Source organism: Thermogemmatispora argillosa (assembly GCF_059696725.1).
The window spans coordinates 2,475,487-2,706,172 of the sequence record NZ_AP019377.1 but is presented as its reverse complement, the minus strand read 5'-3'; the positions used below and the strand labels follow the sequence as shown (position 1 = coordinate 2,706,172).

Annotated in this window: 169 protein-coding genes, 2 tRNA genes, 2 rRNA genes and 1 riboswitch (2 of these 174 running past the window's edge); of the genes, 98 read left to right on the top strand and 75 right to left on the bottom strand. The window is 60.6% G+C overall.

Features of this window, described 5'->3' with window-relative positions:
* From AC6H1L_RS10550 to AC6H1L_RS10540, 3 genes are all read left to right on the top strand, one after another.
* Positions 1–1,187, top strand: the 3' portion of a protein-coding gene (locus tag AC6H1L_RS10550; RefSeq protein WP_497601446.1) for an MFS transporter. The gene continues 892 nt to the left of window position 1, outside the view; 1,187 of the gene's 2,079 nt are visible here — the last part of the coding sequence; its start codon lies off the left edge, out of view; the stop codon is at positions 1,185–1,187.
* Between the two features lie 371 nt (positions 1,188–1,558).
* The gene (locus tag AC6H1L_RS10545) at positions 1,559–2,620 is read left to right on the top strand and encodes an MBL fold metallo-hydrolase (RefSeq protein ID WP_497601445.1); all 1,062 of its coding nucleotides are present in this window, start codon (positions 1,559–1,561) and stop codon (positions 2,618–2,620) included.
* Positions 2,621–2,878: 258 nt separating this feature from the next.
* Complete coding sequence (locus AC6H1L_RS10540) at positions 2,879–3,193, top strand: HU family DNA-binding protein (RefSeq protein WP_297160676.1); 315 nt, start codon at positions 2,879–2,881, stop codon at positions 3,191–3,193.
* A 409-nt stretch (positions 3,194–3,602) separates the two neighbouring features.
* Here AC6H1L_RS10540 and AC6H1L_RS10535 read toward each other — a convergent pair whose 3' ends face one another.
* The 3 genes from AC6H1L_RS10535 to AC6H1L_RS10525 form a co-directional block, all read right to left on the bottom strand.
* Positions 3,603–5,075: a hypothetical protein gene (locus tag AC6H1L_RS10535; protein WP_497601444.1), complete on the bottom strand. Its 1,473-nt coding sequence runs from the start codon at positions 5,073–5,075 to the stop codon at positions 3,603–3,605.
* Complete coding sequence (locus tag AC6H1L_RS10530; protein WP_497601443.1) at positions 5,075–5,542, bottom strand: cupin domain-containing protein; 468 nt, start codon at positions 5,540–5,542, stop codon at positions 5,075–5,077. Before AC6H1L_RS10530 ends, AC6H1L_RS10535 begins: the two co-directional genes overlap by 1 nt.
* A 79-nt stretch (positions 5,543–5,621) precedes the next feature.
* Positions 5,622–5,864, bottom strand: coding sequence for a DUF2249 domain-containing protein (locus AC6H1L_RS10525; RefSeq protein WP_497601442.1), 243 nt, complete (start codon positions 5,862–5,864; stop codon positions 5,622–5,624).
* Positions 5,865–6,310: 446 nt separating this feature from the next.
* Between AC6H1L_RS10525 and AC6H1L_RS10520 the strand changes: the two genes are divergently transcribed.
* Entirely contained in the window at positions 6,311–6,634 is a 324-nt protein-coding gene (locus AC6H1L_RS10520; protein WP_497601441.1) for a metal-sulfur cluster assembly factor, read from the top strand.
* Between the two features lie 100 nt (positions 6,635–6,734).
* Here the strand turns inward: AC6H1L_RS10520 and AC6H1L_RS10515 are convergent, their stop codons facing one another.
* Positions 6,735–8,108, bottom strand: a complete 1,374-nt coding sequence (locus tag AC6H1L_RS10515) for a hypothetical protein (protein ID WP_497601440.1) — start codon at positions 8,106–8,108, stop codon at positions 6,735–6,737.
* Between the two features lie 28 nt (positions 8,109–8,136).
* Entirely contained in the window at positions 8,137–8,418 is a 282-nt protein-coding gene (locus AC6H1L_RS10510) for a DUF2249 domain-containing protein (RefSeq protein WP_497601439.1), read from the bottom strand.
* A 170-nt stretch (positions 8,419–8,588) separates the two neighbouring features.
* On the opposite strand from AC6H1L_RS10510, the gene AC6H1L_RS10505 reads away from it, so the two are divergent.
* From AC6H1L_RS10505 to AC6H1L_RS10490, 4 genes are all read left to right on the top strand, one after another.
* On the top strand, positions 8,589–9,284 hold the full coding sequence (locus AC6H1L_RS10505) for a Crp/Fnr family transcriptional regulator (protein WP_497601438.1): 696 nt from the start codon (positions 8,589–8,591) through the stop codon (positions 9,282–9,284).
* A gap of 182 nt (positions 9,285–9,466) precedes the next feature.
* The gene (locus tag AC6H1L_RS10500) at positions 9,467–10,021 is read left to right on the top strand and encodes an O-acetyl-ADP-ribose deacetylase (protein WP_497601437.1); all 555 of its coding nucleotides are present in this window, start codon (positions 9,467–9,469) and stop codon (positions 10,019–10,021) included.
* A gap of 271 nt (positions 10,022–10,292) precedes the next feature.
* A complete protein-coding gene (locus AC6H1L_RS10495) occupies positions 10,293–10,772 on the top strand; it encodes a hypothetical protein (RefSeq protein WP_497601436.1) in 480 nt (159 codons plus the stop codon).
* Between the two features lie 91 nt (positions 10,773–10,863).
* Positions 10,864–12,222, top strand: a complete 1,359-nt coding sequence (locus AC6H1L_RS10490) for a metallophosphoesterase family protein (RefSeq protein WP_497601435.1) — start codon at positions 10,864–10,866, stop codon at positions 12,220–12,222.
* A gap of 74 nt (positions 12,223–12,296) precedes the next feature.
* Here AC6H1L_RS10490 and AC6H1L_RS10485 read toward each other — a convergent pair whose 3' ends face one another.
* Entirely contained in the window at positions 12,297–13,493 is a 1,197-nt protein-coding gene (locus AC6H1L_RS10485) for a M20 metallopeptidase family protein (protein WP_497601434.1), read from the bottom strand.
* A gap of 76 nt (positions 13,494–13,569) precedes the next feature.
* Positions 13,570–14,742: a redox-regulated ATPase YchF gene (gene ychF / locus AC6H1L_RS10480; protein WP_497601433.1), complete on the bottom strand. Its 1,173-nt coding sequence runs from the start codon at positions 14,740–14,742 to the stop codon at positions 13,570–13,572.
* A 122-nt stretch (positions 14,743–14,864) separates the two neighbouring features.
* Here ychF and AC6H1L_RS10475 point away from each other — a divergent pair, with 122 nt between their 5' ends.
* A complete protein-coding gene (locus AC6H1L_RS10475) occupies positions 14,865–15,101 on the top strand; it encodes an FmdB family zinc ribbon protein (protein ID WP_497601432.1) in 237 nt (78 codons plus the stop codon).
* Positions 15,088–15,657, top strand: coding sequence for a hypothetical protein (locus AC6H1L_RS10470; RefSeq protein WP_497601431.1), 570 nt, complete (start codon positions 15,088–15,090; stop codon positions 15,655–15,657). Before AC6H1L_RS10475 ends, AC6H1L_RS10470 begins: the two co-directional genes overlap by 14 nt.
* Before the next feature lie 1,245 nt (positions 15,658–16,902).
* On the opposite strand, the gene rho is transcribed toward AC6H1L_RS10470, so the two are convergent.
* A complete protein-coding gene (gene rho / locus AC6H1L_RS10465; protein ID WP_297160661.1) occupies positions 16,903–18,162 on the bottom strand; it encodes a transcription termination factor Rho in 1,260 nt (419 codons plus the stop codon).
* 647 nt (positions 18,163–18,809) lie between these two features.
* Positions 18,810–19,370, bottom strand: a complete 561-nt coding sequence (locus tag AC6H1L_RS10460) for a hypothetical protein (protein WP_497601430.1) — start codon at positions 19,368–19,370, stop codon at positions 18,810–18,812.
* A gap of 309 nt (positions 19,371–19,679) precedes the next feature.
* Here AC6H1L_RS10460 and AC6H1L_RS10455 point away from each other — a divergent pair, with 309 nt between their 5' ends.
* From AC6H1L_RS10455 to AC6H1L_RS10440, 4 genes are all read left to right on the top strand, one after another.
* A complete protein-coding gene (locus tag AC6H1L_RS10455) occupies positions 19,680–20,129 on the top strand; it encodes an FtsB family cell division protein (RefSeq protein WP_497601429.1) in 450 nt (149 codons plus the stop codon).
* Between the two features lie 527 nt (positions 20,130–20,656).
* On the top strand, positions 20,657–21,430 hold the full coding sequence (locus AC6H1L_RS10450) for a gamma-glutamyl-gamma-aminobutyrate hydrolase family protein (RefSeq protein WP_497601428.1): 774 nt from the start codon (positions 20,657–20,659) through the stop codon (positions 21,428–21,430).
* 383 nt (positions 21,431–21,813) lie between these two features.
* A complete protein-coding gene (locus tag AC6H1L_RS10445; protein ID WP_497601427.1) occupies positions 21,814–23,136 on the top strand; it encodes a GAF domain-containing sensor histidine kinase in 1,323 nt (440 codons plus the stop codon).
* Complete coding sequence (locus tag AC6H1L_RS10440; protein ID WP_497601426.1) at positions 23,111–23,815, top strand: response regulator; 705 nt, start codon at positions 23,111–23,113, stop codon at positions 23,813–23,815. Before AC6H1L_RS10445 ends, AC6H1L_RS10440 begins: the two co-directional genes overlap by 26 nt.
* A 73-nt stretch (positions 23,816–23,888) precedes the next feature.
* On the opposite strand, the gene AC6H1L_RS10435 is transcribed toward AC6H1L_RS10440, so the two are convergent.
* Entirely contained in the window at positions 23,889–25,334 is a 1,446-nt protein-coding gene (locus AC6H1L_RS10435) for an aldehyde dehydrogenase family protein (protein WP_497601425.1), read from the bottom strand.
* 176 nt (positions 25,335–25,510) lie between these two features.
* Positions 25,511–26,404, bottom strand: coding sequence for a fumarylacetoacetate hydrolase family protein (locus AC6H1L_RS10430; protein ID WP_497601424.1), 894 nt, complete (start codon positions 26,402–26,404; stop codon positions 25,511–25,513).
* 507 nt (positions 26,405–26,911) lie between these two features.
* Here AC6H1L_RS10430 and AC6H1L_RS10425 point away from each other — a divergent pair.
* Complete coding sequence (locus AC6H1L_RS10425) at positions 26,912–27,754, top strand: methyltransferase domain-containing protein (protein WP_497601423.1); 843 nt, start codon at positions 26,912–26,914, stop codon at positions 27,752–27,754.
* 7 nt (positions 27,755–27,761) lie between these two features.
* Entirely contained in the window at positions 27,762–28,736 is a 975-nt protein-coding gene (locus AC6H1L_RS10420) for a class I SAM-dependent methyltransferase (RefSeq protein ID WP_497601422.1), read from the top strand.
* Positions 28,737–28,859: 123 nt separating this feature from the next.
* Here AC6H1L_RS10420 and ppk1 read toward each other — a convergent pair whose 3' ends face one another.
* The gene (gene ppk1 / locus AC6H1L_RS10415) at positions 28,860–31,028 is read right to left on the bottom strand and encodes a polyphosphate kinase 1 (RefSeq protein WP_497601421.1); all 2,169 of its coding nucleotides are present in this window, start codon (positions 31,026–31,028) and stop codon (positions 28,860–28,862) included.
* A gap of 344 nt (positions 31,029–31,372) precedes the next feature.
* Between ppk1 and AC6H1L_RS10410 the strand changes: the two genes are divergently transcribed.
* The 8 genes from AC6H1L_RS10410 (at position 31,373) to AC6H1L_RS10375 (ending at position 41,457) form a co-directional block, all read left to right on the top strand.
* Positions 31,373–31,455 (top strand) — tRNA-Leu (locus tag AC6H1L_RS10410).
* Positions 31,456–31,567: 112 nt separating this feature from the next.
* Positions 31,568–31,653 (top strand) — tRNA-Leu (locus AC6H1L_RS10405).
* A 602-nt stretch (positions 31,654–32,255) separates the two neighbouring features.
* Positions 32,256–33,737 carry a trigger factor gene (tig, locus tag AC6H1L_RS10400; protein ID WP_497601420.1) on the top strand — a complete coding sequence of 494 codons (1,482 nt, stop codon included), beginning with the start codon at positions 32,256–32,258 and terminating at the stop codon, positions 33,735–33,737.
* A gap of 51 nt (positions 33,738–33,788) precedes the next feature.
* Positions 33,789–35,069 carry an ATP-dependent Clp protease ATP-binding subunit ClpX gene (gene clpX, locus AC6H1L_RS10395; RefSeq protein WP_497601419.1) on the top strand — a complete coding sequence of 427 codons (1,281 nt, stop codon included), beginning with the start codon at positions 33,789–33,791 and terminating at the stop codon, positions 35,067–35,069.
* 449 nt (positions 35,070–35,518) lie between these two features.
* Entirely contained in the window at positions 35,519–38,173 is a 2,655-nt protein-coding gene (gene lon, locus AC6H1L_RS10390) for an endopeptidase La (RefSeq protein ID WP_497601418.1), read from the top strand.
* A 564-nt stretch (positions 38,174–38,737) separates the two neighbouring features.
* Complete coding sequence (locus AC6H1L_RS10385) at positions 38,738–39,310, top strand: DUF4870 domain-containing protein (RefSeq protein ID WP_497601417.1); 573 nt, start codon at positions 38,738–38,740, stop codon at positions 39,308–39,310.
* A 478-nt stretch (positions 39,311–39,788) separates the two neighbouring features.
* Entirely contained in the window at positions 39,789–40,361 is a 573-nt protein-coding gene (locus AC6H1L_RS10380) for a DUF4870 domain-containing protein (RefSeq protein ID WP_497601416.1), read from the top strand.
* A gap of 463 nt (positions 40,362–40,824) precedes the next feature.
* Complete coding sequence (locus AC6H1L_RS10375; protein ID WP_497601415.1) at positions 40,825–41,457, top strand: DUF4870 domain-containing protein; 633 nt, start codon at positions 40,825–40,827, stop codon at positions 41,455–41,457.
* Positions 41,458–41,693: 236 nt separating this feature from the next.
* Here the strand turns inward: AC6H1L_RS10375 and AC6H1L_RS10370 are convergent, their stop codons facing one another.
* From AC6H1L_RS10370 to AC6H1L_RS10340, 7 genes are all read right to left on the bottom strand, one after another.
* The gene (locus AC6H1L_RS10370) at positions 41,694–42,092 is read right to left on the bottom strand and encodes a MerR family transcriptional regulator (RefSeq protein ID WP_297163521.1); all 399 of its coding nucleotides are present in this window, start codon (positions 42,090–42,092) and stop codon (positions 41,694–41,696) included.
* 365 nt (positions 42,093–42,457) lie between these two features.
* On the bottom strand, positions 42,458–43,459 hold the full coding sequence (locus AC6H1L_RS10365) for a DnaJ C-terminal domain-containing protein (RefSeq protein WP_497601414.1): 1,002 nt from the start codon (positions 43,457–43,459) through the stop codon (positions 42,458–42,460).
* Between the two features lie 348 nt (positions 43,460–43,807).
* Positions 43,808–44,536 (bottom strand): nucleotide exchange factor GrpE, encoded by a 729-nt coding sequence (locus tag AC6H1L_RS10360; protein WP_497601413.1) that lies wholly within the window; start codon positions 44,534–44,536, stop codon positions 43,808–43,810.
* Between the two features lie 280 nt (positions 44,537–44,816).
* Positions 44,817–45,836 carry a segregation and condensation protein A gene (locus AC6H1L_RS10355; RefSeq protein ID WP_497601412.1) on the bottom strand — a complete coding sequence of 340 codons (1,020 nt, stop codon included), beginning with the start codon at positions 45,834–45,836 and terminating at the stop codon, positions 44,817–44,819.
* Between the two features lie 300 nt (positions 45,837–46,136).
* Positions 46,137–46,652 carry a hypothetical protein gene (locus tag AC6H1L_RS10350; protein WP_497601411.1) on the bottom strand — a complete coding sequence of 172 codons (516 nt, stop codon included), beginning with the start codon at positions 46,650–46,652 and terminating at the stop codon, positions 46,137–46,139.
* Between the two features lie 75 nt (positions 46,653–46,727).
* Positions 46,728–47,459 carry a site-2 protease family protein gene (locus AC6H1L_RS10345; RefSeq protein WP_497601410.1) on the bottom strand — a complete coding sequence of 244 codons (732 nt, stop codon included), beginning with the start codon at positions 47,457–47,459 and terminating at the stop codon, positions 46,728–46,730.
* A gap of 201 nt (positions 47,460–47,660) precedes the next feature.
* Positions 47,661–48,707 (bottom strand): MBL fold metallo-hydrolase, encoded by a 1,047-nt coding sequence (locus tag AC6H1L_RS10340; protein WP_497601409.1) that lies wholly within the window; start codon positions 48,705–48,707, stop codon positions 47,661–47,663.
* Positions 48,708–49,032: 325 nt separating this feature from the next.
* Here AC6H1L_RS10340 and AC6H1L_RS10335 point away from each other — a divergent pair, with 325 nt between their 5' ends.
* The 5 genes from AC6H1L_RS10335 to AC6H1L_RS10315 all read left to right on the top strand — a co-directional run bounded on the left by AC6H1L_RS10335 (position 49,033) and on the right by AC6H1L_RS10315 (position 54,649).
* Complete coding sequence (locus AC6H1L_RS10335; RefSeq protein ID WP_497601408.1) at positions 49,033–49,602, top strand: LppX_LprAFG lipoprotein; 570 nt, start codon at positions 49,033–49,035, stop codon at positions 49,600–49,602.
* A gap of 50 nt (positions 49,603–49,652) precedes the next feature.
* On the top strand, positions 49,653–51,479 hold the full coding sequence (locus AC6H1L_RS10330; protein ID WP_497601407.1) for an MFS transporter: 1,827 nt from the start codon (positions 49,653–49,655) through the stop codon (positions 51,477–51,479).
* Entirely contained in the window at positions 51,476–52,705 is a 1,230-nt protein-coding gene (locus tag AC6H1L_RS10325) for a DUF4097 family beta strand repeat-containing protein (RefSeq protein WP_497601406.1), read from the top strand. Before AC6H1L_RS10330 ends, AC6H1L_RS10325 begins: the two co-directional genes overlap by 4 nt.
* 161 nt (positions 52,706–52,866) lie before the next feature.
* Positions 52,867–53,442: an alpha/beta hydrolase gene (locus AC6H1L_RS10320; protein ID WP_497601405.1), complete on the top strand. Its 576-nt coding sequence runs from the start codon at positions 52,867–52,869 to the stop codon at positions 53,440–53,442.
* Between the two features lie 529 nt (positions 53,443–53,971).
* On the top strand, positions 53,972–54,649 hold the full coding sequence (locus AC6H1L_RS10315; protein ID WP_497601404.1) for a tryptophan-rich sensory protein: 678 nt from the start codon (positions 53,972–53,974) through the stop codon (positions 54,647–54,649).
* 231 nt (positions 54,650–54,880) lie between these two features.
* Here the strand turns inward: AC6H1L_RS10315 and AC6H1L_RS10310 are convergent, their stop codons facing one another.
* The gene (locus tag AC6H1L_RS10310; RefSeq protein WP_497601403.1) at positions 54,881–56,602 is read right to left on the bottom strand and encodes a peptide ABC transporter substrate-binding protein; all 1,722 of its coding nucleotides are present in this window, start codon (positions 56,600–56,602) and stop codon (positions 54,881–54,883) included.
* 393 nt (positions 56,603–56,995) lie between these two features.
* Between AC6H1L_RS10310 and AC6H1L_RS10305 the strand changes: the two genes are divergently transcribed.
* On the top strand, positions 56,996–57,712 hold the full coding sequence (locus AC6H1L_RS10305) for a cysteine hydrolase family protein (RefSeq protein ID WP_497601402.1): 717 nt from the start codon (positions 56,996–56,998) through the stop codon (positions 57,710–57,712).
* A 44-nt stretch (positions 57,713–57,756) separates the two neighbouring features.
* On the opposite strand, the gene AC6H1L_RS10300 is transcribed toward AC6H1L_RS10305, so the two are convergent.
* From AC6H1L_RS10300 to AC6H1L_RS10290, 3 genes are all read right to left on the bottom strand, one after another.
* Positions 57,757–59,100, bottom strand: a complete 1,344-nt coding sequence (locus AC6H1L_RS10300; RefSeq protein WP_497601401.1) for a glycoside hydrolase family 3 N-terminal domain-containing protein — start codon at positions 59,098–59,100, stop codon at positions 57,757–57,759.
* A gap of 306 nt (positions 59,101–59,406) precedes the next feature.
* Positions 59,407–61,140, bottom strand: a complete 1,734-nt coding sequence (locus AC6H1L_RS10295; RefSeq protein ID WP_497601400.1) for an AMP-binding protein — start codon at positions 61,138–61,140, stop codon at positions 59,407–59,409.
* A gap of 254 nt (positions 61,141–61,394) precedes the next feature.
* Complete coding sequence (locus tag AC6H1L_RS10290) at positions 61,395–61,862, bottom strand: hotdog fold thioesterase (protein WP_497601399.1); 468 nt, start codon at positions 61,860–61,862, stop codon at positions 61,395–61,397.
* 260 nt (positions 61,863–62,122) lie between these two features.
* Between AC6H1L_RS10290 and AC6H1L_RS10285 the strand changes: the two genes are divergently transcribed.
* From AC6H1L_RS10285 to AC6H1L_RS10260, 6 genes are all read left to right on the top strand, one after another.
* Positions 62,123–62,572: an FAS1-like dehydratase domain-containing protein gene (locus tag AC6H1L_RS10285; protein WP_297168130.1), complete on the top strand. Its 450-nt coding sequence runs from the start codon at positions 62,123–62,125 to the stop codon at positions 62,570–62,572.
* 37 nt (positions 62,573–62,609) lie between these two features.
* On the top strand, positions 62,610–63,065 hold the full coding sequence (locus AC6H1L_RS10280) for a MaoC/PaaZ C-terminal domain-containing protein (protein WP_497601398.1): 456 nt from the start codon (positions 62,610–62,612) through the stop codon (positions 63,063–63,065).
* Between the two features lie 257 nt (positions 63,066–63,322).
* Complete coding sequence (locus AC6H1L_RS10275; RefSeq protein ID WP_497601397.1) at positions 63,323–64,150, top strand: SDR family NAD(P)-dependent oxidoreductase; 828 nt, start codon at positions 63,323–63,325, stop codon at positions 64,148–64,150.
* A gap of 1,288 nt (positions 64,151–65,438) precedes the next feature.
* A complete protein-coding gene (pheS, locus tag AC6H1L_RS10270) occupies positions 65,439–66,464 on the top strand; it encodes a phenylalanine--tRNA ligase subunit alpha (protein ID WP_497601534.1) in 1,026 nt (341 codons plus the stop codon).
* Between the two features lie 162 nt (positions 66,465–66,626).
* Positions 66,627–69,209 (top strand): phenylalanine--tRNA ligase subunit beta, encoded by a 2,583-nt coding sequence (gene pheT / locus AC6H1L_RS10265; protein WP_497601396.1) that lies wholly within the window; start codon positions 66,627–66,629, stop codon positions 69,207–69,209.
* Positions 69,210–69,749: 540 nt separating this feature from the next.
* Positions 69,750–73,328: a BACON domain-containing protein gene (locus tag AC6H1L_RS10260; RefSeq protein WP_497601395.1), complete on the top strand. Its 3,579-nt coding sequence runs from the start codon at positions 69,750–69,752 to the stop codon at positions 73,326–73,328.
* Between the two features lie 198 nt (positions 73,329–73,526).
* Here the strand turns inward: AC6H1L_RS10260 and dtd are convergent, their stop codons facing one another.
* From dtd to AC6H1L_RS10225, 7 genes are all read right to left on the bottom strand, one after another.
* Positions 73,527–73,985, bottom strand: a complete 459-nt coding sequence (gene dtd, locus AC6H1L_RS10255; RefSeq protein WP_497601394.1) for a D-aminoacyl-tRNA deacylase — start codon at positions 73,983–73,985, stop codon at positions 73,527–73,529.
* A 126-nt stretch (positions 73,986–74,111) separates the two neighbouring features.
* Positions 74,112–75,212: a 3-keto-alpha-glucoside-1,2-lyase-like domain-containing protein gene (locus tag AC6H1L_RS10250; protein ID WP_497601393.1), complete on the bottom strand. Its 1,101-nt coding sequence runs from the start codon at positions 75,210–75,212 to the stop codon at positions 74,112–74,114.
* Between the two features lie 265 nt (positions 75,213–75,477).
* Complete coding sequence (acpS, locus tag AC6H1L_RS10245) at positions 75,478–76,101, bottom strand: holo-ACP synthase (protein ID WP_497601392.1); 624 nt, start codon at positions 76,099–76,101, stop codon at positions 75,478–75,480.
* Positions 76,088–77,509 (bottom strand): UDP-glucose dehydrogenase family protein, encoded by a 1,422-nt coding sequence (locus tag AC6H1L_RS10240; protein ID WP_497601391.1) that lies wholly within the window; start codon positions 77,507–77,509, stop codon positions 76,088–76,090. Before AC6H1L_RS10240 ends, acpS begins: the two co-directional genes overlap by 14 nt.
* A gap of 73 nt (positions 77,510–77,582) precedes the next feature.
* The gene (locus tag AC6H1L_RS10235; RefSeq protein ID WP_497601390.1) at positions 77,583–78,236 is read right to left on the bottom strand and encodes an MBL fold metallo-hydrolase; all 654 of its coding nucleotides are present in this window, start codon (positions 78,234–78,236) and stop codon (positions 77,583–77,585) included.
* 294 nt (positions 78,237–78,530) lie between these two features.
* Complete coding sequence (gene lgt / locus AC6H1L_RS10230) at positions 78,531–79,658, bottom strand: prolipoprotein diacylglyceryl transferase (protein WP_497601389.1); 1,128 nt, start codon at positions 79,656–79,658, stop codon at positions 78,531–78,533.
* A gap of 698 nt (positions 79,659–80,356) precedes the next feature.
* Complete coding sequence (locus AC6H1L_RS10225) at positions 80,357–80,914, bottom strand: hypothetical protein (RefSeq protein ID WP_497601388.1); 558 nt, start codon at positions 80,912–80,914, stop codon at positions 80,357–80,359.
* A 287-nt stretch (positions 80,915–81,201) separates the two neighbouring features.
* On the opposite strand from AC6H1L_RS10225, the gene mazG reads away from it, so the two are divergent.
* From mazG to AC6H1L_RS10200, 5 genes are all read left to right on the top strand, one after another.
* Complete coding sequence (gene mazG / locus AC6H1L_RS10220; protein WP_497601387.1) at positions 81,202–82,740, top strand: nucleoside triphosphate pyrophosphohydrolase; 1,539 nt, start codon at positions 81,202–81,204, stop codon at positions 82,738–82,740.
* Positions 82,741–82,763: 23 nt separating this feature from the next.
* Positions 82,764–83,270: a hypothetical protein gene (locus AC6H1L_RS10215; protein ID WP_497601386.1), complete on the top strand. Its 507-nt coding sequence runs from the start codon at positions 82,764–82,766 to the stop codon at positions 83,268–83,270.
* Positions 83,263–85,023 (top strand): DNA polymerase/3'-5' exonuclease PolX, encoded by a 1,761-nt coding sequence (gene polX / locus AC6H1L_RS10210; protein WP_497601385.1) that lies wholly within the window; start codon positions 83,263–83,265, stop codon positions 85,021–85,023. Before AC6H1L_RS10215 ends, polX begins: the two co-directional genes overlap by 8 nt.
* A gap of 15 nt (positions 85,024–85,038) precedes the next feature.
* Positions 85,039–85,695 (top strand): 50S ribosomal protein L25, encoded by a 657-nt coding sequence (locus AC6H1L_RS10205; RefSeq protein ID WP_497601384.1) that lies wholly within the window; start codon positions 85,039–85,041, stop codon positions 85,693–85,695.
* A gap of 227 nt (positions 85,696–85,922) precedes the next feature.
* Positions 85,923–87,161: a glycosyltransferase gene (locus AC6H1L_RS10200; protein ID WP_497601383.1), complete on the top strand. Its 1,239-nt coding sequence runs from the start codon at positions 85,923–85,925 to the stop codon at positions 87,159–87,161.
* On the opposite strand, the gene AC6H1L_RS10195 is transcribed toward AC6H1L_RS10200, so the two are convergent.
* Positions 87,158–87,412 (bottom strand): hypothetical protein, encoded by a 255-nt coding sequence (locus tag AC6H1L_RS10195; RefSeq protein WP_497601382.1) that lies wholly within the window; start codon positions 87,410–87,412, stop codon positions 87,158–87,160. The genes AC6H1L_RS10200 and AC6H1L_RS10195 overlap by 4 nt on opposite strands.
* 514 nt (positions 87,413–87,926) lie before the next feature.
* On the opposite strand from AC6H1L_RS10195, the gene AC6H1L_RS10190 reads away from it, so the two are divergent.
* Positions 87,927–88,238 carry a hypothetical protein gene (locus AC6H1L_RS10190; RefSeq protein WP_297167688.1) on the top strand — a complete coding sequence of 104 codons (312 nt, stop codon included), beginning with the start codon at positions 87,927–87,929 and terminating at the stop codon, positions 88,236–88,238.
* Positions 88,239–88,491: 253 nt separating this feature from the next.
* On the opposite strand, the gene galU is transcribed toward AC6H1L_RS10190, so the two are convergent.
* Positions 88,492–89,367 (bottom strand): UTP--glucose-1-phosphate uridylyltransferase GalU, encoded by an 876-nt coding sequence (galU, locus tag AC6H1L_RS10185; RefSeq protein WP_497601381.1) that lies wholly within the window; start codon positions 89,365–89,367, stop codon positions 88,492–88,494.
* 718 nt (positions 89,368–90,085) lie between these two features.
* Between galU and AC6H1L_RS10180 the strand changes: the two genes are divergently transcribed.
* The 7 genes from AC6H1L_RS10180 to AC6H1L_RS10150 all read left to right on the top strand — a co-directional run bounded on the left by AC6H1L_RS10180 (position 90,086) and on the right by AC6H1L_RS10150 (position 101,072).
* Positions 90,086–90,538 carry a type III secretion system chaperone family protein gene (locus AC6H1L_RS10180; protein WP_497601380.1) on the top strand — a complete coding sequence of 151 codons (453 nt, stop codon included), beginning with the start codon at positions 90,086–90,088 and terminating at the stop codon, positions 90,536–90,538.
* A 229-nt stretch (positions 90,539–90,767) separates the two neighbouring features.
* Complete coding sequence (locus AC6H1L_RS10175; protein ID WP_497601379.1) at positions 90,768–93,122, top strand: serine/threonine protein kinase; 2,355 nt, start codon at positions 90,768–90,770, stop codon at positions 93,120–93,122.
* A gap of 328 nt (positions 93,123–93,450) precedes the next feature.
* Entirely contained in the window at positions 93,451–93,972 is a 522-nt protein-coding gene (locus AC6H1L_RS10170) for an EXLDI protein (protein WP_497601378.1), read from the top strand.
* Between the two features lie 220 nt (positions 93,973–94,192).
* Complete coding sequence (locus AC6H1L_RS10165) at positions 94,193–95,224, top strand: ABC transporter ATP-binding protein (protein WP_497601377.1); 1,032 nt, start codon at positions 94,193–94,195, stop codon at positions 95,222–95,224.
* Positions 95,221–96,084, top strand: a complete 864-nt coding sequence (locus AC6H1L_RS10160; protein ID WP_497601376.1) for an ABC transporter permease — start codon at positions 95,221–95,223, stop codon at positions 96,082–96,084. Before AC6H1L_RS10165 ends, AC6H1L_RS10160 begins: the two co-directional genes overlap by 4 nt.
* Positions 96,085–96,454: 370 nt before the next feature.
* Positions 96,455–98,758, top strand: coding sequence for a PAS domain S-box protein (locus AC6H1L_RS10155; RefSeq protein ID WP_497601375.1), 2,304 nt, complete (start codon positions 96,455–96,457; stop codon positions 98,756–98,758).
* 376 nt (positions 98,759–99,134) lie between these two features.
* Positions 99,135–101,072 carry a tetratricopeptide repeat protein gene (locus AC6H1L_RS10150; RefSeq protein WP_497601374.1) on the top strand — a complete coding sequence of 646 codons (1,938 nt, stop codon included), beginning with the start codon at positions 99,135–99,137 and terminating at the stop codon, positions 101,070–101,072.
* 183 nt (positions 101,073–101,255) lie between these two features.
* On the opposite strand, the gene AC6H1L_RS10145 is transcribed toward AC6H1L_RS10150, so the two are convergent.
* Positions 101,256–102,209 carry an alpha/beta fold hydrolase gene (locus tag AC6H1L_RS10145; protein ID WP_497601373.1) on the bottom strand — a complete coding sequence of 318 codons (954 nt, stop codon included), beginning with the start codon at positions 102,207–102,209 and terminating at the stop codon, positions 101,256–101,258.
* A 496-nt stretch (positions 102,210–102,705) separates the two neighbouring features.
* On the opposite strand from AC6H1L_RS10145, the gene AC6H1L_RS10140 reads away from it, so the two are divergent.
* A complete protein-coding gene (locus AC6H1L_RS10140) occupies positions 102,706–103,530 on the top strand; it encodes a class I SAM-dependent methyltransferase (protein WP_497601372.1) in 825 nt (274 codons plus the stop codon).
* 446 nt (positions 103,531–103,976) lie between these two features.
* A complete protein-coding gene (locus tag AC6H1L_RS10135; protein WP_497601371.1) occupies positions 103,977–104,867 on the top strand; it encodes a DNA methyltransferase in 891 nt (296 codons plus the stop codon).
* Positions 104,868–105,044: 177 nt separating this feature from the next.
* Here the strand turns inward: AC6H1L_RS10135 and AC6H1L_RS10130 are convergent, their stop codons facing one another.
* Entirely contained in the window at positions 105,045–107,132 is a 2,088-nt protein-coding gene (locus AC6H1L_RS10130) for a protein kinase domain-containing protein (RefSeq protein WP_497601370.1), read from the bottom strand.
* 219 nt (positions 107,133–107,351) lie between these two features.
* Between AC6H1L_RS10130 and AC6H1L_RS10125 the strand changes: the two genes are divergently transcribed.
* Positions 107,352–107,963, top strand: a complete 612-nt coding sequence (locus AC6H1L_RS10125) for a class I SAM-dependent methyltransferase (RefSeq protein ID WP_497601369.1) — start codon at positions 107,352–107,354, stop codon at positions 107,961–107,963.
* Here AC6H1L_RS10125 and AC6H1L_RS10120 read toward each other — a convergent pair.
* Positions 107,953–109,008 (bottom strand): WD40 repeat domain-containing protein, encoded by a 1,056-nt coding sequence (locus tag AC6H1L_RS10120; protein WP_497601368.1) that lies wholly within the window; start codon positions 109,006–109,008, stop codon positions 107,953–107,955. The two genes, AC6H1L_RS10125 and AC6H1L_RS10120, sit on opposite strands and share 11 nt — an antisense overlap.
* A 451-nt stretch (positions 109,009–109,459) precedes the next feature.
* On the opposite strand from AC6H1L_RS10120, the gene ruvB reads away from it, so the two are divergent.
* The gene (ruvB, locus tag AC6H1L_RS10115; protein ID WP_497601367.1) at positions 109,460–110,605 is read left to right on the top strand and encodes a Holliday junction branch migration DNA helicase RuvB; all 1,146 of its coding nucleotides are present in this window, start codon (positions 109,460–109,462) and stop codon (positions 110,603–110,605) included.
* A gap of 107 nt (positions 110,606–110,712) precedes the next feature.
* Here ruvB and recF read toward each other — a convergent pair whose 3' ends face one another.
* The 4 genes from recF to AC6H1L_RS10095 all read right to left on the bottom strand — a co-directional run bounded on the left by recF (position 110,713) and on the right by AC6H1L_RS10095 (position 116,382).
* Entirely contained in the window at positions 110,713–111,897 is a 1,185-nt protein-coding gene (gene recF, locus AC6H1L_RS10110; protein WP_497601366.1) for a DNA replication/repair protein RecF, read from the bottom strand.
* Between the two features lie 326 nt (positions 111,898–112,223).
* Positions 112,224–113,372, bottom strand: coding sequence for a DNA polymerase III subunit beta (dnaN, locus tag AC6H1L_RS10105; RefSeq protein ID WP_497601365.1), 1,149 nt, complete (start codon positions 113,370–113,372; stop codon positions 112,224–112,226).
* Positions 113,373–113,754: 382 nt separating this feature from the next.
* On the bottom strand, positions 113,755–114,906 hold the full coding sequence (locus AC6H1L_RS10100) for a CaiB/BaiF CoA transferase family protein (RefSeq protein WP_497601364.1): 1,152 nt from the start codon (positions 114,904–114,906) through the stop codon (positions 113,755–113,757).
* 231 nt (positions 114,907–115,137) lie between these two features.
* A complete protein-coding gene (locus AC6H1L_RS10095) occupies positions 115,138–116,382 on the bottom strand; it encodes a MerR family transcriptional regulator (RefSeq protein WP_497601363.1) in 1,245 nt (414 codons plus the stop codon).
* Between the two features lie 962 nt (positions 116,383–117,344).
* On the opposite strand from AC6H1L_RS10095, the gene rplU reads away from it, so the two are divergent.
* Positions 117,345–117,857, top strand: coding sequence for a 50S ribosomal protein L21 (rplU, locus tag AC6H1L_RS10090; protein ID WP_497601362.1), 513 nt, complete (start codon positions 117,345–117,347; stop codon positions 117,855–117,857).
* 30 nt (positions 117,858–117,887) lie between these two features.
* Positions 117,888–118,202 carry a 50S ribosomal protein L27 gene (gene rpmA / locus AC6H1L_RS10085; protein ID WP_497601361.1) on the top strand — a complete coding sequence of 105 codons (315 nt, stop codon included), beginning with the start codon at positions 117,888–117,890 and terminating at the stop codon, positions 118,200–118,202.
* Positions 118,203–118,458: 256 nt separating this feature from the next.
* Here the strand turns inward: rpmA and AC6H1L_RS10080 are convergent, their stop codons facing one another.
* Positions 118,459–119,940, bottom strand: coding sequence for a hypothetical protein (locus AC6H1L_RS10080; protein ID WP_497601360.1), 1,482 nt, complete (start codon positions 119,938–119,940; stop codon positions 118,459–118,461).
* Positions 119,941–120,631: 691 nt separating this feature from the next.
* On the opposite strand from AC6H1L_RS10080, the gene purH reads away from it, so the two are divergent.
* The gene (purH, locus tag AC6H1L_RS10075; protein ID WP_497601359.1) at positions 120,632–122,209 is read left to right on the top strand and encodes a bifunctional phosphoribosylaminoimidazolecarboxamide formyltransferase/IMP cyclohydrolase; all 1,578 of its coding nucleotides are present in this window, start codon (positions 120,632–120,634) and stop codon (positions 122,207–122,209) included.
* Positions 122,210–122,379: 170 nt separating this feature from the next.
* Here purH and AC6H1L_RS10070 read toward each other — a convergent pair whose 3' ends face one another.
* The 4 genes from AC6H1L_RS10070 to AC6H1L_RS10055 all read right to left on the bottom strand — a co-directional run bounded on the left by AC6H1L_RS10070 (position 122,380) and on the right by AC6H1L_RS10055 (position 126,357).
* A complete protein-coding gene (locus AC6H1L_RS10070) occupies positions 122,380–122,757 on the bottom strand; it encodes a hypothetical protein (RefSeq protein WP_497601358.1) in 378 nt (125 codons plus the stop codon).
* 246 nt (positions 122,758–123,003) lie between these two features.
* Positions 123,004–123,957 (bottom strand): pseudouridine-5'-phosphate glycosidase, encoded by a 954-nt coding sequence (locus tag AC6H1L_RS10065; protein ID WP_497601357.1) that lies wholly within the window; start codon positions 123,955–123,957, stop codon positions 123,004–123,006.
* A 123-nt stretch (positions 123,958–124,080) separates the two neighbouring features.
* Positions 124,081–125,307, bottom strand: coding sequence for a M20 family metallopeptidase (locus AC6H1L_RS10060; protein ID WP_497601356.1), 1,227 nt, complete (start codon positions 125,305–125,307; stop codon positions 124,081–124,083).
* Between the two features lie 366 nt (positions 125,308–125,673).
* Positions 125,674–126,357 (bottom strand): sigma-70 RNA polymerase sigma factor region 4 domain-containing protein, encoded by a 684-nt coding sequence (locus AC6H1L_RS10055; protein ID WP_497601355.1) that lies wholly within the window; start codon positions 126,355–126,357, stop codon positions 125,674–125,676.
* 634 nt (positions 126,358–126,991) lie between these two features.
* On the opposite strand from AC6H1L_RS10055, the gene AC6H1L_RS10050 reads away from it, so the two are divergent.
* Positions 126,992–129,229, top strand: a complete 2,238-nt coding sequence (locus AC6H1L_RS10050) for a MerR family transcriptional regulator (RefSeq protein ID WP_497601354.1) — start codon at positions 126,992–126,994, stop codon at positions 129,227–129,229.
* A 416-nt stretch (positions 129,230–129,645) separates the two neighbouring features.
* On the top strand, positions 129,646–130,296 hold the full coding sequence (locus AC6H1L_RS10045) for a hypothetical protein (RefSeq protein WP_497601353.1): 651 nt from the start codon (positions 129,646–129,648) through the stop codon (positions 130,294–130,296).
* A 198-nt stretch (positions 130,297–130,494) separates the two neighbouring features.
* On the opposite strand, the gene AC6H1L_RS10040 is transcribed toward AC6H1L_RS10045, so the two are convergent.
* Together AC6H1L_RS10040 and AC6H1L_RS10035 are read right to left on the bottom strand one after the other, a co-directional pair.
* Positions 130,495–131,769, bottom strand: coding sequence for an ABC transporter permease (locus AC6H1L_RS10040; protein ID WP_497601352.1), 1,275 nt, complete (start codon positions 131,767–131,769; stop codon positions 130,495–130,497).
* A 94-nt stretch (positions 131,770–131,863) separates the two neighbouring features.
* On the bottom strand, positions 131,864–132,703 hold the full coding sequence (locus tag AC6H1L_RS10035; protein WP_497601351.1) for an ABC transporter ATP-binding protein: 840 nt from the start codon (positions 132,701–132,703) through the stop codon (positions 131,864–131,866).
* Positions 132,704–133,148: 445 nt separating this feature from the next.
* On the opposite strand from AC6H1L_RS10035, the gene AC6H1L_RS10030 reads away from it, so the two are divergent.
* Positions 133,149–133,721, top strand: coding sequence for a hypothetical protein (locus tag AC6H1L_RS10030; protein ID WP_497601350.1), 573 nt, complete (start codon positions 133,149–133,151; stop codon positions 133,719–133,721).
* A 44-nt stretch (positions 133,722–133,765) separates the two neighbouring features.
* Complete coding sequence (locus tag AC6H1L_RS10025; RefSeq protein ID WP_497601349.1) at positions 133,766–135,091, top strand: thymidine phosphorylase; 1,326 nt, start codon at positions 133,766–133,768, stop codon at positions 135,089–135,091.
* On the opposite strand, the gene AC6H1L_RS10020 is transcribed toward AC6H1L_RS10025, so the two are convergent.
* Positions 135,010–136,422, bottom strand: coding sequence for a serine/threonine protein kinase (locus tag AC6H1L_RS10020; RefSeq protein WP_497601348.1), 1,413 nt, complete (start codon positions 136,420–136,422; stop codon positions 135,010–135,012). The two genes, AC6H1L_RS10025 and AC6H1L_RS10020, sit on opposite strands and share 82 nt — an antisense overlap.
* Before the next feature lie 311 nt (positions 136,423–136,733).
* Here AC6H1L_RS10020 and AC6H1L_RS10015 point away from each other — a divergent pair, with 311 nt between their 5' ends.
* Complete coding sequence (locus tag AC6H1L_RS10015; RefSeq protein WP_497601347.1) at positions 136,734–137,270, top strand: gamma carbonic anhydrase family protein; 537 nt, start codon at positions 136,734–136,736, stop codon at positions 137,268–137,270.
* 137 nt (positions 137,271–137,407) lie between these two features.
* On the opposite strand, the gene AC6H1L_RS10010 is transcribed toward AC6H1L_RS10015, so the two are convergent.
* Positions 137,408–139,426 (bottom strand): copper resistance CopC/CopD family protein, encoded by a 2,019-nt coding sequence (locus AC6H1L_RS10010; RefSeq protein ID WP_497601346.1) that lies wholly within the window; start codon positions 139,424–139,426, stop codon positions 137,408–137,410.
* Positions 139,427–139,968: 542 nt separating this feature from the next.
* On the opposite strand from AC6H1L_RS10010, the gene AC6H1L_RS10005 reads away from it, so the two are divergent.
* Complete coding sequence (locus AC6H1L_RS10005) at positions 139,969–141,105, top strand: glycosyltransferase (RefSeq protein ID WP_497601345.1); 1,137 nt, start codon at positions 139,969–139,971, stop codon at positions 141,103–141,105.
* Here AC6H1L_RS10005 and AC6H1L_RS10000 read toward each other — a convergent pair.
* Positions 141,081–141,737, bottom strand: a complete 657-nt coding sequence (locus tag AC6H1L_RS10000; protein WP_497601344.1) for a response regulator transcription factor — start codon at positions 141,735–141,737, stop codon at positions 141,081–141,083. The two genes, AC6H1L_RS10005 and AC6H1L_RS10000, sit on opposite strands and share 25 nt — an antisense overlap.
* 700 nt (positions 141,738–142,437) lie before the next feature.
* Here AC6H1L_RS10000 and AC6H1L_RS09995 point away from each other — a divergent pair.
* From AC6H1L_RS09995 to AC6H1L_RS09980, 4 genes are all read left to right on the top strand, one after another.
* Positions 142,438–143,355: a phosphate ABC transporter substrate-binding protein gene (locus tag AC6H1L_RS09995; protein ID WP_497601343.1), complete on the top strand. Its 918-nt coding sequence runs from the start codon at positions 142,438–142,440 to the stop codon at positions 143,353–143,355.
* A 2-nt stretch (positions 143,356–143,357) separates the two neighbouring features.
* On the top strand, positions 143,358–145,355 hold the full coding sequence (locus tag AC6H1L_RS09990) for a HAMP domain-containing protein (protein WP_497601342.1): 1,998 nt from the start codon (positions 143,358–143,360) through the stop codon (positions 145,353–145,355).
* A gap of 581 nt (positions 145,356–145,936) precedes the next feature.
* Entirely contained in the window at positions 145,937–146,155 is a 219-nt protein-coding gene (locus AC6H1L_RS09985) for a helix-turn-helix domain-containing protein (protein ID WP_497601341.1), read from the top strand.
* A gap of 103 nt (positions 146,156–146,258) precedes the next feature.
* The gene (locus AC6H1L_RS09980; protein WP_497601340.1) at positions 146,259–146,462 is read left to right on the top strand and encodes a hypothetical protein; all 204 of its coding nucleotides are present in this window, start codon (positions 146,259–146,261) and stop codon (positions 146,460–146,462) included.
* A gap of 182 nt (positions 146,463–146,644) precedes the next feature.
* Here the strand turns inward: AC6H1L_RS09980 and AC6H1L_RS09975 are convergent, their stop codons facing one another.
* The 8 genes from AC6H1L_RS09975 to AC6H1L_RS09940 form a co-directional block, all read right to left on the bottom strand.
* The gene (locus AC6H1L_RS09975) at positions 146,645–147,184 is read right to left on the bottom strand and encodes a DinB family protein (RefSeq protein WP_497601339.1); all 540 of its coding nucleotides are present in this window, start codon (positions 147,182–147,184) and stop codon (positions 146,645–146,647) included.
* 15 nt (positions 147,185–147,199) lie between these two features.
* A complete protein-coding gene (locus AC6H1L_RS09970; RefSeq protein WP_497601338.1) occupies positions 147,200–148,252 on the bottom strand; it encodes a ParB/RepB/Spo0J family partition protein in 1,053 nt (350 codons plus the stop codon).
* Complete coding sequence (locus AC6H1L_RS09965; protein WP_497601337.1) at positions 148,245–149,015, bottom strand: ParA family protein; 771 nt, start codon at positions 149,013–149,015, stop codon at positions 148,245–148,247. Before AC6H1L_RS09965 ends, AC6H1L_RS09970 begins: the two co-directional genes overlap by 8 nt.
* Positions 149,016–149,437: 422 nt before the next feature.
* Positions 149,438–150,289, bottom strand: coding sequence for an ABC transporter permease (locus AC6H1L_RS09960; protein WP_497601336.1), 852 nt, complete (start codon positions 150,287–150,289; stop codon positions 149,438–149,440).
* A complete protein-coding gene (gene modA, locus AC6H1L_RS09955) occupies positions 150,282–151,169 on the bottom strand; it encodes a molybdate ABC transporter substrate-binding protein (protein ID WP_497601335.1) in 888 nt (295 codons plus the stop codon). Before modA ends, AC6H1L_RS09960 begins: the two co-directional genes overlap by 8 nt.
* 270 nt (positions 151,170–151,439) lie before the next feature.
* Complete coding sequence (gene mgtE / locus AC6H1L_RS09950) at positions 151,440–153,419, bottom strand: magnesium transporter (RefSeq protein WP_497601334.1); 1,980 nt, start codon at positions 153,417–153,419, stop codon at positions 151,440–151,442.
* Positions 153,420–154,284: 865 nt separating this feature from the next.
* Positions 154,285–155,817, bottom strand: coding sequence for an alpha/beta hydrolase (locus AC6H1L_RS09945; protein ID WP_497601333.1), 1,533 nt, complete (start codon positions 155,815–155,817; stop codon positions 154,285–154,287).
* Complete coding sequence (locus AC6H1L_RS09940; protein WP_497601332.1) at positions 155,814–157,724, bottom strand: bifunctional lysylphosphatidylglycerol flippase/synthetase MprF; 1,911 nt, start codon at positions 157,722–157,724, stop codon at positions 155,814–155,816. Before AC6H1L_RS09940 ends, AC6H1L_RS09945 begins: the two co-directional genes overlap by 4 nt.
* Before the next feature lie 510 nt (positions 157,725–158,234).
* Between AC6H1L_RS09940 and AC6H1L_RS09935 the strand changes: the two genes are divergently transcribed.
* The 10 genes from AC6H1L_RS09935 to AC6H1L_RS09890 all read left to right on the top strand — a co-directional run bounded on the left by AC6H1L_RS09935 (position 158,235) and on the right by AC6H1L_RS09890 (position 167,854).
* Entirely contained in the window at positions 158,235–158,906 is a 672-nt protein-coding gene (locus AC6H1L_RS09935; RefSeq protein WP_497601331.1) for a hypothetical protein, read from the top strand.
* A 162-nt stretch (positions 158,907–159,068) separates the two neighbouring features.
* Complete coding sequence (locus AC6H1L_RS09930) at positions 159,069–159,293, top strand: CsbD family protein (RefSeq protein ID WP_497601330.1); 225 nt, start codon at positions 159,069–159,071, stop codon at positions 159,291–159,293.
* 373 nt (positions 159,294–159,666) lie between these two features.
* A complete protein-coding gene (locus tag AC6H1L_RS09925) occupies positions 159,667–160,026 on the top strand; it encodes a cupin domain-containing protein (protein ID WP_497601329.1) in 360 nt (119 codons plus the stop codon).
* Between the two features lie 282 nt (positions 160,027–160,308).
* Complete coding sequence (locus AC6H1L_RS09920) at positions 160,309–161,076, top strand: SDR family oxidoreductase (protein ID WP_497601328.1); 768 nt, start codon at positions 160,309–160,311, stop codon at positions 161,074–161,076.
* Between the two features lie 293 nt (positions 161,077–161,369).
* Complete coding sequence (guaA, locus tag AC6H1L_RS09915) at positions 161,370–163,019, top strand: glutamine-hydrolyzing GMP synthase (protein WP_497601327.1); 1,650 nt, start codon at positions 161,370–161,372, stop codon at positions 163,017–163,019.
* An 89-nt stretch (positions 163,020–163,108) separates the two neighbouring features.
* Positions 163,109–163,750 carry a hypothetical protein gene (locus AC6H1L_RS09910; RefSeq protein WP_497601326.1) on the top strand — a complete coding sequence of 214 codons (642 nt, stop codon included), beginning with the start codon at positions 163,109–163,111 and terminating at the stop codon, positions 163,748–163,750.
* A 40-nt stretch (positions 163,751–163,790) separates the two neighbouring features.
* Positions 163,791–164,603: an NUDIX hydrolase gene (locus AC6H1L_RS09905; protein WP_497601325.1), complete on the top strand. Its 813-nt coding sequence runs from the start codon at positions 163,791–163,793 to the stop codon at positions 164,601–164,603.
* 638 nt (positions 164,604–165,241) lie between these two features.
* A complete protein-coding gene (locus tag AC6H1L_RS09900) occupies positions 165,242–165,790 on the top strand; it encodes an ATP-dependent Clp protease proteolytic subunit (protein ID WP_497601533.1) in 549 nt (182 codons plus the stop codon).
* Between the two features lie 349 nt (positions 165,791–166,139).
* On the top strand, positions 166,140–167,129 hold the full coding sequence (locus AC6H1L_RS09895) for an HAD family hydrolase (protein ID WP_497601324.1): 990 nt from the start codon (positions 166,140–166,142) through the stop codon (positions 167,127–167,129).
* Positions 167,126–167,854 (top strand): class I SAM-dependent methyltransferase, encoded by a 729-nt coding sequence (locus AC6H1L_RS09890; protein WP_497601323.1) that lies wholly within the window; start codon positions 167,126–167,128, stop codon positions 167,852–167,854. Before AC6H1L_RS09895 ends, AC6H1L_RS09890 begins: the two co-directional genes overlap by 4 nt.
* A 34-nt stretch (positions 167,855–167,888) precedes the next feature.
* Here AC6H1L_RS09890 and AC6H1L_RS09885 read toward each other — a convergent pair whose 3' ends face one another.
* Positions 167,889–171,563, bottom strand: a complete 3,675-nt coding sequence (locus AC6H1L_RS09885; RefSeq protein ID WP_497601322.1) for a type ISP restriction/modification enzyme — start codon at positions 171,561–171,563, stop codon at positions 167,889–167,891.
* A gap of 46 nt (positions 171,564–171,609) precedes the next feature.
* Positions 171,610–171,873, bottom strand: a complete 264-nt coding sequence (locus AC6H1L_RS09880) for a helix-turn-helix domain-containing protein (protein ID WP_497601321.1) — start codon at positions 171,871–171,873, stop codon at positions 171,610–171,612.
* A gap of 302 nt (positions 171,874–172,175) precedes the next feature.
* On the opposite strand from AC6H1L_RS09880, the gene AC6H1L_RS09875 reads away from it, so the two are divergent.
* Positions 172,176–172,466 carry a hypothetical protein gene (locus AC6H1L_RS09875; protein WP_497601320.1) on the top strand — a complete coding sequence of 97 codons (291 nt, stop codon included), beginning with the start codon at positions 172,176–172,178 and terminating at the stop codon, positions 172,464–172,466.
* Between the two features lie 148 nt (positions 172,467–172,614).
* On the opposite strand, the gene AC6H1L_RS09870 is transcribed toward AC6H1L_RS09875, so the two are convergent.
* From AC6H1L_RS09870 to AC6H1L_RS09855, 4 genes are all read right to left on the bottom strand, one after another.
* Positions 172,615–175,740 (bottom strand): type I restriction endonuclease, encoded by a 3,126-nt coding sequence (locus AC6H1L_RS09870; protein ID WP_497601319.1) that lies wholly within the window; start codon positions 175,738–175,740, stop codon positions 172,615–172,617.
* 366 nt (positions 175,741–176,106) lie between these two features.
* The gene (locus tag AC6H1L_RS09865; protein WP_497601318.1) at positions 176,107–176,235 is read right to left on the bottom strand and encodes a hypothetical protein; all 129 of its coding nucleotides are present in this window, start codon (positions 176,233–176,235) and stop codon (positions 176,107–176,109) included.
* Between the two features lie 594 nt (positions 176,236–176,829).
* A complete protein-coding gene (locus tag AC6H1L_RS09860) occupies positions 176,830–177,144 on the bottom strand; it encodes a GlsB/YeaQ/YmgE family stress response membrane protein (RefSeq protein ID WP_497601317.1) in 315 nt (104 codons plus the stop codon).
* A 400-nt stretch (positions 177,145–177,544) separates the two neighbouring features.
* A complete protein-coding gene (locus AC6H1L_RS09855; RefSeq protein ID WP_497601316.1) occupies positions 177,545–178,321 on the bottom strand; it encodes a 2-phosphosulfolactate phosphatase in 777 nt (258 codons plus the stop codon).
* Between the two features lie 253 nt (positions 178,322–178,574).
* Between AC6H1L_RS09855 and AC6H1L_RS09850 the strand changes: the two genes are divergently transcribed.
* On the top strand, positions 178,575–180,257 hold the full coding sequence (locus AC6H1L_RS09850) for an acetate--CoA ligase (protein ID WP_497601315.1): 1,683 nt from the start codon (positions 178,575–178,577) through the stop codon (positions 180,255–180,257).
* Between the two features lie 216 nt (positions 180,258–180,473).
* Here AC6H1L_RS09850 and AC6H1L_RS09845 read toward each other — a convergent pair whose 3' ends face one another.
* Positions 180,474–181,166, bottom strand: coding sequence for a hypothetical protein (locus tag AC6H1L_RS09845; RefSeq protein WP_497601314.1), 693 nt, complete (start codon positions 181,164–181,166; stop codon positions 180,474–180,476).
* 397 nt (positions 181,167–181,563) lie between these two features.
* On the opposite strand from AC6H1L_RS09845, the gene AC6H1L_RS09840 reads away from it, so the two are divergent.
* The 9 genes from AC6H1L_RS09840 (at position 181,564) to AC6H1L_RS09800 (ending at position 197,340) form a co-directional block, all read left to right on the top strand.
* Entirely contained in the window at positions 181,564–182,292 is a 729-nt protein-coding gene (locus AC6H1L_RS09840) for a response regulator transcription factor (protein ID WP_497601313.1), read from the top strand.
* Between the two features lie 117 nt (positions 182,293–182,409).
* Positions 182,410–183,954, top strand: a complete 1,545-nt coding sequence (locus tag AC6H1L_RS09835; RefSeq protein ID WP_497601312.1) for a sensor histidine kinase — start codon at positions 182,410–182,412, stop codon at positions 183,952–183,954.
* 146 nt (positions 183,955–184,100) lie between these two features.
* Positions 184,101–184,970: a sensor histidine kinase gene (locus AC6H1L_RS09830; protein WP_497601311.1), complete on the top strand. Its 870-nt coding sequence runs from the start codon at positions 184,101–184,103 to the stop codon at positions 184,968–184,970.
* A gap of 227 nt (positions 184,971–185,197) precedes the next feature.
* The gene (locus AC6H1L_RS09825) at positions 185,198–185,437 is read left to right on the top strand and encodes a hypothetical protein (RefSeq protein ID WP_366914336.1); all 240 of its coding nucleotides are present in this window, start codon (positions 185,198–185,200) and stop codon (positions 185,435–185,437) included.
* Between the two features lie 31 nt (positions 185,438–185,468).
* Positions 185,469–185,921 (top strand): hypothetical protein, encoded by a 453-nt coding sequence (locus AC6H1L_RS09820; protein ID WP_297167958.1) that lies wholly within the window; start codon positions 185,469–185,471, stop codon positions 185,919–185,921.
* 551 nt (positions 185,922–186,472) lie between these two features.
* Positions 186,473–189,262 (top strand): protein kinase domain-containing protein, encoded by a 2,790-nt coding sequence (locus AC6H1L_RS09815; protein WP_497601310.1) that lies wholly within the window; start codon positions 186,473–186,475, stop codon positions 189,260–189,262.
* Positions 189,263–189,729: 467 nt separating this feature from the next.
* Positions 189,730–192,447 carry a protein kinase domain-containing protein gene (locus tag AC6H1L_RS09810; RefSeq protein ID WP_497601309.1) on the top strand — a complete coding sequence of 906 codons (2,718 nt, stop codon included), beginning with the start codon at positions 189,730–189,732 and terminating at the stop codon, positions 192,445–192,447.
* Between the two features lie 194 nt (positions 192,448–192,641).
* Positions 192,642–195,464: an ABC transporter substrate-binding protein gene (locus AC6H1L_RS09805; protein ID WP_497601308.1), complete on the top strand. Its 2,823-nt coding sequence runs from the start codon at positions 192,642–192,644 to the stop codon at positions 195,462–195,464.
* A 466-nt stretch (positions 195,465–195,930) separates the two neighbouring features.
* Positions 195,931–197,340 carry a DUF4097 family beta strand repeat-containing protein gene (locus AC6H1L_RS09800; protein ID WP_497601307.1) on the top strand — a complete coding sequence of 470 codons (1,410 nt, stop codon included), beginning with the start codon at positions 195,931–195,933 and terminating at the stop codon, positions 197,338–197,340.
* Between the two features lie 154 nt (positions 197,341–197,494).
* On the opposite strand, the gene AC6H1L_RS09795 is transcribed toward AC6H1L_RS09800, so the two are convergent.
* The 6 genes from AC6H1L_RS09795 to AC6H1L_RS09770 all read right to left on the bottom strand — a co-directional run bounded on the left by AC6H1L_RS09795 (position 197,495) and on the right by AC6H1L_RS09770 (position 201,885).
* Positions 197,495–197,758, bottom strand: a complete 264-nt coding sequence (locus AC6H1L_RS09795) for a DUF167 domain-containing protein (RefSeq protein ID WP_497601306.1) — start codon at positions 197,756–197,758, stop codon at positions 197,495–197,497.
* Between the two features lie 52 nt (positions 197,759–197,810).
* Positions 197,811–198,089, bottom strand: a complete 279-nt coding sequence (locus tag AC6H1L_RS09790) for a YggT family protein (protein WP_497601305.1) — start codon at positions 198,087–198,089, stop codon at positions 197,811–197,813.
* Positions 198,090–198,094: 5 nt separating this feature from the next.
* A complete protein-coding gene (locus AC6H1L_RS09785; RefSeq protein ID WP_497601304.1) occupies positions 198,095–198,592 on the bottom strand; it encodes a DUF6391 domain-containing protein in 498 nt (165 codons plus the stop codon).
* A gap of 20 nt (positions 198,593–198,612) precedes the next feature.
* Entirely contained in the window at positions 198,613–199,350 is a 738-nt protein-coding gene (locus tag AC6H1L_RS09780; protein WP_497601303.1) for a YggS family pyridoxal phosphate-dependent enzyme, read from the bottom strand.
* Positions 199,351–199,490: 140 nt separating this feature from the next.
* Positions 199,491–200,450, bottom strand: coding sequence for a purine nucleoside phosphorylase YfiH/LACC1 family protein (locus AC6H1L_RS09775; protein WP_497601302.1), 960 nt, complete (start codon positions 200,448–200,450; stop codon positions 199,491–199,493).
* A gap of 190 nt (positions 200,451–200,640) precedes the next feature.
* Positions 200,641–201,885 carry an LCP family protein gene (locus AC6H1L_RS09770; protein ID WP_497601301.1) on the bottom strand — a complete coding sequence of 415 codons (1,245 nt, stop codon included), beginning with the start codon at positions 201,883–201,885 and terminating at the stop codon, positions 200,641–200,643.
* A gap of 352 nt (positions 201,886–202,237) precedes the next feature.
* On the opposite strand from AC6H1L_RS09770, the gene AC6H1L_RS09765 reads away from it, so the two are divergent.
* The 6 genes from AC6H1L_RS09765 (at position 202,238) to AC6H1L_RS09740 (ending at position 213,392) form a co-directional block, all read left to right on the top strand.
* Positions 202,238–203,419 carry a M24 family metallopeptidase gene (locus AC6H1L_RS09765; protein WP_497601300.1) on the top strand — a complete coding sequence of 394 codons (1,182 nt, stop codon included), beginning with the start codon at positions 202,238–202,240 and terminating at the stop codon, positions 203,417–203,419.
* A 420-nt stretch (positions 203,420–203,839) separates the two neighbouring features.
* Positions 203,840–205,339, top strand: coding sequence for a hypothetical protein (locus tag AC6H1L_RS09760; RefSeq protein WP_497601299.1), 1,500 nt, complete (start codon positions 203,840–203,842; stop codon positions 205,337–205,339).
* Positions 205,340–206,060: 721 nt separating this feature from the next.
* Positions 206,061–207,585, top strand: a 16S ribosomal RNA gene (locus AC6H1L_RS09755).
* Between the two features lie 516 nt (positions 207,586–208,101).
* Positions 208,102–211,246 (top strand): 23S ribosomal RNA (locus AC6H1L_RS09750).
* The 16S and 23S rRNA genes sit together here, the layout of an rRNA operon.
* A 205-nt stretch (positions 211,247–211,451) precedes the next feature.
* Complete coding sequence (locus AC6H1L_RS09745) at positions 211,452–212,309, top strand: amidohydrolase family protein (protein ID WP_497601298.1); 858 nt, start codon at positions 211,452–211,454, stop codon at positions 212,307–212,309.
* Positions 212,310–212,402: 93 nt separating this feature from the next.
* Entirely contained in the window at positions 212,403–213,392 is a 990-nt protein-coding gene (locus tag AC6H1L_RS09740) for an MBL fold metallo-hydrolase (protein ID WP_497601297.1), read from the top strand.
* A gap of 94 nt (positions 213,393–213,486) precedes the next feature.
* Here the strand turns inward: AC6H1L_RS09740 and AC6H1L_RS09735 are convergent, their stop codons facing one another.
* Positions 213,487–217,518: an adenylate/guanylate cyclase domain-containing protein gene (locus AC6H1L_RS09735; RefSeq protein ID WP_497601296.1), complete on the bottom strand. Its 4,032-nt coding sequence runs from the start codon at positions 217,516–217,518 to the stop codon at positions 213,487–213,489.
* A 322-nt stretch (positions 217,519–217,840) separates the two neighbouring features.
* Here AC6H1L_RS09735 and AC6H1L_RS09730 point away from each other — a divergent pair, with 322 nt between their 5' ends.
* The 3 genes from AC6H1L_RS09730 (at position 217,841) to AC6H1L_RS09720 (ending at position 222,889) form a co-directional block, all read left to right on the top strand.
* Positions 217,841–218,413, top strand: coding sequence for a DUF402 domain-containing protein (locus AC6H1L_RS09730; protein ID WP_497601295.1), 573 nt, complete (start codon positions 217,841–217,843; stop codon positions 218,411–218,413).
* A gap of 507 nt (positions 218,414–218,920) precedes the next feature.
* Positions 218,921–220,981, top strand: a complete 2,061-nt coding sequence (locus tag AC6H1L_RS09725; RefSeq protein ID WP_497601294.1) for a GMC family oxidoreductase N-terminal domain-containing protein — start codon at positions 218,921–218,923, stop codon at positions 220,979–220,981.
* A 24-nt stretch (positions 220,982–221,005) separates the two neighbouring features.
* Positions 221,006–222,889: an ABC transporter ATP-binding protein gene (locus AC6H1L_RS09720; protein ID WP_497601293.1), complete on the top strand. Its 1,884-nt coding sequence runs from the start codon at positions 221,006–221,008 to the stop codon at positions 222,887–222,889.
* Positions 222,890–222,957: 68 nt separating this feature from the next.
* Here the strand turns inward: AC6H1L_RS09720 and AC6H1L_RS09715 are convergent, their stop codons facing one another.
* The 3 genes from AC6H1L_RS09715 to AC6H1L_RS09705 all read right to left on the bottom strand — a co-directional run bounded on the left by AC6H1L_RS09715 (position 222,958) and on the right by AC6H1L_RS09705 (position 226,830).
* Complete coding sequence (locus AC6H1L_RS09715; protein WP_497601292.1) at positions 222,958–224,058, bottom strand: dipeptide epimerase; 1,101 nt, start codon at positions 224,056–224,058, stop codon at positions 222,958–222,960.
* A gap of 105 nt (positions 224,059–224,163) precedes the next feature.
* Complete coding sequence (locus AC6H1L_RS09710; protein ID WP_497601291.1) at positions 224,164–225,336, bottom strand: D-alanine--D-alanine ligase; 1,173 nt, start codon at positions 225,334–225,336, stop codon at positions 224,164–224,166.
* Between the two features lie 24 nt (positions 225,337–225,360).
* Positions 225,361–226,830 carry a UDP-N-acetylmuramoyl-tripeptide--D-alanyl-D-alanine ligase gene (locus AC6H1L_RS09705; RefSeq protein WP_497601290.1) on the bottom strand — a complete coding sequence of 490 codons (1,470 nt, stop codon included), beginning with the start codon at positions 226,828–226,830 and terminating at the stop codon, positions 225,361–225,363.
* Positions 226,831–227,122: 292 nt separating this feature from the next.
* Between AC6H1L_RS09705 and AC6H1L_RS09700 the strand changes: the two genes are divergently transcribed.
* A complete protein-coding gene (locus AC6H1L_RS09700; protein WP_497601532.1) occupies positions 227,123–228,100 on the top strand; it encodes an NAD(P)H-quinone oxidoreductase in 978 nt (325 codons plus the stop codon).
* A gap of 156 nt (positions 228,101–228,256) precedes the next feature.
* On the opposite strand, the gene AC6H1L_RS09695 is transcribed toward AC6H1L_RS09700, so the two are convergent.
* Positions 228,257–229,603, bottom strand: a complete 1,347-nt coding sequence (locus tag AC6H1L_RS09695; RefSeq protein ID WP_497601289.1) for a hemolysin family protein — start codon at positions 229,601–229,603, stop codon at positions 228,257–228,259.
* A 539-nt stretch (positions 229,604–230,142) separates the two neighbouring features.
* A riboswitch (TPP riboswitch) is annotated at positions 230,143–230,261 on the top strand.
* A 142-nt stretch (positions 230,262–230,403) separates the two neighbouring features.
* On the opposite strand from AC6H1L_RS09695, the gene AC6H1L_RS09690 reads away from it, so the two are divergent.
* A protein-coding gene (locus AC6H1L_RS09690; RefSeq protein WP_497601288.1) for an ABC transporter ATP-binding protein crosses the window boundary here: on the top strand, positions 230,404–230,686 show its 5' end (the start). The gene runs 488 nt beyond the window's last position; the window shows 283 of its 771 coding nt (coding positions 1–283); its start codon is at positions 230,404–230,406; the stop codon falls past the right edge of the window.

Sequence of the window (230,686 nt, the reverse complement as noted above, 5' to 3'; positions counted from 1 at the left end):
TGGTGGGCGCCTTGTTGAGCACGCTCGGCCTGGGGATGCTCTCAGACCGCTTCCGCCGGGCCCCGCTTGTCTGCCTGGCGACGCTGGTGATGGGGCTGCCAGCCCTGGCCTTTGTGGTGGCGCCGGCGGCGCTCCCTCTCTGGCCGTTAGGATTGCTCTTCGGCCTCGGCTATGGCGCCTATACGAGCGTCGATTGGGCGCTGGCTATTGATGCGCTGCCATCGCTGGATGTGGCCGCCAAGGATCTGGGCCTGTGGGGGGCCTCTTCTAACCTGCCCCTGACGCTGGCCCCTTTGATCGGTAGCCTGGTCATCAGTCTGGCTGCCAGTCATGAACAGACGGCACTAGGTTATCGTCTGGTCTTTGCGCTGGCGGCTTTCTTCCTTCTGCTGGGGGCGGTTCTGGTGCTACGTGTGCGTGAGCGGCGCGCCAGGCGTAAGCATCCAGACGCTCACGCTCCCGAGGCACTGGCCTCTTCTCAGGCCCCGTCGGTGACAGACTCGCCTGGGGCGAGCCGCCAGGGGACCGGCCAGAAGGCCAGCCGGGTTCGGATCAGTCCCGTCTGGTCACTGGCGCGCGAGACGCGGGCTGGCGAGGCGCAGGGCATTATGCGCTTCTGGACCTTTTGGGAGAGGCTGACACTTGCTGTACTGGGGATTCAGCCGGTGCCCAATGCCCCCTATGGTCTGTTTCAGGCCCGCTTGACGCGCTATCGAGGACGGCGTCCGCTGCTGTTGCCCGATGGAACGCGTATTGGCCACGGCGACCCGGTGCTAGAGCTGCACTTTGCCAATCGACGTGTGCGCGATGCCGCGCTGCAGCGTTCTCCGTGGGAGCTGCTGCGTATGATGAGGGCGGATCTGGGCGCGCTGGCAGCCTGGCTGCAAACGCCGACCTGCGCTCAGGTCCGCGCTATCTATGGGGTGACGCTCTTGAGCCAGGCAGCGCCACGTCTGGGCTTTACGTTGCGCGAGAGACCGCGTAACCTCTGGAGTCGGGCCGACCGCCTGTTTATGACCGGCCTGCTCCTGCTTTATCATCCGCAGGGGCGGGCCCGCCTGGCTCGCGGCACCACCTATGGCCGCTATCCTAAAGAAGTCTGGATGTCGCGCGCCGAGCTGCTGCGCCGCTATGGAGGTCCCGCCAGCTCAGCTCAGACAGCGAGAGACCAGCCTGCGTTGAGCTGAGCAGGTCGCCCCTCGGCTCGCTGAGCCAGGTAGCTTCTGACTTTCGGTTGACACAACCATAACAAGGCGCCTACAATCACAATAAGGCTGCCGGCAGGGTCAGCGCCTACTGCTCTTCAGCTCAGCAGGCACGAGCGGCGCTGACCAGTCGGTGGTCTCTGCTTCATAGGGATTGAGCTTTTCCGTGTCTGTGTTATGAGGCTCCCAGTCGCGGATCAGCAGGCCAGGCCAGGCAGAAGGAGCAAGTAAGAAAGGAGGATCGGGACGGGAGGTGCATTGAGTGGGGAGAAGGGAGAGGGGGGAAGCCGGAATACAGGTAATCGGCTGGCCGGCTGTGCGGCTGGGGAGAGCGGTGAGTGAAGGTGACTCTCTTGAGCGAAGATAGTAAGAAGAACCGTGCAACGCCTGCTGAGCGCCCCAAGCATCCCGCTGAGCTAACGCCAGGGGCCGAAGAGGTGGTCAGTGGCGTCTGGAAAATCACCCTGCCTATTCCGTTCCCTCTGCGCACGGTCAACATCTACGCCCTGGTGGGCCGTGATGGCTGGGCCCTGGTGGATGCGGCGATGGGCACGCCCGAGGCGCGTGCTGTTCTGGCCGAGGGATTGGAACGGGCCGGCTTGCGCCTGCAAGATCTCCGGGCCCTGGTCCTCTCGCATCATCATCCCGATCACATCGGGCTGTCGGCAGAGTTACAGGAGCAGAGTGGCGCCACGGTCTATATGCATCCCATCGATGCCACTATTATGCAGGCTATGTGGCATGGCCAGCCTCAGCGTTCCTTCGCTCAGGCCAATCAGTTTTTCAGGCCGCATGGCATGCCACCCCTGGAGCCGACCGTTAGCTCACAGTTGCCGCCGGAAGTGCTGAACTTTGTGATTCGCGTGCCTACGGCGGAGGCCATTACCCACGTCGAGGATGGGGCTGAAATCACCTTAGTCGGGGAACGCTACCGCGTCATCTGGACGCCCGGCCACTCAGATGGCCATATTGTGCTCTTTCGCGAGCGCGATGGTCTCTTGCTAGCCGCCGACCACGTCTTGCCGCGCATCACCCCCAATATTGGTCTCTATTCGGAATATAGCCGGTCTAATCCGCTGGGGGACTACATTCAGTCCCTGGAGAAGGTGCGTCACCTCCCCGCCAGCCTGGTACTTCCGGGGCATGGGGAGCCGTTCCGCAATTTGGCGCGGCGCGTGCGGGAGTTGATCAGGCACCATGCTCAGCGCGAACTGGAGATTCTCTCGCTGCTCGGGCGACGTCCTCAGCATGCCTATCAGCTCGCTGAGCAGCTTTTCGGTCCCCGCCTGAAGAATGATGAGGCGCGCCGCATGGCGGTGGCCGAGATTCTTTCACATTTAGAGCATCTGCGGCTTGGTGGCTATGTCAAGCAAGAGCGTACAGATGATGGTCTGATTCTGTACGCCGCCGTCTAGGAAATTTGGCTATGGTAGAGCTGTCACACCGCCTGGCAAGCCAATTTTTTACTTGTTCGCTCGCTATGAATCGGCCTGCCAGGCGGCTTCAGCCTCACAACCTAGCTCTGAAGCTTGACGAGCCGCTTGTATTTCGGAAAAGTGCGTGCTATATTCTATTTGGCAGTGAGGTTGTCATGCCGCTTGACTGGCCCGGCGTCTTCGGAGCCGTGACCAGGAGCGGCCTTGCATCGACAGTTGTGTTGTAAGGAGGTCTCCATGGCAACAGCGAAGAAGAAGGAAGTTGCGACGATTGGCCGTCAGGAGCTGGCCAAGCGCATCGCTCAGAAGGCGGATATCTCTCAGAAGCAAGCAGGCGTCATTTTGGAAACGACGCTGGACGTGATTCGCGATGCCCTCAAGTCCGGCGATGAGGTTCGTCTGGTTGGCTTCGGCTCCTTCAAGGTCCGCAAGAGCGCGCCGCGCAAGGGCGTCAATCCGCGCGATGGGAAGACCATTCAGGTGCCTGCAAAGAATCGCGTGCGCTTCTCCGCTGGTAAGGAGCTGAACGAAGCCGTTCAGAGCAAGAAGTAGTCGTCGTAGTCACTCGTAGTGCGTCTCTTCTCCTCACTGCCATTGGGTCCCTTAGCCCCTGGCACGCCCTCGCTGGAGCAGGGAGAGGGGCGAGATTAAGAACGAACGCCGCTAGCCCCGCCCCAATCGACCTTGCTCCTCCTCGTGCAGGCCACGGGGCTGCTGTTTACTCGTTTGGCTGAGCGCCCGGCTGCTTGCCTTCCCCTACCTTGCCTTCCCCCTGAGCGCAGTCCCCTCTTCTCTCTTTCTACCCCGGATCACAAGCCATCCTTTTCGTTAGCTGTCTCTCTCCGCCGCTGGCCCTGACCTGTGTAACTAACGCCTGGCCGCTTCTGGACCAGGCTGCACCGCGGCTCGCCTGCTGACGGGACCTGACCCCTCTCCCGCTTCTCAAGTGCCTTTTTGTTTCCTATGCGCTCTTTGTGCGCAGGGCTGGCCAGAGATTGCAGGCCAGGCAGACGATCGTGGCTAATCCCAATGGTCCAGATAGGCCGAAGAGGAGATTGAGCAAGGGGCCGCTCATAGGCCAGAGGGTTCCGAGCAGTGGTGCGAGGAGTAGGGGCAGAACGCGCAGCAGGCTGGCCAGGTTCCCAAGCCAGAGGGTAGCTGCGACGAGGTGCGGTGAGGCGATCTGGCTGCCGGAGAAGCCTGGCACCATGCGCGGGGCGATGCCACTGATGAGCAGAGTGATGAAACCCATTGCCAGGCCGTGACGGGCGGCATCCAGGCTGAAGGGAAGCGTATGGCCACTGAGCAGGATCAGGCCGCTGCCGATCAGCAACAGGGCGGAGAAGAGGGCCCACAGGTAAGCGCTGGCGATGAGGGCCACAAAGGGACCGTAAGCTTGGCCCTGCTGGGCGGTGTGGCGGCGGTAGGCGCGCGCAAGGGCTTCCGGGGTCGGAGAAAGCGCTGCCACATGCGCCGGGAGCCGACCACGCCGGCGCATCATGCTGATGAAGATGGTGACAAAGCTGGCGATAACGCTGCTGATCAGCAGCAGGCCTGGCCCTGCCAGAAAACGGAGGGGCCAGCGAGAAACGACGGTAGGATCGGCGCCGTTGGCGAGGCCCAGGCCCAGGCAGAGGAGAAGCAGACCCAGGCCATAACCGCCGGCCAGGGGCCAGAGAATGCGCCGCGGAAAGGCTTCCAGGCCGGCATACATGGGCAGCGATTGGGCGGAAACGGCCAGGGCAAAGGGGATAAGGAAGCCGAAGAGACCAAGGCTGACATTGAGGTCATCCCCGGGCTGAGACACAAGACCGCCCTGGCTGGCGGCTTGCAGCATATTGGCCGCGTTCAGACAGGCAGCCGCCGCCAGGGAGAGGGAGGCCAGACCGATAAATGGGGCGATGCTCAAGAAGGCTTTGCGCGTGCTCAGTGCGGGACCGCGCCACAGGAGTAACAGGTACTCGCTGGTGGCGAGCAGCAGAGCCAGCCCTTCGCTGCCGCCACTCACGACCAGGGCTGACCGCCAGAGAAGGCCGGGGCCTGTCAGCGTTAGCAGCGGTTGGGCCAGCGCGCGCAGGAGCAGGCCAGCGACCTGCAGGCCGAGGACCCAGGGAACCAGTCGCGCTAGCGGGAGAGCAGTACCGCGCAAACGTGGCAGGAAGTGGAAGGAGACGCCTATGACGAAGAGCGCCGCCCAGCCGTAGAGCTGGAGATGGCCGTGGGCCTGTACCAGCGCGCTCCACCAGCTTCCCACGGGCAGACCCACGGCCTGGGTCACGGTCAGTAAGGCCGCCAGCAGGAAACCGCCACCACTACCAATGAGTAAGGCGGCTCGCAGCAAAGGGGCGACGAGTGTGAAAGGCTCTTGCGATCGCTCATTGCCTCCAGAGACGCTGGCCTTGCCCGTCAACGGGGTAGCATCTGCCGCTGACATCACTCCTCACCTCCGTGGGCTTGCTGCATGGCAGTGGCCTTTTCTGCCGCCGTGGCGCTGGCGGAAGTAGCCGCCTGGTCCTCTGCAGCAGAGGTGATCAGTGTGATCAGGAAGACACTATCTTGCAGGGCTTCAACGCTATGGGCTACATGTGGCGCCAGGTGCAACAAGGTGCCCGCTCGCATACTGATGCGCTCTGGGGCCAGCGTGAACAAGAGGTGCCCGCTGATCACCTGAATGAAGGCTTCATAGCTCGTACGGTGCTCGTGGATCTGTTGCCCCGCCTTCAGAGCCAGCAGCAATAGCCGTGCCGTGGCGCTTTCCCAAAGTGTGCGCGTCGCTGGTCCCTCGCTGCGAAAAGTGGCTGAGGCCGCCAGGTCGAAAACCTTGAAATGACCTGGGCCTTGCGGCTCCCCCGACCTGCTCTCTTGAGGAGGGCTGGCCTGCTCCTGTTCCTGCTGCTCCATATCTCCTTCTTCCTCCTTCCTTTGCTACAGCTATCCTCGCGGTTGCTCTCCTCGCCGTCAACAGCAAAAACTGTGGAGCTCAGCTAGCGCGCTTGACAATGCGGATGACCCATTCCTCGGGCCCCTGCTGCTCCGGTATCCAGTCGAAGGCATCCGGGTATTCGGCCATCAGTTGGTAACGCAATGGGGCCGGATCGTGATCGTTGATCAGGCGCAGCGCGCTGCCTGGTTGGAGCGCCTCTAAGCGGCTGAAGATGAGCGGATGGCGCTCGCGCGGAATAATGGTGCGCACGTCAAGTGTTTCTGCAATGTTATCGCTCATACGTTCTCGTTGTCCTCCTCTGTTGACCAGGGCAGAGAGCAAGGGATCTATCGCAAGCGATGATCGTGCTCTTTGACCATCACGGTTAGCGTGTCCTGATGACACGAGTCGAATAGAGAGGTGACCACCGTGCCGGCGATGCCAGGCAAGCACCCGGGGGGTGATGATCTGTGCTTTCCTGACCGGGTGGTGCCTCTCTGCTCCCAAGTATGGCAGCCTGTCTAGAGAAATACCGTGACTTTTGTCGCAGCCTGGCCTGCCGCCGGTCTCCTATACTTGACACCGTGATGACGGTGAGCTGCCGCTGCTCCGCGGTCCTCTGCTGAGCTGACCTCGTCCCTCGCTGAGCTTAGAGCGCAGCCGAGGCAGCGGGGCAGCGCTCTCCCCAGGCACACAAGCTTACTTGGGAAGACCCGCAAAACAGAAAGAGAGGGCTGCCAAAGACTATGCTTGATGAGGAAAGCATCGAGCGCGTCAAGCAGGAGATTTACGAAGCCTTGCGCACTGTGGACGATCCTGAGCTGGGGGTAAACCTGGTTGATCTGGGGCTCATTTATGGGATTAACCTCACTCCCGATGGCTTCGTCACCATCCGCATGACGCTCACCACGCCCGGTTGTCCGATGCATGAATCGCTAGCCGATGGGGTGGGGGCGGCACTGGCCCATATCCCTGAGCTGACGGGCGGAGAAATCGAATTGGTCTGGGAACCGCGCTGGACACCGGCGCGCCTTACTCCCGAGGGGCGGCGCCTGCTGGGGCTGGCCTGACAGTGTGGACTGCCAGGCCGCCCCGGTGGGCCTTCCTTAAGATGAGGAAGACAGATGAGCAGAGGGCCATGAGTGAGCGAACAAGCGGATCGGTCTGCCGTTAGCTGCGCAAGGTGCTCAGCCTCCACTCCAGGTGACGGACCACGCCAAGCACATTGAAAGCCGCACCCAAGAGACTCACTCCGATCAGTCCGGCTCCCAGGCGGAGTAGACCCTCCCAACCGAGAAGTATAGCCGGTATGAGCAGGACCAGCCCCCCATTGAGTAGCCAGAAACAAACCCAGGCAAGCCGCTCATGTACCAGCTCGCGCATCAGTGGCACCTTCTGATGACCAACCAGTGGCCCGTAGCGACTGTGCCAGACCAGAAACGGCACGATCTTGTAAAGGTAGCCGACTACGCTCTGACCGGTCCAGCCGACCAGCAGGCAGAGAAGAAGCGCCACAGGCCAGGTGGCCAGGGCACTGCCGCCGATGATCAGCGCGGGCAGCGCCGTCGCTGCGACCAGAAAGCAGAGCAGGGCGGCGATCCCGTGATACTGGGTCACATCTAACGGACGCCGCCGGCGGCGACGCAGCATGCGCCAGTAATCCCAGCCAAAAAGCCAGGCGCCAATCGCCAACACCAGCCCACCGGGCAAGGGCATCCAGGCCGCTCCCCCAAACAAACCGAGCGCCAAACCCACAATGCCCAGATTCAGCAGTCCTAGCACCGCCCAGCCCAGGCGATCATCATGATCGTGCACCAGCGCAAAGAGGCGCACCAGCGTATAGGAAACGCCTACCAGCGTATTCGTCAGCCAGCCCGCTACCCCCAGCGTCACATGAAGCGGCAGCACCAGCAGGGCCCCCAGGCCCAGGAAGCCATAGACAAAATTGAGGGCTGCCGTGAGGCCTAACCCAACGACCAGGCACAAGTAAAGCAAAGCACCGAACAGATAGAAGACCGTCAGCGGGCGCTTGCTTGCGGAGAGCAAGGTCGTGGTCAGAATGGCCACGTAGCAGAGTACCGCCACGATCACCAGAGAGCCACCCAGGACAAGCAGCCAGGGAAGAAAAAACCAGAAGCCGACCAGCAAGGCCAGGACACCGCCCAGGTAGAGCGGATAAACCACCGGTGTCAGCTTTTTCAGACGCAGGGGAGTGACAGCAATCACGGGCGTAAGCTGCTGTGAAGCCCCCAAGATAGTCATCGTGAGCCAGCCAAGCGTGACCGTATGGACAAGAGCCAAAACATGGGGCTGGCCGCGATTGATCACGGCCTCGGGCAGCACGAAAGGCAAGAGCAGCCCGGCCAGCGCAGCCAGACAACTGCCGGTTATTAGGAACGGCAGAGGGACACCAAGCGGCACCCCACGCCGTCCCAGCATCTCCGGCGAGCCAGCCTGCTGGTCCCTAATCCTGAAGGCCCCCGCGCGCGGACCCGCGTTCGCACCGGAGGCGGAGGGATCACCGGCCATTGAAAACATCATCATCACCTGCCTCATCTACGACGCAACGCACTCACTGTCCCGCGGGCACCTCCTCGCGCGTAAAGCGTACCACCCACTCATTAGGGGCCAGACAAACTGTCTCATGGCGAAAGCCGCGTCCACCCAACACTCCATAGAGCGGCACCGGCTCAAAAGGCGCCACGATCACCAGAGTCTCACCCACCTTCAGAGGAGTAGCCGCCTCCATAATGCGTACAAAAGGCTCATCGCCGCGTTCCAGGTCGGGGCGCACGTCCAGCAGAGCCGTCGCCTGCTGGCGCCAGAGCTGGGCCTGCTCGTGTGCAGTCTCCATAAGCCTCCTTTCCTGCTCAGTACTCTTACCGAGCGTCCAGCATTCACAGAGATCGTCAACCAACGCTACAATCCTAAGTGTAAAGCTCGGAGTTCGCCGACACAGTAACTTTTGTCGCATCTGGTTCGCGCTCGTTGAGGTAGCTCTACAAGCTACCGAGTGAGGAGAATATGGCGGTCGATCAGGAGGCGATACGCCGCATACCGATGTTTGCTAGCCTGGAGGCTGAAGACCTGGCGCGTGTGGCGGCTGTCACCAGAGAGCGGCGCTACGCGCGTGGCGAACTGATCATCATGGAAGGAGATCGCGGTGGGGCGCTGTACTATGTGCAGAGCGGCCTTGTCAAGGTCTTCAAGCTCTCACCCGACGGCAAAGAGCAGGTGCTGCGCCTCATCAGCGCCGGCTATACGTTTAACGACGTACCTGCGCTGGATGGTGGGCCCAATCCTGCCAATGTAGCGGCCCTGGAGCCAAGTACCATCTATATTATCGGTCGCGAGGAGCTGCGCCGGCTGATCAGAGAGCGGCCCGCGGTGGCCGAGGGCGTCATTGCCGCTCTGGCCCTGGCCCTGCGCCATCTCGTTGGCCTGGTCGAGGACCTTTCCTTTCGGCATGTCACAGCGCGTGTGGCCCGTATTCTACTGGAGCAAGAGCAGGCCTTGGCCGAGGGGCGTCAGGCGCGTCGTCTGACCCAGCAAGAGATGGCTGCCCTGGCCGGCACGGCGCGCGAAGTGGTGGGGCGCGCCCTCAAAGAGTTGGAAGCTGCCGGGGCCATCTCCGCCCGTCAGGGGCGCGTGCTGATTGTCAATCAGGAACGCCTGCGGCTCCTGGCCGGTAGTGGATCGGCCTTTGGATCAGGCTCGTAGCTTGCTCCTCTTGTATGCTAAGGCAGGCAAGGAGCTGACTTTCCCCGTCGGCGCGCTTGTCAGGACCCACTCCCATCAGTCACAATGGAGAAGGGGAAGCGAGCACGAGTGAGTTGGAGACGCTCCTCCTTCGAGGCCAGGCATGCCTGGCCTCTGGCAAGATGAGAGAAGGGGTGACCACCATGCTAGAAGAGCGTGAGACACGGACTATCAACGGGGTGAGGCTGGCCCTGATGCAGGGCAACATTGTCGAGGTTGAAGCGGATGCCATTGTGAATGCCGCTAATTCGGCTCTGGCTGGGGGCGGAGGGGTCGATGGGGCGATTCATCGTGCCGGCGGCCCTCAGATCATGGAGGAATGTCGTAAGATCGGCGGTTGCCCAACCGGCAGCGCCGTCGTGACGACGGCGGGCCGGCTGCGCGCGAAATACGTCTTTCACGCCGTTGGCCCCATCTATGGAGTGGATCACGATGCGCCACGCCTGCTAGCCAGCGCGTATCAGCGCTGCCTTGACCTGGCCGAGCAGTACGGCCTGCAGAGCATCGCCTTCCCCTCGCTGAGCACGGGCGCCTATGGCTACCCGCTCCATGAGGCTGCGCCTATCGCCCTGCAGACGATCATCGCTCATCTCCAGAAACCGACCTCCCTCAAGCGCGTCATGATGGTGCTCTACGGCGAGGAAGCGTACAGGGCCTATGCCCAGGCGCTCGCCTCGCTGGTGCCCGCTCAGCCATGAGGCGGCCATGCTCCACTGCCCCAGCGCGACAGCGATGGCTAGCCGCCGCGCTGGAGGCAGCGGCGCTCTCGTACTCTCCCCATCTTTTCCTAGGCCACGCTCGCCTAGCGGGAGACAGGCCCCCTGCTGTTAGGGCGGGCGTGCAGGTGGCCCAAAGGTTCCCGCTGGGGGGCGAGGCCAGTCCTACTCTTGTTTTTTCCAAGGCGAGCGCGCTATAGTTAGGGCGAGTGTCCCCATCCGTTCGACATCAAGGCACTAAGAAGCTTAAGCAATGAAAGGACGCAGCCGCGAATGGCGGCAGCCCGGTTCAGTCCGGGCAAGCCTGCCAGCCGGCGGTTGCGCTAGGTATACAATGGCGCAGGTGTTCATCACGCTCCATTATTGGAACCAATTTCTTATCCTGGCGACAGGCGCTATCACAACCATCTGGGGCTTCTTCCTCTTCTTTACGAAGAGAACCGAGACCTTCAGTCCAGCCTGGCGCATTGCCCTGATTGTAACAGGCTGCGTTGCAGCCCTGCAGGGCCTGCTTGGTGTCATCATGGTCCTCATGGGGCTTCGTCCTGGAACCGGCACGGGCCTCTACTGGCTCCACTACGTCTACGGGGCCATCGTCGTCTTTATCCTGCCCGTGGCTCTCACCTACAGCTCCAGCGGCAAAAACGTCCGGCGCGATGTCCTCATCTTCAGCATTGCCACGCTCATTCTGGTAGCGGCGGCCATTCGGGCCATGATGACCGGACCAGCCTAGCGCTTGTCTGAGAGAACGATCAGCCAGGGGGAGCCAGTCAGGCGTGTAGCAACGGATCAGCAAGTAAGTCGCCTAGGGAGGAGTCACCAGCGTGCGAGCATCTTTCATTCATGTCGCCGATATCCATTTGGGATACGAGCAGTATGGCGTTAGCGAGCGCTTCAACGACTTTGCCCGCGCCTTCTGGGAAATCATGGATGAGGCGGTTCAGCGGCAGGTCGACTTTGTCGTCATTGCAGGCGACCTCTTCAATAAGCGTTCCATAGATGCCCGCACCCTGCTGCAGGCCATCGAGGGGCTGCGGCGTTTACGGGAGCGCAACATCCCCGTCATTGCCGTCGAGGGGAACCACGACCGCAGCTATTACCGCGACGGCATCTCCTGGCTCCAGTTTCTCTGCCATCAAGGCTATCTGATCCTGCTGGCGCCACAAATGCGCGGAGGCGCACCTGTCATCGCACCCTGGAACAAACACACGATGCTTGGCTCGCACGTCGATCTGTTGGAGGGGCGGCTGCGCGTCTACGGGCTACCCTGGCAAGGGTCGGCAACGCTGCGCTGTCTGGAGGGATTGGCCGAGGCCCTGGCCGCTGAGCACGCTCGCCAGGAGAGCACCGGCCTCGAATATCGCTTGCTCGTTATGCATACCGGCATCGAGGGCGTAGTGCCACGTCTCCAGGGATTGCCATCGCTGAGCCACTTTCAGCGTCTACGCCCCTACGTCGACTATGTGGCATTAGGCCACATTCACAAGCCCTACGAGTTCGAAGGCTGGATCTATAACCCAGGCTCGCCCGAGACGTGGAGCGCCGAAGAAGCCCAGTGGCAGGAACGCGGCTACTACTTTGTCGAAATCGACACCAGTCAGGCACAGCCAGGCGATATGTCAGGACGCCCCTGCTACCATCGGGCCACGCATCTCGTCAACAGCCGGCGTCCTTTTGTCCGCCATGAACTGCGCGTTGATGGTCTGACAACTCCCGAGGCCATCTACGCCCGACTCGCGGAATTTTGCCAGCGGGAAGGTCCGCGCTATAGAGGTGCCGAGGAACGTCGGCGCCCAGTTGTCCAGGTCCAGCTTGTAGGAACACTGGGCTTTGACGCCGACGCCCTCGATCTCCAGCACATGGAAGAACTGTTACGCTCCGCTTTCCAGCCATTGCATGCCCGTGTCGAGAACAACACCAGCGACCGCGATTATCTGCTCGCTGGCGAAGGGCTGGACGGGCGCGATCGCTCCACCTGGCATGAGCTGGAGCGTCGCATCTTCGCCGAGCTACTCGGCTACGATAGCCGCTATCTACCGGCAAAAGAAGCCTGGGGGCTAATCCTGGCCGAACTCAAAGAGCGCGCCCTGCAGAAAGAAGATCCCGCCGTTCTGGCACAGTATCTACGCGAAAAGCGGGCAGAGCTGCTGTCTGGGAGCGGAGCAGCGGGAGCGGCCCCGTAGTCAGCCTGCCAGCACTCTTGCACGTCAGCGTCGCTGGCAACACGCGCCTGCGGCTCGCCAGCCGTAATCAGCAGTTAAGGCCGGAGGTAATCGAGCGCCGTACGGGCCAGGACCTCCACAGCCACAGGCAAGGCCTCCTCATCGATATTAAAGCGCGGATGATGGTGCGGATAGACAGCGCCCTTTTCCTCATTGCGCGCACCGACGATAAAATAGCACCCTGGCACAGCGTGCAAAAAATAGGCCATATCGTCGCTGCCGGTCGTCATCACCCGCTCATCGCTATCGACGCGCTCGGGCCCGACAGCGGCCACCGCGGCGCGATGCACCACTTCGGTCATGACCGGATCATTTACACAGGCCAGACAGCCATCGGCCACCTCAACCTCACACGTCGCCCGGTGAGCGGCGGCGATGCTCTGCGCCATCTGGCGCAAGCGTTCGATCAGGCGCTGACGATGGCCCTCATCAAAGGTGCGCAGCGTGCCCTGCAAGAGGGCCTCTTCGGGAATGATATTGAAAGCTGACCCGGCGTGGACACTGGCGATCGTCAATACTGCCCGTTCAAACGGCGAAGTCTCGCGGCTAATCAAGGTCTGGAGCGCCAGAATAATCTGAGCCGCGGTCACCACCGGATCGATCGCCCCCTCGGGCATAGCGGCGTGACCACCTTTGCCTTTGACGCGCAGCTCTAAGCGATCGGCGGCGGCGAAGATCGGGCCGCTGCGTACCCCCACGCGTCCAACCGGGTGGCCGCTAAAGAGATGCAGACCGATCACCCCATCGACGCCCTGCATCACGCCAGCCTGCACCATTGGAGCTGCGCCCCCGATTACCTCCTCAGCCGGCTGGAACACAAACTTAACCGCGCCCTTTAGCTGATCGCGATGGCGGCTCAGGAGCGTTGCCACCGCCAGAGCAATCGAGACATGACCATCGTGACCGCAGGCGTGCATCTTCCCATCGACAGTTGAGCGATAGTCGATCTCATTCAATTCATGGATGGGCAGGGCATCCATATCGGCGCGAATAGCCAGCGTGCGCCCCCCCTCTCCCGCGGTCCCGCGCAGCAGGCCGACCACACCAGTCTTAGCAATCCCCGTCTCCACTTCCAGGCCGAGCGCGCGCAGGCGACCGGCCACGATGTCGGCAGTGCGCACCTCCTCAAATGCTAGCTCGGGATGCTGGTGCAAATCGCGCCGCAGGGCCACGATCTCCGGCACCATCTCATCGATTTCCTGCTTCAAGGTATCATGCTCAATAGAAGCCATGTTCTTCCTCCAGCAGAAGAAATGACCGGACCGGCGAAGCAACACTATCCGGTTAGTTGCCAGGCCAGCTCCGGCCTTAGCGCCCCACATTGAAACGGAAGTGGGCGATATCGCCGTCCTGCATTACATAATCCTTCCCTTCGAGGCGCTGCAAGCCCTTGCGAGCTGCCGCCGCAAACGAGCCGCCGCAGGCCATGAAATCATCGAAATGCGTAATCTCGGCGCGAATAAAGCCACGTTCCATATCTGAATGGATCTTCCCGGCGGCCTCGGGAGCTTTGGCCCCCTTCGTCACGGTCCAGGCGCGTACCTCATCCTCACCGACGGTCAGGAACGTAATCAGATTAAGCAAGCGATAGCCAACCTGAATCACGCGCTCCGCGCCCAGCTTAGGCAGGCCGAGCGAAGCCAGATACTCGGCGGCCTCCTCTGGAGCCAGCTCACTCAGCTCCGCCTCCAGGCGAGCGGAGACCGCCACCGTCTCAGCCCCCTCAGAGCGGGCCCGCAGCGCTACCGCCGCCACACCGCGCAACTCGCCGGCCAGCGTCTCCAGGGCTGGCGTGGCACCCTGATGAATCTGCTCCAGCAGGGCCGCGGCCTCAGCAAGCACATCCTCGCTCACATTCAGCACATACATGCGCGGCTTCATCGTCAACAAGAACAGCTCTTTCACAAGCGCCTGCTCCTGAGCGTTCAGCTCCAGGCGGCGCACTGGCACCCCATTACTGAGGGCCTCCTGCAGCCGTGCTAGAGTCTCTAGCTCTTGCTGATACTTCTTCTCGCCCGACTTGGCTGCTTTGGCGGTGCGCTCAATGCGGCGCTCAACGGTTGCCAGATCGGTCAGCGCCAGCTCGCTATCGAGCTGCTCCAGATCGCGCAGCGGGTCAATGCTGCCGAGAGGGTGAGGCACATTCTCATTGACAAAGGTGCGGAGAACGATCGCCAGCGCATCGGCGTTGCGGATATGGCCCAGAAACTCAGCGCTCAGGCCCCCCTTACGAGCCTCCTCATCCTGCTGGCCCATGCCCGCCACATCCACAAACTCCACTGTTGCATACGTAACCTTCTTGGGCTTGAAGATTTCCGCCAGCGGCTTCAAGCGCGGGTCGGGTACCTGAACTACCGCTGTATTGGCCTGCACCGTCCGCGTCGCATAGCCACTAATGGGCGCCTGGGCACCCGTCAGAGCATTAAAGAGCGACGTCTTGCCGCTCTGGGGCAGGCCGACGATGCCGATTCTCAAAGCCATAGCAAACAAACCCCTCCTGACCAACTTTTCTTGTCTTGACGGTCCTGTAACCCTCCCTTACAATTAGGAGTGGCATTCCTGATTGCCCCTCTCCTTGTGCAACAACGCGGAGGTCGCTTCTCATGCCATTGTACGAATATCGCTGCGGTGATTGCAAATCCCGCTTTGAACTCCTGGTCAGCCACGACCATGCCGACGACGTGGTCTGCGCGCAATGCGGGAGCGAGAACGTGCGACGTCTGCTCTCAGTCTTTGCGGCCCAGCGTCTGAGCACGGCATCGGTTGGCGGCAGAGAGGAGTTCGCCGCCGGGACAGGCGGGAGCTGCGGCTGTGGTGGTGGGAGCTGTGGCTGCCACTGAAACCTCTACCCCAACTCAGCAGAGACCGCCAAAGAAGGAGCCACGCCTCTTCTTCAAAACCAGCTATCGGCGTGGCGTCATCGAGGCGGTCGTGATCTACACGCTGGGGCGCCTGGGAGCTTTGATCAGCCCGCAGGTCTTCCCTGATTGGTTGTTTGTGCTCCTCCCCCTGCTATTCCTGTTCATGCAGTACCTGGGCGGTCCCATCTGGGCAACCTATCGCATCCAGTCAACCCGGCGGGAGCGCATGAGTCGGCGTTTCTGGCTCCTTGGTCCCTTACTGGCAGGTCTTTGTTTCCTCATTGACCTGGTGATCTCGCTCACACTGGGACTGGCCGTCAACGCCCTGGGAGGCGTACAACAAGGCCCGGCTCTCTGGCGTTTCTTCGCCAGCGGTGACGCGCACCTCACCCTCGGTCAGTTCGCCCTCTATGAGCTGCGCACAGCGGTCCTGCTCCTGGCCCTCTACACAGTCGCTGTCGTCTGCACACGCCTGGCTCAGGGTGGCTTCCTGCGCTTCACCATGCCAGCCGGTGGCCGACGGGTGACCCTCTAGTGGCTCCAGAGGGAGGAGAGCAGACCTCCCCCTGTACGTGCGTCTGACCGTGCACTACAGTTCCGCTCAGCAGTATAGTCCATAGGGGGCGGGCAAGCCATAAAAAAGAGCGCTGTGCGGGAAAAGCAGCCCGCCGCGCTTTTTTGCTTCCACGGTCAGCCACCTGTTCACGGCTAAAATGAGGCGACACCCCAACCTCGGCCCTTGCTGGCAGCTTGCCATCCGGGCCTCAGCTCAATCCTGCTCGTACTCCTCACAGCTCACAGCACCACCGCGATGAGATCAGCCACGAAGCGCAGTCACAAGCGACCACGAACCTGCCAGAGCAGACGAGCAAGACCGCTGAGGTCAGGTCTGTCTCCGCTGTCATCAAGAGCGCGCGGCAAGAGCAAGTAGTCACAGCGACCTCGAACGTAGTGCCGGCCAACAAAGAGGAACAAACTCGCCTTTGCCTGCTCTTTTGGTGTCCAGCAAGGGACCAGGCTGATGGCTGGGCCGAACTGACGCGCAGCAGCCGCGAACAGCCGGCACAACCGCAAGCTTGCTCAGCCGAACCAAACGGCCTCGGGCCAAGCGGCATCTAGCAAGCCTGGGCTGGAACCCAAAGGGTCCTGTCAGGAAACCCGCCCACAGAGCAGGCCGGTCCATAAGCAAGCGTCCACCTTGCCAACAAGTGGCAGCCTTCCAGCAGCCACAGCAGAGAAGCCGGGCAACCCGCCATCATATGAACGGAGAGAGCACCTGGCCTGTTCACAGCTCCTCGCCCTATCAGGAGCAGGGCTTGCCTGCTGCTCCACAACCCTGGTGATCTGTCTGCCTTCCCCTGGGAGAGCCTGGAGAGCAAGCAGCAGAGAGCACCTGAGAAGCGCAGTAACCTGCCAGCCGAAGCCTGGCGGGGACTGACCTGTCGACTGACTGACCTGTCGACGACCTCGCCTCGTCGCTGGCGAAGGAAAAAGAGCGGAGAGCAACGACCGAGCAGGCCGGTTGAACAGAGGGGACACTGTCGAGAGGGCCAGAAGCCAAGCCGTGCGACGATGCGACGGTGTGACAGCGCCACGATGCCCACAGTGCCCACACTGCCACAGCGCCACAGCACAACGCCGTAGCGACACTAGCGAAGCGGACAGGCGGAAGCCGACATAGCTGGCGCAGCCAGCCGGCAGAGAGAAGCAGGAACACACACTTTCAGCCCCTGAAAGGGCTTTCCTCTACCTATCTACCTACTCACCTTACGTTCTTAACCTACAAGATACTCTTATTCAGAGTAGCCAGGAACTCCATATTATTCTGCGTCTTAGCCATATGCTGCAGCAGAGCCTCCATAGCCTCCAGGCCGCGTTGCTCAGCCAGAGTAGAGAACATTCTGCGCATCAGCACGACGGCGCGCAGCGTCTTCTCATCGAGCAGAAGATCTTCGCGGCGCGTGCCAGAGAGGCTGATATCGATGGCCGGGAAGACACGGCGCTCAGCCAGCTTGCGATTAAGGATCAGCTCCATATTACCGGTGCCCTTGAACTCTTCATAGATCACATCGTCCATACGGCTACCGGTATCGATCAGAGCCGTAGCGATAATAGTCAGACTGCCACCCTCCTCGACCTTCCGTGCGGCCCCAAAGAAGCGCTTGGGCGGGAAGAGGGCACTGGGATCAAGGCCGCCAGTGAGCGTACGGCCACTCGGCTGAACAGCCAGATTATAGGCGCGGCTGAGGCGAGTGATACTATCGAGCAAGATCACCACATCGCGCCCGCCCTCGACCAGGCGTTTCGCGCGCTCCAGCACCATTTCGGCCACACGGGTATGGGCCTCGGTTGGCTCATCGAAGGTCGAGCTAATCACCTCGGCCTTCACCGAGCGCTTCATATCCGTCACTTCTTCAGGGCGCTCACCGATGAGGGCCACCATCAAATGGACATCGTCGTACTTTTCAGTGATCGAATTGGCGATGGCCTTCAGGAGCATCGTTTTGCCGGCCTTGGGAGGAGAAACGATCAGACCACGCTGACCGCGACCGATGGGGGCGACCAGGTTAATGAGGCGACCGGCGATGTTCGTCGGACCGGTTTCCAGATCGAACATCTCGCGGGGGAAGATGGGCGTCAGATTATCGAAATGGGGACGCCGTTTCGCATCTTCCGGGTTCATGCCATTGATCGCCTCCACGCGCAGCAGGCCGTAGTACTTCTCGTTATCCTTCGGCGGACGCACCTGGCCGGTCACCATATCACCGGTGCGCAAGCCGAAGCGGCGGATCTGCGACTGAGAAACATAGACATCCATGTTTCCCGGCAGAAAGCGCTCCTGGCGCAGGAAGCCGAAGCCGTCCTCCACAATTTCGAGCACGCCGGCGCTAAAGATATTGCCCTGCTGCTCGGTATGCTGCTGAAGAAGCCGGAAAATGAGGTCTTGTTTTTTGAGGGTTGTATAGCCGGAAAGTTCGAGGTCGCGAGCAATCTCGCGCAACTCTGCGATCGTTTTGGTCTCTAGCTCAGCGATGTTCACGTTGCGTTGGGCGAATTATGTCCTTTTGGGAAAGAACACGCCCCCTCTCCTTTCTGGTTGAACCTAGATTTCATAAAGGCTGCTGGTGGGAACAGGTACATAACAGGCTTCCGTCTCTGAAAACCCGTGAACAGGTGGTGACCGTACGCTTGCTGTGCTGAAGTAATGCCAGTTTGGTTGCAGGACCCGGAAACGGATCGACGACCCGGGAGGTACTGGTCCGGGGAGTCAGCTTCACTATACCACAGGCACAAAGCAATGTCAACTGCCTTAACCCTGGTTTTTTGCCTGCTGCAGTGCGCTTCTGTCCCTCTCTACCCGCTTGCCTGGCCTGCTGCCGCCTCGACGAGCCGGGGCCAGACCAGAGGCGAAGCCAGAGCAAGCAAGCGAGTAAGCGATCAAACAGGCAAGCGAGCAAACTAGCTAGCTTGCTTGCTGACTAGCCGACAACGAGCTTGCGAGCAGGTCAAAGAGCATAGCGAGTGACGCGGACGGACCGGGGCGCACTCGTTGGGTAGCCGGCTGGAGAGCAGACAGGCGGACAGGCAGATAGACAAGCAGCTAGCTATAGCACCTTTCCCGCGGGGGCTGGCGCCCCGCGCGCGGGTGAGTGCGATCTGGCGACGCTCTTGGCAGCCCGCACTTACTTACTCGGATACCTGGTCGGTCAGTTCAGGGCCAGCCAGCCCCGCTGAAGATGAGTGCGGTAGATGCCTGACCCGGGCCTCTATCCAACCCGATTGTTGTACCATATCATAAAACGCAAACCATTGTTTGTCAATCCACTCATCGCAGAGACGACGCTCTTCGTGCAGGCCACGCTGATCCAGTTCGTGATTCACGACATTATGCGCGTGCGGATGGCGATAGCGGCGTGGCAGGGGCGAGCCAAAGCCGTGGGCATAGTGAGCCAGCTCGTGGGCGATGGTAATGAGCAGCACATACTCCGGTACAAGCTCATGTTGGAGCAAAGCATTAATGCCGATAAAGGTGACGCCGCTCTCCTCGGCGAGCCGGATCAGTCCCAGACGGCGCTTCCAGGGCTGGCAGTAGGCAATCTGCACCTCATTGACACGCGGAATGTCCTCGAAGTAGGTCTGCCAGATGTAGTCTAGGCACGGGGGTAGATCGCGCGCGGGCGAGACAGTCCTCAGTGAACGGGTATGGGCGGGGGGCTGGTCTCCAGGCGCGAGAGCTGATAACAGCATGGCCGCTGATCCTCCTCGACGATGTGATTCTGCTTGTGTGTTCAGTATAGCAGGGTGCTCCCAATGGCCAGCGCGGCCTTTCTTCTGTTCATGATGTCTCCTTCTGCTACGCGCGTGAGCGTAAGATCGTGTATTATTTCTACATAGCATACCTTCTGGCCCGAGCATCGCCAGCAGTTTTTTGACAGAGAGCATCGCTGCAGATGCGTCTTGTTGTGCAGTAACAAGCAGCCTTCCAGGCACTGGCTAGGAAGGCAGGAAAGAAGGTAGGCCACCATGCAGTACACGCCAAGGAGAAGAAGACGACTCATGCCCCGACAAGATGGCAGCGGTTCTAGCGTGACCGCGGCGGTCGGCTTCGGCGGAGGAAACAGTGCCAGCCGTGCGCGGCGTCAGGTGCTCTTCAGGCGCGGCCTGGTCTGGGTGACTGCTTTGATCTGCCTTTCGCTCTTGCTCGGCTCGATCGCGCAAGCCTGGTCGAATAGTCGCTTGCTAGAGCAGGAGGCCGCCGCGCGCGCTCAGTATCAGCAGGCGCTGGCGCGTCACGACCAGCTCCAGAAGTTGGTCGCCTACTACAAAGATCCTTTTGTTATTGAAAGTGAGGCCCGTCAGCGTCTGGGCTATGTACGGCCTGGTGAGCATCGCGTGGTGATCGTCAGCCCGCCGTCCACTCAGCCGCCTGCGCAGCGCCGAGCGGCTCCTGTCGCCTCCGGCGGCGGCTTCTGGTCCCAATGGTGGGCGGTGCTCTTCGGCAGTTAGCCACTGGGTTGCCCGTTTGATCGCCAGGGCGCTGCTCACTCCGCCGCTGGTTGAGCGGGCATCTGGCAGCCCGGGCTGCCTCTGCGGCCCGGGCTGCCAGAGGGCATAGCCCAATAGCATAGAAGTAATAGCATGACACAACAGGCTTGACGTCTTGCCTATAATGAGGATAGACTATCACTAGCAACAAACCAACAACATTGTTAGCCTTTTGAGGTAGACAACGTGAAACGTGCTATCGCTGGCGACCACGTGAGCGTCTCCTGCCCGCAGTGTCCGCGCGTCTCAGCTCTCTCTCCGCGGACTTTCTGCGCTTTTATGGGCCTTATGGAGATGCTTATGCTTATTATTAACGGGCTCCGGCTCGTAATGCTGGAGCTTCGTAAGCTTGGTTGCGCAGCGATGCGTTTCGTTGTGTAGTATCTGGCATCTCCTCTGAGGCGGAACGCATCACAAGCGTTCCGCTTCTTCTGTTTTTATAGCTCTCATTATCATTCGCGAAATCTTATATGAAAGGCGTCGAAACGATGCGTCCTTTGATCGGCATTCCGTGCCATCCGGCTTACCGGCATGGCTCTCAACGACCGATCTATGGCAATAACCGGTCGTATGTCCATGCCATTGAGGATGCCGGGGGCGTTCCTGTGCTTATCCCTCTGATGCATGATCTCTCGGCCTTAGAAACCCTGCTCTCTCGTCTCGATGGGCTGCTTCTGCCCGGTGGACAGGATATACAGCCGCGCCGCTATGGTGAGGAGCCGCATCCGCGCCTGGGCGACACTGATCCTGCGCTCGATGAGTTTGAGCTGACTCTGGCCCATTGGGCTCTGCGGGCGGAGAAGCCGATTCTGGGCATTTGTCGCGGTATGCAGTTGCTCAATGTGGCGCTAGGGGGGACGCTCTACCAGGATTTGGAGAGCCAGTATGCTGGCAGTCTACGCCATATGAATCAGGATTTGCCCCGCAGCCAGGTGATTCATCGGGTGCTTGTCGAACCCGGCACCTGCCTGGCCGCTATCACTGGTGAGCGTGAGTTTTGGGCGAACAGCATTCATCATCAAGCGGTTAAGGAGCCGGGCAAGGGAGTGCGGATTGCTGCGCGCGCCGAAGATGGCGTGGTGGAAGCGATCGAGGTGCCGACAAAGCGCTTTGTTCTGGCTCTGCAGTGTCATCCAGAGGAGATCTATCGCCAGGTTCCGGCTTGTGCCCGCGTGTTCTCGGCTTTTGTCCAGGCCTGCGGCCTCCAGGAGGCCGCTCCCCAATCTCAGCGTGCTGTGCCGCTGCCGGTCGGCGCCGCTTGAGCAGAGAGTGGTCGTGTGACTGCAGACACCTTTCCCTGGCAACCCCTGGCGCCGGCCCGTTGGCGCTGCCTGTACTCTGGAGAGACAGGCTCGCGGCGACGGGCCGGCGTGCCTTTTGCTGGACTGGGGCGACCGCTGGACCGCTGCCTCTTCTTCCTTCAGGCAACCTGGGGCTTCCTTGTGGCCCTGCTCGCCAGGCGGTCAGCCGGTCGGCCTGCCTGCACCGCGCTGTGTGATATACTAGGTGAGAATATCTCGCCGGTCGTTGTCGGTTCTGTATGGATGTGCCGGACACACCACCGTTCAGCGGTAGCTCTGAGCCATGTGCGCCAGAGTATGGTATGACGGTGGTGTGTGGGTTGCTCTCGTCAGCAGGCAGGGATATGATGGACTCTGAAGGGCATCGCGCTCGCGTCAGCGGTGATTGTGCTCCGGCAAATGTCGACCAGGAAGCAACCGCCTCCTTGCTTGGCAGCAACCGCGAGCTGGCGATCCTCTATACTATTGCCGGCCAGCTCAATCGCAAGGTTGACGTGCGTGAGGCTTTGCAGGAGGTCTTGAGTCAGGTGACGCGTTTGCTGGGCCTCAAGACAGGCTGGGTCTGGTTGCTTGATAGGGAGGGTGAACCGTTTCTGGCCGCCTCGCAGTCCTTACCTCCTTATCTGGCTGACCATCCTGAGCGTATGACCGGCCGCTGTCTCTGTCTGGATACCTTTCTAGGCGGCAATCTGGCCAGCGCGGCCAATATCAACGTGTTGCGCTGCAGTCGCTTGAGGAATGCGGAGCGCGAGGGCGACCCCTCTTCCTGGGGGCTGCGCTTTCATGCCAGCGTACCGATCCATGTGGGCGAAACGCCGTTGGGGGTGCTGAACGTGGCAAGCGAGGACTGGCGTGAGTTGTCCTCGTCAGAGCTGCAATTGCTGCACATTATCGGCGATCAGATCGGCCTGGCTCTTCAGCGAGCGCGCCTCTCTGCCGAGCATACGCGCGCCGCGGCTCGCCTGGCCGCTATCGAGGAGCGTAACCGACTGGCGCGCGAGATTCACGATACGCTGGCTCAGGGCCTGGCTGCGATCGCTTTGCAGTTAGAGACCGCCGACGCCGTGCTCTCCTCGCAACCTGAACGGGCGCAGGCAGCGATCCGGCGCGCCCTGGCTCTGGCGCGGAGCAATCTCGAAGAGGCACGTCGCTCAGTGATGGATCTGCGGGCCGCTCCCTTGCAAGATCATGCTTTGCCCGAGGCGCTCGCGCTCCTGGTAAAACGCTTGCGGGCCGAGAGTGGCGCCCAACTGGAGTATCGCTATGAGCCGCCGCCTGGATCAGGATCGGGCGATGCGCCGGGCCGCTTTCCGTCGCTCTCGCCTCATTGTGAGGCCGGTCTCTATCGCATCGCTCAGGAGGCTCTGAACAATGCTCTAAAACATGCTGCCGCCGAACATATTACGCTGACGCTGGCGGTTCGTGATAAGGTGATTGTGCTCCAGGTACAGGATGATGGTCGTGGCTTCGATCCTGAACATGCTCAGGACTATACCCGTGCGGGCCATTTTGGCCTCGCTGGCATGAGCGAGCGCGCCCGCCTGCTCGGCGCTCACATTCGTATTGAAAGCCTGCCGGGCGCCGGCACCTCCATTAGTGTCTATCTGCCCTACCACGGGCAGGAGCAAGAAAGGTCCCTCTATGACGATTCGCATCCTGCTCGCTGATGACCATCCAATTGTACGTGAAGGCCTGCGGGCCGTGCTGGAGACGCAGCCCGATTTTGCCGTGGTAGCCGAGGCTGCCAACGGTCTGGAGACGGTCGCGCGTGCGCGCGAGACACAGCCAGATGTCGTCTTGCTCGATCTTGAGATGCCGGTTTTAGATGGTGTAGAGGCTATTCGTCGCTTGCTTGAGCTAGAGCCGAAACCGCGGGTGATTGTCTTTACTGCCTTCGATAATGATGAGCGTATTCTGCATGCAGTACGGGCGGGAGCCAGTGGCTACCTGCTCAAAGGGGCGCCGCGCGAGGAAATTTTCCGGGCCGTTCGTGTGACGATGGAAGGTGGCTCCCTATTGCAGCCGGTGGTCGCCTCGAAGTTGCTGCGCCAGGTTGTCCAGCAGCAGAGCGCTTCAGGCTCCGCGCCTGCGCAGAGCGGCGAGCCGTCGTCTGCGACCTATCCTTACGAGCCGTTGACCGAGCGTGAGCTAGAGGTCCTGCGCCTGTTGGCCCAGGGTATGCCTAATAAAGAGATTGCAGCCCGTCTGGTGATTAGCGAGCGCACCGCCAAGTTTCACGTCAGCTCTATTATGAACAAACTAGGGGCCACCAACCGCACTGAGGCCGTGGCCCTGGCAGCCCAGCGCGGTCTGATCACGCTCCAGGGCAATCCTTCCTGGCGTTGAGCTGAGCGAGCGAGCCACGCTGTGCCGGCTATCAGCGCTGACCATGCGATGTGGCCCGCTCTGCCCAGCAGACTCAAGGGAGTTGGTCGATATAAACGGTCTTCCACTGGGTGAAGAACTCGCGTGCAGCTTTCCCCTGCTCGCGTGAGCCGGACGAACTTTCTTTCATGCCGCCGAAGGGGACTTGAAACTCCAGACCAGCCGACTCCTGATTGATCTTGACCACGCCAGCCTGAATCTCGGCGGCAAAACGCAACGCCAGCGAGAGATTATTTGTAAAGAGGCTGGCCGATAAGCCGAAGGGTGTGGCGTTGGCCAGAGCCACGGCTTCCTCGAAGGAGGCCGCAGGCAGCAGAGCCGCAACTGGACCGAAAATCTCCTCCTGAGCCACACGGCTGCCCTGATCAAGGTCAGCTACGACGCTCGGTCGGACGTAGTAGCCCTCGCCATTGATCGTAATGGCCTCGCCACCAGCCAGGAAGCGCCCTCCCTCATGGCGCGCTAGCTGCAGATAGCCGCTTACTTTCTGCAGCTGATCCTCCGAGACCAGCGGGCCGACGCGTGTATCTGGCTCCAGTGGGTCGCCGAGTTTCCAGCTCTGGGCCAGCGCTACCAGACGCTCCTGAAATTCCGGCAAAATGGAGCGTTCGACAATCACACGACTGGTGGCCGTGCACTTTTGTCCGGCGCTCAGAAAGGCTCCCCGCGCGACCTGCTCAACAGCGACATCGAGGTTGGCATCGGCGAGCACCACCGCCGGATTTTTGCCTCCCATCTCTAGCTGCACCTTTTTGCCGTGCTCGATCGCTTTATGCTGAAGCGCGCGGCCAACGGCGTTAGAGCCGGTGAAAGTGATGGCGTCGATTTGAGGATGGGTTACCAGGACATCGCCTACTTCGGAGCCTTTGCCAAGGACCAGGTTGAGGACACCAGGGGGGAGGCCAGCATCAAGAAGGGCCTGGGTGAAATGCACCGCTGTTAATGGTACCAGTTCGGCGGGCTTCCAGACAACCGTGTTCCCATAGGCCAGGGCCGGGGCGATTTTCCAGGCTGGAATCGCAATCGGGAAATTCCAGGGGGTAATCACGCTGACCACACCAACCGGCTCCCGGCGGGCGTAGAGAAAGGTGACACGCGAGCTGCTCGGGTAGGTCTCGCCATCTGGCTCTAGCGCCTGCCCGGCATAGTAGCGCAGGATAGAGACCGCGCGTTTGGTTTCGCCGATAGCCTCGGACAAGGTCTTGCCTTCTTCACGCGTCAGGTCGCGCCCCACGCTCTCGGCGCGCTGCTCTAGCAAATCAGCGGCCTTCCGCAAAATGTCGCCTCGCGCTGGGGCCGGCGTCGCGCGCCAGGCGGGGAAGGCCGAACGCGCGGCCTCCACCGCTTCCGCGGCCAGCGCCGCGCTGGCCAGCGAGGTCCGGGCCACTATCTCACTCGGATGGGCCGGGTTAAGATCATCGCTCAGGCGCACGCCATCGCGCCAGGTGCCGCCGATATAGGAGCGCAGTTCAATGGTCATAGGCAGATCTCTCCTTCCTCCATCGCTGCTCAAGCACAGAATAGCGGGCGGCCTTGTCCACTCCTGGCCGGGCCTTTCGCCAAGTCGGCAGGCAAGACCGGACCGCTGCCCTGTTTCCTTCCGGTTCCGCTTGCCCTGAAGATCCTATCTCACACTTACAGCCTCTGGCTGCACTGTCAGCAAGACTGGCCCCCACTTGCCGCTTTCAAGGCCAGCCTGCCGCGCACCACGCGATTGCGCAAGGTCCCGAGGCCTGTAATCGTAATGCTGACGACGTCACCGGCCTGCAGGGTAAACGGTCGCTCGGGCACCAGGGCGGTGCCGCTGCAGAGAAAGACGCCAGCGGGAAACTCATCCTCGCGGAAAAGATAGGCGACCAGGTCTTCCAGGCGACGCCGCAGGTCGGCGGTCGAACTGCGGCCCTGCCAACACACTTGCCTGTCGCGCTCGATCGTCAATTCGATGCTTAAGGCGTAGGGATCGGGAATTTCCCAGGCCGGGACAATGGCCGGACCAAGGGCGCAGCTACCGGCATAAACCTTGGCCTGGGGAAGGTAGAGCGGGTTCTCTCCTTCGATGCTGCGGGAGCTGACATCGTTGCCAATAGTGTAGCCGACAATCTCGCCGTGAGCGTTGATCACAAGCGTCAATTCGGGTTCTGGTACGTCCCAGTCGGAGTCGGAACGCACGGCGATCGCCGCCTCGGGACCGGCCACGCGCCGCGGGGTCGCCTTAAAGAACAGCTCAGGTCGCTCTGCTGTGTAGACGCGCGCGTAGATGTCTGGCGTGGCGCTCTCCTCGCGCCGTGCCTCCTCAGAACGCTTGTAAGTCACACCGGCGGCCCACACCTCGCTTTCTCCATCGATCGGGGCCAGCCAGGGTGGCCTGGCTTCGGCCTCCGCTCCACGCGTCGCTACTGCACTCACCAGGGCGCGTAGCTCGGTAGCACGCAGAGTCCAGAGGTCACAAAGGCGCTGTTCCGCATCGGGAAAGGCCCGTACCCCTCCCTCGCCAGTGAGCAACCCTACGCGCTCGCGACCATCCGTGTCGCGATACCGAATGATCTGCATGGCTATGCTCCTTGTCCTTGCTCGTTGTGGCGATGCGGAAGCTTCAAATGAAGTGCATCTTCTAACCATATAGCCGCCGTGCGCCAGCCTGTCAACCTCTGCCGCTCAGCGGCTTGCTCGTCGCTCTCGCTGCATCCCTGTTACTGCTGCATCCCTGTTACTGAAGAATGGCTCGCTCGTCATTATCAATGCATATTTATAAAGCAAAGCACAGTATGGTTCAGCTGTGGAGTGAAGAGAGGGGGCAAGCGCGCCGCCAGGCAGCATGAGACGCGGCCATGTTCCAAGCTGGCTATAGAGGCGCCCAGGCGCCCCGGGTACCAGGCGCAAACGAAGGAAGATCAGGCAGCCCGAGCAGCCTGAGCGTGAGCCAGAGCCGTAAGGAGTCATTTCTGCCCTGTGCGCCCTCATGGTGGAGCCACAGCCGGCCTCGGAACTGGCTCCGATGCTCACTGGTAGCGCTGCAATCTGGGGGGCATGTGCAGGTTTGGCAGAGAACAGCGCGTGATGGACTATACGGAAGAACAGCTCGTATACAGTATTCCCGATCTGGAGGAGCTGCAGCATCTATATCACGCTCAGCATGGACTCTTCCCACCAGAGATAGACATCAGGCGCCTCAGACGAGTCCTGCACTTGAGCTATGCCGATCTTGTCTGGGCGCCGGCGGTGGTGCGCGCCCATCCTGGCTTGAGCGTGGTGGCTCTCTTCGCCAGTCCCCGTGCGCTCTCTGCCTGCTGGCAGCAGCTTGACGAAACAGTCTTACAGCGGCTGAGCATCGCTGAAATTGCCCTTGCCGAGGCCCTGCCATTTGCAGCCAACTTTTTTGATCTCGTGCATCTATTCCTCATGGGGCCGCTACTGCGCCCTGACCGCTGGCCCGCGTTACTGGGCGAATGCCGGCGCGTGCTGCGGCTGCGCGGCCAGATCAACATCGTGGCCTTTCTCGCCGGTCCCTCTTCTAGCCCTGCCTACCAGCGCCTGCGCTCCCTTGCCACCGCTACATGGAGCGCGCTAGGCTACAGTTTTGGGAAAGCGCGGGCAGAGGGGGGCGGCCCCTTCGTCGACAGTGGCGTACATCTCTGCCATCTCTTGCAGGCGCAGGGCTTTGAGCAAATACACTATCGGCTCTATCCTGTGGACCTGGGAGGATGGAACAATCCGGCGGGCCGGGCCTGTTGTCGGCGCTTGCTCCGCGACCTGGCCCTGCAAAAAGCGCCCATCCTGGCGCAGGGGGGCTGCGATGAGGAGACCTTTACAAGGCTCCTCACCGAGGCCGAGCACGACCTTGACGGCGAGGATTTCTGTGCCTCCGGCGCCCTCCTCTCGGTGACGGCGCGAAAGCGATAGAGCGATCATGAGCCAATCATTTCAAAACAAAAGCCAGCCCAGTCACCTTCAAGAGCGGCGGGAGCGACAGCCCGGCACTCGACGCCGACGAGCCGCTGCCGCTGCGGCTTCTGCCGACGTTCCTCCCGAAGTGCAGGACGAAATCATTCGCCATCGCTATCTTCTCCATATGCAGGGGGAGCGCCTCTTCCCCGAGGCGATTGACATCGAGAGCATAGAGCGCGTGCTAGATTTAGGCTGTGGCAGCGGTGAATGGATCTTTAGTCTGGCTCGCCGCTATCCGCGCCTCTTCATCTGTGGCGTTGACCTTGATCGGCGCCTGCTGCAGCGGGCCCAGGCCCGGCGCAACCGCGCTGGCCTCCACCAGCTCGAATTTCGTCACATGGATTTCACCCGTCCCTTTCCGCTGGCCGAGCGCTCCTTTGACTACATTCATATGCGCGCCTGCGCTCGCTTCATCGCGGCCAGCGCCTGGCCAACGCTCCTGGCCGAATGTCAACGCGTGCTGCGTCCCCACGGTTGGCTCACCCTGGTCGAAATTGAACCTTGTGAGAGCAGCAGCAGCGCTTTTGTCGAACTGCGCCAACTCTTCAATCGCTGCTGGTACCGGCTTGGCCACGCGCTGGACGAAAGCGGACTCAGCTTCGGCGTTGCCAGCCGACTCTATGGCATGCTGCTCGCCACAGGACTGGGCGAGGTCGCCTACGATGTCCACATTGCCGACCTGGGACGCCAGCCTCAGTCGGGCCTGACCCGCAAAGCCGGGATGCTGGAACGGTCAGAAGAAACCATCACAGCCCTCTTTCTACAGCAATGCCTGACTGAGGTTCGCCTGGCAGCGCCGCTGATCGTTCAACAGGGACTGATCAGCCCTCCAGAGCTGACGGCCCTGCTGGAGCAGGCTGAGCGTGAGCTACAGGCGCCCGACCTCTGCGGCTGGGGGATCATCATCTCGGCCTATGGCCGACGACGGGCCGAGTAGGCATCACTATGCCCACAATCCCGGCGGCCCTCACCCACCTCAAGGTGAGGGTAGAGACAGCAGGCGCGGCCAAGAGCACAGGGGAGAAGTGAGGCAGGAAACCTTACCTCCAGGGCGCTGGCCCTAAGCGCCCGAGGGCAGCGCACTGATCGTCGGACCAGCCTCGTCGTTATCGTCCTCCTCGATCAGTGGATGGCGCAGAAACCAGGCCTGGCAATCCAACGGCGGCTCTCCCGGCTGCGGACGAATGCGGGTATAGGTACCATCTGGCAGTAGCTCGCGTGCATTGACCGTATCCGCTAACAAGACCTCTAGTACCCGCTCACGAATAGCCTGACGCAGACGAGGGTCCTCGATAGGAAACAGCGTCTCTACCCGATTATTCAAGTTGCGCTGCATCATATCGGCGCTTCCTAGAAACAGCTCCTCAGCCCCGCCGTTGTAGAAATAATAGATGCGGCTATGCTCCAGGAAACGGCCCACAATGCTGCGCACGCGAATATTCTCGCTCACCCCCGGAATGCCGGGCCGTAAGCAGCAAATACCGCGTACGATCAACTCCACACGTACTCCCGCCTGCGAGGCTTCATAGAGCTTATAGATGATCTCTGGATCGACCAGGGCATTCAGCTTAAAGATTAGCAAGCCATAGCCGTACTCGCGCTTCAAGCGGATCTCGCGCTCAATGCGCTCCAAGATGCCGCGACGGAGACTGACCGGCGCAACCAGCAACTTGCGGTAAGCATTCAAGCGAGAATAACCGGTCAAGGAATTAAAGAGGTCAGAAATATCGGCCCCGATCACGGGATCGCAGGTCAACAAGCAGAAATCCTCATAGGTACGGGCTGTCATCGCATTATAATTCCCCGTACTCAAATGAACATAGCGACGCAACCCGTCGGGTTCACGGCGCACCACCAGAGCCACCTTAGCATGTGTTTTCAAACCAATCAAGCCATAGACCACATGCACACCGGCCCGCTCCAGCGCCCGGGCCCACTCGATATTATTCTCCTCATCGAAACGCGCCTTCAGCTCGACCAGCGTCGCCACCTGCTTCCCATGCTCGACCGCCTCCAGCAAGGCATGCACCACAGGCGAATTCGTCCCCACCCGATAGAGCGTTTGCTTAATCGCCAGCACCTGAGGATCAGTCGCCGCCGCGCGAATAAAGTCCACCACCACACTGAAGCTATCGTAGGGGCGGTGCAGCAAGAGATCCTGCTCACGGATAGCGGCAAAGAGATCGCCGCAGTACTTTGAGAGCAAGCGAGGCACGCGCGGCGTAAACGGGGGGTCCTTCAAATCGGGTCGGTTGAGCGCATGCAGCTCGATCAGATCGCCCATACCCAGCGGCCCATCGATCACAGTCAGATCCGAAGCATCGATCTCCAGATTATCGAGCAACAAACTGCGGATACGCGGGGGCATAGACGGATTGACAGCCAGATCAACCACCGACCCAAAGCGGCGCTCCCGGACACTCTTCTCAACATCCTCCAGCAGATCCGAAGCCTCGTCCTCCTGCAGCTCAATATCTGCATCGCGCAGGACGCGGAACGGGTACGATTCCCAAACATCGATACCTGGGAAAAGCCGACTCAAATGAGCAGCGATCACCTGCTCGATCCACACAAAAGCCACCGGTTGCACCCCTGAGACTGTCCGGGCGTGCAGCGGCAGCGGCACCTGAATAAAGCGCGGCAGACGTGGAGGCACCTTCACCCGGGCAAAGCGCTCACCATGAACAGCATCGTTAATGACCACCGCCAGATTCAAGCTGCGGTTCGAAATGTGAGGGAAAGGGTGGCCAGGATCGACGGCCAACGGAGTCAGCACCGGAAAAATCTCGTACTCGAAATACTCCGCTAGAGCGGCGCGCTGCTCCTCGTCGAGCTGTTCATAATCAAGAATATAGATATGTTGTTCCGCCAAGCGTGGCAACAGCTCCTGTCGCCAATAGCGACGCACCTCCTGCACCAGCGGGGCCAGGCGCTGACGGACCTCGCGTAGCTGCTCCTCAGCGCTTAAGCCGTCGGGACTGGGTGTCGTCACGCGCGCAGCAACCTTATCCTTCAGGCCGGCCACGCGGATCATCATAAACTCATCGAGATTCGTATCGAAAATAGACAAAAACTTCACCCGCTCTAGCAGAGGATGGCGACTATCCTGAGCCTCCTCAAAGACACGTCGGTTGAACTCGATCCAGCTTAACTCACGATTAATATACAGCTCGGGTCGTTCCAGGTCCATCGAGGACGAGGTAGATGAGGAAAGTGGCGGCTGCTCCATGCTCTCTTTAGATGGTTTCTGCCCCTTAGCCTGGCGGGCGTCTCCTTAGCTTTATGATAGCACGGGCTGTCCAGCGAGGGAGTCAGGTTGTCATGGTCGCTGTCAGCCAGGCCAGAGCAGACCAGGCAAAGCCAGGCCACATGGCTGCCCGTTGCCCCCACGATTGGCCCTTCCCCCTCTTGGGCCGGAGAGAGTGCTCACCTTGACACTGATAGCCCCCCTGATGTATCATCACTCAGGTAAGAGCGTTTCATCCCCTTACAAGACAGCAGGGGTGTAGGAGCGAGGAGCAGCACCCCTGAAGCACGACGGCTGGCAGCGTGGAAACGCTGCAAGGCTAACATGGGCGGTTGCTGAAATTGGTAGACAGGACGGACTTAGGATCCGTTGGTGAAAAACCGTGAGAGTTCGAGTCTCTCACCGCCCACTGGCCTCCACGAAAAGGCTGCGGGAGTGCGACGAGCAGAGCAGAAGCGCGTAAAGAGCAGCACTCCTGCAGCCTGATGATGGACAGTGTTTCCTCGCTGGAGCATCGACATGGGCGGTTGCTGAAATTGGTAGACAGGACGGACTTAGGATCCGTTGGTGAAAAACCGTGAGAGTTCGAGTCTCTCACCGCCCACCATCGCAAAGGTCCCAGAGTCAGCTGCAGCGAGGGTAGCTCCTTCCATTCGCTAGTGGAGCCCCCCTGCGCACAGCGGCACGGACAGGAAGAGGCAAGCAAGTAGTGGCTTGGGGGCAGGCAAGCAGGCGAAGCATCCTTATCCCGCCCCCGGCGGCTGAGAGCAAGAGGGAGAAGGACCCAGGCAATTACCAGCTAGCCTGCCTGCTCGCCAGGTCCGAGCAAGCTAACAACAGGCCGACAAAAGGCTCCCCTGAGCGCCGCCATTTCCCGCTGTGTTTCCCTTTGTTATCCTGGCGGGTGAAGAGACCAGACGGGCTGCCACCGGAACAAGGGCTGTTGCCGAAGGAGGAGGAACGGGGCGAGGGAGCGCAGCCCACTGGGAATCAGGGCCAATGCGCTAGCTGGTAGCTCTCATCTAGCCCATCAGTCCGGCAGGCGATGGCAGTGAGCGCCTAGCGGGGTGTATTGTGCTGACGAAGTAAGACCGTGCCTGCCCGCCGCGCTGTGTTGTGCCGTGCCGCGTCACGCTGCTCAGTCATTCAGGCAGGCGAAATGCCAGACGGCACCTACCATATGATGATGCTGCTTGTGTTGGAGGAACAGTGAAGGTCACAGTTGAGAAATTACCGACCAGCGAAGCCGTCCTTGAGGTAGACCTCACCTGGGAAGAGGTGGAAAAGGCTTCGGATAAGGCTTATCGCAAGCTGGTACAGCAGGTTGATATCCAAGGGTTTCGTCGGGGCAAAGCGCCCCGCTCCTTGCTTGAACGCAAGTTGGGCAAGGAGTACATTTATCAGGAAGGTCTTGATGACCTGATCAGCGAGGCCTACCGCGAGGCGATTAAGGAGCACCAACTCACCCCGCTCGCACAGCCGGAGCTGGATGCCCCCATGTTCGAAATGGGGCAGCCCTACCACTTCCGTTTGAAGGTCCCTATTCTAACCCCTGTAGAGCTGGGAGATTATCGCTCGCTTCACTTCGAGGATGAAGAGGTAGCGGTGACGGCGGAAGAGGTGGAGCGGGAGCTGGAGACACTGCGCAACCAGCATGCGAGCTGGCAGCAGGTCGATCGCCCTGCCCAGATCGGGGACCGCGTCACGGTGGACCTCAAGCTGACCGTTGAGGGGCGGACTATTTCCGACTATAAGGAGAATCCTTTCGAGCTAACGGCAGGGCGGCCCGGTCTCTTCGCCGGTATGGATGAGCAGATTGTTGGAATGCAGGCCGGCGAAAGTAAGAGCTTCACTCTGACTATTCCCTCCGACTACGGCAATGAAGAGCTGGCCGGCAAGGAGGCCCACTATGAGGTGACGCTCCGGCGCGTCGAAGAGAAGGTCCTGCCCGAGCTGGATGATGCTTTCGCCGCGCGCGTTGGCCAGTATGAAACCCTGGAGGACCTGCGTAAGGTCATTAGCGATGCTATCCAGGACCGCAAGGAGCGCCAGAAGCGCCAGGAGCTGCGCGATAAGGTGCTGGAGGCCCTCGTGGCCCAGTCCCGGTTTGTGCTCCATCCAATCTTGATTAAGGAAGAGGTCGAGGACATGCTTCACGAGCTGTCTCACATGTTGGAGAGACAGCGTATGTCGCTCGATCAGTACCTGCTGCTGATGCGTAAAAGCCGGGAAGAGTATATGAAGGAACTGGAACCGGATGCGGAGAGACGCGTCAAGCAGCAGTTGGTCCTGGATGAAGTAGCTAGAAGAGAGGGGATCGAGGTCACGCCGGAAGAGGTTGAGGGTGTTTTCCGCATGTATGCCCAGGCGGGGCAGCCGCTGCAGCGCAGTGAGGCCCAGATACGGGCCTTGGTGGTCACGCTGAGGCGCGAGAAAGCCCTTTCACGCCTGGTGGAGCTGGCAACGCGCCCGACGGAGGAGAGGGAGCAGCAGGCGGCAGATGGCGAGGGGCAGGCGCCACAAGGTCAGCAGCCAGAGACAGCGGAGAGTGGGGCCGCCGTGGCCGAGACGGAGGCCGGGTCAGAGCCAAAGCCGCCTGCCGAGCAAAGCGGCGAGGCAACATCTTCCGCTCCTGCTACAATAGTAGTAGAGAATGAGGGGGCCCCTGCCGACTCCGATGGCCAGCACTAGAACTCCGGCTAAGACTCAAGCGTCGTAATTGAGGGAAAGGTAACAACGGACGTGGCAAACTCGAAGAATATTCGTACAACTTATCGCTGCTCTTTTTGCGGCAAGAGCCAGGATCAAGTCCAGCGGCTGATTGCCGGCCCATCAGGGGTCTATATCTGCGACGAGTGCATCGATCTCTGCCGCGAGATTATCGAGGAAGAGCAGGCCACCTTTAGTAAGCCGCGTCTTCAGACAGGCAAGATCCCGACTCCCAAGAAGATCTATGAGCAGTTAAGTCAGTATGTGATCGGACAGGAGCGGGCCAAGAAGACGCTGGCGGTGGCTGTTTACAATCACTATAAGCGCATTAGCGTGGGGATGCAGATCGATGACGTCGAGTTGGGCAAGAGCAATATTCTGCTCATCGGCCCCACGGGTTGCGGAAAGACGCTGCTGGCGCAGACCCTGGCCAAAATTCTCGATGTACCGTTCTGCATTGCCGATGCCACGGCCCTCACGGAAGCTGGCTATGTGGGCGAGGATGTGGAGAACATTCTGCTCCGTCTGATCCAGGCTGCCGATTTCGATGTGGCACGGGCCGAGCGCGGTATCGTCTACATCGATGAGATCGACAAGATTGCCCGCAAGTCTGACAATCCCTCGATCACGCGCGATGTCTCCGGCGAAGGTGTGCAGCAGGCCCTCCTGAAGATCATTGAGGGCACGATCGCTAATGTGCCCCCCCAGGGCGGCCGCAAGCACCCGCATCAGGACTTTATCCAGATCAATACATCAAATATCCTCTTTATCTGCGGCGGTGCCTTCGAGGGCCTCGATAAGATCGTTGAACAGCGCCTGGGGAGCAACCGCACCATCGGTTTCAAGAAGGCTGCGGTAGAGGCTGAGAAGCGTCCCCAGGAGTCTGTACTTTCGCAGGTCATCCCCGAAGACCTGCTGAAGTATGGGCTGATCCCCGAGTTCATTGGGCGCTTGCCGGTCGTAGTGGCCCTCGATGATCTCGATAAAGATGCGCTGATCCGCATTCTGACCGAGCCTAAAAATGCTATCGTAAAGCAGTATCAAAAGATCTTTCAGCTCGATCGCGTCGAGTTGGTCTTTACTCCCGACGCTCTCGAAGCTGCTGCGGAGTGCGCTCTTAAGCGAAAAACCGGTGCGCGCGGTTTACGCAGCATCATCGAAGATGTGCTTCTTGATGTGATGTATGAGATACCTTCGCGCGCCGATGTGAAAAAGGTCATTATTAATGGTGATGTGATCGCTCAGCGGCATAAACCGCTGCTGGTAACGCGCAGCGAGCGCACCGCCGCCTATTCCGAGGATGAGTCTGCGTAATGCAGACTCATCTGTTTTTCTCTTACTCTGACTAGCTGCTTGCCTGTTTGTTGGCAAGCAAAGGCTCAGAGGAAGAGCGGCCAGGCTGGAAAGGGAGGAGTGGCCGATCGGTTGGGGTGATGGTCCGTTGCGTCGCGCTATGGCGTCGCTGCTATCAGGAGGAGGGACGCAGGCCCAAGTCACTCAGGCGCAAGAGGCTCGCTCGCTGCTTTGATCTGGGCAGGGGCAGGAGCATGGCAGGGCAGCGAAGAGATGGCGGGGTGGGCAGTCGGGCGGTTGCTTAAGCAGGCGAACCTGAGCGTCTGGCGCCTATGGTTGGCTCTCTCTAGCCCGACTGAAAAAGAGCTATATTGCTTCTCTGTGAGAAAGCTCTTGAAAAATCAGCGCTTATCTTGTGTATAGTCTATATATAGGGAAGAGCAATAATAGATAGTAGATAGGCGGAACTCATGAATGAGCAGCAACGCCCATCGGTGGAGCCAGAGGCGATAGAGGTCTATCCGCTTGTAGCACTGAAAAACATGGTGGTCTTCCCGCGCACACGCATGTCCCTGGCGATTGCGCGCGAGAAGTCGGTGCGGGCTGTCGAAGAAGCGCTGCTCCGTGCTGACCGTATGCTTGTCACGGTTGCACAGCGTTCCTCTGAAGTTGAAGATCCGCAGCCGGCGGACCTCTATGGCTGTGGCGCCCTGGTTGAAATTGTGACTGTGCATCGTCAGGCCGATGGGAGCCTGCAGGTGCTGCTCAATGGCCTGCGCCGTGTGCGCCTGTTGGAGTTTCAGGATCTGGAGCCGTTCATGCGCGTGAGCGTGGAAATACCTCCTGAGCCCCAGGCGCAGGGTCCCCAGGCCGATGCTCTCGTACGTCATGCTACCAACCTCTTCGAGCATTATGCCCAGCTCAACCGTCGCTTCTCGGTCGAGGATATCAATTCGATTGTGGCTATTAAGTCCCCGGCCCGGCTTGCCGATATGCTGGCTGCCCATGTGGTGAGCGATGTCGCTCAGCAGCAGGATCTTCTAGAGACCTTTGATCCTCTGGCGCGCTTAGAGAAGGTCTGCGTCTTTATCGGCAACGAGATTGAGATTCTGGAGCTGGAGTCGGTGATTCGCAATCGCGTGCGCTCGCAGGTGGATCGCTCTCAGAAGGAGTTCTACCTGCGAGAGCAGCTGCGTGCGATTCAAGAGGAGCTGGGCATGGAGACGCCTTCGGAGGCCGATGAGCTGCGCGAGCGCTTGCGTCAGAAGAATCTGCCTCCTGAGGCGGCGGCGAAGGTGCGCAAGGAGATTGATCGTTTGGAACATATGCCGCCGCAGTCGGCGGAGATCGCGGTAGTGCGCTCGTACATCGATTGGATGCTGGCTTTACCCTGGAACGAGCGCACGGTGGATAGCTTCGATCTGGAGCGCACGCGTCGCATTTTGGATGAGGATCACTACGGCCTGGAGAGCATCAAGGAGCGCATCATTGAGTTTCTGGCCGTGCGCCAGTTGCGCCTGCAGCGCGCCAGTGAGCAAGGCCAGCCTCAGCGTGGCAGCCAGGGGCAGATTCTCTGTTTTATCGGTCCGCCGGGAGTGGGAAAGACCTCGCTGGGTCAATCGATAGCCCGCGCGCTGGGGCGCAAGTTTGTGCGTATTGCTCTCGGGGGAGTTCATGATGAGGCTGAGATTCGGGGTCATCGTCGGACCTATGTGGGAGCTTTGCCCGGACGCATTATCCAGTCGATGAAATCCGCGGGTGTGCGCAATCCGGTCTTTCTGCTCGATGAGATCGACAAGCTCTCCTCGGAGTATCGTGGCGACCCAGCGGCGGCCTTGCTGGAGGTGCTTGATCCCGAGCAGAATTCCCAGTTCGTTGATCACTATCTGGAGGTCCCGTACGATCTCTCGGAAGTCTTCTTTATCTGCACTGGCAATGTTAAGTATCAGATCCCGCGCCCGCTGGCCGATCGCATGGATATCATCGAAGTCCCTGGCTACATGCTGGAGGAGAAGGTCAATATCGGCCTGCGCCATCTGTTGCCCAAGGTTTTGGCCGAGCATGGTCTGACCCCGGAGCAGCTAAAGATCCCGCGCTCAGTAATGGAGCGCATTGTGACGGACTATACGCGCGAAGCGGGTGTACGTAATTTGGAGCGCCAGCTAGCCACCATCTGTCGTAAGGCTGCACGCCGTATCATCGCTCGCCCTTCAACTCATCTCCGCCTGACCACTTCCTCACTTGAGCAGTATCTTGGGATGCCCCGTTACTCAACGCCGCCCCTCAATATGCATATGCAGGTCGGGGCAGCTATGGGGCTGGCCGTGACTGAGAATGGGGGCATTCTCTTGCCGGTCGAGGTGGTGACGATGGCGGGCAAAGGCGAGCTCCTGATTACGGGCCAGCTTGGCGATGTCATGCGCGAGTCGGCCATTGCGGCTCTGTCGTATATTCGCTCGCGGGCTACTGAGCTGAACATCGATCCCAATTTCCAGGATGTCACGGATTTGCATATCCATCTGCCGGAGAACGCCATTCCCAAAGATGGCCCTTCCGCTGGCATCACGATCGCCACAGCTCTGATTTCGGCCCTGACGCGCCGTCCGGTACGTGGCGATGTGGCCATGACCGGGGAAATTACCTTGCGAGGCCGGGTGCTCGGTGTTGGGGGCCTGAAAGAGAAGATTCTTGCGGCCCATCAGGCCGGACTGCGTCATATTGTGGTGCCAGCAGAGAATAAAAAGGACCTGATGGAGATCCCGGCTCGCATTCGTCAGCAGATCCGCTTTACGCTGGTCGAGACAATGGATCAGGTAATTGCCACGGCTCTGGCCGAACCTTCCGCGGCAGAGGCAGAAGCCGATGCTGAGAGCGACAGTCACACGCTGGTGGAGCCGCGCCCTGTGCATGTCGATGAGCGCCTGCCTGCCTCGCGCGGACGCTCGCGCTCACGCCATGCCGCGGTCGAAAACCGCAGGCTGGAAGAGGAGCAGGTCCGTCAGGGGGAAGAATCCCAGGAGCAGCCGTCGCTGATCCTGCCCGCTCAGGAGGATCATGCTGCTGATCTGCCACAGGCGCAGCTAGGGGCACGCGCTTCAGATGAGATGCCTGAACGGGAGCCGTGAGCCTGGTTCTCTTTCCCGCTGCTGACTTGTTGCCCGGTCAGGAGCTGAGAGTGATCCTGGTCAGGGGCTGAGATTGATCCTCGAGGAATCGTGAGGTAAGACGTTTACTCTTTTGGAGAAGAAAATTTCTGCGTGGCGCCGCGTTGGCTAAACGGAGGGAAGCAGTTAGCTATCGATCGTGTCGCTGAGACTGCCACAGGTCAGTGATCAGGCTAAGACTTTGATTGGCCTGGCGATCTTGCGCTACCTTCTCTTGTTTTGCTTGCTTGGAGACAGGAGCGAGGTAACTCGCCCGAATCTGGCACGTATAGGCCTGTTTCAAGCACGGTGGGGACAAAGACCATGCGTGGAGCCGATGAGCGGGATCGGTAAGGGGCACGTGGCCAGGAGACGGCTTATAGCGTCCACGTATACTTAAGGGACTATCTCAGAACGGCACCGGGTAGTTCGTAGTCCCTAGGGCATTTCTGCGCTTGTTCCACTCCGACAGTGGTCGCGCAGAGCTTTCTACATCCTTCATCACAGTTCTCTCTTGTGCAGAGAGAAGAAAGAGGAGCATTGATAATGAGCTGGAATCCTACTCCTGGACAGGACCCTAATCAGCCGGACAGCGGTCAGTATGGGGGATACTCCTCGCAGCCTGGCGGTCCTTATGGCTCCCCTCCCAATAATCCCTATGGCGGTTCTACCTATGGTTCCGGTCCCAGTTATGGACAGGCTCAGTATGGTGGGCAGCAACCCTATGGCATGGGGGGCGCCGCGAGCAGCCTGGGCCCCACCTCGATGGGCATGGAAGCCAACGTAGCTGCTGGCTTGAGCTATGTCTTGGGCTGGCTCACTGGATTGATTTTCTTCCTCATAGAGAAGCAGAATCGCTTTGTGCGCTTCCACGCCATGCAGTCCCTCATTTGGTCCGGCACCTTAACTGTCGTGGTGATAGTGCTGAGCGTCCTGGAAAGGATCCCCTTGATAGGGCTGCTGGCCTTCTGCCTCCTGGGACTCACCGGCCTGGTGGGTTTCGTTTCCTGGATCGTCTTGCTCATCATGGCCTTCCAGGGGAAGTACTTTAAGCTGCCGGTCATTGGAGACTACGCCGAGCGCTACGCGAATACGCCTCCCGCCGGTATGGGCCTCTGAGGTCGGAGGTCGATCCAGGGGCGACCCGGCCCGGCGAGGGCCTCATCGTTCTTAAGTGGTGGATCAGTCCCCGTAATACGACCAGCCTGCCAGCGTGGGGCAATGGTCCGCTGCTCATCTCATGCTGAGAAAAGCAAAAGAGTCGGGGAGAAAGATCCATACAGGCATGCCGCCGGAGACCCCTGGAGGAATCCAGGGGAGGAAGGCGGCTCCCTCCTTTCTCTCACCGTGGGGTTGACACCTTCGGCTCTTCTCATCTCTCCTGTCTTCCTGCCTTCCTTGCGAGTCTTTCTGCGTTCGCAGTGGGCCGCTGGCGCGGTGGCTTGTCTGCTTGCCGATTGGAACCAGCTTACTCTATCCAGGTCTGCCGGTCTGCCAGATCTCCTACAACGCGGACCGTTCCCTATGCGTAATAATATATAGATAATGGGAGCAGTCAACAGGAGCATTTTCATCATCAAAGAGTGAGAGTCGAAAGATGAGCTGGAATCCCAATCCGCAGGAATCGACGCCACCGCCCTATGAGAACCCTTATCAGCCACAGCAAGGCTATCAGTATGGTGGCGGCCATAATTCATATGATCCCTATAGTCAGTATGGTCAACAGCAACAGCAACAGTATCGCTATGGCCAGTGGCGCAGGTTGGATTTCTCGTCGGCTGAAAGTGCTGCTATTGCCTCGGAGGCCAATGCGCCGACTTCCTCGGGCCTGCCAGCTCCCGTAGCGGCCGCTTTAGCTTATGCGCTCTTCTGGCTCAGTGGACTGATCATCTTTCTGACGGAGAAGCGCAATCGCTTTGTGCGCTTCCACGCCATGCAGTCATTGATTCTCTTCGGACTGATCACTGTTGTCATTATGGCTCTACGGCTGATGGGCTTCATTCCGGTGATTGGCGTGGTTGCTGGCTTCCTGGCCGACCTGATTCAGGTCGTGTCGGTCCTTGGCTGGGCTGCGTTGATCGTCTTGACTTTCCTTGGCCGCCACATTCGGTTACCGGTGGTCGGCGATTATGCCGAACGCTACAGCAATCCCGCTGGCCCCACTTTTTGAGATAGGGCATAAACAGGCAGGGGAATCACCAGCCAGCCAGCCAGATAGTTGGCAGGCCTGACGGGCCAGGCGCTCGGCAGACATGGCAATGCGCCTGGCTGACTGGTTGGTTGGGCGGCTTTGCTCCTGAGAGCGATCCTGGCCCTCACCCTCTGGCTGGCCGGCTACCAGCCCGTGGGCTTGCTGGCGGCCAGCCCTAGACGTTCAAGGTACAACCCTCCTTGGGCATCCTACGTAATGGTAGCAGACAGCAGATTGGCTGCCTGCGCTGAGGGAAGGGGCTGCGTTCAGTTGCATCGTTCAGCCCTGTCCCGCAGGCCTGGCCTATCTACCTAGCTAGCTAGATCGTGATTGAACAGATGGCATTCCTGGCGAGGCAAGCGGCGCACTCGTCTTCCTCACCCAGGAGGCCCCGGCTTCCCTGAAGGCAGAGAAGGCACGAGAGCAGGAGTGGTGATCGCCTATGAATTGGAATCCAAATCAGCAGCCAGCCCAGGGCCCAGAATCACAGCAGCCGCAACAGTCCGGTCCCAGTTATGGAGGCTATCGAGGGTACGGAGGCTATGGGGGATATGGCAGCTCACAGACGGGGCCAGGTGGCACCCCTTATTATGGTCCCGCTGGTCAGCAACAGCAACAGCAGCAATACTATGCCTACCAGCCGCCAGCCAGTGTGGCGCGAGCTGCCAGCGTTCTTGATCCTACCGCGCTCAAGATGGATGCCAGGAGCGAAGCTCTCCTGAGTTACCTGTTTTGGTTTTTTAGCGGCATCTTCATCTTCCTGGTGGAGCGGAGGAATCGCTTTGTGCGGTTCCACGCAGCCCAATCGATCCTCTGGTTTGGAGGGCTTACTCTACTTTTCGCCGTAGTAAGGGCCATCGGGCTTATTCCGCTGCTGGGCACCATTATTCTGGCCCTGCCTATCAGTTGTGCCACGGGGGTGATTCTGGTCGTCGGAGGCCTCTCCTGGCTCTTCCTGATGATCATGGCTTACCGTGGCTCGTATCTCAAGTTACCAGTAGTTGGGGATTATGCGGAGCGCCTGGCGACGCTCTTCATGAAGAAGCCAGCGCAGCCTGTGCCACCTGCAGCCTGATGTGACAGTAGGTCAAGAGACCTCCGAGGTGGGGCAGGCGCTCCGCGGGGAAGGCAGGCAAAAACAGAGATAGCCGTCTCGTAGCAAGGCAGGCGAGCAGACAGATCTTGGCCCGTCTGAACCCATCTGCCAATATACTCCTTACTTACTCACTTGCTTGCTCTTACGCACTCACTCACTCACAAGCCCTCGGGCCTGTGGAAGATAGCGACTCTGGCAGGGGAGTCTGACCGGCCTCACGATGGGGATGACGAAGATGAAGAGGGCGAAGACAGCCCCTGCTGCAGGCGCTGGATAATCTCCTTGAGACGGCGCGTCTCGGCCTCATGTTGTTCGCGTAGACGGGCGATCTCGCGCTCCATCTCCTGCTGCATTTGCTCCATGCGATCCTTCATATGGAGGATCGCCTCTACGCCAGCTAGATTCACCCCCAGGTCGCGCATCAGCCGGCGAATATGGATCACGCGCTCAATATCCTTATCAGAGTAGAGGCGTGGGCTATGGGGGCTGTTGCCTTTGCGAGCAGGAGAGATCAGCCCGAGGCGCTCATAGTGACGTAGAGTTTGCTCATGCACCTGAGCTTTTTCTGCCGCGACGCTAATGATATACCAGGCACCATTTTCACGCTCCGGCACGGTACCTCCCTCCTTCCTTCCTAGTGCTCAGGCCGTGCCTGGCCGCTGCCCGGCTGCCCTCTCCTTACCTGCTTCAGCCAGAATCAAGCAGGTAAGGAGAGGACAGTGGGCGGGCCAAGCTGTCTGGCTAGCCTGCCATGCTACGCAAATGAATGAATAAAATGCGTCTGACCGTCGAACCGCGACACTCAGTCGCCACCCGAGGCGCGTGGGCAAAGCTATACCCAGACCAGAGGATAGACAAGACGTTGTACTGTGCCCTGGCCGATTGGAGACGACAAGCGAGCGAATGGTGGCTGACCTGCCAGGTCGGGCCGGGCCGAGCAGCAGAACGCCTCTATCGCGCTCTGGTCCGATCTGGTCGATCAGGTGGCCGAACGAACCTCGACGTTCCGCGTACGGGCTAGCTGCTCGAAGAGCTGGCGTTCCTCGTTGGAGAGGTGCATAGGCAGCACCACGCGCACGCGGGCGTAAAGATTGCCCTGACCCTCGCTGCGCAGGCGAGGCATGCCTTTGCCCGCCAGACGGAAGAGCCGCCCATTCTGCGTTTCGGGCGGGATCGTCAGCATCAGCTTTCGCCCATCGGGGAGGGGGACAAGCGCCTCCCCACCCAGCAGCGCCTTATAGAGATCAACATCGATATCTAGATAGAGATCGTCGCCTCGACGTTCAAAGACAGGGTCTGGCTTGACGCTAATGATCAAGTAGAGATCACCACGCGGCCCGCCTCCGATCCCGGGCTGGCCCTCACCGGCGACGCGGATGCGCGAGCCATTATCAACCCCAGGAGGAATCTTCACCTGGATTTTCTTACTCCGCACGACTGTACCCTGCGCACCACAGGTGGCGCAGGCTCGGCCATGCACCTCGCCAACGCCCTGGCAGACGGGGCAAATCTCCGTCGACTGGATATTGAAGGTGCGCGTACCGCCCGTATAAGCCTCGCGTAGCGTCACCTCGACCGGCTGCTCGATATTTTCGCCGGCGCGTCGTCGGAACTCCTGCCGCGGCGTCCGTGTGCCACGGCCAAAGAGAGCCTCAAAGAAATCGGAGAAGCCGCTGCTACCCTCAAAGTCCATTGTCGCTGAGCGACCACTGCCATAGGGGTAGGAGCGCCGGAAGCCCGAAAAACTGGCGAACTGATCCTGCCAATTGGGGCCGAGTGTATCGTACTTGCGCCGCTTCTCCGGATCGGAGAGAACCTCGTAGGCCTCGTTAATCTCCTTGAATTTCTCCTCGGCGAAGCGATCACCCGGGTTGACATCGGGGTGATATTTGCGGGCCAGCTTGCGAAAGGCCTTCTTAATCTCATCGGCGCTGGCCCCGCGAGCGACGCCGAGGATCTTGTAGTAGTCTTTATATTCCATCTGCCCGCCCCTTTTTGCGATAAGAGCTGCTGGCCCTGGCAGCTAGAGGAGCTAGCTTCTGCCAGCGCGCTTGCTTGCGGAGCCACGACGGATCTGCCGGGCTTGGTTTGGTGGGACCCTACCACGTTGCCACCGGCCTGCCACGGCTGCCTGTCAGTCAATCAGTAAGGCCGATCCAGCCGATCTGGATCGGAGAGAGAAAGGCCTCAATCCTTGCAGAGAGTAGGCGTTTGGGCTTCTGCTCTCCCCAGGTAGTGGGTCGCCTCATTGTGGCCCGAGCGCCTCATTGCTTGCAAGAGAGCGGATTGGGCTACTCACTGGCCCCAGCCTCCCGCCATCGCTCTCCGCTTAGGCCTCCCCTTCCCCTCCTGGCTGTTCCCGCTCCTTGTTGCTTGCGGCTACGGTGACCTTGACGCGGGCAGGGCGCAGCGTTTCATCGCTGAGCTTATAGCCCTTGCGCACCTCCTCTACGACGATCCCCTCCGGCTTTTCGCTGTCCTCAACGGCCTCGACCGCCTCATGAATATAGGGATTAAACTGCTCGCCCACAGTAGGCACAGGAGTCAAGCCCTCGCTGCGAATCAGCTCGTTCATCTGCCAGGCCACCAGACGCAGCGTTTGCTGCAGGCCCTGACGATCCAGGCTGTCCTGATAGGCCAGCGCGCGATCAAGGTTATCCATGACCTCAAGCAGCTTATTCAACAGGGCCTTCTTCTGCTGGAGAACGCGATCGGCAATGTCACGCTCACGCCGCTTGCGGAAATTCTCCAGATCGGCGCGCTCGCGGACAAACTTGTCCCAGTTCTCACGGGCCTCCTGGCGAGCCTGGGCGAGCTGGGCCGTCAGGTCAGCGATCTGAGCCTCTAGCTGAGCCACGCGCTCCTCAAGCGTAGGAGCGGGCTGCTCCTCAGCAGCAGCGGCAGCAGCGGACGTCTCTGCTGCCTCGGCCTGGGTAGGGGCTGCGCTGGCCTCCGGCTGCTCTGTTTGAGGCTGGGGCGTCTCAGCCACCGGTTCCGGGCTTTGGGGCGTTGGCTCAGTCTGCGGCCTCTCTGTGGTTTCCCTGGGTTCGTCCGTCATAACAACACTCCCCTCGTGCATGCATCTTGAGTCTATCTAGAATGGCGCAGGGCGCAGCTGCTCGCCGCACCCCGCCAGAGGTCCTTTATGCTTCTTGCTCGCTTGCTATTGGGCAAGCACTCTTTCTGTGTGGGGATTTACTATTGTTTTAGTATAAATTTTGAGCCTGCCCTTGTCAAGTTGTGACCGGAACGAACTAGCAACCGATCTTGGCCTGACCTGACTCCTGCCTGCTTTTGGGGAAGAACAAGGCTGACGCCAGATGAGGCAGGTTTGCCTTTTAGGAGGAGAAGGAGTCGGGGTCTGTCTCGCTGACTTCCTCAGCCCAAGACTGGCCTGACTCCGCTTCGCTCTCCTGCCAGCGCGGCCCGCGCTCGAGGAGAATCGGCCCAAACAGGGTTTCCTGGCGAACGCTGATGCGCTCGTGTTTCCATAGGTCGAGCATTGCCAGAAAGGTGACTACGATCAGTAGGCGCGAGGCCCCCGGCTCCAGCAAATCGCTCAGCCAGAGGCGCGGCGTCGTTCGAAGGCGCTCGGTGATGACAGCCATGCGCTCGCTCACGCGAACGCGCGCCACAGGCAGCACAAGACCATCGTTGGCCTCAGCCTCAGCCCGGCGCCGAGCTTCCAGTAGACGGCGGAAGCTGCGAGCGAGCGCCTCCACTTCCAGGCCAACTAAGGTCGGCGGGGTCCAGGCGAGTTGGGCCTCGATGCCGGCCAGCAGGCTAGAACGCCCGTAGGTCTGGAGTCCGGCCTCCGCCCGCTGACGCAGCACATTGGCGATCTCTTTGGCAATCTTGTATTCCTTCAGATGGCGCTCCAGTTCGGCTGCCATCTCTTCCGCCTGTCGCGCCTCCTCTGAGATCTCCTGACGAGGACTGCGCGGCAAGAGGCTCTGCGATTTGATAAACAGCAAACGGGCGGCAATGGAGACGAAGGCTGCCATGTTGGCAAGGGGCAACTCCTCTTCGCGCCAACGGCGTAGGTAGGCCAGATATTGATCGGTGACGGCCACGAGCGAGATGGTTGTGATCTCCATTTGGCGTTTCTCGATCAGGTAAAGCAATAGCTCTAGAGGACCCTCGAAGACAGGCAAACGTACGATATAGCCCGTCTGAGGTAGTCCCCAGAGTTCAGAGGCGCTCTGTAATGGAAACTGCTTCTCTGGCCGGTCCGTCGTCAGAGCTGCACTCTGTTCTTGAGCCTGGGCGCTGCGAGACTCGGGCGCTGGACTGGCCTCGTGAACAGCCGAGGTAGCCGTTGCCTGCGCTCGGGGATTGTGCTCCTTGTCCTGTGTCATGTCCAGAAACCTCGTATGTGGTGGCCTCGCGCCGTTAGATCCGATCTGCCATTGGCCTGCCCGACTCGACTGCTGCCGCCCGCTCCAGGCGCTTGCAGGGCCAGCGGTTCGCAAGAACGAGCTGAGCCGATCCCGGATTTGACCGGGGCAGGATCAGTATAGAGGGAGAAGGGGAATGGGGTCAATCGCTCTTGCCTGGCCCTATCCTGAAGACACAGGCCGGCCTCTCCCAGACTGGCTCAGCGAGAGGGAGCGCCGGCCTGCCTGGCCGCGGTCTGGCGCTACTCTCTGGCCAGCCGGCTAGGAAATCTCGTCAATGGCATGTAGCTCAGCGGCAGGCCCGTCTGGCTGATGATGGGTGCGAATAAAGAGCACCGTGCGGGCGGAGAGGCCGGCCTGTGCGGCGAGGGTTGCTCCGATGTCGGCATGCCACCAGGCATAGCCGAGGGCCTGCCGCCAGCGGGGCAGCTCGGGCCGCGGATAGTCGGCCAACCGGGCCAGTAAACGGGGGGCCAGGCGTTTGCCAAGCACAATCAGGGGTCGTGTCCAGAAAGGCACACGCCCGGCCCCTTTACCCACATCGTGCAGGAGCGCGGCAATGAGCAGCTCCTGATCGCGACAGCCTCGGGCTTGTAAGCCGTGATAGACGCGCAGACAATGAGCTTGATCTGCCGGCGACATTGTCTCAAAAAGAGTAAGCGCGGCAGGAGATAGCACAGCCTTCAGTTCAGCCCGTTCGCTCTCGCTCAGGGGGCGGACAGGGCCGAGCTGACTCCAGACCTGTTTAAGGCGATAGGCGATGCGCGCAGGTGACAAGAACCTGCCCGCCCGCCGCTGCTCTGGTCTCAGGCTCACCTGGCAATGTTGCGGCCCCATAGATACCATGCCCGCTCAGAAGCTGTAGATTTTGTCAATATTTGTTACGCTCAGATTAGTGACCAGACTCGCCAGGAAGAAAGCTCCCTCGCGAATATAGTCGGGGATATGAGCCAGGAAGAGATCTGGCATCTGAGCGATCTCAGCGGCAAAGGGGATCAGGAAGAACAGCGCCAGGATAATGACCGGCCCCCAGGGACCAGAACGAGCGAACTGAAGCGCCTGACGAGTGGGCAGCAAGATGTAGACAATCTGATAGCCGTCAAGCGGGTAAACCGGCAGAATATTCAGAATGGTCAGGGCCAGATTGGTACAGCCGAAGACCATCAGGAATTGCGGAATACGCAGCAGCACAGCGTTATCCGAGACGAAGGGGTAGATGAGCCGGGCGAGCACGGCAAAGGCCAGGCCCACCAGTAAGCTGAAAATTGGACCTGCCAGAGCAACCAACAGGGGACCGCTCGTGCGTCCGCCACGCAGCTTCCAGGGATCGGTTTTCACAGGCTGGCCCCAACCCAGGCCGACAGGTCCCAGGATGGTCGGCAGAAAGGCCAGAATGAGACAGAGCAAGGTCCCAAGCGGATCAAGGTGGCGGCGCAGACGTAACGTATAGCGCCCCTCGATCCGGGGCGTTGGATCGCCGAGCCAGGTCGCCATTTGGGCATGAGCGAACTCGTGCAGTACGATGGCGATCAAAAAAGAAACGACGATCATCAACGCCAAAACCACATTGATTTTCGTCTCCATTGCTTTCCTCGTAGTCGATGTCGGATCTCCGTGCAAGGCTCCGCGGAGGCTGGCGTTTGACTGCAGACGCTGCTGGCACTGGTGCAGACCCGGATTGATGCGTCAGCTGATGCTTGCTGGCTTGATCGCTAGCTTAGTTAGTACGCTCTCTGGTCTATGCTACAGGCCTCAACCTCCCTCGGGCGACAGACTTCGTAGCTTTTATGAGCTGACCAGCAGATCGATCTCCATCGTTTCGCGGGCCAGGCGCGCGCGGCTGAAGTGTCGACGGGTAGCGGACTCGATGCGCTCTAGCTTCTGATCGTCGTAGGTCGGCTCATGATGGAAAAGGATCAGCTCGCCTACCCTGGCCAGCCGCGCCACCGTAGCCGCCATCTCGTAGGTACTATGGCCGAAGCCACGCCGCGATTGGCGGTAATCTTCGGGAGTATACTGAGCATCGTGGATGAGAAGATCGGCCCGATCCAGGAAGGCCAGCATCTCGCTCTGATACTCCTCTCCCCACTCCAGGTCAGTGGCGTAAATGAGGCGCCGCCCAGCGTGCTCAATGGCATAGAGCAGCGAGCCATTCTGAGGGTGGAGGGTGGTAAACCGGGCATGGACGCGGACCTCCAGCGGCAAAGGGCCTGGCTCACGTGAAATCTGATCTTCCTGCAGCAGCAGTGGCTGCTGTCGGCCCGGTTTCCAAATGATCCACATGTTGTCTTCCAGCGTGTAGAAAGCTCGCCGCGACGGTAATTGTCGTATATCGACAGGGAAGTAAGGTGGCGACATAACGGGAATAACAAGCTCGTCGAGATCGCGCCCGGCCAGTCGGGGACCAAAGAAGTCGATGCTGACCGTTGGTTCATAGAGAGGGGCGAAGAAAGGCAGTCCAAGCAAGTGATCGCCGTGAGCATGAGTAATCAGCAGAGCGATGTGAAGCGCATGGCCATTGCTACGTCTCAGCAGCGAGTCGCCCAAGGCAATAATGCCGCTGCCAGCGTCCAGCACCAGTGTACGCCCGCTGGCGTCCACCTCGACGCAAGCGGTATTGCCACCGTAGCGTAGCGTTTGTGTTCCTGGTACTGGGTAGCTACCGCGCACGCCCCAGAAGCGGACACGAAAACGCGGCTTCTCAGCCATGAGTTGCTCCTTCATGCCTGCTGACGTATTGCCTGTCGTTGCATGGTAATTATAGCTTGCGGCGCTCTCCTTGAAAAGGGCTGCTACTTGCTCTGCTTGCTCGGCGTTAGAAGCCAGGTGCATGTGTAGACCAGTGCTCTCCGGCTTGGGAGACAGTGGGAGGGAGCTTGACCCCCGTCTTACCTTCGGTCTCCGTAGCTGGTACAATCGTTAGCAGAAGCGTAAGATGCTGCACAGCAAGACTGATCAGGAGGCGCAGATGTTGAACTGCAAACGCCAGAGACCGGAAAGTGAACTAGGGCGCTGTCGAAGCGCCAGGATGAGCAGGGGCCGACGCCGGCGCTGCCTTGTCATGCTTGCCGGGCTGGCCATAGCGCTCTGGCTGGTAGCTTGTGGTGGTAGCTCAGTTCCAGATGCGCGACAGCTGCTAACTCAGGCACAGGCCGCCATGCAAAAAGTCCAGTCCTATCATTTTAATCTCAAGGTTGAGCATGCTGGCAGCGGGGCTGGCCTCATGATTCAGAGTGCTGATGGCGATCTGGTCGTTCCCGATCGCTTGCAGGCCCAGGCCAACGCCTCCTTAATGGGGTCTGTGATGCAGGTTAGAATCATTGTTGTGGGCGAGAAGCAGTACGTGACTGATCCCTTTACCGAGCGTTGGCAAACGATCAGCGGCTTGCCAGATCCGCGCGTCCTCTCTGACTCGCGCACCGGTATAGCGGCCCTCTTGGGGCAAATACGCAATCCTTCGACCCCCAGTGAGAGCACGATCGACGGCGTGGCCTGCTGGCAGATCGCCGGCAAACTCGATGCCAGTTATCTACGCGGTTTTCTGGGCGATCAAACACGCGCTGGCTCACAACTGGATGCCGTGGTCTGGATTGGCCAGAGCGATAAGCTGCCGCGCCAGATCCGCCTGACGGGAGTGGCTGCTGATGGCGATACGAGCCAGACCGTGCGCACGTTGAAGCTCTCCAAGTTCAATGAAACGATTACTATTAGTGCGCCAGCCGTCTGACAGGCCTGCCGGGGGGATGCTGGTGCCTCTCCGTTGCTGGAGGTGAAGGAGTGCGCTCTCTTGCTGATGCCGGGCGCCGCCAGGCTGAGAGACATGGGCGGTTGCCTCTGCCGACGCTGGTCCTCGTCTGTGCGGCTGTCTTCCTGACGGCTCTCGATCAAACAGTTGTGGTCACGGCCCTGCCCCAGATGATCAGCGATCTGCAGATACCGGTCTTAGAGGTCGACCGCGCCGCCTGGATTATCAGCGGCTACTTGCTTGGGTATGTGATTGCTATGCCGCTGTTGGGCCAGTTGGCTGATCGCTATGGGAGACGGCGTCTGCTGCTGCTGTGCCTGACCTTATTTGCTGTTGCCTCGCTGATCTGTGGGCTAGCGCCCTGGCTGGGGGCCCAGAATGATCTAGGCTTCTTGCAAGGGCTGGGCATTGATACGCGATCGCCGGGCCTGGTCTGGCTGGTAGGGGCGCGTGTTCTCCAGGCGGCAGGTGGTGGGGCTGTTGTTCCAATTGCGATGGCTGTAGCTGGCGACTACTACGGTCCGCGCGGCCTGGGGCCAGCGTTGGGGCTGATCGGGATGGTTACGGAAGCCGGGGGCGTGCTCGGCCCCCTCTATGGGGCCTGGATTACGCAGACGCTGGGGTGGAGCGCCATTTTCTTTCTCAATCTGCCGCTGGTGGCCCTGCTGATGATACCGTTGGCCTTCTTTCTGCGCGAGCCGGCGCATAATCTGGAGGCCGATCGACAACCGGGCATTGATCTGCTTGGGGCGGCTCTGCTTGGCGCTGCGCTTCTCTGCTTGAGTCTGGGGCTGGCTCAGGAGGCAACGCTCCTGACGGCGGGCCAATCGAGCTTGCAGGCACAGAGTCAGGCCGAGGCCACAGGCGCGCAAGGCAACCCTTTCCTGATTGCCCTGGCTCTGCTGCTCCTGCTCATTTTGGTAGGTATCGAGCTACTTTTACAGCGGGAGGCGCCGGCTAAAGACAGGGTGACCGGCGCTGTTGGGCTCGCCCAGCGGCTTGGAATGACGCTTCCGGGTCGAGGCGCGCCCCTCATTGATCTGCAGCTTTTTCGGCGATCCTCCTTTGTGGCTGCGGCTCTGGTCAGTTTATGCGTTGGGGCGGCTCTCATCATTGCGATGGTGGATATTCCCATCTTTGTCGCCACGGTCTTGGGAGAGACGGCGATTGCCAGCGGTCTGGCGCTGCTACGGCTGACGGCCATGATCCCTGTGGGGGCTTTGGCTGGAGGGTGGCTCTGTGGGCGCCTGGGCAGCCGTCCGGTGGCCATCGGCGGCTTGTTGTGTACAGCGGCGGCTTTCTGGCTCATGCATTTATGGCCGCTGCGTGTGGATTGGAACCAGATCACGCTGAGCACCTTGCTGGGAGGCTGGGGCTTTGGCCTGGTCATCGCGCCGATCGGCGTGATAGCGCTCGATGCGGCGCGAGGCAGACAAGCGGGGCTGGCAGCAGCCCTTGTTACCATGCTGCGCATGGTGGGCATGATCTTAGGGTTGGCCGCTCTCACCTCCTGGGGGTTGGGCTACTTCCGCGCGCTGGCAGCCGCGTTTGTGCCTCCAGCGGGAGCGGCTCCCTTTAGCTCTGCCTACCTGCGCGCCTATACGGCTTACCTGATTAGTGCGGCCCACACTGTCTATACAACCATCTTTCTGGTGGCCGGCATCCTCTGCCTGCTGGCCGTTCTTCCGGCTTTAGCCTTTCGTGAGAGCCAACCTGTGGCTTTCTTCAAGCGTACTCTATCTGGAGGCGAGCGGACGTCTGAAGAATCTGCCCGAGTGACGGCTGAAGAGGTCCAAGCAAGCCAGATCGAGGGCAAGAGCGTCCCGGCACCAGATACAAGAGAAAGGGATCAGCCATGAGCAGAGAGAGCAAAGGACCGCGCTGGTCCGGGGAACCAGAAGAGGATTCCTGGCCGGCCTTCGAGCAATTGCCCCCACGCCCTTCTTCTCGGCGGCGCTATCGTGCCCGCGCTAGTGACCGTGAAGCCTACTCTTGGGAATCGGAGGAGGAGATACAGCGGCTGAGGCCGAGGCGCAGAGCAGCCCGTCGCTGGGAGCCGGCAGAAGAGGAAGATCTGCAAGAGGTAGCGAGGCAGGAGGAAGACCTCCTTATCTCTCATGGCCTGGAAGCGGCCTCTTCGCGATCAGACTGGCGGGGGAGAGAGCGGCGAAAACCAAGGGGGCGCGGCCCGTCCTGGCTCTGGTTTCTAGCGGGGTGCAGTGTATCGATCCTGTTGCTGCTGCTGGGGATCATCCTGGCAGTTGTCGCCGCCCTCCGTAGCGTCACAGGCAGCAGTCCTTTGCCGGGGCTGGGGCCGACCGTAAGCACCTATACGCAGACAAGCGAGCAGACGATACCGGTTAATAACCTGCAGCAGCTTAAGGTCAGCAGCCAGATAGGCAGTGTTGACATTATGACCGATGCGAGCCTCTCTGCGCCGGAGCTGACGATCGTTAAACGGACAAAAGCCGGAGGGCAGGCCGAGGCCGATGAGGAGTTCAAGCGGATCAGTGTTCAGGTACAGCCGGGATTAACAAGCCTGCAGGTCACGGCGACGTTGCCGCAGAGGGAGAGCCTGAGTGATCCCAATGACTCCGTCGATTTGCGCTTTCGACTGCCAGCTCAGGTCAATCAGAGCGCTGCCCCCTTCCAATTGAATATTGACCTGACTCTGGGCGATGTCCATATTCAAGGCCTCGATGGCGTACTGGTCGTCAAAGATGAGGCGGGCAACATCACCGTTGAGAGGGCGATGTTGTCCAATGGCAGCAGCTTGCGCACAGCCAGTGGCCAGGTGACCTTCAACGGAACGCTTGATACTCGTGCTGTGGGGGGTGGAAGGTCGCTCTTTGAGATTCACAGCGGCTTTGGTCAACTGAACATTACTCTTCCTGCCTCTACGGCTGTGCTGCTCGATGCCTATGTGAATAGCGGCAAGATTGTGAGCGCTTTCCCCATTCAAGTGAGTCTAGATGCTGGCTCGGCTACCTACTACGGACCTCTGGTCCCTGGCAGTGGTCCGCAGCCAACGGCCCTTTTGCGCCTGGATGTCGGCACTGGAGCTATCAATCTGCACAGCGCATAAAGTAGCATATCTGTAGCGGACGCAAGATTCGTGCTATACTATCAGAGTGACGACTCTCGCTATGGGTAGTCCTTTATTTTCAGGCTAGAAAGGCGGGGGATGTTATCGCACAGATCTTACATGTTGACATACCGTCACCGCTGGGCCGTCTTGAAGGCATTTTGAAGCCCGAGGAAGCGGGCGTAAAGCCACACTACGTCTCCCTGGTCTGCCATCCGCATCCGCTCTACGGGGGGACGATGGATAACAAGGTAGTGTTCAAGGTGGCCCAGATTCTTCAAGCCCTGCAGATACCGGCGCTGCGCTTCAACTTCCGTGGGGTGGGCAGAAGCTCGGGTAGCTATGATGAGGGGAGAGGGGAAATGGACGATGTACGCTACGCGCTCGACTTTCTCAGCCATCGCTATCCGGGCATCCCGGTTATTCTGGCTGGTTTCTCGTTTGGCGCCTACGTGGGCTTGCGGGTGGGGGCCGTTGATGGCAGGGTTCGGGCGCTGATCGGCCTGGGGGTGCCCGCGCGCAGCTTCGATGGAGACACCTTACAGGGCTGCACTAAGCCTAAGCTGATCATCCACGGGAGTCGGGATGAAATTGCACCTTATGCGCTGACGGCGCGTTGGTTTGAGCAGCTACCGGCTCCTAAAACGATGATTGTGGTCGAGGGAGCTGATCACTTCTTCCAGGGGCGACTGGACGAGGTGCAGACGATTATCGCTAGCTTCGTTCAGACGTTGTAACGGCTGAACGCAAAGGCGCGTCTGCTGGCCCTGGCTGAAGTGGCCGCAGTTCGCACGTAGGTTCAGTCAAGCACGAAAGGTTAGTAACTCACAGCCTGCTGCTTTTCTCGTTTCTCTTATTTGTGTTCGCAGAGCGGCAGGCAATCACACCGGCCCAGTGTGGCAGCCGTTCGCTCCGCTCGCTCGTTGCGCTAGCAAAGGCGAACGTCTGGTATCTTTGCCTCTTTCCCCCCTCTGCTCCGCCCTCGCGACGCGCTCGCTCTCGTATCCGGGCACGAGCGTTACTTCGCGCTCTCTCAGAGCGAAGCGGCAGGAGAGCAGGCGCTGCCCACCTGGCCGGTGGGCCTCATCCTTCTGTCTATCTATCTGCCCTCCCCCTCCTCCTCTTCGCCTGCTCTCTCATAGCAGCTGCTCGTTTGCTAAGAGAGGTACAATAGCAGACAGAAGAGGGCAAGCAGGAGCTTGCTCCAGGCTGAGCGGGAAGAGAGAACCGACTCTTCCCTGTGCATGGAGAAGGAGGCAGACAGGTATGGCGCTTATACGCGGCAGGGCCGGGGAAAGATCGGGCGGCGACCGGCGTGTCATTGCCAACGAGTTCTTGGCTCGCGAGGCTGGTCGGCGCTGGCGCTGGTATCATGGGCTACTCTTCTATGGGTTTGTGCAGGGTTTGACTTTCGCTCTCAGTGGCCTGGTGAATCGCTGGCAGGGGCGAAGCGTCAGCAGTCCGGGGCAGCTGCTGGGAGACGTAGCGTACTTCGAGGAGCTGAAACAATCAATCTTTGCCCCGCCCGCCTGGGTCTTCGGCCCTGCCTGGACCGTGAACAATCTATCGGCCATTTGGGGGCTGCTGCGCGTGCTTAATAAGCCCTCCACCTCTAGGGGCCGTGGGGCCTATCTGGCTTTGCAGGCGGCCTCGTGGCTCGATTACATCATCTTTAGTGCGGCTTATTTTGGCCTGCGCTCGCCTCTGAACGCGCTCGTGCTGACCTTGCTTATGCTGGGACTGACGGTTGCCAGTGGGCTGGTGGCGCTCTTGCGTTTACGAGATACGCTGGTGGCGCTCTCGCTGGCGACGCTTTTTCTCTGGCTGCTGCTGGCTTCTACGGCAGCCCTCTTTCAGGCGCTGTGGAACCGCGACGCCTTCTATGGGATCGGGCCATTCGTGGAACCAGTGCCTGCCTTGCTCAAGCGGCCTTCGCATGAATAGGCGATGAAGACGGCCAGAGGGCGGGAGCGAGCCGGGGGGACAGGCTGCGAGAAGGGTGCCTAAGCCTGCCCGACAAGAAAGCCGGCTGCGCCAGCCACTGTGGTCCTGCCTGCTCCTGCTAGCTTGGGCTGGTACCACAGCGGCTGGCAGCCGGCTTTTCCGCGTTCACCAGCGTGTGCCTGCCTGATCCTCCCGGAGGAGCTTCTGCCTTACGCTCAGGGGATGGTCAGACTAATGCTGGGCGATGTAGACATTAGCCCACAGCTCAGGCGGGAAGAGGCCCTGAGCGTTGAACTTCATGCCGATCACATAGGGCTTGAGCAAGCGCATACCAATGCGCTGGTCAAGCGAGAGCCAGGCCACATCGTTGACCAATTGCTGCTCAGCCTGGTTGTAGGCCTGGTAGCGGGCCGGGCCATTGTCCATGGCGTCAGCCGCCTCCAGATTCTTCTGGACCTGCTTCTGCTGCTGGGCGTCGCTCGATTGGTTCTGGCCGTAGTTGACCTGGTTATTGGGCGAGCCCGCATCGAACTGCAGGGTCAGCCAGTCCTGCGGATCGGGGTAGTCGGCGATCCAGGCGATCGACCAGAAGCCGATGCCCTTGGAGTTCCCCGGGGCAGCGTTCAGGTCTTCCAGCAGCTTGTTAAAGTCGGTAGCCACTGGCTTCACCGTGATGCCGAGCACATTCTTCCACTGGTCAGCAAGTGTCGTGATTTCGTTCGTCACGTCCTGCGAGCCGCTGGGATAGTAGAGCTGCAGGGCCGGCAACTGAGATGGGCTGGAGAGTTTCATCTCCTGGAGAGCCATCTGCAGAAGCTCCTTGGCCTTTGCCTTGTCACCTGCAGTCGAGGTGACGCCGGCTGGGCCGGTCAAGTTGGGATTATAGCCCGGCATCCCCTGCGGCACGATGTGATAGGTCGGCTTGCGGGTATTCTTCCAGATCGCCGACATAATCTGGTCGCGGTTGATGGCCAGCGAGAGCGCCTGACGGAAGTGGATGTTATCGAAGGGCTTAACCAGGTAGTTCATGCCCAGATAGTCGATCGAGAGCTGCGGCGTCTCGCTGTACTCACCCGTCTTAGCCCGTGCCTGCTGGATGTTGGTGATGGGGATCGGCGTGATATCGATCTTACCAGTCTGGTAAACCTGGTAAGCCGTCTTCACGTCCTGATAGAAGGGCATGATAATCTGCTGCAGCTGCGGCTTTGGCCCATAGTAGTAGGGGTTGGGCACAAAGACGATCTGCTTGTTGTGCTGGTAGGACTGCACCTTGAAGGGACCGGTGCCGCCACCCTGCTCAAGATGATCAGTCCAGCTCTGGCCGTAGGTCTCAACGATTTTCTTCTCCACCACGTACGAGGTGGGGTAAGCCAGAGCATCCAGGAAGTAGGCCGCCTTCTTGCTGAGCGTGATAGTGATCGTGTAGTTATCAGGTGTCTTGAGGCTGTCGTTGATGATGGTCTTGATCTTGCCGGCGCTGAGCAGATCAGCATCCTTGATCAGGTTCAAATAGCTGCCGGCCACCGGCGACTTAGTAGCTGGCTGCAGAGCCCGATCGATGCTGTAGGCCACATCCTGTGAAGTCACGGGTGTGCCGTCGCTGAACTTGACGTTCGTTTTCAGATGGAAGGTATAGGTAAGACCATCTGAAGAGATGTCCCATGACGAGGCGATCTCCGGCTGCACGTTGAGATTCTCGTCCAGCGACACCAACCCGGTGAAGACCAGGTTAATGGCGGTCGACGAGGGAAGGTCGGTCACCAGCGCCGGATCGAAGGTTTCGATGTCCTGAACGCCGGTGTTGGCGAAGACAAACTTCTGCTGACTGGCAGGCGCCTTAGCCGTAGTGGTGGTCCCACTTTGTCCGCCGCCACCGCAGGCGGCGACAAAGAGGGCCAGTATTCCCAGAAGCAGCAAGTGGAAAACGCCTGTTGTTACCTTCTGCTTCCTCATGTGATTGGTACTCCTTCCCGCACCATTCAAATATGTCATTCCCACAGTTCGCTATCAGATGGCTGAAGGAGAAGCGCCCTCGGTGGATATATGATCAGTGACACGTACTGGTGATGCACACTAGGGGCGACAATGAGCCACAGCGAGAATCCTGGCACCAGCAGCGCCCTTCTCAGAGCGCGATTCCCTTCTCATTGACCCCTTAGTTACTACGTCACCAGAGTGGGAAATCTCACAGCATTTTATTGCTCTGGCTTTGTTTTCCCAGGCAGGAATGTGCCAGGACAAATCATCGCTCAGCAGCTCTCTCCTTCGCTTTCTGCGACTTCAGCGGTGCAAGCGTGATACAATGATCACAAGATGCTGATCGGCTTAAGCGCGGAGCGGTCTCTGATGAGCTTCATGGATCACTATACTGAGCCTGATTTCACTACTGTTGCTCTCATTGTAATTGAGATGCAAAGAGATTTTCTCGAAGGCCAACCAGCCGGGATGATCGGCACCACGGCCATTCTGCCGCGCATTGTACGCCTGCTGCAGGCTTTCCGCAGTGCAGAGCGTCCGATTGTCCATGTCGTGCGCCTCTATTTGGCCGATGGCTCGAATGTGGACCTCTGCTATCGCAGCGCAGTGGAACAGGGAGCTTCGTGGGTGCTGGCCGGGTCGTCCGGGGGTGAGATTGTGCCGGAGCTGCTTCCTGATCGCTTCTCACGCCTGGAGACGCAGCGCCTGCTGAGCGGGCATATTCAGTATCTCTGGCCAGGCGAGGTGGTCATCTACAAGCCTCGCTGGGGCGCCTTCTACAGCACGCCGTTAGAGGACTATCTGCGCCGCGCCCAGGTGTCAACCCTGGTCTTCTGTGGCTGCAATTTTCCTCATGCTTTGCGCACGACCCTCTACGAGGCGAGTGAGCGCGATTTCCGCCTGGTCCTGGTGGAAGACGCGGTCGCTGGCCTCTACGAACAGGGGAAACAGGAGCTGCGTGCGATCGGCGTCTCGATGATGGGAAGTGCCGAGGTTGTGGCTCGCCTGGAGCGTTGTCGCGCCGACGCTGCAAGGGCTGCTGTGAAGGAGCAGGAGACCGGAGAGGACGGCCCTGGCGCGCGCTGAGGGGAAGCATAGGAGCACAACGGCGGTGTCGCTGCCAGCTCGCTTCAAGCGACGCTCGGCCAGGACAGGCGCCGCCTGTCGGCTGCGGCTGGACTCCTGGGGAAGGAGGCGCGCGCCGTAGGGATCTGACCATCGCTGGGTGTCGCGAGCAGTTCCAGGGCGCGCTGTTGGCTGAGGATACCATAGCGCAGCTTGAGGGTGAGGATACGCTCTACGGCGGCGTTGATCTGACTTTCCAGTAGCTCCCCCTTGAGCACCGCCTGCTTGAGAGCGGCTAACACGTTGCGTGTCTCGCTCAGTCCGCGGGGCCCAAGTAGCAGGTCCTCGCCGGCTTTGACGGCCAGCACTGCTGCCTGGGCGAGGCTATAGGTGTTGCTGATCCCTCCCATCCAGAGAGTATCACTGATGGTCACGCCTTCAAAGTGCAGGCGGTTGCGCAGCAGATCGGTAACCACGGCTGGTGAGAGCGAGGTGGGCAGGCGCGGATCAAGCTGGGGGTTGAGAAGATGCGTGGTCATGACCATCGGGACGATCCCTTCGCTGATGAGGGTGCGGTAGGGAACAAGATCGCTGCTGGCTAGCTGAGCCAGACTACGACGATCGGTGGGTAGCGCACGGTGGGGGTCGACGCTGGCCGCGCCAAGGCCCGGGAAGTGCTTGAGACAGCCGATGACGCCCCCGTCGGTTAACCCTTTGAGATAGGCGCGCCCCATGTCAGTGACGAGCGTCGGATCGGAGCCAAAGGTCCGCTGAGGAAGGCCGGGATTGTTGGGATTGGAGAGAACATCGACAATGGGCATGAAATTGACATTGAGGCCGAGGGCCTTGAGGGTCTGGGCAGCAGCCAGACCTTGATCGTAGGCGTATTGGATGCTGCCCGTAGCACCGATGGCGGCCTCGGAGGGACGCTCACCGGTGATGCGCCGCAGCTCGTTGACGTAGCCGCCCTCGAAATCGGTGCTGATGAAGAGCGGAATATGGGCATGGGCTTGTAGGGCGGCATCGAGCGCCGTGAGCTGCGGCCCGCTCTGGGCGTTGCCGTTATTGTTTTCGATAAGGACCCCGGAGACCTGACTCTGCTCAATCATCTGTTGCAGGTCGGCGTTATAGCTGGGCCCGTAGAATTCGACGATGACCATCTGACCAAGCTTCTGGTCAAGGGTCAAATTGCGTACGATGCCACGGGCCAGGTCGTTAAGCGTTGGGGTAGCAGTGATTGTGATGGCTGTGGGCGGAACCGTGCTGCGCCTGGCCTGGCCGGAGGCTGTCGCCGTCGGGGAAGGCCGCATCGAGCCAGTCGGGCCGCCGCTCGTGAGGCAGGCGCTGCTGCTCATGAGCACGAAGAGCAAAAACAGTATAAATATATGATAGCGTTGACTTATCCTCATATGACGCAGCCGTCGCGGGCGAGCACGGCCCGGGCTTCCCTTCATTCTGCTTCTGGCAGGGGGAACGAGTGAACGCAAAGCGAGCGCACTGGCTGGTACTTTTTTCCTGACTGATCAGCAGGGGGCCTAACCAGAACGATCCCCTGTCACGCCTGGCCTTCACAGGAAGAGAGGCCCTCTGATACTGGGGGTAGAAGCAGAGAAAAAAGAGGAGCAGAGCGAACAGGGACGCGTCAGCCGACGGCGCCTTGCCCCAGCGGGCGCATCCCTGCTCGCTGCACAGGGTCGTTATATGCCTGGTCTGCCCTAGGACCTGGCTTGCTGCAGCCCCAGCTCTTTGAGAGCCTGCTCGCGCAGCAAGAATTTCTGCACCTTTCCGCTGGCCGTCATCGGAAAGCTTTCCGTGAAAAGGAAATAGCGAGGGACCTTCTGGTGACTGATCTGCCCCTGGCAAAAAGCGCGCAGCTCCTCGGCACTGACCTGGGCTCCCTCGCGCGGGCGAATCACAGCAGCGATCTCCTCACCAAAGAAGGGGTCCGGTACACCAATCACCTGGGCCTCGGCCACGCCTGGATGCTGCAGCAAGAAATCCTCAATCTCTGCCGGATAGATGTTCTCGCCGCCGCGGATAATCATCTCCTTCAGACGGCCCACGATGCGCACATAGCCCTGTTCATCCATCGTCGCCAGATCGCCAGTATGAAGCCAACCTTCAGCGTCGATGGTCTCCGCGGTCTTTTCCGGCATCTTATAATACCCCTTCATCACCAGGTAGCCACGACAGCAAAGCTCGCCAGGCGTGCCGCAGGGCACCACTGCACCACTGGCGGGGTCCACAATTTTCACATCCGTGTAAGGCAACGGCACCCCGACCGTGCTGGCCTTCAGCTCAAAGCTATCGCGCGGCAGCGTCTGCGTAATCACCGGAGACGACTCTGTCAGCCCGTAGACGATGGTGATGTCGGCACCGATCCGCTCTTTGACCTGCTGCATCAGGGTCAGGGGGACTGGTGCCCCTCCGCAAGTCACGGCGCGCAGCGTAGAGAGATCGTAGCGCTCAAAGTCGGGATGCTGCAGCAAGGCCAGCAGCATCGTGGGTACAGCCCCGAGCAGCGTGCAGCGCTCGCTGCTCACGATTTGCAGCGTCTTGAGGGGATCGAAAGCCAGCATCGGCACAAGAGTCGTGCCCATATAGAGACAGCCCAGGACAGCGAGCACACAGCCAGCAGTGTGGAAGAAGGGCATAGGATTACACACGCGGTCATGGGGCAGACCATCGGAGCGGCGCACAAAGAGCATAGCATTATTGAGGACATTGCGATGAGTCAGCATGGCCCCTTTGGGAAAGCCAGTAGTCCCCGAAGTGTACTGGATCTGCACCACATCGTCGGGGGAGAGGCTTCGCTGACGCTCGCGCAGGGCCTCGGGAGGAACGGCGCTGCCCGCTGCAACCAGCTCGCGAAAGAGTGCTGGCCTCCAGGTACGTTCCTGGGCCAGTGCCTCCGGCACCGGGCCGAGTAAGCAAACATAGCGCAGGCAGGGCAGGGTCTCGCTGCGCACGGCCCCCGGCGGACCAGCGGGCGTCGTCAGCCGCTGCACCGTCTCCAGACAGTCGTGATCGCGCACCCTGGCCATAAAAAAGAGGGCCGCAACATCTCCCTGACGGAGCACATACTCCACCTCCCGCGCCCGCAAGACAGGATTCACAGTAACGAGCACCAGGCCAGCCTTAGCGGCGGCCATCTCTAACAGCAACCACTCGGGCAGATTTATCGCCCAAACCGCAATATGCTCACCTTTCTGGAAGCCAAGCGCCAGCAGACCACGCGCCACCGCCTCGGCACGCTCACGCAAATCGCGATAGGTCCAACGCAGGTCTAGGGCGCCGCCATACTCGGGATAGCCGCTATAGACGACAGCCTCACTTGAGGGTAACTCCTCGGCACGGTGGTCCAGGAGGTCGCCAACAGTCATGTTCAGGAGGGGAATTTCGGCAGGTTCGCCCTGCCAGTAGGAGAGACCAGCGGTGGTCAGGCCCATAGCGTCTGCTCCTCGGGGATACTAGCAGGAACAGGATCAGGGCAGCGACGCGAGACATCCTCTATCTGCTTGTCTAGAGATCTCGCGCCGGTCTCCCCTCCTGCTCCCGCAACTAACTCGAAAACCTCTCTACTGCCTCTCGGCTGTCTTGAAGTACAGCCAGAAGACTCGCTATGCTGAACGAAGAACGCCAGTGTTCTTACTGGTAGGTAGGGTACCTGCTGGAGCAGAGGCTGTCAAGACCTGCAGTTGAATCACGCGGAGGCTTGATCTGAAGCCATCAGTGGGTTAATAGCCTCTGGCGGGCGCGGCACCACAGCAAGCGTGCAGCGCGAGATACAGATTAGCTTCTCCTGCTCATCCAGGATGCGGATCTCCCACACCTGGGTGGTGCGCCCGCGGTGAATAGGGGTGGCGATGGCCGTCAGCCGGCCTTCGCGCTTGGGACGCAGGTGGTTGGCGTTGATTTCCAGGCCGAGAGCCATCTGCTCTTCCATGTTGATGTTAAGAGCCGTCCCGATAGAGGCCGCCGTCTCGGCCAGCAGCACCGAGATGCCGCCGTGCAGGTAGCCGGCCTGCTGCTTGTGGCGCGGCCCGATCGGCATGCTCAACACCACGCGCTCCTTGTCGGCGCTGACAAGCGAGATATCCAGGGCCTCCCACAGGGTGCCAGCCCGTGTGCCATTGAGACGCTCAACGATTTCCTGGCTCGACAATTCCATCTATCGCTTTTCCCCTGTTTGTACGTTGTTTTTACAGCTCTAATGCGGGTACAATACCTTTACAAGAACGGTGAGCAAACGCTGCCTAAGACAGGAGGCCGCGCCGCACCGAGCTGTCGTAAAGCGGCCCGCGCTAGCTGCCGACCTCCAAAGCCTGGCGCGGCGAGAGGCTGCGCTGCCGCGCCTCTGTTGCCGTCGTTTCGCACACCATTATATACTATTTCTGGCTACTTGCCGGACTGCCGAAGAAGAGGTGTCTTATGTTCGACCAGAGCAAGATCGGGCAGAGCTTTCCTCCGTTCACCTATCAGGTAGAGCGCTGTAAGATTCATGAGCTGAATCTAGCGATCGGCGATGAAAACCCGATCTATCATAGCAAAGAGGCAGCGCAGGCGGCAGGCTATCCAGATGTGCCGGCCTCGCCGACGACGCCGACAACCTTCCAGTTCTGGGGCAATCCCGACTTTGTCAAGCATCTGGTGGCTATCGGTGTCAATGTGATGCGCATCATCCACGGTGAAGAGGAGTACGAGTATCTGGCACCGATCTACGCCGGCGACGTCTTAACCGGCGTTACGACGCTTGTCGATGGCAAATCACGTCAGAGCAAGGATGGCTCTTCAATGGATATTCTGACGCTGGAGACCCGCTATACCAATCAGAACGGACAGGAAGTTCTGAAGGCGCGTCAGGTCCTGATCGTTCGCTAGCCAGGGTCGCAGCAAGACCGACCAAAGGAGTACGTGAATGACGACGGAAGCGAAACTGCCTACGAAGCGCTATTTCGAAGATGTCCAGGTCGGCGATGAGATTCCCCGTCTTGTCAAATCCCCGATAACTCATCTACAGCTTGTGCGCTACGCTGGCGCATCAGGCGACTTTAATCCGCTCCATACTGATCCCAAGATTGGCGAGATGCTCGGCATTGGAGGCATCATTGCGCATGGCATGCTGATCATGGGCTTTCTTGGCCAGCTCCTCAGCGACTATGTAGGTCCGACGGCCTTGCGCAAGTTCGGCGTGCGCTTCAAAAGTATGACCCGCCTTGACGATGTCATTACTTGCAGCGGGACCATCACCGAGAAATACGAGGCTGACGGTGAGGCGCGTATTGCCGGCAAGATCCAGGCAGTGGATCAGAACGGCGATGTGAAGGCGAGCGGCACTTTCGTGGCGGCCCTGCCAAAGCGCGGCAGCGCCTAGCCAGCGCAAAGCTGATGCTCGGCTCAGCATACGGGCAGAGGAGAACTGTCCGGGCCCGCCCGACAGCGCTGCGCAGGCGCTCGTTTCGTTGCGTGCAATGGTGAGCAAGCGAGCGTGGCGGAAGCCCTCGCCTCGATACATGTGATTGAGGTAAAAAGAAAAGCCAGGGTTTGTAGCGCACTGCTGTGCTGCAGTTGCGAATCTCCAGTGAAGAGTAAACAGAACTAGCCATAGAGTAGAAAGGAAGAGTCAGCGCAATGGGTCTGCTTGACGGTAAAATCGCCATTATCACCGGCTCTGGACGCGGCATCGGAGCGGCTGCCGCGAAGCTATTCGCGGCAGAGGGGGCCGCAGTTGTCGTGAGTGATCTCGACCAGGGTCCCGCAGACGAGACGGTAGCAGCTATTCGCAACGCTGGCGGCAAGGCCATTGCTGTAGTTGGCGACGTCACTGATCCGGCCTTTCCGGCTCAACTCATCAAGACCACCCTCGACACCTTCGGCGGCCTCGATATCATCGTCAACAACGCCGGCTACACCTGGGATGGTGTCATTCACAAGATGACCGATAAGCAGTGGTACGCCATGCTGGAGGTGCACAACACGGCACCTTTCCGCATCCTGCGCGAGGCCTCCCATTTTATCCGCGAAGCGGCCAAACGCGAGCAAGAGGCTAACGGGCGTGCCAACCCGCGCAAGGTGATCAATGTCTGCTCGGTCTCGGGCCTGCATGGGAACGCTGGTCAGGTTAATTATGCGACCGCCAAGGCGGGTATCGTCGGACTGACGAAGACGCTGGCGAAAGAATGGGGACGTTACAATGTGCAGGTGAACTGTGCCTGTTTCGGCTTCATTGAAACGCGACTGACGGCCCCCAAGGAGGGCGGCGAGAAGATTCAGCGCGAGGGCGAAGAAGTTGAGCTGGGTATTCCCGGCCAGCTTCGTCAGATGGCCACCATGCTGATCCCATTGGGACGCCCGGGAACCCCCGAGGAGGCTGCCGGGGCCTTGCTCTTCCTGGCCTCGCCCCTCTCAAACTATGTCTCCGGTCACGTGCTGGAGGTCACAGGCGGCGGCTCGCTCTAGACCTCCTGGCGGCCCTGCTCAGCCGCTAACCAGGCATTAACAGATGAGAGAGGGGACCTGCCGATCCGATCGCGCCCGATCAGCGGCGGGTTGCTCCATGATGGTCTAGAGAGGCGCCTGATCGGTCGCGAGGCCCGCGGTCTGCATGACTGGCTGCCCATTTTTGTGAGCAGGCCCGGGGCGCTGGCTGGTCAGGCGCCTCTGGCGGCAGCGCCGGGAGAGCTGGCAAGCCCAGGGGGAAAGGGGATGGAACTACCTGCTAGACTTTCGATGCCAGATCTGGCATACTATACCTTGATCGCTTACAGACAGAGAATTGCGAGGGAAGACTTTACCCTGTCAGCAGGTCCATACCTGCGGCGAGGCTAGCTCAGCTCAAGTCACATCAGGAGGAAGGCCCTCGCCTTCATCGAGTTCTGCTGCTGCTCCGCCGAGAGCCAGGCAAACAGAATAGTTCAGAGCCAAAGGCGTTGAAGGGGAGAGTAGGCGCACATCGGACGAGAGGGGAAACGCTCTGCCGCAGCGGGCGGCAGGGTGTGGGCAGAGAGAAAAGGCCAGTGGCTGCGAGCCTTTTCACCAGTCCGTAGCGCGGAAGTTCACCCCAGAGCTGGCTGCTGAAGGAGCCGGAGACCGTTCTACAAGAGAGCGGCTAGACCGACCCTGGTAGGCAGTCCCGGCCCGTCCCCGTTAGCGGACGAACCGAGTGGGATTGCTGGACTGGGCGCTCAGGCCCAGCCCCGACCCTGGAATAGCCGAATCTGGGGCCTGGCTGGCTTTCCTTTCATTCAGGTGCCCATCAGGCAATCCAAAACGGGTGGTACCGCGGAGTCATGCGACACGCCGGGTCTACTCCGCTCGGCTGACAGATGTGGCGCTTCTCAGCCTGAGCGGGCATAAAGAGAAGCGCTACAGCCAACCAGCGCAAGAGTGTGTAGCGGCCCAGCGTGGTAGACCAGCGCGACTGGTAAGACCGGCAAGCTTCGTCCCAGTTGACGATGTGCCGGTTTTTTTGATTCGGTCAGGCTTTCTGGCTGGAGGGCATTGGGCTGACGCTACTTAACCTGGTATAGCTTCTATCGTCGAGTCTGACCTGATCTTAGCGACTGACTATTGGTTTAGCCATCGGCTGGCTGGGCTGGCATCGGACCGTATGACGTATCGACAGGCGGAGCTAGCTGGCATGGCGGCCCCACCGGAGAGAAGGCGTGCTCTCCTCCCTCGCTGACCGTAAGCCATACTGTGCTGTTGTAGAGAAGGATGGATGGCTATGATTGAACAACTTGATGCCTTGTTGGCTCAGCTCGACGCCTTGCAAGAGCGAGCGCTCCGCGAGCTGGCAAACATCAACAGCTCGGCGGAGCTGGAAGATTGGGATGTGCGCTATCTCGGACGCCATCGTGGCGAGTTAAAAAACTTCTCTACCCTCATTCCGAAGCTGGGCAAAGCAGAGCGCCCAGTCGTCGGCCAAAAGATCAATGCGGTGAAGGAGAAGCTTGAAAGCGCTCTGGAGGCCCGTCGCCAGGAGTTGCGTGAGCGCGAGCTGCGGGAGGCCCTGGAGCGTGAGCGGCTCGACGTGACCTTGCCGGGCCGGGCTTTGCCGGCGGGCCATATGCACCCCATCTCGCGCACGATTCTGGAGGTAGCGCGCATCTTTACGCGCATGGGCTTCCAGGTCCTGCAGGGACCCGAAATCGAAACCGACTATTACAATTTCCAGGCTCTCAATATTCCGGCAGACCACCCCGCGCGCGATATGCAAGATACTTTCTGGATTGTGCCGGGGGAGATCCTGCTGCGTACCCAGACCTCGCCCATGCAGATCCGCGTTATGCAGGCTACGCGTCCGCCTGTGCGGGTGATCGTGCCTGGCAAGGTCTTCCGCCACGAGGCCATTGATGCCTCCCACGAGGCGATGTTTCACCAGATCGAAGGGCTGCTGGTCGATGAGCAGTGTACAATGGCCGATCTCAAAGGCAGCCTGGCCCGCTTTGCGCGTGAGATGTTCGGCGAAGATCGCCGGGTGCGCTTCCGCGGCAGCTACTTCCCATTCACAGAACCCAGCGCCGAGGTCGACATCGACTGCATTCTTTGCAAGGGCAGCGGCTGCCGCCTCTGCAAATACAGTGGCTGGCTAGAGATCCTCGGCTCCGGCATGGTGCACCCGCGCGTCCTGCGCGAAGTGGGCTACGATCCCCGCAAATACCGCGGCTACGCCTTCGGCATGGGCGTTGAGCGCATCGCCATGCTCAAGTACGCCATTGGTGAGATCCGCCTTTTCTCGGGCAACGATTTGCGCTTCCTGCGCCAGTTCTAATGAAAGATGCACAAAGGCAAAGATGGCCTGCCAGCCGAGGGGAACGGCTCGCGAGCAGAGCCAAGCCAATGTTTCCATTGTTGTGGGTAAGGCCGAGCAGGTAAGTAGGGTAGGTAGGTAGGAGAAGGAAGGCAGGAAGGAAATTGTGAGGAGTCAGCAGCGATGAGAGTGCCACTGAGCTGGCTGAAAGAATATGTTGAGATCACCCAGTCGCCGGAGGAGCTGGCCTATACACTGACAATGGCCGGACTGGAAGTAGAGGCGCTGGAATACATTGGGGCGAACTGGGGAGACCGCATTATCACAGCCCAAATCACCCATCTTGAGAAAGTACCTGGTTCAGATCATCTGAGTTATACGCGTATCAACACAGGGAGCGAAGAGATCGGCGTCATCTGTGGCGCCCCCAACATCAAAGAGGGGGACAAGGTGCCGCTGGCCCTGCCGGGGGCGCGCATTGGCGATCTTACGATTGGCGTGGCGCGCAAGATGGGCTATGTCTCTGAAGGCATGCTTTGCTCACCGCGCGAACTGGGTCTGGGCAGCGATCACTCAGGCATTTACATTCTCGACCCGGCGACACCCTTGGGGGTGAAGCTGTCCGATCTGCTCTCTGATGTAGTTCTGGAGTTTGCTATCAAGGCCCATCGCGGTGACCTCTCCTCAGTCATTGGGATTGCCCGCGAAGTGGCCGCTCTGACACACAAGCCCCTGCGCTTGCCCGAGCCGCGTTTCGCCGAGCAAGGCACGCCGGCGGCGGAGCTGATCAAGGTTACCGTAGAGGATACAGAGCTATGTCCGCGCTATAGTGCGCGAGTCATCAGCGGCGTCAAGATTGGCCCCTCGCCCGATTGGATGGCGCGGCGCCTGCTAATGGCTGGCATGCGCCCGATCAATCTCATTGTTGACATCACCAACTATGTCATGCTTGAAGTGGGCCAGCCGCTGCACGCCTTCGACTATGACTTGGTGCGTGAGCGGCAGATCATTGTCCGCCGGGCCCGCGACGGCGAAGAAATCACCACGCTCGATGGTGTGCCGCGGCGTCTGCGCGCTGATATGCTGCTGATTACTGATCCCCAGGGGCCGACGGCCATCGCCGGCGTCATGGGCTCGGCCATCAGCGAGGTCAATGAAGGGACCACGCGTATCTTGCTTGAAGCGGCGAATTTCAAACCGGCTAGCGTCCGGCGAACGGCGGTAGCCCTGGGCCTGCGTACTGAGTCCTCCAGTCGTTTTGAGAAAGGCCTTGATCCTGAGCTGACCATCTTCGGGGCCAACCGGGCGGCGCAGTTGATGGCCGAGCTGGCCGGCGGCCAAGTACACCCGGGCATCGTTGATGTCTATCCTCGCCCCGTGGAGCCGCGAACCATTCTCTTCTCTCCCGCCGAAGTTGAGTGGCTGACGGGCATGAAGGTCACCTCGCGCCAGGTCCACGAGGCTCTGAGCGCTCTGGAATTCAAAGTCGAGGAGGTCTCCGCCGCCGCCGACGCCGCTGGCGGTGAGCAACTACTGCGCGTCACGGTGCCGACCTTCCGCGGCGACATCGAGGAGGGAGCCGATCTGGTGGAGGAAGTGCTGCGCATGGTCGGCTACGATCAGCTACCTGCCACTGTGCCCGAAGGGCCATTGCCAGAGCCGCAGAGCGACCATTGGTTTGAGCGTGAGTATGAGATCCGGGAGATTCTCATCGGTCTCGGCCTGCACGAGATCCTGACCTATGCGATGACCAGCCGTCAGCGCATGCTCAATCTGCTCGCGGAGGTCAATGCTCATACAGCGCAGGTATTACTGCAGAAGCCGGCGGATACGGGGCAAACGGGCTGGGTCATCGCTGGCGCGGAGGCACGGGCCGAGGCTGACAATGGAGCTGCTTTAGACGGAGACGGAAAGCCCTTCGATGCTCGCTCCCTGCCGGCGGTTACCATCACCAACCCGTTGAGCAATGAACTGGAGTGCATGCGCCTGACGCTGCTGAGCGGGTTAATGGAGACACTGCAGGAGAATAGCAAGCGCAATCGGGCCGGCTTGCGCCTTTTCGAAATTGGGCGGCGCTATCTGCCGCGCGCTACGGGTGAGCTGCCTGAAGAGCGACGCTGTGTAGGGATCGCCCTCTGTGGGCCGGCAGCCATCTCCTGGGTGCCAGAGCTGGCGCGCCCAGCAGATTTCTATGATCTAAAGGGCATTGTTGAAACCTTGCTAGAGCGCCTGCATATCAAGCGCTATCGCTTCACAGCGGCTCAACATCCGACGTTCCATCCTGGGCGCTGTGCTGTGCTGGAGGTAGCGCGACCAGACGCCGAGGGGGACGAGCATTTCAAGCCGATCGGCTTCCTGGGCGAGGTCCATCCGCTGGTACAGCAGCGCTACGATTTGCCCCAGCGCGCCTATCTGTGTGAGCTGGACTTGGAGGCTCTCTATGCCGCGGTGCCTGAGCGCCTGAGCTATGCACCGATCTCGCGTCACCAGGAGCTGACTCGCGATTTAGCGGTAGTCGTTGATCAGCAGGTGCCTGCACGGGCGGTGCAGGAGGTGATCGAACGCCACGGCGGCGAGCTACTGCGCACAGTTGCCCTCTTTGATGTCTATACCGGAAGCCCGATCCCGCCGGGCAAGAAGAGCCTGACCTATACCTTGCTCTACCAGGCCCAGGATCGCACCCTCACCGATGCCGAGGCCAATGCCTTACAGGAACGCATCGTTGAGGCCTTGCGCCAGGAGTTCGGGGCAACCCTTCGCGGCTAAGCGCGGCGAGCGGAGGCGGGCTGCAGCTGCTCTACCGCTAAGGCCCTGCGCTAGAAGAAAACTCCTTCCTTTTCCGCTTCACCAGGGACTGGGCGGGTGAGCGACATCGGTCGATGCGTCGGTGGAGCTTACCCGCCCGGCTCTTTTTGGCTAGCGATCCCGGCGCGCTGCAGATGCCACGCGGCAGAAATTCCACCTTGCTGCTTCGGCAGGCGAGCAGGGCGGCCAGCCCTGGAAAGGATCTCTTCCCTCTGGCAATCCTTCGCTAAAGGTGATATAGTAAGTAGCCGTGGCTGACCATTTTTCCGGCTGCACCTGACTCAATGAAAGGAGCCTGGGCCGGCATGAGGTAAAAAGCGGTCGCTGAGGCTTCCAAGGCGCCCCTGGACGTGGGTGGGGAGAGTGGCGAAAGAAAGACAGCAATGGCCAGAGCGGAAAAGCCAGGTCTGGATAGCTGGAGTGGGCGCAGAACGGCGGCTTTGGCCGGCGGCAGTTTCGTGCGTTGAGTACCGGCAAGGCTGGGGAGAATAGAGTAAGTCTATGAGTCAGTGTTTGCGTTGCGGCAAGCCATGCGCGGCCAATGCAAGCTTGTGTGAAGAATGCCGGACACGCCCTTTGCAGGGGGGATATCCCTCTGGGAGGGGTGAAGAACGCGAGCAGAGTGGTATAGCAGCGGTCTCGGCTACCGGGAGCGATGCGACTGCCGGTGTCGAGGAGGAGGCTGAGCCGCCGCATCGGCAACCTCGGACCGATCCCGAGGCGCAGGTACCTACCCAGCAGGGGCCAGTGACTCCCCCGCCGGAGGTCCCGCCTGATCTCTTGCTTCCGCAACTGTCGCTTCCCGCTGGCAGCATGGAGGCCCGGAGTGATCCGGCCCGGGAGATGAGTGAGGCAGCCGAGTTCATTAGCGAGAGCGATCCGAGCGCGCTGAGATTGCCGCGCCCTTCGCGCCTGACCCCGCTAGTCGAGTCTGATCTTGCCTCCCTCGATATTCAGCGTCAGAATACTCCACGCGCCATAGCGCAGCAGGCTCAGTCTCAAGGGCCGCAAGCCGCGGACGAGTCTCCACAGTCGAACCAGGAGCAGAGGCTAGCCTCTGCCAGAGGCGGTTTGGCGGCCCGCAGTGATCCCGGTGCCCTGGAAGACCTGCAGCAGCGTCTGCCCGATCTCTGGCCCTGGATTCAGGATGCCGATGAGGATGAAGGAGATGCTATCTGGCTGCAGCGGACCGACCCCCTGCTGTCGCGCCGGCTGCCCACCAGTGCTGAAGCAGCCGCTATTGAGGCGGAAGATATCAGACGCGCTCAGGCGGCAGCCTTCGCCACTGGCCCCCAGCCTGCTCAGGCGCCAAGCCAACCGCAAGGCCGTCCGCTCTCCTGGCAGGCGCTCTATCCGCAGCGCCTGCGTCTTCTCTTCCTGGTCTTCCTGATTATTGCTCTATTGGCGCTGCTAGGCGATAGCCTGATGGTGCTCCTGATTGTCACGCGCCACCAGCCGACGCCTGTAGTAGCTGGTGGTCCCCCGCGCCTGACCCTGACGCCGAATGTTGTTGAGATTGGTCAGCGCGTGAAGCTGCTATTAGAGCGCTTCTCGCCCTCGACCCAGGTACTCTTAAGCCACGATCTGCAAGAGCCGATTCCTGTGGGGCAGCAAGGTTCCTCGCTGGTCCAGGTCAATGCTGCTGGTAGCCTTTCACTGACTGTGCAGATTGACGCGAGCTGGGGGCCTGGCCTGCACCTGGTCGAGGCTGAGGATGTGACAACACGCTATACGGCGAGCGCCACCCTGCAAGTAGCCGGCCAGGGCCTGACGCGTCCGCCTCACCTGGTCATCGATAGCGCCGACCCCTTGCTCATGGGCGAGGACTACCAGGGGGCCAATACCATTATGCCTCTAACGCTGCGTAACTCTGGCGGAGGCATCATTAACTGGCAGGGCAGTAGTAATCAGCCCTGGCTGCTGCTCTCGCCCTCCCAAGGCCTCTTTAGCGGCAGTCAAACGGTCTGGGTGGCGGTGCAGCGTGCCCACTTGAAGCCGGGCGAATATACTGGCCTCCTGACCTTCACCTCTGATGTGGGAGGCCAACAGACGATTCAGGTCAAGATGGTCGTGCGTCCCCTGCCCGCTAATCCTGGACCTGTCTTGCAAGTGACGCCAGCGGCGCTCTCCTTTATCGCCACAGATGGCGGGGCGACGCCAGCGCCCCAGACACTGACCATCAGTAACCCTGGAAATAGGCCCTTAACCTGGCAGCTCAGCAGCAGTACCTCGCTGACAGCGCCGGATCAAACACCCTATGCCCACGCCCTCGGACCCCTGGCCGACTGGCTCTCAATCAGCCAGCGGAGCGGCACCGTGGCCCCCGGCGGCGCTCAGAGCATGACTATTGCCGTGGAGAGCCGGAGTCTGTTGCCAGGTGTCTATACGGCGTTGCTAAGCTTTGCTTCTCCGCAGAGCGTGCTGGATAGTCCGCAAAGCGTGGTCGTATCGCTCACTATTCTCCCCCGCTGCGGGATCATGGTCAATGCCTCCAATCTGAGCTTTACAACCGTAGCCGGGCGCAGCAATCCGCCCAATCAGGCCATCACGCTGAGCGAGCGAGCCGGCTGCCTGGACGATCTGGACTGGCAGGCCAGCAGTGATGCTTCCTGGGTCAGTGTGACACCGAGCAGCGGTGAGCTACATGGAGCTGGCAGTGTGGTGATTGCCATCGGTGTCAACGCCCTCGGCCTGCGCCCTGGTCGCTATAAGAGCCTGATCACCTTTACCGCGGGCCACGGCTCGCAGACACTGCCTGTGCTTCTGGTCGTGCAGCCAGCGCCTTCGCCCCAGGAACCGGTGATGAGCGCCACGCCGCTCAGCCTCAACTTCAGCGCCATCCAGGGTCGGAGCACGCCGCCGCAGACGGTCATCATCACCAATACCGGTGGTAGCTCCCTCTACTGGCAGACACAGGCCACGCCACTCACGGGCCAATGGCTCTCAGTTAGCCCGGCCAGGGGCAGCATTCCCCCTGGCGGTAGCGCTCAGATCCTTGTCGCGGTGAACACCAGTGGCCTGACGGCGGGTACCTATAGCGGCCAGCTCCTCCTTGTAGGCAGGGGAAGCGATGGCAAAGGGGCGGCTGGCGCCCCGCAGCTTCTGCAGATCACGCTGCAGGTGCTTCCTCCCTGCACACTAGGTCAGCCATCGATGCACTCCGTGGCCTTCAGCGCCATTGCCGGAGCAAGCGACCCGGGTCCCCAGGTCGTGACCGTAGAGGTCGCTGGTACCTGTAGTTGGCCCCTGAGCTGGAGTACAAGCCTGGTCACGCCCGCCCCCTGGCTCCAACTGAGCGACTCCAGCACCAGCCTGGTCAACGGTCAGACAGCCAGCATCACACTGGCCGTAAGCAGCGCCGGCCTGGCTGTCGGGAGCTATAGCACCCAGGTCCTCATCAAAGTTCTCGATAGCACTGGGGCCCCTATCGCCGGTAGCCCCCAGCGCTTCAGCGTCACCCTGACAGTCCTGCCCCCCTGCGTCTTCCAGGTAGGTACCTCTAGCCTCTTCTTCAGCGCCGTTCAAGGTCAGGGGACCCTACTCACGCAGGCCATCCCTTTCAGCAGCAGTGGAACATGCCGCTATCCGATCACGGTCTCGGCTGCTGCCGACCCAGGCAGCTCCTGGCTCACAGTTAGCGGCGGCAGCGATAACGGCAGCGGTGGCAACTTGCAGGTCTCGGTCAATCCGGCGGGCCTGGCGCCTGGCGTCTATAATGGCCAAATCACCATCACAGCCAGCAGCGGCGGTGGCATTCAAAATAATGTCCAGGTCGTGCCCGTGCGCCTGACCATCACCGGCTACACCATCACTGGCAGCGTCCAGGCCTGTACTGATAGCACCTGTAGCAGCGCTACGCCACTGGCGGGCGCCAGCGTGACCCTCTATGCTGGTACAACGCCGATCGCCAGCACAACCTGTGATAGCATGGGGAATTACAGCTTTAACAACGTCTCTCTCGGTAGCTATATGCTCACGGCCAGCGGCAGCGATAGTCAGGGCAAACAATACAGCGGCTCTGCCGCGGTAACCGTCTCCGGCAATCAAACGGTCACCATTAACGCCCTACCAAATAGCTAAAAGAGCCGGAAAATCGAAAAATCTGCACTGTTGAACTGGAAGGAAAAGAAGCGGCAAGGCCTGAAGAGAAAAAAAACACCTCCTCCGAGCCAGGAGACGAGACTAATCCAGGCCCTGCGGTGGGGCTGCTGATGCTCTACCAGAGGCCATCGAGAGAGCAGAGCCGCTCTGGCACCTCTGCTGTTCCCGAGGGCCGATCTACTCGCGGCGCGGCAGATCTGCGCTGTCTAGCCAAATCGTGACCGGACCATCGTTGGCCAGCTCGACCAGCATGTGGGCGCCAAAAATTCCGCTGCGGACGGGCACGCCATAGCTGCGGACCAGGTCCTGAAAAGAGCGAATCAAAGGCTCGGCCTGCGCTGGTGGAGCTGCTTCCGTGAAGCTTGGTCGCCGTCCTTTGCGGGCATCTGCATAAAGCGTAAACTGCGAAACAACCAGCATCTCGCCGCGACGCTCTAACAGTGAGCGATTCATCTTGCCCGCCTCATCCTCAAAGATGCGCAAATGGACGATCTTCTCAGCCAGAGTCTTCGCCTCGAGCTCGCCATCGCTCTGAGTCACTCCCAACAACACAAGCAAACCAGGCCCAATTTCTGCCACTATCTCATCTGCTACCCGAACCCGGGCGTAGCTCACACGTTGCAGCAGCGCTCTCATATTCCTCCTGAACTTCCTCTTTACTTACCTATTCTCTTGCTTGAGCTTCCACGCCACCAGCGAAAGGGTCAACTGTCTAGCCACGCAGCACCACGCGCCGCTGAGGTCTGGCTGACCCCCCTTATTTTAAGGAAGCTGAGCGGGAGCGGGATAAACTGTCACGCTGGTGATAGCCGCCGTCGCCGCGGGCGACGAGCTACCATTACTCACAAAGAGCGCGATCATGCCACTGGAGTATGAATTATCGGTCACGCTGGCGATCAAATGGCCGTTCACACCCAAGACGATGCGATTACCCTTGATGATCACCGTCACCTCGTTTTGCTGGCCTAAAGACTTAATAGCCTTATTCGCGGCGATTCCCGACAGGACCTGCACGCGCGTAATGCCATCGAGGCCGGTCACCTCCTTTGAAATGGCATAAGTAGCATCGCCGAAGATGTCCACCCGATAATCGTTGGCCAATTGATCATCGCCGCGCATATAAATGCCCATACTATCGTTACTATCGCCGCTCTCCAGCGTCATATCAACCGTGATCTGGAAATCACTAAAGGTCTCCTGCACCGGTAGAGGAGCCACCAGGATACGGTGATTGCGGTCGGTCATTGTCAGCGCGTGGTTGGCGATGGTCTTACTGAAGCCGGGACCGCCGGTAGTATCCCACCCCTTGCTATTATCGGCGAAATCATCGCTAAACAGCGGAGTCACTGCGGGCCGCGCCTGGATAAACACATCTGGCGACGGGCTAGGCGCCACACGGCTGCGGCTGCTGGCTGGAGCGGACGGATGCCGCAGGCTGATAAAGACTGCCAGCGCACTGCCAATCAGCAGCAGAGCCAGGACACTGCCGATGATCAACACCAGGAGCGGAGGCTGTCGCCAGCGAGAGACCGGCCGCCGCGCCGGAGGTGAGGGCGGGACAAGAGGCGACGATGTGGCGGGGAATGGCCCAATCCCCTCACGGAATCCGCTGGAAGGCGTTGGCCAGGAAGGAGGCGAGGAGGGTGACCCTGCTGACCAGACGCTGATAGGCCAGTCAGACGGCTGCTCTTTAGACTCAGACTGAACCGGGGGAACCTTACTGCTCGCTGACCCGCCCACCATCATCGACCCCAGTAAGGGAGAGGAAACCACGTACGTGCCGCAGTCGGTACAGAAAAGCTCGTAAGGCCCGAGGTGCCTGCCGCAGATAGGGCAGAGGCGATCAACATTTGTGGTCTCCATGAGGGAAAAGCCTTTCTAGCCCGCCAGGGCTGCAAGCGAGAAGCAAGACAACATTACGAGAGACAGGCAGCACCTAGCTCTAGCACGCCAGTCCTACCTTGCCAGGTAGCTGGCTCTGTTTATCCCTATAGCTGACATGCTCGCTAGCAAGCGACCATATTGCCTGGCTCACTCGCCCGTGAGCGAGCGGCAAAAAGAGCTGAGCCAGCCCAGCCTTTCGGTTTCGGACTGACAAACAAGGCAAGGAACCCCAACAAAGCAACCTTCAGCCGTTCTCATGGAAGCTGGCGCGTTGCGGAGCCGTTTGCACAGCAACAGCGACAGCGATAGCGACGCCCTGGAGATCAGCGATGCTCACATCGAGCGCACTGAGTCCCAACTCCTCAGCGCGTTGACGAGCGCGACCATAGAGGCGCACTGAAGGGCGTCCGCTGCGCAACTGGATAATCTCCATCTCACGCCAGGCCACGCCGCGCAAGCCTGTTCCCAGGGCTTTACTGATCGCCTCCTTGGCGGCAAAGCGCCCAGCCAGCCGGGCAGGTTTAGGCTCCGGCAGAGGCGACACACCGCTCAAGGCGCGGCGACCGCGACACTGCAACACCTCGGCGTCCGTAAAAACACGCTGGAGAAAGCGCTCACCGTGCCGAGCATAGGCGCGGGCCACGCGCGCCACCTCAATGATATCGATGCCTACAGCCACATTGACCCCTTGCGGTGGCAAAAGAGCGGCTGGGAGGCCAGCCAAGCCCGCTGGCCCAAAGAGCCAGGCAGGTGGCGGCACATCAGGCCGGCTCACCAGAGGCGTGAACAGCAGCGGGGTTGCCTTCCCCTCATCTTGTTGAGGCGGACCAGAAAAAGGCCATCCGGCCTCATCGTCAGCGATGCTCATGACCCTCACCGATCAAAGTCCGCTCGCGGACTGGCAACGGTGGCGTCGTACTGTCGCTGGCAGGAAGGACCGTCGCGGCTGGACCCGTGCCCCGCCCGATACCGCGGTAAGTGAAGCCCAGGCTGACCATCTCGCGCGGCTCATAAATATTGCGCCCGTCGATCAACACCGGACGGCGCATCAGATTGCGGATCTGCACCATATCAAGCGATTTAAATTCATTCCAGTCGGTAACGATAATAATGGCGTCGGCCTGATCGGCCACCTCATAGGCGCTGGAGCAGAAGGTCACCAGGTCCAGGCGAATACCCTCGCGCTCCATGGCCTGGCGTGCCGTCTCGCGGGCCACCGGATCGTAGGCGCGGACTAAAGCCCCCTGGCCAGTGATCCAGCGAATGATATCGAGAGAAGGGGCCTCGCGCATATCATCAGTATTGGCCTTGAAAGCCAGGCCCAGAATACCGATCGTCGTATTGCGCAGCGAGCCTAAGATCGAGACCAGCTTATCCACCACCAAACGCCGCTGATCCTGATTGATCTCCATCACTGCATGCAGCAACTGCGGATGCAGCCCAGCCTCATCGGCCATATGGGCCAAGGCTCGTACATCTTTGGGGAAGCAGGAACCACCGTAACCGAGGCCGGCATCGAGAAAAGCGCGCCCGATGCGCTTATCGTAGCCCATTCCCACGGCCACCTCTTTCACATCGGCCCCCAGGCGCTCACAGATCTGGGCGATCTCATTAATGAACGAAATCTTTGTCGCCAGGAAAGCGTTGGAGGCATACTTGATCATTTCCGCCGTGTAGATATCGGTCATAATAATGGGCGCGCGCAGCGGGAGATAAAGCGCAGCCACACGCTGAGCTGCCTCCCTATCAGAAGAGCCAAGTACGATACGGTCGGGGTTTAAGAAATCCTGAATGGCTGCCCCCTCGCGCAGAAACTCGGGGTTCGAGACCACGGCGAAAGAGACGTCAGAGTGTGCCAGGTGAGTGCGGATAATGCGCGTCACCACGTCGCCACTGCCGACAGGAACGGTACTCTTATTAATGATAATGGCGTCGTGGTCCAGCTCCTCAGCAATCATGCGAGCCGCCATCTCGACATAGCGCATATCAGCGCTGCCCTGGCTACTGCCGGTAGGGGTATTGACTGCAATGAAAATAAACTCGCTGCCGGCCAGACCCTCGCGGTAACTTGTGGTGAAATGGAGGCGTCCAGCGCGAGCATTGCGCGCAATCATCTCCGCCAGGCCCGGCTCATAGATCGGAACTTCACCGCGCTTCAGACGGGCGATCTTCTCCTCAACGATATCCACACAGGTGACGTCATGTCCCATGTCAGCGAAACAGGTACCAGTCACCAATCCGACATAGCCCGTGCCGATCACGCAGATCTTCGACATCGCTCTTTTTTGCTCCTCTACCTCTCTCTTGTTCTTAGTTGCTGGCCGGCTGTGTCTGATAATTGTTCTATGCTCATGCCAGCTTCACAAAAGGATTCTCATGTTTCTCTTCGCCGATAGTTGTGGGTGACCCGTGGCCAGGAAAGACGATCAGGTCATCCTCCAGAGTATAGAGCTTCTCGCGAATCGAGCGCACTAGCTGCTCGTAGTTGCCGCCTGGTAAATCGGTGCGCCCGATGCCACGCTCAAAAAGGGTATCGCCGCTGAAGACGCAGTAGGGACGGCTCACCAGGCAAACGCCGCCGGGCGTATGTCCAGGGGTATGCCGTACCTCCAGCGAGAGCGTCCCAAAAGTAATCACCTGCCCATCTTCAAGCAGGATATCGGGTTTACGGCGCACAAGCGGCGGCTCACGCCCGGCGCTTCTGGCAGCATACACATCAGTATAGTAAGGAAGATCGGCAGGATGAATCGCCAGCGGTACCGGATAGACCTCGCTCACTGCATCAATCGCACAGATATGATCGAAATGACCATGCGTATTGATAATATAGCGAGGAGTAAGCTCCAGATCTTTGATGCGCTGCAGAATACGCTCCGGCTCGTCACCAGGATCGATGATCACCGCCTCGCGCGTCTGCGGGCAGGCGTACAGATAGCAATTCTCTGCAAGGAAACCGACAGTGACCGTCGCAACTAGTGGCCTGGCGTTAGCTTGTTCGCTCATAACAGGGAGGCTCCCATCTTCGGCAAAGAACTTGGCTTCGTTTCCACCGCAGTGCAGGGAAGGATTTGCTTTATTATAGCACATAGCCCAGCGCAGTACGCCAGCCCGATCTACCTGTAAAGCCTTTAATACATGATTAAAAGAAAGACGGGGCCTGGCGAGCACTATGCCGGGCGGGGCGCCGTCGTCCCAACTGAACACGCTGGCCATTAGTACCTATGGCTCGTTAGGCGCTGATAAGCGACGGCCAGGAGCTCTGTCCCTGCTGCTAGGCCAGGCGGCGATTGAGGCCGCTCAAGATGCTTCGCCTGGACTCTCTGGGGGAGATTCATGACGGCTAGCGGCCGGACTTTCATCGGCGCGCGCTTCAGCAGCACTGGTCGGCAGAGCGGAGGCCGAGGCGGCGGGCTCCTGCTCTGGTGGAACTGGCTGCTTCCCTACAGAGGCTGCCTCGGCGGCGCCTGCTGCTGCCGGGGCTGGCTGGCTCCCCTCCGTGGGGCGCTGCGGCATACCATAGAGAGCGGCGACCTCGCCCGGAGGGACCGGGCGAGCATAGCGCGAGCGCAGCACCAGGTAAGTCGTGGGGAGCAAGAGGATCAGCACCACCAGTGAAGTCCATTGGGCCTGTTTCAGACCCCAGTTGAGACCCAGGAAGCTTACTACTACGTTAGCGCGCCAGAAGAATACAATAAACTGGGTGATAGCGTAGCCATAGAGATAGACAAGCGTTAGCACACCAGGACGACTAATACGACGTGACAATACATAGAGGACAGCTAGAAGCACGAGATTGCAGAGTATCTCGTAAGCTGCGGCAGGCTGCACCGGCACATTGCAATAATGCTGCAGACAAGCGAAGCTAGCGGGATTAAGGTAGACCGTTGACCAGGGCAGCGTACTGGGATAGCCAATAATATCGCCATTAATCAGATTACCGATGCGGCCAAAGATCTGGCCGATAGAGGCGAAGAGCACCCCGGCATCGAGGGCCACAAAGGGATTGATGCCCTCAGCGCGCGCCCGCCAGAAGAGCACCGGCACCACCAAAAAGATCGCCCCGTAGAAGGCCATGCCGCCCTCCCAGGTTGCCAAAATGCGCCAGGGCTGCAGCAGATAGCCCTGTACCAGGTCTGGCTGCTGGATCACAAAATACAGGCGGCCGCCAATTAAACCGGCGATAATGCACCACCAGAGCAGACGATAGACGATCTCTTCGCTCAGACCCTTGCGCCGAACATAGCCCTGAATGCCCCAAAAAGCTATCACGATGGCCACGACATACATCAAGCCATACCAGTGGGGTGACAGCGGGCCAATATGGACGATGACCGGATCAATATTGATATAGATATAAGGCGGACCAATACGCAGCCAGCCCCAGTTGATCAGATCGGCCATGACGGTGGGCCAGATACTTCCCATTGCCCTTCTCCTTGCGCTCGCAAGGAACCGCCGGACTTGCCCTCTCTCCTCACCTGGCGCCTTACCATTGACGCCTCCTGCTCTCCCCGCAGGAGGAGAAGAAAGACCGGATAGGTCCCTGCTGGCTGGGTTGAGTTGATAGATTGGTTCAATTCCTTCTGGCCTTATGATAGCGGCAATCGTATCCTGCCGCAAGAGGAGGGCCGGAGAGCGGAGGCCACGCCGAGGAAAGCAATCAGCCAGGAAGAGAATGAAAGAAGCCCGGCCCTCCCCACCTGGCGGAAGAGCCGCCGGAAGAAACTAGAGCCGCGACTCAGCGGAGCAGCGACATGCAAAAGCGCTGAAGTGAGGAAAGGCGTGCAGATGCTCCTCACAGGGAGGGCGAGGGACAAAGCTGGCAAAAGCCGATGACGCCACCCAGCAAGCTGACTCACCGCTACCGTGAGGGGCACTCTGACGCCCCTCCAGGCGAACATGACAAGCTTGGCAGAGCAAAAATAGAGAAAATAGCAAAGCGAGACTGGGCGATGATCAAGTGCGCTGTTTGACAAGTGATGAAGATCAGAGCACAACACTCCCCCAGCGCATCGGATGCGGCCTAAGAGCGGGCGCCGCGGCTCAACTCGCCAGCGCCGGGCTGGCGCTCACTGGCGGGAATCACGCTGCGCGAGGGACCTCGCCATCGCTCACACGCTTGCCTAGGAGTGGGAGGAAGCTGCTGCCGAGCGCGATTGCTGGGCGACCTGCTGGGGCTCGACGTCGACACGCAGAAGCGCCTTGAGAGCCTCGTCCGAAACCACCTTGCCCTGTTGACCTTCGAAGATCAGATCATCGCGCGAGCAATAATACAGGTGCCGCCAATTCTCTAGGGCGCGGTCCCAGGCGGGATAGCGCAGCGTTGCCTCCGCATCGCTTTTTACCACACGCTGGAAGGCGATAAAGGAGACGACCAGGGCGGCGATGATGATCAGCAAGGTAATAATCACCTGGGCGAGCAGGCCAGGGCCGCCCGTACCGCTAACGCCCTCGCCGAGCACCACAAAGATAAAGAAAATTGCCAGCCCAACCAGGACCACGGCAGGCCCTACCAGATTGATCATAGGTGTCTGCCGACCGGGCATTGGGGGAGGCGCCAGGCGGCTGATGCCACTGCGATAAGCCTCCAGCGACGTCTTGACCAGATCTGCCTTGTGGCAGCGCGGGCACAGCGGTTTCGCGGCCTGCCCCTGCTGCTGCCGCGTTTGATCGGACGCCATTGTGACTCTATGACCTCCTCATTGTTGGATAGCGCTCGATTCTCTTTCTCTGAAGAGCTAATCTGAATAGTACCACAGAAAAGCATAACATTTTCCGGTCCCTGGCGACAATCCCTACTGGGGAGCAGCGGCAAACAAGCTGACCAGCCCGCTGGTCGCCCAACGGCGGCCTCTCTCTTCCCCTCGCCCTCCTCCGGCTGCGCACAAGCCCCCCTTTGACAGCGCTCCTATCAAGCGCTACACTGTTTCAAGAACAGCGAGAGCGCTGCAGAGAGGACAGAAAAAGTATGTCAGAGCCGCAGATTATCATCCTGGGGTTGGGACCGGGACCGTGGGAGCTGCTGACGCGCGAGGCCTACGCGGTGCTGGCTGAGGCGGTAGAGCGCGGGCAGCCGATCTACTTCCGTACGCTGATCCATCCTATTATAGAGCCGCTGCGTCGGGCTTTTCCCGGCCTGGCGCTGCAGTCGTTTGATGCGCTCTACGATGCCGCCCAGGACTGGGAGGCCCTTTATCAACAGATGGCCGAGACCATCTGTGCGGCGGCGATGGCTGAGGGAGGAACGGTAATCTACGCCGTGCCTGGTCATCCGCTCGTAGGGGATACCAGCGTACAGCTCTTGCTGCGCCTGACCAAGGAGCGTGGCCTGGGGCTGCGTCTGGTGGCAGGCCTCTCTTTCATCGAACCGGTCTGCACAGCGCTGGAGCTAGACCCGCTGGAGGCTGGCTTACAGATCATCGATGCCGTTTCCCTGGCGGCCCTGCGCAGCGATGAGGTTGCCGGCAAGGTCATACCGACCACGCCCCTGCTGGTTCCCCATCTCTATAACCGCCGTCTGGCCAGCGCCGTCAAGCTGGCCCTTGGTGAATGCTACCCTGACGAGTGGCAAGTGACGCTAGTCCGTCTCAGCGACCAGGCGCAGGAGGCGGCGCGGCTGCAGCACCTGGCCCTCTACGAGCTGGATCGCCAGCCGCTGGCCGACCACCTGACGACGCTCTACGTGCCACCGGTAGATGCCCTGACGGCCCTGCGCCATCCTGAAACGCTGCGCTACCTGACTATGCGTCTGCGGCGCGATCCCGACGGTTGCCCCTGGGACCGCGAGCAGACCCATCAGACGCTTGTTCCCTTTGTACTGGAGGAAACGTACGAGGTAGTGGAGGCGCTGGAAGAGAACGACATGGGCAAGCTGGCCGAGGAGCTAGGTGATCTCCTGCTTCAGGTCTATCTCCACGCTGAAATTGCACGTCAGGAAGGACACTTTAGCATTGGCGATGTCTTTGAGCACATCAATGCCAAGCTCATCCGGCGCCATCCCCATGTCTTTGGCGATGTCAAAGTGAGCAGCGCGGGGCAGGTGGTCCAGAACTGGGAAGCCATCAAGCGGGCCGAGCGCCAGGCCGCTGGCCAACCTGTTCAGGAAGAAAGCCTTCTCGATCGTGTGCCGTTAGCCTCACCGGCCCTGACGGTGGCCCAGGAATACCAGAGGCGCGCCGCCAAAGTGGGTTTCACCTATGCCGATATGGAGGGCGTCCTTGCTAAATTGAGCGAAGAGCTGCGCGAGCTAGCCCAGGCTCGCAGTCACGAAGAACGCCAAGAAGAAATGGGCGACCTGCTTTTCATGGTGGTGCGGGCCGCCAACGAACTGAATATTGATGCTGAGGCCGCCCTGCGGCAGGCGAACCGCAAATTCCGTCGCCGCTTTCGCCTCATGGAAGAGCTAGCGCGTAGCGAAGGGCGACCCCTGCAGGAGCGCAGCCGCGAGGAACTGCGCGCCCTCTGGCGCCGCGCCAAAGAGCAGGCTGATGCTGCCTCAGAAGCCTGATACGCCGCCAAGCTACCAGCGCCATGAGACAAGAATTACTTGCCTGGTTTGCGCGAGAAGGGCTGCTGCTGCAAAGCGTGACAGCCAATCCCGAAGATCCTGAGCACGACGAGATCAAGGTGACCGTGCGAGCGCCCATTGTTGCCCTGGGGCGAGGCCGCGAGGACTTTCGCGAGTGCCCTGATCCCGTGCTTTTTGGCTATCCAGAGTCCTGTTTAGAGCTGATGACCCTGGAAGATTTGCACTGGTTCATTCTGCGCTGGTTCGAAGGGGCCGTAGCTGCCGGGCGGGCGCGCTGTTTCGTCTGTAACAAAGTGCTGGACAACGGGCCAGACCATCCCTGGGATGCCGTCTTTGTCAGCGCCGACTGGCACTGCTGGCTAGTCGTGCACTTCGACTGTAAGCGGTATCTGGGGCGCGACCTCAAAGGGCGCAATCCCTTCGAGGTCGAATTACGCGAACCGGAGCTATTTGACCTACGCCTCACAGAGCGCGAAGGTCAGGAGAGGGGAGGGAGCGCCGATGGATAAGCAACAAGTGGCCCAGGCCCTGGAAGAGGTGGCTACCCTGCTGCATCTTAAGAAAGACGCCAGCCCCTTTGAGGCACGGGCGTACGAGAATGCCGCGCGCACCATCAGCACGCTGGATGACGACATCGAGCGGCTGGTGAAAGAGGGACGGCTTAAAGGCATACCTGGCCTCGGGCCGACCATCACCCGGCGCATCGAGGAGCTGGTTACCACGGGACATCTGACCTTCCTGGAGGAGCTGCGTGCGGCCACGCCACCTGTCAAGCTGGAGCTGCTGCGCATCCAAGGTCTTGGTCCGCGGCGCATCAATACCATTGTCGATCAATTGCACATCGCCAGCCTCGAAGAGCTAGAACGGGCCTGCAAAGAGGACCGCGTCGCTGCTCTGCCTGGCTTCGGCAAGAAGACGCAGGAGAAGATCCTCCAGGGCCTGGCCTTTCTGGCTGAGCACGGTCACCGTCATCTTTATCCTGTCGCCGAGGCCGAAGGGCTGCGCATGCGCGAGGCCCTGGCCTCTCTACCCGAGATCGTGCGCGTCCAGGTAGCGGGCAGCCTGCGCCGGCGGCGAGAGACTGTCAAAGACATCGATATCGTTGCCAGCGTCCCCGACAATGCTGACAGCGCCGCCCGTCAGCGCGTCATGAACTTTTTCACCAGCCAACCCGGCATACGGCAGATCGTTAGCAAGGGGGAGACGCGCTCCAGCGTCGTTCTAGCGACTGGCATACAGATGGACCTGCGCCTAGTCACCGAGCGCCAGTTTCCTTATGCGCTCCATCACTTTACCGGAGCCAAGGAGCATCATATACCGCTGCGGCGGCGGGCGCTCAGCATGAACATGACCATCAATGAGTATGGTCTCTTCAAGGGCAAAGAGCCTGATCTAGAGCTGGTGCCCTGTAAAGACGAAGCCGAGTTTTATGCCGCGCTTGGCCTGGCCTACATCGAACCCGAGCTACGCGAGGATATGGGCGAGATCGAGGCTGCGGAGCGCGGCGAGCTGCCCACGCTCGTTGAAGAGCGTGACCTGCGTGGGGTCCTGCACGTCCATTCTACCTGGAGCGATGGCAAGAACACCATCCGTGAGCTGGCTGAGGCCTGCCTTCAGCGTGGTCTCACCTATCTGGGCATCACCGATCACAGTCAGAGTGTCGGCTATGCCAATGGCCTCAGCGTCGAGAACCTGCAGCGCCAGTGGGAAGAGATCGACCGCCTCAATGCTGAATTCGCCGGACGCCTTGTGATCCTGAAAGGGACCGAATGCGATATCCTCAAAGATGGTTCGCTCGACTATCCCGATGAGGTCCTGGCGCGCTTCGACTTCGTCATCGCCTCCATTCATAGCCATTTTACGCTCTCGCCCCAGGAGCAGACCGAGCGTATGCTGCGCGCCATTGCCAACCCGTATGTGACCATCATCGGGCATCCGACGGGGCGTCTCTTGCTTGAACGCCCGGGCTATACTCTGGATATAGAGGCGGTGATCGAGGCCGCCGCGCGGCATGGCGTCTTTATAGAGATCAACGCCAGTCCGCAGCGCCTTGATCTCGACTGGCGCTATGTGCGCAAGGCGCGCGATCGAGGTATTCTGATCCCGATCGACCCTGACGCTCATTCCATTGCGGGCCTTGACGATATGCACTATGGCATCGGCATTGCGCGCAAGGGCTGGCTCTCCGCTGCCGATGTACTCAATACACGCCCGCTTGCTGAGCTACAAGCCCTCTTGCAGCGCAGGAAAGCATCACGCTAAAGGAGGTATCCTGTCATGGCACCGATGGCAGAACTGGAGGTTCAGCGCCGCCAGGTTCTTGGCAAAGCGACCAGGCGGCTGCGCCGCCAGGGGATTATACCCGCCAATATCTTTGGCCACAAGGAGCCCCCTCTGGCCATCCAACTGGAGGCGGCAGCCTTCGAGCGTTTCCGCCGTCAGCATAAGGCTGCCAGCCTGGTTACCCTGCGTATTCCGGGCGACTCATTTGCGGAGACGGCGCTTGTACACAGCATCCAGCGCGATCCCTGCACGGGCAAGATTCTCCATGTCGATTTCTTCCGCGTGAGCCAAGAGGAAGAGGTTGAGGTCAAGGTGCCGTTGCACCTGGTTGGCGAGGCGCCTGCCGTCAAAGAGAGCGGTGGTACGCTGCTGCGCCTCCTGGATGCGCTTGAAGTGGCTTGCCGCGCAACTGAGATCCCCGAGGCGATCGAGGTCGACGTCTCGCCGCTGGTTGAGGTGGAGCAGATCATCCATGCCGGTGAGATTAAGCTACCGCCCAATGTACGCCTCTTGACCGATCCGCATGAGCCGGTCGTGAAAGCGGAGCCGCCGGCCGTCGAGGTCGAAGAGGCTGCCGAGGCTGCTCCTGCGGCTCAGCCTGCTGCGTCGGCACAGCCGCAGTCTGGCGAGAGTGCCGCCAAGGAAAGCTAGGGCTCAGACGCATATCGCAGGCAGGAGTAAGGCCTACCGCGGGGCGCCAACGCTCCTGCCTGCTGGGCTGGGCGGCGTACGAGCCGCTGGCATGCCTGTCCAGCTCCGCCACTCCTGGCCTGGCGCGCTCCTGCTGTACCTGGCCGCCTGGCTGACGGGTCAGCGCTTATGCTGGACTGAGCTGCCTGTCGGCAATCAGACACTCTACCAAGAAGTGAGCGATAGACATGCGTATTATGATTGTGACCGACCAGTATCCGCCGATGGTGGGGGGAGTACCTGTCGTCACCCACGATCTGGCCGTTGGCCTGGCCGCACGGGGTCATCAGGTCTGGGTAGTCGCGCCCTGCCAGGGGGCGCGCGACGTCCACCGCATTGAAGAAGGGGTACATGTCTATCGCTTTACCTCTTTCGAGTGGCCAACCTATCCCGATATGCGCATTCCCTTCCTGCCAATCCTACCCATTCGGCGCCTGCTCAAGCAGAGCAACCCTGACGTTATCCATATCCACTCACCGATTGTCTTAGGAAACATCGCTCAGTTGCTGGCGGGGGGACTGCGCAAGCCGGTCATCGCAACCAATCATTATCTGCCCATCAACATCAGTCGTACTCTGGCCAGTGATCAGCGCTTCAGCAAACATTTCGATACGCTCAGCTATAGTTATCTCATCCACTTCTACAATCGCTGTGAGTACGTGACTACCCCGACCCATACAGCGCTGCGGCTCCTCTACGAGCATGGACTACGCGCGCCAGCCGGGGTCATCTCCAACGGAGTTGATCTCAAGAAATTTGCGCCGGGACCCCCTGATGAGGAAGTGCGCCAACGCTATCACCTGCCGGCTGATCGCCCGCTGGTTCTGCACGTCAATCGTCTCAGCGAGGAAAAGCGGGTGAACGTCCTCTTAGATGCCGTGGCGCAATTAAAGCATCGGGCCTACGTTGTACTGGCGGGAACGGGGCCGGCAGAAGCCGAGCTGCGCGAGCAGGCTGCGCGTCTGCGCATCGAGGAGCACGTTGCCTTTCTGGGCTTTGTGGCCGATCGAGATCTGTTGGCCATTCGACGGATGGCCGACCTTTTCGTCATTCCTTCAGAGGCGGACCTGCAAAGCCTGGCGACGATGGAGGCGATGGCTTGCGGCTTACCGGTCATAGCGGCCAACGCCTATGCTTTGCCGGAGCTGGTGCATCATGGGGAGAACGGCCTCTTATTTGAGCCGGGCAATAGTGGAGAACTGGCGCGCGCCATTGATTATCTACTGGAGCATCCCGAGCTGCGCCGGCAAATGGGCGCTAAGAGCCTGGAGATTATCGCACAGCACGACCGTGAGCGCGTCCTTGATCAATGGGAGGCGCTCTATCAACGCCTGGCCTCTGAGTTCGCAGTAGCGCGTCAACTGAGAGAGCGAGCCCGCCGGGCCTTGCGTCTCAGACGCCCGCCGCTGCCTTCTGAGCGTGGCTAGCCGCGAGCATCTTGCTCACGGCTACGGCGCGTGCGCCGTGGGTTGATCCAGGAGCGGTGAAGCAGGCGCGCAAGACCGCGCTCGATGTCCCAGCGAATCTGAATCGCCTGGTAGCGCAGCCAGCCGACGACAAGCTCTTGCCAGCTTGGGCGAGGCGGAAGGGGCAGCACACGACGGCTCTCATCCACCCGAACAAAGACCGGTGCCAGAATCAACGATCGCGGGCGCTTCTCGTACGTTCGCTCTTCCATGCGGTCTCTTGCTCCTTGATCTTTCCCTCCAGCAGGTGCGCGGCAAAAAAGACACAACCGAAGCACAGTGATGTCTGTGGGTGTCAGCTATACTAGCTAGCGGCGACACTAAGAGACTCTGAGGAAGAGTATAGTGTCTGCAAAGGGATTTGTCCAGGGTACGACCGGCGCCATAAGCCCCTTTGGCCAGGCAGGCCGATGACCTGGTGAGGTGAGGGCAGCGAGTCGCGCCGGCGAAGAGAGGGGAGGATCAGAGGTCTCAGGTTGGTCTGCTGCCAGGCTCCTGACCGGCGGCTAGCGGGCGGGCCGGGGATGAGGAGCGGAAAGAAAGGGCTGGAGCCATGCCAGACCAGTACCGGAATGACTAAGGATGCCCGTTTCATTGACAAGAATGGGGGATTTCAGTATACTCTTCGCCACAGGCGAGGAGCCTGTATATTTTGTTTTGGCTTGGGAGCTTGCCCGAGCAAAGGGAATGGTGATGGCTACCAGAGAAGAGGAGAAACCGGCGCCGATGTCAACTGTCGAGGCCGGTCGTAAAGGGGGGAGTGTTGTCCGCGACAAGTATGGCGGGGAGTATTACCGCCAGATCGGCAAGAAGGGAGGTACCGCTCTCAAGGAAAAGCGGGGGAGTGAGTACTATCGCCAGATTGCCCAGAAAGGTGGCCAGGCCAACGTGAGCAAGTATGGTCCGGCCCACTTTTCTGAGATGGGGAAGAAGGGTGGCAATGCGACCAAGGCGCGGCAAGACCCCGACTTTTACAGCCGGATCGGTAAGTTGGGAGGGGCAGCCAGGCGTCGGAAGAAAGCGGAGGCACAGGAATAATTCTATCTCATTATGAGTTACCGCTGCTCTTCTGGCACAAGGCAGCACTCTAATGGACAGGAGGGCGGGGCAAGGAGCAAGCACAGCGACAACGGGGCTGTGCTCTCCCCCCGGCCTCCTTTATGCTGAGCAAACAAGTAATGCTGCCAGGGCCGCCAGTGGGCCGCCTCATCAAAAAATGAGCCGGCTCCAGCAGATCGCCGTATCGGAGTGGTACCGGTTAGGGTAATACCGGAGGGCGATGCACACAGGCTTAGCTTTCCGGCTCCTGGAGGACCTGGCGCAGGAAGGCCCGCAGATCAGAGGCCAGCTCGGGGCGCTTGAGGGCATAGGTGATGGTCGTGGTCAGTAGCCCCAGACGGGTACCAGTATCATAGTAGGTTCCCAAAAAGCGCAGGCCATAGCAGCGCCCCTCTTGGGCCTGACGCTCAATGGCATCTGTCACCTGGATCTCGCCTCCGGCACCAGGTGGCGTCTGCTCCAGCAACGGGAAGATGTCGGGGGTCAGAAGATAGCGCCCCATGATAGCCAGATTTGAGGGCGCCTCTTCCCGTGATGGTTTCTCCACCAGATGGGTGATGCGCAGCGCTTGATCTCCCAGCTCCTCTACCGCAGCGATGCCGTAGCTTGGGATCAGTTCCTCTGGCACGGGGGCAAGGGCGACCACTGAGCCGCCATAACGCTCATGGATGGCTAGCAGTTGGGGCAAACAAGGCGTCTCTTCGGCGACCAACACGTCGCCCAGCATGACCACGAACGGCTCATCGCCTACCAGGGCCCGCGCGCAAAGGATGGCATGCCCAAGTCCCAACGGCTCGGGCTGACGCACGGCGCTGTAATGCGCCATCTGCTGCACGCGCCGTAACTCTTCCAATTCCTGCAACTTTCCACGCTGCTCCAATAGCTGCTCCAGCTCGGGAAAGGCATCAAAGTGATCCTCGATGCTGCGCTTACTCCTGCTCGTGACGAAAATGATTTCCTCGATACCACTGGCCACAGCCTCTTCGACGATATATTGCAAGGTTGGCTTATCGACCAGTGGCAGCATCTCTTTGGGGATAACTTTCGTTGCGGGCAGGATGCGCGTGCCCAGTCCCGCCACTGGTAATACGGCTTTGCGAATACGCATTAACCCTCCTTGATTCTTGGCACGAAAACGCTCCGGTCGGTCTGCTCCTGGCGTCCAGCCCTATTGTAACGACCGGGCGATTTGATGGTCAATCTCAGCCTGGCTGCCGTGCGGCCCGCTCTCGTGGGACAGGCAAGACGGCGACAGCCGCCCCATCCTGCCTGTGAGCACCTTGCTGAAGCCACTTCCCCTCTGGTCTGATGCCTGAGTAAGCTGTGAGGGTAGCAGTGAGAGGGGCTGGGGGGCTGGCCAGGCTCTCTCTGTCGACTAGTGCTATCATAGCATATTCTATCGATGCTGAGGCGATGGTGAGGATGAAAGACGCTCCTGGCGCATAACTTTGTCGTGGGCCGGCGAGGACACCGGGCTGATCAGGCGGGCCCCGAGCGAAGGGCAAGCCCTGAGCAGCATGCAAGCCGGATGCGGGTCGGAAAAAAGATACGCAAGAAGTCGAGAAGGAGGGCGTTTCTAACTGCAGAGCGCCCGTGCTGCGCCGGCTTTCGCGCTCACTCTCCACTGCGCTGAGGGCGCGGTCGTCTCCGGTTGCTTTGAAGCGATGGCGGCCTAACGGGTGCCTCTCTCTTCCTTATTGATCCGGGTCTGAGGGGCGCACAGAACTATAGTTCTGTCGTGTGATTCGATCTGTTTTCTGAAAACAAGATCGTCTATTGATAGATAGTGCTCATAGTGCTACTAATGTCACAGGAGGAACCGGTAGATGGCCACTGTCGAGCCTTTCTCCCATACCATGATTGAGACCTTCCTGCGCAGCCAGAATCTGCGCTTCCTGCGCGATGAGGACAACGATTTCCTGGTTCAGTTCAGCTACGACCCTGACTGCGCTTGCGAACTTAACTTCTACCTCACTGCTCAGGGCGAGCAGCGAGAGATCTACGGCTTGCTCTGCTCTTCCGATCAGCGCTTTGGGCGCGATCGCTGGGAGCAGGCCCTGGCCTTGTGTAATGACTGGAATCGTGAGCGGCGCTGGCCCAAGAGCTTTGTGCGCAGCCGCGAGCGCAATGGCGTAGAGCAGCTAGAGATCTGCCTAGACATGTATATCGACCTGGAGCCTGGCATTCATCCTGAGCTGTTCAGGCAGCTGACTATGACCTTTATCGGGGCAAGCTTCAGCTTCTGGCGCTGGCTACACCAGGAGAAGCATTTCTACTAAGGTCCCTCTGGTCTTTCTCCCCCTTCCCTTTTGCTGGAGATGATCGGGGACAGAAGAGCGCTACGGCTTTTTGGCCTCTGTCCCCGGGAGCAATATCCCAGCCATTTTTTCTCGATGCAAAAATATGCTATAGTTAGCTATAGCTGACATAACACATTTTTGTAGTGTATGTCCATATATATTTGCAATAGCAGAGGAAAATACTGGGCTGGAGAAAGCGGGGAAGGTAATGCTACGTGAGGGTACACAGCTAGCCCAGGGCCGCTATCGCCTGGTGCGCTCACTGGGAAGCGGGAGCCTGGGCGAGGTCTACTTGGCCGATGACCTGCACATGCGGCGCCGGGTAGCCATCAAAATCATTACCGCCGAAGCCACGACCTGTCTGGAAGCCACCGCGGCCTCCCAGGCGAGACGATATATTGAGCGCGAGCTGAGGGCCATAGCCCGCCTCGATCATCCTCATATCCTCGACCTCTACGACTATGGAGAGGAACTCTGGCAGCGTCTACTGCTGCTCTACATGGTCATGCCCTACCGGCCTGAAGGCTCATTGGCGGGCTGGCTGCGCCTGCGTTCGCAGCTTGGCCCTTTAAGCCCCCAGGAGGTCAGCGACCTGATCAGCCAGGCTGCTGATGCCTTGCAACACGCGCATGATCAGCAGATCATCCATCGCAATGTCAAGCCCTCCAATCTACTCATACAGCTCCATCCGAGACAGCCGCGGCGTCTTCACCTCCTGCTGAGCGACTTCAGCATTGCCCGCATCGCCGAGGCCAATCTGACCACTGGACAGATTATCCGCGGAACCCCGACCTATATGGCGCCCGAGCAATGGGAAGGTCAGCCGACCTGTGCCACCGATCAATATGCCCTGGCGATCATGGCCTATGAGATGCTGACGGGTCAGCCTCCCTTTCGAGGAGGGCCGGGGCCGCTCATGTATCAGCATTTGCAAAAGATGCCACCGCCGCCGAGCAGCCAGAATCCGGCGCTCTCGCCAGCTATTGATCGTGTGCTGCTCCAGGCTCTGGCCAAGCGACCAGAGGAGCGCTTTAGCTCGGTAGCCGCCTTTGCCAGCGCCCTGGAAGAGGCCATTAGCGGTGAGGCAAGACCGCCAGAAGCGGAGATAGCAGCGGAAGAGGCTGGCAGGCCAGAGGAGAGCGGACTTATTGAGGTCAGGCTGGCCATTAGCCAGAGCGAGGCGCGGCATGGAACGTACCGGCGCCTGAACCTGGCGGGCGAGGAAGTCGAGATCGAAATTGCGCCCGGCGTAGTCGATGGCCAGACGTTGCGCATCGCCGGCTGGCAACGCCAAGGCGCTGACTCAGGAGCGTCAACAGAGGAGTCCTGGCCCGATCTCTTACTCAAGCTGGACGTCGTGCCGGATGAGTTGCTGGCTCACGCGGCAGAGAATAACGGCGGCAGTCCTGCTCTGCCTGTCACAGCGGTAGCCTGTACTTTCCCGTCATCTGAAGCTGCCGACGTTCCACAATTGCCTTTCCCGCCGCCGTCACGGTTGTTCCAAAGCGCGCCCTGGCCCAGTTGGCCGGCGAGTAGTGAGCCGGGAGAGGGCAGAGCGCTGAGTGGGACCTTTCCCTCAATGGCCTCTCTGTCTCGCACACCTGCTTACAGCACAGCGAGCGTCACAGGTGCGCTGCGACCGGACTATCCGTCGCGTGGAGCGACAGGCGCATATCGGGTGAGCGCTGGGGAAACGCTGGCGACCCCGCTGAGAACTGGGCCGCTGCCCTCTGCAGGTGGTCAGAGGCCGACAGAGCTGCGCCAGCTTGCTCGTCCGCCGCGACGCAGCCCATCCCAGATCATTACTGTCCTGCTAGTCCTCTTCCTCCTCTTCGCCAGCAGCGGCCTCCTGGCCTATTTTCTGGTGACCAGCCAACCAGCAGCCTTGCGCGGCGAGAGTCAGCGAGGGCGACCTTGGGAGAGCGCTGCGACGGTGAAGGCAGCTCAGGCAGCCAATGAGGAAAGCCGGACAGAGGCCCGTGTCAGTCTGACTCCCACGCCAGCGCGTGCCCAGCAAGAAGCCACGGCGACGGCCCATGCTCAGCAGGAGGCCATCACCGCCACAGCCCAGACGCAACAACGCGCACAAGCCCAGGCCACGGCTGCCGCTCAAGCACTGGCCAGAGCCCAACTGGCCGCTACAGCCACAGCTCAGGCTGCTCAACCTCTGCTGACCGCCGACAAGACAAACCTGCAAGCCCATCCCGGCGCCAGTAGCAGCGACTGCGCCTACATGCTGCCCGCGATCGATAGCAGCGGCTACCCGGGCTGGTCCTGTAGCCTGACCCTGAGCAACCGTGGCCCAGCCCAGCAACCCCTAACCTGGTCCACCAGCATCGCCGGTCCTGGAGGCAATAGCAGCCTCTGGCCGATCCCGGCCAATGAAAGCGGACGCAGCGACATCTATCTCTTACCGGCGAGCGGGCAGATCCGCCCCCAGGGAGCGCAGCAGGTGCGCATCATCGTGCGTGACTTCTCCCAAGGCACCGGTTGCCCCAGCAGCTATCTCCTGCGCTTCAGCGGTCCAGCGAACCACATCGATGTGCTCTGGAGCTGCTCCTGAGCTGAGCTGCAGACCTTGAACACCGAGCAGCGCCAGGCCAGAGGGCAGATCAAGCCCCAGCGCTCTCTGTCTCCGGCCCGGTCAGGGCGACGCTCGTTCCCGGCCTGACCGGAGCAGCCGCTGGTTCTTTATTCTTGACAATATATGTATACATATGTTATACTCCCCACAACTCTGTGCATATACGTAGAAATACAATATACAGATAGCCTGTCCCGTTGAAATAGCAGAGGGAGACGGGGCGGGACTGTGCGTCTAGGCCGGAGCTGGACGCGTCTCTGCGCTGGACCGAGAGAGCGCAAAGACGCGCGGGAGGGAGGTACCGACATTGCCAAATCGCACCATCTATGTAGCAGATGCTGATCTGCCCATTTTCGAGAAAGCTCAACAACTGGCGGGCGGCAATCTCTCGGCCACCATTGCGGCGGCCCTCCGTCGCTTTGTGGAGCGGGAGGAGGCGCGGCGTGCAGGCTTTGAAGAAGTGACTGTCAGGGTCGGCAAAGCCGCCCGCATCTATAAGCGCTTCTGGGGGCATCTCCTGGCCCGCGGCATCTCGCGCCAGCCGGAGCGAGGCCGCGAGATCAGGTATCGCATCTATCAGACGCGCAAAGGAAAGTTCGCCGTCTACATTCGTGAAGGGCCGGACTGGAGCGACTGGCGCTATTGGTCGCGGCGGACCTGGCTGGGACGTGAATGGGCCTGCTGGCCCCAGGACTATGACTATCGATTAGAAATCTACGACTCGCTGGAGGAGCTGCGCAGTCACCTGCCCGTGGAACTCTATGAGGCGGTCTCTCTGGCCCTTGAGGCCGACCAGGAGGAAGACGGTTCAGAGTTTCTGGACATCTAGCGATAGCTCAATAACGGCGAGGCTCTATCATTCTACGTTGATTTAAGGAGCAGTCAACCAGTCTTCCGCTCAAACGCATATCCGGCTGTCATAGAGCGGAGCTGGCGGGTTGGGGTGGCTGCCCACACCGTCGCGGCAGCGCTTGCCGCGACGGCGACGCTGCAGCAAGCAAAGGAAAGGGGCGACAATGACCACGACAGATAGAGAGCGAGCGATCTCAATGTCTGCAGAGACAAAAGAAGAGCTGGCTATCGAAGTACGCGATTTAGTTAAGCGCTATCCCCGGAGCAAGGTCAATGCCGTCGATGGCATCTCCTTTAGCGTACGACGGGGCGAAATCTTTGGCCTGCTCGGTCCCAACGGAGCGGGCAAGACGACGACGATTGGTATTCTCACGACCAGCGTCCTGCCTACCAGCGGCACAGTGCGCATCATGGGCATCGATGTGGTGCGCGATCCCATCGGCGTCAAACAGCGCATCTCAGTAGTACCTCAGCGTAGCAATTTGGATCAGAGCCTGCGCGCTCGCGAGATTCTGACCTTTCACGCCGCCTATCACGGGGTGCCTCGCGCGGAACGTGAGGCGCGGGCCGATGCTCTGCTCAAAGAGCTGGGCTTAGAGGGACGGGGTCGCGAAAAGATCGGACGCTATTCGGGCGGGATGGCCCAACGGCTGATGTTGGCGCGCGCTCTGATGCATTCACCTGATGTGCTCTTCCTGGATGAGCCGACCAATAGCCTTGACCCGCAGTCGCGGCTCTTCTTGTGGGATCGCATTCGCGCCATGCATGAGCGTGGCGTGACCATTCTCCTGACGACCCATGATATGGAGGAGGCCGAGCAGCTCTGCGAGCGCATTGCCATTATGGATCATGGCCATATCCTCGTCCTTGATACGCCCGATAACCTGAAGAAGCTGGTACCTGGGGGAACACGCCTTGAGCTGCGCGTACGCCTTCCCCAAGAGGCTGTGGTTGCCGCGGGACACGGGTCCGGCTCCATTGACGGCCTGCGCTCCAGGCTGGAGCAGCTACCGGGGAACCCCCGCGTTGAGGAGGTGCCCGGCGATGGCGAGCAGGAGACGCAGGGCGTGCGCTCCTTCCGCCTCTATTGCGAGGAGGCAGGTGAGCTGGCTGTCGAAGCCTTGCGCGTCGTGAGCGCCGCGGGCGCTGAGCTGCGCGATCTCCATGTAGCTCGTCCAAGTCTGGAAGATGTCTTTATTCACCTGACGGGAAGGAATCTTCGTTCATGAGCGTCCAAACATCGATAGATGCAATATTCCTGGAAAAAGGAACAAAGGAGAGGCGCACCCGCAATCGGCTGCTGATGATCCTGGTGGCCTTTCTGGCTATCTTGCGCCGTGACCTGGTGGTTACGGGGCGCGAGTTCATACCTTTTCTGATTCAGGTGCTGCTGCAGCCCCTGTTTTTCCTCTTCATCTTTGGCAAGGTGCTGCCCTCGATAGGGGCCGCGCAGCAGAGCTACGCCTCGCTGCTGCTGCCAGGTATCGTCGGCCTCACGGTGGTCACAACAGCCCTGCAGGGGGTAACGCTTCCACTGGTCCTCGATTTGGGCTTTGGGCGTGAGATCGATGATCGTCTGCTGGCCCCCCTGCCCGTGAGCATGGTGGCGCTCGAAAAGATCCTCTTTGCAGCCCTGCGTGGCCTGATCGCCGGCGCCATTATCTTCCCTCTGGCCTATTGGGTCCTGGGAAGCAATTACAATGTGCGCACCGATGCGATTGGGGTCATCATCGGCATTATGGTGTTGACAGCTCTGGCGGGGGCAACGTTGGGCCTGACGATCGGTACGCTGGTGAAGCCTGAGCAGATCGGTTTGATGTTTGCTCTCATCTTTACGCCTCTCATCTTCACTGGCTGTACGTACTATCCCTGGAGTCAGCTCGATGGTATCCGCTGGTTTCAGGTGATCACTCTCTTCAATCCTTTGACCTACGCCTGCGAGGGGCTGCGCTATGCTATGGTGCCGCCCATCCACGGCTACACTTTGCCAACGCTCGGCATCGGCTGGGTGTTGCTGGGTTTGGGCGTGACTTTCGTCGGCTTTCTCGGGCTGGGCATCTATACTTTCCGTCGCGCGGTAATCAGCTAGGCTGTGCCGACCCAGCCTGAGCTGTTCTGACCGTTTCCTGCTGACGTTGTCGTGAGCGACATGCTTGCCGCTCGCTTTCTGAATGTGCCGCCCCTGTCGAGGCCCAGGCATGGATTCAACAGGGGCGGGCTGCTTCTTTTCTGGCAGCTTGCGAGCGCGGTCTGATTGATGATCAGACACTCTAGCAGCGAGCTTGCGAGTCGGCATGCAGAAACTTGACGCACTCTGCTATCTCTGCTACACTTAGACTGCTGCCACAAAACATATTGATATATCAATTACAAGAGAACTGTCTGTATTGATTGAACTTCCCCGAAAGCATCTCTGAGCCGACAGCGGGAACGGCGATCAAGAAAAAAGCAGGAGCGCCATGAGCACATTCCCAGAACTGCCACCGGCTCCCTCTGGGGAAAGCCTTCCTCCACCGCCGGACGGACTGGCCGGGATTGAAGAGCGGCTACGGCGCAGTGAAGAGCGCTATCGTTCGCTGGTAACGGCCACGGCTCAGATTGTCTGGGTAGCCAGTGCCCAGGGGCTGGTTGAAGAGGACTCCCCGTCCTGGCGGGCCTATACCGGCCAGAGCTTCGAGGAGATGCGGGGCTTGGGTTGGCTGGAGGCTGTCCATCCCGATGACCGGCCAGGAACACTACATGTCTGGTCAGAGGCGCTCGCTAGCGGCGGCTTTTACGAAATCGAGTATCGCATTCGGCGCTACGATGGCGTCTATCGTACCTTCTGGGTACGCGGGGTTCCCGTGCGCGAAGCCGATGGGAGCATTCGCGAATGGATCGGCACCTGCACAGACATCACCGACCGCAAACGGCTGGAAGATGAGCTAGTCCAGACCGCCTATGAGGCCACTCTGCGCGCCAATCAGCTCGAGGCGACCTTTGAGGCCATGACCGATGCGGTCTTTATCTTTGACAGCGAAGGGCGCATTCTGAGCGTCAATGCTGCGGCCCGTCGCTTCTTAAGCCGCGTAGCGCCGCTCATCGAGCGAGAGATGACGGTCGATGACTACCTGGCCCAGCTTGATCTGCGCGATGCCACCGGGCAACCGCTCGCGCGCGAGCAGTGGCCATCGCGCCGCCTGCTGCAAGGGGAGGTCCTCGCCGATGCCCCGTTCAGCGACCTCATCCTGCATATGCCCAACGGCTGCGAGCGCCGCATTAGTGTGAGCGGCTCCCCAGTACGCGATGACCGCGGCTGTGTTATCGGGGCTGTGGCCATTGCACGCGATGTGACTGAGCGCTATCTGCTAGAACGCCGCACCCATGAAGCTCTAGAAGCCCTGCTAGCTCTAGCCGAAGCCCTGGTAGAGATCCCGCGCGATCTGGACGGCTCTCAGCCTCAGATGACAAGCGCTCTGTCCGCTGAGCCAGGCGCTCCTTGCGGGCAACAGCAGCACGAAATCACTCATCATCTGGCACGCCTGATCTGCCAGGTTTTGAACTGCTATCAGGTCGTCATCCTTCGTTTAACGCCAGAGAATGAAACGCTTCAATTGTTGGCTTCCGCGGGAGCGGGCCATGATGAGCCTGACGGATGCTGGCAGCGGTGGCTGCCGGTGGAGCACACTGCCGAACCACAGCTGACGTGCTGTTTTCCCCCCGAGGCTGTAGCTGCCCTACGCGCCGATCGCTTGCTTGGTCAGCGAGGAACTGACAGCGGCACAGCTCCAATCCAGGCTGGCGAGCGCTATGCGGCGGTGATTGCGCCGATGCTCATCGACCAGCAGCTCATTGGCCTCATTCGTATTCAGCATGCCGAGCGGGCGCATGAATACAGTACCGAGGAGATAGCCCTGATCAAAGCCGTGGCCCGTCTGGCGGCCCTGGTCACCGAGCATGAGCGCCTCTTGCACGAGCGAGCGGAGGCCCGCGCTAATGAGCTGGCCCTGCGCGAGAGCAATCGCCGGATGGATGAATTTCTCAGCATAGCCAGCCATGAACTCAGGACGCCCTTGACCACCATCAAAGGCAATGTCCAGCTTGCCAGGCGCCATCTGCAGCGCTTGTCTCTGACCGAGGAACAACAAGCAAAACTGGCCGTCGTCCAGGAGCTACTTGATCGCACAGATCGTCAGACCGGTCTGCTTACGCGTCTGGTACGCGACCTGCTTGAATCCTCGCGCGCCCAGGCGGATCGCCTCGTGCTGCAGCGCCGGCCTGAAAACCTGGTGGTTATCGTCCGCCAGACGGTGAACGATCTCCAATCGACAGCGGCCCAAAGGCGTATTCGCCTGACGGTAGCGGGGCAAGAAGTGGCAGAGGGGGGCGAGCCGCCGGCGATCATGGTCCTGGCCGATGCTGAGAGCATTGGTCTCGTTGTCACCAATTATCTCACGAACGCTCTCAAATACTCGCCGCGCGAAAGCCCGATCGAGGTCTCGATTGAACGCGAAGGACGGCAGGCGCGCGTCTCAGTACGTGACCAGGGGCCTGGCCTCCCCCCGGCTGAGCAGCAACGCATCTGGGAGCGCTTCTATCGTGTGCCCGGCATTCAGGCCCACGGCAGCGCCAGCCCCGGTCTTGGGCTGGGCCTGCACATCTGCAAGACGATCGTCGAGCGTCACGAAGGGGCGGTCGGGGTCTCCAGTCAACCCGGGGCCGGCTCGACCTTCTGGTTTACCTTACCTTTGCTCATGGACGCGGGCGCGGACTCGGGAAGATAAAGCGCGCCGCTCCTTTGTCGGCCAGTGCGCTGCGCGTCAACCCTTCTTACCGGACTGAACCGGCCAGATAGTCTGGCCTGGCAGCTTCGCCTGTCTGCTTGAATGCTTGACAGAAACGGCTCCGTTTTCTAAGCTAAAAGTGTCAGCCAGATCAACCCGTCGCTCATCGTCTCTCGCAGAAGCTCATCAACCAATCTGCCCCTGACATCCGCCGCTGACCGGTGTCTAGTCTATGTGCTGCCTTGTCCCTGCGAGAGCAAGGCAGTCAAGGGGAGGAAGGCAGCGGCTCTAGTGGACGAGCATCTCAGGAGAAAGCTGGAACTAGCCGATTGTTCCAGTAGGGACGAAGTAAACCAGCAGGGGGCTGAATTCTGGTATGATCAATCATCAAGACACGCGACAAGATGCCGAATGGGCAGCGGCACAGCTTGAGCGCGGTCAAGTCCTCGCGAAGCTGTCCACTGGCGATCGGCAGCAACATCTCTCAGAAGCTATAGCCTGTTATGAGGCGGCGCTGCGGGTCTACACGCGGGAAGAGTACCCGCGCGAGTGGGCCTGTGCTCAGAAGGGGCTGGGGGATGCCCTGGCCCAGCTAGTCAGCGGCGAGCGAGAAGCGAATCTGAGGCGGGCCATTGCCTGTTATAAGGCGGCGCTGCAGGTCTACACGCGGGAAGAGTACCCGCGCGAGTGGGCGCAGCTCCAGCATAATCTCGGCACCGTCTACAGTCAGTTGCCAGGTCGAGCGCGCGGCGAGCACCTGCGGCGGGCCATTGCCTGCTATGAGGCGGCGCTCAGCGTTTTCCGCGGCGAGCAGCACGCTAGCCAGCGGATGATCACGCTCCAGAATCTGGGAAATGCCTGGTGTGATCTCCCAACAGGAGAACGCCGCCATAACCTCGAAAGGGCCATTGCCTGCTACAAGGCGGCGCTGCGTCTCTGCGACCGTCAGCGGCAACCGCTGGAGTGGGCGCGGCTCCAGAATAATCTGGGCGCGGCCTATCTTAGCCTGCCCGATCGCGATCGTCGCTCGCACCTGGAACGCGCTATTGCCTGCTACGAGGCCGCCCTGCAGATATATACCCATACTACCCATCCCTACGAGTGGGCCACTCTCCAGCAGAATCGCGGCAACGCCTATCTACAGTTGCCTGGGCAGCCGCGTCGCACCAATATTGAGCGGGCCATCATGTGCTACCAGGCGGCTTTACGCGTCTTTAGCCGCGAGGCCTTCCCGTGGGAGTGGGCCCGGCTCCAGAACAATTTGGGCATCGCCTATGCCGAACTGGCCGGCGTAGGCGACGAGCAAGAACGGCGCGCCTATCTGGAACGAGCCTTGATCTGCCTGCAGGCTGCTCTAGAGATGCGCACGCCCGAGGCGGCCCCCCTCGACTGGGCGGCGACTCAGCTGAATCTAGGCAATGTCTACCGCAGCCTGCCCGGGCGTAAGCGCCAGGAGCATCTAGCGCGGGCCATCGATTGCTATCGGGCTGCTCTGCGCGTCTATAACCGGGCCACTTATCCTGTCGAGTGGGCGCTGACGCAGAGCAATCTAGGCAATGCCTATGCTGACTTTCTGGGGCCAGGGCGTTGTACCTTTCTGCACAAGGCCATTGCCGCCTATCGAGCGGCGCTGCAGGTCTACACACGGGAGGCTTTCCCCTTTGAGTGGGCCAAAGTCCAGTATAACCTGGGCCTGGCCCTGCAGCAGCTAGCGGATCGCCAGACTGGCCTGCTCCATCAGGCGATCCGCTGTTATCAGGCGGCACTGCAGATTTTGACGCGGGAGAGCTATCCCGAAGAGTGGGCCCAGCTTCAGCGTGCGCTGGGCGATGCCTGGAGCTGCCTGCGCGAAGGCAATCGCTACCGCCATCTGAGACGGGCGATGTCTTGCTACGCAGCAGCGCTCGAAGTCTATCAACCTGACAGCGCCCCCGTTCTCTGGGCGGCCACAGTGCAGGCCCTGGGCAGAGCCTACCGCTGCCTGCCGGCCAGGGGCAAGCGGCGCCAAGCTGCCTTGCGCCAGGCCCTGGCCTGCTATGATCAGGCGTTGCAGGTCTACACGCGGGAAGCTTTCCCCTTTGAGTGGGCCCAGTTGCAATTTGAACGCGGTAAAGCCTACAGCCAATTGGGAAGCGATCCGCACACGCGAGCTGGCTACCTGGAGCAAGCTCGCAATTGCTATCGGGCCGCTCTGCGCGTCTTCTATCGCCTGCAGATGGATCGGCAGGCGGCAGCGGTTGACCAGGCTCTCAATCGTCTCAGGCAGGCCCAGGCGCTCCAATTGCGGCACTATCAGCCGTACCGCCGCTCGTGAATCTGCCAAGAGGGGCAGAGCCAGATCGACAGAACGACAGACAACGAAGCCGCAGGAACTCGCTCTGGCTGAGCAGCCTTCCACAGCAGGCCCGGCCTGGGGCGAGTGCCGCGGCTTCCTCTTCTCTGCATCCTATCGCCCCGCCCAGAGGCTCACGCTTGTGATCTGACCACAGACAGGCCGTCAGACGGCGCTGCCGACAAAGGAACGGAGCAGCGAATGGAAGGTTTCTGGCTGTTCCTCGTGCAGGTGCTCGCCGCAGCGCTCAAGCACATGCGTTTCGATCTGAGGATTGACGCGCTTGAAAGCGGCGCTGACTCCCGTGCCGCTCTGGCCCCACAGCGCCATCACAGGTACAGAGAGGCGCGCCAGAGGTTCACTGACATCAGTATGCAGCCTACCAGCCAGCAGATCAGCTACGGGGAAGCGCGCATCAGGCTGATGGGCACTAATATAAGCATATTCGATCAATTCATCGCTGATGAGAGAGGGATCGTAGTAAGCACGCTCTTCATAATAATTGCGGATCGCGCGCCTGGTGGTCAGCACATTGTAGGCAAACTGACCAACGAGCGGGAGACGCAGACCGAGGCGCATGGCTGCCAGCAGCGGACTCGGGGAAGGCTCTTCGAGCATGGTCGCCGGGGGCGAAACCAGAACCAGGCGTTCATAGCTGCCTGGATGGCGATAGGCGTCGGCAATAGCATAGGCCCCGCTGAGTCCGCGCGCCACAACGAGGGCCGGCGCGCGCACTGCCTCACGCAGGAAATCGCTGAGCAGGTCACTGAAGATCTGTGGCTCATAGGCAATAGCCGGGCGATCGGAGAGGCCAAAACCCAACAGGTCCAGCGCATAGACGCGGAAATCTTGGGCCAGAACCTCAAGGTTGCGTCGCCACTCGTAGGATGAGGCGCCGGGTCCCAGGCCGTGCACGAGTACCAGCGGCTTCGCCTCGCGTGGCCCCTGCATAGTGTAGTAGACATCGCCATATTTCCAGGGATAGCGGCGCCCCTCGCCGGCCAGACCAGGACTCAGCTCGCCGGCCAACGCTTCCGTTATCTTATTGACTACCGCCACCGTTCCCAGCACTCCACTGGCAATGAGGCCGGTCGCCACGATTTTCCCTCTAATTTTCATAGAGATACTCCTTATCTTCCTCTGAGAAAAAGCATCAGTATTGTCCTGTAGGCCAAGAATAGATTGCTCTGGTACCTCAAGAACAGCCAGCCCGCCTGGCTGCTCCTCGCGTAATGGTTGCTCGCTTGCTCTCCGCCAGCGCCTGCCAGCGTGGGCGGCACCGGCGCGGGTCAACCGTAATATATCACGTGGGCTTACAGAGCGGGAGAGCGAGATGGGTCAAAGAGGATGGAGCATGAGCAGGGAAGAGAACGAGGCAGCACCCTCCCCCTTGCGCGTCACTGCGGTCATATGTTAAACTCTACCATAGATGGCGCGAGTGGTCTTGTACTGCTCGCTGCCAGCGTTTTCCTTCTCTTACCCTTTCCCCTGTCTCTGTTCCTGCCCCTTTACAGGGGCAATTGTGCGTAGCGAGCCTGTTCTGTGACCTGCATACTGTGCCTGATCTGCGCTCTACGCACCGCCTTGCTTTGACGTCCGGTGGCCGAGGAGCAGTATGACCTATTGTGTTGGTGAGTATTACGAGCGAGCTGAAGATTACGATCTACACTATCAAAGCCAGAGCGAACAAGATCTTCCTTTCTGGCAGGGTCTCATCGAGGAATATCGCCCTCGTCGGGTGCTGGAGCTGGCTTGTGGCAGTGGGCGCCTTGGTCTTCCCCTGGCGCGTCGCTTCCCTCAACTGATCGTTGAGGGCCTGGACAGCTCACCTCAGATGCTCGCCGCCTACCGACGCAAGCTCGAACGTGAAGCGCCGGAAGTGCAGCGCCGGGTGATCCTCCACGAAGGCGACATGCGCGACTACCGTTTGCCTGCCTGCGGTGACTTCGACTTTATCTTTCTGCCTTTCAACTCGGCGGGACATCTTTATACCATTGAGGAACAGCTATCGACCTTCCGTTGTACATATAATCATCTGGTCCCTGGTGGTCGCTTTGTTGTCGATGTGCAGCTCCCCGATCTCGACTATTTGAGCGCCGCCCTCAATCGTCCCACTCAGCTCTATTTGGAGGACGAGATCAATGATCCTGCCAGCGAAAGCACCTTGCTCATCTACAGTAGTCGCCGCTATGATCCCTATGAACAGCTTGAGCATCTGGTCTGGATTCATGAGCGCTTCTCAGAGCAAGGAGAGAATGAGCGCTGTCTTACGCAGCTCGATCTACACATGTATTTTCCGCGTGAGCTACAGCTACTCTTTCTGACCAGTGGCTTTGCGGTAGAGGCCATCTATGGCGATTACGAGCGGCGACCTTTCGGCAAAGGTACCAAGCAGATTATTGTTGGGCGCAAGAGAACCGCGAGGGAACGTAGTATGTAGAGGAGGAGGTAGAATAATAGAGTAGATCGATAGATCGATTCAGCTAGCCAGCAGGAGACCTCTGGTCCAGGTCCCTGCGGTCTATGTTTGTCTATCCTGCCGGTCTCCGTACGAGCGGGGGAGCAGGAAGGGAGGGACAGGCATCCTTGTCAACGACCCCTGGTGCAAGCCGGGGGCTTGCCCGCAGCCTGCTGCCCGGGCTCAAGGGCTGGTGAACGGCTGAGCTGCCACGGCCCCGCTGGACAGTAGCGCGGCATTGGCTGGGTAGATCTGCCTTCTCCCTGCGATGTGAAGCGAAGCCGTTGCTGACCGCCGGTCAGTGCCTTTGGCCTCACGAGAAGAGCGCTACCATGAGAGAGACTGAACTGTCAGCCCCATACGGAGAGCAGGGGGGGCACCCCCTTCCTCCCCGGGATCAAGCCGGGGGTCCCCAGCGGCAGGTTTTTATGGACGCCCAACCCAAGAAGCTCACGATCGCTGGTCAACGTACCTGCCGCTGCGATCCTTCCCATCTCAATTGTCTGACGCCCAAAGAATGGATCAAATGCCAACTCGGCGTCTGGCAGTTCTCCTACGAAAAGCGTGATATTCGTGACAAACAGAAGCATCCGGCAACCTTCCCCATAGCCCTGGCGCGGCGCTGCATTGAGCTGTTCACCCATCGTGGCGAGCTAGTACTAGATCCCTTCATGGGCAGTGGTACCACACTGCTGGCCGCTCGTGATGTCGGGCGCAACGCCGTTGGCTTTGACATCCATCCCGACTACGTCGCCCTGGCTCACGAACGTCTCAACCGCGAGCCGCTGCCCAGTGATCCCCAGCTAGCCCAGACTCATCAGCTCGCTCTGCATGACGATGCGCGCAACATCCCCTTGTACCTGGAGCCTGAGAGCGTCGCTTGTATCGTGACCTCGCCCCCTTATGCCAACTTGCTCAACCGCGCACGCCTCAATAAGAGTCGACGCGGTCAGGCGCGCAAAAACGACCAGTACCATCGCGTTGAGCAGTACAGCCAGCTCCCGGAAGATCTGGGCACACTAGAGCTAGGAGCCTATGCTCAGGCCATGCAGGAGATCTTTGCCAGGTTACTGCCTCTCCTGAAGAGGCGAGCCCACTGTGTAGTCAACGTCACCGACATGTGGTGGGAAAACCAACGCATCACCATCCACATGGCTGTCATCGAGGCGCTGCGTCTGGCTGGCTACGAGCTGCGCAACATTATCATCTGGGACCGTACCAACATTGTTAACCGCGTCGGTATCTTTGGCTGGCCCAGCAACTATATCACAATGGGCACGACTTTTGAGTATCTCCTTGACTTTTGGAAACCTGAATGAGTTAGTGCGGGGAGCGGGCAAAGAGACGCCCGTGTCTTCCTCTTCGGGTTCAGGGAGAGACACGGGCCTGACGGGCATACTAGAGAATGGCGGCTAACAGGCGCAGGTAGTCCCACAGAGATAGAGCCGGACGGAGCGGCGCGGCCCCTGGTCGCGTCGGATCGATCACCAGGCTCATCAAGCTGCAGTTACCTGCCAGACGTGGATCTGCCCATCATCGCCGGCGGAAGCCAGGCGTGTACTATCGGGCGACCAGGCCACGGCGTTAACGTCCTCAGGATGCTCGCTATAGGTCAGGAGATGGTCGCCGCTACTCGCATCCCAGACCTGCACGGTCTTATCTTCGCCGGCGGAGGCGATGCGTGCGCCGTCGGGAGACCAGGCCAGGGCGGTGACCTCGTCGCTATGGTTGGTATAGGTCAGAATATGGTGCCCATTCGCGGCGTCCCAGACCTGCACGGTCTTATCTTCGCCGGCGGAGGCGATGCGCGTACTATCAGGCGACCAGACTAAGGTAGTGACGCTATCGGCATGGCCCTGGTAGACAAAGATGACCTCCCAGGAGCTGATGTCGTAGATGCGCACCGTCTTATCGAGGCTGGCGGAGGCGATGCGTGTCCCATCAGGAGACCAGGCCACAGCGCTCACCAGGCTTGTATGGCCGCGCAAGGTCGCCACGCGTTTGCCGGTCAGAGCCTCCCATACAATGGCCTGCTTGCTCAGACTGGCAGACACAATCAAGCGGCCATCGGGGGACCAGCTCAAAGAGATCACGGAATCCTGATGACCACGGAAGGTCGTCACGCGGCGTCCGCTGGCCGACTCCCAGACATGAGCGGTGTGATCATTGCTGCCCGAAGCAATGTAGGTCCCATCGGGCGACCAGGCGGCGGTACGTACCGGCTCCTGATGACCACGGTAGGCAAAGATCTCCCGTCCCGTGGTCGCGTCCCAGACCTGGAGCGTATGATCGTAGCCGCCGGAGACCAGGCGTCTCCCATCGGGCGACCAGGCCAGCGCAAACACGCGCTCGCTGTGGCCGCTGTAGGTATAGAGACGCCGCCTGGGGGTTGGCGTCGACGGAGACACCTCCAGACGTGGCGTAATAGAAGAGGCGCCGGGCGGAGGCGTCGGTACGGGCTCGGGAGGAGTCGCTCCGGCAGCGGCTCCGACAGGCGTGGCCGCCGCAGCCGAAGCAGATGCCTCTGGCGTAGCCGTCGTTAGCGAAGGCAGCGTCTGCGACTGATTAACAAGCTGGCTGCTCGTTTGGAGAGCCGCAATACGCTGCAGCTCCTGCTTGATAGCCGCCATCGAGGCGGGGCGCTGCTGCTCATCCAGGCTCACCATCAACATAATGAGCTTCTCTAGCTCGTACTCCAGCGGCTGAGTGTAGGAGTGTATCGCCGTAAAGCGGAAAGGGGACTGCGTAGGATTCTGACCGGTCAGCAGATGGTGCAAGGTCGCACCCAGGCTGTAGACGTCAGAGCGCGGCGTCGTCTGCGCTTTGCCATATTGCTCGGGGGCGGCGTAGCCCCAGGAAGCGAAAGCGCGCGTATCGCGCACCTGACCTGGCTTAAAATGGCGGGCGATACCGAAATCGATCAAGTAGAGATGGCCCTCAGCGGTGCGCATCACATTGCTCGGCTTCAGATCGCGGAAGATGATCGGCGGCTGGCGGCTATGGAGATAGCCGAGGACCGAGCTGAGCTGGATACCGATATCCAGCACCTCGGCAATCGGCAGCCCGGGCGGGCCATTGGGATGCTCTCGCTGCCAGCGCAGCAAGTACTGCTCCAAAGACTCGCCCTCGATGAAGTCCATAACCAGATACCACTGTCCCTCTTCGGAGAAGTGATCGTAAATGCGTGGCAGATTGGGATGCAGCAGATTGGCCAGGAGCAGGGCCTCTTGCTTGAAGGCCGCTGTCGCTTCAGCGATCTCATCCGGGCTAAGACCGCTCTGGCTCATCTCTTTGATCGCCACTGCGCGATCGCCAAACTGGATATCCTGAGCGCGATAGACGGCCCCCATCCCACCCTTGCCCAGCAGGGCCACGATGCGGTAGCGCTGCCGCAGCAAATGGTTCAACGGGAGCTTGCCGGTGTTAGTGCTCAGGTCGGGAGCGGTTTCTCTCTCGGCGCCGGGAATCACAGAGGGAGGGCGCTCCGGCAGAGACTGCCCACAGTTGAAGCAGAAGCGCGCCTGTGGGCGGTTTGCCTGGCCACAGCGGTCGCAATAGATGGGAGTGGTATCGTCCTTGTACATCCGTTACGTTACTCCGTTGAGAGAGGAGCCGGGCCGACCAGGACGCAGACAGAGACTGGGGCCACGGTCTCCGGTCGTCGTTGCCGTGCCTTGCCTTGCATTGGATCGCGGGCTTTCAGTGCTTTACACGTTGGCTGAGGCGCGCAGGTTGCCGGTATAGGAGAGTCGGCTCGCGCTCTCAGCTATAGTAGCATTCTCTTTAGAAAGCTGTCAAACACCATGCAGAGTATTCATCATCCGCTTTTTGCTGCCGTCTACGAGCGGCTGAGTCGTGCGGGGGGAGAGTGGGAGGAAGCCCTGAGAAGGGAAGTTGTAGGGGCGGCGCGGGGCCACGTGCTGGAGGTGGGGGCTGGCACGGGGCTGAACTTCGCCTACTACGACCCTCGCCAGGTGGAATGCGTCGAGGCTATTGAACCCGATCCGGCCATGCTGCGCTATGCGCGGCGGCGCCAGGCCCAAAGTCCGGTGGCTGTTCTGTTGCATCAGGCTCGTGTGGAGGAGCTACCTTTTCCCGATGCCAGCTTCGACAGCGCGCTTGCCACCCTGGTCTTCTGCTCGGTCGAAGACCCGGCCCGCGGCTTCGCTGAGATCCGGCGGGTCCTTAAGCCCGGGGGCCGGCTCCTGCTGCTGGAGCATGTACGCGCAGCCAGCCCTTTCACAGCGTGGTTACAGGACCGACTCACGCCTCTGATGAAGCGCTGTGCCGGCAATTGCCACTGGAATCGTGCCACGCTGGTCACGCTCGCTGAGGCCGGGCTGCGCGTCACATCTCGACGAGATGAAGGCCGCGGCTTGCTGCCGCTCGTCATAGTGCAGGCGATCAAGGAGTGAACCAGATCTGTACGGTCTGGTCATCGCCGGCGGAGGCGATGCAGCTCCCATCGGGAGACCAGGCCAGAGCATTGACCTGATCGCTATGACCCGCGTAGGTGAAGGCGATCTCGCGTGTGGTCAGCTCCCAGAGATGTACCTTGCCGTCGTCCCCACCGGAGGCAAGGTAGCGTCCGTCAGGAGACCAGGCCAGGGAGTTGACCCAGGCGGGATGCGCCTGGTAGCTGCAGAGAGCCTCGCCCGTGGCGGCGTTCCACAGATAGACCTGGCCACCGAAGCCGCCGCAGGCCACGTACTGGCCATCGGGCGACCAGGCTAAGGCTCCCAGAGGGGTACCATGCTGCAGAGGGGCAAAGAGTTGATGGCCGTTGCTCGCCTCCCAGACCTGGAGGGTGCCGTCCCAGGAGGCGGAAGCGATCCTTCGCCCCTCTGGTGACCAGCCCAGGGCCAGCACCTTATGACTGTGCCCGTCATAGGTGAAGATGATATCGCCGTCCTTCAGGCTCCAGATCTCCACCAGGCCATCTTCGCTGCCGGAGGCCAGCTTGGCTCCGACTGGCGACCAGGCCAGGGCCAGAATATAGCGCGCGTGGTCGCGGCGCGAGAGGAGCCGCTCACCATCGGCGGCATTCCATATCTGCATGGTCCGATCGTTGCCGCCAGTGGCTACATAGGCTCCATTCGGCGACCAAGCCAGGGTCAGCACCTGGCCGCGGTGGCCGGTATAGGTAAAGCGCTCGCTGCCCGTGGTGGCCTCCCAGACTTGCACGGTGCCATCCATGCTGGCAGAAGCGATACATGTCCCGTCAGGCGACCAGTCCAGCGTACGCACCCAGCTACGATGGTCGCGGTAAATATACAGTGTCGTTCCAGGTGTGGGCACGGCCAGGACCCCCGTCGCTGCTGTTGCTGCTGTCGCTGTCGCTACACCATTGCCGCTGTGGCCACTAGCCGCGGCAGTAGCGGCTGCTCGGGCGAAAAGCCAAGCTCGTGCCTGTGGGTGGGAGGGCTGAGCGACGGCGTAGCGGCTGGAGCGGTTGATCATCCTCGATCCTCTTCTTCCTTCCTTATCCTCTCGCTGGGTATTTCGTGGATCGATTGTAGGAGAGCAACGTACCGGTGTCAAGGAGACTCGCTAGAATGGTACTTTTGCATAACCAGATGCTCTTTGCTCCCTTGCTTCTCGCCTCCGGCCCCGCTCTGCTTGGCCCGGACTGGCCTCTCTCTTCCAGCCGCTCAGCCTCGGCTGGTGCTTTCTCCCGCACGACTTCCGCTGCTATAATGTAGGGAAAGAAAAGGAAGGATAGATAGGTAGGGATCGCTTGGAAGGAGGGGAGGCCTTGCGGAAAGATTGCCGACCATTGCCAGGGTAAGGCTTCCTCAGGTGGGCCGAGGCTACCCCATCCAGGAGGGAAGAGGGAGTCAGTTGGAAGTGAAACAAAACAGGCCTCCGACTACAGCATGATGAGACCAGAAGAGATCAGCAGGAGAGAACTATGAGCGATCGGCTCGTCTCGCCGCGCGTGAGCCAGGAAGAAGAACTTATTGAGAGTAGCTTGCGCCCTCGGCGCTTATCTGAATATATCGGTCAGGAGCGCATTAAGGAGAATCTCGCCATCCTGCTGGAGGCGGCTCGGCGTCGGAATGAGCCTGTGGACCATGTTCTCTTATATGGCCCTCCCGGCCTGGGCAAAACTACGCTCTGTAACATTATTGCCGCCGAGATGGGGGTCAATCTCAAGACAACCTCGGGCCCTGCCATCGAGCATGCCGGCGATCTGGCCTCTATCTTGACCTCGCTGCAGGAGGGCGAGGTGCTCTTTATCGATGAGATTCATCGGCTGTCGCGCGCCGTGGAAGAGCGCCTCTACTCGGCGATGGAAGACTTTGCCATCGATGTGGTCATTGGCAAAGGACCGGGCGCCCGCTCACTGCGCATCTCTTTGCCGCCCTTCACCGTGGTCGGGGCGACAACGCGTGTGGGGGCCCTGTCGGCCCCGTTGCGCGATCGCTTCGGGGCCATCTATCGCCTGGAGTATTACGATGTCGAGGCTCTCAAGCAGATCCTGCGCCGTTCGGCGCGCATTCTGCGTGTGCCCGCCGATGAGGAAGGCATTGAGGAGATCGCTACCCGCGCCCGTGGGACACCGCGCATTGTGAACCGTCTGTTGCGGCGCGTGCGCGATTATGCCCAGGTGAAGGCTGATGGCGTGATTACCCGTGAGATCGCCCGCGCCGCCCTCGATGCCCTGGAGATCGATCATATTGGGCTGGACCAGACCGATCGTCATCTCTTGTTGACCATTATCCATAAGTTCGACGGCGGACCGGTTGGCCTGGATACGCTGGCCGCCAGCACCAGTGAGGACCCGGAGACGATCGAGGATGTCTATGAGCCATACCTGCTCCAGCTCGGTTTCATCGCCCGTACGCCACGAGGGCGGGTGGCCACGCGCCTGGCCTATGAGCATCTCGGCATCAATCCGCCCATGACCGGCTCGGGCGGACGCTCTACCAGCGCCCAGCACTCCGCTGCAGGGGCCGGGCCGGAGCTATGGACCGCCGGTGAGGCGCGCGAGCGGTCCACGGCTGCCGCCGACTCTGAGGCTGAGCGCCCGCTGAAGGAGACCGAGGGCGACTGACAGACGCCAGTTCACGCGGAGAGGATGGGGGAAGAGGCTGGAGAGCAAGGCGCCTCCAGAGCGGAAGGAATGGCCGCGACTCGCTCTGCACTGCGCTGCGCGTCGTCTTACCAGGGATAGAGCTGGCCATTGACCACCTGGTACTTGGAGGCCCGCTCCAGCACCTCGGGAGGAAAGTAGGAAGTGTCGGTCGTGGTCAGCAGCACTTGCTCATGATCCAGAATGGCTTGTAAAAGCTGCTCCCGCCTCCGTTGGTCCAGCTCGCTGAAGACGTCGTCCAGCAGGAGCACTGGCTCATCTCCTGTCACCGCTCGCATATAGGCCAGCTCGGCGAACTTGGTCGCCAGGGCTACGGTTCGCTGCTGCCCGCGCGAACCGTAGGTGATCACGCTCATGCCATTAACCAGGAACTCCAGATCATCGCGGTGTGGCCCCAGTAAACAGACTCCCTGCTGAATCTCCTTTTGGCGCATAGCATGCAGTTGCCTCAGATAGTGCTCCTGAGCTTCGGTGAGCGAGCGCTGTGGATGCAGTTGGAACGAGGGACGGTAGACAATCTGAAGCTGCTCGCGCCCCCCGCTTAATTGCTCCTGGAAAGGCGCCGCCAGCTCGTTGAGAGCCGACAGCATGCGCTCCCGCTCGAACATGATCATCGTAGCCAAGAGGGTCAGCCGCTCATCGAGATAATCGAGCAGGCGCGGATCTTCATGATAGTCACGGATGCGCTTGAGGAGGGCGGCCCGCTGCATGATGACCTTGCGATACTGCTGCAAGGCCTGACAATAGCGGGGCCGCACCTGACATAGACTGCGGTCAATAAAGCGTCGCCGCTCGTCAGGGGAGCCATCGACCAGATGGAGATCGGCGGGCGCAAAGAGTACATTGGTCAGGCTGCCAATGAGATCGAGGGCTCGGCGCGGCACCTCATTGATTTTAATGCGCTTGCGCTGGGTACCGCCGGGCCAGCGGGGGGGTGGACGAAGGGCCTGCTCGCCGCTGCCCAGCAGTGGGGGCGTTGGATCGAAGATGACGATTTCAATGTGCAGCTCGCCATCGCGTCGCCGGACACGTGCGTCGATGCGGGCCAGATGGTCGGGCGCATACCAGTTGACCACCTCGCGATCAGCCGAGGCGTGAAAAGACGTGCTCGTAGCCACCATTGAGACAGCTTCGAGCAGGTTTGTCTTACCCTGGGCGTTTTCGCCGCAGAAGAGAAAAAGGCCCGGCCCTAGCGGCAGATCAAGCTGTTTATAGTTGCGAAAGTCGGTCAGCGCGAGATGTACGAGGTGCATCTAAACTCTATCTATCTACCTACCTGTCTCCAATAAAAACAGCCGCTGCCTCGCCGTGTGGCGAACAGGGAGGCAGGAGCTGACTGGCTGGCTGGCTAGCTAGCTGGCTAGTCGGTGCCGCCGAGAAGCAGAAGACCGCGATGAGGAAGCCCTCACCTGCCTGCCTCGCTCTCGTTGATCCCGAAGAAATCGGCGCTGCAGCCGCCAGGAGCAGCCCGCAGAGCGACAGCCAGGCGGCCAGCGAACAGGTGAGGCCCGTAGCGTAGACGCTATGCCGGTCGCCCGCCCGTCGCAGGACGGCGGAGCGAGGCAAGCAGGCCCTCCGATCAGCTCCGATTCGTATGCATGGGCATAATGACATACGTATAGTCGGTTCCATCGACCGGGCGCAGCACCCCGGGGCGCATTGGCGAAGTCACCTCCAGCGCCACCTCTGGTGCATCCAGCACGTTCAGCACATCGACCAGGTAGTCTACGTTGAAAATAATCTGAATCTCCTCGCCATCAACGGCGGCGTTCAGCGTGCTGGTCGTATCGCCCAGATCCTCAGCGGTGGCCTCAATCGTCAGCGTACCGGTCGTCGAGCCATCGGAACCGCGTGGCGAAATCTTCAGGCGTGTAATATTGGAGCTGTTGCGGGCGAAGAGGGCAGCGGCCTTCACACGCTCAGTCAGCGCCTTGGTCTCCAGGACGGCGCGCGTCTTATACTCCACCGGAATAATGGCGCGATAGTTCGGGAAAGTGCCATCGAGCAAGCGAGAGACTAGGTCGATTTGCTCTGTATGGAAGAGCACCTGACGGTGATTTGGGGTAACGATCATCTCGACAGGGCCTTCGTTGGGCAAGATGCGGGCCAGCTCCGTCAGTGTGCGTGCAGGGATCAGGATATCCTCGCGAGGCTCAGTAGCCCCTGGCAGCGGAGCCGTCCGCGTTGCCAGACGGAAGGCATCGGCGGCCACAAAGGTCACCTGCTCGTTACGCACCTGCACCAGTACGCCTGTGAAGACCGGGCGCGACTCATCCTTGGCGGCGGCGAAAGCCACCTGGCTGATCATTTCCTTGAGCAAGGGCGCCTCCAACAAAATCGGAGGTTCGCCTCCTTCCGCAGTCGGAATCAGCGGAAACTCAGAGGGGTCCATTCCCTTCACATTGGTATTGATGCCCAGGCCCAGGCACTGCAGATTGACCACATGCGTATCTGCCTGGGCCGTCACCTGGACCGATCCCTGCGGCAGACTATTGACCAGCTCCGTGAAGAGACGGGCCGGCACTGTCGTCGTGCCTTCTTCCTCGATCTGCGCCTCAACCCAGCAATTGATGCCGATCTCCAGATTAGTGGCCGCCAGCTTCAGCCGCCCCTGCTCCGCGCTCAGCAGCACATTGGCCAGAATCGGCAGCGTGCTGCGACTTGAGACGGCGTGGCTTACGACAGAGAGGCCACGACTCAAATCTTGCTGCTTACAAGTGAATTTCACGTTCTTCCTCCAGATACACCATTATGTTCCCGATTAGTATATCCTATAGAGTCCAGGGGTACAACTCTCAAGCCCATTTGGCGCCGGGCTGACCTGCTGTACTGGCTGTACGACGCTCGCGTCCGGTGCAGAGCGAAGGCGAGCGAGGAGGAGGGCGCCCCGCCCCTCTTGCCTTGCACTGCAGACGCCTGCCTTCGGGGTCTTCGCCCCTGTCCGCACCGGTCTGCAGAGATCTACTCTGTCATTCTATGGGGTCATCACCGGAACGGATAGGTAGCTCTCTGGCGCGCTCCCCTCCATTATTGCCTGCTTGCTTTTCCCTGCCATAAAGCCAGCGATTGATCCCGTTGCAAGAGGGCCGCGTAGCGTCGGGCTGGGAGGATCAGACCTTATCGTTATCCTCGCCCAGCAGGGGAGGAGCCTTGTAGAGGCGGGCCGGTGTCTCAGATAAGCGCAGCGGGGAGCCAACCAGTTTAATCGTCCCCGCCGTTGGATGCTCGCACTCCCAGACGAAGCCGCGGGCCTGGATATGGGGGTCGCGAAAAACCTCGCTCACCTTATTAATTGCGCCGCAGGGAATACCGGCCTCGCGCAGCTCCTGCAGCCAGCTCTCGCTATCTTTGGTGAGCAGCAGCTCCTGCAAGATCGGAATCAGCTCCTCGCGATGGCGCACGCGCTGAGGGTTCGTCGCGAAGCGCGGATCATCGGCCAGCTCCTCGCGACCGAGCAAGCGGCAAAGTGCTCGGAAGAGGCGATCGTTGCCGCAGGTAATCACGATGTAGCCATCGCGCGTGCGGAAGGCCTGGTAGGGCACAATATTGGGGTGGCCATTGCCGTAACGCTGGGCCTCTTCACCCGAGATCAGATGATTCGATGCCACGTTCCCCAGCAGCGTAATCGTCGCCTCCAGCAGTGAGATATCAATATACTGTCCGCGGCCCGTGCGGTCGCGCACGCGCAAGGCAGTCAGAATAGCGATGCAGGCGAAGGTTCCGGCGGTCAGATCACCGACAGGCGTGCCCACGCGCATCGGCTCCCCATCGACTTCGCCGGTGACAGCCATAATTCCCGATTCTGCCTGGGCCACAAAGTCGTAGCCGGCGCGCTGAGCATAAGGGCCAGTCTGGCCATAGCCACTGATCGAACAATAGATCAGGCCGGGATTAATGGTACGCAGATCCTCGTACCCCAGCCCGTAGCGGGCCAGCGTCCCAGGACGGAAGTTCTCCACCAAAACGGTCGCCTTCTTGATCAAGTCTAGGAGGCGCTGGCGGTCATCTTCGCGTGTGAAATCCAGCGTGATGCTCAGCTTGTTGCGGTTGAGTCCCAGATAATAGGCGCTCTCACCGGCGACGTAAGGAGGGCCGAACTGGCGCGTATCGTCGCCTTTGCCTGGCTGCTCAACCTTGATGACCGTGGCCCCGAGATCGCCAAGGATCATTGTGCAATAAGGGCCGGCCAAAACGCGCGAGAGGTCGATGACGAGGACATCCGAGAGAGCCGCTTCCATAATCGTAATACCCTTTCGCTTCAAGCCTGTCAGATCTATCCTATTGCCTGTTGCCTGTGCGGCCTGCGGCAGGGTGGGAAGACGCCAGCAAACTAGAGATGGACTCCTGCCCGGCCCGACCTCGGTGGCAGCCGCTCAGCTAGATCGAAGGCAAACGAGGGCGCATTAAGCATCAGGGCAAGGGCCAGCGCCAGCCCGCGCCGCCGCCATAGAGACGTTAAGCGAAGCTGGGGGAGCCTGTCAAGATAGCCCTCTCTAAGAGGGACGGGTCGGCGAAGCAGAGGGCAAGGCCCCACCGCCCGAGGAGCCATGAGCATTGGAATCCGTCTCTCTTTGCGCACTGTGTGAGCGCTCTGCGCCCCCGGCCAGGTAGTCCTGCAACACCTGGCGCAGCTCCTGGACGATCTGCTGTATAGGGCCACTCAGGTAGAGGCCACCAGGGACGTGATGGGCTAGCTCACCATGATAGAGGAAGGCCTGACCACCAAACACCAGCAGTGGACGTGGCTCAGGCAGCTCCTGCAGGCGCCGGGCCAGGTCGATCAGCGTGGCGACGTAGGCCGGCATGGTCACCGAGATGCAGAGCATGACTGGCTGCAGCTCGCGCACCACCTCTAGCAGACTGGTGGTCTCGATGCTCTGGCCCAGATAAATGGTGCGCATGCCAGCACGGCGCAGCAGGAGCGCCAGCATCAGCGGCGCCAGCTCATGAGGCTCGCCCGGCGCGCAGCCACAGATGACCAGCGGCCCGTGATTCTCGTTAACCGAGATGTAGAGCAGGTTCGTAAGGAAGCCACGAAAGAAATTGCTGGCAAAGTGTTCGATAGCCACACTGAGCCGCCCCGTCTCCCAAAGGTGACCAACCTGCCAGAGAACCGGCGTCACTACCTCAGCGCAGACCTGCTCGACCGGGTAGAGCGCCAGCAGCGAGGCCAACAGACGCTGAGCGCGCAGATCATCCAGACACTTAAAGGCATCGATTAGCTCTTCCTGTACCCTGCGGATATTGTACAAGGCTGGGGGACTGCTCGCCGGCGGGACACCGCTGGGAGCAGCCGGGCTGACGGTGCTGGGAGGGCCTGGCGCTGCCGTCGTCTGGACGGCGCTGCTCTCCTCGGGGCGCGTCTGAGCTGTGAGGGGGAGCGCGACATGGAAGGCCGGGCGCCGCTCGGCTGGTAGTTCGGTCGCCATCTGCTGGAGCTGGAGCGCCTTCTGATATTCCTCCTCCAGGTGCCGCCAGAGGGCTACGGCCTGGCTGATGGCCATGCCGCTGTCAACACGCTCTTTCAGCCAACGGATCAGGGCAATATCGCGCTCGGAATAGAGACGATAGGCATTGGTGGCTCGCTCCGGCGAGAGAATGGCGTAGCGACTCTCCCAGGCCCGCAGCGTGGGCGCCGGTACTCCGGTCTGTTGAACAACGGCTTTCGTGTTAAAGAGGGGGCTGTCTGAGTAGCGCTCCAGCTCGGGCCGTTCGATATGCCCGCTTTTTCTGTCCATCACTGCAACGCGCTCCGATCTGGCCTGGCGAGCGGCTTGGCCTGACGGTCGGTACCGCCGGCTATCACAACTATAGCATATCATAGCATGGGCCGACCACATGTTTGGCTAGAATGGCGCTGACTACCATATTGCCTATGGAATGGATGGCGATAGTTCGGGGTCTCTCTCCAGCCTGCCACCAACTTCGCCTCCGCCTGCTTGCCTGTCTGACTCTCTCTCGTAAAAGGAGAGGAACCGAGAGGCGCCGTGCTTGACAAAGCGCTTGTGGGCTTGCTATCATGACAAAGCATCTAAGGTATCGCTCTCAGGTGTAGCGGCCCTGCGCTGCAGGTACAGCGCAGGCTATGCACTCCCGATAAGCATCCGCTCCCGCCCAGGCGTGGGCGGTCACACCGCCCGTGATGGCAGGGCGTGTCAAGTCAGTCGGGTCTATCAGGTCAGTCAGAACGCATTGGGCTGACTGAATCTTGACTGATCTGGCCCGTGTAAGGCAGGCCAATCCGGGGTTGTTGAGTACCTCGGCAGGCTGTTTAAGAGAAAGAGACAGACGCGCCCCTCTCCTGGCTCGATGAACAGAGGCGATCAGATTGTGGTTGGCCGTGCGTGGCTGCGTCTGGTGAGAAGATTGCTCGCTGCGAGACTGCTTGCTCAAGGTAGCAGATAGACTGCCTTGCCCTGCTCAAGGGCGTAGCGTTTCGCCCGTCTTGCCAAAACAGGCGGCGCGTAGCTGATCCGCCCGCTGGCAGCGCTCTCTCCATCTCAATATAGTCACTGAGCATGGCGATGCACGGCCCGGGAACTGTGCTGAAGGCCTCCCACCCACGCCTTCGACGTATCCCGCGCGCCTGCACTGCAGGTAAGAGGTAAGGCAGAGCCGGGAGGGTGCGTTTACCTGGGAAAGGCGGTCACCGCAGCATGTTGGCGAGCGGAGGTAGAGGTAAAGGAGCCGAATAAAAGCGATGTTTGCCGTCATTAAAAGTGGTGGAAGACAATTCAAAGTCGAGGTAGGCGAGACCCTGGAGGTCAATCGCCTCCCCGTGCAGGAGGGCACCCAGATTCGCATTAGCGATGTCCTGCTGCTCTCGGACGCCGATCGCACCTTGATCGGGCGCCCTCTGGTGGAGAACGCCGCCGTGTTGGCCACGGTCAAGCAGCATGCACGGGGCGATAAAATCGTCGTTTTCAAGTATAAGCCCAAGAAGCGCTATCGCCGGCGCCGAGGCCATCGCCAGGAGATTAGCATCCTGACCATCGATGATATTCTGCTGGATGGGGTGAGCCTTGTGACCGGCCAGGCCCCGGCTGCCGCTGAGCAGGGCACACCAGCGGAAGAGGCGGCTTCTCAGCCTGCGGCTAAGGAGCTGGAGGCTACTGCTGACCGCTCCGAGGAAGATGGGCAGGCCAAGGCTCGCCGCCGTCGCCGCGTACGGTCCCAGGAGGGAGAGGCTTCTCAAACTCCAAGCGAAGAGTGAGTAGTCTAGAGATCGTGAGGTTTACCTGCTATGGCGCATAAAAAAGGTGTTGGTAGCTCGCGCAACGGTCGCGATAGTAAGGCGAAGCGCCTGGGTGTGAAGCGCTACGATGGCCAGCTCGTCTCCGCCGGGACCATTCTCGTACGCCAGCGCGGTACGAAGATCAAGCCCGGCGATAATGTGGGCGTCGGACGCGATTACACGCTGTTTGCGCTCATCGATGGGTATGTGAAGTTTGGTCATGTCTCGCGTACCCAGCACAAGGTTAGCGTCTATCCAACCTTCCCCGGACGGCCCTCTGTCGAGGAGCTGGTAGCCCAGGCTCAGGCTGAAGTTGGAAGCTGACCGCTCTGATTGTCGGGCTCCGGCCCGGCGGGGAGAAGAGCACTTGTGATCCCGCCAGCCTGTGGCCGGGCTGTTCCTGGTTGGCAAGACAAGCGGAGAGAGCAAGCAAGCAATAGCATGCCTGCTCTCTCTTTTTTGGTCTAGCGGAGCAGCGTCCGGCCAGTCAGCGAGCCAGAGCGGCGGCCGGGCGCCTTTTTTTCTCATCCTGGTGCCTGCTTCCGACCGGGAGAACGGGTCATGACCCGCTCTCCGCTGCTCACTGGCGATTATTGGCCGGGCAGGTCACCGTGATCTGATGGGTCCGCCGATCGGTCATCAAACTACAGGTTTGGCCGTTGAGGGTAGCCGTCCCGTTACAACCCACGATCAGCGTCCCGTTAACGTTGCAATCGAGGGGTGTCTTAACCACCTCGCCGTTAATGGTAGCGGCAACGGCCACGCCCTGCGGCGTACGCTGAACCTGCACCGGATCGGGGACATGCAGTAGCCGAGTACAATTGAGGCCATCGGCTTCAAAGGTTGTGATAAAGCGCTGAGCCAGGAAGGTAAAGAGTGAGTTGGCCACAGCGGGATCGGGCGAGGGACGTATTTTCGTCAGCGGTGCGTCGACCAGCAGACGTAGAGGAGCGATAGCCAGCAAATTGGCGCAGTACAGAGTCGTACTGGCAAAAACCTGATCACGCACCTGTGGCTGATCGACGCCGGCACGGTAAGCGTTGAGCTTAGCAAGATTGGGGCGGCCAGCGACGGTGACCATCGGATCGCCATTCGGAACCAGCGCTACCGGGGCGCGCTGCCAGACGGCGGCCTGTAGCTCATTGAGCGGCAGGGCGGTCGTCATCTGACCCGGGTCGGCCAGATCTGGGGCCATCCAGGGCTTGCAGCCCAAGGCGCCATCCAAACCAATGGCGAGCAAGCGGTTGTCGCTGCCATTCACCTGGGGCTGAGCGTGCTGTAACGTAGCAATCGCGTGACGGGTCATCTGAGCAATGCGCCCATCTCTGGTCACCAGATAAGCTGTCGTCACGTTGTCGCTCTGATCCTGGTCCACCAGCGAGAAATCGCGCACGCTAGGGCAAGGGAGGCCATCGCGGGCCTGTCCCAGCGGCGGCGGCTTTAATTTGCCGGCACGGATGGCCTGATTGGCGGCGGCGAAAAAGGCGGGCGCGTTGCAGTAGGCGAACTGCCCGAAGAGCGAGCCCCGAATGCCGTTCACGCAGTGCCCCTCGGTCAGGCTGTGATCCGTGCCGCGGAGCGTCAAATTCTCACCATTGAAGCCGAACCAGATCCCTACGATGCTCCCCGCAGGCAGTCGCGGCACCACAGGGGCAAGGGCTGGTCTCTGACCCTGATCGACTACCAGCGGATTGTAAATAAAGATGCGTCCTGTCGAGGGATCAATCACCGCGGCCTGGACAAAGGCCGCCTGATCGGGATTGGCCTCGTGACAGGGGCCGCGGGCCGGATCGGTCGCCACAAGCTGATAGGGTGTGGCCAGCCCGCGTGCTGTGAGGGGATGAGGCGGTACGATCAGCGTACAATCGGTGTTGGCGGGCGCAGCGGCCTGCGAGGCGGTGAGCCGTGGGATCAAATAGAGCGCACCGCCAGCCAAGGCCAGGACCAGCGGCACCAGCACCCCCGCCAGCATCAGCGGAGAGCAACGTCGACGCCGGCGTCGACGTTCGGACCCCAGGCCGCCTTTAGTCAGCCTGGTAGCCTCCTCGTGCCATAACTTCATAGAGCTTTAGACCCCCTTGAGAGCGCCGGCCCAGCGAGCAGGCGAACCGGCACCCCCGCGTATCCTGCTGAAATGGAATGAAAGATCCTCGCATCGAATAATGCATGCTGATCAATCTGGTCTGGATGAGATAATACCCCAGACTATTGCTGCTGCTGGGGTTTGCGCCGGCAACTGGCTGGAAAGTACCATGATGCGGTTAAGAGAGAGCGGTGAGTCGAAGGGCGCAGGGGCGCCAAAGAAACAAGGCGCTAGCCGAATAGCCTCCCCTTTCTGCTATACTATGCATTGAAATTTCTTCTCATCCGGCCAGCAAACCGGCCAGGCAGCAAGCGGGCCTACTCTGTCTTATCCCTCACCTGCGTCAGCGGCAGAGAGTCCCATCCAGGGAAGTGGTGAGGAGACCGTGGGCCGAAGCGTGATAGTCGCGACGCCCTCATCTCGCGCGCATCCAAGCGGACAGGCAGAGCAAAGGATCGTCTTGCGCCCGGCGTCGGGTGTGAGGTCGGAGCGCTGGCCCCGCCGAGGGAGCGGGTGTCATGGCGGCCACTCGGCTCGTAAGGCCATGTGAGCGCGGGCGGGGCAGGTCCGAGAACGAGCGAGCGCACAAACCAACGAACGCGTACGCTCAGCAACCGACGTGGAAAGTGGCTCTACTGGCAGCCCAGCGAAGCGAAAGGAACAGACCAGCATGCGAGCAATCATCAGCATAGCCAATCGCGAGCACCTGGAAGAGCTAGGGCGTGCCCTGGCCGAGCGCCAGGTGACCATCTTTGCCACTGGGGGAACTGCAGCGGCCCTACAAGCTGCTGGCGTAGCGGTTCAACCAGTCAGCGACCTCATCCAGTTTCCCGAGATTCTGGGAGGGCGTGTCAAGACCCTCCACCCCCACATTTATGGAGGCATCCTGGCGCGGCGCTCTGATCCAGCTCATATGCGTGAGCTAGAAGCGCATGGCATTGCTCCCATTGACCTTGTGGCCGTCAACCTCTATCCCTTCGTCGAAACCGCCGCTCGTGAGGGCGTAAGCCTGGAAGAAGCGCAAGAACAGATCGACATCGGAGGCGTCGCCCTCATTCGCGCCGCCGCCAAAAACTTCCAGGACGTCATCGTTCTGGTACGTCCCCAGGACTACGCACCGGTGCTGCAAGAGTGGCAAGAGCAGGGTGAGGTCAGCCTTGAGACCCGGCGCCGGCTGGCCGCTATCGCCTTCCAGTACACGGCCAGCTACGATACTGCCATCGCCGAATATTTACGCAGCCAGGACCCCGACCCCGACTACTTCCCCGAAGAGCTGACCTTGCCGCTACAGCGCATTCAGACCCTGCGCTACGGCGAGAACCCTCATCAGCGGGCCGCCTTCTATCGCTGGGGCGGTCTCTCAGCTGTCAAGGACTGCCGCCCGGCGGTTGCCAGCGCGGAGGTCTTGCACGGCAAGGAGCTGTCTTTCAACAACTTGCTTGACCTTGACGCGGCCCTTGCTGCCTGCGGCAGCTTTGCGGCCCCCACGGTCGCCATCATCAAGCACACCAACCCCTGTGGCTTAGCCTGTGGCGATACGCTGCTCGAGGCCTATCGCAAAGCCCACGCTGGCGATCCGGTCTCAGCCTATGGAGGGATCATCGGCTGCAACCGGCCTGTTGACGCTGACGTGGCCCAGGAAATCCGCCAGCTCTTTTACGAAGCCGTCATCGCGCCCGAATTCACGCCCGAGGCCCTGGCGATCCTGCGTCAGAAAAAAAACATTCGTCTGCTGGCGACCCATGCCCCTATTGATCCCTCGACGCTCAACGCCCAGATCTTCAAATCAGGGCGCTTTGACATCCGTAGCGTCAGCGGGGGGGTCCTGCTCCAAACCGCCGACTTCATCGGCGAGCACGAGCTAGAATATCGGGTTGTCACCGAGCGCAAACCGACGCTCGAAGAGATGACCGATCTCATGTTCGCCTGGAAGGTAGTGCGCCACGTCAAATCGAATGCCATTGTCCTGGCCCATAAGCTGGCAGTAGTAGGGGTTGGAGCGGGCCAGATGAATCGCGTCACCAGCGTACAATTGGCCGTTGAGAAAGCCGGCGAGCGTGCTCGGGGCGCTGTGCTAGCCTCGGATGCCTTCTTCCCCTTCGCTGACGGCGTCGAGGCCGCCGCCAAAGCCGGCGTGACGGCCATCATCCAGCCTGGCGGCTCCATTCGCGACGAAGACTCCATTCGTGTCGCCAACCAGCATGCCATCGCCATGATCTTCACCGGCAGACGGCATTTCCGGCACTGAGCGAAAGCGAGCTGCGGCGCCACCCCAACAGCAGCGCCTGGCGCCTTGCCCCAAAACCAACCACCCAACCAGCCACACATACAAGCAAATAAGAGCAGCCGCCCCACAAAGATCGGGGCGGCTGCTCTCCATCTGCAGCCTGAGTCGCGACCTCGGCCAAAGCGAGGTCCTCAAATGACCTCATCGCAGAAGAAGTAGACCCAGAGGATCGAGACAGCGAGGCCGCCAATGAGCGTAAAGAAGCCGACGGCGCCCGCCGCCGTATTGTTGGGGTCCTTAAAAGGATAGAAAATGATCAGGGCAAGCCAAACCAGCGTTAGAGCAACCGTCAGGCTGAGCTTCGTAATAATCGGCGGGGACGGGTAGAAAATATGATAGAGCACCAGCACCAGCAGGCCGATGATGGCAGCCAGCAGGAGCAGGTTAATCATCACCCCGCCGCCGAAGTCGAAGACCAGCGTCGGCTTTATAAAGAGAAAGCAGCAGATCCAAAGGATGGTCAGAATAATGCTGCCGAAGACTTTGCCCTTTGGTGCAGCAGAAATCACGTGACGAAACTCCTTTCGGGGAGTACCCAGGGGGTCCGTCCGTGGCGAAGTCAAGCGCTAAGCCCCGACCTGCCAAGCGAACAGCATCGTTGCCCGGGATCTCAAGGCACGTCTCCTTTCTGGCACGTGCTTTCCAGCATCCTATTGTAGTCCTTAGCCGAAAAGAAATCAACAGGAGCTAACCCGAGCAGACAGCCTGGCCTGTCACGCAGACCAGCCGCTGCTGCAGGCGGCAGCAAGACAGACTCACAATGGCTCGCCGACCGCGGCAGCGGCATAAGCGCGCGCGATGCGAGCCGCCAGACGCGCATTGTTGACCAACAAAGCGCGATTGGCCTCAATACTGGCCCCACCTGTGGTCTCAGCAACCTGGCGCAGCAAGAAAGGCGTGAGCGCGGCCCCGTGGATTCCCTGCGCCTCGGCCTTGACCAGCGCCTCGGCGATGGCCGCCTCCACCTGCTCAGCCGGCAAAGCCGCCTCCGCAGGCACCGGCGCGCACACAAGCAAACCAGACAGGCCACACTCCCAATGCGCACGGGCGATGGCCGCCACCTGTCGCTCATCGTCTACGCGCTGCTGCAAGCGCAGGCCGCTGCGCGGCGTATAGAAAGCCGGGAACTCATCCGTTTGCCAACCAAGGACCGGCACCCCTTGCGTTTCCAAATATTCCAACGTGCGAGGTAAATCTAAGATCGCCTTCGCTCCCGCACAGACCACCAGCACCGGCGTGCGGCTCAGCTCCATCAGGTCAGCCGAAATATCCAGCGAGCTTTCACCGCCGCGATGCACGCCTCCGATGCCGCCAGTGGCAAAAAAACGAAGGCCGGCCAGGTGGGCGCAGAGCATTGTGCCAGAAACCGTTGTAGCCCCCAGTCGCTGGCTGGCCAGCGCAAAGGCCAGATCGCGCCGACTCACCTTCAAGACATCCTGAGCCGTCGCCAGCTCCTCAATAGCCGCTCTGTCTAGACCGACCACGATACGCCCGGCCCGAATAGCAATCGTCGCCGGTACGGCTCCTGCCTCACGAATGGCCTCCTCCATTGCTAGCGCTGTTTCCACATTCGTGGGATAGGGTAACCCATGAGCAATAACAGTCGATTCCAGAGCCACCAGCGGATGGCCCTCAGCTAAAGCAGCGCGCACGGTGGGCGCAAGCTGCAGATAGCGCTCAGCAGCAGCTCCTGTAGAGAATGATGGCATACTCATTCCTCACCTAAACTAGCTAGCCTGGCATCACATATAGCACGCATGGCCCCAACCAACAAGTCAGCTCCCTCCCCTTCTGCCGTCCCTATGACTGAGAAAGGCGGGATCTGCGCTTGCTTAGGGCCTTGCAGGCCTGCTCTCGCCCTCAGCCGGGCCTGCAGGGCCAGGAGCCTGAAGCGCGAGCTGACGAATCAAGCCCGCTAACAAGGCTCCGCGCAATGCCAGCGAGGGAACGCGCAGAAACTCCTCACGCAACACATGCATTTTCCCCCCGACGGGTCCAAGGCTATCCAGAGTTGGGAGCCCGGCCTGCATCAAGAGATTGGCATCTGAGACACCTCCCTTGGCCTCGGCCACCAATTCCAGGCCAAGCGCCTGCGCCTCCAGGCGTGCCACCTCTACCAAAGCCCGCACCTGGGGCGTTGCCTGGTAAGGCACGCGGCCCCGCGTACGCGTCAAGCGGGCCCGGGTGCCAGGCACGCTCGGACTGGCCGTAATCTGCTCCAGAGCCTCGGCGGCGGCGTCCAGCCCCTCTTGAGTATAGGCGCGCACAGAAATCCAGCAGCGGGCCCACTCAGGCACCACATTGAGCGGCTCGCTGCTACTAAGCCGTGTCACATTAAAGGTCACACCTGGTAAAAGCGCGTGCAAGTGGTCGATGGCCACAATCTTATGAGCCAGCTCAATGACCGCCGAGCGACCCCGATGCGGCTCAGCTCCCGAATGGGCGGCCAGACCGCTAATCTCTAGCAGATAGCGGTCGGCCCCCTTGCGCGCCTCCGTAATGATCTCTGGGGAGCGCGTTGGCTCCAAAACCAGCCCGACATCGGCCTGACGGGCTAGCTCCCAAAGAAGAGGCGCACTTGAAGGAGACCCCATCTCTTCATCGCCATTGAAAACCAGGCAGATTTCGCCGAAGTCCGCGAAGTGGGACTCTACTAGCACACGCAGGCTGTAGAGGGCCATGATTACACCGGACTTCATATCAATGACCCCGGGGCCAAAGGCCAGCTCACCATCGCAGCGGAAAGGGCAGGCTAGCGCCGAACCCGGGGCATAGACCGTATCGACGTGCCCGACCAGCAAAAAGCGCTTGCCCCCGTTAGGACGGCTGCCGCGCAGGTGCGCAACCAAGTGGGGCCCATATTGACCGCCGTCGTGGAGAGTCACCGAACAGCCAAGCGCCTCCAGCCAGGAAGAGAGATAATCCATGATGCGTCTAATCCCCTCGGCCTGGCCGGTGCCTGAATCGATATTGACGAGCAAAGCCAGCCGCTGCAGCATCTCCTCCTCATAGTGCTGCAGAGCTGAAAGATAAGCTTGCGAGAATGTGGCTGCTGACATAGCACCCTGTTCAAGAAGCGAACCGAGGCCGGAACCAAAGACCGGACTGACGACAGCGACAGCGAGAGAGCCAACAGCGCGAGAAGCGCCAAGCAGTTGCTCTCATTGTATCGTTTGGCAGTGAACGGCTGCAAGCCAGGGCGGCTCTCATCCTGATCTGAGAGTGCGACCGTGCGATGCCAAAGGAGGGGAGAGGATGGAGAGAGGAGAGAGAAAGAAGTCTGGGAACCAGGCGAGCAAGGCTAAGAGAAGAAGGAGAAGAGAAAGGAGACCTTGGCGAATCCTGGCCCCAACAAGAAGAGCCAGGCCATACCCAGTAGACAGCGACCGATCGGGTCGGCCAGGAGAGAGAAAGGTATCGCTGATTTAAGCGGCCTGAGCGCGTAACTGGCCCCGGACGATGCGAGCCAGGCGCTTATAAGCCAGGCTCAGCAGCGAGGCATGGCGTCCGCGCTCCACAGGATCAGGAGGCAGCTCGCGCCGATACTGCTGGAGATCGATACCGACCTCCAGAAAAGCGCGCTGAAGCGCAGTCGGCTGTGAACCGAAGTGCATCCGGTTGGCCAGATCCATTAACAGAGCAGTGCGCTGCTTCTCAGGAAAGTTGACAATCTCACGAGCCAGGAAAGAGAAAAGCCATTCCTCAAAGACATGATCGAGAACGGCCTCGAACTGATCAAGATCGGAGCAGAGCGCACCGGCGCGCTGAGCGGCACAATCCTGCTGTATAATATAGATGAGGCAATGATCGCGGCGCCAGAGGTCGCGAAAACAATTATAGGCCACGATCAAGCTCAGGTGCTCGAGAGAGTCGATGGGTGCCACCTCTCCCCGCTCAGCACGCCGTGCGTAGTGAAGGAGGCGTATCATCGTCTCCTGGACAATATCGGTCACGATCTCGTCGCGCTGCCTTGCCCAAGAAGAGAGAGAGGAAGAGTGGACCCAGTGGGCTACTCTCGGGCGCAGGATGCAGTAGAGCTGCTCCCAAGGCAGATCACTGCCAGGGACGTCGCGAGAGCTGCGGCAGGAAAAAGCAGAACGCACAGTCATAAGCGCTTCCTTTCGCCTCTGACCAACAGAGGTTGGTATACGCACGAGAATCGCAAAGGAGCCTCCAGGCGAAGCGAGGCGGCCTGCGTCGTGTCGAGGCGGGCGGAGCACGCCGCGAGCGTGGGCGGCGGGCGAGCCAAGGCGCCAGCGAGAGTCAGGCGAGCGGACCGCAGCGACCCGGAGGTGCCCAGCCAGCGCCTTCCCCTCTTGATCCCTGCCACACAAGCGAGCAATCAGTCCCTGAACCAGGAGAAGGAGCTAAATATAAAGAAATCTGGGAAAGACTCCAGATAATTTCAGTATGCATCAGTAGTATACAGCAGAAAACTTCTCTCTGTCAAGAGGAGTCTTCCTGAAAGGTCATAAAAGTTGACATGGAGCTAAGGTTTCGCTATAATAGAGACATGGGAGAGCAGGGACGGTAAAATGTTTGTCATTGTTACAACGTTTACAGCACTAACACCATGCATTGTGAGCGGATGAGGGGCCGGGCGGTCGCTGACTCGTCGCATTGATCCCGATGTCAGTGTGAGCGCTGGCGGGTGGCCTTGTTCGCTCGTCGGATCGCTCGCCAGTTTGCTTGCCACTATTGGAGAACGACGCTTCGCCTGCTGAAACAGGAGAGGAGGACAGGATGGATGATCGTGTGCTCCAGAGCATTCGCAAGCATCTGCAGCAGCCGGAGACCTGGGGGAGGATTCGCGGGTATCTCCAGCTCGTCAGCGAGAAGTTGACGGTGACGATTGGGGAGGCTGCCCAGCTCTTCGATTTTACGGAAAACCAGCTACGCGATTGGGAAGAGCGTGGCCTCCTGCACCCTTTACGCTCTCGTCCGAACACTGGCCAGCGGCGCTATCCGCCGACTGAGCTAGAGAAGCTGGCGATTATCCGCGACCTGATCAATGCTGGCTACCCGCCGGGGGCGATTCCGCTCAACATCGCGGAACTCTGGCATTCGCTTGGGCCTGCCAGCTTCAACGGCGAAGGAAGCACTATGGTCGCGCCTCAGCCGGCGAGCGCTCCTTTGCCGCTTGATCGGCGGATTGCCCAGACAGATAGTGCCATCCTCTGGCGCTATTTTGCCAGTCAGGCTCTCCATCATGCGCTCTTGTTACTCTGTGAAGATCTTTCCCGCAGCCATGCTGCAATTCTCCTGCCGCGTCATGCGCCCGATGAGGATACTCTCAGGCGGCCGCTCCCGCCCGAGGAACTGGCGCGGGTTGGCGAGGCCCTGGTCGGCTGGCTCAGCCACGGGCGTACCCTCCACCTCTTTCTTGAAGCTTCCCCCGCCTTTGAGTATCCCAGCGATTTCCGCATTCAGCCCCTCCTCGCTGAGGGAGAGGCCCGCCCCGCCGATCCTACTTTGCTCATTGTTCCGCGCCAAATGCATTCCTTAAATCTGCAGCGCTCGATCGTCCAGACTATTCGCCGCCTGCTTGCTCCTCTCTATGCCTGTACCGAGCAATGGCCGGTGTATTTCGCCCCTGACCTGCGCAACTGGCTCTATCCTGCCCGCGCCTTTCCCAGGGGCATAGATCCCTCTGATGCTCTACTCAATGGTCTGATGGATCTGATCATCACACTGGGGGGACAGACGCCGACGGGTGGCGATCGCTGGCACTGCTGCTGTCTCTTGATGCCCGAAGATCCAGCGGCTCCGCCGGGGCAGCAAGTACTGATGGTGACGGCCTGTAGTCGCAATTCGCCACATCGGGCCGGACAATCGCGCATCTTTCCCAATGAGAGCTATCTCTATTTCCGCGCGCTCCGCAGTCCCTATCTCCTCTATCGTCCTCGTCTGGCCATCCGCGACAGTTCGGGTCTCTCGCAGTGGCCTGAGCACTTTGGGCGAGGTGGCTCGGCGGTCGCCATTCCGATCGGCTGTCAATCCGGCCCCGCTCTCGGCGTCCTCTATGTCTTTGCCCTTTCCCAGGAGGCGTTTTCTGCGGATGATCTCCGCTTGCTGCGTCTCATGAGCCTGATCGTTGAGGATTTACTCCTGCTCTATCGAGCCAGACTCGATGCCATGCAGGGCCTGGAGCAATTGGTGAGGGCCCCCGAGGTTGTCAACGATTCCTTCATTAATTTTCTTTCCGAGAATGAGTTTATCCGCGACCTTGAGAGTTTGCTAGCGCGCCTGCAGCAGCAGGAGGCGCTTGCTGGCGATGGGGTGGCTGGGTCTGATGCCGGAAAAGGAGCGGCGCAGTCGGGGGAGCGCCTGGCTGGCGGGGAGGCAGATCGCTTGCCTGCCGCTGTGGGGGCGGAGGCCTCAGAGCTGCTCTATCCGTTCCCGCTGCGCGAGGCGGGCGAGCTGGAGACGCTCTCGATTATTGCTCTCGATATTGATAACCAAAGCCAGATCATTCGTCGCTATGGCGAACTGGCTCTGCGCAATCTGACTCAGGCCATCGGCCAGCGTATTCAGCGCCAGCTTGTGGATTGCCGCCTCTACCATATCTATGGAGGGCGCTTCTATCTGCTCCTGAAGAATATTTCTCTCGAACGGGCGCGTCAAATTGCGCAGACGCTGCGTCTGGCTTTGAAGCGTCCTTATCGCGTCGAGCTTCTGCAGCAGTCGGTCTGGCAGTTGGAGCCACCGGAGACGAGCGTCGAGCTGTCGGAAGTCAGTGTGCGTCTCGGGGTCACGCTCTATCTCCGCGCGAAGTTGGTCGAGCTGCTTCAGCGGTATGCTTCGGCTCCAACCTCGACCCTGGCTGAGGTGCGCAGTCTGATTGTCGGCGATCTTGATCAGGCCCTCAGCCTGGGCCAGGAGGAGGGTGGGGATTGCGTGATTAGTTGGGACCCGCAGGCTGAGGACCGCGGTCCTCATGTCCGGCGCTTTATCCGCCTCGACGCCCCCGATCGGCGCTGAGATTCCTCTTGGCTGGGCGGCGGACGGGCCAGCCTCGTGATCTATGTTGACTGACCGGCAGGCTGGCTGGTGGCTGACCCGTCTGTCCGCCCTTTCTCTCTGGCTTTGATCTGGGGAAGTCGGAGCGCCCTCTTGCTTCCCTGCTCCGGGTCCAGGCTCCTGGACGGCCGGCTATCCTCGCTTCTCTCCAACACCACGAATTTTTTGGTCCTCTCTTCTGACAACGGTACCGCAATCGCTTCCTGAGAGGGATGATGGTGAAAAGTTGTCCTCCCGGGACGTTATATTCATGTGAAAATGCTATTTAAAGGCAGAGACTGTAACACAAGAAGCCCGTGCTTGATCCTCCACCTCGTTATACAAGACGATAGTTGAAGGGGCGCGGGAACTCGTGAGGTTGGAAAGGAGTTGGTAAGATGGCGCTCAAAGTATTGCTCCTCGGAAGACCAGGCAGTGGCAAGACAACGGCAGCTCAGTATTTTCTCCAACGCGCTGCGACGGCTGGCCTGCAGGCCACCCATGTTGATGATTATGATCTGCTTGCGGAGAAGTGTCGGACCGATACGCAGCAGCGTCGTTTCCGTCCGCTGATCGTGAATGGCCATTACTGTGGCTTTGACGTGCTAGACTTCAGCGTGATGGATGAGGTGCTTGTCGAAGCTGAGTCCCTCGTAGAACAACACCTTGCGCGTTATCCTCAAAATGGCCTGGCAATGCTAGAATTCGCACGAGACGATTATTTCCGTGCTCTCCATCTGTTCAGCTCCAGTTTCTTACGCGATGCGCGGCTGCTCTACTTTCGCATCGATGTCGAGACAGCCATTCAGCGGGTGCACCAACGCTACTGCCAGACCGGTTGCCAGCTCGTTTCTGAGCAGATCCTCCGCAGCTATTACCGCGATGATGGCTTTGTGAGCCAGATCTCTCTGATTGAAAAAAACTTCTCGTTGAATCAAGCTATAGAAATTTGTGACAACAATGAAACGCTGCCCCTGTTTTTACAGCGCCTTGATCACTTTTTCGAGCTGTTTCTCCAGCAAGAAACATGGGCAGGACTAACCTGTTAAGGGCCGCGCTGCTCTAGCAAACCTCGGGGCGCGGGTGAGGGTAGGGCCGGGCAGTTTGCGCCAGCCTGACGAATGAAGGGGTGAGGGCGGCGGACGCGGCGACGATGAGACTGGGAGGGCCATCGTCGCGCCGCCCGCCGCCTGAGAGGGAGGCAGAAGGAATGAATTTTTTTGTGTATTGGCTGCTCCTGCCCTGGGTCAGGCGCTGGCCGTCCGTGGCTGGAAGCGGAAAAGTGCCAGGCCAATGACAAAGCAGAGGACGCCATAGATGATTAAGGCGATAATGTTGGGCAGGACCTCGGTCAACGTGCGCCCGCTAATCATCAGGCCATTGAGGGCCTCTATTGCCCAGGCCACGATGCCCACGTGGGCCACTATCTGCAACCACTGGGGTTCCAGCCACAGTGGCCACCAGGCGCCGCCGATGGCCGATGTCGTCAAGGTAATGATGGTCAGCACTGGGGCAAGCTGGCGGCGCGTGCGAACCAGAGAGACCAGCAGAATGCCGAAGCCAGTCGTTGCAAAGCTAGAGACCACCAGCAGAATGATCACACCGAGCCAATTGCCGACGTGCAGCTTAAAGATGAAGTTGCCCACCACGAAGAGAATCAGCAGTTGCAGCAAGGTCACCAGGAACTGCGTGAGCAGCTTGCCGCCGAGCAAGGCGTAGCGTCGCACGGGAGCGATCAGCAAGCGGCGCAGAGTACCGCTCTCGCGTTCATCCAGGATGCTGCCCGCTATCGATTGCAGACCGAAGAGGGCAAAGAGAATAGCGTAGCCGGGCAGAGCCACATCGAAGATGTTGACCTGGGCGGGCACGTTGCCGGCGTGGAGGCTGGCCACCTGGGCTGCGGGCAGCTCCTTAAAGCTGGCTGCCCCGACATTGCTGGCGATGGTCTCAGGGTTAACGCTGCCCGGCTCGCAGTGGTTGCCCGGCTGGTGGCAGATGCGTTCAACCTCCTGAACGGCGGCGCTACCGGCAAAGGTGGCGGTCGCCAACTGCCCTACGGCGCTCGTAACGAGATTCTGCACGATTGCGCTGCTCGGGTCGTTGCTACTCGGAATAGTATAGATCTGAACCAGATTCTGCGTTGGCTCCCCGCGCATGGCGGCCTGCTGTAATCTGGCCGTTGTACCAGCCGGGATAACGACACCGGTCATTGCGCCTTGTCCGTCGGCAACCGCTTTTTTGACACCAGCGGCATCGCTATAGCGGGTTAGATTGATCGTGAGCTGTTGGCTATGCTGGTCCAGGACCTTCAAAACTGTCTGGCCTACAAGATCATGGTCCTCATCGCTGACTGCAACCCGAATAGTGATAGTCGCCTGGCCATTGCTGCTATAGACCCCACTGAGGGCAAAGCCAATCATCGCCACCAGCACCAGGGGAACCAGCAACATCCAGATGAAAGACCATCGATCCCTAATCGTTTGTAAGAGATCTTTTTTCATAATAGAGAACATTGCATACATAACCGCTCCCTCCTCCTTCCTGTCTGTCTCTCTGTCTGTCTGACCGCTTATCCGTCTGATCAGAGCCGCCGCGTGTAGGCCAGACAGGCTAGACCTAGAGATCGCGCAGGGTCTTGCCGGTCAACTGAATAAACAGCTCCTGCAGACCGTGAGGGCGATAGACAGCGCGCGTCTGGTCGCGCATAGCCAAGAGTTGCTCTAGAGTACCCAGGGCGATGATGCGCCCTTCGTCCATGATGGCAATGCGCTGACAGAGCCGCTCAGCTTCTTCCATATAGTGGGTCGTATAGAGCACGGTGGTGCCGCTGGCCGCCAGCTTCTCGATATTCTCGAAGATGTGCTCGCGGGACTGGGGGTCAACGCCGACCGTTGGCTCATCCAAGAGCAGGATACGAGGACGGTGCATCAGCGCCACGGCAAAATTGAGTCGGCGTAGCATCCCGCCAGAAAAGTTCTTCAGCGGCTCCTTACGGCGTTCGTAGAGACCGGCGAAGTGCAGCACTTCTTCGGCCCGTGCCCGACGTTCTTGGGCTGGCACACCATAGAGCGAGGCGAAGAAATCAAGGTTTTCCAGGGCGTTCAAGTCACGGTAAAGGGCGATTTCCTGGGGCACCACTCCCAGCAGGCGTTTGACGGCCTGGGGTTCATGCCTCACAGAGTGGCCACCAACGAAAGCATCGCCCTCATCCGGTGGCAGGTAGCAGCACAGGATATTGATAATCGTGCTTTTGCCGGCCCCATTAGGCCCGAGCAGGCCAAAGATTTCTCCTTGCTTCAGGCTAAACGAGACGCCTTTGACGGCCTCTACGTTACCGAAGCGCTTGACAAGATTATGGACCTCAATAGGGTCTCGGGCCGTGGTCCCCGACCCGGCTGTCGTCGCCGCGCCCGAGCGGGCCACAGCTTCAGAAGACAGTGCTTGCTCTTCAGACACCCTGATTCCTCCTTTCCTCTCTTTAAGGAAAGAACTATACTGATGAATGCACATCGAATAGAATATTTGAATCAAGCATTGGCCTGGTATTCAAGAACATCCGTGCCATATCTAGATGATGTGGATCTGATTGTGAAGGTAGTATAGAGAGCAAAGGGTCCGGTCAGGAAGGATCAGACTACCTATTTTAGGCCGCATCTGCCCATGCGTTTATGCCTATGACGAAAGTCACTGTAGGGGAGAAGCGAGGAGGAGGGAGCTGGGTCAGTGATCCCCGCGTGATATACTGAACTGGCTGATTGCTAATCGAAAGCCGACCACTCTGAAGGAGCAGAGAAAGGGTGAGAGAGCCATGCGTTGCCCCTATTGTGGTCAGGTCAACACAGATCTCACAAGATATTGCGTGCGCTGTGGGAGGGCCATCGGTACGGTACAACAGCCGCCAATGACAGCGCGCACCCAGACGGGGTCAGCGACCGGGCCGTCGCCGGCACTACCCGGGCAGGCAGCACAGAGAAGGCGGGCCCGCCTGCCTGGCCCGGGCATTGTCGAGGCCACGGCTCAGCCCGTAGTCACCTCTGCCATACTGCCGGAGGAAGTAGAGACCTCCCCCAGGCCACCGGAAGGCTTTCCACCGAAAACGCCGGCGCAACTGCAAGAGCTGGCGGCAACAGCGCTGGCCTACAAGGTCGGGGGCAGCGAAGTACAGGCTGGTAGCAAAAAAGTCGTCGAGATCATCTATCCCCCTTGTCCCGCCTGGCAGCAAGTTGCCACCCTTTATAAGGCCCTCTCTGAGCACGATGACGAGCGCTACGATACAGTGATCATCTGTGGCTTCCACGAAGAGAGCGATCTACGCTTTGGCTTTAACAACGGACGGCTGACCTTTGACCGACGGGCGCGCCTGGGGAATCAGCTCATCAGGCGCTATCTGATCGAGACCCACCGTGGTTTTGAGGTTGACTCGGTGCGCATCGTGCTCACAGAAGAACTGCCAGCGGAGCAATTGCGCTCTTAGCAACCCGAAAAAACAATCACCTGGCGAAGGGATAGCAAGGCTGTATGCAGGCTGTTGAACTCATTCGAAAGAAGCGCAATGGCGAGGCACTCACCACTGAAGAGATCAACTGGCTGGTAGAACAGTATACCCATGAGCGCATCCCTGACTACCAAATGGCGGCCTGGCTCATGGCGGTCTGCTGGCGGGGCATGGATGACCGAGAAACCAGCGATCTAACGCTGGCAATGGCGCGCTCGGGTGAACAGTTGCGCGTGCGTGAGCGCCTGACGCCGGTTGTTGACAAGCATAGCACCGGTGGCGTAGGTGACAAAGTCACTCTGGCGGTCGCGCCGCTTGTAGCCGCCTGTGGTGTAGCAGTAGCCAAGATGACAGGGCGTGGCCTGGGCCATACGGGAGGCACCGTCGACAAGCTGGAGTCCATACGCGGACTGCGCACGGCTCTGACACGCGAAGAATTTCTGAGCATCTTAGAGAGGCACGGTCTCGTCCTGGCGGGGCAATCGGCAGAGCTGGCGCCAGCCGACGGCAAAATGTATGCCCTGCGCGATGTCACAGCCACGGTCGACAGCATTCCCCTGATCGCAGCCAGCATCATGAGCAAGAAACTGGCCGTTGGCGCCTCCCATCTCTTGCTGGATGTCAAGGTCGGAGCGGGGGCCTTCATGAAAACGCGAGAGCAGGCCCATGAGCTGGCGCGGATTATGGTCGAGATCGGTCAGCGAGCTGGCCTCTACACCGAAGCAGCAGTCACAGCAATGGAACAGCCGCTAGGGCGAGCCGTGGGCAATGCTCTGGAGGTGGCTGAGGCCATTGCGGTCTTGCAAGGAGAGGGGCCAGCGGATATCAGCTTGCTCTGTCGGCACGAGGCTGCCGAGCTACTCGTTATGACCGGTGTGGCAACCACGCACCACGAGGCGGAGCAGCGAGTCCAAGAGGCCATCGCAAGCGGGCGCGCTCTGGCCAAGCTGGCTGAGGTCTGTGAGGCCCAAGGGGGAGATCCGCAGCAGGTGGAGCAGCCAGCACGTCTGCCGCGGGCCCCGGTGGTCAGTATGCTGACGGCGCCCCGCAGCGGCTATATTGCCGCCATTCATGCCGAGCGCATTGGCCTGACAGCTATGCGCCTGGGGGCGGGCCGCTTCAAGAAAGGCGATCCCATCGATCACCGTACAGGGCTGCTCCTTCAAGCTAAGGTCGGCGACTATCTCCAGGCGGGTGACCCCCTGGTCGAGATCCACGCGCGCAGTGAGGAGGAGTGCGCCGCGATTCAGCAGGAGCTGCTTGCCTGCTATCGCTGGAGCGAAACGCCGGTCAGCAGCGGCCCCCTGATCCACGAGATCCTTAGACCCAGCCAGAACGGCGCATCCTGAAGCTGGCTAAGCAGATAAAGGCTCAGGCCGAAGATCCCCAGCAGCAGGAGCGCGAGGAGCACCAGGAAGAGAACAAGGCGCCAGGGACGGCGCTTGAATTGCTGCGAGGGACGTGGAGGGCGCTCCTGCGCCTGGGCGGTCACTGCCGGCATCTGGGCCGTTTGCTCGGATGGAGAGGCTGCGGCTTTGATCTGATCAGTGGGGATGGCTACCGTTGGCTCGGCGGCGAACTCTTCAGGGGAGCAGCTCGGAGGAACACTGTGGGCATCACCTGGGGCGAGAGCTTTTAGCGTAATGGCGACGGGCCCCGCCGAGGTCGAGGTTGAGCCTGTCGCGGCGGCAGTCGCTCCGCGGCTCAGATGCAGACGCAGGAGCCGCTGATAGGCCCGGCGCTCCTCCAGGGAGGCGATGCGTTCAAGGGCGTGGAAAAAGGCCCGCGCCGACTGGAAGCGATAGAGCGGGTCCGCCCGCGTGGCGATGGTAATCAAAGCGCTGAGCGCTGGCGAGAGCGCGGGGTTGAGCCGCGCCACCGGCTCCAGATGCCCATTTTTGCCAAGCGGGTTCTGGCCGGTGACCATTTCATGGAGAAGCACGCCAAGGCTGAAGAGATCAGAGCGCTCATCGCACTGGCCGCCGTGCTGATACTGCTCAGGGGCAGCGTAGCCCGGGACTCCCGGCTCAAAGTCGGCGTAGAGCTGGCCGTGGCGAAGATAGCAGGCGCAGCCGAAGTCGAAGAAGACCAGCCGCCCGCCCGAGGTCAGAATCATGCTGGCGGGGCGCAGCCCACGATAGATCACTGGAGGTGTCTGCGAGTGCAGATAGTCGAAGAGGTCGCAGATCTGCATGGCGTAGCTGAGAGCCTCCAGCGGCGGCAGCGGCCCCTGCTGCCGCAGGTAGCTGGCCAGCGTCGGCCCCGCGCAGTATTCCAGAACAAGATACCAGTAGCCGTCTTCGAAGAAATAGTCATAGAGCATGGGCATGGCTGGGTGACGCAGCCGCACCAGAAGAAGCGCTTCGCGTACAAAACGATCGGTGTATGAGCCACCACTGAGAGGGAAGTCATCCTGTCGCCGGGGCGAGGCCTGCTTTCTCTGCCGATGGGTCAGGGCAAGGTCGAGTTCTTCAGCGGCACTCTCGGGCAAGGGCCGGTCACCCCGCAGTTGCTTGAGCGCTAGCGGCGTGTCGAGCGTCACGTGCGAGGCCAGAAAGAGCCTTCCGGCCCCTCCGTAGCTGAGCGCCCCTTCAATACGGTATTCGCCGCGTCGTAAGGTGCGTCCTGGGCCGTGTAGCGATGGCCTCTCACTCTTCCAACCGGTCGATGGACCTGACATCGTTTCTACCCTTCCTGCACTGCTACCGCCTGACAGACAGCACGTCAATGTAACGCTTCTATACTAAACGATGATCGCTATCCTCGTCAAGAACTAAAAACATTTTATACATCTAATATAGTGATATATATCGATTGAATGGAGGGGAACGCGCTGACTGAGCAGGCGGGGGCTGTTGGACAGGGAGCAAAGTTGGCGAGTACTATGATGAGAGAGGCGAGCGGGTGGCTGCGCGTAGTGGCCAGCCGTCTTCCTGGTTCTTATCCTGGGAGACCCGCCACCGGCGAAGACTTGCCTACACGGGGGATAACATGCCCATCTTGCCTTTTAATGGAATTTGGCCGCGCATTGCAGACGATGTCTTTATTGCTCCCGGCGCCTATGTTATTGGAGACGTGACCATTGGCGAAGGAGCCAGCATCTGGTACAACAGCGTTATTCGCGGAGACACAGGTCCCATCGTGATCGGGAGGCGCACCAATATTCAAGACAACTGTATACTCCATCTCGATGCCGATGCTCCCCTGACCATTGGCGAAGAATGCACCATTGGACATGGCTGCGTCATCCACGGTGCCACCCTGGAGGACCGTGTCCTACTGGGCATGAAGGCGGTTGTACTCAACCATGCCCACATTGGAGCGGAGAGCATCATCGGAGCCTGTGCCCTGGTCAGCGAAGGCAAGATGATCCCGGGCGGGGTCCTTGCCTTTGGATTACCGGTGCGCGTTATCCGCAACCTGACGCCAGAAGAGATCGAGCACATCCGTGGCAGCGCTCAACGCTACGTCGAGCGAGCTGCCCGTCATCGAGAGGCGCTGCGCGAGGCTGGCTATCGGGAGGGCTAGCCCTCTCCCCGAAGCCGGGATCGCACAAGCGACCGCTTGGCTTCTGCCCCTTCTGTCTGCGTACCTGGCAGCAGTCCTATACTGCCAGGTACGCTAGTCAGCCGATGGCGCGCAAGGCCCTTCTCGCACAGCCCGACTCAGCTCAGCGTGAACTCGACAGTTGTCCGAAGAGGTACCTGACCGGGGCGCTCGATGGTCAAATCGATCTTCCACAGGCCCGCCATATCGAAGGTTGAGCGAGCGGGGAAAGTAGCCGCGTAGGCGGGCTGCCCTCGACTCAACGTCTGTTGGACTGTGCCCATGTCCATCAGCACCATATTGATGGCCAGGCTCAGGCGGGCATTGGTCACCGGCTGACCACGGCTATCCGTCAGGAGAATCAGGACCGTGTTGGGGCTATTCACGCGACCTGGCGTGACCATGAGCGAGACCGTCAAGTCGCCGACCTGTTGCATTACCACTGGCGGCGTGTTGGCAGGTGTTGTCTGGCCTGGCTGATTCTGAGCCGCTTGAGCATAGTTGATCTGGGGGAAAGCGATAGGAGGAGCGAAGAAGCTCATCAGGGCGGCGCAGAGCAGGATGGCCATGCTGATCCACGATTGTGCCTTCAGCAGGCGCCCAAGCTGGCGCTCTGTCTGCAGGAGAGCCTCACGGCGTGTGCGGCGTGCTGGCAGCTCAGCATCGACCACAGGCAAAAGCAGCGTCTGGCGTGCCAGCCGTGGGGTAATGCGGAAAAGCATAAAGAGGGTCAACGCCAGAAGCAGAGCGATCAGGGCCAGGCGTACCAGCAGCGTGCGGCCATAAGCGGTTGTCAAAAGAGCCTGGGGATCGGAGAAAACGCTTTCCGCCAGGAAGAGCTGACTGACCAGCAGCACGGCCATCGCCATCACCAGCAGGGGGGCCAGGCGGCGGGTCAGCGTTACCAGCAGATCGGCATGGTGGTCAGGCTCAATCACAGCGAGCAGAGGCAAGAGAACATACCCCAGATAGGCCAGACCACCGAACCAGACGGACTGAGCCAACAAGGCGAGCCAGGAGAGCACAATAGCACTGATGTGGAGAGAGGCCTGCTGGACTTCATCGCTCGCCAAGGTCCAGGCGAGCAGATAGAGCGCGGCCAGCGTTAACCAGAGCACAGTATCCCAGCGCGAAAGCGGGAGGGTATCGCCCCCGGGAGCCATCTCCTCGGTCGTCACCAGCTCCTTGGTCACCCGATACTCCTGTGTCACCTGGCGCCGGAGCCGTCCGAAACGTGAGCCGCCACGCTGGAGAACACGGGCCACACCGGCAGTAGCCTCTTTAGGCGTGCGCCGGCGAGCAGTGATAGCCAGCCAGAGCAGGGCCAGGGCAATCAGCGCCAGACGTCCCAGCCAGAGCGGACCATAGGCCGTCGTCAGGAGCACAGCCCGCAGGGCCTGCCAGTCAATGCCGCCGCTGGCCTCGGCCTGGTTGAGGTTAGCGGCGCGCAAAATCAGCGTAATCACTTCCCCGACCAGCAGCGCAGTCAAACAGAGCCACTGCAACGGACGGGCCCGCGCCCGCGCCCGCATCAGCAAATCCAGCGAGCGGGCCCGGCGCTCCATTACCAACCGCTCCATAACGAGCAGTCCGACCCAAAAAGTCAGGGCCAGCAAGACAAGCCACTCCCAGGCCACGGAGAGGATGCCAAGCAGGTCGAGCGTTGGCAAGTAATTACTCGTACTGGGGCCAAGAATGGTCTGGCCAGGCAAACCGGTACTGGAGTGACCAATGTTAAAGCCAATAGCGCCCTGCGTTGTGCGTCCATCGTTGGCGGCCAGCGCTATCCAGCGAACCAGATAGCTGCCTTCGCTTAAATTGGGCTGCAAAGGAGTATCCAACTCGCGGGGGTGGCCGGGTGGAATATAGCTGGCGGCGGCATTGACAATGCGCTCACTCGGATCAAAGACCAGGGCCTTGCTGGCGGAGCTGATAGGGCCGTTAAAGAAGATGCGGACCACCTTGGGTGGCGTTGCGACCGTCGAGCCATCGATCGGCTCGGAGCCAATCACAAAAGCGTGCGCCTGTACTGCCGGAGCCGGCGTCAGGGGGGACCAGGCGTGAAGCAAGAAGATACCCGCTATGAGGAGCGCACTTAGCGCTAGCCTGGGGTATCGTCCATACCGTCCATACCGCATGCTATTCCTCTATACTACCGACTCGCAGACGAGCGGGCTGCTCTATCTGGGGGGTAAGCCCTGCTCGCTTCCATAAAACCCTGCCCTCTTCTCTGCTGCTTTCTGACCGAACTCGCTCTTCCACACCCGAGCAAAAAGATGGTCTGCTAGCCTTTCTCTCTTCCTGTGGCCTGAGCTGAAGTGCGGTCCTGTGCGCCCGAACCTGACCGGCGCTGCGCTGGGAAAGATCACCGTGCCAGGTCGGCCTGTAGCAAGCGAGAATGTTTCACTCTTCGTGATTGTACATCAGCGGGGGCGTGGTCGCAATATTTCTAGCTTCCGCCCGGAGCTGATATAATGAAGCCATGAGCCGAGTGCTGCTCAAGCGGCAGGTAGCGACGGCACCTCAGCGGCCGCAACGGAGCTGGCGACTCGTGCTCCGGGGCTATGCTCTGGCAACTGCCTTCTTCTACCTCTTTCTGCGCTGGGTTGCTCATCCGTATCTGCGGAGCGCATCCATCCAGCGTCACCCATCCCCGAGGAGCACGGAACCACTGCCAGAGGTGTCGATCATTGTGCCGGCGCGTAACGAGGAGGCTAACATCTGGCGCTGTGTGCGCTCGCTCCTTCAGCAGGACTACCCGGCGGACTACGAGGTCATTGTCGTAGACGATGGCTCAACTGACCATACGCGAGCGATTCTTGAGCAATTGGCAGCGGAGCCAGCCGCCGCAAGCCGCCTGCGGTTACTGACTCTGGCCGAGGAATTGCCTCCTGGTTGGGCGGGCAAACCACATGCGCTGCATGCGGGGGCATGTCAGGCCCGCGGTAGCTGGCTGGTCTTCACCGATGCCGACAGCTACTGGTCGCCGCACACCCTGCGCCTGACTGTGAGCGAGGCCCTGGCGCGCGGCCTTGACCTTCTCTCACTGGTGCCAGAGCAAGAGCTAGCCGACCGCTGGAACCGGCTCACCCTGCCCCTGGCCCTCATGGGAATGAGCCTCCAATTTCCGCCGCCTCTGGTCAATCAGGCGTGTTGTCCGCTTGCCACAGCGAATGGTCAGTACATCCTGCTGCGTCGGACTCTCTACGAGGCCCTCGGAGGCTATGCCCGTCCCGAGCTGCGCGGCTCGGCGCTTGATGATCGCGACCTGGCTGCTGTAGTGAAACGCCAGGGCTACCGCCTCTGTCTCTACGATGGGCGAGGTCTGGTACGTGTCCAAATGTACCGCGGTTTGCCGGCCCTCTGGCGTGGCTGGCGTAAGACGATCTTTGTCGGCAGCGGCGGACTTCCCTTCATGCTGATCGCTCTGGTGGGGCTGCCGCTCGTCGTCGTGCTGCCATTTCTGCTGCCTCTCCTGCTCTGGCTGGGGCGAAGCTGGTGGCGTCGATGGGGGGGCAACACGCGCGAAGCCCTGGGCATTGTCTTGCTGGCCCTGCTCCCTCTTTTCAGCTATCGTCGCTCCCTCGATAAGGCCTTGGGCTTGCCGTGGTACCAGGCCCTGACGCATCCTGTGGCCGGCCTCCTCTTCATGGGGATTCTGGCCCAGGCCTGTTGGCGTAAATTGACAGGGCGCGGCGTCGAATGGCGCGGTAGGGTCTATGGCGCGCGCTTCCAGGCTCACCGCTGGGCTGCTGGCCTGCAGCGACCCAGCCACAAAGCGGGCTCTCATCGTCACTCGTCAGCGAGCAGACCCTGACGCAGGCCAAAGATCGCCGCTTGCGTGCGGTCGCGAATACCAAGCTTCTGGAAAATGACCGAGAGATAATTTTTGACGGTCTTCTCAGAATAAGAGAGCCGAGCGGCGATTTCTCGATTACTCATTCCCTGTGCGACATAACGGATGATCTCGATTTCTTTTTCCGTCAAGTCGTTCAACGTTGGCGTGCCAGGGAGGCCCGACTGTTGAGAAAGACGCCGTAGCTCGGCCAACACAGGACCGGTCAATTCCGCTTCGATCAAAGCCCCGCCAGCGTGTACCGTGCGGATTGCGCGGATCAGCTCCTGTGAAGAGGCGCTTTTGAGAAGGTAGCCGCGGGCGCCGTTCTTAATAGCACGCAACACCTGGGGATGCTGACGATGCATCGTCAGAATGATGATAGCCACCTCGGGTAGCTCCTCGGCTAACTGGTGCGTCAAGGCAAGACCGTCGAGCTGCGGCATACTAATGTCTAGCAGAACGACATCGGGACGGAGTTGACGAATGACCCGCAGAGCCTCTTGACCATCGGCGGCCTCGCCGACAACCTTGAGATCAGGCTCCCGTTCGAGCAACTGGCGCAGGCCCTCGCGCATCAAGGTGTGATCATCGGCCAGGACAATACGGATCACACTGCGCTCCGCGGGCCTGTCCGACGCTGGCAGCTCCCGCGGTTCCGTGGAGGGCGAGACGGGAGCTGCTTCCACTGTGGCTACAGGGGCCGTGTCTGTGGGCAGGAGCATGCTCGTGGCGTTTGCGCCTCTGCCAATGCGCAAAGTGGGCGCTGCCGTGCTTGACCGGCGGCTATTCCTCTCATGAGCTGTATGCTGATTTTTGCGCTGCTGGGGCATAACTTATTTACCTTTCGAAAGAGGACTCCATACTCTTTTTCAAGATGAAAGGCTGCTCTTCTCTCAGAGTGTATCTTCCTGGTTAGATTATACCAGGCAGTCAAGCAGGGAAGGCAGAGAGGCAGCCAGAGATGCCGCCGCGAGGCCTTTCCCCTCACGGCTTCTCCCCCCTTCTCAGCTCAGCGCCACTACTTGTCTGCTTGTTTGCTTATGCCTTCCTGCGCCGAGATTTAACATTGCCATCAACTCTCTTTCACCTGCAATTAATGACAGCTTAAACAAAGCCCTGCATAAGATGTGAAGGAGGCACCCAAGGCTTAGCGGGCCTGCGAGCCTGGTGACCTCAGCGGTGCCAGACGCACAGGCTTGCTAAGCACGAGAAAGCAATACTCTCTAATTGCGTACAGGATTACATTTCGAATAATTATCTTCATTGATTGGAATGATCAGTAAAAAGAGTGAAAGTGGAAAGAGAGCCGTTTTGATCAGCCTTAGCCTGATCATCCTCATGCTATTGACAGGCTGTGGAGGGGCAGCGGACTCACAAAGTGCCCTCAGCGGGCGGCTGCGCATTGTCGGCTCAACGGCCTTGCAGCCGCTGGTCAGCGCGGCGGCCAGCCTCTTTGAGCGCCAGCACCCGCAAGTTCACATTCAAGTAGATGGCGGAGGGAGCCGGGCGGGCCTGGCAGCCGTCACCAGTCGCCAGGCAGACATTGGTGACTCGGACATCTACGCTGATCCGGCCATCTATCCAGATCCCAACCTGACCGACCACATCGTCTGCGTCATCCCCTTTGCAATGGTTGTCAATCCCGATGTCACCGTCGCCTCGCTGACGCGCCAGCAAATCATCGACATTTTCTCAACAGGTCGTATCAACAACTGGAGCCAGGTAGGCGGCCCGGACCTGCCCATTGTGCCGGTTGTGCGCCCGCAGACCTCGGGGACGCGCGACACCTTTCGCAAATACATTTTGGGAGGGCGTGACGAGAAAGGCAAACTATTGCAGACCGACTCGTCCGTAACGGTCCGCGAGACGGTAGCTCACACGCCGGGAGCCATTGGCTACCTGGCGCTCTCCGTGCTCACCCCGGCGGTGCGTGTCCTGGCCATCGAGGGAGCCAAACCCACGCTTGCCAACATTGTGGCCGGTCGCTATATTTTCTGGAGCTATGAGCACATGTATACCCTGGGCGATAACAATCCGTTGCTGAGCGCCTTTCTCGATTTCATGCTCAGCGAGCCGGTACAGCAAGAAGCGCAGCGCCTGGGCTACATTCCCATCGCGGCCATGAACCTCAACGGAGCCAGCACAAGCCTGACGGCTGCTCACTCCCTGGTCGCGATGACCGCGCCGGAGCCGGAGCGCGCGCCCGGTCCAACCAGAAAGGAGGAGTAGGAATGCAGCAGCCCGGCCAGAGAAGGGGCCAGACGCAACTGCCCTCGCTCGCGACGCCCTCACTGCCGCAAGCAGAGACAAGAGCCGGCCACGGCCCCAGTCTTCGCATTCGTCCCCGCTCGCGACGCAGCGGCAACCTGCTCCTCAATCTCTCCATCGGCAGACGACTCGCGCTCGGCTTTCTCTCGGCGGCCCTGATCGCCGCCATCGCGGCGGGCCTGGTAGGCGTCTTACGCTCCCAGTCCCTCAGCCGCCAGTCAAGCTTTTACCAGAAACTGCTGAGCATCAACACCTCCCTCACCACTGGCGCCGACTATCTCCAGCTCATGAATACCGAGGTACATAACCTTCTTGCCTCGGCCAGCGCCCCGGCGCCGTCCCAGGAAACAATCGCGCAGGAGCGCCAGGCCATCACAGGACTGGCGACACGCTACGATACTATTCTCTCGACCTACGTGGCTCAGGATCTGCTCGCCAGGCATCCTGACGAAATGGCCCTGCTTGCCGAGGCTGGTCAGAGCGGTCAGCAGGGGCAACAGCAGACCCTGCTTGCCAGCGCCTTGCGCACCTGGCACCTCTATCGCGCGGCCCAGGACCAGATTCTGCAGGACGTCGCGCGCGGCAATCTGAGCGAGGCCCAGAATCTCTTACGCTTTCAGGCCGAGCCGACTAACGCCGATGCCCTCAGCGCTCTGCGTGCGCTCATCCAGCTTAACCAGCGCCTGGCCGCCGCTGTGCAGCAAGCGGCAGCCGTTGAAGAGCGCAACCAGCTCATTACCAGCATCATCGGAGCGATTGTCGCCTCGCTGGCCATTGCCCTCGTCGGCTGGTTCATTTCAGGCACGCTCGTACGGCGCCTGCGCCATCTGCAGCAGGTAACGCGCTCCATCGAAAGCGGCCAACTGGAAGCACGCGTCACTGTGATCGGGCGTGACGAGATCGCTGAGGTCTCAGCGGCCTTCAATGCCATGCTGGAAACCCTGCTGAATCTGCTGGAGGAGACGCGACGCCAGCGCGATGCCCTGACCAACGCCGCCGAGCATCTCTTTAGCGACATGCGCGTCGTGAGCGCTGGCGATCTGCGCATCAGTGCGCCGGTCAGCGATGATCCCATTGGTTTACTGGCTAATGCCTTCAATTTCACCGTCGGACGCTTCCGGCGCTTCGTTTTGCGGGTACAGGTGGCGATCCAGCAACTGGAAGTCATCGCACGTCAGCAGCAGGAACATGCAGAGGCACTCATCCAGAGTCTGCATCTGCAACAGTCCCCGACGCGAGCCGAAAGCCCGGCACTGAGTGGCGGCCTCAACTCGCTGCCGGCCGGGGAGCGGGGCCGCAGCCCCTCTGGTTCGCTCGCGGTCACGGCCAGCGGCAGCAAGGGGCTAGGGGAGCGATTAGAACGCGAGCTAAGCGAGCTAAAAGGCCGCCTGCGGCGCAGTCGTGAACAGCTTCAGGGCTTACGTGAAACAGCAACCGTCGAGCAACTGCAGCGCCTGAGCGCGCTGCTGCGGCAGATCGAGGAAGAGGCTGCGCGTCCGACACGCTGGACAGCCAACGCTCAGGGGGTCCGCCGCGAGCTGCACATTCCCACCCCTTTGCTTCAGCAGCTAGAGCATGGGCTGAGCAGCTTGCAACAGCAGCTTGCCTCTACATTGAAGAACGCTGATCAAGAGTTACTGGCCGTAGGCCAGGAGATCAGTCGGCTGCGCGTGAAGCTCAACGCCATGACGGCTACAGCCGCTGGGGGAGGAGCTAGTGGAGGGGAGAGCAGCGATACAGTGCGCCTGGCCCTGGCCTTTGCCAGCGAAGTTAGTTCACTCTCCCAGCAACTAGCGGCGGTGATCCAGGAGATGCGGAGCAGCCTGGTTGGCTTCCAGTTTGAAACAGTGGAGGCAGGGGAGGCCGGCAGCGAGCCGACAGGCCGGCTGCAAGCGCCTGGAACAGCACCAACTAGCCATAGTTCGTCTGCTGATCTACTGTCACGGTCCTTACGTTCCTAGCCCTGGCCTGACCAGCTCTCTCCTTAGAGCGGCGAGAAGAGTCCGATTCGAGTTGGGGAAGAGCAGGTCAGCGCCGCTGGCTGGCCACCTGTCGACGCAACAAGCAGGCTGGGGCTAGCCTGGGGCGAATCTGAGTTGAATGGGGGGCGGGATTGGGGCGAAGGTCTTCATTCAGGCGCTCCCCCGCTCCCTGGACGTATGTGCTGGGTCTCTCGTCTCTCAGCGATCTTCTTGCCTGCTTGTTTGCTTTCTCGTCTCCTCAGCGCCTTTCTGCCCTCTCCGACTGACATAGCGCTCTGCATTGTTGCGAACATGCGATGCGTTTGAGAGGCCGCTCATGTTCACTCTGTGCGACACTTTTGCCTTCGCTGTCAGAGCGAAGACTCCCCTTCATGGCTATTTCTGTCGCAAACCCTTGAAAAAGAAAACGTGATCGCATATGATAGGCACATATCAATGAGATACATACATACGTTCATACCGTCATCAGTAATTATATGGCTCAGGAGGGAGGCGGTCACGATGCGTGCAGCCCGTCTTCCGTTTCCTATCCCTCTGTACCTGGAAAGGAGTGACCATACATGGAAGAACTGTTAACCGTCAGCGAGGTTGCCCGCCTCTTGCGCGTCGAAACCACGACTGTCAGACGCTGGATTAAGAACGGCATGCTTGAGGCCATTCTGCTCCCCCACCATGAGAAGGAGAGCAAGCGGCATGGCTACCGGATCAAGCGGACGACGCTTGATAAGCTCCTGGGCGAGTCACCCCGCGATTCGGCTTCAGAGCAGCAGAGCAACTGACAGGCCTAGACAGGGGGCCAGGTGTCGCCAGCAAGCCAGGCCTTGGCCCTCCTATCCTGCTCAACCTGGCTGCGCTGGCAAATAGATGCGTCTCTCGCGCATCGTGGATCACGCCCTGTTTCCCCTGCTCTTCGTGCAGCATATCGGGCCAACCAACCAGCTCATCAGCGATCAACAGCATACCTTTCTTGATACTAAACGTTCTGCAGTAAAAAACGAAGCAAGAGCAGGTAGGGTTTCCTGCCTGCTCTTTTTCTTTCTTACCTACTTAGCTGAGCTTGGCCGGCTGACGGGAGCAAAGACCTGACGAAGGAGGGGTAACAGCTTGTCTGGCATCGTGGGCGGACGACGCACCCATCGACATACATACCAGGTTCCGATAGACTGCCTGGCTGGCTGGCCGACCGGCTCTAGCTGAGCGAGCACCGAAGGCCCGGGCTTCAGCAGCGAGGCCGGGGAGAGGCGACAAAGCGAGCGGTGAGCACAGGCTCAGGATGGCGAGAGCGAGGGGCTGGCGGGTGTTGCATGAGACTCGCCGCTATCGCTGCTGCGGAGGCGCTCGCGGATCTCCACAAGCTGGCGCGCATGCTGCCGATCATGCTCGGCCAGAATATTCACCAACTGGTAGAACTTCAGGGCGCCCCAGGCATGATGATGGCAGGGGCGTTCCCAGGCCGCCGGAGGCAGCTCGGCCAAAAACTGTAAGATCTCCTCACGGCGCGCTGCCATACCAGCCAGCACTGCATCCAGCGAGAGATCGTGTGCTGTCTCGCGCGTCGCGCGCGGCCCCTCTTTCTCCAGCGCTGAGAGCGCAGGATTATCCTCCTCTTGCACCCGTCGTAATTCCTGCAAGGTCAGCCCATCAACCACATAGAGATGATAGGCCACCTCTAATGCTGACCAATCCTCGGGCGAGGGACGTCGTTCCAGCTCGGCGGCCTGAAAACGAGCCAATTCTGCCAGAAACTCGGTGCGAGCCGCCACTAACTTCGGGCGCACCTTGCCAAAAGGATCTTCTAGCGTTGCCATCGCAGCCTCCCGAAACTACTCCACTTCGTTTTTTACCAGGCGGGCGTAGAGTCGCTCCAGCTCTTCTTGATTATTGAAATGCAGTACCAGTGTGCCCTTGCCCTTCGCATTACAACGCAGATCGACCTTGACCATCAGCGAATTACGGAACTGGGCCTCTAGCTCCTCCAGATCAGGAGAGCGCACCGGGGCGGAGCGACTTGCAGAGGGGCGAGCGGGCTGCTCCAAGCTTTTCCAGCCGCGCACCAGCTCCTCCGTCTCACGCACTGTCAGGCGCCGAGAAAGCACCTGACGCAGAGCCTCCTCCTGGTCCTCATAGCTCGACAGGCCGGCGATTGCCCGGGCATGGCCCTCGGTAAAGTGCTCGCTTGGGTTAAGCAACTTCTCGCGGACAGCAGGGGCCAGGTTCAACAAGCGCAGCGTATTTGTAATGGTCGTGCGCTGCTTGCCGACGCGTTCAGCGATCTGCTCGTGAGTCAGGCCGAACTCCTGAGCCAGCGTCTGGTAGGCCAGGGCCTCCTCTATCGGGTTCAGGTCGGCCCGCTGGACGTTTTCGATCAGGGCCAGTTCCAACATCTGCTGAGGGCTGGCCTCCTTGATGATTACCGGCACCTGGGAGAGGCCAGCCAGGCGGGCAGCTCGCCAGCGACGCTCACCGGCGATCAACTGGTAGTGAAAGGAGGAGCGAGCCGCGCTTGAGCGCGCCTCTGAAGCGGGGCTGGGAGCCGCCCAGGGGTCGTCATCGGGAGGGCTGGCCCACGGGTCAGGAGGTGTGGCGCTCTGCTCCTCCTCCAGGCGCGTCACGATCAACGGCTGCAGCAGCCCGTGTTCTTTAATGGAAGCGCTCAGCTCTAGCAGAGCGGGATCATCGTCGCGGCAGACGCGCCGCGGCTGGCGTGGATTAGGCAAAATACTATCGATAGGAACCAGTTGGATCGCGCCTTCGGCGTCCGTCCGCGGCACCGGCTGGCGCGCGGCGGAGGTCTCCGCGGCGGGGGCGGGAGAGGCGCCAGAGCCTGAGAAGAGAATATCAAGGCCGCGCCCGATCGGAGACTTCTTATTAACCACGGGCCATTACCTCCTCTGCCAGCGCGCGGTAGGCGAGGGCGCCGGGCGAATCGGGATCATAGTCCAGGATCGATTGCCCGAAGCTGGGGGCCTCGCTGAGGCGCACATTGCGATTCACGATTGTATTGAAGACCTCGTTCGGAAAATGCCCACGGACCTCACGCACAATCTCGCCGGCCAGCCGTGTACGGGGATCGTACATCGTCAGGAGCACGCCGGCGATATACAGGTCGGGGTTCAATTTATTCTTCACGAGCTGGATCGTATTCAGTAACTTGGTGAGGCCCTCCAGGGCCAAATATTCGCACTGGATCGGAATGATAACGCCATCGGCGGCCACCAGCGCATTGACGGTCAACAGGCCGAGCGAGGGCGGGCAATCGATCAAAATATAGTCACAGCGACGCCGAATAGGCTCCAGAGCCTGGCGCAGGCGCTGCTCACGGGCCAGGGCGCTGACCAGCTCGATCTCCGCCGCGGCCAGATCGACGGTACAGGGCGCAACCACTAGCTCGCGGCGTTTCGTCGGTACGATCACATCAAAAATCGTCACACCCTCGTCCTGCCTGACCAGCAGGTCATAGACGGTGTGTTCGCGCACCTTCGGAGCAACGCCAATGCCGCTGGTCGTGTTGGCCTGCGGGTCCATATCTACCAGAAGCACTTTGCGACCCGCGGCTGCCAGATAGGTTGCAAGGTTGATAGCGGTGGTGGTTTTGCCCACACCGCCCTTCTGGTTGGCGATTGCGTAGACTTTCGACACTGGTTACTTCCGTACCTTTCTGATCGAACCGATCCGTCGCCGGGCGGGTGTAAAGGATGTACTGACAGCATGACCGCGCGTGTTGCAAGTGGCAACTACATTGTAACAAATGGGAACAGCTGACGCAACTGGGAACAGCTTTTCTTTCTTGCCGTCCGACCCGACCCGGCCTGGCCTCTTCTCTCTGATCCGCTCTCACGCTGTCTGTCTAGCTCTCTCCCTCCCTTGCCTCTGCCTGCTCGCGGCGCACAAGGAGCGGCGAGGTTCTCGGCTGAGTGTGAGCGCTAGAGAGCGCAAGGCGACCCTGGCGGCCGGGCAGATCATTCGCGCCCTGCCGCCTGCTCAATCTGTCTGGCTGGGGGAGAGAAAGCGTGCTCGCTCCTGGATAGAAAGGCGCCTGTCAAGCGATCAGGCGCCTTTCATTAGTGCTCGCGTCCCAGGCGCAGAGCCAGCAGCAGGGCGAACGAGACCGCCAGCACCAGAACTGAGAGCGCCACCGCTGCATCAAGATTGGTTTCCGCCGCGATATAGATGGCAATCGGCATGGTTTGCGTTGTTCCGGGGAAGTTGCCCGCAAAGGTGATCGTGGCGCCAAACTCGCCCAAGGCTCGCGCCCAGGTTAGGCCCATGCCGCTGAGTAGGGCCGGGCGGATCAAGGGCAGCACCACGCGACGGAAGGTATAGAACGGCGAGGCTCGCAGCGTATAGGCCGCCTGCTCATAGCGGGGATCAAGCTGTTCCAGACCGGCGCGCGCACTGTTCACGAAGAAGGGAGCGGAGACGAAGGTCTGAGCCATGACTACGGCCACTGTTGTAAAAGGCAGGCTGATGCCCAGAGCGCTCAAATAGCGGCCCAGCAAGCCAAAGCGCCCGAACGTCAGGAGCAGTGCTACACCGGCCACGACCGGCGGCAGAACTGTCGGCATTGTCACCAGGGTTTCCAGCAGCCGCCGCCCCGGCAGGCGTACGCGCGCCAGAACCCAGGCTACTGGCAGGCCGAAGAGAACGCTGAGGACCGTGCTCGCCGTGGTGGTGACCAGGCTTAGCTGTAGGGCTGTAAAGGTGTCGGGCTGGGTCAACGCGTTCCACAGCTGCTGCGGCGACTCGCGCAGCAGCAGAGCCGCCAGCGGGATGCCCAGAAAGAGCAGGAAGCTGGCGGCCAGGAGCCCGACCAGGGCCGCCACCAGAGTGCGGCCCCGCACTGGGGTCAGCCAGGGGCGCCGGCCTGGTGGCCTGGTTGGGCTGGGGGCCGGCGCCTGTTGTACCTCAACCATTTTTCGGAATGAACTGATACTTCTCCAGGGTTGCCTGCCCCTGCGGCCCAAGCACATAGTCGACAAAGCCCTGAGCCTCAGTGGCATGCGCCGAGGACTTGACGACCGCGATCGGGTACTGGGCGATGACGTTAAACTCATCAGGGATCGGGATCACTTTGACCTTGCCCTGAGCGCTGGCGGCATCCGTCTGATAGACGCAGCCGGCGTCGGCCTCGCCCAGCTCAACTTTCTGGAGCACCGCCGTCACATTGTCTTCCTGCGAAATGACGTTGCTCAGCAGGGCCTTCTCAAAGGCGGGGCCATAGGTTGAGGATTTCGCCATCTTATCGAAAGCCTGGCGGCAATATTTGCCCGCAGGCACCGTGGAGGCGGCAATGTCAAACTTCAGGCCCTTCTTGGCCAGGTCTGACAGCCCATTGACACCGGCGGGGTTGGAGGCCGGCACGATAATTACCAGCCGATTCTTGGCGAAGACCTGGGGGTTGTTGACCAGGCCAGCCTGATTGGCTTTGTTCATGTTATCCAGGTCGGCGGAGGCAAAGACATCGGCAGGGGCTCCATTGGCAAGCTGCTGCTCTAAGACCTGCGAGCCGGCAAAGTTAAACTTAAAGCTAACGTTGGGGTGAGCCTTATGATACTGGTTGGCAATATCCTGAAAGGCATTCTTGAGGGATGCTGCAGCAAAGACATTGAGGGTAACTGTCGGCGCGCTGGTGCCGCTGGCGCCGCTGGTGCCACCGCTACTACTGCCACAGGCTGCCAGTAGCAGGAGCACGAGTAGTGAGAGAATTGCGATAGCGGGGTAAGGCTGCCAGCGGACCTGGTGGCCTGTCGTGACGCGAGCCGCTCGCATGGGAACCGTGGGCTTGGTGGGCATAATGGGGCCTCCTTCTTCTCCCTGCTCTCTAGCTATGAGCGCGATTGAAATAGTGGTGAAAACTCTATTTTTGAGTATTCACAAATTGAGTATAGAGAAGGAATTGCCGAGATGTCAAGCCAACAGAGGGATCGGACCGAGAAGCCAGATGGGCGGGGTAAGGTGCAATGAGGAAGGTAAGGCAAGGCGACTGAGCGAAGCGGGCAGGGGCGGGTCGCCGGAGCAAGAGAGAGCCGTCGGAAGCGCGACCCGCCGTTCCCATCGCAAGATCTAGCCCGTATAGAGTGGGCCGGTCAACAAAGGCAGTGTAATACCCAGAAAAGCGCAGACACTGAGCACGGCGATCAATGGATCGAGCAAGGGCGCATTCAGTAAACTGCCGCGCAGGTGCAAACGATAGAAGAGCGTTGGCAAGACCAGGCCCAGAATAGCCGCCAGCAGGAGGGTCAAGCCCAGGCCGAACCCCATCGCCAGCGCCAGCAGAGGTGACCCGAAGAGAGCCCAGCTCAGGGCCGCCACACAAACGCTAGCCAGGACGCCGCCGGCGGTCCCTAGCTGCAACTCGCGGAAGAAGCCGCGCCAGAAATCGCGTCCGCGTTGTGAACGCAACTGCCAGCCGGTCACACCGAGCGCCTGCGAGCCCACGCTCCCGCTAGTCAGCAAGAGCATTGGCAGCAGCGAGACCATGCCGCTCAGCGTTGTAGGCGAGTGGAGAGCGCGTAAGAGACCGCTGAACGCCGCCGGGTCCTGGGTGACCCGGGCACCGGCGCGCAGGACTGGGCCCAGCAAACCATTCAAAAGCAGGGCCAGAAGCGCGCCCGCTGCCACATTCACCGCCAGCCAGGTCACGCGCCCAAGCACAGCGCGCCAGGAGAGCGGTTCCTCCTCAGCCGTGAACTCCTCGACGCTGGTGCCGGCGATCTCCGAGAGGTCCTCGGCCTGCTCCTCGCGGATCACATCGATCACATCGTCGACCGTGATCAGCCCGACCAGGCGGCCTTCTTCATCAAGGACTGGCAGCGCCAGCAGGTCATAATGCGAGATCAGGCGTGCCACTTCTTCCTGATCGGTATCGGTATGGACATGGATGACATCGGGATTGAGCAGATCCTGCAGACGTGTCTGCGGATCAGCGGTCACCAGGCTCCGTAGCGAGACCACGCCAACCAGGTGCTGTGCCTCATCAACCACATAGAGGTAGTAGATGGTCTCCAGATGGTCAGCATGGCGGCGCAGGTAGGCTAGTGTCTCTTCGACCGTCCAGTGTTGCGGCAGGCCGAGCACGCGAGTAGTCATCAGGCCGCCGGCGGTCTGCTTCCCGTAGTGGAGTAGATCGCGTACCTGGCGAGCCGCTTCAGCGGGCAGCAGATTCAGCAGGCGCTCGGCCTCCTCGCGTGGCATCTCGGCCAGGACATCGGCCACATCGTCGGGAGCCAAAGCGGACAGCAGGCGTGCGGCGTGCTCGGAATCGAGGCCGCTGATAATCTCGGCCTGCAGCGGCAGCTCAACCTCACTGAGGGTATCGGCAGCCGTTTCAGTATCCAGGCGCTCCAGCATGGCGCCAGCTTCTTGGGCGTCGAGCTGCTCCAGAATATCGGCGATATCCGCCGGGTGGAGATCCGCCAGCTTTGTGCGGCTGACGCTGAGCTGCACTTGAGGGACCACGCCGCCCGAGGCGACCGCGGCGCTGCTCCCCACGCCGGCGCCGGCCAGGGCTGGGGCAAGCTGCTCGCTGGTGCCAGCAGGGACCACCTGGATTGGCTCCACATAGTTCCAGGTGATCGTACGGTCCTCCAGTCGCAGGGGCAGCACCCGGCTCAACAGCTCGATAGGGGCCAGGAGCCCAAGTCGGCGCAGCAGGCCACTCGCGCCGATATCTACGCCGATCAGACGCGCCGTTCCCTTGATCTGGGCCAGCTTCAGATCGTTCACCTTCACTACGCGCACGCCCTGGGTGTCGACAATCTGCTTATCCAGAATGTCGCGCTTGAGCAGCAGCTCATCGGGTTGGGGCGTATAGGGAGTGATCTCGTCCTGACGAACCTTCAGAGTGATGGGGGTCTCTTCAATGCTATGGACCTGAGACCAGGGTACCACCAGCGTATTGGTATTCAACGGTGGGCGCACCACCAGCGCCGTCACACAAGGAAAAGTCTCGCGTGGCGAGACGTAAAGGTCAAAGAGTATACCCAGGCGCCGCCCCTCGCTATCATGGACGCTCTGACGCAGCAGCGTGCTCAAGTAGATCAAGGGTATCACCACCTTTCCTCGTCTGCTCAATGGACAATACAAGCCAGTCGCTCGGCCACAGCGACGTGGTTGAGCGAGAGGAGCTGATCACTCGTTTGTATGCTTGTTGGCGAACACAGAGATCGCAGCCTGACCGGGAGCGCGATAGACACAAAGCCGGGCGCCGGCGATACCGACGGCAGGCCGCAGCGCCGCTCGTCACCTCCAGCGGCTACCGCATGATGGCAGGACGAGCCGGGCAGCCGTCAAAGGCAGGCATCGCCTTCGTGCGGGCGTCAGGCCCGGTCAGGGCTGATGAAGACGCAGCGGGAAACCCATGCGTGCAGGGGCACCCGTGAAAAAAGGACAGGTAGGACAGACTGGCAGGCGGGAAGTGTTTACTCGATAGCGGCTGACCGCTGGCAGAGGATCACGCTCATCGAGTAAGGTGGTGATACGGAGGGGACGATGACTAACTGACTAAGTGCGCTCTCGAACAACACAGTGAGCGATAAGACCAGGCGCCAGTGTACGTCGTCGGGCGAAGATTAGATCCCCCCTACTCGATGAGGTGACAAACACTTACCCGCGAGCAGGCATGTAAGAACTACACGCCTACTACTACTTGGGCCAGCGTCCATGTCCCTCACCTCCTTGACCCGTTGAGCCGCGACACTCCAGAGGCAAGGCATGGCAGTAGCACCACTGCGCTCGGCACTGGAGCTGGAAAAGGAGTGCGGTCACGGGGATCACACAAACAGAACAAAGCATCATGTCTTGTCAGAGTATAGCACGCTGATGGCAGAATCGGCAAGCTGGAGCGGCGAACCTCTGAGAATCCGCCGCCCCGCAGTCACCCGTTTCTCCTAGCGGACTGGCTGGCCAGCTAAGAAGAGCTGGCCTGACCCCAATGGAGCCAGAGCAGGGCATGATAGAGCTGGGTCTCCCAGACATGCCACGAGTGATAGCCTTTTTCGATATCAAGCGTATAGCGTACGTGGTGCTGTTTGAGTACCTGAGCGAACTGCAGTGTGTCACTGTAGTAGGGCTGATCTCGGGTAGCCGCTCCCAGGAAAAAGGCCAGTTGCTGACTGCGGCGATTGCTGGCGATGGTGTAGAGCGGGCTATTGGCGCGACGGTATGCCGGGTTGCTTCCCCAGATGGGACCCTCGGCCCGGTAGTAGCCACCCAGCGAGATGACGAAACCGAAAACATCGGGGTGGTGAATGGCGATATTAGTGGCGCCGAAGCCACCCATTGAGTTGCCCCCGATGGCGCGATCGGCGGGCGCAGGGATCGTACGGTAATGACTGTCAATGTAGTGGACCAGATCGATGGCGACGTAGTTCTCCAGTAGTTGCTTTCCGTCGCCGCTATTGCCCCATTCGCTGGTGGCGCCAGGGCGTCCATTCCCATCAGGAAAAACCATAATAAGCTCGGGGATCTTCCCCAGATCGATGAGCGTGTCGGCGGATTGCTCGGCCTTGCCGCCGGTGATCCAGTCAACCATCTTGCCGGGAGAGCCGTGCAGCAAGTAGAGCACCGGGTAGCGCCGCTGTTGCCCGGCGGGCGTGTTGTAGGACGGCGGCAGATAGACCAGGAAGGAGCGCCGCTGACCGTGCAGGGCTGGGCTGGCGAAGCTATCTTTGACCACCGTCCCCTTGCTGGGGTGTCCGCTGGCGGTTCTGATGACCGGCGGGGTGTGGATACCGGTATCAGGCGCAAAGAGAAAGAGGTCGCCTGAGCCGGAGGCCAGGATCAGCGAGGCCACCAGTAGGGCGGCCAGGAGCCAGGACCTGATGAGGGCCAGGGAACGTGCTTGCTGCTCAACGGGAGGGGAGGCGGCGGAGAGCGCTAGCCCGGGCTGCGGCTGCGGCGCGGTTTGCTCCAGAGCGGCAAGGCGCTGGCGCGAGCGCAGGAGTTGCCAGAGCTGGACAACGGGATCGAACAAGGCCCGGGCCAGCGCTTCGCCAAGCGCGCACCCGGCAAAGGCGGCCAGCAGCGCCAGCGCCAGAAGCATCAGCACGGTATGGATCAAGGCCCCCACATTCAGCGGTTCCAGTTGGCCACCAGGATCATGCACCGGCTGCAGCTCGCTCGCGATGAAGTCCTGGAGATAAATCGACCAGAAGAGCAGAAGGCTGGCGGGTAAGGCGCCGGCAAGGCGGCGCCCAATCAGGCCCCCACAGAGACCAGCGCCCGCGCAACAGAAAAGGGCTGTCACCATCTGGGTACGCTGGACATCCAGGCCGAGGGCAATGAGCAGCGCGCTCAGCCCTGGTGTCAGACCAATGATCAGCAGTGCGCCGCCGAGCAGTGCCCCAACAAAGGAGAGCAGGGACGGCACAAACGCCCGCAGCGAGCGGCGCGGGCGTTTGTCAGCAGTGAGGCCCGAAGGCTGCCATATATTCTTCTTCATAGATGTACTGTGAGCAGTCTCTGATCTTGCAGGCCAGGAGCAAGCTCCCGAGCCGGTGAGCGCTGCTGGTGAGCGTTGAGAATCGCCAGCGCGATGCGTGGCAGGGCCAGCGTATTGCTCGCCGCCACGTAGCGGCTCTCCCAGCGGGGTTGAAACTTCTGCTTGAAGCGGAAGAGCGTGCGATGCTCCTCCAGGACATGGACATGTTCCAGCAGAAAGTTAGCAATGGCGCGCTGTCCGGCTGACAGCTCCTGGTTGGTATCGCTAGCGGCGATGAGGCCCAGGCTGACCAGCCAGGCGCCAGCCTGGCGAAAGCGCTCGATGGCGCGCACTAGCAGCAGCTCCATCACACCGTAAGGGGCATCGGGCGCACGACGCATCAGATCGAGGGCCCAGCCCCAATCACGGCGTATCCCACTTTTGGCGTCGTAAAGACCATAGATTGGAGTGAAGGAGACAAAGGCACACAGCCTGTCTGTGCGATCGAAGGCCAGCCCCAGCGTCAGACGTGGCAGGGGCTGGTGACCGGCCTCTGACCCCTCGCTGTCCGCCGCTGCAGCTATAAGCCAGGCCCGCTGAGCCATTGCCGGCAGCTCGCTCAGGCGTCCCATGCTGAAGCCCATCTCGGCCGTTTCGCGCGCTCCTTTCTGCCGCAGCCAGGCGCGCGAGAGCTGGACCATCTGCTCATATAGCTCTGGCGGCGGTGCCTCCTCAAGCCAGTGCAGCCTTACCCCTTCGCGCTCGGCCCGGCGGCTGCTGGTGCGGACATTAGCCATGACCGAGCCGCTCAGGCTGAAGCTGCGAGGGTCGATCAGGGCCTCCTCGCCAATTTTAAAGATGCTCAGGCCGCAGGCGCGGTAGTACGGTAGGAACTCAGGGTGAGCCTGGTAGATGGCCACCTGCCAGCCATTACGCTGGCACAGCTCCAGAAAAGCGCGACTGACCTGCTCGCGCGCCGCCGGCGGACAGAGAGGGTCGCCAGGGACCACGGCAACGTTATTGACCAGCCGGTAGGCGACCAGGCCCTCACCGTGCGGGGCCAGATAACGCAGATTCCCCGGGTCCAGGGCGAAAAAGGCCAGGGTCTCTTGCCCATAGCGTCGTAAGAGATCGAGGGCCTGACGCTCGCTCTGAGCCAGGCGCTCGCGCTGTTGCATGAGCCACCAGCGCGCGCTGACAGGGCGGAAGAGAGCCACCAGACCCGTCAGCAGCGCGGTCGCCGCTAAAATGGGCAGCGAATCCAGAAACCAGCGCGCGTGCCTGGTCAAGGGCAGCAGCTCCTGAGTTGGCAGATTCAGCATGCGGCGCAGCAAGGCCAGCAGTGTCCCACCTGGGCCGCTGGTGGTCAGAAACTGCCCTTCGATCAGATAGTAGCCACCGATGCCGTAGAGAAGGAGCAGGACGGCCCCGATCGCCAGCAGCGCGAAGCCCTGCCGGGCGCGCCAGGGATCGCTAGCCACCTGGAAGCAGGGGCGGGCCAGTAGCAGCACGCCCCAGAGAGCGCAGGAGAGCAGGGCCTCCTCAAGGGCCAGACCGCGCAGCACATGGAGCAAGGCCGACAGCGGCAAGAGGAAGAGCGTCACTTGCCAGGCGCGCTCTTTGCCGCGGGCCAGGCCGAAGGCGAGCAGGATCAGAAAGAAGCCGATCAGCAGGGCGATCGTGTGGCTGGTCTGGACAAAAGGCCAGAAAGCAGGGCCAAAAGGCGCAAGCAGAGCGATCGTCGTCAGCAGATCGTGGAGCAGCTCCAGCCGTCCCGGGTGTGGCGGAAGCAAGACCACCAGGCCATTGAGGCAGCCCAGCAAGGCCACTGTGAGCGCCAGCACGCCCCTGATTAAGCGGCGTGAGGGCAAGGCGATCGGCTTCTGGCCCGGGCCTGGCCCTAGCAAGCGAGGGAAGAAAGCGTTCATAGCCCACCCTCCGCGGCCTTCATCCCTGGCCTGGTCTGCTTCCTCTGTCGTGTCATTGGGCTGCGCAGCGCGGGCGAACCCGGGACGGCCCCAGCGCCACGCAGCAGCTCCGGCGGTGTCATACCCTTCTGCCTGTTCTGTAAGCAACCATCCTTTCAAGCCAAGTTCTTGATCCTATTATGGGTATCTCTTTCAAGGGCTGTCAATAAAGTCGTGGGTCTTTTTCAGACCAGGCGGCGGGCGGACTGGCCTGGGTCGCTTGCAGCGAGAAGGGCAGCGGCTGGGGTGCATGATTGAAACCCTGCCACCTGCTCTCTCGTGTTTTTACTCGGACCGTAGGACCGTACCCCTTGCAGCTATGAGCTGAGCTGAGCGTGAAGGGGAGTGCTATCCCCCGCCAGGAAAAGCCTGCAAGGCGGCGGTTCACTGTCGGAAGGCAAACAAACAAAAAGGAACGCACAGCAACAGGCTACTCCGATCGCTGACGGGTCAGAGAAAGCGAGTGCAGTCATGGAAGATGTTCATCAACTCCGCTCGCCGGAGAAAGGAGCGGATAGGCCGGCGGGGCAGACTGGGGCCTCGGATGTAGAGGGCCTGGTCGCTCAGCCGGAAACGGTGCGCGTCGCGCCAACGCAGGCGACGTCGGGAACAAGTGCCCGGAGGTCGGAGGTCACGCCAACCCGTGAGCCGGCGCGGCTGCCGGAACGGGGGACGCGCTATGCTCTCATCACGGGCCTGATCATGGGCGTCCTCGTGGCCCTGGTCACCATTGTGCTCATCCTGGTGAATGCCAGTCTCTTCAATGAGGCCCATCGCCAGGTGATGCGCGATGCGCTTACGGTGCGAGTAGCGTTGCTGCTAGCCGCCATCTATGGTATCACCTGGCTGGTGGCGCTGATTGTTGCTTTTGTTGGTGGTCTCATCCTTGGGCGAATCGCTGTACGTCGACGCCTGGGCTTCCTGGCAGGAGCTGTAGGCGGTATCGTCTACTCGCTACTTCTCTGGCCGACCAGCTTTATTCCTGCCTATCCGGGCAATCTAACGGGAACTGCCACGCTGGACGCCGGCACCGCTGTTCTAGAGGTGCTCTGGTGTCTGCTGTGGGGTCTGGGGGGAGCACTGGTCTGCCTCGCAGGGACGTGGGTGGCCTCGGCGCGCCATCCACATTATCGCGACCGCTGACAGGACTTGCCGCGTTGAGCGCGCCAGAAGCCTGGGAATCACACGCAAACGCGCGATCGCAGAGGGCGCACCGACGCTCTGACGTCGGCGCGCTCGCTCCCAAGGCGGGATGGACAAAGTAGTTTCGTGCCTGAAATTTTAAGAAGGGAAGGAAACACTACGATGAATAAAGATGAACTCGAGGGCAAGGCCAAGGAGGCTCAAGGTGGTCTGAAGGAGTCGCTGGGGAACCTCACTGGCAATGAGCAACTGCAGGCCGAGGGCAAGGCCCAGGGACTGCTTGGCAAGGTGGGCGAGAAGCTGCACGAGGCTGCCGAGCAGGTCAAGGAGGCCGCCCAACATGCCAGCGAGAAGGCCAAGGAGGCCAAAGAAGAACACCAGCCCTAGCCCTCTCTGATCAGGCCGCTCGCTGGTCCGCTCGCTCGCTGACCAGACCTGGCCTGGATCGCTAACGCTGGGGTCTGCTCTCGCTCGACCGAGGAGAGCAGACCTCGTTTTGCTATGTTGATTGGATTTGATCCTCACTTGCCGACCCGACAAAGAAGCCGCGCCGCTGAGGCCAGGTCTGGCCGGATGGCTTCCCTGGCTGCTCAAGTAAGGTGCGGCCCCCTCTTGCTCTCCTTCTCGGGCTAGCTCATCTCTATTAACAGAGCTTTTAGCAGTCCATCATCGGCTATTTACAAATTCGCCCTATACTGCTGAAAATACGATTAGCTGGGCTAATCGTGCCAGCTTAGTATCAAGAAGTGAGGGATCGACTATGCAAGTAATTCGTTGGCAAGGATCAAATCCTCCCGCTGAGCAAGAGATACGGCAGAAGATGCAAGAGCAAGGATTGGCTCCTTACAGTTGGTCTAACGGCCCGGGCGATACCTATGCGGTGCACAGCCACAGCTACGACAAGGTGCTCTACTGCCTGCGTGGCTCTATTCGCTTTGTCCTGCCCGACACGCCAGGACCCGAGGGCATCATTGACTTGGAGCCGGGGGATTGTATGATCTTGCCGGCGGGCACCCGTCATAGTGCCTTCGTTGGTCCGCAGGGAGTGACCTGCCTGGAGGCGCAACGGACACCAGCCAGGCGCCCCGTAGAATCAGGGCAGGATCAACCTGAGCGCTGATGTCCTCGGGCAGCGGGGCAGCCCTCGTCCCACCCATCCTTTGCCCTGCCACTCGCCCACCCATGCGCATCAGGCCGGCGTAGCAGGCCTGTTCTTCGCGGGGAGGCGGCTCTCTCTCGGGCTGGCCGCTGCCAGCGAGGAGCGTATGGGCGTCGAGGCTCCGGCGTAAAACCAGCGAAGAGAGCGAGCCGTCCCTTTGCGAAGGTGATCGCTAAAGATATACTATACTTAACGTAACCTGTATCAACGTCGCCTTCACCACATTGCGAAAAGGAGCACACTATGGGACGACTTGATGGACGAGTTGCCTTTGTGACCGGTGCCGGACGCGGGATCGGCGCGGCGACAGCGCTGCGCATGGCCGAGGAGGGCGCGCGTGTTGCCCTGGTCGATATCGACGTAGAGGGCTGCCAGCAGGTCGCGCAAGAGCTAGAGCGCCTGGGCACACAATGCCTTGTGCTGCCCTGCGACGTCTCCAACAACGCTATGGTTGAGGAGGCGGTAGAAAAGACCGTCAGCCAGTTCGGACGGCTCGATATCCTTGTCAATAACGCGGGGATCATACGCGACAACCTCCTCTTCAAGATGAGTGAAGAAGACTGGGACGCGGTGATGGCCGTCCACCTCAAAGGTGCCTTTCTGTGCAGTCGGGCCGCGCAGAAGCACATGGTACAGCAGCGCTATGGTCGCATTATTTCCCTGTCGTCGACCTCGGCCCTGGGTAACCGCGGCCAGGCCAACTACTCGGCGGCCAAGGCGGGCCTACAGGGCTTCACTCGCACGCTGGCCATCGAGCTAGGCCCCTTTGGCATCACGACCAACGCCGTCGCCCCTGGCTTTATCGACACCGAAATGACCCGCTCCTCTGCCCGTCGGCAGGGCCTTGATCCCGAGGAAGTTATTGCCGAAGCCTCCAAGCGCATCCCCGTGCGGCGCGTGGGCCAGCCGCGCGATGTAGCCAACGTCATTTGTTTCCTTGCCTCTGAAGAGGCCGGCTTTGTTAACGGACAGATCATCTACGTCTCAGGCGGGCCGGCGCCGCGCTCCTGAGCACCGATCTGGCGCGCCGGCCCTTCCTTGAGACGGCTAGTCGACAAGCCTTTGCTGCCGCCCAGGCAAGGGCAGCGTAGCGAAGCGATCGCGCTGTCAGCCAGGGACCGGAGAAAGGCCAATGGCCCCCGGTCCCTGGCTCTTTCTTCTTGCTATAGGCCCCTGACCTACAGGCCGGCGGTGCGCAGATCAGACAGGCTCCTCAGAGGGGGATAGCGGTAAGGTTGCGTGAAGAGTTAAAATAGAGACACGTATTACTTCATAAAGCGGGGAGAGTCCTATTGATCCAGGCCATGAAAGAGGAAGAGGAGAGCCGCGTGTCCAGCCAAGCGCGCCGCCAGGCCATTATCGTACTCGACTTTGGCTCCCAGTACAGTCGCCTCATTGCGCGGCGCATCCGTGAGCAGCACGTCTACAGCGAGCTGGTTCCAGCCGAAACCACGCTGGAACAATTGCAGCGTGAGAAAGCCCACCTTGATATTAAGGGGTTCATCCTTTCAGGAGGGCCGGCCAGTGTTTACGATGCCCAGGCCCCGCGCTGTGATCCGGCTATTCTGCGGAGCGGTCTGCCCGTGCTAGGTATCTGCTACGGCATGCAGCTCCTGGCGCACCAGCTTGGCGGTCACGTGGCCCCAGCTCAGGGACGGCGCGAGTATGGTCCGGCCACCATTGAGCTGCTGCCTGCGGCTGGCGACCAGGGGCGCGCTGCTGAAATCTTTGCTGAGCTGCCAGGCGCCGGCAGCGAGGCAGGGGAGCGCAGCCTCAAGGTTTGGATGAGCCACGGCGACAGCGTCGACCAGCTCCCGCCCGGCTTCAGCGTGCTCGCGCGTAGCGAGAGCAATCCCTGTGCCGCCATCGCTGGACCCGGTGGCCTCATCGGTCTGCAGTTCCATCCCGAGGTTACCCATACCCCGCAGGGGCGGGAGATCCTGCGTAATTTTCTCTTCCGCGTCTGCGCTTGTCGCGCCGACTGGACCCCCGGCTCTGTTATCGATGAGGCCGTAGCCCAGATTCGGAGCCGCGTCGGACAGGCGCGCGCCATCTGCGCCCTCTCGGGAGGCGTCGACTCTGCCGTGGCGGCCTTGTTGGTTCACCGCGCCATCGGCGAGCGCCTCACCTGCATCTTCGTCGACACCGGGTGTATGCGGGCCGGCGAGCCTGAGCAGGTCGTGGAGACCTTCAGTCGCCATCTGCATATTCCCTTGGTCGCCGTCGACGCCCGTCGACGCTTTCTGGCACGCCTGGAGGGCGTCACCGACCCTGAACAGAAGCGCAAGATCATCGGCGAGGAGTTCATTCGCGTCTTTGAGGAGGAGGCTGTCCGTCTGGCCCAGGAGCAGGGTCCGATCAGCTTCCTGGTTCAAGGGACGCTCTACCCCGATGTCATCGAGAGCGCAGGACGCGATACTGCTAGCACCGCTACGCGCATCAAAACCCATCACAACGTTGGCGGGCTGCCCGAAGAGATGACCCTGCAGCTTGTGGAGCCGCTGCGCTGGCTCTTCAAGGATGAGGTACGTGAGATTGGCCTGACCCTTGGCCTTCCCGAAGAGTGGGTCTGGCGCCATCCCTTCCCCGGGCCTGGTCTGGCAATCCGCGTTATCGGGGCTGTCGATGAACAGCGCCTGGAAACCTTGCGCGCCGCCGATGCCATCCTGATCGAGGAACTCCGCCGCGCTGGCCTCTATCGTCAGGTGAGCCAGGCTTTCGCTGTGCTCACTCCTGTCCGCAGCGTCGGCGTCATGGGCGATGGCCGTACCTACGCCCAGGTCGTGGCGCTGCGCGCCGTAACTACCGAGGACTTTATGACCGCGGACTGGGCCCGTTTGCCCTACGATCTGCTGGCCCGTGTCGCCAATCGCATCGTCAACGAGGTGCCTGGCGTCAACCGCGTCGTCTATGACATCACCTCGAAGCCACCTGCAACCATTGAATGGGAATAGTCGCTTGGGCCTGCCAGACAGCCGGCTGCCGCTGCCCGGCCTCAGCCGGCTGGGGGCAGTGCTCTGGCAGGGCCGGGCCGCAGGAGGAGATGCATCGACGAAAGGAGCAGATCGCAATGGGCGTTGATATCAGCGGCTGGATCGAGTGTCGCCGATCCTTTCTCCGGGAGGGCGAGACCACGCCCTGGCAACCAGCCATCCGCCTGGGCTTCCTCTTTCATGACCGTAGCTACGATGCCTTCGGCTGCCTCTTCGGGGTCCGGAATTACGCCAACTTTCGCCCGGTGGCCGAAGAGCGTGGCTTGCCCGAGGATGTCTCTCCGGCGGTGCGCGAAGAGTATGAGCGCTGGGGCGAGGGCGTCTTTGGGGCAGGCTGGATCACCTGGGCCGAGATCAAGGCCATTGATTGGGAGGAGCCGGCGGAACTGCCGGATGCCCGCATTCACCGTTACCGCCGCGCCGAGGATGGTAGCCTCATCTACGAGGGTAAAGCCGCCTGGGACCGCGATTTTGCTCAGGCAGTTGATCATTCCCTGATCGAGGGAATCTTCGGTACGCGCACCTGGCCGGAGGGACAGGAGTGGGAAATCAATGGCAAAGTCTACCGCTCCGTGCGGCTACGACGCAAGGATGCGCGCCCTAGTTGGGAGGTGACCTTTGCCGTCATGGAGGCGCTGGCGCGCAACTATGGCGACGATGGCGTCAGAATGATCGTTTGGTTCTCTTGGTAGTCTCCCCGTCGAATACTTATCTGGAAGTGCAGGGCGAGCCATGCGCGAATTTGAGATTCTGGTGCGCGGCTGCTTTGAGGCCGAGCGGCTCGTTGTCAGCTACGATGAGAGCCTGCGCATGCCGCGCACTCACCAGGATGACGATTGCATTGAAGCATGCTGGCATCGGAAGCTGCAAGAGACGCGAGAGCGTGGGGCTGCCCTCTACGATGGTGCCCTCTATCGCCTGGCGGCCTGGGAGGTGCGCCTTGATGGGCGCCTCTATCTGACGCTGGGTGCCACCAGCTATAAGGAGTATGTGGCGAGCCGGGAGCCGGACTTTGCGCGGGGGCGAGGGCGCAGTGAACTGAGCAACCCGCTGGCCGTCTGCTCTGTCCTCGAAACCGCCGATGGTCAGCTTCTGCTTGATCAGCGGCGCGGCGTGGATGTCTATGAGGGGCGCTATCATGTCATTGGCGGCTTCTGCGAGCGCCAGCGCGACCGCGACAGTTCCGGGCGGCCCGATCTCTTTGGGGCCATGCAGCGCGAGATCCGTGAGGAGACGGGCCTGCAAAGCGAAGATATTGCCCGTCAGCTCTGTCTGGGCCTGGCCTACGATCTGCTCACGCCCCATCCAGAACTCTGCTTCCTTTCCTCTCTGCGTATCCCGCTGGAGGCGGTCAGGCAGCGTCAGCCGGAGGATCGCGAGGTCGAGCGTCTGCTGACGCTACCAGCGCGGGCGGAGAGCTTGCGCTCCTTCCTCTTTACCCACCACGGACAGATCTCCGCGACCGGGGAGGCGGCTTTGCTCTTCTACGGCGGCTGGCGCTTCGGCGAGGCCTGGTATGCTGAGACGCTCTGGCGTCTGACCTGACCGGTTGACTGGTTGACTGACTGACCCTCGGTCAAGGCGCACCGTGCAGAAGGATGAACGGGAGGCAAAGGGGCTGGCCTGACCAGATGAGGTGGGGAAGGAAATGGCTGAGGGGGTCTGTCTGGTCGCGGGCAACGGAACGGAGCGGCGACCTCGCTGCTTGCGGTTCGCAGGCAGATAGGATATGATAGAGACAACAGAGAACAGGTACAGACAGAGAGCGCGGCCCGGCTGGGGGCGTAGTCTGGGCGGCGAGGAGCTGAAGCCAGGCCAGGCGTGCCGTGCAGCCCAGGCAGGGGCCGAGCGAGCCTGTTGCCTGCCGAGAGTATGCGGGCTGAGCCTGAATAGAGCTGGTTTGGAGGGAGGTATCGCGCTTGAGCGATTGGGTTGGCAAGTCATAAACTAAGGTGGTTGGGTTGGTAGAGTGGGAAGGGCAGAGGCACGGGTACAAGCGCTGTTCTTCTCAATGTCTGTCTGCATTTTCAGCCAGTAGCGACAACTGAACGAGATCACAAGGAGCGAACATGGGATCGGTATTCAATCCCCGAGACCCCAAGTGGATCAAAGAGTCGAGGGAGTTTCTAGAGCCGCGAGGTATCATCCCCGGTGTTGTGGAGTCGACCCCGCGCGGCGAACGCATGTGGGATATCTATTCGCGCCTGCTGAAGGAGCGTATCATTTTTGTAGGGACGCCCATTAACGACCAGGTGGCCAATGTCACGGTAGCTCAGTTGCTCTACTTGCAGAGCGAGGACGCGACCAAGGACATCTACCTCTATATTAACTCCCCGGGTGGTAGCATCTACGCTGGCCTGGCGATTTACGACACCATGCAGTGGGTCAAGCCGGATGTCTCGACGGTCTGCGTGGGGATGGCCATGAGTATGGGGGCGGTCTTGCTGGCTGCCGGGGCCAAAGGCAAGCGTTTCTGCCTGCCTAACTCAACGGTGCTGATTCATCAGCCGTTGGGCGGTGCTGAAGGCCAGGCCGCCGATATCGAGATCACGGCTCGCGAGATCCTGCGCCTGCGCCGCATCATCTATGAGATCCTCTCGCGTCACACCGGCCAGACGGTGGAGCGCATCATGCAGGACTCCGACCGCAACTACTACCTCTCTGCGCAACAGGCGGTAGAGTACGGTCTAGCCGATGATGTCCTCTCCAAAGCTGAAGAGAGCGAGCGCTAGCTAAGGCGGGGAACCGCCAAGGGCGGGTCATCCCCTTCGCCCCTGTCCGTTTGTCATTCCTGCCTGTGGGTAATGTCTGGCCCTCTTGCTTGCTCCGCATGTGTTTGCTAGCTAACACTGCACTGGCTGAGGGCGCATGGAGAAGGCAGAGCCGACGCGCACTGGCATCGGTATGGCTGAGCGCCCTGCGCTCTCTCCCTCGCTGTCGGCCTGGCTCAATCCAGGAGGAAGGCGCGGCGGGGGCAAGCTGGGCCAGATGCTGCTGTCTGGTGACAGGAAGGGGAGGTAGGGGTGGAGGGAGACGACCCGCGCCCCCGCTCATGGGAAGAGCAACTTGAGGTTATTGCTTGTGAAGGGACGCATCATTCGCTGCGTGCTCTTTGATCTTGGCGATACGCTCTGGTACCGGAAGGACCCAGAGACCTGGCGTCGCCTGGAGTTCGCGGCTAATTGTCAGGCGATCGCCCTCCTACGGACGCACCTGGAGTCGTGCAGCCTCCCAGACCAGGACGATGTGACGCTGGGCCGGTCGCTGCGCGTCGCCTTTGATGCTCAGACGCGGGCCCGCATTCGGCGTGATCCCAGCCATGAGCCGGATGGGGCTGAGGTGGCTATGGAGACGCTGGCTCAACTGGGCTGGGGTCAGATCGATCGCCAGCTTGGGGCAGCCCTCTTTGAGGCGCTGCGCGTGCGCATTATCGATTCGCGCTTGCTCTACGATGATGCGCTGCCAACGCTCGCCGAGTTGCGCCGGCGTGGCTTCCTTCTTGGGGTGGTAACTAATCGCTTGTGGGGAGGCCCTCCTTTTCAAGAGGATTTGCGGGCCTTTGGCCTCTTCGAATACTTCGATCCCGCTACTATTGCTATTTCCGCCGATCTGGGTGTGCGCAAACCCGACCCCGCGATCTTCTTGCATACGCTCCGTGCGCTGAATGTTTCTCCCGCTGAGGCGGCAATGGTGGGTGATTCGTTGCGCTCCGATATCGTCGGGGCCAAGCGTCTGGGCTTGCTGGCGATCTGGAAGCCGAAGCCGCGCGTACGGGAGGCGCTACAGGCTCGCCTGGTGGCGCCCGGCGCTGCCAGTGCCGGGGCTGCTTTTGAGCATCAGGGGCCTTGTGCTTCTTCCTCTTCGGCTGGTGGTGTTGCCGGCGATCTTCCCCCTGATCTGCCCCCGGGTCTGCATGTGACCGATGATGATTATGTGCTCTCGACGGTGCAGGGGCCGGGGAGTGATCCGTTGGCTTTGCTGGCGAGCGACGCCGAGGAGTACAAGCCCGATCTGATGATCGAGCAGTTGAGCGATTTGCTGGAGATTTTTCCGAAGGCGGGTGCGCTGTGAGTGTGAGAGGGCGTCTGCGACAGGTGCTCTTTGAGACGCTCTATCGTAATCGCTATCTCTATCGTTTTGCCAGCACGGTGCCTTTTGCCGGACAGTGGCGTGTCTGGCAGCGGCTGGTTTTGCCGCGCGTGGTGGGGCGCGACGTGCTGGAGCTGGGCTGTGGTCTGGGCGATCTGCTGGCTGATTTGTGTGAGCAGGGGTATCGCTGTGTGGCGGTTGAGCGCTCGCCAGAGATGGTGGCGGCGGCGCGGGCGACCCTGCAGCGGCGCAAGGTGGGCCAGCCAGGTCAGGTGCTGCTCGGCGAGGCCCAGCATCTCCCCTTTGCTGATGCCTCCTTTGATACGGTGGTGAGTACTTTCCCCTCTGACTATATTTTTGATCCCGATACGATTGCTGAGGTGGCCCGGGTGTTGCGTCCGGGCGGGCGTCTGGTGGTGCTTGAGGGGGCCAATTTGCTCCCGGTTGGCCTCTTGCAGCCGCTGCTGTTGCTGATCCATTGGCTGGTCTATGGCTTCTATCCTCGCTCGGCTCCTGTCGAGGAGCGCTATCGTGTGGTGCGCGTGGAGCGCGATGAGGCGAGCGGGCTGACGACCGAGGAGCTGCCGGCCACGCCCTTCGGGCTGCGCATTCCGCTGGAGCGCTTTGGGCTGCGGCGCCGTGCGGAGCGGGTGCGTAGTCGCCGCTGGGAGGCCTATCTGACGATCGGCGAGAAGCCGCGTGCCTGAGCGCGGCGGGAGCGCGGTGCCGCTGCAGGGGCGTTCAGGCCGGCGGGAGAGCGCTGAGCCAATCCTCCGGTGTGACTGCTTGTTCGAGTTCTTCCACCAGGGTCAGGGTCTGCAGGCTGACGGTGATTACCTGCTTGAGCAGGCGGACGATAAAGTCGGGGTCGTCGTGTCGGTTGGGGTCAAGGACGATGCCGCTGTGGGGGTCGCGGCGAAGCTGGTATTGTTCCAGGACCCACTCCAGCGCTGAGCGACCGCCCAGCATGTAGCGAAAGCAGTCCTCTGGGATGTCGGTCAGGGTGAGGCCGGGGCTAACCTGGATGGTGCGCCGGTCTGGGCTGAGGCGCAGGCGCGTGATGCGGCGGTTGTCGCGGTAGCTGAAGCGCTCGTCTTCGATCTCACGCAGCGGGTAGGGATTCGTCCGCTCGTAGTGGATGTGCAGGTCGAGGAGCTGCCGACCGAGGCTGACGGCGGCCCAAAAGGCTTCGTTGCGCTTCAGGAGGGGGATGCGCGGTAGCTCATACTTGAGCCGCTCGGCGTAGCGCTCGCGGTAGGCGGGATGGTGCAGGATGGCGTAGGCGTAGTGGAAGAGGTCCCATTTGTTGACCTGGGGGCCGTAGTGGCGCTGGAAGAGGGCCAGGACGCCATCGGTGATGTTCTCCTGCCGGCTGCCGTCGCTGGCGTAGATGTAAAAGGGGAGGCACTGGATCTTTTCAAAGGCCAGATCAAGATCGGCGATGTGGTTGGTGGCGAGGCAGCCGAAGGGCTTGCGGTTGCCCGGGCCGGGAACGCAGATGAGGCGGTTCTCCTCTTCGCTGGCTGGCGTGGGCAGCAGGCGGGGCCAGAGGGCTTGACGCTGGTTGAGTAGGGGATCGAAGTAGAGATACATGCTGGTGAACGGGCGAAAAAGGGCGCGGCGGATGTTGTTGGCCTGAAAGCGAGCCTCGACCTCGTGCAAGAAATGCTCTTTGAGGCGGCTGCTCCACTTGATTTTTGTTTCGTCAGCGGTGACAAAGCTATCAAGGTCGGCGGGTCTGTTGGCTCGTCGCCAGCGCGCCAGATCGCTGTTGTAGACTTCGATCATGTGTTGCACTTTCAAAGCCAATTGGGAGCTGTCGAAGTCATAGACCCAGACGTCGCGGCCCGTCTGGATGCCAAGCGAGTAAGCTGCAAAGATAGTCAAATGATCGCTGTCTTTCTCAGACATTGCTGACCGCTTGCCTTCCCTGCTCCCCAGCGGCAAGAAGGTACTCCACTCGGGTCCCGACTGGGGAGCCAGCCATTGCCGTGGTGTGGGTGGCTGCAGTTGCTGCCAGGGGATGTGGCTGAAGCTGCGTTTCTCGCGCAGGAAGCTGAGTTTCTCCTCTTTGCGCCAGTCTTCGGGGACGCGATAGTAGTAGAGGCGGCGCTCCTGGTGATGGGCCGCCCGAATCGCCAGGGTGATCCCAACGCCGACCTGGATGCCAAAAACGTTGTGGGTGGTACCGGAGAGGCGCGGGTTGCGGCGGACGTTACCATGCAAATCAAGATGGTAGATGTGGGTGAAGTCCTGGAGAAGATGATAGCGCATGCCGTCAAAGGCGAGCTGGTCAATAAAGGAGTTGTTGGAGACGAAACAGACGATGCCGTCGCGGCCCCGCAGGCGGTCGCTGGCCCAGCGGAAGAAGCGCACATAGGCATCGTAGAGCATGTTGCGATTGGTGGCCTGGGAGTCGCGGACGTAGGTTTCGCGAATGCGCTGGTCAAGGAGCTGGTAGGGGCGGTTTTTGTTGTTCTCGTTCTCACGCTTCTGGCCGACGTTGTAGGGCGGGTTGCCGATGATGACCATGATGTCGGCCTCTTTCTCGCGCAGGACCCGCTGCGTGTTCTCTTCGACAAAGTAGAGCCGCGGCTGCGTGACCACAGTGCCGCCGTTGCTGCGGACGCGATCAGCCAGCTCCAGCGTGTCGACAAAGCAGATCCCCGCAAATGGTTCATACTCCCCCATGCGCTCGTAGTAGGCGTGCTCAATGTTGAGCGAGGCGATATAGTAGGGCAGGAGCATGATCTCATTGCAGAAGAGATCTTCGGTGTATTTCTGGCGCAGGACCCCGCGGGGGAGCCGCTTCAGGATGTTGACCACGAAGTTGCCGGTACCGGTGCAGGGGTCAAGGACCTTGACCCCGGGCGTTGCCAGCGAGCAGCCAAATTCGCGCTGGAGGGCCTCGTCGACGCTGGCGACCATGAAGTCGACGATCTCCTGCGGCGTGTAGACAATGCCGTGGGTATCGGCTTTTTGGACGGAGAAGCCTTGAAAGAAGCGCTCGTATACCGTGTTGAGGAAGCGCTGACGCTCCGTCCAGTCGCGGATGCTGCGCGCGGCCTCCTCGATGGCCAGATAGAAATGATCGAGTGAACGCAGGAATTCTTGCCGGTTGAAGGCGCGGCTCGTCAGGGCGCGAATGACTTGCTCGATTTGGGCGGCGATGACGTTGCGGTTGACAAAATCAGGATTGTCGAAGACGGTGCGAAAGAGACGCTCGGTGAGCAGGTGCTGCACGAGCATTTCGGTGATGTCGGCCTGGCTGATCTGCGGGTTGAGGTTGCTGCGGCAGAGAGCGATGAAGTCGTTGAGGGCTGCGCTGAAGGTCCGGTTCTGGGTGGCTTCCTGCTGGATGATGTGCAGGAGGCGCGCGGCCAGCTCGGGAATGCGGTCCTGAAATTCTTCGACAGCGGCTTCGAAGCGGGCGATCTGCGGTTCGGTGTAGGTCAGAAAGCGCGTCAGGAGGTCGCGCAGCTCGTTGTCGTCGTCCAGGTTGAAGAGGAGGCGCTGACCGTCCTGGTAGAGGATGGCCCGCCGGCTGTTCTCGAAGAGGGTGTTACGGAGAGGATAGCCAGCCTCAATTTTGCGCTGGACTTCGCGTTCGAGGTCGAGGTGGGGAGCCTTGGCCTCCCAGAGACCGCGAATGAAGAATTCGTTGACGTCGCGCAGCACGCCGTCAGGTCGCAGGCCGTTGGGCAGGGTTTGCTCAGGGATGAGCTTGAGATTGACGGCGGTGGCGGTCTCCTCTAGCAGGCGCTGAAAGGCGCTGCGCAGGGCCAGCTCATGGGTGGCGAAGCCCTCGTAAGAGCGGAGCTGTTTGCGGTAACGCTCGATGGCGCGCTTGAGTAGCGTGGGCGTGAGCGCGGCGGGCGTGCTGATGAGAGCCTCGGTGGACATGGACGACGACCCCTTTCTGTACGTGTGCTGTTGTGCTCTATTATACACACGCTGGTCTTCCTGCTCCATCAGGTAGGCGATGACACGCCGCAGTCCGCCCACTACTTCGGCAAAAGCGGCATCCTGGTTGGCCCAGGTCGAGATTGGCCGGGCGTTGCCTGGCAGAACCTGAAGATGAGCGAAAGGGGCATTGGCCCAATCAACGGGCCGCAACAGAATTGGGACTACCTGGGCCTGACCTCGCCGCTGACGCTCTAATGCACGCTGCATTTCAACGCCGTAGCAATAGTCAGAGGCCATGAAGGCAGGACTGATCAGCAATAGGATAAGCTGCGCCTGCTCCAGTTGTTCGCGGATGCTGCGCCGCCAGTCGCTGCCCGGCAGGAGGGCACCATCGTGCCACGTGACCAGTAAGCCCTGACGCTGGAGTAGGGCTAGATGCTGCTCTAGCCGCTCCAGAAAGGGTCGATCTTCGCGCGCGTAGACATAGAAGAGCTTTACGGGCGTCGCCATGCTCGCGCACCTCGCCGCTGCTCGCTACTCACCTCAGGGCATTCCGCTACTGCTGCTTACCGTCGCTCTCTTCCCTGCCCTCTTCCTCCTGCGCCGCCTGACGCTTCTCATTCTCCTCTACGATGAGTCCAAGGCGCTTCTGCCAGATCAGGGGCGGCGTCGGCTCGTAATCGATCAGCTCCGCCGGCGTCACCTTTAAGGCCCAACAGAGCTTGTCTAAGGTATCCGAATCTATGATCGCGCTTGGGTCGCGAAAAATCTTTCGAACAGTTCGGTAATCGACATCTGCCAGCCTGGCTAGCTGGCTCATGCTGATGCTCTTGCGTTCAGCTATCTCTCTTAATCGCAGGCGTATCATGCTGGTGCCCTGTAGATATGTCCTCAGAGGGAGTGTAGCAGATTCCCAGACTTGACAGCAGTGGCAACGTGATATACACTATAGAGGTAAGCTCTATAGAGCTAGCATAATAAGATAGCTCTATAAGATAGCATTAAAATCATAGGTCCATCTGCTATATAGCCGTTAGACGAAGCTGAGCCGGGGTGCTGTTGAATTGGAGGACTGGGCCGGACCGGCCAGCGTCAGTGCAGGAAGGAAGAAAGGAGAGAGCGATGTCCGGTGACGAAGGAAGGCCAGAGGAGAAGCGCGACGTTGAGCAGCCCGAGATCAGCCAGGAAGTTGAGCGCTTGAAGGAGCAGCTAGCGCGGGAGTACGCGCAAGCCCTGCGGGATGGCGAGCGCGATGCCGCACCCTCCTACGAGACCTATGAGCGGCTGGCCGAGCTAGCCGGGGATCGCGCAGCCAGCCTTATCCTCAAAGAAGTCATCGAGGCAGTTGAACGTCGCATCTATGGCCTCCTGCTACTGGAGGAGCCGGTCCAGGGTAACGGGCACCTTCACTGACCACAGGAGGGGCACTGAAGTTCAGAGGGAGGGGCAAATCAAGCTGCTTACCGGGCAGACCCGAGCGTCTGCCCGGTAAGCAGACAGACCGATGAATAGATGAGAGGCCCACACAACCACTGTCGACCCAGGCCGCGAGAGGTTCTCTTCAGCTCTCCGCAGGAGGCTGAGCGGAACCTCTCCGCCGGCTATCGCCGGAGTGGCGCCGCGAGCGAGGGCCCTCGGCCCCTGGGTCTGGCGGTTGCGGATCGGAGGCGGATAGCTCTAACAAAGAGCGCACAAAAGCCAGCAACTCAGCAGGATACTGCTCCCAGGGAGCCTGACCGCTGTCATACTTGCGCTGCAGCTCCTCTAGCCGCGCCAGCGCCTCGGCATAGCGCGGCTCCTGGCTGCTCAGCAGCTCTAGATTCCAGGCCACCAGGCTGCGCAACTGCTCAGCCTTCAGCAGCGGAGTCCTACTCTTCTTGAGCAGCGTTGTCAGGCGCGTCAGACTCACGCGGCGCAGATCCAGCGCTGTCGGAGCAGGCTGAGCGCCCCTCACCTGCTGCGCGCTGCCTCTACCGGAGTAGCGCGCCATCAGGCCCTCCTCAGCCAGGCTGGCGCGCGGACGCTCAAGCAGCTCATCCAGGCTGCGGCACTGCTGTGCGCGCTGCATAATCCTGGCCGTCAGTCCCAGCGCCTCTACCGGGCCGACGAAGCGCGGCGCCCTCCTATCAGGCAGCAGCGCCGCATACAAGGCCTCAACGCGCTTCACCTGCCCAAAGAAGGCCTGGCGCAGCTCATAGCCTCTGAGCAAACGATCGGCAGCCTGCCGAGCGGCGCTGTCACGCTCGTGCTCATCGCTGGCGGCCAGCAACCTGGCGACATCGACGCCGCGGCGCTCGCAGAGATCCAGCGTCTCCTTAAGAGCCTGCTCCAGCTCAGCCACAAGCTGGCCTTTCTCCTGGATGGCGCTGACCTCTGCGCTGACCACTTCACGGCTGACCCGCCGGTGGGCGCGTCTCGCCTGAGCAAGCACATGCTCAGCGGCCCGACTATACTGCTGTTGCAGGGCAGAAAGCACGGGCCAGTGACCGAGATAGTCGACGACTAGCCCGCAGGGCTTCTCTTCATCGTCTACCCGATTCACCGCCGTCAGGGCCGCCAGCAAGAGCGGACCCCGTAAAGGCCGATCGAGATACAGCGTCGACAGCGGAGGAGCCGCCAGGCTCGCCAGCCAGGGATCACACGTAAAGACAAGGCGCAGAGGATCATGCGCATCGCGGAAACGAGCGACCAGGTCCTCTGCGTAGAGACGCTCGTGGTGAGGACGGACCTCGACCGACTCGCAATAGACCCGACCCGGCGTATTGTTGAAATCGGCAAAGCGGCGATAATCATCGGGCGAGGGAGCGATGACCACAGCCATCTCTGTTGCTCTATAGGTGGCCAGGCGTTCATCAAGAGCAGCGCGGCGCCGCCAATCGAAGGTCTCATCGCGCTCCCGCTGCAGCCGGCGTAGCAACCGCTCCCAGAAAGAGACCACCCGATTATAGAGGCGCACAGCAGTGATCTTATCAAGCGTCAGCACGACCGCCTTAGAGCGCCGGCCCCGCTCAAGCCAGTGCTCAACCAGATCGCGCGCCACCAGATCGAGGCGCTCGGGCTGAGTGAGCAACGCGTAGGGAGTGCGCAGGCGCTGGGCCAGCTCCTCCTGATGCTCGCTGCAAGGGCCAGCGGCCTCGGCGAGCTGATGCATGGCCTCAGCAAAGCCAGGCGGGGTCTGCATCCCCAGGAAGGCGCTGCGGTCCTCGTAATACACAGGCAAAATAGCGCCATCGGCAAGGGCCTGGGCGCAGGGGTAGCAACTCAGGTAAGGACCAAAGAGGCTGCGCAGCGCCGGCTCCTCATCCTCAGTGCAGGGCGTCGCCGTTAGCCCAAGAAACGCCGCCGCGGGCAACGCCTGGCGCATCTGTTGCAATTGCTCTAGAGTGCAGCTATGCAGCTCATCGACAATCACCAGCAGATCCGTCCGCAGGGAGAGCGCTTCGGAGGAAGCAAAAGCTGAAGGCAGCGCGAAGTAGAGCGGCGGCGTGCCAGAACCCGCAGGAGGACGCTCTAGCAAGCGTTGCAGCTCGCCCGCCGTCGTCGCGGGCGCTGTCGCCGCCTTCGTCTCTTTCGCAAGCAAACCGCAATCCGTCAGTGTCCGTACAAGCTGGCGCCACAGATCCTCGTGACCGGTCACCACCAGACAGATTGGCTTTGGCTCGTCACGTTGCCGCCGTACCTTCTGCAGCAGAAATGCCAGCGTATAGCTCTTGCCGCTGCCGTGCGTTTGCCAGAGCAGTCCAAGCCGACCCCGCACGGCTCCACTTTCGCGCAAACGGGCATAGGCGGCATTCGTCGCCAGGTACTGATGATTGCGCGCCACAATCTTCGTGGGGCGAGGCGTCGTAGAGAACAGCGTGAAATGCGCGATCAGATCAAGCAGGCGCGCTGGCTGACAAGTAGCGTAGAGCGCCGTCTCTAGCGAACAGTCCTCTAATGCATCTTCATCCTGAACGCGCTTCCAGGGAGTAAGCAGAGGCCAGGGGCTGTCGACGCTGCCCACCCGGTTCAAGGGACCATTCGACAGCAGAACGAGGGCGTTATACCACAAGAGCTGTGGTAGCTCAAGACGGTAGCGACGCACATAGCTCTGATAGAGCTGCTCCAGCGGCTCGACGCCGATAACAAACAGAAGAAGCGGAAAGCCGTTGAGAAAGCCGACCAGGGGAAGACAGTGCGGACCACAGCGTCCCTGAACCCAGTAATTCGAGATCAGCCGCCACTCATTCGCGGCTGGCTGTTGCCAGTCGATGAGGCGCAGAACCGGACCGGCGCCTGCCCCACTGGCCGAGGCGGCTGCCCTGGCCTCGCTCGGACTGGTGAGTCGCCGACGACCAGGCGTAGCCTGGGTGGCCACAAGCGGCCCTTCTGTATCGCCCAAGGGCAGGCCCTCGCACAACCACTGATAAAGCTCGCGATTGGCACTCAGCGGATGCACGGCGCCGCGGTCGCGTGTCAGCAGCGCACAGGCGCGAGCAATCTGCTCCGCACTGGCCTCGGGATTGAGGCGCTGCAACGCTGTGCGCAGCGACCCGAGCAGTACCACCTCCTCTGCATTGCTGCGCCCAGTAATGGCGTAGTGGCCTTCCTCCTCAGTGGAGGCATCCTCATAGCGATAGCCCATCTGCTCCAAAGCGTGAATGGCCCGAGAAACTACGACGTTTTTGATGACCTGCGTAAACTCCATAGCGTAACCTTCTTCTTGCGCCAGCAGCACCCTCGCTCTGAATCCAGAGCTGGGCGCAGTGCCGCCGGCCTGAACTGCCTGCAGCCCGCGCGCCGGCTGGCTCGCCAGGCTCGCCCCGGTCAGGAACTACGAGACGCTGGAAAGCCACATGCGCCGACCCGCCACTGCCCTCGGCAGTAGACACCACACATCGTCGAAGGCTCCCACATCCACAAAGCGGGAGAGAGCGCTCACTGTAATCAATGCAAAAAATTGCGTTCATAAATGAGGCGGCCCAAGCGCACCCGTCAGCAGAAGATCACCGGAGGAAAAAGCTGATCCGTTCGTTCACAGAGCCTCGGAAGCGCCCGGTTTCAGACGCAGGCTCTAGCAGTGACTGCCTGCTGTGGTGCTCTTGCCACTCCCAATGGCCAGCTCAGTGATGGGCGCGATCCCATCGGAGCGCCGCATGACCCGGGCCAGCCCTGGAGAGACGCGGGCCATCTTGCCACGCATCAGGGGTCAATTCCCTCCTAGCCATGTACCACATCCTTCCTTCTTCTACCGACGAGCGGCCACCGCCAGCGCCCCTGCCCTGAGCCGTCTCTCAAGCAGCCTCCTGACAAGCAAGGAAGCGAGCAGTGGCGACACCTTCGCCTGGATGGATCTGCCGAGCCCAAAGGAGCAACAGGCAGCCAGGTCCGAGCCAGTCATGGCAAGCAGGCACTTATCGATCAGAGGAAGCGAGCTGCCTCGTCCTGGCCTGCCCTCATGTTGCTACTATATAGACGAACCTGGCAAGATCTTATCAAACAAAACCAGGGCATTTGGAAAGTAAAAGATCCTTTTGCATAGCTCTATCGCTATCTTGTGTAACTACATAAAAGAGGAGCAGCAGCATGACAAAAGCCAGCAAAGCGACAGGCACTCACAAGAGCCATCAATCAATGGCTTAGCAGAACCACCCCTGCGGCCAGCCAGGCGCCCAGACCATACACCACAAACAACAAGCAAGAAAAAAAGCGGGCTAGCATCGAGAACTAGCCCGCTGTAAAGGAGACTTCGGCGCGGCGCTGCGTCGAAGAAAGGAGACGAAGAGCGAAAGGCTCGCTAGACCGTATGGCGCTTGCCGCCGATCCCGCGACCACCGGTCACAGCCTTCACGATCACAAGCAGGATAATAGCGCCGACCAGAGCTGTCACGAAGGTCCAGAAAATGCCACTGACCGTGATATTGAGGGCTCCCAGGATAGCGCCGCCCAGGAGACCGCCGATGATGCCGACGATAATATTGCCCAGGATGCCGAGCTGATCGCCTTGCACCAGGCGGTCGGCGATCGCGCCAGCCAAACCACCGATAATAATCCAGACAATCCAGGCCCACAGCGTGCCCAGCACGCCCGCCAGAACAAAACCTGTTACCATATGTACTTTCTCCTCCTCTCGCTAAAGCGACCTAGCCAGTAAGACAATACTCACTGCTATCGAAGCTACTCCGATCGCCGTTGGGTCGTTACTGATGTCACCTTTTACACGGACCAGACCCCCCGAGGGAGTCAGCACGCATCACAGGGCGGAAAAGCAAAAGAGAGAGGGCGGCAGGGCTTAACAGGCCGATACAAGCGGCCTCAGCGGATAACGAAGCCCCGGCGAGAGAAGACAGATAAGGAGCGATCTCGGTAGAAATACTGGCCTCCCATGCCTGCCGGGCGAGCCGCTCGCCCGTAGAGCGCAACGCCGCAGATAGAGGCCGATGAGCGAGCGACGCAGGACGGCAAGCCATGAGAGACCAGACGGTCCAGCCCTGCAGCATCAACAGAGCGGCTCAGAAGGCCAGCGGCTCAACGATCAGCAAACCCGTATCCGACTCGCGGCCAGCAACCGCCGGCACGACCGTGCTCCGATCGATCTCCATACAGAAAGGCGGATCATCAAGCAAACCGGCCTGCAGCACCGTCAGCGACGACTCGCTGCACTCCAGCACGCGAGGCGGCTTATAGGCCTCATAGAGAGCCATAGCCGCCAAAGCACTTTCATGGGGAATCAGAGCCGGCGCAGCCACCTCCGCCTCACGAAGGCCAGCCAGGCGGAGCAACTCAGCAGCCAGATAACCGGCGCAGACCGCATCATCGAGCGCAAAGTACCGAAACTCGCCCGCGCAGACCAAAGCAATATTGCGATCATGATCCCGAGCCAGCCGCAGAGCTGCCGAAGTCACCGCCTGAGCATTGCGGAAACAGCCGGCCAGGCGGATCGTCTCAGGAGGGCAAGCATGGAAAGCGCGCGTGCCATTCGTCGTCGTCAGAATCAGCTCGCGGCCCGCCAGGTCCAACTGAGCGAACTCGCGCGGCGAATTCCCATAATCAAAGCCCGCAATACGGCGTACATTGCGCTCGCCACACAGAGCACGCCCCGGATGGGCAGCGGCGCCAGCGCGCGCCTGCTCGATCGACTCAGCCACCAGCACGCGCCGCGCGCCCCGCTCCAGCATCACCGTCATCGTCGTCGTGGCCCGAATCACATCGATGACAATGTAGACATCCCCGGCCTGGGCCTGGTCGGGCAGAATCGCCTGAGGCGTAAAAAAGACAAAGAGTCGCAAAGTACCTCCTGGTAAGAATGACTTCCCGATCAGTCAGCGCAATGAATGGGGTGGAGAAGCAGCCCAACCCACACCAAAAAAAATACAGATCAGGTTTCATTATATCCTCTCGCCAGGCATATGGTATGATAGGGAAAGAGAGAGCCCAACCATTACGCTCTCCAGCGAGCAAGCCAGGCGAAGCAAGTAAAGTAGCCCACACCTCTGACGGCGCTGTCAGAGGAGCGCTCTACAGCACAAAGGAGGCTTCACAATGACCGTCTCGCGAACCCCCAACATGGTCGACTACGAAGTCGAGCGGCGCACCTTCCACATTGACGTCCCCGAGTACTTCAACTTCGCCATCGACATCATCGGCAAATGGGCGCAGAACCCCCAGAAAATTGCCGTCCACTGGCTTGGGCAACACGGAGAAGAGCGGCAAATCACCTTTGCCGAATTCGCCGAGCGCTCCAGTCGGGCGGCCAACGCCTTTGCCGCCCTCGGCCTCAAGAAAGGCGATCGCGTGCTGGTCATGCTGCCACGGCTGCCCGAATGGTGGGAAAGCGTGCTTGGCCTGATGAAACTTGGAGTCATCTTCATCCCCTGCACCACCCTGCTCACCAGCAAAGACCTGCAATATCGGGCCGAAGTGGCTGAGGCCCAGGGACTGATCACCGATCGCGAAGGGGCAGAGAAATTTGACCAGGTGCGAGAGCAGTGCCCCACCGTCAAACAGACCATCCTCGTTGATAGCGAAGCGCGTCCCGGCTGGACCAGCTACCACGAGATCGTAGCCGCCGCCTCTCCCGACTTCACCGGGCCCAAGACCCGTAGCGACGATCCCTGTCTGGTCTACTTCACCTCCGGCACCGTTGGCTACCCCAAGATGGTCCTCCACACGCAGGCCAGCTATCCGCTCGGACACACCATCACCGGCAAATACTGGCTCGACCTGCACGAAGACGACCTGCTCTGGAACCTCAGTGAAACCGGCTGGGCGAAATGGGCCTGGAGCAACTTCTTTGGTCCCTGGGTCATGGGAACCGCCATCTTCGTGCAAGACGCCCGCGGCAAATTCAACCCCCTGGAGACCCTGGAGCTCCTCCACCGCTATCCCATCACCGTCCTCTGCGCCCCTCCCACGGCCTACCGCATGCTGGTACTGGAGGAGCCACTGACCTATCTCAAGACCCATCCGCCGCGCGCCCTGCGTCACTGCGTCGGTGCCGGCGAGCCACTGAACCCCGAGGTGATTCGCCAGTGGCAGGAAGCGACCGGCATGACCATCCGCGACGGCTACGGCCAGACCGAAACCGTGCTCCTCTGCGGCAACTTCCCGCCGCTGGCCGTCAAACCTGGCTCAATGGGCAAGCCCTCGCCGGGCTTTGACGTCGCCATCATCGATCACGAAGGCCACGAGCTGCCTCCTGGTGCTGAGGGCGATATCGCCGTGCGCATCAAGCCTGAGCGTCCGCGCTGGCTTTTCCAGGAGTACTGGCGCAACCCCGAAGCGACGGCGGCCTGCATCCGTGGCGACTGGTACATCACCGGCGACCGTGCCTATCGCGACGAAGACGGCTATCTCTGGTTTGTGGGCAGAGCGGACGACGTCATCATCAGCGCTGGCTATCGAATCGGACCCTTCGAAGTCGAAAGCGCCCTCAAAGAGCATCCCGCCGTCGCGGAGTCCGCAGTCGTTGGCAGCCCCGATGAAGTACGTGGCCAGATCGTCAAAGCCTTCGTCGTCCTGGCCCCGGGCTACAGCCCCTCGCCCGAGCTTGCCAAAGAACTACAGGAGCACGTGCGCCGCGTCACCGCGCCCTATAAGTATCCGCGCGAGATCGAATTTGTCGAGACCCTTCCCAAGACCATCTCCGGCAAGATCCGCCGCGTCGAACTGCGCGAACTGGAGCGCCGTCGTAAACTTGGCCAAAGCGGGCAGCCAGGAGCCTAGCCGAGCCGGACCGCTCCGAACCGGGGCCCCCGGCTGGTTAGCCCGGCGCGAACCGGCTGCCAACCTGGCGCGAACGGCCACCGACCAAAGAGGCAACGAACGAACACAGCAAAGCAGCCAAAAGGAACGAGGTCGGGCAGGCAGACCCATCGCCTGCAACCGACCCCGTTCTTTTGGCTGGCCTCCATCTGCCAGCACCATGAGACAGGGGAGGAGCTAGAGCGTACCAGACTTGAAATGGCGATTAACCAGTCTGGTGATCACCGCCGGATGCTTCTGCAGGTACTGCTTGATCGCGCTATCCTGCTGCTGCGTAATGGCACCAGCCTGAGCCGCGCGATCAACCTCATGCTCGATGGCGTTCAAGACAATCGTATGCAACTGGCTGGCCGAAATGTGCTGAGCATCAGCAATCTGCTTGAGCGTCTTACCAGCCTGCAACTGGGACTTCAGCTGATCTACACTCAAATGCAGCCCCTGAGCGATCTGATTCTCCAGATCGGGCAGATAGGGCTTCAACTGCTGGCGAATAGCAAGCCGCGTTGCCCCCTTGAGCAGAGCGCTGCAGCCCGGATGAGCCGTCAGACGCTGTTTGATAGCAGAGGCCTCGCTCTGCGTCAGCTTGCCGTCCTTGACCATCTGATCGAGCACATCGCTCAGAGCCGCGCTGCTATCCTGCCGCAGCGTCGCAACCGAGACATGCAAGCGATTCGCGAGATCCTTCAGCCACTGCTGGCAATAGGCGCCGGCCTTCGTTCCCGCGCCCGGCGTCGCCGTTGCCTGCGGGCTACCGCTCTGGCCCGTCGCGCTGGCCAGCAATGGGCGGGCAAACAGAGCCCCGAAGACCATACACAGCACCAACAGCAAGGCTCCACCACCGATTAAGAAGGCCTTTTTCATATGTTGCATAGCGACATCGCTCCTTTTTCTGCTCGCTTTTTCTCTAGCTTTACGCTCCATAACCTCTTTTAACTGAAGAGAGAAACAGCCCCAGAAGGAGCAAGCCCCAGGCGCCTGCTCTGGGTTCACTCTTCCTTTCTGGCATTGAGTATCATAGCGCCCAGATATAAAGAAGTCCTCAATGAGAAACTCAAGATTTGCTCAAGATTGATGAGCGAGAGGCACCCATCCCGGTCCGAGGCCAGCGGCAAAGAGCGAGGTGTGGTAGTATTATCTAACGGACAGGAGGTCGCGCGTTCCGGCACGTCACCAACCCGGGTGCTTCCGCCTGCCCCGTTCAGTTCAAGGGAAGGCACCAGGCGGGCGGAAGTGAGACGGCGCTGCTGAGGGCGCGCAGCAGCGAGCAATGGCCCAGAAAATTCTCATCATAGAAGACGAAGAGGGCATTGTCCATCTACTCAACCTGTACCTCAAAGACGCGGGGTACAACGTCATTGCGGCCCACGACGCAGCAGATGGGCTGGCCCTCCATGCACGCGAAAGACCCGACCTTGTCATACTCGACATCATGCTACCGGGCCTGGACGGCTTCGAGGTCTGCCGCCGTATTCGGTCCTGGTCCTCCACGCCCATTCTCATCCTGACAGCACGAGGAGACGAAGACGACCGCATTCGAGGCCTGGACCTCGGGGCCGATGACTACCTGGTCAAGCCTTTCAGCCCGCGCGAGCTGGTCAGTCGCGTGCGCGCCATCCTGCGCCGCGTCAATGGAAGCGGCGGCGAAAGCAACGGTGACCAGGCGAAGCGCGAAAGCGAAGTACTCCGCTTTCCTGGCCTGACCATCGACCTGCCAGCGCGGCGCGTCGAAGTAGACGGACGAGAGATCGCCCTCACCCCGACAGAGTTTGACCTGCTGGCCCTACTGGCGCGTTCGCCCGACCGCGTCTTTACGCGCGAGATGCTCATGAACAAAGTCTGGGGCTACGACTACCTGGGAGATGGCCACATCATCGACGTCCACATCAGCGCCCTGCGCAAAAAGATCGAAACCAATCCTGAGCGGCGCTACATCAAAACCGTCTGGCGCGTTGGCTACAAATTCGACGCCGCCGGCCTCCTCAAGAGAACAAACTGATCAAGGCCATCCCCGCGGTTCGGCGCCGCCAGGGCACGGCCCATACGCGCCCAGGTACCGTAGCGCACCTGACCGACACACGAAGCCAACAGAGCATAAAGGAAGCGAGCGAGAAGCATGCGTACGCACTGGTGGCACAGCATTCGCTGGAGACTGGCCCTCGGCTCCATGCTGGTTGCCCTGCTGGCAACAGCCCTGCTGGCGCTCATCATTGTCCTCTCCGTAGCCTACTTCTATGGCCAAGATCAGCGTCAGCAACTGACCGACCTGGCCAGCACCAGCGCCCGCCGCATCGGCAGCGACATGCTTACGCATCAGCGTACACTGGCGCAAGCCGCCAGCGACGTACTGGCCCCAATCGTGAGGGGCGCTCAAGGGCAAGACTCCCTTGTCATCGTCTACGCCTACCTGCCGCGGGCAGCCACCCATCTGCAACCAGTCTACCCGGCCCTCATTCGCGGGCGGCCCACCCTGGCCACCGTGCTGGTGGCCTCGACCGACCCCGACCTCAAGATCAACTATGCCCGCGTACGGACAGCGCTCACCCAGGGCACACGTGGACAGCAGACCGTCGCCGACATAGGCGACAGCGGGCCACCAGGCTCCGCGCGTCCCTTTGTCGTCACCCCCATCTTCTACGGAGGCGACCCCCAAAGCGGGCCAGTCGTGGGAGTCCTCTTTGTCACCTCGCGCGATGCCCTGGAAGGCACCATGCCCCCACTCGTAGCGACCCTGAGCCGCTCCGTCCTCATCGCCTCCATCGTAGTAGCCTTCATTGCCGCCCTGGCGGCGGTGCTCTTCTCGCGCACCATCACCCGCCCCTTAGCCAAGCTCACGCGCGCCACGCGCCAGCTCGCCAACGGCCACTATGACGTACGCGTCGAGACCAGCGCCAAGGGCGAACTGGGCGAACTGGCCCACAACTTCAATGAAATGGCGGCCCAGCTCCAGCGCGATGTTGAAGAACTGCGCAAACAAGAGCTGTGGCGGCGCGAACTCATCATGAACATCACGCATGACCTGGCCACGCCCCTGACCGCCATCGCCGGCCTCGGCGAGTCGCTCATCGACGGCGTCAACCGCAGCCGGGAAGACTACGAAGCCACCGGACGCATCATTGTGCGTGAAACCCTGCGCCTGCGTCGCCTCGTGAGGGACCTGCACATGATGGCCAAAATGGAGGCCGGCGCCCTGCAGCTCCAGCGCCGGCCAGTGCGCCTGGCCGTCCTGGTCGATGAAGTGCTGGCCGTCCTCGCCCCCGAATTCGAGCGCGCCAACGTCGAACCCTGCAATACCATCGACTACAACCTGCCACCGGTCCAGGCCGATCCCGACATGCTCACGCGCGTCTTCTCGAACCTCTGCGACAATGCCCTGCGCCATACACCGGCTGGCGGCATGGTCGTCATCGACGCCGTCCAACAGGAACAGACGATCATCGTAGCGGTCACCGATACCGGCAGCGGCATCCCCACCCAGGCCCTGCCGCGCATCTTTGACCGCTTCTATCGCGCCGATGAGGCGCGCCGCGGCGATACCGGGGGCAGCGGCCTGGGCCTGGCCATCGTACGCGCCATCGTTGAGGCTCACGGCGGCAAAATCTGGGCCGAAAACGTGCCAGGAGCTGGAGCCCGTATCCTCTTCACCCTGCCTTTGCTATAATAAGCGCAATAGCCTCACGCACTCACCTACATTAGCTAGAGAGAGAAGGGCCTGAACCAAGGGCACAGCCACCAGAACCCCCAGCCCAGGCCGCCCTTGTGGCGGCTGGCTCAAGGGAAGAGGCCAGGCCAAGAGCAGGAAACAGCATGAGCGATGAGCAGCCTAAAACAACAGACAATCTCTTGAAGCGCAGCGAACGTCAAGAGCGTCGCAAGCCAGAGAGGGAGGCCCCAAGCAAAGACCGCCTCGCGAGCTTCGCGCTGAGCGATCTGCCGCTGGCGCGCATTGCCCATGAGCTGCGTGCCCCCCTCAACCGCATCAATGGCTTTCTCGATCTGCTCCTTGCCGAAACCGAGGCCGCTGGCGGCGACACACCAGTGCAGGACCCCCAGGAGCAAGAAAGGCGCGACTACCTCCAACGAGCCCGGGCCAGCAGTGAGCAACTCTACGCCTCTCTGGAAAACCTGCTCTGTCTATTGAGAGCAGCCAGTGGCCAGCTACGCCTGAGCAGCGAAATCGTTGACCTGGAAGAACTGATAGACGGCGCCATAGAAGAACTGGAGTACACCACACGGCTGCGCCGGCTGCGTATAGAGAAGCAGCTCCCGGGGGAGCTGCCAGCCCAGTACCGGCAGCTACAGAGCGATGGCCAGCGCGCGCGCCAGATCCTGCGCAACATCCTGGCGAATGCCCTCAGCTACACCCCTGCCGGAGGCCGGATCAGCATCGAGGCAAAGGCTGCTCCCCTGCCCGCGGGTTTGCCAGGGGTAACCCTCAGCATCAGCGATAGCGGCGTAGGCATCAGGCCCGAAGCCCTGCCGCAGATCTTCGAGCCATTCTATCGCGCCGAGCCGCCGGCTGGCAGCGAAACCCTGCTGGAAGGCAGCGGCGCCGGGCTGGGGCTGGGACTGAGCGTCGCGCGCCTCCTGGCTGAGTTGCTCGGCGGAACGATCAGCGTTCAGTCTACACCTGGGGTCGGTACCACAGTGAGCGTCACGCTGCCCATGCTGATATGAAAAAGTACAGTCATGCAGCCCTTGACTCAGGTTGGTAAAGCGTGCTATCCTGATTCTAACCTGTATCAGGCTCCTATCCTTCGCCCCGGGGTCAGATCAGGACTGAGGCAGCGCGCTGGAGAGGATGCAAGGGAGGAAAACAAGGGAAGGAGCGCCAGTGCAGGTTAGCTCGGTTCGTGTAGTGTGCTTGCTTGTCTGTGAAACAGAGAAGGAGTTTAGCTTTGGGAATGCTACGGGTCATGTCCCGTCGCGGCGACGATCGGATCTCCTGGGATCTGCAGAAGGTTGAGGCCAACGATCCCGAAGCTCTGGCAGCTGTGCGCGAGGCCGAACGTATCTTTCGCGAAGAGCGTATGCGTGGTGCCACGGCCTTTAAGGTCGAGCCAGGCAAGCCAGCGCAGCGCATCGATGAGTTTGATCGAACAGCCGAGCAGATCGTGATGGTGCCGCGCGTCGTAGGAGGCTAACCGGCGTAACTGGCGAGGAGCGTAAGCTGCTATGTTGGAAACTCTCACGCTCTTCCTGGGTATCTGGCTGCTCTTTTTGCTGCTAGCAATCTACTATCTCTCCCGCTCGCTCGACGGCAGCAGCAGCGGGCCTCGCCTCTCCCGCAATGAGCGCCTCTCGGCTGAGAGCCGCGCCAAAGCGCTGCTGCGCGAGATGTTGACGGAGAGCCAGTATCAGCAGCTGATTAAGTACGGATACCTGGAGGTGGCCAGCCCCTCGATCAGTCATCGTGTCTACCGCATTCCCGGCTCCGGTGGCCTGGTCAAGGTCTATGAACGCGGCTGCCCCATCATGGAGCTGTGCCTGCAGCCCGCCGAGCCTTTGCCCGACGGCGATGTGGTGGTGATGCACAAGCTGATGATCGAGGGAAACGAAGAGGAGTATCTGAAAAAAGCAAACCACTTCGCTCCCGGGATCATCTCCTTGCGCTGCCAGCACCTCTAAGCAGCTTCATTGGCTGCTGCTGCTACTACTACTACCTACATGCAAGATTGCTCGTGAGTTAGCTCTCTGCTGCGTGCAGGTGGGTCAGCCCGGCTGAGCGCTGGCAAAAGCAGGCAACTTACTTCTTACTTCAAGCAAGAAGGCAGGTTGTAAAGCCGCTTGCTCGCTGCTCTACCTGGCGCTTCGCCCTGCCCCCTGCCCGTGGCAGGGCCGGGGTCTGCTGTACTCCTTTCCTTCTCTCCCCCTGTAGCTCTCCTCCGGCAATTTCACCCCGTCCTGCCTCAAGACCAGGTAGCGTGGACATGGCTCCTACCAGGCTCCTGCTTTGCCCCCTCGCTTGTTAATCTCTCCCCTATATAGACGTACTTCTTTCTAGAGGGTATATATGTCTCCTGTGAACATGCCGCTTATGGCATACGTTCAGTATGAGTAATTGTGTCTAGAAAAGGCGAATGGAGGAGGGTAGAAGGAGAAGAGGGTGACGGTCAGTCCAGGCTCTCCACTTTGTGCCCAGCGACAAGATTCGGGCAAGGAAGGCAGGTACACGAACCATGCAATGTCCTCACTGCGGGGCAGAGACTCGCCCCGGGGCCGGCTTCTGTGCCCACTGCTTTGGTCTTTTACCAGGGGAAGCCGCCACCGAGCAAGCCAGCATCGTCGCTGGCTCTTTGGCGCCAGGTAGCCTGCTCTACGGCGGGCGCTATTATATCTCCCGGGTCCTTGGTTGGGGGGGAGCAGGTGCTGCCGTGCTGGCGAATGATCAGCAGCGCAACGGCAGGCGAGTAGTTATCAAAGAGCTGCTCTCTGAAGCTACTGACCCCTGGAAACGCGAGCAGGACTTCAAGCAGCTCAGACTTGAAGTAGCTGTTCTCGCGCGCCTCGATCACCCATTCCTCCCACGGGTACTTGATCATTTCATAGATAGGGATCGCTATTTCCTCGTCCAGGAGTACATAGAAGGAGAACACGTCGAGCAGCGACTTGCGCAGTTCTCCTGGCCCCTCTCCGAACGAGATGTCCTCGTTTACGCCTCAGAGATTCTCGATCTACTGGATTATCTTGAGAATAACATTCCCTCTATTTTTCATGGAGACATCAAACCGAGCAACATAGTCATTGGCCAGCAGGATGGCGATGCGCACCTGGTCAACTTGATGCCCCCCACGGCCCAGCGGGTTCGCAACCGGCTGCGCCAGCGACCGACGCTGCTGGGCACGCCCGGCTATGCAGCGCCCGAACAATATCAAGGTCAGGCCGACCATCGCTCCGATCTTTATGCGCTGGCCGCCACCATGCACCAGCTTCTCACTGGCTATGATCCCCGTCAGCAGCCCCTCTTAAGCTATCCTCCTGTTCGGGCCCTCAATCCCGGCATTTCGCCAGAGACTGAGCATGTACTCATGGTAGCGCTACAGCCCGATCCCCATCAGCGCTACCAGCATGCAGCCCTGATGAAGCGGGAAATCGATGCCATTCTGCTCCACCACTTCGGCGTACCATTTAGCACCCCTGCCCCAACGACCGGACAAGGGTCCTCACCTCCCCCGGTAGTCAGCGCTGGGCCTGCTTCGGGCTGGCTCGGGCAGCCCCAGACGCCCCCTTCGGTTGCAGCTCCGCCGGTGCAGACAGGAAGCCTGGCACAGCAAGCTGTGCCTGTACAATCTGCACAGCCTGCCCGGCCTATCTCGTCGCGCCCAGATAAGCAAAGGCGACTAGCGCTACTCTCCAGGCCCCTCACTCTGGGGAAGAGAAACGTTCCCCTTTTCCATCTCCTGATCGTCATAGGCCTGCTCGTGGTCATCCTGGGGGCGACCGTCCTGCTGGCCCTGCCACGGCTGACGGGGGCGGGCGGCTCAACGGCTGCCAGGCCGGGGGCCTCGCCAGCGCCGCCGACAGCACCTTCGCCGCCACCGCTGCCGAACGGCATCGGCGGCTACCCGGTAACTGATCCTGCTACGGGTCAGAAGGACTACATCGGTATCAGCGATGGGAGGGCGGCCTTTGATACCAATCGTCCCGATGGCAAGCTCAAGCAGCAGGCGGCCCAACATCTGCAGAGCGGCGATGTCGGCGGAGCTGCGGCCCTCTGGCAGTCGGCTCTCAGTGTCGATGAAAATGACGCTGAGGCCCTCATCTATTTGGAAGATCAGCGGGTGCTCTCCTCGGGCAGTCCCTATATCACCTTTGTCGTAGCGACCATGCTCAGTGGACCCGATCCCGCAGCAGTAGGGGCGGGCCGCGGCGATTTACAGGGGGCCTATCTGGCTCAGAAGGAATACAACAGCAGCGGGAAGCTCGGCGGGGGCCTGCAGGTGCGCTTGCTGATCGCCAACTCCGGCGGCAACAGCCTCTTTGCCACCACTGTGGCTCAGCAGATTGTCCAGGCGGCGCGGGCCGATAAAACTATTGTGGGCGTCATGGGGTGGCCCTACAGCTCTCGGGCCTTGAATGCGCTTCCTATTCTGGCGCAGGCCCATCTGCCGATGGTCTCAGAGACGGCTTCCAGCGATCTCTTGACGGGCCGCTCCCCCTATTTTTTCCGGGTCTGTCCGTCTGATCATCAGCAGGGACTGATCGGAGCTGACTACAGCTATCAACGTCTGCAGGCGAGGCGAGTCGCCCTCTTCTTCGATCCCGCCGACGCCTATAGTCAGAGCCTGGCCACAGCCTTCAGTACTCGCTACCGCAGCGACGGCGGCAGCATTGTGGTCAGCGAGCAGTATACGGTCGGCAAGCCGGATAACCTGCCGGCCCTCTTGCGCAATGCCCTGACGCATCAGCCCGACCTCATCTACTTTGCTGGTTTCTCTGCTGACATCGCGAGCCTGCTGAGTAGTCTGCCGACTTCGGGACCTTTTGCTCACCTGCAAGTTATGGGGGGCGACGGCCTCTATCTGTTGCAGGGCTATCCTAAGAACGCCCGGGCTGGCTTCCTCCGTCTGCATTTCACGGCTTTCGCCTATCCCGACGAGTGGGGCTATCTGGCCCTCCCTCAGCCGGCCTTTTTTACAACCTATGCCCAGGTCTTCAATGCCAATGGGCAGCAGGGCGGCTATGGCTATACCCGCCCCTTCACGGATAGCATCCTGGCCTACGATGCGACGCTGGTGCTCCTGGAGGCTGGCCGAACGCTGATCAGTAGCGGCAAGACGGTCTTTACCGGTCAGGACCTGCAGCAGGCCTTAGCCCACTTGAATGGAGCGCGCAGCGTGCAGGGCATCAGTGGCGTCATTGCCTTCGGGAGCGACGGCAACCCCCAGAATAAAGCCGTGGTCGTGCTCATGGTCGATAGCGTCGGGCATATTAAACTCGAGTCCATTCAGGGCCACTTCCTGAAATAGCAGCCTGAGAGGCGCAGCTCCGCTCGCTAGAGCGAGCGCCGGGGCTGTACCAAAGCAGCGGAAACGGCCTGCAGCAAGAAAGAGTAGCCCGGCAGCCTGCTGAGATGGTCCCTCCTTAAGGAGGGGCATACAGGCAGGCGCTGCCGGGCTATCCTTTCGATCTGCTGAGAGAGCCCTGTTTTACCGCCCGCCTCTTTAACTTTCCCTGCGAGTATGCGTATTCTATCTGGTAGAAGCGAAGATCTCTGACGTTGGTGAACGCTGGGGGCTGCCGGTGCTGGCCCTGGCTGGTCCTTGCGCGCACAGTTGCGCCCGGCAAGGAAGCCAATAGGCAAATTGCTGGATCGGTCAGGGGGGCGGGCGGTGAGCGAGCACAACCCGCTATTGGTCCTTTGATAGCGCAGATAGCAGCAATCAATTCCGGCTGAATAGATTTGCCACTGGGCAGAGGAGGCAGGCGCGAAACTATGGATTGTCCCCATTGCGGCGCAGCGAATCGTCCCGAGGCGCGCTTTTGCAGCACCTGTGGCCGCCCGCTGCCGGCTCCGGCTGAAAGCGGCTCGCCCGTCAGCCAGCAGGTCACTCCTGGCTCCCTGACGCCAGGCGTGCGCCTTCAGGGCGGGCGCTATGAGATCATCCGGCCTCTTGGAGAAGGGGCTGCGCTACTGGCCGTTGATCATCGCCTCGACGGTAAGCGGGTAGTCATCAGAGAGCTGCGTCCTGCGACAAGTGACCCTCAGCCACGCCAGGAAGCCATCAGGCAGCTCAAGCGCGAGGTGGCGCGGCTGGCCCACCTGGATCATCCGCTCATCCCCTCGGTCACGGACCACTTCCAGGAGGGCGAGCGCTACTTTATGGTCGAGGAATATATCGAAGGCGACAACCTGAAGAAGCTATTAGAGCGTCGCCAAGGCCCTCTAAGCGAGCGCGAAGCCCTGCTCTATGCTATCGATATTATTGATATTCTGGAATATCTCGAATTGCAGACCCCGCCGGTAGTCCATCACGACATCAAGCCGGCCAATATCGTGATCAACCCCAACGGGAGAGCCTACCTGGTAGGCTTCAAGATAGCTCAAACCGAAGCGCTGCCTGGGAGGCTGGGCATAGCGGGCACCCCTGGCTACGCAGCCCCCGAACAGTCTCAAGGCCATGCCGACCCACGCTCTGATCTCTACGCACTCGCAGCGACCCTGCACCACGCCCTGACCGGACGTGACCCGCGTAATTACCCGCCGTTCAGCTATCCGCCAGTGCGCAGCCTGAATCAGCAGTTGTCGCCTGAGACAGAGAGAATCCTATTTTACGCCCTGCAGCCAGATCCCAACCAGCGCTACCAGAGTGCCAGCGCCATGAAGAGCGCTATCGAAGCGCTACTCTTTCAGCGCTTTGGCCACGCTCCTGGCAGCCGTCCTGCCAGAGCCAATCAACCAACGCTTGCGACCGGCGTCATCGCAGCGCAGCCAGCGGCGAGCACTGGCTTACTGTCGCCTGGCTGGCCGCATCCTGCCCCGACCGGCCCCATCAACGGAAGCGGCGGAGGTCTCTTGCGCAAGTCCCTTCTGGGAACAACAGGAAGAGTGGCAGCGGCGCGTCTCGCTCCACCGAGGATGCTCTACATTGTTCTGCTGCTCGTGCTCAGCGTGCTAGTGATCGCTGGCGGCCTCCTCCTCTTCCTGATCCCGCGCCTGGCCAGCCGCGGCGGTCCGAGCGCCTCACTAGCCCAAGGCCGAACGATCACGCCGCCACCGACCCTCAAGAAGGGCCTGGGGGCCTACAGCGTCGTCAATCCCGATACAGGTCAGAAAGACTACATAGGTATCAGCGACGGCAGCGTCGCCTTTGATGTAGCGCGCCCCGATGGCCGTCTCAAGCAGCAGGCGGCCCAACGTCTGCAGCAAGGAGACATCAGCGGAGCCGTCGCCCTCTGGCAATCGGCCCTTGATATGGATAGCAACGATGCCGAAGCCCTGATCTATCTTGAAGATCAGCGCGTCCTGGCCTCGGGCAACCCCTACATCACCCTCATCGTTGCCACCATTCTCACAGGTAACGACAGCGGCGCCGTTGGAACAGGACGCGACAACCTCCAGGGAGCCTACATTGCCCAGAAGGAATACAATAGCGGCTACAAGCTCGGCTCAGGGGTACTGGTGCGTCTCCTGATCGCCAACTCGGGCAGCAGCAGCCTGTTTGCGACCACCGTGGCCCAACAGATTGTACAGGCAGCCCAAGCCGATAAAACCATCGTCGGCGTCATGGGCTGGCCCTACAGCTCGCGCGTCCTGAGCGCTCTACCCATTCTCAGCCAGGCTCAGCTACCGATGGTCTCGCCAAGCGCCTCCAGCGACCAGTTAAGCGGCAAATCGGCCTACTTTTTCCGCGTCTGCCCCTCTGATCAGCGTCAGGGAGCCGTCGGAGCAGACTACGCCTATCAGCGCCTGCGAGCCAGGCGCGTCGCCCTCTTCGTCGACCCGCTTGACCCATATAGCCAGAGCCTGGCAGCGGCATTTAGCCAGCGTTACACCGCTGACGGTGGGACAATTGCGGTTCAGGAGCGCTATCGCGTCGGTAAGCCAGCCGACCTGCCAACCCTGCTGCAGGATGCGCTCAACCATCATCCCGACTTGCTCTACTTCTCCGGCTACGCCAGCGACGTGGCGACGCTGCTCACCAATCTGCCGACAACAGGCCCACAGGCCCGGCTGCAGGTGATGGGAGGCGACGCCCTCTATCAGCTGCAAGGCTACCCGAGCAGCGCACGGGCCGGGTTCCTGCGCCTCCACTTCACGGCCTTCGCCTACCCTGACGAGTGGAGCTATCTCGCCCTCTCCCAACCGGCCTTTTTCACCGTTTACCCGCAGACCTTTAATGCCAATAGCCGCCACATTGGCTACGGCTACACGCGCCCTGACAACGATGCCATCCTCTCCTACGATGCGACCCTGGTGCTGCTGGAGGCCAGTCGCCATGCCCTGAGCGGTAGCAGCCAAACCGCTATAAGCGGCCCAGAGCTGCGGAAGGCGCTGGCTGGACTCAATGGCCCCCAGGCAGTACAGGGCATCAGTGGCGTGATCTCCTTTGGAGCTGATGGCAATCCTGACAATAAGGCCGTCGTCGTCCTGATGGTTGATAACGCCGGCCATATCAAGATAGAGTCCGTTCAAGGCCGCTTCCTCAAATAGCAGACGGCTTCTCCAGAGAGAAGCGAGCAAGGCAAGATCTTTATAAGAGCAGTTAAGAGATGATCATCAATTAAGGTAGGCTGAGTATGAGATGCCCTTACTGTGGTGCTGAAAACCGCCCGGGCGGTCGCTTCTGTAACCAATGCGGCAGGCGATTAGACGCCAGCGCGGGCGCTGCAAGCGACACCTGGCAGATGCCAGTGACGCAAGATGGGCAAGATGCCCACCCGACTCCGACCCAAACCCAGGGCCAGGAACAGAAGGTCTCGACCTCGCTGCGACCTGGCGATCGGCTTCAAAACGATCGTTACGTTATCAAGCGGATTCTGGGCGAAGGAGGCATGGGGGCGGTGCTCCTGGCCGAAGATACACGGCTCAACAACAAACTGGTCGTCATCAAAGAGCTGATTTCCGACAGCAGCGACCCGGCCCAATTACAGGAGGATGTCCGCAACTTTAAGCGCGAGGTAGCAACGCTGGCAAGCGTCGATCACTTTCTCGTGCCGGCGGTGACCGACCATTTCCAGGAAGGCTCTCATTACTTCATGGTCCAGGAATATGTGGCCGGCGAGAACCTGGAGGAGCGCCTGAATCGCCTGGGGAAGCCTCTACCCGAAGGCGAAGTTCTGACCTATGCCTCCGATATCCTGCTGGTACTGGAATATCTGGCCAGCCGCAAACCGCCCATTGTCCACCGCGACGTCAAGCCGGCCAATATTGTCATCAGCGACAACGATGGACGCGCCCACCTTGTCGACTTTGGCATTGCACGCCCTGATCTGGCCCCGGGCGCGGCGCGCAAACAGACGACCGCCCTGGGCACGCCTGGCTACGCCCCGCCGGAGCAATATCAGGGCAAGGCCGACCCACGCTCGGACCTCTACGCTCTAGCGGCCACCATGCATCATCTCCTGACCAACCGCGACCCACGCGAGCACCCGCCGTTTGTCTATCCTCCGGTGCGCACCCTCAATCCCCGACTCTCGCCGGAGATCGAGCGCCTGCTCACCCGTGCCCTGCAGAACGACATTACCAGGCGCTATCAGAGCGCCAGCGAGATGAAGCAGGAGGTTGACCAGATTCTAGAGGACCGGTTTGGCCTCATGGGCGCGACTCTGACCACAGGAGCACACCCCATTACCAGACCGCGCCCGCCAAGCGGAGCGTTCTCACAGAGCGGTCCAACCCTGGCCTCAGCGCCGACCTCGGTGACATCGCCCGGGAGAACAAGGCCCACAGTGAGCACAGGAGGACCCTTTACGCCGCTCCCGCCCACAAGGCCATCAGCCGTGCCCGGCGGCCTGGCAGGTCCCGTTACCGGTCCAGTGCAAGGCCCGCCGCAGCAACGCCAGACCTGGCAAACACCGCAGTCTCCACCGCCGCCGCTCGCTCAGCCTGGTATCCGCGGCGTCTTCGGCAAGCGCCGCTACAATGGCCAGATGCTCGCCAGCTTTCTGGTGCTCTTACTCGTCCTCATCCTCATCGCCGCCATCGCGCTCGGCGCCTTCAGTGGCTTTCGCCAGCGCCTGCAGGAGGCCGGAACCACAGGAGCACAAAGTAACAGTGCCACAGCAGTCAGCACAGCACTGCCGGCCAACATCAACGGCATTGGAGCCTTTACGATTAAAAACTCGCAGGGACAGTCTGAACTGCTAGGCCTCAGCGATGGAAGCATTATCTTCGATACCACGCGCAGCAGCGGCGATGCCAGCCTGAAGCAGCAAGCCGCCAAGAGCTTCAAAGCCGATGACTACGCCGCCGCGCAGTCATATCTTGCTCAGGCCATCGCAACTGACTCCAATGACGCCGAAGCCCTCATCTATCAGGAAAATCTACGCGTCCTGGCCTCCGGCTCGCCCTACCTCACGCTGGTCATCGGCACCATGCTGACCGGGTCCGATACCGATGTCGGACGCGAGATTCTGCAAGGGGCCTACGTGGCACAGCGCGAGTTCAACGACGCTGGCGGCCTCAATGGCCTCAAGCTGCGCCTGCTCATCGCCAATTCTGGCAGCGAAGATGGCTACGCTGGCACCGTAGCCCAACAAATCGTCCAGGCAGCCCGCCAGGACAGCAGCATTGTGGGAGTCATGGGCTGGCCCTTTAGCGCGCAAACCATCAACGCCGTAGGCGTGCTGACCCGGGCCCATATTCCGATCGTATCGGGAACGGCCTCCAGCGATCAACTTAGCGGCCTCTCACCCTACTTTTTCCGCGTAGCCCCTTCAAATCAGGTCCAGGCCACTGCCGGCGCCCGCTATGCCCTGGAGACCCTGCACGCGCGCCGGGTAGCGGCTTTCTACGATCAAGGCAACAGCTATAGCAGTAGCCTCTACCGCGACTTTCGCGAGGCCTTTACCCAGGGAGGCGGGCAAATCGTCGTCGAGGAGCACTATCAGCGTAGCCAGACCAACCAGCTTCCGGCATTGCTCTCCGATGCCTTAAGCAAAAATCCCGATCTCATCTACTTTGCCGGCTACGCCAGCGATATTACACCGCTGCTCAAGTATCTGCCTACTACGGGCCCCTTCGCCCATCTGCCCGTCCTCGGCGGCGATGCCCTCTATCAGCCCCAGGGCTATAGCGCCGTCCGGCAGGCCTTCACACGCTTGCACTTCACTTCCTTCGCCTACCCTGATGAATGGAGCTATTTGGGCCGCTCTCAGCCAGCCTTCTTCAGCGACTACAGCCGCCTCTACAGCGGCAACGGTCAGCACAGCGGCTACGGCTATACGCGAGCTGACTTTAATACCATTCTGGCCTATGATGCCACAGAAACCCTGCTGGAGGGCTGCCGGCGCGCGCTGGCTTCGGGCAGCAATCAGCAAACGCTCACGGGCGACAAGCTACGGCAGGCCCTGACCACCATCAGTGGTAGCAGATCGATCCAGGGGATCAGCGGCCAAATCTCCTTTGCCAGCAACGGCGACCCCATCGATAAGGCGGTGGTCGTCCTCAACGTGGATAACCAGGGACACATCAAAATTGCCTCCATCGAAGGCAGGTTCTTCAAATAGCGTTCCCTACAGGAGGCTAATAGGCCCAGCAGTCTCAGCAAGCAAAGTCAGTCAGTCAGTCAGCGAAACCACATCAGATAGCGCGGCCTCCCTGCCTGCTCCCTGATCATGAGCCTCCTGGACGACAGGGGCCACGGTAAGCCCGAAGCGAAGGGCGAGGGGCGGGGAGGTCGCGCTTGCTACTGCCATCGCCGCCCACGCCTGACCGCGATCGCCGCGGACCAGCTTCCACGGCTAAGAAATTTCTATGACAGTGGCATTATTTCGCATCAACATATTGAATTTTTCCAGATCACGTGGTAGAATCCCAGAGTGAGCAGAGCAAATAGCCATTAAAGATGGCGAATTATGGTGACGCCCAGTGAGCAGCGCCGCAAGCAGAGCCTGGCCAGCTATGAGAGGACGACTGCTTGCGAGCAGACTGCTGGTGCAGGCAAACGAAAGCAGAAAGAAGGATGACGCAAGCATGGTACAAGAAAGACAGTTGTTTCCTGTTGGTCGACATCCGCGGGTAAGCATTGAAGATCTCGCCGGTAGCCTTGAGGTCAGAGGCTGGGAAGAGAGCAGCATCGCAGTCGAAGCTGCTGGCGAGCCGCCGGAGATCAGCCAGGAGCAGGACCTGCTAAAGATCCGGGGCGGCGTGGGCGATCTGACGCTCTATATTCCTCTGGGCAGCCGTCTCTTTGGAGGACCAAAAGCTCTCACCGATCTTTACGTGCGGCGCCTGAGCGGCCATGTGAGCATCGAGAAAGCCCGAGAAGTGGTGCTCAGTGAAATCAATGGCGGAGCTCACCTGCGCGACTGCGAAGGCAGCCTGGTGCTCGAAGCCATTCAAGAGCCGGTCGAGCTAACGGCCTGTGGCGCTGACCTGCAAGCGCTGCGCCTGAAGTCGCTGCGGGCGCGACAAGGCATTGGGGGAAACGTGCGCCTCAGCGAGCTGGAAGAAGCCGACCTCGACCACATTGGCGGCGATCTAGAGGCCTACCAGATCCAGCGGCGCTGTGAGCTGAGCAATGTGGGCGGCGATTGCCGCTTCGAAGGAAGCCCAGAAGCCGACGTTCTGCTAGGCAACGTGGGCGGTGACCTGCACGTTGGGCAGGTGCGGCACCTGCACGCTGGTAACGTTGGCGGCGATGTTCGCTTGCAGGCCATAACGACCGATGTCAAGCTGAGCAACGTCGGCGGCGATGTAAGCGGGGTCGCGCTCGCTGGTCTGCTGCGCATAGGCCATGTGGGAGGCGATCTTGATTTGAGCGAAGTGAGGGGAGCCGTCGAAGCAAACGCTATCGGCGGCGATCTCACTCTGGCCGGCACATTTCCCCCAGGCAGCCATACGCGCCTGCGAGTCGGAGGCGATGCGCGCCTGATCCTGCCCGAGCAAGCCAACGTCAAGATTGAAGCGATCGTCGGCGGTTCGATCAGCGGCGCCGGCGTGCCTGTCCCCGACGGGGGCACTGTCAGCCTCATCTACGGAGATGGCGCGGCCACCCTGGAGCTGCACGTCGGTGGCGATCTTAGCCTGCGAGGTGCGAGAGCGCCAGCCACCTGGGAACTGAAAAGCCCGGCCTGGTCCTGGTCTTGGGATTGGGGACCGGCCTGGGGCCAGTTGGGTCGGCAATTAGGGCGTGAGTTTGCCTGCGTCGGGGAGGAGCTAGGGCGCCTGGGGCGTGAGCTAGGGCGTGAAGCCGCCGAGATGGCCCGGGAGCTGAAGCGACGGCGGGAGCGTGCCTGGCGCCTGGGTATGGCTGGCCCTGGCTGGTCGCGCGAGCCCAGCGGCAACGTTGCCGAAGCCCGAGCCGCCATCCTGCGCATGGTAGCTGAGGGGCGACTCTCCCCCGAAGAGGGCGACCTCCTTTTGCGGGGCCTTGAGAGCTAAGCGCCTGACGGACAGCATCCCTTGCCTGATGATGGGCAACGAACGCGACCCACCAACGCCTCCCATGATCAGGCGGGCCTGCCCCAACGGCTGGGCAGGCCCAAATATTGCCGTAGCCCTCTCCTTACTGGCCGTCGTACTGGCAACAGTCTGCTCACTCGCCAGGCGGCAAACGACGCTGCAGCTCCTCCAGCGTCAAGCCCTCCAGAGCAAGCACCTTAGCGCGGGACCTGGCTCCCTGTACAATGGCCACCTGCTGCCGGCTGATTCCCAGCGAACGCGCCACCAGGGCCAGCAAAGCAGCATTGGCCTCGCCCTCCGAGGCCGGCGCCTTCACCCATGCTCGCAGCAAAGAGCCATGCCACTCCAGGGCCTCGCGGCGACTGCCGGGCGTCACACGTACCTGAACCTTAAGCATTCCTCGTGCTTTGCACTCTGCCTGTTCTTGCCCTTGTCTGAGGGAGCGCTCATTACCATGTTGGGGGCAGGGCCTGAAGTATAAGCGTCATCAGCGTATAGAGAATGAAAATCGAGGTCATCAACGAGAAGCTGATGAACATCACTGGTGGCACGATATTGCGCACAGGCTTAACGAAAGGTTCACTATAACTGGCGAGAAAGCGCATAAAACTGTAGCGCTCATTAATGCCAAACCAGGAAGCGAAGGCCCGTATGATCAGAGTGAGGATAATCAGGCCGATGCCATAGCGCACAATCCAATGGAGGATGGGGATCGGCAGACCGAACATAGCTATCACTCCTGTACAGTGCGAACCTCAATGACCTGGAAACCCAGCAGCTTCCGGCGCCTGATATCAGTCACGCGCACCCCACGCAGATCGGGCAAAGTCGTCACATGCTTCTGCACCAGCTCACCCAGAGGGCGAGCGGCCAGCAGCCCGGCCACCGAAGCCAGAACCGTCGAAGTGACGCGCGTGCGTGTCCGCGAGGAAGCAAAGCCAAGCATCGTACCAATAGTCACCAGCGAGATGCCCACAGCCAAATTGGTGCCGCAATTCGGATGAATCGCAAGCTCGGCCTCGCCGGACTGCAAGCGCTGGAGGGCCTCATCAACGGCGCGGCGCAACACCTCTAGATCGATATCGCTGCCGAACATCAGAAAGCCGTCGGTTGTCGCCCGGGCGGAGACCCGCAGATCGGGAACCATCCGGCTCAAAATCGTGACTGTAGCATGCTCCAACGCGTGGTTTTGCCGCATGCGGCGGCTGAAAAGAAAATCACCCGGTTTCATCGTGCGTTCCGTTCTATTCTTCACTGGCGCGGGCGCTCGCCAAAGATCGCCCGCCCGATGCGCACAATCGTCGCGCCTTCCTCGATCGCGACCCAATAATCATCGGTCATGCCCATTGAAAGATGCTGCCAGGGACACTGCGGCAGCAGCGAGCGCAGGCGGTCAAGCAACTCACGCAAGGTACGAAAGACAGGACGGACCTCCTCGGGGTCGCTCACCAGCGGAGCCACAGTCATCAAGCCCTGAACCTCAAGCTGAGGGAGAGCAGCCACCTGGCGCGCAAAGTCAACTAACTCCGCCGGGCGGACCCCGCCCTTGCTGGCCTCGCCGGCCACATTTACCTCCAGCAAGACAGGCAGGCGCCGCCCCAGCGTGCCGGCGTGGCGATTAAGAGCCTGGGCACTGTGCCAGCTCTCGATACTTTCCACCCAATCGAAGGCCTCGGCCACCTTTTTGGCCTTATTACTTTGCAGGCGACCGATCATGTGCCAGCGCAGCGTTGGCGGATGGAAAGCGGCGATTTTGGGCAGCGCCTCCTGTACCCGGTTCTCGCCAAAGTCAGTCACGCCAAGATTATACGCTATCCGCACAAATTCAACAGGGAACGTCTTCGAGACAGCCACGAGCGTAATCTCTTCTGGCCGCCGACCCACGCGAGCCGCGGCCTCCGCCATTCTGCCACGCACATGGGCCAGATTAGCCGCTAACCGCTCCTGTAGCTGCTCTTCCACGCCATAGGCATACAACGACTCTGCCATAATATACCCTCCTGCCCGCTCGTCCAGGCCCTCGCCAGCCTCGGCCATGCTTGCAATCCGAACCGGATCAGCTTACCTTCAGACCAGACGTTCACTGCTATCGCTACCTATCTGCTTGCCTGCTTATCGGCTGCCTGCTCTCAGGCTCCTTCCGGGCGCAGCGCCATCAGCACTGGAAAGCGGCCCGTACGCCCCTGCTCAGCGCGGTATGAAAAGAAGTCCGCCGCGTGGCAGGCTGTACAGAGGCCGGCCAGAGCAATATGCTCAGCCTTCACCCCTGCCAGCAAGAGCTGACGACGGTTCGTCTCCCACAGGTCCAGGTGAAGCCGAGGCTCAGCGGAAGGGGCAGAAGAACCCTCCGAGGGAGGTACCAGAGAGAATACGGCGGACTCAGCTACCAGGTTACGCAAGTCTGGGCGGACAGGCAACTCTGGGAAATCGCGCCGCCCATAGAAAAGATCGCGCACCGGCTCATCCACCGCATAGCAGCAGACACCAATCCCTGGGCCGATCCCGACCAGCAACTCTGCGGGTGAAGAGCCGAACTGCTGACGCAGGGCCTCAACGGTTGTCAGGGCAATGCCGCGCGCCGTCCCACGCCAGCCGGCATGAGCCAGAGCGATCACCTGCCTCTGCGGATCATAGAAGAGCAGCGGCAAGCAATCGGCGAAGGAGAGCGCCAGCACGACCTTGCGCTCTGCTGTCACAATAGCATCAGCCTTACGACGGGGGCGGGGCGTCCACATCACCTCATGGCCAGCCACCTGCAGAGTACGATAGGGCCAGTCCGGTGACCAGTCTTCCCAATGCTCGCGCGCAAAAAGAGCCACCTCGGCGCTGTGAATCTGCCAGACCGTCGCACAGGGCCAGCCCTCCAGCCCAAGGGCCTGCAGTGCCAGCCAGCGATTGGCGGCAGCCGCCTCCGGCCTGTCTTCCTTGAAGGAGACATTCAGGCCTGCACAGGGAGGCTGGCTATAGCCTCCGTGGCGGGTAAAGATGGCATGTACGAGAGTTGGGAACTGGAGCAGATGCTCAAACTGCAAATAGCGGACGGGACTCGACAAGGCGCCGCCGACAGGGGCGGCTTGCTGCTCAATCACGAAGGCTCCTTATCGCAGAGAGTTTCTCTGGAGCCTATTGTAGCACATCGCAAGCAGCAAGCAGCGAGCGCCGTTCTGCCTCTTCCCATTCTCAGGCGAAGCGGAGAGAGACAGGCAGAACGGCGCCAGCGCTCCGCTCGCACGAGACGCTGAGCGACTGCTCTATCGCCGTTTGACCCGCTCAGCTCACTCACGGGCCGGCGACATGACAGCTATCCACGTCCCCGAGAGCGAAAATACGATTGATCAGCGGCTCGATATTCGTGCAATCGGGCAAAACTACCGATTGCTCGGAGGCGGTCGAAGGATCGTAGACAGTGCTCAATGTGCCATAGTTCTGGTTGCCGGGTCCGGGACCGAGCGTGACCTGATGAATAGCGCTAGACGGCAGCGTCCGGCCATAATTGGCAAAGCCGATCATCTCTCCCTCACTGATGTCTGTATAGACCTTGCCCTGCAGATCAGCGATGATCTCCGAGAGGTGCTCAATCACATTGGTCACATCCAGCTTCTTCTTGAGTGCTTCCAGCACCTGCTGCTGACGTTGCGTGCGTCCGATATCGCCGACCAGATCGGCATGACGTGAGCGGACATATTCCAAGGCCTGCTCACCCGTCAGATGCTGAGGCCCCGCCGGCAGGTAGAGACGGCGATAGCCGTAGGGGTCAGTGGCGCCGGCTCCTACATCGTCGGGATAAGTATCGTCCACAATCGGATGCGTGATGTCGATATCGACGCCTCCCAGCGTATCGATCACCTTGGCGAAGCCGTCCAGTCCTACCCAGGCATAGCGATCGATCGTAATACCATAATCCTTCTCGATCGTCAGGCGAGCCAGACGCACCCCGTCATCAAAGCTATTGTGCTGGATGGCTCCCAGGAAAAAAGCCTGATCGATCTTATGCATACCTCCCACTTGGGGAATGTAAACCCACGAATCGCGCGGGATAGAAACCAGAAAGACCTGATTCTGTTGTGGATCAATATGCACGACCATCATAACCTGGGTAAGTACGGCGGGAAACGTATATTTGCCATCGTTATCGCTGCCCAACAGCAGGATATTCCAGGCATGGCCGGTAATATCCGTACCGGTGGTTGGCGGCGCGCTCGTTGGCTCCTCGGTGCTGCGGCTCACCGGATGAACAAAGTGAGAAACCGGCTCCTGAATGGTCGTCTGAAAATAGTAGTAGCCATAGGCGATCCCTCCTCCGAGCAAGAGCACCACTAGCAGCAGCGCCACGAGCAAAACCCGCCCCAGCGGGCCTCGTTTGCGGGGAGCTGGCAGCTTAAGCGTGGAGATTTCCTCGGCTGGGGCCGGCCTGCCAGGCTCCGCCTCTAAACGCTGGGTGACCTGCTCCTCCAACGGCGGTTGGACCCGGTCAGATGGCTGATCAGGGTCGAATCTCGGATCTGGCTGCTCCTGACTGGTCATAGCGCAATCCTGCCGACACACTAGAGAACTCTGAGGACTCCCCGGCGAAGGTCCCCCGCTCCTGACCCCTATAACATTGATATATAACGATGTATCGACCACAGAATACTCGCTGAAACTGCAAGAGAAAGCCTGGTTGCTGGCCGCCTGTCGGGCCTGAGCGGGGTCCCTGGAACTAGAAGAGAGGGACAGCCTCGCTCAGCGGTCTGGCGAAGGAGGCCATAGAAAGGAGACGAGAGCGGCAAGTGGTACAATAAAGCCTGGATCTCACTGCCCGCCATGAGCAGATGACCGGGCTGGCGGCACCGCCAGAGCTACGGTCTGTGGACCCGGCAAAAAGGAGCACAGCGCCATGAACCTGGAGCGTATTCAGCAGGCCCTACAAGAGGAAGAACTGCACGGCTGGCTTTTCTATGATTTCCGCCGTTCCAATCCTATTGCCCACCGAATACTGGAGCTGCCGCGCGAACAGATGTTTACCCGTCGTTGGTTTTACTGGATACCGACCCAAGGGGAGCCGGTTGCCCTAGTAAGTGCGGTAGAGCCGCATGTCCTGCGCAGCCTGCCGGGAAAGCAGCGTATTTTCCGTTCCTGGCAAGAACTACATACCCAGCTCCGCAGCCTTTTCCAACCGGGCTGGCGGATTGCGATGGAATACTCGCCTCACAACGCCATTCCCTACCTGTCCACTGTTGACGCTGGCACCATTGAACTTGTGCGCACCTGCGGCGTCGAGATCGTCAGCTCAGCCAATCTGGCTCAGCACTTTGTCGCGCGCCTCACGCCCCAACAGATCGCCAGTCATCGCGAAGCGGGGCGACGACTTATAGCAGCCAAAGACAGACTCCTTGAGGAGCTAACGAGCGACCTACAGGCCGGGAGGAGCCTCGATGAGTATGGCGTCCAGCAACGCTTTCTAGCGCTGATGCAGGCTCAAGGGCTGCTTGTAGAGGAACCGCCGCTGATTGCCGTCAACAGCAATGCCAGCAACCCGCACTACACGCCCACCGCAGAGCAGCACAGCCCTATTCAGCGCGGCGACCTTCTCCTCATCGACTTCTGGGCGCGTTTGCCTGAACCAGAAGCGATCTACGCCGACTACACCTGGATGGCCTTCGTCGGTCGACAGGAAGACATTCCCCTGCGGCACCGCGAGATCTTTGCCCTCGTCTGTCAGGCCCGCGACACAGGACTTGACTTCATCCGCCAGCGCCTGGCAGCGGGTCGACCTCTGCAAGCCTACGAAGTTGACGATGTCGTCCGCGCCGTCATCGTGCGTGCTGGCTACGGCGATGCCTTTGTTCATCGCAGCGGTCACAGCATCACCACGGCGGAACATGGCGAAGGGGCGCACCTGGACAACCTGGAAACTCATGACGAACGTCGCCTTTTACCTGATACCTGCTGTTCACTGGAGCCAGGCATCTATCTGCCCGACTTTGGGGTACGCAGCGAAATCAACTTGCTCATCCACGAACGCGAGGTCGAGGTCACCGGCGTTCCCATGCAGCAAGAGATCGTTCCCCTACTCTAGCCTACCTCGTACTGGACAAAAGAGGCTGATCGCCAAAAGTGAGAGCAGCGCAGAACCTGAAACGGAATCTGAAACGAGCCAGGTAGAGAAAATCTAGCGCGCCTCAGCGCAATGCGAGTGACAAAATCAAAATCTTCGTTCATAGTAAGAGAGCGGGAAGAACCGCAAGCACCGAGCAGAGCAGAGCAGAGCACGTAACCAGGGAGCGAGCGATTCGGCTACAACGTAGGCGCTAGCCAAAGCGTATAACTGGTAATCAGAGATAGCGCGATGAAAGTGAGGGTGCAGCCCAGCTCAGCTAACTTATAGCTTAGCGGCGCTTAAATGCTCGGCCAGACTGAGCAATCTGCTTGCTGAAAAGATCCCGCACGGCGTGAGGCTGAGCGCAGAGCTGCGCCCGGAGCCGGGAGGCGAAAACACATGAGCAACGAATGGGAGCACGGCACCAACACGCCGGGAGGACTCCCCGGTCCGAACGATATAGATAAGCGACTCGAAGAGCTGGGGCGAGTACTGACTCAGGGAGTCAGCGAAGTTCAGCAGCAGCTCAAAAGGGTAGTCGATCGCGCAAGCACCTACTGGCAACAATCGCAGACGGTGCCGAGGCCAGCACCCCCCAGCGACAGCGAAGAGCAAAGGATTCGGCAACTTGTCAATAGCTGGTCGGCAGGTAACTGGCGCGTTGCGAAAGACCTGGGAACCTACATGGACATCGTCGCCATGAGTCGTGACGAGGTGTGGGAGATCACGGTCCAAACGCGCTGGGAACACCGGGCACTGGAAATTGTCAGCGAGCCATACACTGGCCAGGTGCCGGGCAAGCCGCAGCCACTCCTACCTGTCTGGGACTACGAGCTGCCGGAGGTCAGCGACCTGCGTCCGCCGACCACGCGCACCCGCCTGGCGGGCCTTGATGAATTGCTCGCTTGTACAGCTTGTAACGGTACAGGCCATGCCCTGTGTACTGAGTGCAATGGGCGTGGATGGATCACCTGCCCGGACTGCCGTGGGCGAGCCCGCAAGCGCTGCGCCACCTGCCGCGGGCGCGGCTATGTCGCCGATTGGGCCGAGCAAAAAAAGCGTCCCTTCTTACAGAGGCGTGTCGAGAAGCTGGCCAATGCCCTTGGCGAGCGCGTTTCCTCGGTCTTTGAGGGTATCCGTCAGCAGGGAGTGCCGGTTCCAAATCCTCTGGATACCGACCCGGCGAACAAGGGGCGTACCATTCCCTGCCCTGACTGTATCAATGGCGAGGTCGACTGCGACTGCGTCACTGGAAAACGCGTCTGTCCAGCCTGCCAGGGCGCCAAATCTGCCCTCTGTCCCGCCTGCAATGGAACTGGCAAGATTGTCCGCCATCGCGAGATCGTGCGCAGCTTTGAACTGCGCACACGGCGCCGCTTTGTCGGCACGGAAGCCTTGCCCCAGCAGCAACTACTCAAGGCTGAAGGAGAGCTGGTCTATAGCGCCGAAGTTGATGAGAAGCTCCATCCCGAAGCCCCGCCCGACGCTGTCCCGCTCGACGTCTGGCAGGCAGCCATTGAAGAAGTGCGAACAGCCGCGGCGGTCGCTGGACGTGCTAGCGCCGAGGCTGTCCAGTCGAGCCTGCGACCAACCCTGCAGGTGCTGGAACTGGTGCGCATCCCCTATATCAAGGTAGACTACCGTTACATTGACCGCGACTACACGCTCTACATCTACGATGGCGAGGGGCATGAAAAGTTCTATGCAGCCTCCTTCCCGCCACGCTGGGATCGGATTGAGCGCCTGGTCCGGGCTATTACCAGCGACCTGGCAGCGCCAGCTCAGCCGTCGCAGTCCTATGGCCCCGGTGAAAACTCCCAGCTACCGCGCGGCTACCGCGTGCCCGTCGAGAAGCCACCTTACTCGCTTGGCGAAGGCGACGAGGAGGAAGCGCTTTAAGCCCAAGGCCGACACCGGACCGGATACCGGCCTGACCCGGCCCGGTGTCGCCACCTCTCCCCTCCTTCCGTCAGCTCTCCTCTTCCCTCTCTGCTGCCTGCCTCTAGCTTGCCAGCCCCTGCGCTGCGCGCCGGCCTGGTGAGACTCCCTGACTTGGCCAATTTTCTCCCCAATTTGAAAAATTCCCCCCCACACCCCTTGACAAGGCCCTGGCCCTATGGCATAATTAAGTCCGCGCCGGACGGAAAGACGGTCAACAAATCTCTCGCAGAAATTCTCCACAGAGATTTCAGAACCGCGGTACGGTGTCCTCAGTGTTGTGTCCTGGAAAGAGCCTGACTCGTCAAGAGTCGCTCTGTCTGAGTGACACAGATGATTGATCCTGAGCGTAACTTGTAACGCGGCTGATCTTTGTCTGTCTTTCCGACGGGCAGAAGTGATCGCTAGTGCACCTTGACAATTGAAGAGTGGAAAACAGCAGAGGCGGATGTGCTGTGTTCGCCTAAAGTGGTGCTGTTTGCTGGCCCTCACGCCCGGGCACAGATCTCTGTGCCGCTAGGATTGGCTCGCAGACAGTCATTCAGGTGAAACAGCGCTGATGACTTCGTACATCCAGAGCTGAAGAGTTGTGCGGGTGGCTGGCTCAGCGGAGGCTGGGGAGTCATCCGCTGGATATACTGCCTTGATCCTCGCTTGGCGAGCGATCGAGGTGCTACAGAACTGGATGGCGAGTTTGATCCTGGCTCAGGACGAACGCTGGCGGCGTGCCTAACACATGCAAGTCGAACGCTCTCCCCGCGAGGGGAGGGAGTGGCGGACGGGTGAGGAACACGTGGGTAACCTGCCCTGCAGTGGGGGATACCGGTGCGAAAGCGCCGACAATCCCGCATACGGTGGCGCCTTGCGAGAGGCGTCAGGAAAGCTCCGTGCCGGAGGGCGCGGGGCGCTGCAGGAGGGGCCTGCGCCCGATTAGCTTGTTGGTAGGGTAAAGGCCTACCAAGGCGACGATCGGTAGCTGGTCTGAGAGGACGGCCAGCCACACTGGGATTGAGAGACGGCCCAGACTCCTACGGGGGGCAGCAGTGAGGGATCTTCGGCAATGGGCGCAAGCCTGACCGAGCGACGCCGCGTGCAGGAAGAAGGCCTTCGGGTTGTAAACTGCTTTTCTGGGGGAAGAGAAGAGGACGGTACCCCAGGAAGAAGCCCCGGCAAACTACGTGCCAGCAGCCGCGGTAAGACGTAGGGGGCGAGCGTTGTCCGGAGTTACTGGGCGTAAAGGGCCTGTAGGCGGTCTGGCAGGTTCCCGCTGACAGCTCGCGGCTTCACTGCGAGAGAGGCGGGAAGACGGTCGGACTTGGAGGGCCACAGAGGGACATGGAATTCCCGGTGGAGCGGTGAAATGCGTAGAGATCGGGAAGAACACCGAAGGCGAAGGCAGTGTCCTGGGTGGTACCTGACGCTGAGAGGCGAAAGCTAGGGGAGCGAACGGGATTAGATACCCCGGTAGTCCTAGCCGTAAACGATGACCACTAGGTGTGTGGGGAGATCGACCCCCTGCGCGCCGAAGCGAACGCAGTAAGTGGTCCGCCTGGGGAGTACGGCCGCAAGGCTAAAACTCAAAGGAATTGACGGGGACCCGCACAAGCAGCGGAGCGTGTGGTTTAATTCGATGCAACGCGAAGAACCTTACCAGGGTTGGACAAGCACGCTGAGGGTCCAGAGATGGGCCGGCCCGCAAGGGAGGCGTGCTCAGGTGCTGCATGGCTGTCGTCAGCTCGTGCCGTGAGGTGTTGGGTTAAGTCCCGCAACGAGCGCAACCCTCGCTCTCGGTTGGAGGTTTCCGAGGGGACTGCCGCGCACAACGCGGAGGAAGGTGGGGATGACGTCAAGTCAGCATGGCCCTGACATCCTGGGCGACACACACGCTACAATGGTCGGGACAGCGGGCAGCGACCCGGCGACGGGAAGCGAATCCCTAAAACCCGATCTCAGTGCAGATTGCAGGCTGCAACCCGCCTGCATGAAGGAGGAGTTGCTAGTAACCGCCGGTCAGCACACGGCGGTGAATACGTTCTCGGGTCTTGTACACACCGCCCGTCACACCACGAAAGCCGGCAACACCTGAAGCCGTCGGGCTAACCCCGTGCTAAGGCACGGGGAGGCAGGCGTCGAAGGTGGGGTCGGTGATTGGGGTGAAGTCGTAACAAGGTAGCCGTACCGGAAGGTGCGGCTGGATCACCTCCTTTCTAGGGAGTCGGAGGCTGGGAAGCAGGACAAGGCTGCTCCGCGCGGAGCGGCACCGTGAACCTGCTGTGTTCCCCCTCCCTTCCAGGTCGATCCGTTTCATCGGGTGAGTTGAGGCTGCTTAAGTGCGGTTTCGCTCCCAGATGAAACGTGCTTCCCAACTCTCCAGGTCACAGCGCTGAAATGCGAGCCGAGTAATCAGTCGAGATAATCGACTGGCTGAGGGATTGAGGCAGTAGACAGCCGCTGAGGTGCGAATGCGGCACAGCCTCTGCAGGTTTTCCACTTTTCAGGTGTCGGGGAGGGCGCGAGCGGCGGACGGCGAGGCTGAGAGCCTGAAGTCAGTAGCGGCGCCTCTCGTAGCCTGGCACCAGCACCTTAACAACTGAGTGTGTGTCTTGCTTCAATTTTGCTGAGCGAAATGAACCGTCGTAGACGGCGGGGCAAAAGCGAAGCCGAGACATCCGAGACAGAAAGGATAGGCGCGAAACGATCTCTTGCAGGTGTCGCGGGAAGCGGCACAAGCGAGAAGCGTACGCGGGGGATGCCTAGGCGCTGAAGGCCGAAGAAGGACGCGGCGAGCGGCGAAACGTTCAGGGGGAGCTGCTGGCAAGCGATGATCCCTGAGTCTCCGAATGGGGTAACCCCTCCGGCGTGATGGCCGGAGATCGGCGGCCACTGGGCCGACCGAGGGGCAGTGGGTGAACTGAAACATCTTAGTAGCCCGACGAAGCGAAATCAACCGAGAGGCCCTCAGTAGTGGCGAGCGAACGGGGCTCAGCCCAAACCGTTCTGGGACCGGCAACGGCTCCCCGAGCGGGGTTGGAGGGCCAGCGCGGGGCAACGCCCGGCTCAGCCGAGGCTGTACCCGAAGTGGCTGGAACGCCACACCAGAGAAGGTGAGAGTCCTGTAGGGGAAACAGCTCAGGCGGGGTTGGCGCTGGTGCCTGAGTACCACAGGGCACGAGGAACCCGGTGGGAAGCAGGGGGGACCACCCTCCAAGGCTAACTACCTTCAGCGACCGATAGCGGACGCAGTACCGTGAGGGAAAGGTGAAAAGCACCCCGAGAGGGGGATGAAAGAGGACCTGAAACCGCGTACGCGACAAGCAGTCAGAGGCCCATGCCGTGGGCGGCAGGCCGCTGGGCGAGCCAGGCGACTGGGGAGCCCAGGCAGGCGGACCACGAGCGGGCTGATGGCGTGCCTTTTGCAGAATGATCCGGCGAGTGCATCGCCGTTGCCGCAGGTTAACCTCCCGTGAGAGGAGGGGAGCCGGAGGGAAACCGAGTCTGAAGAGGGCGCCGCTTCCAGGGAACTGGGAGCAGGTAGCGGCGATGGGACCCGAAACCGTGTGAGCTACCCATGGCCAGAGTGAAGCGGATGTGACAATCCGTCGAGGCTCGCACCCACTGGTGTTGCAAAACCAGGGGAGGAGCTGTGGGTAGGGGTGAAATGCCAAGCGAACACGGAGATAGCTGGTTCTCCCCGAAATGCATGGAGGTGCAGCCCGCCGCGGCAGCGCTGGGAGGTAGAGCGCTGTGTGGGTGCGGGGCCAGGAGCTGGTTACCAAGCTCACGCAAACTGCGAATGCCCAGCGCGGCAGGCCGACAGGCCATCAAGAGGGGCGGCGGAGTGAGTCTGGCGGGGATAACCTTGCCAGACGAGAGGGGAACAACCCAGACCACCGGCTAAGGTCTCCAAGGGGCTGCTGAGTGGAAAAGGAGGTCAGCTGGCCCAGACAGCCAGGATGTTGGCTTAGAAGCAGCCATCATTGAAAGAGTGCGTAATAGCTCACTGGTCGAGCGAGCTGGCGCCGACAACACCAGGAGGCTGAAGCAGCCGACCGAAGCCGTGGAGCCTTGTGGGGGCGTGGGCAGACCACGCGCCGCGAGGCTGGTAGGGGAGCGTTCCGCGAGCGGGGAAGCCGGACCGCAAGGACCGGTGGAGCGAGCGGAAGTGCGAATGCCGGAATGAGTAGCGCCAAGGGGGGTGAGAATCCCCCCCACCGAAAGCCTAAGGGTTCCTGGGCACCGTTGATCGACCCAGGGTGAGGCGGGCCCTAAGCCGAGGACGGTAGGTCGTAGGCGATGGAGAGCAGGTGGAGAATCCTGCCCCAGAGGGCGTCGAGAAGAGCGAAGGGGGGACGCGGTAGGGAAGGTGAACCCATCGAGTGGACAGGATGGGCTGCCTGTTGGAAGCGAGGCGCCGAGGGAAAGCCCGGCGCCAGGAGGCGTGACCGCAGGCACGAGCCTCCGAGAGGAGGCGACAAGTCACCGGCCCCCAGGCCGCCAAGAAAAGCCTCTAGCCAGACGGCCCTCTGCCCGTACCGCAAACCGACACAGGTAGGCAGGGAGGTAAACTCCCGAGGTGAACGAGTGAGCCTCTGTCAAGGAACTCGGCAACTTGGCCCCGTACCTTCGGAAGAAGGGGCGCCTTCGTAGCTGGCGCTGACCGGAGGGGCGCTCCGAGAGGGGCGCGTAGAGCAGGTCAGGGCTGGTGAGGAGGCCGCAGGAATAGGCCCAGGCGACTGTTTACCAAAAACACAGGTCCCTGCGAACGCGGAAGCGGAGATATAGGGGCTGACTCCTGCCCAGTGCCGGAAGGTGAAGCTGGCGGGTGAGCGCAGCTCGCCAGGGAAGCCCCGGTGAACGGCGGCCGTAACTCTAACGGTCCTAAGGTAGCGAAATTCCTTGTCGGGTAAGTTCCGACCCGCACGAAAGGAGGAACGACCTGGGCGCTGTCTCGACAGAGGGCTCGGCGAAATTGCAGTACCCGTGAAGATGCGGGTTGCCCACGACAGGACAAAAAGACCCCGTGGAGCTTGACTCTAGCCTGGCCTGGTGCCGAGGGCACACCTGCGGAGGATAGGTGGGAGCCGAAGAAGCCGCCCTTGCGGGGGCGGTGGAGGCGCCGGTGAAATACCACTCTGGTGTGTTGTCGGGACTCATGCGGAGCCGGTGGAGCCCGGCCGCAGACAGGGCTAGGTGGGGAGTTTGACTGGGGCGGTCGCCTCCTAAAGGGTAACGGAGGCGCCCAAAGGTTCCCTCAAGGTGGATGGACATCACCTGAAGAGTGTACAGGCAGAAGGGAGCTTGACTGCGAGGCTAACGAGCCGAGCAGGGACGAAAGTCGGGCTGAGTGATCCCACATGTCCGAGTGGAAGGCGTGTGGCGCAACGGACAAAAGCTACCCCGGGGATAACAGGCTGATCCTGCCCAAGAGTTCCCATCGACGGCAGGGTTTGGCACCTCGATGTCGGCTCGGCGCATCCTGGGGCTGGAGTAGGTCCCAAGGGTTGGGCTGTTCGCCCATGAAAGCGCCACGTGAGCTGGGTTCAGAACGTCGTGAGACAGTTCGGTCTCTATCCGTCGTGGGCGAGAGGAAGCGTGAGGGGAGTCCGCTCTAGTACGAGAGGACCGAGAGGGCTTGACCGCTGGTGAGCCGGTTGGCCTGCCCAGGCCAGAGCCGGGTAGCTACGTCAGGCGAGGAGAAGCGCTGAAAGCATCTAAGCGCGAAGCCGACCCCAAGAGGCGCTTCCCGCTCCAGGCGGTAGTCGCCGCCGGAGATAAGGTCCCAGGCAGACGACCTGGTCGATAGACCGGAGGTGGACACCTGGTAACAGGTGCAGCTGACCGGCCCTAATGACCGAACGGCTTGTGCCTCCCTTACGATACTGCAAAAGATCACTGAGCGCCTGCCTATTGTCAAGGATGGAGCGCGCGACGCTTCCCCGCTGTCACGACGGCAGTTCTCCCTCAGCAAAATTGAGGCAAGACACCCTCCAGTTGTAGGGTTCTCCTTCAGGAAGAAAAGGGGCGTGCTAAATGAGGCAATGCCCTTTTTTTATAGCTCTGAGCGCAGCAGAGTATGATCATCGATTTCCATACTCACCTTTTTCCTCCCCACATCTGCGAGCAGCGCGAGCGCTACTGTGAACGTGACCCCTGGTTTCGAACCCTCTACGCTAATCCCCGCGCTAAGCTGGCCACCGCTGAAGACCTGATCGCGGAGATGGATGCCTCGGGTGTGGATGCTTCCGTGGCCTTCTCCTTCGGTTGGACCGACCCAGGCCTTATCGAGGAAGGTAATAGCTATATCCTGGATGCCATGCGTCGCTATCCAGGTCGCATCTATGGCATGGCTGTAGCCTTGCCAACTGCCGGCAAGCGGGCGGTACGTGAGCTGGAGCGCTGTGCTCAGGCCGGCATGATCGGCCTGGGCGAACTCATGCCCCACGGCCAGGGCTATCGCTTGAGTGACATCCATCTACTGGCTCCTCTTATCGAGGTCGTGCGCCACTATAATCTGCTCGTTCTCTCCCACTGTAGCGAGCCAGTAGGCCACCTCTACCCCGGAAAGGGCGATGTCTCCCTGGCCGACGTAGTTGCCTTCCTGACAGCCTTCCCCGATGTGCGCTTTGTCGCGGCGCATTGGGGCGGCGGCTTGCCTTTTTATACCCTGATGCCAGAGGTGCAGCAAGTCTGTTCCCTGGTGTGGTATGATACTGCTGCAACGGTCTTCCTCTACCGTCCGGCCATCTTTCCAACAGTGGCCAGACTGGTAGGCGCTGATCGCATCCTCTTTGCTAGCGATTATCGCTTGCTGCGCCAGCGCCGTGTTATCGAGCATATTCAGCAGGCTGGTCTCAGCCCTGATGAGCTAAGCAAAATCCTGGGCGAAAATGCACGCCTCCTGCTTGGCCTGCCTGAACAAGCGGCGCACTGATGCGGTCAGAGAAGGCCAGTTCCGTAGGCCCTCTCAGGGCAAAAACAGAAGATCCTGTCTGGAAGAGCGAAAACAGCAGGCCCGAGTAGAGGTATGCGTGTCATTTCTCTAGGAAGCGGTAGCAGCGGCAACGCCTTGCTGATCGAGGCTGGACCAGCCGGACGGACCAGGCTGCTAGTCGACGCTGGCTTGCCTTGCCGTACTCTGATCAATCGCCTTCATCTTGTTGGCGTCTCACCTGCCCAAATCCTCGCCGTTCTCCTCACTCACGAGCACGACGATCATACTCTGGCCCTGCCTACGCTGCTGAAGCGCTATGATCCGCTTGTGATCGCTGATCCAGCTACCCTGGCGGCCCTAAGTGAGGCCCCGCGGTCGCTGGATAGCGGTGACGGCGAAGGCAGCCGCAGACCTGGTACAGATCAGCAGACGGATCAGCTGCCTTGCCTGGAGACGCAGGCCCCAGACCGGCAGAAGTTGCCAGTTGCGAGCGCAGAAAGAAGAATAGTGACGCCGTCCCTGAGACGAACGCTGGCTTTGCCCGCTGGTAGCTCCTGCCTGCTTGGAGATATTGAGATTATTTCCTTCCCGGTCCCTCATGATGCTGTCGCTCCCTGCGGCTACCTGCTCTGTGCAGGCGGCTGCCGCGTCTGCGTGGTAGTCGATAGTGGCTCGGTCACCCTCACCATGCTGGAAGCTATGCGCCAAGCTGATCTCCTCATTCTGGAGGCCAATCACGACCGCGAGCGGCTTCTACACGGTCCCTACAGCTATGCCCTCAAAATGCGTATCCTCAGTCCCACTGGCCATCTCTCGAATGAGCAGGCGGCTCAGGCGATCCTCCAGACCTGGCGCGCCGATAGCTTGCGCTGGATCTGGCTGGCCCATCTAAGCCAGGTCAATAACACGCCCCAGCTCGCCTTAAGCAGCGTTCAGCGCCAGCTTGTGGAGGCCGGCGCCGCTCTGCGGCAAGTTCACTTGGCCACGCTCCCCCGCGCAATAGGTCCAACCTGGGACTCAACACGTCTCTGGCACGATGAATACTGGTGGCGTGGGGGCATCTCCTCAGAAGGTAATGCGTAAGCGGTTCCTCCGCTAACAAGAAGCTTGCCAGCCCTGTATGTCTCGGCTTCGGCTGCCAGGTTCTACTAGAGGCTAGAGAGCAGCTCGCCATGACTTATAACTCTTGCAAGGCCTTGCTGGCCCGCTCTATATCGCGCACGGCGTGCAGTGCCCTAAAGAAGCCCAGCGCCTGAGTAAAGGAGTGACGCGCTAACTCGCGCCACTGTCTGGTTGCCTCCGGCAGTTGTGCGCTAGCCGCCTGTCTGCGATACAGCTCGCCAAGGCAATAGAGCGTCTGGCCTCGCTCCCACGGCAGATCAAGGCGCTCAAAAAGCTCTAATGCCTGCTGCAGACAGGTTCGCGCCTCCTCCCAGCGTTGAAGAGTGAGAGCCAGACGGCCCTGTGCTCGCAAGGCCCGCCCCTCAGCCTTGATCGCTTGGGACCGGCGTGCCGCTACAAGCGCGCGCTGACACCATCTGGCCTGCTCCTCAGCAGAGGTTTCTCTCCGGGTCAATAGCTCGGCTAGCAATGCCTGTTGCTCTGGCTTAACGAACGGCTCATGATGCCTAATCTCTTCCTTGAGTGTCTCCGCTGCGCTGCTCCACTCCTCGCGGGCAATCTGTACAGCAAGCTCAAGATCAAGGCGCAGCAGCAGTGAGGACACCTGTTCGCTGAGGAGCTTTAAACGACGAAGATAGCGCTCGCCTTGCTCATAGTCACCGGTCTGGAAGGCGATCAAAACCAGATGCTTTAGCGCATCGATCTCCCACATTTCTTCAAGCTGGTATTGTTCTATCAACTGCAGAGCCTTCTGCGCCGCCTCACGGGCATCATCCCAACGGTCCCACTCGTACCAGACATGGATGCGCCCCAACATGCTCAGCAGAAGCAAGGAGGGGCTTTCCATTGTCTGTGCAACCTGCCAGGCTTCACCGAACCAGCGCGCTGCCGTTGGATAATCGCAAATGAAAAAGTGAACCCAGCCGAGAGAGTAATAGAGATCGTGCAGCTCCTGGCGGTCCGGGCGACCCTGTTGACGGATAATCTGAGCCTGAAGCTGTTGGCGCTGATGCTGCGTGCGATGGGCTTCCGCATAATCGCAGAGCTTCATATAGATGCCCCCCAGCGCGTCGAGCGCCAGCCAGAGCGCTTCTACATCTTGGGCTTCCTCGGCCAGGCGTCGTGCCTCACGGGCGCTCTGCAGGGCTTGCTCAGCCCTCCTGGCTCGCTCGTCGATATCGCTGGGATCGTCATCCCGTCGGTGCATGTACCACAGCGCCAGATAGGTCAGGAAAACAGCTCGATCTCCCTGATCCTCGGCGAGGGCCAGCCCGGCATCGATGTAGGTGCGTACTTCATCCATATCGGGAGGAGTATCGTGCCACGGACCCCAGCGCGTCGCCAGCTCGGCCAGACTGTCATAAAGATAGAGAAGATCAGCTGAGGGCGGCTCAGGCTCCGTTCCCAGAAGCTGGAGCGCCTGGCGATAGGCTTGCCAGGCTTCTTTCAAATTGGCGCGCTGCGTGAAAGCGTCGCCCAGCTTCTCATACATGCGCGCCAGTGCGCGGCCATCCGCCCCGCTCTCTCTCAATAGCTCCAGCGCGTCGCTGTACGCCTGAATGGCTCGAATCGTATAGTAGCTGCGCAATGCCTGATCGCCAGCTCTTGTCAGGTAGACCGTCGCTCGCTCCCGCAGCTCCTGCAATGATAGCTCAGGCTTCGTCTCCTCACCAGCAAAGCCAGCGAGCAGACTATGTGTCCAGTTGGAGGCGGCCTGCTGATAATGATAAGCCAGCAGCTCGACAAAGCGCTCAGTGCGCCCAGCAACTTGCTCTTCCAGCCAGCGCGCCAGTCGAGCATGACTCACAGCGCGGTGGGAGCGTGAGAGCGTATGGTAGACAACATCTCGCGTCAGAATATGCTTAAAGCTAAAGACCCGATCATTCTCAACAGGGCTCCGGTCGCGCCGCTCCGATTCAGAGATAAAATCGCGTGTGATCAGCGACTCCAATGTCTGCAGGAGCGTCTCCTCATCTAGATCGGCAGTGAGCTCGCGCAGACCTGAGAGCCAAAAAGTACGCCCGATAATTGCCGCCTTTTGCAATACATGCTTTTCGACAGGGCTGAGCAGATCGACACGTGCCGCCAACACACCTTGAATCGTGTCGGGGACACGGGGCAAGGGCAGCGTATAGTGAAGATCTAGCAAGGCGTCGTCTGGAGGCCCTGCCGGACTGGCCAAATCACTGAGAAGGTGCTCCTTCTCGCGAGCAACGCGCCAGCTATCCTGCTCATAGACCAGAATTCCCTGATCAATGAACATGCGGATCAGCTCCTCAACGAAGAAGGGATTCCCCTCAGCTCGCGAGAGGATCGTGTGACAGAGGGCTTCGGGTAGCTCGCTGTTCTTTAGCAGTGCACGCACTAGCTCCTTGCTCTCGTCGGGAGAGAGCGCCTCTAAGACAATGGTCGTAAAGTTGCGCTGACCTCCGCCCCAGTCTTGGCGCCGTTCTAGAAACTCAGGCCGCGCCGGACACAGCAAAAGCAGCGGAGCATTGCTTAAACGCTCCATCAGGTGCTCCAGCAGATCAAGGAGAGCTTCGTCGGCCCACTGGAGATCGTCAATCACAAGAATGAGTGGCTGCCGCTGGGCCAGCGCAGCAAGAAAAATCCGCCACGAGCGTAGGAGTGTCATCTGCGTTCCGCTCTGTTCCAGGTTGCGAGCATAAGCTGTGCGCTGCCGCTCGCGACGCTCGCCGCCCGCTAGCGTCGCTGATGCGCCAAGCTGGCGACCGATACTCAGCAGGATGGCCTCAGCTACACCTGCGGCATCTTCTTTGTGTCCAGCCTGCTCCAGCACCTCGCTGACGAAGGCCGTGAAACGGCTATGAATCTCCTCGTCGCTCTCGTTATATTGAACCTGAAGCAAGGCCCGCAGGATCTCAATCAGCGGCCAGTAGGTGATACCTTCCCCATAGGGGGGACAACGCCCGTACATCACCAGCGGCGCCGGCCCTTGATCTGTACCAGCCGTGCTGCGGGCCTTCTCCTGCTCACGTTCGATAAACTCGTGGACCAGGCGGGATTTGCCGATGCCCGAAGGGCCGAGCAGGGTGATCAAATGAGGCTGCCGCTCGGCCAGAACGCGCGCATAGGTCGCGTGCATCAGGGTCAGCTCGAGCGAGCGCCCAATGAGCGGCGCCAGAAGGCCGCGCCGGGCACGTGTTATCAGTACGCTGGCGGGCTGCTCCTCCGCCAGGCCCAGCACAACCCAGGCCCGAATCGCCTCCGCTTTCCCCTTCACGTGCAATGGCGCCAATGGACGAAAGCGAAAGGTTTCGCGTGTCGCCAGATAAGTACGCTCGCCAACCAGGATGGTATCGGGACTGGCTACCTGCTGCAGCCGGGCAGCTATATTGACCGCATCGCCGGTCACAAGAAAGTCACCACGCCTGCTGAAGCTGCCATCAGGTCCAGGCGTAGCAACCTCGCCGGTATTGATCCCGATGCGCATCTGTAAGGGGATGGCCTCGGGATCACGCTCACGCCGCGCTTGATTGAAACGCACAAGAGCAGCTTGCATATCGAGTGCCGCACGAATGGCCCGGTCAGGGTCATCCTCGTGAGCCTGCGGCAGGCCAAAGACAGCCATGACGGCGTCGCCGATGTATTTTTCCACTATGCCGCCATGACGCCGAATCTGCTCGGTCATCAGGTTGAAGTAGCCGGCAAGAATAGCCCGCATGTCCTCGGGATCAAGGTGATCAGCCAGGGGAGTCGAGCCAGTAATGTCGGCAAACATCACAGTGACGACCCGCCGCTCTTCGGGTGTGCTCAAAGCTGGAATTTGTCCGGTAGCCTGCTCCTGTGCTGGCGCCTCTGGACGCCCAGGCACAGGCGACCAGGATGGTGTTTCTCCCCACGACTCTTCTCGCCTGCTAGCGGTGGAGGCCGGCAGTGACAACGTGTCTGCTCTCTCCGGCCAGCGCCCTTTCGGCCCCTGGGCACGCCCACACTCAATGCAGAAGTGCGCCATCGGAGGATTGGCCGTACCACAGTAAGGGCAGATCAGGAAGCGCAGGCCGCAGGCAAAACAAAATTTGGCATGCGGCGGATTCTGCGTCTGACAGCGCGGGCAGCGCAGCATGATCTGTGTGCTCTTTCTTTTCCTTTAGCTACCTACGGCTCGGGCTAGCCTCTCTCGGCTACTGAAAATCCTGCTCTTGGGCTAGCTCTGACGACCGCCTCTGGCGAATCTATAGCTGTATTCTACTATATCTCGCGAGTCATGAGATAGCAGAGATTCCCTGATGCGTGATGGCCCTCGGTAGCTCCCCCAGGCCTCCGACCAGGAAACCGGCCGGGAAGCGGATCAGCGCTCGGCTGCCTCAGATGTGCGCTTTCTGCCCAGCTTGACGAACCGGGCAGATTTGCGTACTATGGGGCGGATGGAAGGGAGAAGTATGCCTATGCCACGAGATTTTCGTGTCGAGAGCCGTAGCTATGATGGAGTGCTGCGCGGCACCTGGCGCGCCTATCGCCTTTCACCAGATGTGCAACTGGGTGATCCGCCAACCGCTGAGCCAAGCGCTGACTGCCTGCGCCTCTGGCTGCCCGCTGGAACACTGATGGAATGGACGACGGGCGCTCGTCCCCTGCGCCATCATTGCCTCCAGTTCTTCTGGCCTGAGCGCTGGTATATGTTGAGCGCCTTCTATAGTGGCCGCGATCTGCTCTATACGTATGCAACTATTATCCTGCCACCAACAATCGAGGTGGCAGGTGTGCACTATGTCGATCTCGACCTGACCATGCTGGTCCGCCCCGATCTCTCCTACGAGGTGCTGACTCAGGCCGAATTCGATCACATGGTGGAGTTGCTCGACTATAGCGAGGAGACGCGCATCGGCGCCTTGATGGCCCTGCGCACACTGACAAATGCGGCCCAGATCGGAACAGGCCTCTTTCGCCTGATCCCTCAGCGCCTTCTCCAAACCGATTTCGATCAGCATGGCTGCCTGTCGCAGAGCGGCCTGAGCTGAGGAATGGTCGACGTCAGCGCCTGATCCCTTGCTACCGTCAACCACAAGCCGCCGGGGCTGTCTCAGGCCGTTCTCGCTTAACCCTTAGTGACTACTCACTCACCCACGCAAGCCACCCTCCAGGTCCCAGGCTGCGCTGTCTCAGGCGCAGCCTGCCTGGTTCGGTAGCCTCTTCCCCCAAGCTCCAGCGCGTTATGGTCTCCTCCCTGTTCTCTCACTCTGGCCTGGCCGCGCTGACTCCCACAATGGAGGATGGCGAGCCAGCGTCAGGGGCTGGCGCAGATTTATTGACTGACTGTCAGTCAGCTTTGTAAAGAGGCCATGAAGGCGCTTGGGAAGCGGCGCGAGCCGCCATGAAGGTGCCTGAAAGGCAAGTCGGATTATGCTATACTTACCTACACTATAGAGAGATATGTCAGCTCTTCACTGTGGCTGCATCGCTTTGCCCAGAATCATGCGACGTTGGCATGATCCAGTGTTTTGAGCGACAGAAGGAGGTATTCCTCAATGACCGTCTCCTCCACCGTGCTATCACCCATTGTGCAACGTCAGAGTCAGGGAGCAACGTGGCTCTCACCTTCCGAATTCGCGATTCTCGAAGCCATCTGTGACACCCTGCTACCTTCCCTCGAACCACCCTCGGGAGCAGGTCCCGAAGAGGCCGCCTACTACCGTCGGCGGGCTGCTGATCTCCAAGTTGCCCAGCGCATGGCCGAAATGCTGGCGCTGGAGAACGAAGAGCGCAAAGGGCAGATTCGCCAGCTCCTTACCGTGCTCAGCAGTCCACTGGCCTCCCTACTGCTGGTTGGCAGGCCACAGCCTTTCATCCGTCTCTCCCAAGAGCAGCGTGAGCGCTATCTACTGGCGCTGGCCAACAGTCCACTAGGCCTGCTGCGTCAGGGCTTCCAGGCCATGAAACGTCTGGCCGGCTTCATCTTCTTTGCGGCCTTGGACGAACGGGGACGCAATCCTAATTGGGACGTCCTGGACTACACGCCTCCTCAAGACCCGCCGGCGACCGTGGCGCGTCCGCTGCAGCCCTTCCCTATTGAAAGCGATACCACGCTGGAAGCCGACGCCGTAATCATTGGCTCTGGAGCTGGTGGGGGCGTTGTAGCTGGTGAGCTGGCGCGGGCTGGCAAAAGCGTGGTGGTCCTTGAAAAAGGGGGATATTATAATGAGGAGACCTTTCCAGTTGAGGAAGGGCGAGGCATGACCGAACTCTACCTGCAGCGTGGCCTGTTGACCTCACGCGACCTCGGTATCACCGTCCTGGCCGGCAGTACGCTGGGCGGGGGCACGGTTGTCAACTGGATGACCTCTTTCAGAACGCCCGAGGACATCTTAGACGAATGGGCAAAGCGCTCCGGTGTTGCCGAGCTGACGGGTAAGAGTCTGCAGGATAGTTTCGCTGCCGTAGAGGAGCGCATCAGCGTCAATCTGGAGAACAGTGCTCACAATCGGCAGAATCAGGTCCTGGCCGATGGCTGCCTGGCTCTGGGGTATCATGCCGGCGTTCTGCGGCGCAATGCTGTTGGCTGTAATCAGCGCTGTGGCACCTGCTGCTTTGGCTGCCGCTATGGCTGCAAGCAGTCGACGCTCAAGACCTATTTGCAGGATGCCTTTGAAGCGGGCGCGCGCATCATCGTCAACTGCAGCGCTGATCGGGTCCTGATCGAGCAAGGGCGCGCCGTTGGCGTCGTCGCTACCGTGCGTGATCCCCAGAGCGGACGCCTCAGTCGCCTGACCGTGCGGGCGCGCGCGGTCATTGTGGCAGCGGGCGCTATCCACTCGCCAGCCATCTTGCTGCGCTCCGGCTTGGACAATCCTCATATTGGGCGCCATCTCTATCTGCACCCGACGGCAGTCATGGCCGGCCTCTATCCTGACAAGATCTACCCCTGGAAAGGGGTTCTGCAGTCGGCCTATAGCAACGAGTTCGGCCATTTGGACGGCACCTACGGCTACAAACTAGAGACCGCTCCTGTGCATCCAGGCATGCTCGGCGTGGCTATGCCCTGGTGGTCGGCGCGCGACTATCGCCGCGAGCTGCTGCAGGCGCCTTATGTGGCCGCCTTCATCGTGCTGACGCGCGACCGCGGAGAGGGCCGCGTCTCGCTCGGTAAGGACGGCGAGCCGGTCATCGATTACGTGGTCTCGGTCTACGATCGCCGCCATCTGCTCCACGGCATGGCGCAGGCTGCACGCGTGCATTTCGCCGCCGGCGCTCGAGCCGTGCTCTCACTCCATACGCGGCGCACACGCCTCGATCGCGCCGCCGATGGCACGCTCGATGAACGACAGTTCCGCGAGTTCGAACGCCAGCTTGAGCGGCATGGCCTGGCTCCCAATCGCCTCATGGTCTTCACGGCCCACCAGATGGGCACCTGTCGTATGGGCAGCGACCCACGACAGGCGGTCGTCGATGGCAATCATGAGGTGCACGGCGTGCGCGGCCTCTTTGTTTGCGATGGCAGCGTCTTCCCCTCGCCCTCCGGCGTCAATCCAATGCTCTCGATCATGGCGCTGGCCCACAGGGCGGCGCAGTACATCAAGTCAACGCTGTAGGGGAATATGCTCTATCATACACACATGATGCGCAGACCCTCCCCCTTCAGGCAGCAGAGCGAGGACGACGAAGATCTCTCTTGGCGAGAACGCCTCGTTCGCTTTGTACGGAGCGTGCCGGGCGCCCTGATCGGCCTGGCACGCTCTCTGCGCCTGGTCTGGGAGACGAATCCTTGGCTCACGCTGGGCCTGGCTCTGACTACCCTGCTCTTGGCTTTCGTGCCAGCCTCAACCATCTATCTCAATAAGTTGCTGCTTGATGCCGTTGTGATGGCCATTCGGGAGAGTGCCCGCGCCGGCTACTATCTGCGAATGATCATCGTCCTGGCCGGGCTGCAGCTCTTGCTTAATCTCCTGATGAGCCTGCTCACTACGCTCAGCAATACCTTTCAGCAGATTCTGCAGGACGAGACCGCCAGTCGCGTTCAGTATCTGCTGATCGAGCATGCTCATACTCTCGATATGGCCTTCTTCGAACGCTCGGAGTTCTACGACAAGCTGCAGCAGGTGCAGCAGGAGGCCATGCTGCGCCCGGTCATGATGATCGCTGGCACCTTTACCTTGCTGCGCAATTCGCTGACTTTCGGCTCAATGATTGTCTTGCTGGTTCGGTTGGAATGGTGGCTGGCTGTCATCGCTCTCGTCGCGCCAGTGCCTGCCTTCATCGCTGATGCTCGCTATGGCTGGCGCGGCTTCCAGCTCAGGCGTCGCCAGTCTCAGGAGCGGCGCATGCAGGCTTATCTGGTCAACCTGTTGACTACTGACTCCTATCAGAAGGAGATCAAGATCTTCAATCTGGGGCCGTTCTTTATCGAGCGCTTTCGGCAATTCGCTGAGCGCTTCCTCAGCGAAGAGCGCCGGCTCGTGGTGCGGCGCTATCTGGCCGGCTTCGGCTGGGGCACGCTGACAACTCTGGTGAGCAGTGGCACCTTTCTCTATGTGGCTATTCAGGCGATCTATGGGCGCGTCTCTATCGGTGATTTGACGCTCTATACGCAGGCCGCTAACTCAGTGCAGAATAACTTTCAGAACATTCTGAGCGGCTTCTCATCGATGTATGAGCATAATCTCTATCTGAGCACGCTCTTTGAGGTGCTGGCCCTGCGCCCGGAGATGCCGCGCCCGGCCAATCCGGTGCCCCTGGAGCGGCCATTTTCGCGCGGGATCGAGTTCCGCAACGTCACCTTTTATTATGAAGGGCGCCAGGAGCCGGCCCTGCGCAATGTGAGCTTTAAGCTGGAGACCGGTCAGACGCTGGCCATTGTCGGACGCAATGGGGCGGGCAAGACCACCCTGGTCAAGCTGCTGGCGCGCCTCTACGATCCCCAAGAAGGGCAGATTCTGGTCAATGGGCACGATATCCGCGAGTATGATCCCGATGAGCTGCGCCGCGAGATCGGCATCATCTTTCAGGACTTCGTGCAGTACCAGCTCCTGGCGCGCGAGAATATCGGGGTTGGCCAGGTTGACTTCATTGAGGATCGGGCGCGCATTACGACGGCAGCTCAGAAAAGTGGTGCCGATGAGGTGATCGCGCGTCTTCCCCAGGGCTACGAAACGATGCTCGGGCGCTGGTTCGAGGAGGGCCACCACCTCTCGGGCGGCGAGTGGCAGAAAATGGCTCTGGCCCGCGGCTTCATGCGCGATGCTCAGATTCTGATCCTCGATGAGCCGACGTCGGCGCTGGACGCCCAGGCCGAGCACGAGCTGTTTGCCCGCATGCGCGAATTGACCCGCGGGCGCATGGCCATCTTTATCTCACACCGCTTCTCTACAGTGCGGGTTGCCGACCATATTCTTGTTCTGGAGCGCGGCCAGGTGATCGAGCAGGGAAGCCATGAGGAGCTGATGGCGCGTGGCGGGCGCTACGCCGAACTTTTCAATCTACAGGCCTCTTCGTATCGCTAGCGCCCTCGTCCTTCTTTCGCGGCTGGTGGTGCCCAGGTCTGCCGCGCTAGTAGCGGTTGTGCGCTTGCTCACTGGCGTCGGCTGATGCCCAGGCCGCTTTCGACGCCCGAGAGATCATAGATGCCGCCGCGCTGCTCGTAGCCGCCCGTGAAAGGGTCAGCGGCCAGCAGCATGGGCGTGTCGAGATCAATAAAGCGGAAGCCGCCCAGGCCGGCAACCAAGTGGGCGGCGGCGCTGATGGCCAGCCGCGATTCCATCATGGCCCCAATCATGAGCTGCGTATGGGTCGCGCGACAGACCGCGGCGATGTCAAGAGCTTCGACAATGCCGCTTTTCATCAGCTTGATGTTGACGACGTTCACCGCGCCCATTGCGATGAGATGAGCGACGTTGGCGGCGCTGTAGGCGCTCTCATCGGCGGCGACCGGTACGCGGCTGTGTTGGGTGACGTAGCGCAGGCCCTCGTAATCATCCTTGGGGACAGGCTGCTCTAGCAGCAGTGGGCGAATGTCACGCTCATCAAGGGCTTCCAGGCAAAGCAAGGCTTCGGCGGGAGTGTAGCCCTGGTTGGCGTCCAGGGTCAGACCGACGTTCGGCGCGGCTTCGCGTACGGCTTCGACGCGGGCCACGTCTGCGCGGACATCGCTGCCCACTTTGATCTTGATAGTGCGAATGCCGCGGTCGACGGCGGCCCGCGCCAGCTCGTAGGCGTGCTCGGGTTCGACTAGGGGAATGCTGATGTCAGTCTCAACGGCGCTGCTGACACCTCCGAAGAAGGCGTAGAGAGGCAAGCCGTACGAGCGCGTCAGGGCGTCAAGCAGGGCCATTTCGAAGCCGGCGCAGACAGAGGATTGACTGAAATAGAGGCTGCGCAGCAGTCGGGCAAGGCTACGCCATTGGGCGGCGTCTTTGCCTTGCAGCAGAGCAGCACAGCTGCGGGCGGCGGCCAGGGCTGTATCCTGGTCTTCGCCCAGACTGGGCAGGAAGGGCGCAGCCTCGCCATAGCCGATACTGCCATCTTCCAGGGTGACGGTGATGAGCACGTTGCGCGCCTCGCTAGTACTGCCGGTGGCAATGGTGAATGGCTCCAGCAAGGGGATATTGAGCGGTTCAACGTTGATGGCTGCGATGGTTGTGCGTGTGGTGCGCGTGTGATTGATGTGGGCCATAGTGTTTCTCTGTCTCCTGGTTCTTTGCTGGGCTGATCGGCGGACCCGACCGCCGCGCCGGAGCGCGGGGAGCCGAGGATGCCAGCTAGACGGCGGCACCCGGCTCTAGAGCTGTAGCTGCGTGCGGTTGCGCTGGCGATCAGCATGGCGCTCTAGCGCTAGCTCGATCAGGCGGTCCAGTAGCTCTTCGTAGGGTAAACCGCTGGCTTGCCAGAGCTTGGGGTACATGCTGATGGTGGTGAAGCCTGGCATCGTGTTGACTTCGTTGATGTAGATCTGCTCGCTGCGCTTGTCAAGGAAAAAGTCGACGCGGGCCAGACCGCTCAGGTCAAGGGCAAGAAAGGCCTGGATGGCGTAACGACGTATCTGGTCGGCCACTGTCTGCGGCAGATCGGCGGGAATCACGATCTGGGAGCGGTTGTCGATGTATTTGGCGCGGTAGTCGTAGAATTCGTTGCTCGGGATGATTTCGCCGACGACCGAGGCGAGCGGCTCGTCGTTGCCAAGGACAGCACACTCTAGTTCGCGGCAGTCAATGCCGCGCTCAACGATGATTTTGCGATCGTATGCGGCCGCCAGGGCAATGGCCTGCTCCAGCTCTTCACGGTTGTGGGCTTTGCTGATGCCAACGCTGGAACCAAGGTTGGCCGGCTTGACAAAGCAGGGATAGCCAAGCTTGGCCTCGATGGCGGCTATGACGGCGGCAGGATCACGCTCCCAGGCGTGACGGCGATAGACCAGGTAGTCGGCGATGGGAAGGCCGATCGCCTGGAAGATCATTTTCATCTTCTCTTTGTCCATGCCCAGAGCGGAGCCGAGGACGCCACAGCCTACGTAGGGCACGTTGGCCATCTCTAGCAGTCCTTGTAGTGTGCCGTCTTCGCCGTAGGGGCCGTGGAGCACTGGAAAAATGACGTCGAGCCGGCTCGCCTCTGCTGCTGCAGCGGCTGGCCCGGTGCCGGCGCTCTCTGGCCGACTCAGTGGCACCAGATGCCCTACGGTGGGATCTCCAGGTAATGTGACGGCCAGGCCCAGGCTCTCGCTGCGAAGCGCGCCGCTCTCCGGTTCTGTTTCTGCAGCAAGCAGGCGCTGGGGTTCGACTCCAAGGAGCCAGCGCCCTTCCTGGGTAATGGCAATGGGCACGATCTCGTATTTGTCGCGGTCGAGGTGCTCAATGATGGAGGTGGCGGAGGCGATCGAGACTTCGTGCTCCCCTGAACGCCCGCCGAAGATGACACCGACGCGCAGCTTGCCTGTCTCTTGTTGCGAATGCCGCATGCTCTGCTCTCTCCTTCTTCCTGCTTACTCTGAGCCGGCTGACTGGCCGGTTGGGGCTTCCGGCGCGCCCGGCCACATGCTGAGCAGTGTTTCCATTGCCATGCCGCGCGAGCCTTTGAGCAGCACCAGGTCGGCAGGTTGCACCTGTGCTGCAAGCAGGGCGGCCGCCGCGCGCTTGGCTTCTTCCAGGGCGGCGCGATCGTGTGGATCAGCGGGGAAATAGTGAGTGCGCTCGGGCGGCAGACCGGCGGCAAGGGCGCCCTCGACATAGTAGCGAGCCTGATCGCCGATGGCGACCAGGTAGTCAATCAGGGAGCCAATGGCCTCACCGGCGCGGCGATGTTCTCGCTCAGCGTAGGGGCCTAGCTCAAAGATATCGCCAAGCACCGCCCAGCGCCGTCCTCCCTGGGCGACAGGTGTGGCCTGCATGGCCCGCGCAATGGCGATGATCGACTCGGCGCTAGCGTTATAGCTGTCGTCAATCAGCGTGCTCCCATTGGGGCCAGCCTTGATCTCGCCGCGCCCCTTCACCGGTGCCAGCGACTCCAGCGCGACGCGAATCTCGCTGAGGGGCAGGCCGGCGGCGCAGCCGACTGCCGCTGCGGCGATGGCGATGTAGATGCCGTGGTCACCTGGAATGTGGAGCTGCACCGGGCACTGTTCGCCCCGGTAGCTGAGGAGGAAGCGCCGCCCCCGCAGGGGGTCGCCGCCGTCGGGAATAGCTCTGACCTCAGCTTGCTCGGCCGTGCCATAGTAGACGACACGTGCCTGCGTGCGGGCTGCCATGCCGCGTACACGGGGATCATCGTAGTTGAGAAAGGCGATGCCGTCAGGCGGCAGGGCCTCGACTAGCTCGCCTTTGGCCTGGACGATGCCCTCAACCGATTTGAAAAATTCGAGGTGGGCGCTGCCAACGTTGGTGATCACCGACCAGTGGGGCCGGGCAATGGTGCGACAGAGCCAGGCCAGCTCTCCAACCCACTGGGCCCCCATCTCCAGGACAGCATAACGGTGCTGCGGTTCCAGTCGCAGCAACGTCAAAGGATAGCCGATTTCGTTGTTGTACGATGCGAAGGTTTTGAGGGTCGGAGCTTGCCGGCTTAAAACTGCTGCGATGGCTTCTTTTGTGCTTGTCTTGCCGTTACTGCCAGTGATGCCTATGAAGATCGTGCCTTGTTGGCGCTGGGCGCGCTGACGCGCGATGGCGTGCAAGGCCTGCAGGACGTCGGGAACAACGATTTGTAGAAAGGAGGGAGGCACCTCCTCCGCGGGCTGGCTACATAGCACGCCGCCAGCACCCTTGCGCGCGGCCTCGGCGATAAAGCGGTGGCCGTCGACATGTTGGCCCTTGAGGGCGATGAAGAGGTCGCCGGGCTGAAGCTGGCGGCTATCATGATGGGCCGCTGGAAAGATGCGCTCCGTTTCCTGCTCGTCCAGGCCGTAGAAGCGCGCGCTGTCTCCGCACGCCTGGCGAATATCGCTGAGGGTAAACATTGGTGCTGCGTTCTCTCCTCTACCTGTACCTGCTGCCTACTACCTAGATCTGTTGACCTGGCTAGCTATTCTTGGGCCATTATACCATAGCTGCTGTGGCTGAGGAGATTTCACGGTAGCGAGGTCTGATGTGGGAGACGTGTGACGGGGCTGCCGGCAGGCCTGCGCTGCCGGGAGATGTGATAAGGTTAAGTAAGAAAGCAGAGACAGGGGCAGACGGCGCCACAAGCGAGCCAGTCTGTCTTCAGTCGAGAAGCAAGCAATCTGCCAGATGGAATGGAGGGATTTGCCGATGCGAGCAGTTATCATCACCCGTCCCGGTGGGCCGGAGGTCCTCGCCGTTCGTGAGGTACCGATCCCCGAGCCGCAGGGAGAACAGGTACGAGTACGCGTGCACGCCGCCGGTCTGAATCGGGCCGATTTGCTGCAGCGCGCGGGCGGCTACCCGGCGCCGCCGGATGTGCCTGCGGACATCCCAGGACTGGAGTTTGCCGGAACTGTCGACGCCGTCGGGCCGCTGGTGCGCCGTTGGCGGCCTGGTCAGCGTGTGATGGGCCTGGCCGGCGGAGGAGCCCAGGCCGAGTACCTTGTAATCCACGAAGGCTTGCTTGTCGAGATACCTGACAATCTCGATTTTATCCAGGCGGCGGCCATCCCCGAGGTCTTTATGACCGCCCACGATGCCCTCTTTACGCAGGCCGGCCTGCAGATGGGGGAGCGTGTGCTGATCCACGCGGCAGGTAGCGGCGTAGGTACGGCGGCCATTCAGCTCGCGCATGCCGCCGGCGCCACTACTTTCGGCACCTCCCGAACGCCGGCCAAATTGGAGCAGGCGCGCGAGCTGGGATTAGATTACGCTCTTGCCGCTCAGGACTTCGCCGCCGAGGTCCAGCGCCTCACCGGTGGCCAGGGGGTACATGTGGTGCTGGATTTCGTTGGCTCAGCCTACCTGGCTCAGAATATGGAGGCTCTCGCTCCCTGGGGACGCATGGTTATTCTGGCCACGATGGGGGGCGCTCAGGCTGAAATCAATCTCGGGCTGCTGATGGCCAAGCGTCTGCAGATTCGCGGCTCGACCCTGCGTGCGCGCAGTCTGGAGGAAAAACTGGCCGTCACGCGGCGCTTCGCGACCTCGGTCGTGCCTCTGCTGGCCAGCGGCAAGATCAAGCCGGTCATCGAGCGTGTCTATCCGCTGGAGGAGATCGCCGAGGCTCATCGTCATATGGGCGAGAACCGCAATTTCGGCAAGCTGGTCCTCTCTCTCTCTTAGCTCAGAAGGGCAGGGACAGGCAGACTGGCTGGCCGCTGACCACGCTGGCCGCCTGTCCCTCTTTGCTTCTCCTGGCTAGCCTTGTTGCCTACCTCGCGGCTGAGCGGGCCAGGGTGCCGGGGCCGCCTGGGGTGGGCTTCGGCTAAGAGAGGGCAGCTAAACTGAGGTCTGCCGCTCATCTTCGCTCGCCTGTGTGCCTGCGTCCCGCTGGCGAATCAGGACCTTATCGACGCGCCGACCATCCATATCGACTACCTCCAGCTCGAAATTCCCCAGGGTCAAACGGTCCCCTTCCTGGGGAATGCGATCGAGATGGGCCTGTACCAGGCCAGCGATGCTGCTGTACTGGCCGCGCTCCTCCTCGGGAATGGGGGGCAGCCCGATCTGCTCGCGTACGGTCTCGTAGCTCTCCAGGCCGTCCACCAGCCATGAGCCGTCTTCCCGCTGCACGATGCTGCGCTCCTCATCAACATCGTATTCATCCTGAATCTCGCCCACCAGCTCCTCTAGCAGATCTTCCATAGTGACCAGGCCACTCACCTGGCTATATTCGTCGATCACGATGGCGATCTGGGCCCGCTCGCGCTTAAAGCGGCGCAGGAGATCATCCAGGTGATGCTGTTCCAGCGCAAAGATCGGCGTCCGTAGCAGGCGCAGATAATCGCGGCTGCTGCTGCCGGTGAGCATGTAGAGCAGGTCCTTGGCGTGCAGAATGCCAAGGATATTATCGATCGTGCCACGGTAGACCGGTAGGCGGCTGTAGCCGCTCTCGCGGAAGACGCGCGCCACCTCTTGCAGGGAGGCGCTGGCCTCAATGGCCACAATCTCACTGCGTGGGCGCATCACCTCGCGCACCGTGCGATCGGCAAAATGGAGAGCGCGGCGGATAAACTCCTCCTCCTCACGCTCCACTGCTCCACTGGTGAAACCCTCGTGCGTCAGATAAACGATGTCTTCCTCTGTGACCTCTGGCTGAGCTTCGACGCGCTGGCCGAGCAGGCGTAGCAGCAGGTTCGTGGAGAGCGTCAGCAGGCCGACCACCGGGCGAGCGATCCGTGAGAGCAGGGTCATCACAGGGGCGGCGGCGCAGGCGACACTTTCGGCGTGCTGCAGAGCCAGGCGCTTGGGGGCCAGCTCGCCGATCACCAGCGTGAAGTAAGTAATCAGCAGGACGTCAATCGCCAGTGCCAGGCTATCGGCATAGGCTCCGACCACAGGCAGGGTGCGCAGCCAGTTGGCCAGAGGAACGCTCAGGCTAGCGCCGCTAAAAGCTGCCGCCAGGGTGCTGATAAGGGTAATGCCTACCTGGACGGTCGCAAGAAAGCGGTCCGGTTCCTCGGCCAGCTCCAAAGCCTGCTGGGCCCGTTTCTTCCCGGCCTCCGCTTGCTGCTGCAGTCTGCCACGGCGCGCTGATACTGTGGCAATCTCTGAGGCCGCGAAGAAGCCGTTAGCGACCATCAGCAAAAAAATCACTAGCAGTTCAAAGCCGAGTCTACCGGACATACCTCCGCTCTCCTCTCTTCTCTCGTTGATCCTGCTTTGCCCTCTGCGCTGACAGGCCTGAAGCAGGGCCATCAGGACTTCAGACCCCAGGCTCTGCCAGATCTGGCGCTGTTTTGCAGAATATGCCGCTTGCTCGTGCCTGCCGGCGCCTGACACTGGCTGAGTGGGTGGCTTAACTGAAGGCTGCCAGGTCAGGTCTGCCTGGCCGGCCTCTATTTAGCAGGGGTAGTCTCTATTCTAACACGTCTGCTGGACGCAGAGTGAGAGGTGGGCAGGCACTGATTGGTAAAGGAAGGGGAGCGCCTGGCAAGGGCTGGCCTTCCTTCACTTCTGCCAGTACCAGCCGGGGCCACCTGGGCGGCTCTCCTCCCATGCCATACTCTGGCTTGCTGATGAAGCCCTCGGTCTTCAACCTGACAGCGCTCGCGCTTATGAGCTATAATAGCGATGCGGGGCTAGCAAGCGAACGGTCGGGGCGACTCGATCCCGGGAGACAAGGCAGCCCCTGCGGGACACTGGCAAGCAACGTAGAGTATTTACTGCGCTGCTAGGGGAGCCGTTTCAGGCTGAGAGGGCGGCCATCGGCAAATAGATGGCCTGCCGACCCTGAGAACCTGATCTGGGTAATACCAGCGGAGGGAAGCGGCGAGCGCATTCCACGCTCTGCTCTATTCTAGGCTGCAATCTTCCACTCCTCTGCTTTAGGTTCCTTCCCTGATCCCCTTCAGCGCCCCATTCTGCCACTGGAGCAAGAAAAAAAGCTACATAGCCTGGCTATTAGCGGCATTGGAGCGACAGCCATGCATTCTCCCAAACTGCAGCTAGAGGGGGTCACCCATAGCTACCGGAGCGGCAAACAGAGCGTGGCGGCGCTGGCGGGCATTGATCTCACTGTAAACGAGGGCGAGTTTGTCACCATCATTGGCCCCAGCGGCTGCGGCAAAAGTACCCTGTTCAATATCATTGCCGGCGTTGAGGAGCCGACCGGCGGCACGGTCATCCTCGACGGCGAGGTCAATGGCAGGCGAGCCGGCAAGACGGGCTACATGCCTCAGCAGCCGTTGCTCTTGCCCTGGCGCACGG

What these genes read in the sequence shown, in the direction of transcription:
- AC6H1L_RS10540 (WP_297160676.1), top strand. Translation starts at nt 2,879, where the DNA reads ATGGCAACAGCGAAGAAGAAGGAAGTTGCGACGATTGGCCGTCAGGAG.
- AC6H1L_RS10535 (WP_497601444.1), bottom strand. Translation starts at nt 5,075, where the DNA reads ATGTCAGCGGCAGATGCTACCCCGTTGACGGGCAAGGCCAGCGTCTCT.
- AC6H1L_RS10530 (WP_497601443.1), bottom strand. Translation starts at nt 5,542, where the DNA reads ATGGAGCAGCAGGAACAGGAGCAGGCCAGCCCTCCTCAAGAGAGCAGG.
- AC6H1L_RS10525 (WP_497601442.1), bottom strand. Translation starts at nt 5,864, where the DNA reads ATGAGCGATAACATTGCAGAAACACTTGACGTGCGCACCATTATTCCG.
- AC6H1L_RS10520 (WP_497601441.1), top strand. Translation starts at nt 6,311, where the DNA reads ATGCTTGATGAGGAAAGCATCGAGCGCGTCAAGCAGGAGATTTACGAA.
- AC6H1L_RS10515 (WP_497601440.1), bottom strand. Translation starts at nt 8,108, where the DNA reads ATGATGATGTTTTCAATGGCCGGTGATCCCTCCGCCTCCGGTGCGAAC.
- AC6H1L_RS10510 (WP_497601439.1), bottom strand. Translation starts at nt 8,418, where the DNA reads ATGGAGACTGCACACGAGCAGGCCCAGCTCTGGCGCCAGCAGGCGACG.
- AC6H1L_RS10505 (WP_497601438.1), top strand. Translation starts at nt 8,589, where the DNA reads ATGGCGGTCGATCAGGAGGCGATACGCCGCATACCGATGTTTGCTAGC.
- AC6H1L_RS10500 (WP_497601437.1), top strand. Translation starts at nt 9,467, where the DNA reads ATGCTAGAAGAGCGTGAGACACGGACTATCAACGGGGTGAGGCTGGCC.
- AC6H1L_RS10495 (WP_497601436.1), top strand. Translation starts at nt 10,293, where the DNA reads ATGAAAGGACGCAGCCGCGAATGGCGGCAGCCCGGTTCAGTCCGGGCA.
- AC6H1L_RS10485 (WP_497601434.1), bottom strand. Translation starts at nt 13,493, where the DNA reads ATGGCTTCTATTGAGCATGATACCTTGAAGCAGGAAATCGATGAGATG.
- ychF (WP_497601433.1), bottom strand. Translation starts at nt 14,742, where the DNA reads ATGGCTTTGAGAATCGGCATCGTCGGCCTGCCCCAGAGCGGCAAGACG.
- AC6H1L_RS10475 (WP_497601432.1), top strand. Translation starts at nt 14,865, where the DNA reads ATGCCATTGTACGAATATCGCTGCGGTGATTGCAAATCCCGCTTTGAA.
- AC6H1L_RS10460 (WP_497601430.1), bottom strand. Translation starts at nt 19,370, where the DNA reads ATGCTGTTATCAGCTCTCGCGCCTGGAGACCAGCCCCCCGCCCATACC.
- AC6H1L_RS10455 (WP_497601429.1), top strand. Translation starts at nt 19,680, where the DNA reads ATGCCCCGACAAGATGGCAGCGGTTCTAGCGTGACCGCGGCGGTCGGC.
- AC6H1L_RS10450 (WP_497601428.1), top strand. Translation starts at nt 20,657, where the DNA reads ATGCGTCCTTTGATCGGCATTCCGTGCCATCCGGCTTACCGGCATGGC.
- AC6H1L_RS10445 (WP_497601427.1), top strand. Translation starts at nt 21,814, where the DNA reads ATGATGGACTCTGAAGGGCATCGCGCTCGCGTCAGCGGTGATTGTGCT.
- AC6H1L_RS10440 (WP_497601426.1), top strand. Translation starts at nt 23,111, where the DNA reads ATGACGATTCGCATCCTGCTCGCTGATGACCATCCAATTGTACGTGAA.
- AC6H1L_RS10435 (WP_497601425.1), bottom strand. Translation starts at nt 25,334, where the DNA reads ATGACCATTGAACTGCGCTCCTATATCGGCGGCACCTGGCGCGATGGC.
- AC6H1L_RS10430 (WP_497601424.1), bottom strand. Translation starts at nt 26,404, where the DNA reads ATGCAGATCATTCGGTATCGCGACACGGATGGTCGCGAGCGCGTAGGG.
- AC6H1L_RS10425 (WP_497601423.1), top strand. Translation starts at nt 26,912, where the DNA reads ATGGACTATACGGAAGAACAGCTCGTATACAGTATTCCCGATCTGGAG.
- AC6H1L_RS10420 (WP_497601422.1), top strand. Translation starts at nt 27,762, where the DNA reads ATGAGCCAATCATTTCAAAACAAAAGCCAGCCCAGTCACCTTCAAGAG.
- ppk1 (WP_497601421.1), bottom strand. Translation starts at nt 31,028, where the DNA reads ATGGAGCAGCCGCCACTTTCCTCATCTACCTCGTCCTCGATGGACCTG.
- lon (WP_497601418.1), top strand. Translation starts at nt 35,519, where the DNA reads ATGAATGAGCAGCAACGCCCATCGGTGGAGCCAGAGGCGATAGAGGTC.
- AC6H1L_RS10385 (WP_497601417.1), top strand. Translation starts at nt 38,738, where the DNA reads ATGAGCTGGAATCCTACTCCTGGACAGGACCCTAATCAGCCGGACAGC.
- AC6H1L_RS10380 (WP_497601416.1), top strand. Translation starts at nt 39,789, where the DNA reads ATGAGCTGGAATCCCAATCCGCAGGAATCGACGCCACCGCCCTATGAG.
- AC6H1L_RS10375 (WP_497601415.1), top strand. Translation starts at nt 40,825, where the DNA reads ATGAATTGGAATCCAAATCAGCAGCCAGCCCAGGGCCCAGAATCACAG.
- AC6H1L_RS10365 (WP_497601414.1), bottom strand. Translation starts at nt 43,459, where the DNA reads ATGGAATATAAAGACTACTACAAGATCCTCGGCGTCGCTCGCGGGGCC.
- AC6H1L_RS10360 (WP_497601413.1), bottom strand. Translation starts at nt 44,536, where the DNA reads ATGACGGACGAACCCAGGGAAACCACAGAGAGGCCGCAGACTGAGCCA.
- AC6H1L_RS10355 (WP_497601412.1), bottom strand. Translation starts at nt 45,836, where the DNA reads ATGACACAGGACAAGGAGCACAATCCCCGAGCGCAGGCAACGGCTACC.
- AC6H1L_RS10345 (WP_497601410.1), bottom strand. Translation starts at nt 47,459, where the DNA reads ATGGAGACGAAAATCAATGTGGTTTTGGCGTTGATGATCGTCGTTTCT.
- AC6H1L_RS10340 (WP_497601409.1), bottom strand. Translation starts at nt 48,707, where the DNA reads ATGCACCTGGCTTCTAACGCCGAGCAAGCAGAGCAAGTAGCAGCCCTT.
- AC6H1L_RS10335 (WP_497601408.1), top strand. Translation starts at nt 49,033, where the DNA reads ATGCAAAAAGTCCAGTCCTATCATTTTAATCTCAAGGTTGAGCATGCT.
- AC6H1L_RS10325 (WP_497601406.1), top strand. Translation starts at nt 51,476, where the DNA reads ATGAGCAGAGAGAGCAAAGGACCGCGCTGGTCCGGGGAACCAGAAGAG.
- AC6H1L_RS10315 (WP_497601404.1), top strand. Translation starts at nt 53,972, where the DNA reads ATGGCGCTTATACGCGGCAGGGCCGGGGAAAGATCGGGCGGCGACCGG.
- AC6H1L_RS10310 (WP_497601403.1), bottom strand. Translation starts at nt 56,602, where the DNA reads ATGAGGAAGCAGAAGGTAACAACAGGCGTTTTCCACTTGCTGCTTCTG.
- AC6H1L_RS10305 (WP_497601402.1), top strand. Translation starts at nt 56,996, where the DNA reads ATGAGCTTCATGGATCACTATACTGAGCCTGATTTCACTACTGTTGCT.
- AC6H1L_RS10300 (WP_497601401.1), bottom strand. Translation starts at nt 59,100, where the DNA reads ATGAGGATAAGTCAACGCTATCATATATTTATACTGTTTTTGCTCTTC.
- AC6H1L_RS10295 (WP_497601400.1), bottom strand. Translation starts at nt 61,140, where the DNA reads ATGGGCCTGACCACCGCTGGTCTCTCCTACTGGCAGGGCGAACCTGCC.
- AC6H1L_RS10290 (WP_497601399.1), bottom strand. Translation starts at nt 61,862, where the DNA reads ATGGAATTGTCGAGCCAGGAAATCGTTGAGCGTCTCAATGGCACACGG.
- AC6H1L_RS10285 (WP_297168130.1), top strand. Translation starts at nt 62,123, where the DNA reads ATGTTCGACCAGAGCAAGATCGGGCAGAGCTTTCCTCCGTTCACCTAT.
- AC6H1L_RS10280 (WP_497601398.1), top strand. Translation starts at nt 62,610, where the DNA reads ATGACGACGGAAGCGAAACTGCCTACGAAGCGCTATTTCGAAGATGTC.
- AC6H1L_RS10275 (WP_497601397.1), top strand. Translation starts at nt 63,323, where the DNA reads ATGGGTCTGCTTGACGGTAAAATCGCCATTATCACCGGCTCTGGACGC.
- pheT (WP_497601396.1), top strand. Translation starts at nt 66,627, where the DNA reads ATGAGAGTGCCACTGAGCTGGCTGAAAGAATATGTTGAGATCACCCAG.
- AC6H1L_RS10260 (WP_497601395.1), top strand. Translation starts at nt 69,750, where the DNA reads ATGAGTCAGTGTTTGCGTTGCGGCAAGCCATGCGCGGCCAATGCAAGC.
- dtd (WP_497601394.1), bottom strand. Translation starts at nt 73,985, where the DNA reads ATGAGAGCGCTGCTGCAACGTGTGAGCTACGCCCGGGTTCGGGTAGCA.
- AC6H1L_RS10250 (WP_497601393.1), bottom strand. Translation starts at nt 75,212, where the DNA reads ATGGAGACCACAAATGTTGATCGCCTCTGCCCTATCTGCGGCAGGCAC.
- acpS (WP_497601392.1), bottom strand. Translation starts at nt 76,101, where the DNA reads ATGAGCATCGCTGACGATGAGGCCGGATGGCCTTTTTCTGGTCCGCCT.
- AC6H1L_RS10240 (WP_497601391.1), bottom strand. Translation starts at nt 77,509, where the DNA reads ATGTCGAAGATCTGCGTGATCGGCACGGGCTATGTCGGATTGGTGACT.
- AC6H1L_RS10235 (WP_497601390.1), bottom strand. Translation starts at nt 78,236, where the DNA reads ATGAGCGAACAAGCTAACGCCAGGCCACTAGTTGCGACGGTCACTGTC.
- lgt (WP_497601389.1), bottom strand. Translation starts at nt 79,658, where the DNA reads ATGGGAAGTATCTGGCCCACCGTCATGGCCGATCTGATCAACTGGGGC.
- AC6H1L_RS10225 (WP_497601388.1), bottom strand. Translation starts at nt 80,914, where the DNA reads ATGGCGTCCGATCAAACGCGGCAGCAGCAGGGGCAGGCCGCGAAACCG.
- mazG (WP_497601387.1), top strand. Translation starts at nt 81,202, where the DNA reads ATGTCAGAGCCGCAGATTATCATCCTGGGGTTGGGACCGGGACCGTGG.
- AC6H1L_RS10215 (WP_497601386.1), top strand. Translation starts at nt 82,764, where the DNA reads ATGAGACAAGAATTACTTGCCTGGTTTGCGCGAGAAGGGCTGCTGCTG.
- polX (WP_497601385.1), top strand. Translation starts at nt 83,263, where the DNA reads ATGGATAAGCAACAAGTGGCCCAGGCCCTGGAAGAGGTGGCTACCCTG.
- AC6H1L_RS10205 (WP_497601384.1), top strand. Translation starts at nt 85,039, where the DNA reads ATGGCACCGATGGCAGAACTGGAGGTTCAGCGCCGCCAGGTTCTTGGC.
- AC6H1L_RS10200 (WP_497601383.1), top strand. Translation starts at nt 85,923, where the DNA reads ATGCGTATTATGATTGTGACCGACCAGTATCCGCCGATGGTGGGGGGA.
- AC6H1L_RS10195 (WP_497601382.1), bottom strand. Translation starts at nt 87,412, where the DNA reads ATGGAAGAGCGAACGTACGAGAAGCGCCCGCGATCGTTGATTCTGGCA.
- AC6H1L_RS10190 (WP_297167688.1), top strand. Translation starts at nt 87,927, where the DNA reads ATGTCAACTGTCGAGGCCGGTCGTAAAGGGGGGAGTGTTGTCCGCGAC.
- galU (WP_497601381.1), bottom strand. Translation starts at nt 89,367, where the DNA reads ATGCGTATTCGCAAAGCCGTATTACCAGTGGCGGGACTGGGCACGCGC.
- AC6H1L_RS10180 (WP_497601380.1), top strand. Translation starts at nt 90,086, where the DNA reads ATGGCCACTGTCGAGCCTTTCTCCCATACCATGATTGAGACCTTCCTG.
- AC6H1L_RS10175 (WP_497601379.1), top strand. Translation starts at nt 90,768, where the DNA reads ATGCTACGTGAGGGTACACAGCTAGCCCAGGGCCGCTATCGCCTGGTG.
- AC6H1L_RS10165 (WP_497601377.1), top strand. Translation starts at nt 94,193, where the DNA reads ATGTCTGCAGAGACAAAAGAAGAGCTGGCTATCGAAGTACGCGATTTA.
- AC6H1L_RS10160 (WP_497601376.1), top strand. Translation starts at nt 95,221, where the DNA reads ATGAGCGTCCAAACATCGATAGATGCAATATTCCTGGAAAAAGGAACA.
- AC6H1L_RS10155 (WP_497601375.1), top strand. Translation starts at nt 96,455, where the DNA reads ATGAGCACATTCCCAGAACTGCCACCGGCTCCCTCTGGGGAAAGCCTT.
- AC6H1L_RS10150 (WP_497601374.1), top strand. Translation starts at nt 99,135, where the DNA reads ATGATCAATCATCAAGACACGCGACAAGATGCCGAATGGGCAGCGGCA.
- AC6H1L_RS10145 (WP_497601373.1), bottom strand. Translation starts at nt 102,209, where the DNA reads ATGAAAATTAGAGGGAAAATCGTGGCGACCGGCCTCATTGCCAGTGGA.
- AC6H1L_RS10140 (WP_497601372.1), top strand. Translation starts at nt 102,706, where the DNA reads ATGACCTATTGTGTTGGTGAGTATTACGAGCGAGCTGAAGATTACGAT.
- AC6H1L_RS10135 (WP_497601371.1), top strand. Translation starts at nt 103,977, where the DNA reads ATGGACGCCCAACCCAAGAAGCTCACGATCGCTGGTCAACGTACCTGC.
- AC6H1L_RS10130 (WP_497601370.1), bottom strand. Translation starts at nt 107,132, where the DNA reads ATGTACAAGGACGATACCACTCCCATCTATTGCGACCGCTGTGGCCAG.
- AC6H1L_RS10125 (WP_497601369.1), top strand. Translation starts at nt 107,352, where the DNA reads ATGCAGAGTATTCATCATCCGCTTTTTGCTGCCGTCTACGAGCGGCTG.
- AC6H1L_RS10120 (WP_497601368.1), bottom strand. Translation starts at nt 109,008, where the DNA reads ATGATCAACCGCTCCAGCCGCTACGCCGTCGCTCAGCCCTCCCACCCA.
- ruvB (WP_497601367.1), top strand. Translation starts at nt 109,460, where the DNA reads ATGAGCGATCGGCTCGTCTCGCCGCGCGTGAGCCAGGAAGAAGAACTT.
- recF (WP_497601366.1), bottom strand. Translation starts at nt 111,897, where the DNA reads ATGCACCTCGTACATCTCGCGCTGACCGACTTTCGCAACTATAAACAG.
- AC6H1L_RS10095 (WP_497601363.1), bottom strand. Translation starts at nt 116,382, where the DNA reads ATGGACAGAAAAAGCGGGCATATCGAACGGCCCGAGCTGGAGCGCTAC.
- rplU (WP_497601362.1), top strand. Translation starts at nt 117,345, where the DNA reads ATGTTTGCCGTCATTAAAAGTGGTGGAAGACAATTCAAAGTCGAGGTA.
- rpmA (WP_497601361.1), top strand. Translation starts at nt 117,888, where the DNA reads ATGGCGCATAAAAAAGGTGTTGGTAGCTCGCGCAACGGTCGCGATAGT.
- AC6H1L_RS10080 (WP_497601360.1), bottom strand. Translation starts at nt 119,940, where the DNA reads ATGAAGTTATGGCACGAGGAGGCTACCAGGCTGACTAAAGGCGGCCTG.
- purH (WP_497601359.1), top strand. Translation starts at nt 120,632, where the DNA reads ATGCGAGCAATCATCAGCATAGCCAATCGCGAGCACCTGGAAGAGCTA.
- AC6H1L_RS10065 (WP_497601357.1), bottom strand. Translation starts at nt 123,957, where the DNA reads ATGCCATCATTCTCTACAGGAGCTGCTGCTGAGCGCTATCTGCAGCTT.
- AC6H1L_RS10060 (WP_497601356.1), bottom strand. Translation starts at nt 125,307, where the DNA reads ATGTCAGCAGCCACATTCTCGCAAGCTTATCTTTCAGCTCTGCAGCAC.
- AC6H1L_RS10055 (WP_497601355.1), bottom strand. Translation starts at nt 126,357, where the DNA reads ATGACTGTGCGTTCTGCTTTTTCCTGCCGCAGCTCTCGCGACGTCCCT.
- AC6H1L_RS10050 (WP_497601354.1), top strand. Translation starts at nt 126,992, where the DNA reads ATGGATGATCGTGTGCTCCAGAGCATTCGCAAGCATCTGCAGCAGCCG.
- AC6H1L_RS10045 (WP_497601353.1), top strand. Translation starts at nt 129,646, where the DNA reads ATGGCGCTCAAAGTATTGCTCCTCGGAAGACCAGGCAGTGGCAAGACA.
- AC6H1L_RS10040 (WP_497601352.1), bottom strand. Translation starts at nt 131,769, where the DNA reads ATGTATGCAATGTTCTCTATTATGAAAAAAGATCTCTTACAAACGATT.
- AC6H1L_RS10030 (WP_497601350.1), top strand. Translation starts at nt 133,149, where the DNA reads ATGACAGCGCGCACCCAGACGGGGTCAGCGACCGGGCCGTCGCCGGCA.
- AC6H1L_RS10025 (WP_497601349.1), top strand. Translation starts at nt 133,766, where the DNA reads ATGCAGGCTGTTGAACTCATTCGAAAGAAGCGCAATGGCGAGGCACTC.
- AC6H1L_RS10020 (WP_497601348.1), bottom strand. Translation starts at nt 136,422, where the DNA reads ATGTCAGGTCCATCGACCGGTTGGAAGAGTGAGAGGCCATCGCTACAC.
- AC6H1L_RS10015 (WP_497601347.1), top strand. Translation starts at nt 136,734, where the DNA reads ATGCCCATCTTGCCTTTTAATGGAATTTGGCCGCGCATTGCAGACGAT.
- AC6H1L_RS10010 (WP_497601346.1), bottom strand. Translation starts at nt 139,426, where the DNA reads ATGCGGTATGGACGGTATGGACGATACCCCAGGCTAGCGCTAAGTGCG.
- AC6H1L_RS09990 (WP_497601342.1), top strand. Translation starts at nt 143,358, where the DNA reads ATGCAGCAGCCCGGCCAGAGAAGGGGCCAGACGCAACTGCCCTCGCTC.
- AC6H1L_RS09985 (WP_497601341.1), top strand. Translation starts at nt 145,937, where the DNA reads ATGGAAGAACTGTTAACCGTCAGCGAGGTTGCCCGCCTCTTGCGCGTC.
- AC6H1L_RS09975 (WP_497601339.1), bottom strand. Translation starts at nt 147,184, where the DNA reads ATGGCAACGCTAGAAGATCCTTTTGGCAAGGTGCGCCCGAAGTTAGTG.
- AC6H1L_RS09960 (WP_497601336.1), bottom strand. Translation starts at nt 150,289, where the DNA reads ATGGTTGAGGTACAACAGGCGCCGGCCCCCAGCCCAACCAGGCCACCA.
- modA (WP_497601335.1), bottom strand. Translation starts at nt 151,169, where the DNA reads ATGCCCACCAAGCCCACGGTTCCCATGCGAGCGGCTCGCGTCACGACA.
- AC6H1L_RS09945 (WP_497601333.1), bottom strand. Translation starts at nt 155,817, where the DNA reads ATGAAGAAGAATATATGGCAGCCTTCGGGCCTCACTGCTGACAAACGC.
- AC6H1L_RS09940 (WP_497601332.1), bottom strand. Translation starts at nt 157,724, where the DNA reads ATGAACGCTTTCTTCCCTCGCTTGCTAGGGCCAGGCCCGGGCCAGAAG.
- AC6H1L_RS09935 (WP_497601331.1), top strand. Translation starts at nt 158,235, where the DNA reads ATGGAAGATGTTCATCAACTCCGCTCGCCGGAGAAAGGAGCGGATAGG.
- AC6H1L_RS09930 (WP_497601330.1), top strand. Translation starts at nt 159,069, where the DNA reads ATGAATAAAGATGAACTCGAGGGCAAGGCCAAGGAGGCTCAAGGTGGT.
- AC6H1L_RS09925 (WP_497601329.1), top strand. Translation starts at nt 159,667, where the DNA reads ATGCAAGTAATTCGTTGGCAAGGATCAAATCCTCCCGCTGAGCAAGAG.
- AC6H1L_RS09920 (WP_497601328.1), top strand. Translation starts at nt 160,309, where the DNA reads ATGGGACGACTTGATGGACGAGTTGCCTTTGTGACCGGTGCCGGACGC.
- guaA (WP_497601327.1), top strand. Translation starts at nt 161,370, where the DNA reads ATGAAAGAGGAAGAGGAGAGCCGCGTGTCCAGCCAAGCGCGCCGCCAG.
- AC6H1L_RS09910 (WP_497601326.1), top strand. Translation starts at nt 163,109, where the DNA reads ATGCATCGACGAAAGGAGCAGATCGCAATGGGCGTTGATATCAGCGGC.
- AC6H1L_RS09905 (WP_497601325.1), top strand. Translation starts at nt 163,791, where the DNA reads ATGCGCGAATTTGAGATTCTGGTGCGCGGCTGCTTTGAGGCCGAGCGG.
- AC6H1L_RS09900 (WP_497601533.1), top strand. Translation starts at nt 165,242, where the DNA reads ATGTGGGATATCTATTCGCGCCTGCTGAAGGAGCGTATCATTTTTGTA.
- AC6H1L_RS09885 (WP_497601322.1), bottom strand. Translation starts at nt 171,563, where the DNA reads ATGGCGACGCCCGTAAAGCTCTTCTATGTCTACGCGCGCGAAGATCGA.
- AC6H1L_RS09880 (WP_497601321.1), bottom strand. Translation starts at nt 171,873, where the DNA reads ATGAGCCAGCTAGCCAGGCTGGCAGATGTCGATTACCGAACTGTTCGA.
- AC6H1L_RS09875 (WP_497601320.1), top strand. Translation starts at nt 172,176, where the DNA reads ATGTCCGGTGACGAAGGAAGGCCAGAGGAGAAGCGCGACGTTGAGCAG.
- AC6H1L_RS09870 (WP_497601319.1), bottom strand. Translation starts at nt 175,740, where the DNA reads ATGGAGTTTACGCAGGTCATCAAAAACGTCGTAGTTTCTCGGGCCATT.
- AC6H1L_RS09865 (WP_497601318.1), bottom strand. Translation starts at nt 176,235, where the DNA reads ATGCGTGGCAAGATGGCCCGCGTCTCTCCAGGGCTGGCCCGGGTCATG.
- AC6H1L_RS09860 (WP_497601317.1), bottom strand. Translation starts at nt 177,144, where the DNA reads ATGGTAACAGGTTTTGTTCTGGCGGGCGTGCTGGGCACGCTGTGGGCC.
- AC6H1L_RS09850 (WP_497601315.1), top strand. Translation starts at nt 178,575, where the DNA reads ATGACCGTCTCGCGAACCCCCAACATGGTCGACTACGAAGTCGAGCGG.
- AC6H1L_RS09845 (WP_497601314.1), bottom strand. Translation starts at nt 181,166, where the DNA reads ATGCAACATATGAAAAAGGCCTTCTTAATCGGTGGTGGAGCCTTGCTG.
- AC6H1L_RS09840 (WP_497601313.1), top strand. Translation starts at nt 181,564, where the DNA reads ATGGCCCAGAAAATTCTCATCATAGAAGACGAAGAGGGCATTGTCCAT.
- AC6H1L_RS09835 (WP_497601312.1), top strand. Translation starts at nt 182,410, where the DNA reads ATGCGTACGCACTGGTGGCACAGCATTCGCTGGAGACTGGCCCTCGGC.
- AC6H1L_RS09830 (WP_497601311.1), top strand. Translation starts at nt 184,101, where the DNA reads ATGAGCGATGAGCAGCCTAAAACAACAGACAATCTCTTGAAGCGCAGC.
- AC6H1L_RS09825 (WP_366914336.1), top strand. Translation starts at nt 185,198, where the DNA reads ATGCTACGGGTCATGTCCCGTCGCGGCGACGATCGGATCTCCTGGGAT.
- AC6H1L_RS09820 (WP_297167958.1), top strand. Translation starts at nt 185,469, where the DNA reads ATGTTGGAAACTCTCACGCTCTTCCTGGGTATCTGGCTGCTCTTTTTG.
- AC6H1L_RS09815 (WP_497601310.1), top strand. Translation starts at nt 186,473, where the DNA reads ATGCAATGTCCTCACTGCGGGGCAGAGACTCGCCCCGGGGCCGGCTTC.
- AC6H1L_RS09810 (WP_497601309.1), top strand. Translation starts at nt 189,730, where the DNA reads ATGGATTGTCCCCATTGCGGCGCAGCGAATCGTCCCGAGGCGCGCTTT.
- AC6H1L_RS09805 (WP_497601308.1), top strand. Translation starts at nt 192,642, where the DNA reads ATGCCAGTGACGCAAGATGGGCAAGATGCCCACCCGACTCCGACCCAA.
- AC6H1L_RS09800 (WP_497601307.1), top strand. Translation starts at nt 195,931, where the DNA reads ATGGTACAAGAAAGACAGTTGTTTCCTGTTGGTCGACATCCGCGGGTA.
- AC6H1L_RS09795 (WP_497601306.1), bottom strand. Translation starts at nt 197,758, where the DNA reads ATGCTTAAGGTTCAGGTACGTGTGACGCCCGGCAGTCGCCGCGAGGCC.
- AC6H1L_RS09790 (WP_497601305.1), bottom strand. Translation starts at nt 198,089, where the DNA reads ATGTTCGGTCTGCCGATCCCCATCCTCCATTGGATTGTGCGCTATGGC.
- AC6H1L_RS09785 (WP_497601304.1), bottom strand. Translation starts at nt 198,592, where the DNA reads ATGAAACCGGGTGATTTTCTTTTCAGCCGCCGCATGCGGCAAAACCAC.
- AC6H1L_RS09780 (WP_497601303.1), bottom strand. Translation starts at nt 199,350, where the DNA reads ATGGCAGAGTCGTTGTATGCCTATGGCGTGGAAGAGCAGCTACAGGAG.
- AC6H1L_RS09770 (WP_497601301.1), bottom strand. Translation starts at nt 201,885, where the DNA reads ATGACCAGTCAGGAGCAGCCAGATCCGAGATTCGACCCTGATCAGCCA.
- AC6H1L_RS09765 (WP_497601300.1), top strand. Translation starts at nt 202,238, where the DNA reads ATGAACCTGGAGCGTATTCAGCAGGCCCTACAAGAGGAAGAACTGCAC.
- AC6H1L_RS09760 (WP_497601299.1), top strand. Translation starts at nt 203,840, where the DNA reads ATGAGCAACGAATGGGAGCACGGCACCAACACGCCGGGAGGACTCCCC.
- AC6H1L_RS09745 (WP_497601298.1), top strand. Translation starts at nt 211,452, where the DNA reads ATGATCATCGATTTCCATACTCACCTTTTTCCTCCCCACATCTGCGAG.
- AC6H1L_RS09740 (WP_497601297.1), top strand. Translation starts at nt 212,403, where the DNA reads ATGCGTGTCATTTCTCTAGGAAGCGGTAGCAGCGGCAACGCCTTGCTG.
- AC6H1L_RS09735 (WP_497601296.1), bottom strand. Translation starts at nt 217,518, where the DNA reads ATGCTGCGCTGCCCGCGCTGTCAGACGCAGAATCCGCCGCATGCCAAA.
- AC6H1L_RS09730 (WP_497601295.1), top strand. Translation starts at nt 217,841, where the DNA reads ATGCCACGAGATTTTCGTGTCGAGAGCCGTAGCTATGATGGAGTGCTG.
- AC6H1L_RS09725 (WP_497601294.1), top strand. Translation starts at nt 218,921, where the DNA reads ATGACCGTCTCCTCCACCGTGCTATCACCCATTGTGCAACGTCAGAGT.
- AC6H1L_RS09720 (WP_497601293.1), top strand. Translation starts at nt 221,006, where the DNA reads ATGATGCGCAGACCCTCCCCCTTCAGGCAGCAGAGCGAGGACGACGAA.
- AC6H1L_RS09715 (WP_497601292.1), bottom strand. Translation starts at nt 224,058, where the DNA reads ATGGCCCACATCAATCACACGCGCACCACACGCACAACCATCGCAGCC.
- AC6H1L_RS09710 (WP_497601291.1), bottom strand. Translation starts at nt 225,336, where the DNA reads ATGCGGCATTCGCAACAAGAGACAGGCAAGCTGCGCGTCGGTGTCATC.
- AC6H1L_RS09705 (WP_497601290.1), bottom strand. Translation starts at nt 226,830, where the DNA reads ATGTTTACCCTCAGCGATATTCGCCAGGCGTGCGGAGACAGCGCGCGC.
- AC6H1L_RS09700 (WP_497601532.1), top strand. Translation starts at nt 227,123, where the DNA reads ATGCGAGCAGTTATCATCACCCGTCCCGGTGGGCCGGAGGTCCTCGCC.
- AC6H1L_RS09695 (WP_497601289.1), bottom strand. Translation starts at nt 229,603, where the DNA reads ATGTCCGGTAGACTCGGCTTTGAACTGCTAGTGATTTTTTTGCTGATG.